The sequence below is a fragment of the Enterococcus sp. AN402 genome (assembly GCF_040719405.1).
Lineage (GTDB): Bacteria > Bacillota > Bacilli > Lactobacillales > Enterococcaceae > Enterococcus > Enterococcus faecalis.
Genome location: NZ_JBFDTM010000004.1, coordinates 1,625,073 through 1,855,758, shown reverse-complemented (window position 1 = coordinate 1,855,758; position 230,686 = coordinate 1,625,073). Strand labels below are relative to the sequence as shown.

The following is a 230,686-nucleotide window of genomic DNA, read 5'->3' as shown; positions in this document are numbered from 1 at the left end:
CACAAAGCGCTGATGATTGGCTGAATATCGGTGTCTTTATTTAATAAACGACGATAGTACTCAACAAGTACATTTTGGCTCATGGCTTCCTTGGTAAAATAGTGGAGGGCAACATCAGTTAAACTAAAAACAGTCGTCCGACTAGAGGAATTAAGTTCTTCTGAAAAAATACGTTGTTCTTCATGGAAACAACGCCGGAGAATGTCTTCAGAGGAATAAAAATTGCCAACAAATACAGCACTAGTGCAATCAAAGTCTGTATCTAATGTTAAAAAAATCCCTTGAATTTCTTCTTGTTGAAAGGTATTTTTTGACTGTTCTTCAACTAAAATATACATATTATTACTTGGACTGAAACAATCAACTGTATCTGGAAACATCTTTGTTAAATTAAATTGCCATTCAGCTTGTAATTCTTTTGTGACATTCGTTTGAATTTGCAACATACGAAAGGTCCCTTCGGCAGGTAATTTTGCCTGTTGAAATAAGTAACTGAACCAAGGATGGTTACCAGTAATTGTTGGGTTTTCAGAAATTGGGAAAAGCGCTTCCAACAAATGCTGTTCTTTAATACTTAAGAAAGCTTTATTCACAATGAAAAATTGGTCGTCAACAGGAATTGAATAGGTGGCTTCGGAACCAATTGTTTTTGATAAATAGCCTTTGGGATAAAGCTGAGATAAATTTTCAATAATCATAGACACACCTCACTGATTTATTGTACCATGAAGCAAGACAGAAGTTTAGTAGGAAAAAGCCGAAAGGTGGAAATTAATTGGGAAAAAAAGAAACAACGTTAACACAAGAAGAAAAAGAATTTTTTATGCGAGAAGCCATTGCAGAAGCGAAAAAAGCAGAAGGTTTGGCTGAGGTGCCTATTGGAGCTGTGATAGTTCGGCAAGGGGAAATTATTGGCCGCGGGCATAATCTGAGAGAAGCACGGCAAGAAGCAACGGCGCATGCAGAAATGTATGCAATCCAAGAAGCGTGTCGCGGGATAGAAAATTGGCGTCTAGAAGAAACCCAATTATTTGTAACTTTAGAACCTTGTCCAATGTGTAGTGGGGCGATGCTTTTAGCACGAATTCCAGAAGTTTATTATGGCGCAACTGATCCTAAAGCAGGCACTGCTGGCACATTGATGAATTTATTAGAAGATGAACGCTTCAATCATGTGGCCTATGTCGAAGCAGGCGTTTTAGAAGAAGAGTGTCGCTTATTGTTAGTTCAGTTCTTTAAAAAGTTACGGGCAAAGAAAAAAGAAGAGAAAATTTTAAAAAATCAAAAGAAAGACTAGTCAAAAGAATAAAAATACGTTATACTAGGTTTTGCCGAAAGGCTAGGACAATGGCGGGCTAGTGAATTGTGTCAGATCCGGAAGGAAGCAGCACTAAGCAAGTGCCGCCATGTGTCTGATTGAATAAGGAACGTATCAAGGCTGAGAAGCCTTTTTTTATTTGAAATAAAAAGAAGCAAGCCGTTATTTTTACGGCTTGCTTCTTTTTAAATTTATGCCCAATCGCCATTTCTAAAAACTGGAACAATCGTCCCGTCTTCCTTAATGCCGTCAATATTCATTTTGTCAGATCCTACCATAAAGTCCACATGTGTTTGGCTACGATTTAAACCAGCTTCAGCTAATTCTTCTTCGCTCATCTCCGTGCCGCCTTGTAAGTTGAAGGCATAGGCCGAACCAAAGGCTAAATGATTAGAGGCATTTTCATCAAACAATGTATTATAAAAAATCAAACCGGATTGTGAAATTGGTGAAGGGTCTGGTACTAAAGCAACTTCTCCTAAGTGTTTGGCACCTTCATCAATAGCTAAGAGATTTTTCAATGCTTCTTCGCCTTGTTCAGCTGAGAAGTCAACAACTTTTCCATCTTTAAATGTAAATTTCATTCCCGAAATGATTGTGCCAGCATAACTTAGTGGTTTTGTACTAGAAACATAACCATCAACGCGGCGACTATCTGGGGCGGTGAAAACTTCTTCTGTTGGCATATTAGCCATGAATTCTTCCCCACGAGCGTTATAACTACCAGCGCCTTCCCATAAATGGTTTTTAGGCAAACCAATCGTTAAATCTGTCCCAGGAGCTGTGTAGTGTAAAGCAGTAAATTGTTGTTCGTTTAATTCAGCCGCTTTTTCTTGTAATTTTTTATCATGGATATCCCAAGCAATGACTGGGTTTTCTTCATAAATTCGTGTTGTTTTGAAAATTTCATTCCAAAGTGCATCAACTTGTTCTTCACTTGTTGCTAATTCTGGAAAGACTTTAGCTGCCCAGCCTTCACTAGAAGCAGCTACAACAGTCCAACTTACTTTGTTGGCTTGCGTTGCTTTTCGTAGGTTGACCAATGCTTTCCCATTAGCCGCTTGGAAAGCTGCTACACGTTGTGCATCCACGCCAGCTAATGCATCAGGATTAGAAGAAACCACGCTAATTCGGCTTGCGCCTTTGGCAATCCAATCATCGGTTTGATCAATTTTATATTGAGGAACATTTTCAATACGATCAGTTGCAGCATGGGCTAAAAATTCACGTTGAATGGTTTCGTCGCTCCATTGAACAATTACTTCGGCCGCGCCTAAGCGATAAGCTTCTTCCGTAATTAAGCGGGCAAGGGGCGCTTGATCGACACTGATTTGTAAAACAACCGTATGATTGTCCTGAACATTGACACCCGTTTCAGCAATTAAACGTGCATATTTCTTTAGATTTTCATTAAAATTCTCTAAGGTCATTCGTGATTCCTCCTTCATTTTGATGGGTAATGACTGCTCATATCATAACACGGAAGAGCAGGGAACTCAACGAAATAAAGCCTTTATCAACTGTTATTTTAAGTTGGGGTAAAAGTTGTCGTGCTCCCGCTCAGTGAACTTTTGTACAAAGAGTTGTTCTAATTTTGCATAATAGAAAAATCGTGTTACAATAACCATAAGCATTTATTTGGAAGCGTTGTATATGAATGAATAAAGGGGATAGGGAATTATGGCAAGAAAAAAAACCATTACGAAAGAGCAGATTTTAACAGCTGCCTATGAAGTAGTCGCCACTGAAGGATTTTCGAAGTTCACTGCACGTAATATTGCTAATAAAATGAAATGTTCCACCCAACCGATTTATTTGGAATTTAAAAACATGGATGATTTACGCGATGCTTTATTCCAAAAAATTCATAAATACTTAGCGAAAGAAGTCTTTCCAGTAAAACATACCGGGAATACAATTGTTGATTTGGCTTTAAACTATATTCATTTTGCGACAAGTGAAAGTAAGCTATACCGTGCGCTTTATTTAGAAGAATATGGTGGCGGCAAAAAAATGCAAGAATTCTCTTATCACTATTTTACTGAAGCGGTAAAAGCTGATCCTGAGTATGCTAATTTAAACGATGTTCAAATTGACTCTTTACACATGGGAACATGGGTGGTCGCTACTGGTGTGGCTGCATTGATGACTTCTGGAATTATCCATCCTTCAGAAGAACAAATCATTCATTTAATGAAAGATAGTATTGAAGCAATTCTTGAACGAGATGAACCAATTGATATTGACCTATAAAAATTAAAAAAAGTGTAACCTCATGCTGATAACTTCTGTGAGGTTACAGCAAAAGACTGTTTCTTAAAAGAACGGTCTTTTTTTGTTAAGTGTATTAATGGTAGATTATTCGCAACCATGCTACAGTAAAGAAGAGAAATAGAAAGGGGCAAAAAACATGAACCGAGTGAAAGATAAGCGTTTATGGATAAGTATTGTAGGAATTACCGGACTAGGGCTCTTGTCGGGCTTATTTTCAGTAAATGCGAGAGAATATTATCAAGCGTTGAGATTACCAAGTTTTGCTCCGCCAGGCTGGTTATTTGGACCGGTGTGGTTGGTGTTGTATATTTTTATGGGCATTACTTTTTATTTCATCTTAGTTCATCCAAATAAACAACAGAAAAAACGGATGATTACGCTATTTATTTTACAATTTATTGCAAACTTTTTCTGGACATTTTTCTTTTTTTCTTTACAAAATAATTTATTATCTGTGATTGATATCTCATTGTTATGGCTATTATTAATAGTTCAACAGTGGGACTACTTGCGTTATAAATTAATAACGCGTGGCTGGTTGATGATTCCTTATATTCTTTGGGTTACTTTTGCGGCAGCTTTAAATTACAGTATTTTATTTTTAAATTAGGAATATCAAAACACCAGAGAAAAATGGGAACTAGCCATTTTTTTCTGGTGTTTTTTTATTTATTTCAACGTAGTTATTCTGCAGCAGTTGCTAATTTTTTCGCAAATTCTTCTAAACGTTGGATGTCGTCTTCTTCAGCGGCTAGATCAACTTTAACGCTGTCGGCGCCTTTTTTTGCCCCAATTTGAGTAAAGACTGCTTCGAAGTCGTCCACCGATTTACAAAAATCATCATAAAACGTGTCTCCTGAACCACAAACGCCGAAGATTTTTCCTGATAAATCAATCTCTTGTAAGTCTTCATAAAAGTCGACAATTTCATCAGGTAAATCGCCATCGCCATACGTATATGTAGCTACTACACAGATATCGGCCTCTTCAAAATCAGCGGCATCGACTTGCGTACACTCATCAATTTCGACCTCTAATTCTAAATCTTCAAATGCTTCTGCAACAATGTCGGCAATTTCTTCTGTATTCCCAGTCATGCTTGCATACACAATTTTAGCTAACGTCATAAACTTTCTTCCCCCTCATACAATTCTGTCACTTATTATAGCAGATGCGCATTTCTTATAAAAGACTAGCGAGTGCTTTTATTAAGGGACTTTTTGAAAATTGGTGTTTGAACAATCTTTTTTGCAAAAAATGTGATAAAATAATTTGAATGAAACAAGTTTAGGAGAGATAGTATGATTACATTAAAATCACCACGAGAAATTGAAATGATGGATGAATCAGGGGAATTATTAGCGGATGTTCACCGTCATTTACGGACGTTTATTAAACCTGGCATTACAAGCTGGGATATTGAAGTATTTGTGAGAGACTTTATTGAAAGTCATGGTGGCGTGGCGGCTCAAATTGGCTATGAAGGCTACAAATATGCTACTTGTTGTAGTATCAACGACGAAATCTGCCACGGATTTCCTCGTAAAAAAGTATTAAAAGATGGCGACCTAATCAAAGTAGATATGTGTGTCGACTTAAAAGGCGCAATCTCTGATTCATGCTGGTCTTATGTCGTGGGTGAATCAACACCTGAAATTGACCGCTTGATGGAAGTAACCAAAAAAGCGCTATATCTTGGGATTGACCAAGCACAAGTAGGAAATAGAATTGGCGACATTGGTCATGCAATTCAAACGTATGTAGAAGGAGAAGGCTACGGGGTAGTTCGCGATTTTGTAGGCCACGGCATTGGCCCAACTATCCATGAAAGTCCAATGATTCCTCACTATGGTGAAGCAGGTAAAGGACTACGTTTAAAAGAGGGAATGGTTATTACCATTGAGCCAATGGTTAACACAGGAACTTGGCGCATGAAAATGGACCCAAATGGTTGGACTGCTTATACTGAAGATGGCGGTCTAAGTTGTCAATATGAACATTCATTAGCGATTACGAAAGAAGGTCCAAGAATCTTAACGTCACAAGGCGAAGAATTGACTTATTAATAAGGAGAGTGTGTGATGAAGTTTCTCGACAACATCAAAAAGAATCAATCTTTGATGCGTTTTATTGAGACAACGCAAAGTCACATGGTCACAGCCGAAATAGGCAACAGCTCAGTGGTTGTTGCCTATTATTTATTACTCTCGCTGTTTCCATTACTGATTGCGGTAGGTAATGTCTTACCTTATTTAAGAATCGACCCTAATTCTGTGTTGCCTTATATTGCAGAGGCGATTCCGAAAGATGTTTATAAGAACTTAGAACCAGCGATTCGTTCACTATTGACTCAACGTTCAGGCGGGTTGCTTTCTGTTTCCGCTTTAGCAGCATTTTGGAGTGCCAGTCAAAGTATTAATGCACTACAAAACGCGATGAATAAAGCTTTTGGTGTCGAACAAAGGAAAAATTTTATTCTCGTAAGAGTGGTCTCATTTTTAGTTATTTTGTTATTTATGGTAGCGATTGTTGGTGTAGTAGTAATTTTAGGTCTGGGTCAGTACATTATTGAATTAATGCAACCAATTTTCCATTACTCAACGTCTGTGATCGATACTTTCCAAGCGTTAAAATGGCCGTTAACGACCGTTGTTTTATTAGTGATTATGTGTTTGATTTATGCGGTCGTTCCTAATCGGAAATTATCGTTACGTTCTATTTTGCCAGGGGCTATTTTTTCGACAGTCGGTTGGATGCTATTATCACAAATTTTTGGTTTGTACGTAAAATATTTTAGTTCTAGAATCGCAAGTTATCAAATCATTGGGAGTTTTATCATCTTAATGTTATGGCTGAATTTTGCTGCCACGATTATTATTTTAGGAGCAATTGTCAACGCTGTCGTCGATGAATACTTATCTGGAGATAAAGAAAAAAAACAACCAAGTTTTGAACAACGCTTGTTTAGATGGTTTAAAAAGAAAAAATAAATGGATTTCTTTAAAAAAGTCTAAACCGTTGCCAGAACACATGTTTCAGCTTGTAAATGCTTCAGTTTACGGTATAATATACCCTGAACGAGAAGAAAGTGGGTTCGACTATGTCACTATTTATTTATGAAGTTTTGATACGTTTATTTATGACATTTATCTTATCTTTGCTATTAACACCACTTGTTAAGCTTCTAGCGTTTCGGATTGGCGCCTATGATGCACCAGGAGAGCGACGAATCAATACCAAAAATATGCCTACAGCAGGAGGACTTGCAATCTATATTGCTTTTGCTAGTTCATGTTTATTGATTTTTCGTTCGATTATCCCACAAGATTATATTTGGCCGATTATTTTGGCTGGTGGAATGGTTGTTTTGACAGGCCTCATTGATGATATTAAAGAGATTACTCCAATGAAAAAAACAATCGGTATTTTGTTAGCAGCATTAGTTATTTATTTTGTTGCTGGAATTCGGATAGATTTTGTGACGTTGCCAGTTGTTGGAATGATTGATTTGCGCTGGTTTAGTTTACCATTAACTTTATTGTGGATTTTAGCGATTACGAATGCAGTAAATTTAATTGATGGTTTGGATGGTTTAGCATCAGGCGTATCCATTATTGGATTAACCACGATTGGTATTACAGGGTATTTTTTCCTACATGCTAAAACGGTCTATATTCCAATTGTTATTTTTATTTTAGTTGCTAGCATTGCGGGATTTTTCCCATACAATTTTTATCCGGCTAAAATATTTCTAGGAGATACTGGGGCGTTATTCCTCGGGTTTATGATTGCAGTAATGTCGTTACAGGGCTTAAAAAATGCTACGTTTATTACGGTAATTACGCCAATGGTGATTTTAGGTGTGCCAATTACGGATACGGTTTATGCAATTATTCGACGGCTATTGAACAAGAAGCCCATTTCCTCAGCAGATAAAATGCATTTGCATCACCGCTTGTTATCTTTAGGCTTTACCCATAAAGGGGCGGTCATGACTATTTATGCATTAGCGTTAGTTTTTTCCTTTGTCTCTTTATTGTTCAGCTATTCAAGTACAGTAGCATCAATTTTATTAATTGTCTTTTGTTTAATTGGCTTAGAACTATTCATTGAACTAATCGGTCTAGTTGGCGAAGGACATCAACCGTTGATGTATTTGTTACGGATTTTAGGGAATCGTGAATATCGTCAGGAGCAAATGAAAAAGCGACTTGGCAAGCATTCTAAGAGAAAGTAAAGAAATCTTTAGGTTGCTTTGCGAGAGCGTAAACCTATGATATAATTCCATTAAAATTAAAAAAGTATATGTGTGAAACATATGCTTTTTTTTTAAGACGATGTTTCAGTAGTAAGGAGAAATGAGCATGCAAGAAATGGTAACAATCTCGATTGTCACTTATAATAGTCGTTACATTTTTAATGTACTAGACCAATTAAAAGCCGAACTGGGTACTGATAGTATCTATGATATTCATATCTATGACAATCATTCTGAAACAGCGTATCTTGAAAAATTAACAACATATGAACCATTTATTACTATCCATCGCGCTGAAGAAAATCAAGGGTTTGGTCATGGTCATAATCAAGTGTTATTCAATGCTTCGACAAAGTATGCAATTATTTTTAATCCCGATGTTTTGGTTACTAAAGACGTGCTTGATCGTCTATTAGACCGTATCAAAATAGATAAGAACATTGCAGTCGTTAGCCCTAAAGTGCTAAATGAAGATGGCACGACGCAATATTTAGTTCGTCAAAAATTAGATGTTTTCGATTATATGTTACGTTTTATTCCCTTTCAATTTGTAAAGAAAATTTTTGATAAACGTTTGAGTATTTATGAATGTCGCGATTTGTCGGATACAGAAACAACGGATATTAAAATGGGCTCAGGCTGTTTTATGTTGATTGATCGTGAAAAATTCGTTGAAATTGGTGGGTTCGATGAACGTTTCTTCATGTACTTTGAAGACAACGATTTATGTTTACGTTTTGGCAAAGCAGGCTATCGGATTCTCTATACGCCTTTTGAAACGGTTGTTCACATGTATGAAAAGGGCGCCCATAAAAGTCGTAAATTGTTTAAAATCTTTATGCAATCAATGGGGAAATTTTTTAACAAATGGGGCTGGAGGTTCTTTTAATGAGTCAAAGATTAGCGGTAGTCATCGTCTTATATCAAATGAAAATGGCTGATACGCCGAATTATTTGTTATTAAAAGAAGTGGTAAATCATCCCGAATTGCACTTATTTATTTATGACAACAGTCCACTTCCTCAAGAAGATGCATTATTTTTACAACAAAATGTTACTTATCGACATAATCCTGATAATCCAGGACTAGCGACCGCTTATAATGAAGCGATTGCTTTTAGTCAAACGAATCAATGTGAATTATTGTTGCTTCTTGACCAAGACACAGAAGTGCCAGCTTCTTATTTTGATACGTTGATCATCATGCCGTTAGATCCGACTGTGGCAGTCTATGTTCCAATTGTAGAAGCAAATGGACAACAAATTTCGCCAGTTTATAGTGATCAATATGTTGGACTTAAAGGAGCAAAGCCAACAGCAGGGATAGCCAACCAACCGTTGATGGCTATCAATTCTGGTACAGTCATTACGGCAGAAACACTGCGCTGGTTGGAAGGATTTTCGGAAGAATTTCCTTTGGACTATTTAGATCATTGGTTCTTTTATCAATTGAATCAAGCCAATAAAAAGATTGAAGTCTTACCAATCCACCTAAAACAAGAATTGTCTGTTTTAGATTATCGTACAATGAGTCCTCAACGTTATCGCTCTATTATTGAAGCAGAAACGTTATTTTATCGTCGATATGATCAAGAAAAGTTTTCCCATCATCGACGCCATTTATTTTTACGCAGTAGTAAGCAATTTTTAACTGTCAAAAATCGCCAAATTTGGCGGCAAACATTGGCAGAATTTCTCAAGTTAATGAAAGGATAATCTATGATCTCAGTTTGTATTGCGACATATAATGGAGAAAAATATCTCGCGGAACAATTAGATAGTATTCTTTTACAAGTCAGTGAAGAAGATGAACTAATTATTTCAGATGATGGTTCTACTGATCATACGTTGGAAATTTTGAGAACGTATGCAGCGAATTATCCCCAAATTCAATTGTTACAAGGTCCAGGGCAAGGAGTGATTGCTAATTTTGCATTTGCGCTTACGCATACGAAAGGCGAAGTAATATTTTTAGCAGATCAAGATGACGTTTGGTTGCCAAATAAAGTAACGACGGTGACAGAATATTTTGAAACGCACCCTGACATCCAAGTAGTTATTAGTGACTTGAAAATTGTTGATGCGGATTTACAAGTTACCAATCCCTCTTATTTTAAGTTTCGAAAAGTCAAACCAGGGTTTTGGCGAAATGCGATAAAAAGTGGCTATATTGGGGCAGGTATGGCCTTTCGTCAAGAGATGAAAAACGTCATTTTACCCATTCCGCCAGAAGTTCCTATGCATGATATGTGGATTGGCTTATTAGCTGCACGGAAGAAGCAAACGGGTCTCATTAAAGAACCATTAGTGCTTTACCGAAGACATGGAGCGAATGTCAGCCCTATTATTACCAAAACAAGTTTCCAACAAAAATTAAATTGGCGTGTGAATTTATTAAAAGCTTTACATCAGCGTTTAAAGGAACAACGCTAAACTTTTACAGATTTGTAAAATTTACGTAAAAAACATGACAAACCCTATGCTTAATGCGATAATAGGGAAGGATATTTGGTTTTATAGAAACTAAAAATAGAAGTATTTAAGGAGATTGTTCATGAAAGGAATTATTTTAGCAGGCGGAAGCGGGACACGCTTATATCCGTTAACAAAAGCAACATCAAAACAATTAATGCCAATTTACGACAAACCAATGATTTATTACCCAATGTCAACGTTAATGTTGGCGGGAATTAATGAAATTTTGATTATCTCTACACCAGAAGATACACCACGTTTTGAAAGCTTATTCGGCGATGGCCATGATTTAGGCATTCATATCGAATACGCGGTACAAGAAAGCCCAGATGGTTTGGCGCAAGCATTTATTATTGGTGAAGAATTTATTGGTGATGACAGTGTCTGCTTAGTTTTAGGGGACAATATTTATTATGGTGGCGGCTTATCAAAAATGTTGCAACGAGCGGCTTCTAAAGAGTCAGGGGCAACAGTCTTTGGTTACCATGTAAATGATCCAGAGCGTTTCGGCGTGGTAGAATTTGATGAAGAGATGCGGGCGCTTTCTATTGAAGAAAAACCAGCACAACCGAAGTCAAATTACGCAGTGACAGGTTTGTATTTTTACGACAATGAAGTGGTTGAAATTGCAAAAGGGATCAAACCGTCAGAACGTGGGGAATTAGAAATAACAGACGTTAATAAAGTCTACCTTGAAAAAAATAAACTTTCTGTTGAGGTAATGGGCCGTGGCTTTGCTTGGTTAGATACAGGCACACACGAATCCTTATTAGAAGCGTCAACATTTATTGAAACAATTGAAAAACGTCAAAATTTAAAAGTCGCTTGTTTGGAAGAAATTGCTTATCGAATGGGCTATATTACAAAAGAACAATTGGTAGAATTGGCACAACCATTGAAGAAAAATGGCTACGGCCAATACTTGCTACGTTTAGCAGCAGAATAGGAGCGAAGAAACGTGAAAGTTATTGATACAAAATTACAAGATGTCAAAATTATCGAAATGGATGTTTTCGGTGATCATCGTGGCTTTTTTACAGAAAGTTATTCCAAAGCTAAATTTGCAGAACATGGATTAGACTTTGATTTTGTCCAAGATAATCATTCATTATCAACAGAAGCAGGTGTCTTGCGTGGATTGCATTTTCAAAAAGGCGAAGCTGCGCAAACAAAACTAATTCGCGTTGTAACAGGTGCGGTATTAGATGTGATTGTTGATATTCGTAAAGGGAGTCCAACCTATGGCCAATGGGAAGGCTACATTTTATCAGAACATAATCACCGTCAGCTTTTAGTACCAAAAGGTTTTGCTCATGGTTTTGTCACTTTGACACCGAACGTGAACTTTATGTACAAATGTGACAATTACTACAATGCGGCAGCAGACGGCGGTATTGCTTTTAACGATCCAGCGTTAGCTATTGATTGGCCAATTGCGCCAGAAAAAGCGATTACGTCAGAAAAGGATCAAAAACATCCAACCTTAAAAGAATTTGAAGCGGAAAATCCGTTTATCTATGGCGAAATTTAAGAAAAAAGTAGGAGAGTTTCAATTATGAAAAAAATCATCGTAACAGGTGGAGCTGGTTTTATCGGCTCAAATTTTGTTCATTATGTTGTAAAGAATCATCCAGAAGTTCATGTAACTGTATTAGATAAATTAACGTATGCAGGAAATGAAAAAAATCTTGAAAGTCTACCAAGTGATCGCGTGGAATTAGTCGTAGGAGATATCGCTGATGCTGAATTAGTTAATCGTTTAGTCGCTGAAACAGATGCGGTCGTTCACTATGCTGCTGAATCGCATAACGACAACTCATTAAACGACCCATTCCCATTTGTACAAACCAATCTGATTGGGACGTACACATTGATCGAAGCTTGCCGTAAAAACAATGTTCGTTACCACCATGTATCGACTGATGAAGTTTATGGCGATTTACCTTTAAGAGAAGATTTACCAGGACATGGAGAAGGCGAAGGGGAAAAATTCACTGCCGAAACGCCTTACAATCCTTCAAGTCCTTATTCTTCAACAAAAGCAGGATCTGACTTGTTAGTCAAAGCGTGGGTTCGTTCTTTCAACTTACAAGCAACAATTTCAAATTGTTCAAATAACTATGGGCCATATCAACATATTGAAAAATTTATTCCTCGTCAAATTACCAATGTCTTAAGTGGCATTACACCAAAACTTTATGGTGCTGGTAAAAATGTTCGTGACTGGATTCATACAAACGACCATTCTTCGGCTGTTTGGGCAATTTTAACAAAAGGGCAAATTGGCGAAACATACTTAATCGGAGCCGATGGTGAAGAAGACAATAAAACAGTGATGGAATTAATTTTAGAATTAATGGGACAACCTGTTGATGCCTATGAGCATGTCAACGATCGTGCAGGACATGACTTACGTTATGCGATTGACTCAACCAGATTACGCGAAGAATTAGGTTGGGAACCAGAATTCACGAATTTCCGTGAAGGCTTGGCAGAAACAATCAAGTGGTATACAGAAAATGAAGACTGGTGGCGTGCAGATAAAGAAGCTGTTGAAGCAAAATATGCACAAAATGGTCAGTAATTTTTCTGACATGTGAGATAACAGTCGAAAGGCGATGGCAAAGTACAAAAGCTACTTTGCCCTGCCTTTTTTTCAAGAAGGAGCGAAAAAAATGATTTTAATTACTGGTGGAAATGGCCAATTGGGCACAGAATTACGTCACCTATTAGATGAACAAGGAATTGAGTATGTTTCAACGGATTCCACAGAATTAGATATTACTGATGCGGATAGTACGTTGGCAAAAGTGAAAGAAATTCAACCAAGCGTCATTTATCATTGTGCTGCTTATACAGCTGTTGATAAAGCAGAAGACGAAGGCAAGGAATTAGATGAAAAAGTGAATGTAGATGGCACACGTCATGTTGCAGAAGCTGCTAAAGCAGTGGGGGCGACACTTGTTTATGTAAGTACAGATTATATTTTTGATGGAACTAAAAAAGAAGGCGTCTATGCGATTGATGATCAACCGAATCCTTTAAATGAGTATGGTCGGACGAAGTTATTAGGTGAACAAGCGGTACAAGAAATCCTGGACGACTATTATATTATTCGAACATCATGGGTATTTGGCCAATACGGTCATAACTTTGTCTTTACCATGCAAAAATTAGCGGAAACAAGAGACCAACTAACGGTAGTGGACGATCAGTTTGGCCGCCCAACTTGGACAAGAACGTTAGCCGAATTTATGGCATTTGTTATTGCAGAAAAAGCGCCATTTGGTGTTTATCATTTGTCTAATGAAAACAGCTGTAGCTGGTATCAGTTTGCTAAAGAAATTTTAAAAGATACTGAAGTGGAAGTACTGCCAGTGGATTCAACTCAATTTCCACAAAAGGCGCAAAGACCACAATATTCTGTCATGGATTTAAGTAAAACAGAAGCGTTAGGCTTTAAAATTCCTACTTGGCAAGAAGCCTTAGCACAAATGTTAGAAAATGTTCAACAATAAATTGTTTTGTGTAAGTGAGGGGTTTTGTTAGAGAAAAAGTGGAAAGGTGTTTCTCTTTATGAAGGTACTTTTAATCATTCCTGCTTACAATGAGGAAGAAAACATTTTGCGGACGATTGCTTCCATTGAAACATTTAAACAGGAAGTTACGCATTTTCAACATGAATTGGATTATGTGGTAATTAATGATGGCTCGACAGATGGAACCAAACAAATTTTAGAAGCCAACCAAATTAATGCCATTCATTTAGTGTTGAATTTAGGTATTGGCGGGGCGGTACAGACCGGCTATAAATATGCCTTAGAAAATGAGTATGATGTTGCGGTTCAGTTTGATGGTGATGGTCAACATGATATCAATAGTTTACCTATTCTACTGGAACCATTAGCAGAGGGTAAATGTGATTTTTCGATTGGCTCTCGTTTCATTCCTGGAAACGAAGCGGCTTTTCAAAGTACGAAAATGCGCCGTTTTGGTATTCGTTTGTTATCATTTTGTATTCGAATGGCTTCTGGTAAAACAATTTATGATGTGACTTCTGGTTATCGAGCAGGAAATCGGAAAGTGATTGCTTTTTTTGCAAAGCGTTATCCGACAAATTATCCTGAGCCAGAATCGATTGTTCACTTAATTAAAAAACGTTTTGTGATTGTTGAAAGACCTGTCAATATGATGGAACGGCTTGGTGGTGTTTCTTCGATTCGTGCATTGGCTTCTGTGAAGTATATGCTGGAAGTCGGCTCAGCAATTCTGATTGCTGCCTTTATGAAGGAGGGAGATTAATGCTACCAACCGTGTTATGGTTAGCTTTATTTTTATTTGCAATTGGCTTTTTCTTATACATTATTCGAGGGATTAATAAAAATATTTTTCTCCTAAAAAATGCTTTGATTTGGTTATTAATCTCAATTGTCTTAATTATTTTTGCTATTTTCCCGCATGTGGCAGAATGGTTAGCAATGGCCTTTGGGTTTGAAACAACATCAAACTTCTTATTATCAGTTGCGTTGATTGTCCTGTTAATCATGGAAATTAAAAATTCTGTGTTGATTTCAAAACACGAAAATCGCATTAAAACATTATTGCAAGAATTATCTATCATGAAATCTGAAGAAAATAAAAAAGATCGCTAATGTGTAGTGACCCTTAAAAGTTGGACCTGAAAGTCTAATTTTTAAGGGTCAGCTCAATGAATAGCGATCTTTTTTATTTAAGATTCATAATCACAATGCCGACAATAATAACCACAGCACCAATAAGGGCATTCGTTGTAATTGTCTCTTTTAGAATAAGATTTGAAGCAATTAAAATAGCGATGTTTGTACAGGCAACGCCTAAAGGAACAATGTAAGAAACATCGGAACGACTAATAATTAACATCCATAAAATAAAACTAATTAAATAACAAAATAAACCTAATAAAGATATAAGTGAGATATTCATTGAAAAGATTGTTTGTTGGAGTTGGATGTTCAAACTGCTAGAACCTAGTTTAAATAAGACCAGACCAGCAGAAGACAGAAATACGTAAATAATAAAAAGAACCATAATTTCCCTTCTCTCAAAAATAGTTTCCGTGCAAAAAATGCAAGACCTCCATTATTGTAGCATAATCTCCTAAAAATTGGACAAGATTTTTTAATATAGCGAAATCAGTTAAATTTTTCTTTATAAAAAGGGGTCTACTATTGAAAAGCTAGGCGTTTATCGATAAAATAGAAATGTTGTTTAAAATGGCATTTTTGTATTCAAAAATTTTAGATAAAAATAGTTTATTACGGAAGGAATAAGTATATGTTTAAAGAAACATTTTCAATTTTCAAGAATATTTTTCAGAACAAAAAATTGTTATTACAATTTTCATTTAATGATTTTAAGGCCAAGTATGCTGGTTCAGCACTAGGAATTGTCTGGGCGTTTTTAACGCCATTAGTAACTGTTTTGACGTATTGGTTTGTCTTTTCTGTAGGCCTTCGTTCTAGAGCTGGCGACAATATGCCGTTCATTGTCTATTTAGTAACAGGGATGGTACCTTGGTTCTTCTTTTCAGATTCGTTATTATCAGCCACGAATGTGTTTCGTGAATATAGTTATTTAGTTAAAAAAGTCGTGTTTAATGTACAAATTTTACCAACGTCTAAAATTTTATCGAACTTGTACACCCACTTGTTTTTCATTCTAATTGGTTTTGTAATTACTACAGCTAACGGTTATTACCCAAGTCTGTACAGTTTGCAATTAATTTACTACTTAGCTTGTTTATTAGTCTTTTTAACAGCAATTACGTGGATTACTGCTTCAACACAACCATTTTTACCTGATATTATGCAATTTATCAATATCATTATGCAAACAGTTATGTGGACATTACCAATTTTATGGCAACCAACTGGAATGATTGCGACAATCTTAAAAATCAATCCATTATATTATATTGTTCAAGGATACCGCGAATCTTATTTAGGCGGTGCATGGTTCTGGGAACATTGGCAATATAGCTTATATTTCTGGGGAGTTACTATTGTTTTACTATTAATTGGCTCAACCGTGTTTAGACGCTTAAAACCACATTTTTCAGATGTACTATAAGGAGAGAACGACATGTCAGAATATGCAATCGATATCCAACATATTACCAAAACATACAACATGTATAAAAAGCCGTCCGATCGGTTTAAAGAAGCGCTTAGTCCAACCAAAAAATCTTACCACGATTTGTTTTATGCGTTAGACGATGTCACGATGCAAATTAAAAAAGGCGAGATGATTGGCTTTGTCGGCGAAAATGGCTCTGGGAAATCAACCATGTTAAAAATTATTACAGGAGTATTAACGCCAACCTCCGGGTCTATGGTGATTAATGGGAAAATTTCAGCGTTGCTTGAATTAGGTTCAGGTTTTAACCCTGAATATTCAGGATATGAAAATATTTTCTTAAATGGAATGGTCTTGGGTTTTTCCCGAGAAGAGATGGAAGAGCGTGTCCAAGATGTCATTGATTTTGCTGACATCGGTGATCATTTGTATCAACCAGTTAAGACATACTCTAGTGGTATGTTTGTCCGCTTGGCTTTTGCGGTAGCCATTAACGTGGATCCCGATATTTTAATTGTCGATGAAGCGTTGGCTGTCGGGGATTTAGAGTTTCAATTAAAATGTATGGAAAAATTTACGGAAATTAAAAATTCTGGTAAAACAATTTTATTTGTTTCTCACGATGTAAACTCCATCCGTCGTTTTTGTGACAGAACTTTTTGGTTGCAACACGGGAAAGTCGTTGAATATGGAGATACGATGGACGTGACGACCAACTACGAAAACTTTTTGAAAAAGAAATCAATTAAAACGGTTGACCGCGAAGCAACCATGAAAGATGAAACCCCAACACCAGATATTATTGAAGTGGATCATGCGGAACTTTTAAACGCGGATTATGAACCATTAGAAATGGTAACGCAAGATGAAAAAGTGATTGTAAAAATTGAATATACTGTCAAAAATGACCAAATTAAGAAGCCTGTTTGTGGGGTCGCTATTCGAACAGTGGACAACCATTATGTCTGTGGCTTAAATACGTTATTAGATGGCGTGCAAATTCCTTGGAAAAAAGGACGGAATGTTTTTTATTTAGAATATGAAAAAATGTCATTATTAACAGGTGAATATTATTTTGATATTGCTTTCTTTGAGGAACATGCAACAGTCCCATTAGTCTACAAAACAAAATACGTGACGATGTTTATTACCGGTCGTTATGCCGGAGAAGGAATTGTCATCTTAGATCATAAATGGAAGGATACGACAAAAGATGAAGTATGATTTTGAAATGGAAACAGACGAGAGTACCAGTGTTGGGAAAATCGTAGCACAAATCAAAGAAAATAGTGATGTCTTGGAATTTGGTCCAGGTAATGGGCGAATGACTAGCTATTTGATGGAAGAAAAAAAGTGCCAGGTCTCAATTGTTGAATTAGACAAAGAACTTTATGATCATGTCAGTCAATTTTCAACAGATGCCTTTTATGGCAATATTGATGAAAATGATTGGGTCGAATACTTTGCTGGTAAGACGTTTGATTATATCGTTTTTGCGGATGTGTTGGAACATTTAATGAATCCTCAAAGCGCCTTAGCAAAAGTTAAACCATTTTTAAAACCAGGCGGTCAAATTTTAATCACGTTCCCTAATTTGGCGCATAATTCGGTCTTAATTGATTTATTTAATAATCGTTTAACGTGGAATGAAACTGGGCTGTTGGATGCTACGCATAAATCATTCTATTTACAAGAAGGATTTGAAAAAGTTTTTGCAGAAGTTGGTTTATACATTGCCAAAGAAGATTTTACATTTAATCAAGTTGGCTACAACGAAATTCCTACGACATATGAAGCGTTACCTGTAGAAGTGCAAGCAGCTTTTAAAGCGCGTCCCTTTGGTGAAGTGTATCAGTACTTTTTTGCCTTGACTGCTGAACCGGTAGAACAGCCAGAGCGAGTGACACCAGTAAATTCATACAATGAAAAAAACGTTCATATTTTAATTAATTGCGGCGAAGAAAAAGAGACTGAGTTGGATCAACCGGTTGATTTACAAAAACCTGAAACAAAACAGTTCCAACTGAAGATACCAGAAGACGTCCAACTGATAAAATTATTCCCAAGTTTAACGGGGGCAATTGTCAAATTATCCATGACGATAGACGGGGAGACAGTCCCGGTCGCAGCCACGAATGCTTTTCTGGTACAAGAGAATGTCTATTATTTCTTAGATACGCAAGTCCCTGTAATCGAAGTAACCGATGCACAAATGGCAGGCAAAGACCTGACAGTAGCCATTGATTATTTCTTTGAAGGCAACTATTCAGAACGTGAAAATACCTTTATTCATGCACTGTTAGATGAAAGAAATCAATTTTTAGAAGAAATGAATAAACAGACGGAGACTGCCCCTATGCCTACTGGAAAATATAAACGAATCACGTTAACTAAATTTGATAAAATGATTAATTTAACCATCGACGATATTGCTCGCGATGTAGAAAATAACGTTTCTGTTATCAGAGGGTGGGCGTATGACAAACAAACAAATTATCCGCTAAGATTCAGCATTGCAGAAGCTAGTGAATCAGTCACTTATACGGTGGAAACAGAATATCGTCGGGATGTTATTGATATGTTTGAATTAGAAGGCGATCAAGATTATGGTTTTGTCATTACGATTAAAGACCCAGAAGATTTACCAGCCTACACGCTAAACATTGACACCAAATCAGGCCAGAAGGTTCAATACGTGGTGGAGCGTCCAAACATGGTTCAACCGGGCACGAAATTTGATCGAGCATGGCGTTCGATTCAGACACGTGGTTTGATGGGCTCAGTGAAGTGGTACTTTAAACGACAAGAAAAAGCAGAAGCCCCTGTTGACGTGGAGGCAGTTTTAGCGGAAATTAAAACGTTCCAATTTCAGCCTAAAATTTCTGTCGCTGTGCCTGTTTATAATGTCGAAGAAAAATGGCTTGCAGCGTGCGTTTCTTCTTTACAAAATCAGTACTATGAAAATTGGGAGTTATGTTTAGCAGATGATGCATCGCCAAGCGAACATATTAAGCCCATGCTAGAAAAATATAAAGAACTAGATCAACGAATCAAAGTTATTTATCGCGAAGAAAACGGACATATTTCAGAAGCAACTAACTCAGCTTTGTCGATTGCTACTGGCGATTTTGTTGGTTTCATGGATAACGATGATGAATTAGCGCCACAAGCATTATATGAAGTGGTCAAAGCTTTAAATACAGACCCAACGATTGATTTTCTTTATACTGATGAAGATAAAATTACAGAAAATGGTCGTCGCTTCAACGCGTTTTACAAATCGGACTGGAATCCAGAACTGATTTTAAACCATAATTACATTACACACTTTGTTGTTGTGAAACGTGATTTATTAGAAAAAGTAGGCGGATTGAACTCAGCATATAACGGCGCTCAAGACTATGATTTCGTATTGCGAGCAACGGAACAAGCAACGAAAATCAAGCATATTCCTGGTATGATGTATCATTGGCGTGCCATTGAATCATCGACTGCTCTAAACCCTGAAAGCAAAGGTTACGCCTATGTAGCTGGTCAAAAAGCGGTCCAAGCGGCAACGGAACGCCGTGGCTTAAAAGCACAAGTAGAGATTGCCGAATTTTATGGTTCCTATAAAATTAACTATCTTTATGATCATGTGCCGATGGTATCATTGATTATTACGAATGATACAGAGAATATGAGTAGTTACTTACGTCAATTATTAGAAAAAACTGCCTATACAAATTATGAAATTCTATTGCCTGCACGCTTCGAGAATCAAATAAATATCCAAAATGACCGTCTTCGTTATGTTTCAACAGAAACTCGTCATGGCATGATTCAAGCTGCTAAGGGAGAATATGTGGCTTTATTAAATGCTGGATTGGTACCAACGAAAAATGATTGGTTAAAAGAGTTAATGAACATTGGTCAACAAGAGACCTCTGGTTTAGTGACTGGCCGCGTAGTTGACGCACGCTATCGCGTGGAAACGGTGGGAGTATCAGTTGATACAGACAAAGGTCGATTACTTTATCCCGAAAAAGGCACCCCTGGTAAAAGCTTAGGTTACTATTACAGAATTGCTTTACCAAGAAATGTTCAAGCAGCAACTGAAGACTGCTTACTATTCAACAAACAACTTTACCTAAATTTAGAAGGAATTAACGAAAACTTAGGAAAAGAGTGGATGGGTGTCGATTTATCGTTACAATTTGCTAGCGCTGGTAAACGAAATGTATATGTGTCCTATGCAATTTTGAAAGCAGACGAAAAAATGCAAAACCATGATAAAAAAGGATCTTATAAAGAACTTGCGGAAAAATGGACCGCGGAAGCTTTAGTTGATCCCTATCGAAATCCGAAACATCTATAAGGAGAATGCACATGAATGAAGACATTAAGGTGATCTTTGATAGTATCTATCGCGACAAAACAACAAATAATTTAACCATTACAGGTTGGGCGTTGGATACAATCACTAAAGAAAGCCCAACTTTCACAATTAATAATGAAAACCAAGTGTCCGCTTATAACATTCAGCGCGTTTTACGTGAAGATGTTAATCAAATTTATCAAACAGATCCTGCGATTGAAGCTGGCTTTGTTGTTACACTTGAAGGAATTAAACAAAAAAAAGTACTCCCTTTTCATTTTCAATCATCAGCACATGTTGTAACGGTGGATTTTCCCTTGAATAAAAAATATCCAGTGATTCCAGGGACAGAAGATAAAGTGACTCGTCTCTGGATAAAAGCCAAAAAAGGATTTAAGTATATGGCTAAAAATGGTATTTCTCATACCATTCAACGAGCGAAAATTGAGAAACTAAGAAATCAAGCTTCGTATCCTAACTGGTTAGCTAGAAATGAAGTACTAGACATAGAAGCGATGACGCAAGAAATCGCAACATTTCATTATCAACCTAAAATTTCCATTGCGATGCCAGTGTATAATGTTGAAGAAAAATGGCTTCGGTTGTGCATTGATTCTATTTTGAATCAAGTCTATACTAATTGGGAATTATGTATGGCCGATGACGCCTCAACAGATCCTAATGTCAAAAAGATTTTAACAGAGTACCAACAATTGGATGAGCGAATTCGGGTCGTCTTTCGTGAACAAAATGGTCATATTTCAGAAGCAACCAACTCTGCTTTAACGATTGCTACCGGAGAATTTGTCGCCTTACTAGACAACGATGATGAATTAGCAATCAATGCTTTTTATGAAGTGGTTAAAGTGCTGAATGAAAACCCAGAACTAGACTTAATTTATAGTGATGAAGATAAGATTGATATGGATGGAAATCGTTCTGATCCAGCCTTTAAACCAGATTGGTCACCTGATTTACTTTTAGGAACCAATTACATTTCGCATTTAGGCGTGTATCGTCGGAGTATTCTAGAAGAAATTGGTGGCTTTCGAAAAGGTTACGAAGGTTCTCAAGACTACGATTTAGTTTTAAGATTTACTGAAAAAACGACAAAAGAACGCATCAAACATATTCCAAAAGTTCTTTACTATTGGCGGATGCTGCCAACCTCAACAGCAGTGGATCAGGGCTCAAAAGGTTATGCTTTTGAAGCGGGGCTAAGAGCCGTGCAAGATGCGCTCGTTCGTCGAGGAATTAATGGTCATGCAACGCATGGGGCGGCGAATGGCTTATACGATGTTTATTATGACATTGAATCTGAAAAGTTAGTCTCAATTATTATTCCAACTAAAAATGGCTATAAAGACGTACAACGTTGTGTTTCATCGATTATTGAAAAAACAACTTACCAAAATTACGAGATTATTATGGCTGATAATGGAAGTACAGATCCAAAAATGCACGAATTGTATGCAGAATTTGAACAACAATTACCTGGCCGCTTTTTCGTTGAATCAATCGATATTCCATTCAATTTCTCAACTATTAACAATCGTGCAGCGAAAAAAGCGCACGGAGAGTATTTATTATTTTTAAATAATGATACCGAAGTGATTACAGAGAATTGGTTAACTTTGATGGTTTCATTTGCTCAGCAAGAACGGATTGGCTGTGTAGGTGCGAAATTATTGTATCCAAATAATACGGTCCAACACGCAGGCGTTATTTTAGGATTAGGTGGTGTTGCTGGACATGGTCATTATGGTTATCCCCATGGTGACTTAGGCTATTTTGGTCGGTTAGCTATTAATGTTAATTATTCAGCAGTAACTGCCGCATGCTTACTTATGAAAAAAGCAGATTTTGATGCAGTTGGTGGTTTTGAAGAAGCGTTTACTGTAGCTTTCAATGATGTTGATTTATGCCTGAAAGTCCAAGCTTTAGGACGTGACAATGTCTGGCTTCATGAAGCAGAGCTTTATCATTTTGAATCTCAAACTCGTGGATATGATGATAAAGGCAAAAAGAAAAAACGTTTTGAACAAGAAAAAGTGATGATGGAAGAAAAATGGGGACCTTTAATTGAAAATGATCCATTTTATAATCCTAATCTGACAAGGGATATTCCCAACTTTTCATTACGAATTGACTAGATGCAATTGCGGATGACGAAATGGAGCGAAAAGATGGAACAACAACTAACTACAAGAAAAGAAAAACAACCATTACGCAACCAAGCTGAGCAGAGCGCTCGCTTGGTTGATCATTTGTTACGCTGGCGCTATCTGCTAGCGGCAGTCATTTTTATTTTACTGGTCGCCTTTAAAGTCCATGGTAGTTCATTAAACATGTGGGATGCGTATGTTTCTGAATATGCAGATGGTCAAAAAAGTTCATTAATTGCTGGTGAACCAAGAGGTGTTCGCTCGGATGAATGGCTCGTTCAAACCCCATTTAGTCTCTCACAAACACAAACAGGTTTGAAAACACATAATGATGTGATTACGTTAAATGGTCAAGACATGGTGGTAGGCTATAATTCACCAGCGTGGAATTTGGCCACGTTAGCGAAACCTTTTACGTGGGGCTATGTACTATTAGGCAAAGAGTATGGCTTATCATGGTATTGGAATCTTAAATTAATTGGCTTAATTTTATTTTCTTTTGAAATTGGCTTGATCGTCACACGGCGGAATAAATATTTAGCTTTGTTAGCAAGTGTTTGGATTCCGTTTTCTTCGGCCCTTCAATGGTGGTTTGTCTCGCCAGTTGGAGATTTAGTATTTTTTGGCTTAGGTTTTTTAGTGGGAATTTATAATTATTTCTATTATCATAGTAGTGTTCGACGTCGTGTCATTTGTGCGATAACGGCTGTTATTATGGCTTCAGGATTTGTTTTAGTTATTTATCCTGCGTTACAAGTACCACTTGGTTATTTGATTTTATTATTTTTAATTTTATTCTTTTTAGAATTTCGTGAAAAAATTAAGTTGGATAAGTGGGATGGGGTCCTGATAGGTGGGGCACTCTTGATGACGGCGATTATTGTTGGCGGATCGCTATATGGCTCATTGGATTCCTTAAAAGCAGTAATGGATACCGCTTATCCAGGAAAACGGGTAAGTTTAGGTGGCGATATGCCTAAACGCGATATTTTGTTATTTTTAACAAATTGGAAAATGCCGTTTCAAGATGTTCCATATTCAAATAATTCGGAAATCAGTAGTTTTTATCAATTATTTTTTGTTATTTTGCCGCTCTCACCATTTATTTTTTATAAAAAAATCAAAGAAAACATTTACGGTTTTGTCTTATTCGTGTATTGTTTATTTAACTTAGTTTGGATGAGCGTTCAATTTCCAACAATTTTTGCTAAGTTGACATTGTGGTCTTATGTGCCAGAACAACGGGCGATGTTATCCTTTGGGTTTGCCGCTGTGTTGTTAAGTTTATGGTTCATCGATTATTTATGGAATCGCCAAGCAAAAATTCCAATGATGGCCTGGTTAGGGGCGCTAGGATTAAATGTTGTTCTGTATTTCTTTGTTTTATATACGGGCAATTTACGGTTATACGTTACACGAATGGACATCATTGGTGTCTTAGTTGTCGCTACCGTTTTAATTGTTGCTTTATTTAAACGTTGGCGCACGTTATTTGTCCTTGTCTTATTAGGAATCATTATGGTTTCTGGTGCCTTTGTTAATCCAATTTCTCGAGGCGTTTCTGCTGTCTATGGTAAAAAATTAGCGGTAGAAGTGGAAGAAATTAACAAAAAAGACCCCAACCAATTGTGGGTGGGCGAACGCTTGATGTATGGCTATTTGCCAATGTTAGGTGTGCATACATTTAACGGTGTTGCTTTTACACCTGACTTAGAGGCTTGGAAACCATTAGATCCAAAAGGAAAAGACACATTTATTTATAATCGCTATGCGCACATCAATGTTGAAGTAGGAAATCAGACCCCTGTTTTAGAGTTGATGCAAAAAGATGCGATTATTGCTCGTTTATCTCCAGAAAAATTAAAAGAATATGGGATTAAATATGCGGTCGTTTATAAACCATTAGAACCGTTAGACACACCAACGATTCATTTTGAAAAATTATATGGACCTGATCAGAACGGGGCATATATTTATCGAATAAACGACTAGTGATTCATTCATGGAATGAGGTTTGAATATGGGAAAAGTATTGAATAGAATCGGTCGACTTATTTTATTAGTAACAATGATCGGCTCGTATACGATGTGGGTCGTAGGAATTGATGCGCCAGTCACAAAATATATGTATGCCAATAGTTCAATTTTATTATTAATAGCAGTAATACTTGTACTGCTATTAAATTGTACGAAATTAAAATTTATTGACTGGCTGACCGTAGCGTTGGCGCTAGCCACCTGGCTCTTGTTTCACTTTACGGAATCAATCCGTCATAGCACAATGCAAACAGATACAATGATTCCTTTAATTATTTTGTTGGTCCTTTGTTTTAAAGTTTGTGTCTTTGACCGTATGGATCAAACGCTTTTATTAATTGTCTCTTTAGTTGCTTTGAGCGCGACTTTGTATCGGATGTCCGTGGAGTTGCCACAGTTGATTCCAGCAGACGAAATTTTTAAAGAATCAAATAAACTGGAAAGTATTTGGATTAATACCAATACGATTGGTGCAACGTTGATGTTTTCAACAATGATGGCCAGCAGTTTGATCAAAGCATATAGAAATAAGGTTTTTAACCTGCTGCTTTTACCTGTATACATTGGTGGTGTTTTAGGTACATGGGTCAGTCAATCCAAAACCTCTTTTGCCATTTTAGTTGGTTTTATTCTGGTGGATAATCTTTTACCAAAACGTTTCTTGCAACGTTCGAAAGTTTGGCTATTTGGTTTTGTCGGAGTAGCTGCATTGGGACCATTGTTATTTTACTTATGTGCGGAATCGGATACTGTGGATTTATTTACAGGAAGAGAACGAATTTGGCATGAGTTTTTTGCTAAATGGTTATCTGATCCTCAACATATTAAAGTCGGTATGGAGCCTTTTGTGGCCTCATGGAAACCGCTGGGGACACATAATGCTTTTCTATTTACGTTAAGTAATTTTGGTGTCATTGGCTATCTGATTTTATTTGGTTTTTTAGTCAGTATGATTTTATTGATTGGTTTCCGCAAAAAAACATTGGATCGTTTGCAAGTTAGTTTACTTTTAGGCTTCCTTTTAATCTGGATTCATTCATTTATGGAAGATATTTTATTAGCGCCTCATTGGATGCCGATTGTTTATAGTTTCCTTGGGCTAGCCTTCTACTTCCGGCCAGAGAAAAAACGAGGAAGACATGAAAGACCAACGACATCTAAAAGAAGAAAACGAGTGAAACAAACAAGTCCTGTTAGCAATGAAGAGCGCCCGATAGCACCTGTTGACGAAGAGGGCTGGGACCAACCTGAAGAATTAAGTCGTGTCCAAAGACATCGCAGATAATTTTCATCCTATAGAACTTTCTTGTCCGCTGACATTATGGTAATATAGGGGTTGCATGTTATTACAAATAATGTAATTACTGGAAGTGAAGAGAGGAAGTTTTTAATGACATCAAAAAGTGAATGGAGTAATGCAAGACGAATTGTAATTATTTTAGCAGACGTTTTGCTCTATAATTTATCAATCATCTTAGGGTTTATGGTGAAATTTGGCCGAGAAATTCCTTCATTTAACTTTGTGGCTTATGAAAAATCTGCAATTTACATTTCAATCTTTTTTATCTTTTTGAATTTGTTGTTAGGTGCGTATATTTTTTATAATCGCAAAATTAGTGACATTATTTTTGTCACGGTGATTGGTCAAATTTTAATGACTTTAACGATTATGATTGTGACATTTGCCGGACGTTGGTTTACGTTCCCGCGTTCTGTTTTAGGATATTCCTTTATAATCGGAATTATTGTTCTAAGTCTTTGGCGAATTCTTGTTTATTATCTTTACTTAAAGGTCAGCAATGAGCGAAAAGTTGTTTTACTAGGTAAAGAAAATCAAGTTATGCGGTCAATTCAAAACTTTATGTCTGATAAAAATAACAAGCATAAAGTAACGAGCGTTGTTGTCAGCAATTACTATGAAAACTTAAAAAAAATTATCGATGAAATCGATATTGTTTATATTTCAAGTAATGTTGATGAGAACGAAAAAGTAAAATTGTATCAATTAATTGTCAAACACAAGAAAAAAATCTTTTTAGATACAAGTTTTGAAAATCTAATTATGTTAAAACCAAACATGATGAACTTTGAAGATGAAAGTATTATCGAAGTCTCAAATTTTGAAATTCAACCAGAAGAGAATTTTATTAAACGTTTATTCGATATTTTAGTCTCTGTTTGCCTATTTGTGATTACCTCACCCTTAATGCTTATTGCAGCGATTTTAGTCAAAGCAACCTCACCGGGACCAGTGATTTACAAACAAACTCGGATTACATTAGATCAACGTGAGTTCTCGATTTTAAAATTTAGAACGATGTCGGCAACAGCGGAAGCAAAATCAGGTCCAGTCTTATCTACAAGTAACGACAGTCGCGTCACTACAGTTGGTAAATACTTGCGCGCTTTACGTATTGATGAGTTGCCACAACTAATCAATGTTATTCGCGGGGATATGTCCATTGTCGGACCACGTCCTGAACGACCATTCTTTGTTGATCAATTTAATCAGGAAAACCCGAATTACTATTTACGTCACAATGTACGTGCGGGGATTACTGGCTATGCCCAAGTTTATGGGAAGTATGCTTCTGACTACAATAGTAAATTGAACTTTGATTTACTGTACATCAAGAATTATTCATTACTGTTGGATATGAAAATTCTGCTTCAAACCATCAAAATTCTCTTTGATAAAGTATCATCAAGAGGATTGGATGAGTCTGAAGAACGTGAAGAATTGACGATGGATTATTGTAAAGAGAATGCTATTAGAATTTACCGTTAAAAGTTTGAGACATAAGTTATTTAAGCTTATGTCTCAAACTTTTTTTGGAAATAAGGAACGTTGAAATAATAAAAGAGCTATGCGATAATATAAATTGTTACATTCTTACATAAAATGCAACGAGGAGTGAACAAATGGAAACAGCACTTGTTTCAATTATTATGCCCATGTACAATGCAGGCAAATTTTTATCAAAATCTATTGAAAGCGTTCTGGAACAAACTTACCAGAATTGGGAATTATTACTCATTGATGATGGAAGTAAAGATGATTCTATTGATATTGCACTTGCCTTTATGGAAAAAGATTCAAGAATCTTTTTACTGAAAAATGAACAGAACATGGGCATTGCAAAGACCAGAAATAAAGGAATTGAAGCTTCAAAGGGACAATATATTGCCTTTTTAGATAGTGATGATTTATGGCTTCCTAATAAATTAGAAGTTCAAATCAAGTGGATGGAAGAAAAAAAACTTTTATTTACATGTAGTTCTTATTTTGTATGTAATGAAAATGGCAACATTACGCATGAGCGTAATTTTAGTGAGGGACCACAAACCTATCAAGATCTTTTAAAAACAAATACTATCGGCTGCTTAACAGTCGTAGTCGAATCTAATCTGCTTAAACGCCATTTAATGCCGGATTTAAAACATGAAGACTATGCTACTTGGTTAAACATTTTGAAAGAAATAAATACGGTCTATTTTATTAACGAAAAATTAGCCATTTATCGTAAGCTAACCACCTCTACATCTTCTAACAAATGGAATACAATCAGTTGGGTTTGGAAAATTTTGCGTCAAAATGAACAGTTTTCAGTTATTAAAAGTTCATTTTACTTAATGCGTTTTTTATTCTATACAACATTTAAATATGCAAAGAATGAATAGGGAGGAAAAGGAAAAGTGGAACAAACAACACAGACGCAATTAGTAGAAATTCAACAAGTCGTTTTACGCATGTCAAAATATTTTGTGGCTTTTTGTGAAGAACATAATCTAACCTGTTATTTTTGTGGAGGCGGTTGTATTGGAGCAATCCGCAGTCAAGGTTTTATTCCATGGGATGATGACTTAGATTTCTTTATGCCAAGACCAGATTATGAAAAATTAAAAGTGCTTTGGCCTAAATATGCGGATACAGAACGTTATCCATTGTTAGTTGCTTCAAAAACTTATAATGATCATAATTCATTTATGACAATTAGGGATGCACAGACAACGTTTATTAAAACCTATCAAGATGGATTAGCGATTCCTCATGGTATTCCTATCGATATTTTTCCTTTAGATGGTGCGCCAAAAGGAAATTTTCAAAGGAAGAAACAAAAAATTTGGGCATTAATTTATGCTTTATTCTGTTCACAAGTGGTACCAGAAAAACATGGTGGCATTTTAGCAACGGGGAGTCGGGTATTATTGAATATCTTTCCATCGAAAAAGGTTCGCTATCATATTTGGCGCTTTGCTGAAAAAAGAATGACTAAGTATTCCTTCGGCTCCACTCCTTATGTCACAGAATTATGTGTCGGACCACGTTACATGGGTAATATTTATCATTTGGAAGATTTTAAATCTGCTATTTTTGTTCCGTTTGAAGATACAAAAATGCCAATACCAGTGGGCTACAAGCGCTACTTAACAGAGGTTTTTGGGGATTATATGCAATTGCCACCAGAGGAAGATCGCCAACCCCATCATGAAGCGCTAATTGTTGATATTAAAAAATCGTACACAGAATATCTTAAAAAATAAATAAAAGATGAAAACAATCGATTAAAGATCTGTTTTCATCTTTTTACCATTTAAAAGTAAAAAATTGATATAGGAATGTTAAAAAAGCGTAATTGAATTTGAAATAAAGGTATGAGATAATAATTGGTGTTAGTTTTAAAATGTGAAAACAATTAGTTGAAGGTTATAGGATGCACATTTTTCAAGGGCGAATGGCAAGTGTTTAAGAAATATACATATTATTAAATATATAAGGAGAGTTTCATGAAAAAAATCATTTCAGGTATGTTAATTTGTACCGTATTATTAAATAGTTTTAGTGTGATTGCATCAGGAAAAGAGCTTGTAAAAACAGAAACAACGGGGGAGACTGGCTTGGTCACTCAAGCTACGTCAGAAACAACGACTAATTCAACGGAGGATACATCTTCTGTTACAGAAGAAAATACCTCTGAAAGAGATAGTTCTACTTCAAGCACAAAAGAAGAGTCTTTTGATTCTTCAACAAATAGTACAACGGAAGAACATTCTTCTGTTTCAGAAACAAACACAACAGATAGTAAAACAGAAGCATCACAAAGCTCTGAAGTAGAAAAAAAGACCATTGACCAAGATGAAGCGGATTATCAAGAAGCAGCACGTGAAGGAACGAACCATAAAAAAGGAACATATGCTATGAAAAACGGCATTTCTTCTAGGGTAGCGCGAGCAACAGTTGCGAACGTCTATGCGAATGATCCTAATTTGCCTGGCAAGAATTTTATTGACGTTTCTAGTTGGAATGGAGACATTTCAGTAGCTGAATATCAAAAAATTAAAAGCTATGGTGTAACAGGTGTCTCGGTTAAATTGACAGAAGGAACTTGGTATGTTAATCCATATGCTGCGGGCCAAATTAGAAATGCCAAAGCTGCGGGCTTAAAAGTTTCAGCATATCACTATAGTATGTATGTCTCTGCTGCGACAGCACAAGATGAAGCAAGATATTTTGCTCAGGCGGCGGCTAACTCTGGCTTAGATAAAAATACCATAATGTTTAATGATGCGGAAGATCCAACGCTTACAAACAATGGGCGAAATGCCCATGCTAATTCTGTTGCGTTTAACCAGCAATTAAAGGCACTAGGGTATAAAAATGATGCGTTGTATGTTGGCAAATGGTGGTTAACAAATGGCTATATCGACACCTCCGCCTTCGGAAGAGACAGAGTATGGGTAGCGCAATATCCATATACTCCAGATAGTTCCATGCAGTGGAATAATGACCATGGTGCTTGGCAATGGTCTTCGCAAATGTATTTCCCTGGTTTAGCTAATTATGAAGGGCGTCCATTTGATATTTCCATGACCTATAGTAATTTTTTAAATATGGGTAATAGTAGTGGGCCTGACTTAAGTAAGTATTACACAACTAATCCAGGTCGAGTAGTAGTAATGAAAGATGAAACATTTTATAACAATGCCGACTTTACAAGCAAAGGTGCCGCAGTGAAAAAGAATACACTAGTAGAAGTACAAGGAATTGAATATTCATCAACTGGGTACCCTCGGTTAGTGACACCTCAAGGATATTTGACAGCAAGAAAAGATATCGTTTTAGCAGCAATCAGTAATATTGATAAGTATTACACAGCTAATCCAGGTCGAGTAGTGGTAATGAAAGATGAAACATTTTATAACAACGCCGATTTTACAAGCAAAGGTGCCGCAGTGAAAAAGAATACACTAGTAGAAGTGCAAGGAATTGAATATTCATCAACTGGGTACCCTCGTTTGGTAACACCTCAAGGATATTTGACAGCGAGAAAAGATATCGTTTTAGCGGCAATCAGTAATATTGATAAGTATTACACAGCTAATCCAGGTCGAATAGTAGTAATGAAAGATGAAACATTTTATAACAACGCCGACTTTACAAGCAAAGGTGCCGCAGTGAAAAAGAATACACTAGTAGAAGTGCAAGGAATTGAATATTCATCAACTGGGTACCCTCGGTTAGTGACACCTCAAGGATATTTGACAGCGAGAAAAGATATCGTTTTAGCGGCAATCAGTAATATTGATAAGTATTACACAGCTAATCCAGGTCGAGTAGTAGTAATGAAAGATGAAACATTTTATAACAATGCCGACTTTACAAGCAAAGGTGCCGCAGTGAAAAAGAATACACTAGTAGAAGTGCAAGGAATTGAATATTCATCAACTGGGTACCCTCGTTTGGTAACACCTCAAGGATATTTGACAGCAAGAAAAGATATCGTTTTAGCAGCAATCAGTAATATTGATAAGTATTACACAGCTAATCCAGGTCGAGTAGTAGTAATGAAAGATGAAACATTTTATAACAATGCCGACTTTACAAGCAAAGGTGCCGCAGTGAAAAAGAATACACTAGTAGAAGTGCAAGGAATTGAATATTCATCAACTGGGTACCCTCGTTTGGTAACACCTCAAGGATATTTGACAGCAAGAAAAGATATCGTTTTAGCAGCAATCAGTAATATTGATAAGTATTACACAGCTAATCCAGGTCGAGTAGTAGTAATGAAAGATGAAACATTTTATAACAATGCCGACTTTACAAGCAAAGGTGCCGCAGTGAAAAAGAATACACTAGTAGAAGTGCAAGGAATTGAATATTCATCTAATGGATATCCCCGCTTGGTAACAAGAAAAGGATATTTAACGGCAAGAAAAGATATCGTTTCAGCAGCAATCAGTAATATTGACAACTACTATACAGAAAATCCAGTAAAAATTGTGATGCTTGTCAATGATCGTTATTATACTGATTTAGAATTTAAAACACCTGGATCTCCAGTAAAAAAAGGAACTACTATTAGAGTGCAAGGAATTGAATATAGTAAAAATGGTTATCCAAGATTAAAAACACCACAAGGGTATATCACTTCAAATAAACGTTATGTACAAAAAGTGAATTAGTTAAGTAATTTAAAAAGGACACTCTAACGATTTAGTTAGGTGTCCTTTATTTAATAAATATTATTTTTGAAAAGGACAATATTTACAGTTCGATTAAGGTCTACGATAAATTATTGAAACTTACTGTTAGTTATGAGAAAATGTAAAAGATTGAATGCAGTTTTGGCTGTATTGATGAATATATAAGTTAAACAAAATTGAAAATAAAACTAGTTATTGACTAGTTAGGGAAAGGATTTTGTATCAAATGATTACAGCTTTAATTATTGCCGGTGGGGTCGGTAAACGAATGGGGCAGGAGATTCCTAAACAATTTATTATGGTAGAGGAAAAACCGATAATTATCTACACATTGGAATCTTTTCAAAAGCATCCACTCATTGATCGAATCTTAGTTGTGTGTAAAAAAGGTTGGGAACAAACACTAGATGCCTATGCAAAAGAGTACCATATTGACAAATTACAATGGATTATCCCAGGGGGAAATTCTGGTCAAGAATCAATTAACAATGGGGTTAATTTCTTAAAAGAACATTCAAGCCCAGAAGATACTATTGTTATCCATGACGGGATTCGTCCATTAGTTGATGAATTAGTTTTATCTGATGTAATTGTTAAGTGTCAAGAATACGGTAATGCAGTGACTTCGTTGCCATATAATGAACAAATTTTTGTAAAAGAAACCGAGGAAACAACTCGACAATATATTAATCGTGAAACATTACGTCGCGTGTCAACACCACAAGCCTATAAATTTGAAAAATTAACTTGGGCTTACGAAAAAGCATTCCGTGAGAATATTGGTATTTCTGAATCGTCATATACAAATACTATGATGGTGGATTTAGGCGAAACATTGTATTTTGCTGCGGGTTCGGATAAAAATATTAAATTGACTACATCGGATGACTTAGAACTATTTAAAGCTTATTTAAAGATGAAGGATTAGGAGATATAGGCATGGAGTTAATAGATAATCCAATTTATCAATCTGAATTGAAAAAAGTGATGAATCACGCAGTTAATCTGGTTAATTTAGATAAAAAATCAATTTTGATGATTGGTGCTTCTGGAATGATAGGATCTTTTTTGATAGACACGTTGATGGCTGCAAATGAACAATTAGGTATACAAATCAAGATATATGCAATGGGAAGGAACCGTTTGAAACTTGAAAAGCGGTTTGAAAAGTATCTTCAGTTAGACACTTTTGAAATTGTTGAAGGTGATGTCACGAATTCTATACCAAAAGAGGTTCAAGCTGATTATTTGATACATGGTGCGAGCAATACGCACCCCAGAGCTTATGTAACCGATCCAATTGGTACAATTATGACTAATCTTGTTGGTACAGAGCAAGTATTGAAGCATGCTGTAGCAACCCGTCCTGTTAGAGTGTTATTCTTATCAACGGTAGAAATTTATGGGGAAAATCGTGGTGATGTAGAAAAGTTCACAGAGGATTACTGTGGATATATCGATTGCAACACTTTGAGAGCAGGTTATCCTGAAGGGAAAAGAGTTAGTGAGTCATTATGTCAAGCTTATATTGAAAAATATGATCTTGATATTGTGATTCCAAGACTTTGCCGTACATTTGGCCCCACGATGCTTTTATCTGATACGAAAGCCTCTTCACAATTTATTTTGAATGCTGTTGAACAAAAAGATATTATTTTAAAAAGTGAAGGAAATCAGTATTTTTCATATATCTATGTGGGGGATGCTGTTTCTGCTATTCTTCATTTGTTACTCGAAGGTAAAAAGGGAGAGGCATACAACGTTTCTTCAGAAAATTTTGATTTGCGATTAAAAGAACTAGCGCAACAATTAGCTGAAATCAGTGATAAAAAAGTGATTTTTGATTTGCCAGATGGCATAGAACAAAAAGGTTTTTCAACAGCTAGTACAGCAATACTTGACAATAAGAAAATCAAAGAAAATGGGTGGTACCCAATATTTGAATTAAGAGAGTCTTTGAAAAATACAGTAGAATTAGTTAAAGGTGAGAAGTAAAATGTGTGAGATTAGTATTATTGTTCCCGTTTATAAAGTAGAACCATATTTAAGAAAATGTGTGGATTCAATCTTAGCACAAACATTTACTAATTTTGAAGTTATATTGGTCGATGATGGTTCTCCTGACAATAGTGGTAAAATATGTGATGAATACGCAATAAAAGATAGTCGTGTTCGTGTTATTCACAAAGAAAATGGTGGCTTAAGTAGCGCTAGAAATGCTGGAATTGATATTGCCCAAGGAAAATATTTGGGGTTTGTTGACAGTGATGATTATATTGCTGAAGATATGTATGAGGTGTTATATGAGAATTTGAAATTTTATGATGCCGATATTAGTTCTGTGGAAATAATTCCTTTTCGTGATGATAAGTATGAGAATACTAGCAAAGAAAAAAAAGAAATTCTATTAAATAAAAAAGAAGCGATAAAGTCGGTTTTAGAAGGAACAGATTTTTATGCATATGCTTGGAATAAACTTTATCGTAAAGAACTTTTTTATAACAACCGATATTTAGAGGGTGAAACTTTTGAAGATGCCTATATAATTATAGATATATTACTTGAAACTGATAAAATCATTGTATCAAATGAAGAAAAATACTTTTATTTACAAAGAAATGATAGTATAATGGGCCAAAAATTTTCTAAGAAAACTTTGGATGTCATAAAGGCTTGGCAGTATAATCAGAAAAAAATATTGAATCATTTTCCTGATTTAAAAGATTCGTATAATCGTAGATTATGTTGGGCGTATTTTTATGTTTTAGATAAGCTAATTTTATCAAGTAACTATAAGCAAATTCCCGAGACAAAAGAAATTATTGAATTTTTAAAAAAAAATAGAAATTTTATATTATCTTATAAAGGATTCACTAAATCAAGAAAAATTGCAATTGTTGCTTTAAGTTTTGGAAGTGTATGGTATAAAAAACTGGTAGAGTATCGATTGAAAAAACTTGATTAGTTGAGTTTGTAAAAATTAAAGCGGAGGGGTTATATGAAACAATCACGTCTTTACTATTCAATAATGAACTCATCTATTTCTACTTTAGTATTTTTTCTAAAATTAATTATGCAATTTGTGGTACGGACATTCTTTATAAGATATTTAGGGGTAACTTATTTAGGACTGAATGGTCTTTTTACGAATGTACTTAGCATTTTATCTTTAGCTGAACTTGGAATAGGTACCTCTATTGTATATTCTATGTATAAGCCTATAGCAGTAGGTGATAAAGAAGAGATAAATATGTTAATGGATTTATATAAGAAAGCTTATCACTTTATAGGGGTTGGAGTTGCGGTTATAGGAGTCAGCATTATCCCGCTTTTCCCTTATATTTCTGGTGACTATTCAATTAGTAATCAATTTATTTTGTATTATTTATTGTACTTATCAAATTCTGTTTTAAGTTATTTTTTTACGTATAAGCGATCACTGTTGATAGCACATCAACGAACGTATATTGTAAATTTGAATGACTTTGTTTTTTTACTGTTAAGTAATGTTTTTCAAATATATTTACTTATACATTATAAAAGTTTTTCACTATATCTAATTGTCCAACTAGTTTTTACACTATTGGGAAATGTAAGTATTTCTTTAAAAGTAGATAAAGATTACAATGAATTGAAAAGATACTCAAAAAAACAACTATCTAAAGAAAAAATGAATAGTATTAAAAAAAATGTAATTGGAAATATGAGTTCTAAAATTGGCGGAGTTATTGTTATGGGAACTGACAGTATCCTAATTTCTAGTTTTGTTGGTCTATCAGCAGTCGGTTTTTACTCGAACTATACAATGATAGTTAATAATGTACAAAACCTATGTAAACAAGTAACTAACTCAATAACTGCTAGTATCGGTAATTATATTGTTAGCGCAAGCACAAAAGATGCATTGGATTTGTTTAAAAAACACTTATTTGTAAATTATTCAATGTTATATTTTTCTACTTTAATTCTTGCTTCAGTGCTTAATCCATTTATAATTTGGTGGATTGGTGATAAATATGTTTTGCCTTCTTTTACAGTTTTTTTAATTATTATTAATTTAGTGGTTCAAATGTTTAGAAATACAAGCTTTGTCTTTATAGATTCATATGGTCTATATTGGATTCAAAGATGGAAATCTATTATTGAAGCCACAATTAATTTGACTTTCTCATTGATCTTATTAATATTTTTTAATATGGGTATAAACGGTGTGCTTTTAGGTACATTAATATCTTCACTAGGCTATGTGTTATGGGTAGAAGTATTTTACATTTTTAAGTATGGGCTTAAGGTAAGTATGTCTGTATATATAAAGTTATTTTCAAAATATTGCTTTTTGTTAGGTCTAGCAACTCTAATCACTGTTTACACACAATCTTTAATTGATTATAGTGGTTTAGTTAGTATAATATACAAAGCAATTATATCAATTTTTATTGGTGGAGTTCTGTATTTAGTTTTTTACTCACGCTCAAGTGAGTTTAAATATCTACTGAATATTGCAAAAAAAGTCTTAGGGAGGAAATCTTGATGAATATCTGCATAGTCAGTCCTTCTCTTGGTTATGGTGGATCTAATATCATTGCTGCAACACTTGGGAAAGAACTGAACAAGAATCACAATCTAGTATATTATTCATACAAGTATACAGACAATTATTCTAATCTTCCTGAAGAAAAAATATATTTTTTTAAAGGAAGACATAGCAAATTGTTAGATAAGTTAAAAAAAGGTACAGAGTATATCTTTAGTGGAGGAAAGTTTACGCCATATAAATACTATAAAGGAGAAATAAAACAGCTTTCCGAATTAATAGAAACATTTAATATAGATTGTATTATTCTAAATTCTTTTACTGCGGTATCTATTTTTGCAATTCCTTTGAAAAAAAAATATCCCAAAGTTAAACAAATAGCATGGATGCATGAATCTGCAGAACAGACTTTTGGCTCCTTGGTTAAAAACTATTTAAAGTCATATGAAGAATCTTTAGCAAGTGTTGATAGAATAGTTTGTTTAACACAAACAGATTTAAAAGCCTACAGTAAATTCAATCATAATTCAGTAATAATTCATAATCCTGTTACTTTTAATACTAGTGTGAAGTCTAAATTAACGGAAAGAGTAATTTCTTTTACTTCTAGATTAGATGTGGAAATTAAAGGGCTTGACTATCTTATTGAAGTAGCAAAAACTATACCTAGTACTTGGAAAATACGAGTGGCGGCAAATGGTAGTAAGAATCAAGTAAAAAAATTCTTAAGTCTTATAAAAGAAAATGGCGTAGAAAATGTAATTGAATATGTTGGAGCTTTGAATGGGGAGGCATTAATAGATCATTATGTTAATAGTTCAATTTTTATATCTACTTCAAGAATTGAATCATTTCAGCTTGTCTTAATCGAAGCAATGGAGTGCGGGTTACCAGTAATAAGTTTTAAACATAGTGGAGCTAAAGAAATTTTAGATAATGGTAGATATGGTGTTTTAATTGAAAACTACAAAATTAATAAAATGTCTAGTGAAATAAATAAACTATGTAATAGTTATGAAGAGCGTTTAAAATGGCAGAATATCTCTTTAAAAAGAGTTAACGATTTTAATATGGACGAAATAAAAGTACATTGGATACAACTTTTAGACAATTTAGGAGTGAAATAATGGATAATTTAAAAAAATTTTTTTATTTGGAAAAATCATATTTACTTATTTTGATTTTTTCATTGATTATTAGATCTATGAATATATACAGCTTGTTGCCATCAACATTAGACAGCATCCTGTTTTCCTTTTTAGCTTTTTTAGGTTTTTTTGTAGTTCTTTATGAATTATATAATTTTTTAATAGAAAAAAATAAAGATTGGACTGATTGGTTAATTTTGATATTTTTGCTTGCGTTCCTGATATCTATAATATTAAATAGGAACTACGGAATGAGTAGTAATTTAAAATTGCTAGTATGGAATAGTATTTATGTGATTGGAATATACCAATTTGTCAAAAGACAAAAGAATAGTTTTCTAATAATAGATTATATAAATTATATTGTCATGGTAGGGATGTTTCTATTATCAATTATATCTCTAGTTATGTATCTTTTTCAATACAGTTACGTTTATGTCTATGGACCAGGACCTAGAGACCACATAAGAATAGGTTTTCTAGAATCTAGATTATTTGGAGTTTTTGGAGATCCTAATTATGGTGCAACTACTGCTTTAGTTACTATTATATTATGTTTATATTATTTGTTTAAGTATTTAAATACAAAAAAAATATTTATCAAAATTTTTTTAGTAGTCAATATTGTAGTCCAATTCTTTACTTTGTTATTAACAGGATCGAGAAGCGCTTTACTTTTAAGCTATTTAGCAGTAGGGTTTCTTGCTTTTTCAATAATTTTTTACAAACAAGGGGTTAAAAAGACACCTGTATTAAAAAAAATTTTATATTCTTGTATGTTTACTTTATTAGTCTTGTTCGGTTATTTAATAGTTCAGAATGGAACAAAAGATGTGTTAGTTACTGTACCTAATAAAATTTACTCAGCAGTGTATAAAAAAGAAGAGGTCAACGGAGAAATTACGGGAAAGAGAAAAGAACCTATAAGTTTAGATCGTAAAGATGTTGTGGATAATTCGGATATATCAAACATGCGTTTCTCTATTTGGAAAAGTTCGGTTGAAATATTCAAAACTTCTCCTATCTATGGAACTTCTCCAAGAAATCTATTATCGTATGCTCATGATAAATTGCCAAATACTTTTATTTCCCAAAAGTCAATAGTAGTGCATAATACTTTTTTGAATATCTTAACAAGCGTTGGTCTACTTGGGTTTATTCCTTTTATGATATTTTTGATATTTAATGGGATAAAAATTATATTTTGTTATTACTTTTATCAAAGGGAGTTAAATTTACAATTTTTAACTTTACTTACTATTCAAATCATTTTAGTTTTTTCAGGTCTGTTTAATAATGAAATTATTTTAGTAAATACAGTAGGCTCTTTCTTGTTTTGGAGTTATTTAGGTGCATTAAATGGATATCTAAAGGAAATTTCAATAAAAAGAAGTCAAAAATAAATTTGCTAAAAGTTGTACAATAATGTGTGTTATGTTTAGATTTTAAATATACAATCTATATTAATTCTTATACTTATAGTAAACTTATACTGCTAAATAGAGTTAAAAAGGGTAAGTGGTATAAAAATCTTTAATGTATCCGTTCATTATGAAAGCAGATCAAGTAGAGTTCCAATATAAAGTTTTTAAACAAATAATATGAAAAAATACATGACTTGTGTGGGAACTTTTATTTGAATAAGTGCAATAGTTTAGATGATTTATATACCTAAATATTTAAACGCTCAATTTACGTTTTAACATATAATGAATTTAATTGGAGTGGGAAACTTGAGGAACTTTTTAATCACAGGCGGTGCCGGCTTTATCGGTTCGACCTTAGCAAATTATTATAGTAAAGACAATCAAGTTGTGGTCATTGATGATTTATCAATGGGCCAAACTGAAAATTTAAACACATCTGAAAATATCACGTTCATTGAAGGTAGCGTGATTGATCAACAATTAATGGAAAAAGTACTACAAGAGTATCAGTTCGATTACATTTTTCACTTAGCAGCGATTGCTAGTGTAGCAGATTCAGTAGCACGTCCAGTGGAAACACACCAAGTGAATTTTGAGAGTGTGTTACAATTACTGGAATTAATTCGGAAATACCAGAAAGATTTAAAACGTTTGGTGTTTGCTTCTTCTGCAGCGGTTTATGGGGATGAGCCAACTTTACCAAAACAGGAAGAATCAGTAATTCGTCCATTAACGCCTTATGCGGTGGATAAATTTGCTTCTGAAAAATATGTGTTAAACTATTGTCATTTATATGATGTTCCAACAAGCGCTGTTCGCTTCTTTAACGTTTATGGGCCAAACCAAAATCCTAATTCGCCTTATTCTGGCGTTATTTCGATTGTGATGGACTCTTACAAACGCTTATTAGCCAATCAAGAAGTGACATTCAATATCTTTGGCGATGGAAAACAATCCCGTGATTTTGTCTTTGTTGAGGACGTGGTTCAAGCGTTGAATCTTGTCGCTCATTCTGACCAATCACTTGGGGAAGTGTATAATGTTGGAACAGGGAAAGCAACCGATTTAAATGAGTTAATTTCTTCTTTAAATGATATTATGAAAGTCACTTTGCCAGTTGAATATAAAGAAGCGCGAGCTGGGGACATTAAAGATTCCTTAGCGGATATATCTAAATTACGTGCCATTGGTTATGAACCGAAATATAGTATTCAGTCCGGTTTGGATAAATATGTTAATTATGAATTAAAAGAATAAATAAAACTTCTTGAGAGCTGATAGTTCTCAAGAAGTTTTCAAGTAATTTGTACGAAGTAGTCATAGATAAAAAAAGTTTAATATGGTATGCTAAATTTGTATGCAAGTATTAAATTTGGGGGATTTAACCTGTGAAAAAGAAAATTTTAATTTCAATACCCGCGTATAATGAAGCAAATAATATACGTCCTCTATATAAAAAATTAAATGAAACTTTAGAAAAAAAAAGAAACGAAGTTGATTTTGAAATATTATTTATTAATGATGGAAGCAAAGATAACACTGTGAGTGAAGTTTTATCATTAATTGAACAAACGGACAATGTTTCTTTAATTGATTTGTCCAGGAATTATGGAAAAGAGATAGCAATGAGTGCGGGCTTTGATTATTCTACACATGATGCTGTTATCACAATGGATGCTGATTTACAACATCCACCAGCTACAATTATTGATATGATTGATCTTTGGCAGCAAGGCTATGAAGATGTCTATGCTAAAAGAAATCAACGCAAAGGGGAGTCATGGTTCAAAAAAACATCCTCTAAATGGTTTTATAAAGTATTAGGAAAACTAGCCAATACGCCTGTTTTACCAGATGCAGGAGACTACCGGTTACTTGATCGTAAGGTAGTAGAGGCGCTGAAGCAAATGAGAGAATCTCAACGTTATACGAAGGGGTTATATAATTGGGTAGGCTTCAAAAAGGTTGCGATTGAATTTGATGCGGATGAGAGACTACATGGTGAAACAAAATGGAGTTTTGGCGCATTATTGAAATTGGCAATTGAAGGAATTACTTCTTATACAACGGCTCCTTTAAAGATTTCAATGTATTTTGGCTTTTTAGTTTCTTTTGTTGCGTTTATTTACATGATATATGTATTAATTAAAACATTGATATTTGGTGCGGATACTTCAGGCTTCCCTTCATTAATGATTATGATATTATTTTTAGGTGGCTGCCAATTGATTTCTGTAGGGATTTTAGGGGAGTATGTTGGCCGTGTATTTTTAGAGACTAAGAAACGTCCCTTGTATTTTGTAGAAAATATATACAGTTTGCCAAAGAAAAATGAGACTAAAGAATCAGAGTTAAAAGAGATTGATTAATGAATATATTCATTTTACTTATAAAAAACGAGGTAGTAGTCGAATGACTGTATCTCGTTTTTCCTATATTTGAACCCACCTCACTCCAATGGTACAATAAACAAGATTGGAGTGAGAGCATGACAGATATTATTGCACATCGAGGAAGTAAAGGCACCCATCCTGAAAATACGTGTATTGCTTTCAGAGAGGCTGTTCGTGTTGGTGCTGAAGGAATTGAATTAGATGTTCATCTTTCTAAAGATGGTTATTTAATCGTTATGCACGATGAAACGGTGGATCGTACGACAGATGGTCATGGTGAAATCCAACAGTTAACATTAAACGAATTAAAACAACTAGATGCTGGAAGCTGGTTTCAGAAAAATCCTTCTGTTCAATGTGTTCCAACATTGGAAGATGTTTTAAATTGTCTTGAAGAAGAACAATTCAATGGTTTTTTGAATATTGAACTTAAAACGGATATTATCCATTATGAAGGAATTGAGAAAAAAGTCGTCCAACAAATGAAGCAAAAAAACTGGCCGTTTCGTTATTTATATTCCAGTTTTTATTTTCCAAGTTTAGTTAAATTAAAAAAAGCTGATCCTAAGACAGAAATTGCCTTTATTTATGAATCTGCAGAGGATTTAAGTCAAGCGGGACCGGCATTCGCGCTTGTCGATAGTTTACATCCAAAAATGTCTTGGGTGTTGGCTCATGAAAAAGAACTTATCACAATTGGCAAACCGCTGCGGCCGTGGACTGTTAATCGGATGGAAGAAATGGAAAATTGTTTTCAGCTAAAATTGGCGGGTGTTCATACTGATTTTCCTGAGGAAGCAAAATTTGCTCGTCAAAATTGGCAAGAAGAAGGAGAAACATAATTGGAGAAAGTATTAGTTATTGTAGGACCCACTGCGGTGGGGAAAACAGCATTAAGTATTGCTTTAGCAAAAAAATTTAATGGTGAAATTATTAGCGGTGACTCCATGCAAGTTTATCGATCGTTAGACATTGGCACCGCTAAAGTCACAGAAACAGAAAAAGAAGGAATTCCTCACTATTTAATTGATTGCCGTGAAGTCAGCGAAACATATTCTGCCGCTGATTTTCAGAAAGAGGGTCGTCAAAAAATCAAAGAAATTACTGAAAAAGGGAAACTACCAATTATCGTTGGAGGAACAGGTTTGTATATTCAATCACTCCTTTATGATTTTCAACTAGGAAGTCGTGAGATAGATGACTCGCCTGAAATTAGAGAAACGTACAATTTATTTGCGGAAGAAAAAGGGAATCAAGCCTTATGGCAGTTATTACAACAAAAGGATCCTCTAGCGGCTGACAGCATTCATTTTAATAATCGCAAAAAAGTGATTCGTGCGTTAGAGGTCTTTGATAAAACCGGTTATAGTATTTTGACCCCGAAGGAAAAACCAGCTCGTCTCTATGATTATTATTTGTTAGGTTTGGAAACAGATCGCGCTTTATTGTATGAGCGTATTAATCAGCGGGTGGATCAAATGATGACAGAAGGACTGTTGGAAGAAGCAAAACAGATGTTTCAGCAACCACATGCACAAGCAGCTCAAGGTATTGGCTATAAAGAATTTTTCCCGTATTTTTCCGGTGAACAATCATTAGAGATGGCGGTTGAAACAGTCAAACAGCAATCGCGGCGATATGCCAAACGTCAATTGACTTGGTTTAGAAATCGAATGGCTGCGCATTGGTGGGATTTGGTTCAGCAGCCAACAGATTTGCCCAAGTTGGAAAAAGAAGTAGCGCAATGGCTACAACAGAAGGAGAGTGAGTAGGCGATGACCACTCATGAAAAAGTGATTCTAGTAGGAGTTGAGACGGAAAAAAATTATCAGACATTTTCTGCATCAATGGAAGAACTGGCGAATTTAACGGAAACCGCTAATGGAGAAGTGGTGTTTGTTTTAACGCAAAAACGACCACAAGTTGATCGACAAACCGTAATCGGTAAGGGGAAATTGGAAGAATTAATTCAATTAACAGATGCCTATGAAGCGGATCTTGTGATTTTTAATCATGAGCTCACACAGCGTCAAAATCAACTGTTATCTGAAGCGTTAGCTGTGCGAGTAATTGATCGTGTACAATTAATTTTGGATATCTTTGCTTTGCGTGCGCGCTCCAAAGAAGGAAAGTTACAAGTTGAATTAGCACAATTGGATTATTTATTGCCTCGCTTGGCTGGTCAAGGAAAACAGTTGTCCCGACTTGGAGGAGGTATTGGGACACGTGGGCCTGGTGAAACGAAATTAGAGTCGGACCGCCGACACATTCGGAATAAAATCTTAGGCATCCGTCGTGAGTTAAAAGAAGTCACTGCTCATCGTGAACGAAGCCGCCAAAAAAGACAAAATTCAGAACTATTTCAAATTGGCTTGATTGGTTATACCAATGCTGGCAAATCAACCATTCTCAACATGTTGACAACAGCAGGAACTTATTCAGAGGATCAATTGTTTGCAACGTTAGATCCTTTAACCAAAAAATGGCAATTGCCTCAAGGCATGGAAGTTACTCTGACAGATACGGTCGGCTTCATTCAAGATTTACCAACACAACTGATTGAAGCCTTTCAGTCGACATTGGAAGAAAGTCGGGCGATGGATTTACTGCTCCATGTGGTGGATGCAAGTGCGCCAGATCGGTTACAACATGAACGCACAGTTCAAACATTGATGAAAGAATTAGCGTTGGAAAATATTCCGTGCTTGACGGTTTATAATAAAAGAGATCAAGTGGACAGCAAAGAATTTGTCCCAACCTTATTTCCCAATGTATTGATCTCAACTAAAATTCCTGAAGATAAAGAACGACTGGTTCAAGCTATCCGTGCCCAAATGATGGAATTACTCGAGCCTTATCAATTAGAAATTAGCCCAACTGACGGACAACTATTAAGTGAACTTCGCCGGATGACACTAATGATTTCAGAAGAATATGCTGAAAATGAAAATCGGTATATCGTGAAAGGTTTTGCGAAAAAAGAGTCTAAATGGTTGGCTGAATCCGAAAAAGAATAAAAAATGGTAAGTTGATTAGAAATGATTTGTAAAAACAAATCATTTCTATTTTTTTGGTTAGCAGGAGAAAATCAGCCGTGAAAAGATGGAAAAGTCCATATTTATCAGGTTTTTTGTTTTATGTTAGAAAATCTAACATAAGTTCTTGACAATTTGTCATTCTATTGTTATTCTAAGAAATAACTAAGAGAGGAGGATGGAGATGAGAGAAAAAGAGTTACGCCGTTCCATGTCAGTTTTTCCAATTGGTACAGTTATGAAACTAACGGATTTGACCGCTCGACAAATTCGCTACTATGAAGAACAGGGATTGATTCATCCAGAACGTAGTGAGGGCAACCGACGCATGTATTCTTTAAATGATATTGATGTTTTGTTAGAAATTAAAGATTATTTATCTGATGGATTGAACATGGCAGGGATTAAGCGTGTGTATGAAATGAAATTAGAAGAACAAAAAAACACCGCCGAGGCAACTCGTCCGTTAACCGATGCAGATGTTCGTCAGATTTTATACGACGAAATCCTTTCGCAAGGAGGACTTACTCAGCAAAATCCGTTCCAATCGAATGTACCAAGGCTTTAACGTTTCAGCAGCCAATAAAAATGAAGGATGGGGATCAGACCGATGACAAGAAAAGCCAAAACGGCAGAAGAGATTAAACATATTGCAGAAGAAGAAAACGTACGTTTTTTACGACTAATGTTTACCGACATTATGGGAACAATTAAAAATGTTGAAGTTCCTGTGAGTCAGCTAGATAAAGTATTAGATAATAAAATGATGTTTGATGGGTCATCCATTGAAGGATTCGTTCGTATCGAAGAAAGTGACATGTATTTATACCCTGATCTATCTACATGGATGATTTTTCCGTGGGAAAGCGACCATGGAAAAGTTGCGCGCTTAATTTGTGATATTTACAATCCTGATGGTACCCCTTTTGCCGGAGATCCCCGCGGTAATTTAAAACGTGCCTTAGCAGATATGAAAGAATTAGGCTTTACTTCGTTTAACTTAGGACCAGAACCAGAATTTTTCCTATTTAAATTAGATGAGAATGGTGAAATTACCACTGACTTGAATGATAAAGGTGGCTATTTTGATTTTGCGCCAACCGATTTAGGTGAAAATTGTCGCCGTGATATTGTTTTAGAGTTAGAAAGTTTAGGCTTTGAAGTGGAAGCTTCGCATCATGAAGTAGCACCTGGTCAACATGAAATTGACTTTAAATATGCGGATGTAGTTGATGCTTGTGACAATATTCAAACGTTCAAATTAGTTGTGAAAACTATTGCGCGCAAACATGGCTTGCATGCAACATTTATGCCAAAACCTTTGTTTGGAATTAATGGTTCTGGCATGCACTGCAATATGTCATTATTTAATGAAGAAGGTAATGTTTTTTATGACGAGTCAGGAGAGATGGGCTTAAGCCAAACTGCTTATCATTTCTTAGGTGGTTTATTAAAACATGCCCGTGCCTATACTGCGGTATGTAACCCAACAGTGAACTCTTATAAACGCTTGGTACCAGGTTATGAAGCACCTGTTTATGTAGCTTGGAGCGGCAGAAATCGTTCACCACTCATTCGAGTTCCTGAATCTCGTGGTTTATCGACTCGTTTAGAATTACGTTCTGTCGATCCTTCAGCGAATCCGTATTTAACAATGGCAGTCTTATTACAAGCAGGTTTGGATGGTATCCGTAATGAACTTACGCCACCGCCAGCGGTTGATCGTAACATTTATGTGATGAATGAGGAAGAACGTCAACATGCACAAATTGAAGATTTGCCATCAACCTTACACAATGCCATCAAAGAATTACGTAAAGATCAAGTAATGATTGATGCATTAGGTCGTCACATTTTTGCGAATTTTGTAGAAGCGAAACGAATGGAATGGGCAGCCTTCCGTCAAACCGTTTCTGAATGGGAAAGAGAACAATATTTGGAGTTGTTCTAAAAAAAGAGCCCTAGGGCTCTTTTTTTTATTTTGTTTCCATCGGTACGAATGTAATCGTTATGTCTTGTGGAATGTTATAAAATGTTTTGTAACGGCGCATCCAATTTTCTGCGGTTGTTCCTTTCTCCCAAAAGTATTCTCCATTTGGTAATAAAGGTAATTTTACGGAAGTTTCTTTATTAGCGATTGCCTCATCTATAATTTCTTTTCTTTGTTGTTCTACTCTGTAGGTGTATGCAAACATCAAAGTATAAAAGGTTAGTAAGACAAGAATTCCTTGTTTAAGAATTTTCGTTATAAACAGTATTTCATGGTTGTTTTCTTCTTCACTTTGTAAATTAAAATAATAAGCGATAAATTGCAGAATAAGTATAATCCAAAAAACATACGTAATATAAAATGACCGGGGACCGATGGGCTCAGCAATGAAAAGAGGCCCAGCTGTACATACGATAGATAAGAACAAGAAAAGTAGTTTTGCTTTTAAATTACCTTTAAATTGAATGAGTATAAATATAAATATTGAAAGGTAGTATAGTAAAGCTAATAGTGCAGTGAAATCTTGACTGCGATTATAGGATATTGTGAAATAAGGATAAATAAAGACAGAGAAAACCGTATAAGTACTTATAAAAAATAGAGCTCCTTTATTTATCAGCTGCGTTGCCTTTGATTGTAAAATATCTTTATCTTGTTTTTTAGAGATTAATAAAGTTAACGTTGCTATACAAAGATTAATGAAACGATTTTGATGAAAAATATTTTCTGCCATCGGTCCTATTGTTTTATAGTAAAAATATGAAAGCGATAAATTAATTTTTTTATAGCCATCAGTATTATTGGCAGCATTTAAGTAAGCTGGATTAATTAGCATAATAATCAAACTAAGGAAACTTGTAACTAGAAAAGCAAGTAAGAACGAATCAATCATCTTTCTGGTTTTCCAAGAATAAATACATAAAGCAATTGCAAGGAATGTGATATAAACGCTGATGTTTTCAGAAAAAAATTGAGTCCCGAGACTTAAAACAATACCTGTTAGAACAGGGTGTTTTAAATTAGCTGTTTCATTAATAAATAAGTAATTCACTATTATGAAAAAAACCACTAAACTAATAACAGGAGGAACGAAGTTCACAAAAGCTGCCGGCCATCCATAAGTTTGTTGAAAAAGTTTTGTGGGAATTAATATAAGCAGAGCTAGGCTAAAAATCAAAAGAAATTTTTTATTTGTAGTTGTTTTTCTATCTAAACTTAGGTTAGTGAATTTTGTTAGTACTGTAAGTAATAATAGAATCGTGCCGCTCATAAACAAGCTTTTAATTAAAACGCTACGAGTAATAATTAAAGCGAAGATATTTCCAAAGTAGCGTCCATTGTATCCTTGAAAGCCGTTTTTTAATAAATCAAGCCCTTCTTGACTTCCCCACATCCATTCATCGTGAGCGTAAGGGATAAAATAAAAAATGATGGTTAGTAGTAAAAAAGCAAGGATAATAAATTTATTTTTTTGAAGAGTTTTCAACATATTCTCCCTTTCTGTAGATCGTTATTTTCAGTTGTTATTATAAACTAATTATATATAAAAACATAGAGATAATTTGTAACTGGAAAAGGAAACTCTAAAGAATGTTTGTGAAAAATGTTTCAAATGTTTGGTTTTTACGCTATAATAAACAAGAATATGCGTGCAACTATTCTATTTTTTAGATATAAAGGATGAGAAAAACATGCGGAAAATGAAAACAATGGATGGAAATGCTGCAGCAGCTTATATTTCCTACGCCTTTACAGAATTAGCAGCCATTTATCCAATAACACCAAGTTCAACAATGGCTGAGCTTGTTGATCAGTGGTCGGCCGAAGGTAAGAAAAATATCTTTGGTCAACCTGTGAAAGTAGTCGAAATGCAATCGGAAGCTGGTGCTGCCGGCGTGGTCCATGGCTCTTTAAAAACAGGCGCGCTTACCACGACCTATACGGCTTCACAAGGGTTACTTTTAATGATTCCTAATATGTACAAAATAGCTGGAGAACTATTACCATCTGTTTTTCATGTGGCGAGCCGAGCTTTAACAACGAATGCTTTAAATATTTTTGGTGATCAAGGAGACGTAATGGCCGCACGCCAAACAGGCTTTGCTATGTTGTCAGAAAGCAGTGTGCAAGAAGTGATGGATTTGGCACCAGTGGCTCACTTAGCTTCGATTGAAGCGAGTGTTCCATTTATGAACTTTTTTGATGGCTTTAGAACAAGTCATGAAATTCAAAAAGTGGCAGTTCTTGACTATGAAGAATTAGCACCCTTAGTAAACCAAGAGAAATTAGCCGAATTTCGTCGTCGGAGCATGAACCCGAATCACCCTTCCGTTAGTGGAATGAACCAAAATCCAGATATTCACTTTCAACAACGAGAAACAATAAATCCTTATTATGAAAAATTACCTGGTATTGTTCAAAAATATATGACAGAAATTAACCGGTTACGGGGAACCAATTATGATTTAGTGACGTATTATGGCGCAGAAGATGCAGAAGAAGTGATTGTCACAATGGGTTCAGTTGCACAAACAATTGAACAGACTGTTGATTATTTACAAGAACAAGGAAGAAAAGTTGGCTTTCTTAATGTCCATCTTTATCGACCATTTCCAGTTGAAACATTTCTTGAAAAAATACCACAATCAGTTAAAGCAATTGCTGTCTTGGATCGGACGAAAGAGCCCGGTGCTGGTGGCGAACCGTTATTATTGGATGTCCAAAGTGCGATGTATGAAGCGGACATTCGCCCAACAATTATTGGTGGGCGCTATGGTTTAGGTTCTAAAGATGTACTGCCAAATCAAATTGTTGCGGTTTTTGATGAATTAATGAAAGAACGTTCTGCCATGAAGAAGCGTTTTACAATTGGGATTGATGATGATTTAACTTATACTTCATTAGAAGTTGGCAAACCACTTGATTTGACGAATCCGAAAACCTATCAAGCTAAATTTTGGGGCTTTGGTTCTGATGGGACAGTAGGGGCGAACAAGTCAGCAATTAAGATTATCGGTGATCATACAGACAAGTATGCACAAGGATTTTTCTATTATGATTCAAAAAAATCAGGCGGGTTGACCGTTTCTCATTTACGTTTTGGCGAGACGCCTATTCGTTCAACGTACCTCATTGAACATTCTGATTTTGTGGCTTGTCATACAGCCGCTTATTTGCATACCTATGATTTAGTAAAAGGGTTAAAAAAGGGCGGTACTTTCCTCTTAAATACCATTTGGAATGATGAACAACTAGCACGATTTTTACCCAATCAATTAAAACGGTATCTAGCTGAAAATGAGATTCAGTTTTATACAATCAATGCAGTGAAATTAGCTAGTGAAGTCGGACTAGGCGGGCGAATTAATACCGCGATGGAAACAGCTTTCTTCAAATTAGCGCAAATTATGCCTTTTGAGCAAGTGTTGCCAATTTTAAAAGACGAAGCACTGAAAAGTTATGGTCATAAGTCTATGAAAGTTGTCGAAAAAAATATTCAAGCAATCGATAAGACCGTTGAATTGTTGCATCAGGTAACTGTTCCAGCAGAGTGGAGAACGCTTGAAGTTCAACCGCGAAAACGTTCAGAAAATGTTAGTGATTTTGTTCATGAAATTGTTGAACCGATTAATCGTCAAGAAGGGAATGCGTTATCTGTTGCGACACTAGCGAAAAATGGGATGACAGATGGGCGAATGCCTTTGGGAACTGCGGCAGTTGAAAAACGTGGAGTTGCATTAGAAGTACCTGAATGGATTAGCGATCGGTGTACCATGTGTAATGAATGCGCCTTTGTATGCCCCCATGCGGCGATACGACCATTCTTAGCCGATGAAGAAGAAATGACTGAAGCGCCAGAAGGATTCATTGTACGTGATCTACGTGGTGCCGACGGCTTGAAATATCGTATCCAAGTCTCAGTCAAAGATTGTACTGGCTGTGGACTTTGTGTTGAAGCCTGTCCAGCTAAAGGCAAAGCTTTAGTAATGAAACCTTATGAAGAAGAAAAAGAGCAGGCTATGAACTGGGCGTTTGCTATGACATTACGTCAAAAGGAAAACCCAGCAAAACCGAATACTGTTTTAGGTTCACAATTTAATAAACCTTTATTAGAGTTTTCTGGTGCTTGTTCTGGTTGCGGCGAAACGCCTTATGTTAAATTATTGACGCAAATGTTTGGTGACCGAATGCTGATTGCTAATGCAACAGGATGCTCATCGATTTGGGGTGCTGCAGCGGGTGTGACACCATACACTACGAATGAACAAGGACAAGGTCCAGCTTGGTCAAATTCTCTTTTAGAGGATAATGCCGAGTTTGGTTATGGCATGTTGTTAGCAACGCAAGCGCGTCGCGAACGTTTAGCTAGTAAAATGGCCAAAGCTTTTTCTGTAGCCAGTGATTCTTTACGTTTATTGATGGAAGATTGGATAGCACATCTGTCCGAAAGTGAAGGTACGCAACAACGTGCAGCTAAATTACGTGCAGCTTTGCTTGAAGAAAAAACAAATCAACCTTTATTGGAAGCAATTTATGACGATCAAGATCTTTTTGTCAAACCAAGTCAGTGGATGATTGGTGGGGACGGCTGGGCTTACGATATTGGTTACGGCGGTATTGACCACGTGTTAGCTAGTGGCGCGGATGTAAATATGTTAGTTCTAGATAATGAAGTCTATTCCAATACAGGTGGCCAAACTTCCAAAGCAACTCCTGCATCAGCGATTGCGAAATTTGCTGCCAGTGGGAAATATGCTTCTAAAAAAGATTTAGGGATGATGGCAATGACTTATGAAAATGTCTATGTCGCTCAAATTGCCTCAGGTGCAAACCAAATGCAGACGATTAAAGCTTTTGAAGAAGCAGAAAAATTCCCTGGACCATCGATTATTATTGCTTATACACCATGTATTACACATGGTTTAGCAGGTGGGATGAGTCAAACGTTGAAAGAAGCGAAAGATGCAGTTCATTCAGGTTACTGGTCTTTATATCGCTATAATCCATTATTGCGAGAAAAGGGCAAAGAACCAATGACATTGGATTTCAAAAAACCAGATTTTTCATTAATGAAAGAGTTTATGCGCCAACAAGTTCGCTTTGCATCCTTAGAATCTAGTCAACCAGATACAGCGGAATTGTTATTTAATAAAACAATTAATGATGCTAAGAGACGGTTCTATAATTATGCTCGTTTAGCTGGTCAAGAAGAAAAAATTCGAGCAAAACTTGAAAAACAAAGTGAACCAGAAATAACTGCGCCAGAGAACGAGAAGCCACGAGTGAAAAAGGAACGCGTAGTTGATCCGGAAGCGGAAGCAAGAAGGGCTGCCCGCCGCGCAGAACGAGCAGCCAAGAGAAAACAACGTGAGCAAGATTAAATAGAAATCAAAAAAACGTGTCTGAGCTTTTTGCTTGGACACGTTTTTTAGTTAGAAATGCGATTTTTTGATGAAAAATTTCAAGTTATTTGAAAAAGTTCCTAAATTTTTTTGATGTTTCCGCTTGCGTTCTGTGATGAAAGAAAATAATGTGGTATACTTGTTAGGAAATCTTGAGAGAGAAGTGAGGGGTATGATGTCGTTTCAATTGAATCAATTATTAGATTTGAATTATTGGCAGCAAGTCATCTCAACGGATTTCTTATCTAAGGATTTTGTTATCAATATCATAGATATCCTAGTCGTATGGTACCTCGTTTACAAATTAATCATGCTTGTTCGTGGAACGAAAGCAGTCCAACTATTAAAAGGTGTCGCTGTTTTTATCATTATCCGCATTCTAAGTGAGATAATTGGTCTACATACATTATCTTGGTTAATGAATCAAGTCATCATGTATGGTGTAATCGCCGCGGTTGTTATTTTTCAACCAGAAGTGCGAAGAGGGCTGGAACATCTAGGGAGAAGTTCGTTTTTCCGCCCGAATAAAGGTGCGCAACAAGAAGATGAGCGTATTATTCAGGCCTTTGACAAAGCCATTCAGTACATGTCAAAACGGAAAATTGGTGCTTTGATAACCATTGAACGCAATACTGGTTTAGATGAATACATTGAGACAGGTATTGATTTGGATGCCGATATTACTGGTGAATTACTGATTAATATTTTCATTCCAAATACACCACTACATGATGGTGCAGTGATTATCAAAAATGAAAAAATTGCTGTTGCTAGTGCGTATTTACCGCTATCAGAAAGCAATTTAATTCCAAAAGAATTTGGAACGCGCCATAGAGCCGCAGTCGGTATCAGTGAAGTCAGTGACGCCATTACGATTGTTGTTTCTGAAGAAACTGGTGACGTTAGTTTGACGTTGAACAACGAATTAATTCCTGGCCTAACGCAAGAAGAGTATTTAACAATTTTGCGTAAGGAGTTAATTTCGGAATCATCGGAAGATAAAAAAAGTGCTTTACAGCATTTTATCGATGATGTAACAAAGGGGGTTAAACGCAAATGAGAAAAGCCTCCCAAAAAAGCTGGTTTAATGGTTTGCTTTCATTGCTGTTTGCATTGTTGTTATTTTTTAATGCCAATGCAACAGGCAATAATCCCTCCAATTCAGGTTCAAGCCAAACGTATAGTGAAACACTGAATAATATTCCTGTCCAAGTCCAATACGATAAAGACAAATATTATGTCTCTGGATTTGAAGAGAGTGTAAATGTTCATTTACGTAGTGCGAACCGCATTCAATTAAACATGGAATCAAATGCTGACACACGAAATTTCCAAGTGGTCGCAGACTTAACCAAATTGCCATTAGGGACTTCGGAAGTGCCTTTGACAGTGCGGGGACTAAGTTCAGCTGTTACAGCTGAAATTGAACCGAAAACAGTGACTGTAACGATTGAAAAGAGAGTAACAAAAAAATTCGATGTAGAAGCACAACTTTCTGATAACATTGAAAAAGAAGGTTATAAAGTAAAAAATATTTCTGTAGATCCAAAAACTGTAGAAGTAACAACTGGAGAAGAAACAGCAAAAGCAATTGACAAAGTGATTGCGCCAGTCTCAAGTGCCAAACAAACAATTGATACGATTAAACAAACGGTAAATGTCCAAGCGCTAGATGCCAAAGGTCAAGTCCTAAGTATCGAAAATCCAGCACCACAAGTCAAAGTAACAGTAGGCTTAACTGCGCCAACAAAAGATGTACCACTGAATGTTAGTATGACAGGTACGCCACCAGCTGGGATCGCTCATTACAATTATAGTTTATCAACGTACCAAGTTAGGGTCAGTGGTCCGCAATCAATTTTAGATACGCTAGAATCAATTGAGGTACCGGTAGACATTTCTGATATTCGCAAAGAAACAAAACAATCAGTGACTATTCCCGTTGATGGAGAATACGTAGTTACACCAGATGAGGTTGACGTTTCTTTGAGCCCCGTGTACAATCAACAACAGTCATCAAATACAAATGAAACTTCAGGGGAACCTGCAAGTTCAACAACGGTTGGCTCAGGTAGCCAAGCAGTACAACCAAGTACATCCAGTCAAGTAGAATCAAATACTTCTGAAACAACAAGTGAGGGATCAACAGTAGAAAGTACAACTGCTGGTTCAACTGAAAATACAGAGAATCAAGTGACTAAGGAGAATCAAAATGGGTAAATATTTTGGAACAGATGGTGTAAGAGGAATTGCAAATAAGGAGTTAACACCTGAATTAGCTTTTAAATTAGGGCGTTACGGTGGTTATGTGTTGAGTCAACATGAAGATAGTTCAAGAAAACCTCGTGTTCTCGTGGGCCGCGATACACGTATTTCAGGTGAGATGTTGGAACAAGCATTGATTGCTGGGTTATTATCAGTCGGGATTGAAGTTTTCCAATTAGGGGTGATTTCAACACCTGGTGTAGCATATCTAACTCGTTTACAAAAAGCATCCGCTGGCGTAATGATTTCAGCTTCACATAATCCTGCGGAAGACAATGGGATTAAGTTTTTTGGGGCAGATGGCTTCAAATTAGTAGACGATCAAGAAGCAGAAATTGAAGCATTGTTAGATGCAGAAGAAGACACCTTACCAAGACCTTCTGCAGAAGGCTTAGGCTCATTAGATGAATTTCCAGAAGGCTTACTAAAATATTCGCAATTTTTAGTTCAAAGTATTCCTGGCGATTTAGCAGATATGACTGTTTGTTTAGATGCGGCCAACGGAGCAACTGCAACAGCAGTCAATCGTGTCTTCGCGGATTTAGAGACAGATTTCTATACAATGGGAACAAGTCCTAATGGATTGAATATCAATGATGGTGTGGGTTCCACTCATCCTGAAGCTTTGGCAGAAATGGTTGTTGAAAAAGGCGCAGATGCTGGTTTGGCTTTCGATGGCGACGGTGATAGAATTATTGCAGTCGATGAATTAGGACGAATTATCGATGGTGATAAAATCATGTATATTTGTGCCAAATATTTAGCTGAGAAAAAACGTTTGAAAAAAGATACAATCGTTACAACAGTGATGAGTAATCTAGGTTTCCATAAAGCTGTAGAAGAAATTGGCTTAAAAGATGTGGTAACGCAAGTGGGTGATCGCTATGTTGTAGAAGAAATGCGTAAAAATGATTACAATTTTGGTGGCGAACAATCTGGTCACATGATCTTTTTAGATTACAACACAACAGGTGATGGCATGCTTTCAGGGATTCAATTGTTGAATGTTATGAAGCAAACGGGCAAAAAATTATCTGAATTAGCGGATGAAGTGACGATTTATCCACAAAAATTAGTCAATATTCGTGTCACAGATAAAAATGGTGCAATGGAAGTTCCGGCAATCAAAGCAGTTGTCGAACAAGCAGAAGCAGAAATGAATGGCGAAGGTCGTATTTTAGTACGTCCTTCTGGAACAGAACCATTGTTACGTGTGATGGCCGAAGCGCCAACACAAGAAAAAGTTGATTATTACGTTGATAAAATTGCCGAAGTAGTACGTGCAGAAATCGGCGTTGAATAAGAACCAATTAGAAACCAGACACTTAATGCTAGCTTGCGTTAAGTGTCTGGTTTCTTTGTTGGAAATCAAAAAAAGAAAATAGCTAATAAGCTCCGTCTATCATTGACATAGAGCGGTTAAAAGGGTACTATTTTAGAAGTAAGATGCACCGTGTATCTTCTTTTTTTATTTGATAAAATCAAGAAGGGAGCGGCTGTAAATCAATGGAGTTATAGAATGGAGGAGCGAAATGAAAGAAAAAATGTCTGTCAAGACAATTGTAGCAATTGGAATTGGCTCTGCAGTTTTTGTTATTTTAGGTCGATTCGTTGTAATTCCAACTGGGATTCCTAATACGAACTTAGAAACGTCGTATCCATTTCTTGCTTTAATGTCAGTTGTTTTTGGACCAGTAGCTGGAGGGCTAATTGGTTTGATTGGTCACACATTAAAAGATTTTACCACGTATGGTAGCGCTTGGTGGAGCTGGATTATTTGTTCAGGAATTATTGGTATTATTTTTGGCTTCGCTGGTCGTAAAATGGATCTTCAACATGGTGAATTTACAACAAATGACATGGTGCGTTTCAATATTTTCCAAGCCTTTGGCAATATCGTCGTTTGGGGCTTAATCGCGCCTAGTTTGGATATTTTGATTTATAGTGAACCCGCAAGTAAAGTATTTACACAAGGCGTATTCGCGACTGTTTCAAATATTGTCGCTGTGGGGATTATTGGAACATTGTTGATGAAAGCTTATGCATCAACAAGAACAAAGAAAGGCAGTTTATCAAAAGATTAAGAAACTGTCGAAATAATTTAAATGGTTAAGGGTCTGCCCTAGTAATTACTTTGCTAATGCTCAGACCCTTTCTTTTATGGAGAAACTGAGGTGAGGCCGAATGAAAAAACCAATCATTACTTTTAATAATTTTTCCTTTCAATATCATAGCCAATCTGAACCAACATTAAAGGGGATTCAATTAACAATCTATGAAGGAGAAAAGGTTTTAATCGTTGGGCCTAGTGGTAGTGGTAAATCAACATTGGCGCAATGTATCAACGGGTTAATTCCCAATATTTATGAAGGTGAGATTCAAGGAACAGCTACGGTTGCTGGTAAAAATATCCAAGAAACAAGTCTATTTGATTTGTCTTTTGATGTAGGAACTGTTTTACAAGATACCGATGGGCAGTTTATCGGTTTAACGGTTGCTGAGGATATTGCTTTTGCTTTAGAAAACGATGCAGTTGAACAAGCAGAAATGAAAAAAGCGGTTCAGAAATGGTCCGAGATTGTTGAGCTGAATCAGTTATTGCAACACCGTCCACAAGATTTGTCAGGTGGTCAAAAACAACGTGTATCTATGGCGGGCGTTCTAATTAACCAATCAAAAATTTTACTTTTCGATGAACCTTTGGCTAATCTTGACCCACGAGCGGGACAAGAAACAATGACTTTGATTGACACCATTCAACAAGAAACAAAAGCGACTGTTTTAATAATAGAACATCGCTTAGAGGACGTTCTTTGCGAATCAGTTGATCGAATTATTGTCATGAATGAGGGCACAATTATTTCTGATACAACGCCAGATGAATTGTTACGTCAAGATACGTTGACCCAACAAGGGATTCGTGAACCTTTGTACGTTACAGCCATGAAATATGCTGGGATTGATTTAACACAAGTTAGTCATTTAGACAAATTAGCCGAAGTATCAGGCGAAACGGTTTTTCCTAAAATGACACAGTGGTCTGTCCAGCCTAGTTCAGTTAGTGCAGTCAAAGGAGCTGAACTATTACGTTTGGAACAAGTGTCCTATCAATATGATCGTCACGGTGAAAAAGTGTTAGATGACTTCTCAGTAACTATTCATCATGGAGAAATGATCAGCATTGTAGGAAAAAATGGTGCCGGGAAGTCTACACTTTCTAAAATAATTTGCGGGTTCATCACGCCTCAATCGGGCAAGATTTTATGGGAAGGACAGGATTTTTCCAATTATTCAATCAAAGAACGTGCAGATAAAATTGGTTATGTGATGCAAAATCCCAATCAAATGATTTCTAAAAAAATGATTTTTGAAGAAGTAGCTTTAGGATTAGTTTTACGAGATGTGCCACAAGCAGAAATTGAGGAACGTGTGACGAATATTTTACATATTTGTGGGCTGTATCCCTTCCGGAACTGGCCGATTTCTGCGTTGAGTTTTGGGCAGAAAAAACGGGTAACTATTGCATCAATCTTAGTTTTAGAACCTGAATTATTAATTTTAGATGAACCAACAGCTGGACAAGATTTTAAACATTATACAGAAATGATGACATTTTTAGAAGAATTGAACCGCTTAGGTGTGACTATTTTAATGATCACTCACGATATGCACTTAATGTTGGAATATACAACACGTGCGTTAGTAGTTTGTGATGGACGTTTACTAGCAGATGCGACTCCAGTTGCTGTTTTAACAGATGAAAAATTAATTCAAGCAGCTTCTTTAAAAGAAACAAGCTTGTTTACCTTTGCTAAAGCGTTAGGCTTGGAAAATCCCTTGCTATTTACGGAAAAATTTGTTGCTTACGATCGTGAGGTGCGTTTTGGATGAGTGAACGACAAATGTTAGGCTATCATCCTGATTCAACCTGGATTCATCGCTTAAACGGCACAAGCAAATTAGTCTTTTTAATCGTTGTCTCTGTGGCTTGTATGACCACGTATGATACTCGTTATCTGTTAGGAATGTCTGTGGTTTCGCTTGTTTTGTTAAAATTATCAAATATTAAATGGCATCAAATATCTTTTGTTATTAAATTTATTGCTATTTTTTCTTTGTTAAATATCTTAACGGTTTACCTTTTTGCACCTGAATATGGGGTTGATTTATATCAATCACGTACCGTGATTTGGGAAGGAATCGGACGGTTTACTTTGACACAAGAAGAATTATTTTATGAATTTAATTTAGTTTTAAAATATTTCTGTACGATTCCGTTGGCATTAATCTTTTTATTAACAACAAATCCTAGTGAATTTGCCTCCAGCTTGAATCGAATTGGTGTGAGTTATCGGATTAGTTATGCAGTAGCGCTGGCTATTCGTTATATTCCCGATATCCAAGAAGATTTTTTTAATATTTCTTTAGCACAACAAGCGCGAGGCTATGAGATGTCTAAAAAGGGACGGTTAGGCCAACGAATCAAAGGCGTAGCACAAATCGTTTTACCCTTAATCCTATCTAGTTTAGATCGAATTGAAACTGTGAGTACCGCTATGGAATTAAGGCGTTTTGGTCAAAAGAAAAATCGAACGTGGTATGCGCAACAACCTTTTCATCTGCGTGATTTTTCGGTAATGTTACTTGCCTTATGCTTATTAGGAATCAGTTTCTGGTTGTTCCATGTGAATGGTGGCCGGTTTTATAATCCATTCCAATAAATAACAAATTGATAAGGTTCTATAAATAGAACGGATATTTTTTTATTATTAAGAATCTAGTACTTTCTCTTACTATGAGTGTACTAGATTCTTTTTTTGCAACTTTAAAGAACTAGACCAATTTTCGGTTTTTAGATTTTTGTTGACAAGTAACTACTTTTAATTGTATGATTGTTTATGTTTCTACGGAATATATTTACAAAGGAGGTATATAGACCAATATCGGATAGCGCCAGACCTGAACGTTCAGGTGACGAGGAGAGAGCTTATCGAAGATTCGGCGGGTGGCTCTAGGGACTGCACTCTACAGATAACAAAGAAAAACTAATTGTGAAGTTAGAACAAAGCGGTTATCACGCAGGTAGAAACATATAATGGGATTTGCTAGTTAAACAGGACCTAGTAAATACAGAATTTCAATTGGAAAGTAGGAATTAGCATTATGTGTGGAATTGTCGGAATGATTGGAAAAGAAAATGTCACGGAAAGTTTGATTCAAGGATTAACAAAATTGGAATATAGAGGTTATGATTCTGCTGGGATTTGTGTGAATGATCAAAGCCAACAGCCCCATGTAGTTAAGGCAGTTGGGGGCATTGCCGATTTAGCAGCAAAATTAACGCCAGAAATCGATGGAACAGTTGGTATTGGTCATACTCGTTGGGCCACTCATGGCGAACCAACTGTCGCCAATGCACATCCCCATGTTTCAAGCGATCAACGCTTTGCATTAGTGCATAATGGTGTCATTGAAAACTTTGAAGAATTAAAAGAACAATTTTTAAGTGGTGCTCACTTAATTGGTGATACAGATACTGAAATCGTCGTTCAATTAATTGCTCATTTTGCTGAAAATGGTTTTTCAACAAAAGATGCTTTTAAAGCGGCTTTAGCCGAAATTAAAGGTTCATACGCTTTTGCATTAATGGATAAAATGGACCCCAATACTATCTACGTAGCGAAAAATAAAAGCCCGTTACTTATCGGTCTAGGTGAAGGCTTTAATGTTATTTGTAGTGACGCGATGGCGATGATTAAAGAAACCAATCAATTTGTTGAGATTGTTGATGGTGAAATTGTAACTGTTACAGCGGACAAAGTAGTAATCGAAACGCCAGAAGGACAAGTAATCAACCGAGAACCTTTTGAAGCGCAATTAGATTTAAATGACATTGAAAAAGGAACATATCCGTTTTATATGCTCAAAGAAATTGATGAACAACCTGCAGTGATGCGTAAAATTGTTCAAGCGTATACTCAAGGTGAAAAAGTGACTTTAGATGAGGCGTTACTTGAAAAAATTAACCAATGTGACCGAATTTACATTATTGCTTGTGGGACAAGTTATAATGCAGGTTGGGTCGGAAAATCTTTAATTGAAACGATTGCCAGTATTCCTGTGGAAGTTCATTTATCAAGCGAATTTGGCTACAACATGCCTATTTTATCTGAAAAACCGTTCTTCATTTTCTTAAGTCAAAGTGGTGAAACGGCAGATAGTCGCCAAGTACTGGTACAGGTTAATGAATTAGGGCATCCATCACTTACATTAACAAATGTTGCTGGCTCAACATTATCACGTGAAGCGGACGATACCTTGTTATTACACGCAGGACCAGAAATTGCTGTCGCTTCCACCAAAGCTTATACTGCTCAAATCGCTATCTTAGCTATTTTAGCAAAAGCAATTGGCGAAGAACGCCAAACATTAGCAGCCGTCTCATTTGATGTGGCTCACGAATTGAGCGTGGTAGCAGCTGTCATGGAAACCTTGATTGATGAAAAACAACAAATGAAAGCCTTGGTGGAAGATTATCTGACGTATACTCGAAATGCCTTCTATATCGGGCGAGGAGTCGACTATTATGTGTCGATGGAAGCGGCCTTGAAGTTGAAAGAAATTTCCTACATTCAAGCAGAAGGCTTTGCGGCAGGTGAATTGAAGCATGGAACGATTGCCTTAATTGAAGAAGGAACACCTGTGATTGGGATTGTGACAGATGCCAAAGTCGCAGCCCATACAAGAGGCAATTTAAAGGAAGTCGAAAGTCGTGGAGCAAGAAATATTGTGATTGCTTTGGAATCCTTGGCAAAACCACAGGACCAACTGATTATTCCAGATGTTCATCCGTTACTTTCTGCCTTAGTTAGCATTGTTCCAGGTCAATTATTAGCGTACTATGCAACCTTACAAAGAGGCTACGATGTTGATAAACCAAGGAACTTAGCCAAAAGTGTAACTGTTGAGTAAATCAAGAACCTGAGAGAAAGATGTTCAACGGGTTTTCATAAGTTTTAATATCTGAGGTCGGGACAGAAGCGTTTAACTCCGAGAAACGCGTAGTGTTGCTTCTGTTCCCGCCGTTTATAAGTTTTTGAGCGTGGAGCAAAAATCCAAAGTGATTTTTGTACCACGCTCAGATATTTTTTATAAAAGAAAGATATTCAGTAAAAAATGAAAGATTCCAAAGAAATTCTTTTTTTCCGTTGAAAACTGTTTGCATTTTAGCAAAATTAGATATAATTAATAAGAACCGAAAAATAAGAATTAGCCAGTGAGGTAACTTTGTTTGAAAGAAAGCAAAAAGTAGGTTAAGCTGAAAAGTGCTAATTTATTTAACAAAAAAAGATTGTGAGTTGTTTGATATGGATCAGTTTAGTACATTAACTGAACAAGAATTTACTACCTTTGCAATGACACATCCTGCAGGTAATTTTTTAGAAACACCCGAAATGAAACATTTATTGGAACGACGTGGCTGGCATTGTGAATACGTTGGCGTCAAACGAGAAGGCCAACTAATTGCTGCGTGTATCCTAAGCAAGAAAAAAGTCAAAATTGGTTATGCTTTCGACATTGACGGCGGGATTTTGATGGATTATACAGATAAAAAATGTGTAGAAGCCTTTTTCACAGGCTTAAAAAAATATGTGAAAAAAAATGATGGCCTTTATTTAACCTTTACTCCAAATAAACAAATTTGTTTACGTGATTTTAATGGCGGTGAAGTTGAAAAGGTCAATCAAGAAACATTTGACTATTTCACATCAATTGGTTTTGAACACCAAGGATTTGATGTGCACAATTTTGATGGCGCGCCACGTTGGCTGTTTGTCAAAGATATGGCTGGATTAACAGAAGAAGAGCTTTGGAAATCTTATGGAAAAGATGCTAAATATGATATCAAGAAAACATGGGAATACGGAGTAACAACCCGAGAACTTCGTTACGAAGAGCTACCTCTCTTTAAGAAATTAACGGAAGAAACAAGTGCACGGCGTAATTTTGAAGATAAGGATTTAGCTTATTACCAAGCTGTTTATGAAGAGTTTGGCGAACGAGCGAAATTTATGGTGGCGGAACTAAACTTTGCTACTTATTTAGAAAATCTTCATGAGAAATTACGCAAATTACAAGAGACGCTCAACGAAGTCAATGAAGCGTTAATTGCTAATCCTAAAAGCCGTAAAAAAAATAACCAGAAACGTGAATTTGAAGATGAAGTTCGTACCGTGCGCAAACGGATTGACGAGGCTAAAGAAATGAAAACATCAGATGAACCTGAAATTTTAGCAGGCGCCTTATTCATTGTTCATCCACAAGAAGTGGTTTACTTGTTTAGTGGTACGTATGAAAAATATAAACAATACTATGCACCGTATTTAATTCAACATAAAATGTTAACTTACACAGTAGAAAATAACATTCCCAAATATAATTTTTATGGCGTTGACGGTGTCTTTGATGGAAGTGATGGGGTTCTTAAATTCAAACAATCCTTTGGCGGTCATGTCGAAGAATTAATGGGCAATTTCCAATGGAAAGCCAAACCGATGAAATATGCCTTATATCACGCATTAAAAACAATTAAAGAAAAAGTCTAAAATTAAAACCTAATCCTTAAAAAGGAATGGCAAAGTGAGGCGTTTAAATGGAAAATCAAGTCGAGGTTATGACGTATGCACAGTTAAAAGAAATTATGCAGGCGTTAGAAGCAAACGAAGCGATTACAGAAGATACAAAGGTCTTTATTGATACAGGCTGGGATAGCGTGCAAGAAGTAGCCCCAGATGCGGTCAGTATTGAAAAAGTTGCTAAATTTACAGTAGCAGATGTTTTAACAAACGAAAGTTTTGCTGGGTATAGTTTAGAAGAAAAGGCGGAGAAGATGAACGCTGAGGGCGACCTAGAAACGGCAATTATTATTCGTAATCTTTACTAAAAAAGTCCGTTTGAATAGTTAAAATCGAGGTCGGGACAGAACCGTTTAGCTCCTAGCAACGCGTAGTGTTGGTTCTGTTCCCACCGGTTATCAGGTTTTGAGCCTGGAGCAAAAATCCAAAGTGATTTTTGTCCCAGGCTCATCTGCTTTAAATAAGAAATAAAGGAGGTTAGATATGAGTACCATTCATGAATTTCCAAAAAACTATGAACGTTTTATTGCACAAGGAGAAGAAGCACTTGTAGAACATAATCAGATCGCCGCTTTAGAAAATTTTCAACAAGCCTATCAGCTACAACAAACGCCGCCAGTAAACCAAAAAATTGTCCAATTATTGTTGGAAATGGGTGAAGCTGACGAAGCACTAGCATTGGCAGAAGCGTTCCAAGAGACTTATTTTGAGAACCTTGAAACAGCGGCAATTTATATGCAAATTTATAGTCAAAGTCGTCGCTTTATTGAAGGGTATATTTTATTGAAGCAATTACTTCAAACTAAAAAAATAACGCTAGCACAACAAAAAACGTTAGAACAGCAATTAATGCAAGTGGAAGAGGCGTATCAACAATTAGAAACGCAGCAAATTCAAGCAATTAAAAGGAACTTGTTAGTAAGCGATCAATTGCCCGTTTATCAACAATTAGCGAACATTAAAGTCAGTTTATATTTGCCTAAACCAGTATTTGTGGAAGTCGCAAAAGATTTAGTTATGAACCAAGCACTTAGTTATTTTGCTCGGGAATGGTTTATTGAAGAATTAGCACTGTTGCAATTTTCAGAACCACTGACTTTTCTTTGGTATGACAATCAGCCTCAGACAGTCTTACTAGAAGGAAAAACTGGACCGTTAAATACGCCGATCTATTCCGAAATTTGTACTGAACTTAGGAATCGTTTAGAAAATGATGATCCAATTATGCTGCAGCATTTGGAAGAAGAAATTCGGTTGCATCTTGCCTATTTGTATCCATTAGCAGAGACGGTTATTTCAGATCCAACTATCTGGGTCTTGGGTTATTTGGCAACCTACTATCCTGAATATATTGAAAAAGAATTGACTGAAGCAAAAGGCCATCAAATCGCTGCTGTTCAAAAAGTTCAACAGGCGATACGAACGGCTTTTACACAAATAATGCTTTAAAAAATGGCACGTCCTAAAAACGAGGACGTGCCATTTTTTCGGTTTCAGAAATTTGCTGAATCTGCTCTAATTGCTTTTCTTGACTGATTATTGCGGATAATAGAAAAAAGCAAGACAGAAATAAGTAAAAAGGATTCCTTGAATCAAGCAAATCACAACGAACAATGGCGTTGCTCCTGGAAAAGAATCAGAAATCCGTGTAATTAAAAATTCAACTAACCATAAAATCATTGAAAATAAAAATAATTTTTTCTGATGAGTTCTCATAGTCCGCAACAACCTTTCTGGTGATTTTCACTTCTCTATCATAACATAGAAAACGAGCTGTTTTTTCTCAAAAATTTTGTTACTTCATAAGAAAAATGGGAAATAAACAAGTTTCAGGAAGTAATAAATGTACCCGAAAAGAATACTTAATCCATCTTAATCAAACCATACAGTCACGTTTATTGCAAAAGAAGTGTTTTTGGATGGAACAAATTATTTCATAAACACAAATATTTCTTTGTTGTTTGTATAAATGTCATAAAAGTGATTACTTACTACTTTTTGATTTTTAGACATATCCGTATCGGTCAGTGGTGCCATCTCTACTCCTAAATTCGATGAAGTATTGAACCAAACGTAATTAGGGAAGTATAGACCGTCATTTGGTGGCACAATTTTTGAAAGAATTGGGTAGTTTCGACTTGTATTAGCATAAACAGTTGAATTTTTGAAAAACGTATTTAAATAAACTTTTTTTCGTTCGTTTGTTACAACATTTTTTAAATCATCTGTTAAAACAGCTGCTTGGCGATTGAATGCTTCTTTTTGATAGTTTAATGTGGAAGAATACACCAAAACAAACGATAAAATATAATAAGATAACAAGCTGGCCACAAGTAACGAAGTTAGATAAATTGCTTTCACTTGTCGATTGTTAAATAAACTTAACATGCTGATTGTAACAAAAACAGCAAATCCGTAAATATAGCGAGGCGCATCACCAGCGATATTTCTTGAATAGACAATAAAAATACCAAAACTTAAGAGAGAAGCAAGTCCTAAATATAAGATACAATAAAGGAAACTTAAGCCCAAGTTGATTTTGCTATTTGATAGATGACTAATAAAAAATAAAACAAGCAGTAGGAGCAGTAATAAGAGCCATAAACGATTACTCTGGTTCAATAGCTCTGAAAAATAATGGTAACTATTTTGATAAGCCACACTTGGAATATCGTGCAAACTTGGTAAGGCCTGACTGCCCCCAATGTTGTTTGTTGCGGAAGGTACAAATTTTAACTCGATAAGGTAGCTGACTATAGAAAGTAGATAAGCGATAGCAGCAAGTGCGACTTTTTTACAAAGAGCAATGAAATTTTCTCCAGCAAGTAACTGCTTGAAAGTAAGGAATAAGACGATAACTATATAAATTCCTGACGAGGCTTGGTAAGTATTAAACATAACAAACAGTGAAAAGGCAGAAACCAAGAAAAACGTAAAAGAATTACGCTGCCACCAATAAAAAGGAAGAAACGAACAAAAAATACTCAATGCCATATAGGGACTATCAAACCTGAAACTAAGACATTGAAGGAACCAAGGATTGAGGCCAATTAAAGTAGCTACTAAAGAGGAACCCCAGCTAATTTTTTGGTCATTGATGATATAAATAGCCAGTATGCTTGTGAGAGATAAGATAAGACCTGTTAGAATCGGTGTGGTCAAGCCCAGATCTGTCAAATGACGACTTCCTTGAACAAACCATGAGAGAAATTCACTGCCCCAACGTGCGTAAGTCGTACCAAAATCTGTCATTCCAGCGACTTGGCGAGCATTATCATCTAAGTAAGGGAAATTGATAATGCCGATGGATAAAACTGCCACTTGATAAATTAAAATGATCAATAGAAGATAGGCTTTATTTTCAATACACCAATTCTTTAAATCAAATTTTTTTGATTCTGTAGGTAATTGTTTCATCATTGTACTCCACTCCAATAATTATTTAACAATTAAAATATACCATAACGAGTGGAATGAAGAAATTGCTTTTGTTATTTTCTCATCTTGACAGAACACTAAGGGTAGGCAAAACAAAAAAATCCCAACTCTTTATTAAAGAGTTGGGATTTTACCAAAAAGCCACCTGCCGGGCTTGAACCGGCGACCCCCACCTTACCATGGTGGTGCTCTACCAACTGAGCTAAGGCGGCGTTTTCAAAGGCTAAACTAACTCGAGGATTGCAACGAAGTGAAACCCATAGAGTTCACTTTCAAAGGCTACACTGCGACGAGTAATCGTCAAAGTTCCTTTTGAAAAATCGTACAAATCTCGTGCACAAGAAATAGAATAACGTATAGACGAAAGTTTGTCAATTGCTCTTTCGTAAAAAAAGAAAAATGATTTTTTTCTAAGAAAAACTGTTGACAATCTCTTTTTTCTCTAGTAAAGTGTAAATCAACATCACAGATAACTATTCATTCGTTGAAGAGAAGAGTAAATTTTGATGACCTTCAAAAGAGAGTCCTGATTGGTGAAAAGGGACAAGGTTCAGAAAAGTTGAAGATGGCCTCTGAGAATAAATTGCTGATAAGTAAGCAATTTCGGCTAAGCACCCGTTACCATGTGCACCAAGTTAATAAAGACTTGGATAAGAGATGAGATATAAAGAATCAGTTATATTTCGAAAAAAGGTGGTACCGCGAATCATTCGCCCTTTACTAGCAAAACGCTAGTGAAGGGCTTTTTGCTGTGAATCACTACGACTGGCGCGAAGCGACAGAGTAGATGATGAACAGTACAAGATGACCGGAGGGCAGGTTGTGTCATTTGCACGAAAGTGTTCCTACGATTCTCGCCAAGGCTGTGATTCTCGTCACAGTCAAATCCTGTTGAGCACTACGACTGGCGCGAAGCGACAGAGTAGATGCTGTCTGCGATTACTCGACGCAGTATGGCCTTTGTAAGTGATGAACAGTACAAGATGACCGAAGGGCAGGTTGTGTCATTTGCACGAAAGTGTTCCTACGATTCTCGCCACAGTCAAATCCTGTTGAGCACTACGACTGATGCAAAGAGAGAGCAACTATTATCTGCGATTACTCGATGCTTGAAGGGGTAGTAACTCTAGTCTGTTTGATTTTGAAAATAAACGAAAATCAGTTTAGAATGAATAAAAATAAAAAAGCAGTGATATAGTAAGTACAAGACTTGATTTGTCTAACAGAGAGCCTAGGTAGCTGAGAATAGGTGACAAAGACGTTTTGGAAAATGGCTATTGAGCAAGCGCTCCGAGTGTTAAACACAAGGCGGCGACGGGGGCTCCCGTTATCGAGCTAGGGTATCGAACATATTGTTCCGTACTTGAAAAGGGAATTTGTGTGAGCAAATTCTGAACATGAGGTGGTAACACGCAAAAAAGCGTCCTCAACGATACAACTCGAGTTGTGTCGTTGAGGATGCTTTTTTCTTTTTTATGAAAAAATGCAGGTTGGTAAGAATGAAGGGGGATAAAGAATGATTGAACTAAAAAATATCAGTGTGACATTTCAACAAAAAAAACAAGAAATTCAGGCTGTTCAAGATGTTTCTTTGACAATTGATAAAGGGGATATCTACGGAATCGTTGGTTATTCCGGTGCTGGAAAAAGTACGTTAGTACGGGTAATTAATTTATTGCAACGACCAACAGCGGGCACCGTTATTATTAACAAAGAAAATATTTTAACTTTTTCTAAAAAGGAATTACGACAACAACGAAAAAAGATTGGAATGATTTTTCAACATTTTAATTTGATGAAAGAGCGGACCATATTTAGTAATATCGATTTTTCATTAAAATATTCTGGGCTAAGTAAAACTGAGCGGCGTCAAAAAATCAGCCATTTATTAGAGCTAGTTGGACTAAGTGAAAAACGGGACGCTTACCCCAGTCAACTATCAGGAGGGCAAAAACAGCGGGTTGCGATTGCCCGCGCTTTAGCAAATGATCCTGAAATTTTACTTTGTGATGAAGCGACGAGTGCGTTAGATCCAAAAACAACGGGACAGATTTTAGCCTTGTTAAAAAAGTTAAATCAAGAACTGAATTTGACGATTGTCTTAATCACCCATGAAATGCAAGTGGTTAAAGAAATTTGTAATAAAGTCGCGGTGATGGAAAATGGCTGCGTTGTCGAATCAAACGATATTGTTTCGATTTTTAGTCAACCCCAACAACCTTTAACCAAAGATTTTATTCGGACAGCAACTCATATTGACCAAGCATTAACCACGATTCTTGAACATCCTAAATTAGCTGATTTAGATAAAAATCAAGAATTAATTGAGTTTTCTTATGTGGGAGATCAAACGAACGAGCCATTAATTGCACAATTGTATAGCCAATATCAGGTGTATACGAATATCCTTTATGGCAATGTCGAAATTGTTCAAAATGTTCCTATTGGCCATTTAATTGTGGTGCTTTCTGGTGATGAGGCCCAGCGTCAACAAGCCCTTGCTTATTTAGCGAAACAAGGCGTGCGAACCAATGTTTTGAAAACCTATCAGCAAACGAAGCAAAAGCAGAATTTACAGGTGATTTAAAAAAGGAGTGAACTGAGAATGTATCAATTATTTGAGAAATATTTTCCGAATGTTGTCCAATTAAAACAAGAGTTTCTTCAAAGTACATGGGAAACATTATACATGGTTTTTTGGACAGCCTTGATTGCTGGTGTGTTAGGAGTCTTGTTGGGTGTCGTGCTTGTCAGTACTGGCCCCAGTGGTGTTTTGAAAAATCCACCCCTGTATAGTGTCTTAGAAAAAATTATTAATGTTTGCCGCTCTATTCCTTTCATTATTATGCTCGCACTGATTCAACCATTAACACGAATTTTGGCAGGAACGACAATTGGTACAACCGCAGCGTTAGTCCCATTAGTTATTGGCGTAATCCCGTTCTTCGCGCGCCAAATTGAAAATGCGTTATTAGAAGTGGATCCTGGCGTTATTGAAGCGGCAGAAGCCATGGGGACGAGTCCCTTAGGGATTATTTTTCGGGTTTATCTAATTGAAGGGTTACCAAGTATTATTCGTGTTTCAGCAGTGACAATTATTAATTTGATTGGATTAACAGCCATGGCAGGAGCGATTGGAGCCGGTGGTCTGGGCAACTTAGCGATTACTCGAGGCTACAATCGGTTTCAAACCGATGTGACATTTATGGCCACGTTAATTATTTTAATTATGGTATTTATCAGTCAAGCCATTAGTAATCAATTAATCAAAAAAACATCACATTAGAAAAAGGAGAACTGACAAATGAAAAAATTTAGTAAATTAATTGGACTTATTGGGGTATTAGCTTTTACGATTGCAGGTTGTGCATCGGGGTCTGCGAAGGATACTAAGACAGAAACCGTTAAACTAGGGGTTGTAGGAACAAAAAATGATGAATGGGAATCGGTCAAAGACCGTTTGAAAAAGAAAAATATTGATTTACAATTGGTAGAATTTACAGACTATACGCAACCAAACGCAGCATTAGCAGAAAAAGAAATTGATTTAAATGCCTTTCAGCATCAAATCTTTTTAGACAATTACAATAAAGAGCATGGAACGAAATTAGTATCAATTGGCAATACAGTCAATGCACCATTGGGAATTTACGCTAATAAATTGAAAGATATCACGAAAATTAAAGACGGCGGAGAAATTGCTATTCCTAATGACCCAACGAATGGTGGGCGGGCGTTAATTTTATTACAAACTGCAGGACTGATAAAAGTAGATCCTGCGAAACAGCAACTACCGACTGTCAGTGATATTACTGAAAATAAACGCCAATTGAAAATAACTGAATTAGATGCTACGCAAACAGCGCGTGCTTTACAAGATGTCGATGCTTCAGTGATTAATAGCGGCATGGCTGTCGATGCTGGGTATACACCAGATAAAGATGCTATTTTCTTAGAACCTGTAAACGAAAAAGCGAAACCTTATGTGAACATTGTCGTGGCTCGAGAAGAAGATCAAGAGAATAAACTTTATCAAAAAGTTGTAGAAGAATATCAACAAGAAGAAACGAAAAAGGTCATTGCAGAAACATCAAAAGGCGCCAATGTTCCAGCCTGGGAAACATTTGGTAAAAAATAAAGGAGGCATTTATAATGAGTACAACAACGATTCAAACAATCCAAGAAGCTATTGCTACAGAAAAGGAATGGATAATCCATTTAAGACGTCATTTTCATCAATATCCTGAAGCAAGTTTAAAAGAATATGAAACGATTAAGCGAATTAAAGAAGAACTACTAGCCTTAGCTATTCCTTTTGTAGAAGTAGGGGAAACGGGTGTTTTAGCAACCATTGAAGGAGGTCTTGGCGCTGGCAAAACGATTTTGTTACGTGCAGATATTGATGCGTTGGAATTGCCAGATGCAACAGGCGCTGCCTATGCTTCTAAAAATCCAGGACTCAATCATGCTTGTGGACACGATGGTCATGCTGCAGCATTGCTAGGTGCAGCTAAAGTGCTCAAAAAACATCAGGATACCTTTTCAGGAACGGTTAAACTGGCCTTCCAGCCAGCTGAAGAAATTGGTGCAGGCGCTCGACAATTTGTGGAAGGAAATTATTTAGAAGCAATCGACCAAGTGTTTGGGATTCATTTAGATTCCAGTGTGCCAGTCGGAAAATTAGTTGCTACCAAAGGCGCCACCAACGCCTCTTGTGATATTTTTAAAATTGAAGTCAGTGGTCAAAGTAGTCACGTCGCCCAACCACAGAATGGCCGGGATGCTGTTTTAGCAGCGGCCAGTATCGTTGTGGAATTACAAAAAATTGTAGCGCGCGAGATTGATCCTTTAGATTCTGTCGTAGTAGGAATTGGCGTTTTACAAGCAGGAACACGCTATAATATTGTAGCAAACCAGGCAACCATTGAAGGTACTGTTCGAACATTTAGTCAGGAAACGCGCCAATTTGTTTTACAACGAGTCGAAGAAATTGCCCATGAAATTGCCCAGTCTCATCGCACAGAAATTGCTGATTTTTCTGTTTATGCGGCAGCGAATCCATTAATTAATGAAGAACAAGCAACCAACCGTGCACAGCAGGTAGCCAGTGAAATTGTTGGTTTTGAAAATGTTGTGACCGATCATCCTAAAAGTTTAGGGGCGGATGATTTTGCTGATTACTTAGCGGTAATTCCTGGTATCTATGGACGGGTCGGTTCACGAAACCCTGAAAATCCTGCTACTCATTTTGGACACCATCATGAACAATTTGATATTGATGAACGTGCCTTACTTTTAGCAGCAGAGTACCACGTACGCTATGCATTAAATTATTTATCAGAATAACAGGGATAGGGAGCCGACAAAATGATTGTTTGTGGGCTCCTTTCGTTATAAACCAACGTGGCTTGCTTTCTTGTCATTCTATGGTAGAATACAAGCATAAGAAAGGTGATTCACATGTTTTTTGTTTTAACTGATAAATTAACAAGAAAAGTAGCTCCCGATAGTTTAAGAACAGATGAAGCACTGTTGTGGAGCCGAGCAATTAATTTCTTCATCGCTTGATAGGACATTTTTTGACTAGAAAAGCTAGTCTTATTTGAGTGTACGTACAAGCGGTTGTCGGGATTTCTGTCAGGATGGACGACGTGCAGACGTGGTTCTTTTTTTGTTGTCCCAAAATAATCAGTTAACAAGAAAGAAGTGACGAAAATGAGTATTTTAACTATTGAACATTTAACGCATCGGTTTGGCGAAAAGGTCTTGTATGAAGAGGCTTCATTGCAAGTGAATAAAGGGGATCATTTAGGCTTAACTGGCCAAAATGGGGTCGGCAAATCCACCTTAATTAAAATTTTAACGGGGGAAGTATTGCCAGACGAAGGAACGATTCAGTGGCAAAAAAATTGCAAGATTGGGTACTTGGATCAGCATGTTTCTGTAGAACAATCACTAACGATGGTTGATTTTTTGAAACAAGCCTTTCAAGAACTTTTTGATAAAGAAGCGAAACTGACAAAACTTTATGAAGAATACAGTCAAACGGCTTCGGAAAAACTTTTAGAACAAGCAGGCAAATTACAAACAGATTTAGATGAAAGTAATTTTTACCAAATCGACACGATTATTCAGGATTTAGCCAATGGGTTAGGACTACAAGCAATTGGTTTGGATAAAAAGTTAGGGGAGCTAAGCGGTGGTCAACGTTCAAAAGTGATTTTAGCAAAATTATTGTTAGAGGCCCCTGATGTGTTACTTTTAGATGAACCCACCAACTATTTAGATGATACACATATTCAATGGCTTGTTCGCTATCTGAATAATTTTGAAGGAAGCTTTCTATTAGTCTCCCATGATTATCAATTTTTAAATGAAGTGACGAATTGCATCGCAGACATTGAGTTTGGCAAATTAACCAAATATACTGGAAATGTAGAAAAATCTTTTGCACAAAAAGAGCAGAATAAACAAACCTATTTGAAACAGTATCAGGCCCAACAAGAAAAAATTGAAAAAATGGAAGCCTATATTCGTAAATACAAAGCTGGAAATCGAGCAACGATGGCTAAAAGTCGACAAAAACAATTGGACCGGTTGGAACGATTGACTCCGCCAGGTTCCTTGACTAAGCCAGCGATTGAATTTCCTTACCAAGGGTTAGTTGCAACGCAAGCACTAACGACCCAGAAGTTAGTTGTCGGCTATCGGGAACCTTTGTTAGAACCGTTAGATTTAATGGTTCATGTCGGTGAAAAAGTCGCATTGAAAGGCTTTAATGGGATTGGCAAATCAACATTAATTAAAACGTTGACGAAAGTGATTCCTTCATTAGATGGAGAATTTCATTATCCGCTGAATACAAAAATTGCTTATTTTACCCAAGACTTGGCGTGGCCTAATGAGCAGTTAACGCCGCTAGACTATTTATCAGATCGTTTTCCAGATACAACGATTAAAGAGCGAAGAAGTCATTTGGCTAGGGCAGGTTTACCAGATAAGTTAGCAATGCAGTCGCTAGCCCTGTTAAGTGGTGGTGAGCAAACAAAAGTAAAACTAGCGGAACTAATGATGCAAACTAGTAATTTGTTATTTTTAGATGAGCCAACCAATCATATTGATGAAGCGGCCAAAAAAAGTTTACAAGAAGCAATTCACGTTTACCCAGGAACGGTTTTTCTGGTTTCCCATGAAGCAGATTTTTATGAGGAAATTGTGGATCGAGTAATTGATATTGAGGAATTAGTTAAATAAAGAAGAAAGAACCAAGTTGAGGGGGAGTCAACTTGGTTCTTTCTTCTTTATTATTTATTTACTCATTAAGCCATCATGGATTTTTGTTAAATTCCAGTTCATCATGCTGTAGTACGTATCGCCTTCTGTTCCTTCTTTGGCTAGAGAGTCTGTGAAAAGTGTATCGTAAATTGGTCGTTTCACTTCTTTTGAGACCCGTTCCATACTACGTTTATCAACACTGGTTTCAACAAATAACACAGGTGCTTTTGATTTCTTAATGGTATCAATAATCGTGGTCATTTGTTCAGGTGTTCCTTGACTTTCTGTGTTAATTTCCCAAATATAAGCGGCATTTAAATCATAAGCTTTGGAGAAATATTTAAAGGCACCTTCACTTGTAACTAATAATTTTTTATCATCAGGAATATCAGCAAATTTAGCTTTGGCTTCCTCATGTAGTTTGCTAAGTTTTTCGGTATAATTTTTCGCGTTTTCTGTATAGAAATCTTTATTTTTTGGATCTTTTTCTACTAACACGTCACGAATGTTTTCTACATATTTAATGCCATTTTCAATGTCTAACCAAGCATGCGGATCTTCTGTTTGTTCTTGACCTGCACTTGTTAAATATTGTGGCGTAACATTTTTGCTTGTAGAAAAGTAATCTTTATTCTCAACTTTTTTGGCCGTTTTCATTAATTTGTTAAACCAGCCATTTCCGCCTGTTTCTAAGTTCAAGCCGTTAAAGAATAAAATGTCCGCTTCAGAAGCTTTCGCAATGTCTTCTGGTAACGGTTCATATTCGTGAGGGTCTGTCCCAATTGGCACAATACTATGCAGCTCAATTTTGTCTTGCCCAACATTTTTCACTAAATCAGATAGGATCGAGTTCGTTGTCACAATTGCTAATTTTTCTTTCTTTTCAGCGGCTTGATTCCCGCAAGCAGCTAACGTTAACCCTGCTAAAAGTGTTAAAAAAAATAAACTAAATTTTTTCATTCGTTGATTCCTCCATTTCTTTCTCACGGTTTACAAATACTAGGCCTTTCTTTGGTGAGAAAAAGAAAGCCAATAAAAAGAATAAGGCGGCGGTTAAAACAATCGTCGCACCAGAAGCTAAGTTATAAGAATAACTGAAGAATAGGCCAATCACTGAACTTAAAATCCCAAAAGTAGAGGCTAAGCCAATCATTGTCGGTAAGTGATTTGTTAATAGATAAGCTGTTGCCGCTGGTGTAATCAGCATGGCAATGACTAAAATAGTTCCGACGGTTTGCAAAGAAGAAACAGCGACTAGTGTTAGTAAAAACATCAATGCATAGTGGAAAAATTGAATATTTAAACCATAGGCCTGAGCCATTGTGGGATCAAAAGAAGTGAGTTGCAACTCTTTATAAAACAATGCCACAAAAATCAAAACAATCACGCCGACGACACAAGTAATTAAAATATCGGTATCTGCGACCGCTAATACATTTCCAAACAGAATATGATATAAATCGGTGGAACTTTTTGCAAAAGAGATAAAAATAATCCCTAAAGCAAAAAAAGAACTAAAGACAACACCAATGGCAGTATCATTTTTTAGTGGACTTTTTTGGGTAATAAAGCCGATCGATAATGCAGCTAGTAAGCCAAAAATAGAAGCGCCAAAAATATAATTGAAACCAAACATATAAGAAACAGCGACTCCTGGTAAAACGGCATGGGAAATCGCATCACCCATCAAAGACATCCCACGTAAAATAATGAATGAACCAATTACCCCTGAAATGAGTCCGACAATTACAGACGTCAAAAGGGCATTTTGTAAAAATTGATAACGGAATAAACCATCAATAAATGCAGCAATCATTTTGCAACCCCCTGTATTAATAAATCACCTAACAAATCACCGTATGCTTCTTGGAGCGTTTCTGCAGTAAATGTTTGTTCAACAGGACCCGCAGCAATTAGCCGGTTTTTCAAAACGATTAATTCATCAAAATAGTGGGACACTTTGTGCAAATCATGGTGAACAATGATAATCATTTTACCTTGATTTTTTAATGATTTGAGAATATCCATAATCACTTTTTCACTAGACATATCAATGCCGACGAAAGGTTCATCTAAAAAAATCACCTCAGCACCTTGGGCCAAAACACGGGCGATAAACACACGTTGTAATTGGCCACCAGAAAGTTCGCCAATCTGGCGTTGCGCATAGTCTTCTAATTGCACCATTTTTAATGCAGCCATGGCTGCTTGCTTTTCTTTCTTTCCTGGGCGTTTTAATAGTCCCAAGTTTGGATAGGTTCCTAGCAAGACCGTTTCAAAAACGCTAATTGGGAAACTAAGATCCAAGGCGCTACGTTGTTCTACATAGGCAATGGTTGTTTTTTGTTGGTCAATCGCTTGATTATTTAACAAAACATCACGTTCCTTTGTTTTAATCAAGCCTAATAACCCTTTAATAAATGTTGACTTTCCAGCACCATTTGGTCCGATAATTCCAGTAATTTTACCGGAGGGAATAGTAACGTGGATATTATTTAAAGCGGTCCGTCCTTGATATTGAACGGTTAACGCTTGAACAGCTAAGTTAAAGCTTTTTCTCATGAAATTCCTCCTTTTTAGGTTTGCCTTAAAATCAGTATAAGGGATAGTTTAAGAAAATGCAAATAATTTTTAGGTGCACCTAAATACAAGCGCTTTTTTCACAAAGAAAACCGTTTCTTTCAATAAATTAAGGAGGATCCCATGATTTTTATGACAAAAAATGGTAGAATATGAATGAAAACGACTATTATTTTATATTGACGGAGGATATCATGACCGAAAACTATCAAGATGACACCTTACGCATCTTCAGTTTAAATGCAAATCGACCACTTGCTGAAAAAATCGCAGCATCAGTAGGAACAGAATTAGGAAAAAGCACCGTGCGCCAATTTAGTGATGGCGAAATTCAAATTAATATTGAAGAAAGTATTCGTGGCGATCATGTCTACATCATCCAAGCAACGAATGCTCCTGTAAATGATCATTTGATGGAATTGCTTATTTTAATTGATGCATTAAAACGTGCTAGCGCAAAAACAATTAATGTTATTTTGCCTTACTATGGTTATGCTCGCCAAGACCGCACAGCGAAACCAAGAGAACCCATTACTGCGAAATTAGTTGCTAATATGTTGGTAGAGGCAGGCGCAACACGTTTGTTGACATTAGACTTGCATACTGTTCAAGTCCAAGGATTTTTTGATATCCCAGTAGATAATTTATTTACAATGCCTTTGTTTGCTCATTATTATCGTCAACAAGCATTAGTAGGGGAAGAAATTGTGATTGTTTCGCCTAAAAACAGTGGCGTTCAACGCGCACGTAGTTTATCGGAGTACTTAGATGCGACCTTAGCAATTGTCGACCATGAAGAGATTGATGGGGTGCGCCAAGAAGGTTACGTTATTGGGAATGTCGCTGGGAAAAAATGTATTCTTGTTGATGACATTTTGAATACTGGTCAAACGTTAGCCACAGCGGCGGAAGTTTTAATGAAAAATGGTGCGCAAGAAGTGTATGCTTGCGCCTCGCATGGTTTGTTATCAGAAGGCGCAAAAGCAACCTTAGAAAATGCGCCAATTAAGGAAATTAGTATTACTGACTCTGTTTATACGACAACAGACCGCCAACCAGCAACCTTGAATATTATTTCTTGCGCTGAGTTAATGGGGGAAGCGTTACTTCGTATTCATGAAAATAAACCAATGAGTCCATTATTCCGTTTAGAACCAAAAGGAGAATAAGTGATTCCTTAAACTAGAAATAGGTCTAACAACTTTAATAGTGTTGGGCCTATTTTACTTATCTCTTTTATAAATAGAAGAGAAAGTATTCTGATTTTGTGTTTTAAGCTTTTTATGCTAGAATAACGCCAGAACATAAGGAAAGGGACGAGTCATTTGGAACCCATTTATTTAGATCATGCGGCAACAACACCGCTTCATCCAACAGTCATTCAAGCGATGACTGAAAATATGCAAACGACTTTTGGCAATCCATCAAGTATTCATCAGTTTGGACGAAAGGCACACGGTCTTCTGGAAGAAGTGCGTCAAACGATTGCCGAGAGCTTACAAGCCAAACCCCACGAAATTATTTTTAATAGTGGTGGCACAGAAGGGGATAACACAGCCATCTTGGCAGTTGCTTTTTCTCGTCAAAAGGAAGGAAAACATATTATTACTACGGCAATTGAACATCCCGCTGTGTTACGAACGATGGAATACTTAGAAACGTTAGGCTTTGAAGTGACTTACTTACCTGTGAATGAAAATGGTCAGATTTCAATGGATCAATTCAAAAAGTCTTTACGCGAAGAAACGATCTTGGTTTCAATGATGTATGGCAATAATGAAATTGGAAATCGATTACCAATTGCTGAAGTTGGTGCAATTCTTAAAAATCATTCGGCGATTTTTCATACAGATGCCGTCCAAGCTTATGGAAGTGAAGTCATTTTACCTCATGAATTAGGGATCGACTTATTAAGTATTTCCGCTCATAAAATCAATGGTCCAAAAGGCGTAGGTTTTTTATTTAAAAGCGATGCAATCCAATTACCACCTCTTTTACATGGTGGGGAACAAGAAGAAAAACGACGTGCGGGCACGGAAAACTTAGCTGGAATTATTGGCATGGGTACTGCCTTTTCATTACTAACTTCTGCAGAAAAGCAAGCAAGAAAAACAGCCTATCAAAGTTTTCAAACGATTATTTTAAAAGCGTTAGAAGAAGCCAATATTGATTTTTCAATTAATGGTGAACCAACCAATCGTTTAGCGCATGTCTTAAATCTTCATTTAAAAGGAATTCCCAGTGATTTGCTCTTAATGCATTTGGACTTAAGAGGTATTGCGATTTCAACAGGCTCGGCTTGTACAGCGGGAACTGTGGATCCTTCGCACGTGTTGACAGCGATGTATGGAGAAAATTCCTCAGCTATTAAAGAATCAATCCGGATTAGTTTTGGCTACGGGAACACACCAGAAGAAATTGCGACTTTTTCTGAAGTACTAGTTGCAGTGATTCAACAATTGAAAAAATAATCTGATTGCGGCAGCTACAGGTTTTCGCTATAATGAAGATAACAATGAAAATAACGAGGTGGAACCCATGGCATTTACAACAACGGCTGCTGTTGAAGGCTCAACAGTTTTTTACAAAGTACATCCTAGTGCAAAACGCTATACATTAAAAGATAACGGCTTTACTGAAACAAAATCAGGGAACTTTCAATTGATTCGTTCCTTAGATCCAACGCCTCAGAGAAATGAAGGCTTCAAATTAAAAATTACGATCACTGCTGATCTAAAAGAGTTGAAAATGTCCATTACAACGGCAAATGGTTTAAAACCAATGAATATTTTCAAGAATGAACAACATGAAATGAGTAAAGAAAAATACTTTTTCTTAATGGATGGCTTAATTAGTCGTGGTGTATTAGAGAAAGTAGAATAATTTAGAGAAACCTGAAGAAACAAGTGAAAGTAGCTTGTTCCTTCAGGTTTTCTGTTTCTTTGAAAGCAACAGCTTGTTCGCTGTGTCTTTGTTCCCAGTATTTTCTCATTATACGCCCAGCTTGCTTTACTTATTTCAAAAAAATAGTATAATGAAAAGCACTGAAAAGTTACGACCTTCAAATCGTGGATGATTTCAGAATCTAATTGAAATGATGGTGATAAAATGGCAGATAACAGCAAAACGCGTGTCGTGGTAGGCATGAGTGGCGGTGTCGATTCATCTGTCACAGCGTTGCTTTTAAAAGAGCAAGGCTATGATGTAATTGGGATCTTTATGAAAAATTGGGATGATACAGACGAAAATGGTGTCTGTACCGCAACTGAGGACTATAAAGATGTCGCAAAAGTAGCGGATCAAATTGGGATTCCGTATTATTCGGTCAATTTTGAAAAAGAATATTGGGACCGTGTGTTTGAATATTTTTTAGCAGAATATCGGTTAGGACGGACACCAAATCCAGATGTCATGTGTAATAAAGAAATTAAATTTAAAGCATTCCTAGATTATGCTATGCAACTAGGCGCTGACTATGTTGCAACTGGCCACTATGCACAAGTAGAAACGGATGAAAATGGCGTAGTGCATATGTTACGTGGAATTGACAATAATAAAGACCAAACTTATTTTTTAAGCCAATTATCACAAGCCCAATTGGCAAAAACAATGTTTCCATTGGGTGGCATGGAAAAATCAGAAGTTCGTGCAATTGCTGAACGTGCTGGATTAGCCACAGCCAAGAAAAAAGACTCAACGGGCGTTTGTTTTATTGGTGAAAAGAATTTCAAAGAATTTTTGAGTAATTATTTACCAGCTAAAAAAGGCAACATGGTGACAGAAGATGGCGAAATCAAAGGACAACATGATGGTCTGATGTATTATACTATCGGTCAACGCCAAGGCTTAGGAATTGGTGGCGGCGGTAAAACACAAGAACCATGGTTTGTGATTGGGAAAGATTTAACTACCAATACATTATATGTGGGACAAGGATTTCACCATGAAAAACTATATGCAACACATTTAGAAGCTAGTGAGGTTCATTTTACTGTTGATACGCCAATGCCAAAAGAGTTTGACTGTACGGCTAAATTCCGTTATCGTCAAGCAGATATCCCAGTGCATGTTTCCTTATCTGAAGATGGCACAAAAGCAACCGTTACGTTTAAGGAACCAGCGCGCGCAGTCACTCCAGGTCAAGCTGTTGTTTTTTATGATGGGATGGAATGCTTAGGGGGCGGCTTAATTGATCGCGCCTACCAAGATGAAAAAGAACTACAATACGTCTAAAAAGTTTCACGAGTTGTGAAACAAAAAGCGCAGAGTTAACCAAAAGAAAAGCGGATATGCTGGTCATAAAACCAGTAAATATCCGCTTTTCTTTTTTGTTTTATATGCCTATTTTTTTAAAAATAAGAAAAAGAGAAAAATTAAAAATTCAAATTGTGGATAACTTTTCTGTGTATAACTTAGTCATCATTTTTCTCTTTTTTTAATTCGGCGGTGCTTCGACGAACCCATAGAAGGTTAAGGAGAACCAGACAAGAAGTGGAAATAAAGACCCCACGATAACCGAAAGCGGCAGATACGCTTGAACCAATCATAGGACCAATCACATTTCCTGTCGCTTGGAAAGATTGATTGTAACTGAAAATACGACCTGCAGCGTCACTTGGGGAATAACGAGTGATCAATGTTTGAACAGCTGGTAGTAAACAGGCATCGGAAATCCCAACTAAGAAACGAAGCATAGCAAGCTGCCAGACATTTTGAACAAAGGCCATTGGTAGGTAAACGAAAATGGCTAAAATTAAGCCAATTGTCAAGATGCGTTCACTGCCAATACGATCGCCTAACCGGCCGAAACGAGGGGCGGCTATTAACGTTGCAATCCCTGGAATAGAAGCAATGACTCCGCTAATTAAGGTGACATTTCCGTGACCACCCAACAATTGTTGAATATATAAACTGATGATGGGACTAATTGAATTATTGGAAGCTTGAATGATTAATGTCGTAATAAACATTCCAAGAATCACGTGGGGATGTTCTAGTTTTTTTAAAATTTGTTTCCCAGATGCAGCTTGATTTTTTTCAATTGGCACAAACTCTTCATGGACAAAGACGAGACTCAAAACAAAAACGAGTAATAAAATCGTGCCAGTAATGAAAAAGGTTGGCCGATAACCGAAAATAGAAGCAGTGACACCGCCCAAAAGAGGACCTAGCAATGTGCCGGTAACAGAACCAGTGGCTAAAGTACCAAGCACTTGACCGCTTTTTTCCTTAGGTGTGCCTGTAGCAACTAACGCAGTCGCATTACTGATATAACCAGAAAAAACACCTTGTAATAAGCGCAAGCCAATCAATTGATAAACACTTGTGACTGCGCCCATTAAACTAATGACGATAGCCATCCCTAATGAAGCACGTAATAACATTAACTTGCGTCCTTTTCGGTCGGCTAAACGGCCCCACCAAGGTGAAACAATGGTTGTGACTAAAAAAGTGGAAGAGAACGTGATTCCGCTCCAAAAATTCAATTGTTGGTGGGTAAAAGTACCTAATGTGTTGATATAAAGAGGCATAAATGGCATCACTAAGCTAAAGCCAATACCAGCCATAAATGTGCCAAACCATAAAACGAGCAGATTTTTTTCCCAAGGTTGTCTTGGACGGAAAAGTTTACTTTTAATTAATTCATACATTCTATTTCCTCACTTTCTAGTAAAGAAATTCAAATTTGGCTTTGGCGAGTCGTTGATCATTCAATGCTTGATGCAATTCATTCGCAAAAAAGCCTTCTTTTAAATTTAGTGGATTTTTTGCAGCGTACACATATAACGTATAGGTGTGCACACCAGAGCGAGGGCTTAACCCCAGATAACGTTCGGTTAACTCAGGTAACGTTTCAGTGGCAAGCGCAGGAATCATCTGTTTCCTCAAAGGAGAAGCAAGACTATTTTTTCCTTGAATGGTAGGCTTGAGTGCTGTTCGACTAAAGTCTTCAGGAATCTCATTGGTTACAGGAACATTGGCAGCTAACCAATGAATAAAAGGGAAACCGATTAGAGGAATCGTGTCATAATCAATTAATTCCCAGGATAAATAACGGGCTTCTTTAGGAATGGCCGCTAAAGAAATAGGAAAAGATAAAATAGGACGTTCGTGTAATAAAAATTCTGCACTGGTTCGTTTGCCATAACGATCGGCCAAATGAGAACGGTTGGTAATATGCATGCCAAACAGCCTTCTTTCAAAAATGATGTTTACAAATTATTATTATAAACTATAATTTATAGTTTAAAAAGAGTCAATAGATATGATAAACTAATAATTGTCCAAAATTTAAGAATTGGAGGCGTCAGAAAGATGGCAAAAAAACGGAATTTAACGAAAGCCAAAATCCTTGAAAGTGCCCGCAACCTAGCGGAAGAATTGGGCGTTCAACAATTAACCTTTCAAAATTTAGCCGTTGATTTAGGCATCAAGTATCCTTCACTCTATAATCACTTTAAAAATATTGCTGAAGTAAAAAATGCTCTAGTGGACTTGTTAATTCAAGAATTAAATGATGCATTGCGAAGAGCCTTAGTGGGTAAGAGTGGCGCAGAAGCAATTCGGATATATGCTGAAACGTACCAACAATTTGCTTTTGAAAATTCTGCAGTCTATGAATTACTTATCAGTGTGCCGAAAACGCAAAACCAACAATTAATTGAAGGCATCCATGAAACCAATCAAATTATCTTACAACTTTTAGCTTTTTATCCATTTAATAATGAAGAACGACTGCATAAAAGTCGAGAATTACGTAGCTTAATCCATGGTTATATTACCTTACGTTTTTTAGGTTATTTTCAACGCGAAGAAGCCACGCCGGAAGAAAGTTATCGTCGCATGATTGAAGATTTTATTGCTTCTTTAGAAGTAGCAGGATAAAATAAATTTCAAAAATTTCTCAGTCCGAAACCAAATCCTTGCAACTTTTTCAGAAAGTGACTATGATACCTACAGTAGCAAAAAAAGGAGCGGTTCAATGTATCAAGTAATTACAATGTATGGCGACAATGAACCTTGGTGGTTTTTTGATGATTGGCAAGAGGACATTGTTCAAGAAAAAACCTTCGATAACTTGACCGATGCAGAGACATATTATGTGGAAGTTTGGCAAAAACTTTCTCAGAATTATACATACGTCAACACAAAGCCTAATTATTTAACGGCTTTCTGGAATGATGGGGAAGAACGCTGGTGTGAAGAATGCGATGAAGATTTACAACAATACTTCGGTTTAGCATTACTAGAAAATCATCATGCGGTTACTTTTGAAAATAAAGCTGAGTTTACCACAATATCCAATCATTTTGGCAAAACAAAATTCTGCAAACGGAAAGTTATTTGAAACGCATGAGTTTAAAGAAAAACCTCAGGGAATTTTCTTTAAACTCTTTTTCTATTCTCGGAATTTAGAGAAAATCGAGCTAATATTTGGTATAATACGAAAAGATAGCACTCAAAAAGGAGCGAAACTAGTGGTTGCAAAACAATTAATTATTGCTGAAAAACCTAGCGTAGCAAAAGATTTAAGCCGCGTTTTAGGAGCAAATCAAAAAAATAAGAATTATTATGAAGGACCCAACGTGATTGTCACCTGGGCTTTAGGCCATCTCTTAGGACTAAAAATGCCAGAAGATTTAAACAAAGAATGGCAAACGTGGCAAATGGAAACTTTACCGATGATTCCTAAGAATTTAGGGATTAAACCGTTACCGAAAACGGGACATCAATTAAAAGCGATTAAACAATTAGCTAATCGTAAAGATGTTTCTGAAGCCGTGATTGCCACCGATGCTGGTCGTGAAGGTGAATTAGTGGCCCGCTGGATTTTAGAATATGTCCGTTTTAACAAACCAGTCAAACGCTTATGGATTTCATCTCAAACAGACAAAGCCATTAAAGACGGGTTTAAGAAAATTCGCCCAGCGAAAGACTACGATAATTTGTATTACTCTGCCTTGGCGCGCGCAAAAGCTGACTGGTTAGTTGGGCTAAACGTCACACGGGCCTTGACAGTGAAATATCAAGATAACTTATCCGCAGGTCGTGTTCAAACACCAACTTTAGCAATGGTGCGCCAACAAGAAAAAACGATTGAACAATTTAAGCCTCAAACTTATTTTACTATCTCGTTAACTGTTGAATCAGAAAAAGCAAAGATGACCCAAAAAAATCCATACGCTTTGAAAGAACGGCAGGAAGCAGAACAATTAGTCAAAGAACTCTCAAAACAAAAGGGCTTAGTTACCGATATCCAAGAAAAAGTTAAAACAGAAAATGCGCCATTACCATATGATTTAACCGAAATCCAGCGTGAAGCCAATCAGCGATTCCAATTTTCTGCAAAGAAAACGTTATCTCTTGTACAAAGTTTATACGAAACCCATAAAATTGTTTCCTATCCTCGAACTGACAGCAAATATCTAACGACGGATATGAAAGGAACGATGAAAGAGCGCCTTCAAGCTATTGCTGATTTTTCACCAGAAGTGAAAGGCTACCTTAAAAATGGGGCTGTTGTTAAACAACAAAAAGTTTTCCAAAATGCAAAAGTCACGGATCACCATGGGTTGATTCCAACTGAACAACGTCCTCGTTATGAAAAACTAAGCAATGATGAACAAAAAATCTATCAAATGATTGTTCAACGATTCTTAGGTTTGTTTGCTGAGCCAAATCAAACCAAACAAACAAAAGTTACAGTCGCTTTTGGAAAAGAAACATTTGTCTTTCATCAAAATAAAGTAGTTGTTGCTGGCTGGAAAACAACAGCCGAACAGCCGCTATCCACTGTCCAATGGCAAAAAGGCATGACCGTTGCGCCAAACTTTACCATTAACAAAGAATTAACGTCGCCGCCAAAACCATTAACCGAAGGAACGTTGTTAGGAAAAATGGAGAAACACAGTTTAGGCACACCGGCAACGCGAGCTGAAATTATTGAAAAACTGATTAAATCAGAATTGATGGAACGAACCAATAGCGGTTTAAGTGTCTCTGCCAAAGGAAAGCAACTATTAGACTTGGTGAATCCATCACTTGTGACACCTGAACTAACGGAAAAATGGGAAAAATCGCTCGAAGCAATCGCTTCGGGTCAACAAAAGAGTCAACTTTTCTTAAAGGATATTGAAGAGGATACGAAAAAATTAGTCCGTGAAATTAAACAAAGCGAGAAAAAATATCAAGATTTTTCCATTACGCAAAAAAAATGTCCAGATTGTGGCTCAAACTTACGGGAAAAAAATACGAAAGATGGGAAGATTTACGTTTGTACAAACCAAGAATGTTCTTATCGTCGGCGAAAAGATCCTAAAGTATCCAATCACCGTTGCCCACAATGCCATAAAAAAATGGTCATCATAGAAGGAAAAAATGGTCGTTCTTTCAAATGTAAATTCTGTTCGATTACTGAAAAAATTCCCGATAAAAAAGAACGAAAACAAAAAATGACTAAACATGAAGAACGTCGTTTGATGAAAAAATATTCACAACCAGACGAACCAGAAGAAAGTGCTTTAGCACAGGCTTTAAAAGCCGCTATGAACCAAGAGTAGCAATTTGACGAATGTTGACTCTAAATAATCAAGTCATCCTTGTTGGTCTTTAGTAAACTTTCAAATAGAAAGAGAGGGACACGGATGCTCGCAAATTTAAATCAAGCAATGGATTATATTGAAGAACATTTAACGGAAGAAGTATCCTTCGATGAATTGGCAAAAAAGACAGGGATTTCTGTTTACCATTTTAAACGAACTTTTTCGTTTATTGCGGGGATGAGTCTGGCTGAATATATTAAAAAGAGACGTTTGGCGGAAGCAAATTTAGCATTACTTGCTGGTGAAAAAGTGACAGATGTAGCTTTTAAATATGGTTATCAAAGTATTGAAGGATTCTCAAGAGCCTTTCGCGATTGGTCAGGACAAGCCCCTTCTGAAGTAATGAAAACACAAATCCAAAAAACGTTCCCTAAATTCTCTTTCTATATTGATATTAAAGGAGGACAATCAATGGATGTTAAATTGATTGAAAAACCAGCGTTTCAAATAGTCGGAGTTAGTCAGAAGGTTCCCTTGCAGTATCAAGGGGAAAATCAAGCAATCATGGAATTAGCACAGCGCATTACACCACAACAACGAGCGGAAATGCATACATTTGATGACATATATCCTCATCAAGTAGTAAATGCTTCTTTTGACTTTCAAGAGGGACGAACAACAGAAGGTGGAGAAATGACACACATGATTGGCTTTGCCACTTTGCAAGAAAATACCTATGAAGATTTGGAGCAACTAAGCGTACCTGCTCATACATGGGCGGTTTTTCCAAATGAAGGTCCTTTCCCACAAACTTTACAAGAAACCTGGGCAAGGATATTCTCTGAATGGTTGCCTTCATCTGGTTACCAAGTCGTTGCAGCACCAGAAATTTCGTTTACGCAATATCAAGGACCAGCAGAAGCTAAGTATAGTGAAATCTGGCTCGCTGTTACAGCTACTAAATAAAGAAAAACCACCATTGAAAAATGGTGGGTTTTTCCGCCAAGAAGGAGAAAGTTTGGTATAATAAACGTGAAGAAAAAAATCAGACCTTCTAAACTGAAATCTAGCTATGGATAAGTGATGCGAATACGGAATCATGGAGAAAAAATACTTCTCCGAGGTTTTAGAGTCATGTTGTTTAGAATGGTACCAAAACTTCCATTTTATTCAACCTCCTAAAAACAGGGTTTTAGAGTCATGTTGTTTAGAATGGTACCAAAACTAATTGACCTACTTTGATGGCCGTCGAAGTGTTTTAGAGTCATGTTGTTTAGAATGGTACCAAAACTGCCAACGTTGCAGAAGCAGCAGGGCAGTTGTTTTAGAGTCATGTTGTTTAGAATGGTACCAAAACCTAAATCAGCGCTTTTTATCTCTGCCATTAGTTTTAGAGTCATGTTGTTTGGAATGGTACCAAAACAACAAACGTTTCCTGAATTGGTTTTAGGATGTTTTAGAGTCATGTTGTTTGGAATGGTACCAAAACTCAACCAGCTAACAATTCAGGAAGTAATGTGTTTTAGAGTCATTTTGTTTAGAATGGTACCAAAACTTAATTTTTCGACAGTCGAGAAATTCCTTTGGTTTTAGAGTCATGTTGTTTAGAATGGTACCAAAACCTGCCAGATTTCAGAGCGGATGAGCTGCCTGTTTTATAGCCATGTTGTTAAAAAACAAACTATCACCTCAAGCAATCCGTAATTTTCATCACAAGATTAGAATTTTTATCATCAAAGACGAGCTGCTTCAATTTTCGAAAACTAATCAAGTGATAAGTCAAAATGTTGATAGATTGAGATTAGTTCTTCCTTTTTTTAGGAAGGGCTTTTTTTATTGATAGAAGAAAGGGAAGAAATCTTGGTAGCACCTAAAAAAATTGTGAGAAATGCTTCTGTATTGTTTGGTTTCTGCCTCAGAAAGTTGTATACTTAGATTGGAATTATTCTATATTACATGCATTTTCACACTTTTTGGAAAAGTTCACTTGAATTTTCTTTTAGTTTCGTAGATAAAAGGAGTCATCGCTAATGGAAATGAACAATTCAGGTAAGCTTGTTTCTTTGTGTGGAGGCAAATCAGGGAGGAAATAATATGTTTGATATTGTAACATTGGCGAGAATCCAATTTGCGATGACAACAGTTTTCCACTTTTTCTTCGTACCGTTTTCAATAGGATTAGCACTTGTTGTAGCAATTATGGAAACAATGTACGTTGTGAAAAAAGAGGAACGTTATCGTAAAATGGCCAAGTTTTGGGGAAATATATTCCTATTAAGCTTCGCTGTTGGGGTTGTAACCGGGATTATTCAAGAATTTCAGTTTGGGATGAACTGGTCTGACTATTCTCGATTCGTCGGAGATATTTTTGGGGCACCGTTGGCGGTAGAAGCGCTCTTAGCTTTCTTCTTAGAGTCAACATTCTTAGGTTTATGGATCTTTACTTGGGATAAAATGAATCCGAAAGTTCACGTAACCTTTATCTGGTTAGTCGTATTCGGTTCAATGATGTCTGCTTTCTGGATTTTAGTTGCCAATAGTTTTATGCAACATCCAGTAGGTTATGTCATCAATAATGGCCGTGCTGAAATGGTGGACTTTGTAGCTGTCATCAGCAATCCAAAAGTTTGGTATGAATTTTCACATGTTATCATGGGCGCCTTTACATTGGGCGGCATGGCAGTAGCTGGTATGGCTGCTTTCCAATTGTTGAAAAAACGGGATATTTCATTCCACAAAGCATCTATGCGCATTGGCTTATGGGTTACTTTGTTCGGTTCAATCGGCGTTTTATTAGCTGGCGACTTGCAAATGAAAGCTCTAATTGAAGGACAACCAATGAAATTTGCGGCGATGGAGGGGGCCTATGAAGACTCTGATGATCCTGCTGCTTGGACATTGATTGCTTGGGCAGATGAACGAGAACATAAACAAGTTTTTGGTATCGATATTCCATATATGCTAAGTATTTTATCGTATAATAAATTATCAGGTTCGGTTGATGGGATGGATACAGTCAACAAGCGCTTGGTAGAAAAATATGGGGATGATAAAAATTATTATCCACCAGTTAACACTTTATTCTGGAGCTTCCGTATCATGGCTGGTTTTGGTGCCTTAATGTTATTGGTTGCTGCCTTAGGACTATTCTTTACAAGGAAGAAAAAACCATCTCTGTACGAGAAGAAATGGATGCTGTGGGTTGTTGCTTTATGTACGTTCGCACCATTCCTTGCGAATACAACAGGTTGGTTAGTCACTGAATTAGGTCGTTATCCGTGGACTGTCTATGGACTATTTACGATTGAACAAAGTGTTTCACCAAATGTATCGGTTGCTTCATTAATTACGTCAAATGTCATTTATTTCTTATTATTTGCTGGTTTAGGTAGTGTCATGGTTTACTTGGTCATTTTAGAATTACGTAAAGGACCAGACTATGAAGCGAAAAAATTAGCGAAAGAAAATGAACCAGCGTTGGATCCATTTGATAAGGGGGTATTTGGCGAATGAGTACACTACAATTATTATGGTTTGTCCTTATCGGCGTCTTGTTCTCAGGTTTCTTCTTCTTAGAAGGATTTGACTTTGGTGTTGGAATGGCCGTTCAAACGTTGGCACACAATGACGACGAAAAAGATCAAGTCGTTGCAACAATTGGACCTGTTTGGGACGGAAACGAAGTTTGGCTATTAACAGCGGGCGGCGCAATGTTTGCCTCTTTCCCATATTGGTATGCTTCATTATTTAGTGGCTACTATTTAATTCTATTTACGATTTTATTTGGCTTAATTATTCGCGGAGTTTCCTTTGAATTCCGCCACAACATGCCGGAAGGTAAACGTCGTCGGATGTGGAACTGGACGCTATCAATTGGTAGTTTCCTTGTACCGTTCTTCTTTGGTATTTTGTTTATCAGCTTAGTCCAAGGGATGCCTTTAGATGCAAACGGCAATATGCATGCGCAATTTACGGATTATTTTAATCTGTTTTCAATTGTTGGTGGAGTAGCCTTAACATTACTTTGCTACTTACACGGCATGAACTATATTGCTTTAAAAACAGAAGGCCCAATTCGTGAACGTGCTCGAAATTATGCAGAAATCTTATACGGCGTTTTATATGTCGGTTTAGTTGTTTTTGCAGTGTTGATGTACTTCAAAACGGACTTTTATGAAAAGAACTTTGCGGTCACTTTAATTTTAACGTTAGCAATTGTGGTCTTAACGGTCATTGCTAATGTTGGGGTGTTTAAACGCAAAGAGATGTTAGCTTTTCTAGCGAGTGGTTTAACATTAGTTGTACTAGTTGCTCTCTTGTTCAGTGGCTTGTTCCCACGTGTTATGATTGGTAGTGAAGGTTTTGATTTGTTGATTAAAGATGCAACAAGCACACCATATACACTAAAAATTATGACGTGGATTTCTTTAAGCATTTTACCATTCGTGTTAGCTTATACTGCTTGGTCCTATTATATTTTCAGAAAACGTATTTCACAGACAGCCGTACCAGAGGGGTATTAAATCTATGATTGATAAAGACATCTTACAGATGCCTAAAATCAAAAAAATTCTTGTCTTGCTTGCAGGTTTTTCTTTCCTGCAAGCAGTCTTTATAATTGGGCAAGCTTTTTTTCTTTCAAAAGCCATTGTCGGCCTTTGGAGTGGCGGGCATCTTAACCAACAACTACAGAGTATTTTACTCTTTTTTATTTTTTATCTTGGTCGACATGTTATTACGTATTTTCGTGAGAGAATGCTCGATACATTTAGTTATGAACGCTCGAAAGAATTACGCGAACAATTATTAACCAAAATTTTCCGTTTGGGGCCAAATGTTGTTCAAAAAAATGGGACTGGAAATATGGTTACCATGGCTTTAGAAGGCATCAGTCAAACCGAAAATTATTTACAATTGATTTTGACAAAAATGATGAATATGATGATTATTCCTTGGATTATTTTGGCCTTTGTTTTTACACAAGATATTCGTTCAGGCGTAACATTGCTGATTGTTTTTCCGATTATTATTATTTTTATGATTGTGTTAGGTTATGCAGCACAAAGTAAAGCGGACAAGCAATATGCGGCGTTTCAAATGCTTTCCAATCATTTTATTGATTCCTTGCGAGGAATTGACACGCTGAAACTGTTTGGGTTGAGCAAAAAATATGCTGGAAGTATTTACCATACAAGTGAACGATTCAGAAAAGCGACCATGAGTACATTGAAAATTGCTATTTTATCAACCTTTGCGTTAGACTTTTTTACGACATTATCGGTAGCTGTTGTGGCAGTTTTCCTTGGATTAAGTTTATTAAACGGCACGATTTTATTATTTCCTGCCTTGGTTACTTTAATTTTAGCACCTGAGTTCTTTTTACCGATTCGTGATTTTTCAAGTGATTATCATGCAACCTTAGATGGAAAAAACTCTTTTCAAGCGATCCAAGCGGTATTAGCATTGCCAGAAGCAGAACAGACCGATGTGCTCACGTTAGATGATTGGCATCAAGAAAGTCAGTTGTCAGTCACAGCGTTAAATTTTTCCTATGAAGATGCAACGCAAGAAGCGATTCAATCGTTGCAATTTTCTGTTGATGGTCGCAAAAAGATTGGAATTATTGGGGCGAGTGGTTCTGGTAAGTCAACGTTAATTAATTTATTAAGTGGCTTTTTATTGCCAACAGAAGAAACGAGTCAATTGGCGATAAATGGTCAGACGATTCCACATTTTTTACAAAAAGACTGGCAAAAACAAATCCTTTATATTCCGCAAGCACCATATATTTTCCAAGATACTTTGGCAAACAATATTCGCTTTTATACACCTGAAGCAACAGATGAGGCGATTCAGCAAGCGATTCAGTTAGTTGGCTTAGAAGAGCTAGTTAAAGATCTTCCCGAAGGAATTCATACCTTGATTGGGGAAAGTGGTCGAATGTTAAGTGGGGGACAAGCGCAACGAGTAGCGTTGGCCCGCGCCTTTGTCGATCAAAAACGCCACGTCTTGCTGTTTGATGAGCCGACAGCGCATTTGGATATTGAAACAGAAGTTGAAATGAAAGAGCGCATGTTGCCATTAATGAACAATCATCTCGTCTTCTTTGCGACACATCGTCTTCATTGGATGGAAGAAATGGATTACATTTTAGTGATGGAAAAAGGTCAATTAGTGGAACAAGGAACGCTAGCAGAGTTGATTGAAAAAGATGGCTACTATGTTCAATTAATGAAGCAAATTAGAGGAGGACGCCAATGATGGAAAAACAGCCGACAACGAAAGACGTTTGGAAAAACGATCAATGGGTTCGTCCTTTCTTAAAACGCTATAAAAAAACCTTGTATTTTGCCTTACTTTTAGGCTTCTTGACGTTCTTTAGTGCAGGGGCATTAATGTTTACGTCTGGTTACTTAATCAGTCGTGCGGCTTCCTTACCAGAGAATATTTTATTAATTTATATTCCCATTGTTTTAACAAGAGCATTTGGGATTGGCCGTCCTGTTTTTCGTTATGTGGAACGTCTAACGAGTCATAACTGGGTGTTAAAAATGACCTCTGATCTGCGCTTGAAACTTTATAATGTGCTAGAAAAAGATGCGATTTTCTTTAAGACAAAATATCGCACTGGGGATATCTTAGGTTTGCTTTCGGAGGATATTAATCATATCCAAAACTTGTATTTACGAACGATTTTCCCAACCGTTATTGCTTGGATTTTGTATATCTTTTTAGTGATTGCATTAGGTTTCTTTTCTTGGTGGTTTGCTTTATGCATGTTACTGATGTTAGGAGTGGTTGTTTTTCTATTACCACTTGTTTCAGTTCTAGTGAATGGTGCGCGTCAAGAAAAACATAAATATGCCAAAAATGAGTTATATCAAACACTAACCGACAATATTCTAGGTGTGTCTGATTGGGTATTTAGTCAACGTGGCTCTGAATTCGTTGCTCGTTATGAAACAGATGAAGCGAATGTTCGTGCATTAGATGAAAAAATGAAGCAATTTAACCGTGGCCGAGACTTTGTTTTACAACTTCTGTTTGGCGTGATTGCGATTGCTGTCTTAGCTTGGACTAGTGTGCGGTTTCCAGGTAATCATGGGGGCGCAGCCAATTGGATTGGTGCCTTTGTTTTAACCGTTTTTCCGTTAATTGATGCCTTTGCTCCGCTACCTGCTGCAGCACAGGAAACAACGATTTATAAGGATTCCATTCGTCGTTTTAATGAGCTTCCTGAAGGGGAAGATGACTCAACAGAAGCGCCTGTTCAGCCAAATGGCACCAGTTTATCGATAGAACATTTGTCTTTTGCATATGAAAATCAAGAGAAAAAGGTATTAAATGACTTATCGTTAACAATTCCTGAAAAACAAAAATTAGCGATTTTAGGGCGCAGTGGTTCCGGAAAGAGTACGTTGGCTTCGCTCATTCGTGGTGATTTACGGCCTACTTCGGGAGAAATCCTTTTAGGAAACATCCCAACTGAGGCATTTGGTGAGACGATGACTGAGTATATTGGGGTTATGCACCAAGCACCGTACCTATTTCGAACAACCATTTTAAATAATATTCGGATTGGTAGAGAAGAAGCAAGCGAAGCAGAAGTTTGGGCGGTTTTAGAAAAAGTTGGCTTAAAAGAAATGGTTACCCAATTACCAGAAGGTTTACAAACAATGGTAGATGAAGCAGGTTTGCGTTTTTCTGGTGGCGAACGACATCGCTTGGCACTAGCGCGGATTCTTTTGCAAGATACACCGATTGTGTTATTAGACGAACCAACTACTGGTTTAGATCCAATTACAGAACAGCAATTGCTGGAAACCTTTTTTGAGGCATTAAAAGATAAAACCGTCATCTGGATTACCCACCATTTGCAAGGCGTAACTTTGATGGATCAAGTGATCTTTATTGAAGATGGCCAATTAGAGATGAGTGGTACACCAGAAGAATTACTTGCAACCAATGCGCATTATCAAAAACTTTACCGAATTGATCGTGGCATTAGTTCTTTCGAAGAATAAAAAAACGACTGGTTGTTGATTAAAGCAAACAATCAGTCGTTTTTCTATTTCAATTAATGGCAATTCTTCCATAAAACGTTTAAAATGAACGATGTAATAAGAGCTCAGTTAAGGAAAGTAAGGTTTCTTTTGCTGTGCCATCAGGCAATTGTTGAATATCAGTGATTGCTTTGTTGGTTACTTTTTTAGCAAAAGCTTGTGCTTCTGTAACGCCATGATAGTCGTTGACTAGCGCCGCAACTTCAGCTGCCTCTTCTAAGGTAATGGCGCGTCCTTTATCCAAATAAGGGCTGAATACGTCAGGTGCTGCTTGATAAGCGAAGAGAAGAGGTAACGTATAAACACCTTGTGACAAGTCTTCTAAAGCGGGCTTTTTCAAGGTTTCCGTGTCGGCAGTATAATCTAAAATATCGTCATAGACTTGAAAAGCAATGCCAATATGACGGCCAATTCGTTTAGCTAAACGTTGGACTTCTTTTGAACTATGACCGAAATAGGCCCCTTCAAGACAGCTTAGTGAAAAAAGTTCGGCTGTTTTGCCGTTGACACTTCTTAAATAAGCAGGAATCGACATGCGGCGGTCAAATCGATGACTCATTTGATCGAGTTCACCAAGTAATAACCGTTTCATTCCTTGTGCATTGATTTTCATAAATTCAGAGCCATTCATGGCATCTGCAATCAAAGTAAAGAATTCAGTGAATAGTAAATCACCTGTGTAAACAGCCACGTCTTTACCATATTGTGATTGAATAGTCACAGCGCCTCGGCGCAATGGAGAATCGTCAATAATGTCATCGTGAATCAACGTAGCCATATGTAGGATTTCCAAAGATGCAGCTATTTTTAATAGTTGTTGTTTCTCTTGTTTTTCTTCATCACCCAGTTGAGCAAAAAGAAAGAAAAAAGCGGGGCGTAATAATTTGCCGCCAGAACGAGCCAAAGATACTAAGGCTTCTTCAATGTCTTCGTTGCGTGTATGCAACGTTTGTTCAATTAATTCACATGTTTCCGTTAAAGAACGTTCAACGTCAGGAAACGACTTCCAAAATGTGTTCATAAATATACTACGATCCTTTCAGTGGTTCAATACTATTTGATTGTATACGAATTGGCGACAGAAATACAGTAATTAAGTTTTAAAAGTAACAAAGTTTGTAAAAAAGTAGCGGAGGGATAGTTTGAATCGAGAAATATTTTTTGAATTAGTAGAATTAAAAGCAAAAACAGCTAGTGTTTTGCCGTTTTTGTTAGGAATTTGTTTTAGTTGGTATCAATATGGGCGGCTCCATGTTGGTTATGTTTTAATTTTTTTCATTGCGATGTTTATTTTTAATATGGCGGTCGATATTTTAGATAATTATAATGATTACCATCATGCCACAGAAGTTCATGATTATAAGGAAAAAACGAATATTATCGGTCGAGAAAATTTATCTTTGCCATTAATACGCAAAATGATTTTTTGGATGATTCTCGTTTCTGCTTTAATGGGGATTGGGTTGTCATTTATTGTTGGCTGGCCGTTATTAATTATGGGTCTTTATTGTTACTTAATTGGTATTTTTTATTCATCAGGACCGAAACCTTTGTCCAGTCTACCATTAGGGGAAGTTTTCTCAGGATTTACAATGGGGTTCATGATTACCCTTATTTGTGTCTACATTAATACGTTTGAAGTTTTCAATTGGTCAGCAGCTAATTTATGGGGGATTTTCTTAGTCGCTTTACCTAACACTTGTTACATTGCTAACTTAATGTTAGCAAATAATATCTGTGACTTAGAGGAAGATGAAAATAACAAGAGATATACATTAGTTCATTACCTTGGCAAAGCAAGTTCTTTGAAATTATTCGTCGGATTAAATACAATAGCAATGTTAGCCATTTTGTTAGCTGTCGGTTTAGGATTAACCCCGCCAACAATGTTACTCATGCTTTTAACTTTACCTTTTGTACGGAAACAAACCCAAGCCTTACTGAAGGAACAAGTGAAGAGTAAAACATTTGTTTGTGCTGTGAAGATCTTAGCTGTGGGAGCAACTGCACAAGTGCTATTTTTTGCCATAGGTTTGTGGTGGCTGTAAATTTTTTATAGAGTGGAAGGGAATCAAAATGAATAAGAAACATGTTGTTATTTTAGGTGCTGGTTACGCAGGCTTAAAAACATTACGCGAATTACAAAAAGGCGCCAAAGACGTCGAAATTACTTTAGTGGATCGTAACAACTATCACTACGAAGCAACGGATTTGCATGAAGTTGCTGCTGGAACACAACCAGCTGAAAAAATCACATACAATATTATGGATGTTGTCGATGAAAAAATGACCACCTTTATCCAAGGAACAGTTAAAACAATTGATGCTGCAACACAAACAGTTGCTTTAGAAGATGGCCAAACAATCAATTATGATTACTTAGTTGTTTCTCTTGGGTTTGAATCAGAATCATTTGGTATCCCTGGTGTGCAAGAACATGCTCTACAAATGGTAGATGTGAAAACGGCTTTAAACGTGTATGAACATATCCAAGAACAAATGCGTCAATACAAAGCAACTCAAAACGAAGAATTCTTAAAAATTGTTGTCTGCGGAGCAGGCTTTACAGGGATTGAATTATTAGGTTCTCTTGTTGAAAACAAACCAAAATTTGCTGAAATCGCAGGTGTCTCAGCAGATCAAATCCAAATTTATTGTGTCGAAGCAGTTACTCGCCTATTGCCGATGTTTAACGAAAAACTTGCGAACTATGGTGTGCAATTATTAAAAGATTCAGCTATTCATTTATTATTAGGTAAACCGATTAAAGAAATCAAACCAGGCGCAGTTGTTTATCAAGATAACGAAGCAGGCGACTTGGCAGAACTTTCTGCTAAAACAATTATTTGGACAACGGGTGTTAGTGGAAGCCACGTTGTAGGCGATTCTGGATTTGAAGCTCGTCGTGGTCGTGTCATGGTTCAACCAGATTTAACAGATGCGAACCATAGCAACGTCTATATTATTGGTGACTGCTCAGCAGTGATGGATACAGAAACTAATCGACCTTACCCAACGACAGCACAAATCGCCTTGAAAATGGGAGCGCATGCTGCTAAAAATATTCAAGCACAATTGAAAGGGGAAGCAACTAAACCTTTCAGCTTTAAATCACAAGGTTCTGTTTGTTCTGTCGGAAATACACGTGCTTTAGGAATTGTTGGTAAAACAGACATTAAAGGATACCCAGCTTCATTCATGAAAAAAATTATCATGAACAAAGCGCTCTTTGAAACAGGTGGTACCAAAGAAATGATGGCTAAAGGTCGTTTCGACTTATACCATTAAGAATCAGCAAAATAAGAAATAATGGAACAGTGGTCAAGAGACCATTGTTCCATTTTTCTTAAATGAAAGTTTTAAAAAAATTTCCATGATTTTTCAAGTAAAATGAGGTGGGCACTTTTGTTCGATTCCATTTTTATGTATAATGAGAAGTGATGGAAAGAGGGAAGTTAAATGGCACAAAAAAGAGCAACAAATAAGAAAAAAAGTACGACAAAGAAAAAGACCAAAAAACAACAGCAACAACAAGAACGTTTAAATTATATGTTTCTTGGCCTGATTTTTATTTTATTCGGTGTCTTTGGACTCTTTCGCTTAGGGTTTTTAGGCACGTTATTAGCAAATTGTTTACGCTTAGTTGTAGGTAATACCTTTCCATTTGCAGCGATTTTACTAATCCTGTATGGCTTATTAGTCATGATTTATGGGAAAGATTTTCCGTTAAAAAGAGGTCGCCCTATTTTTGGGGCTGTTCTGATTTATATTAGTGTTTTGTTATTTTTCCATGCCTTTATGTTTCGAAATGTTAGTGGCAGTCAACCAGATATTTTAGGTAACACTTGGGAATTTTTGCAAAGCGATTTAAAAGCCAACCAAGTGACGCAAAACGTAGGTGGCGGTATGATTGGCGCGCTGCTTTATCAAGGAACGTACTTTTTGGTGGCACAATTTGGCAGCTATTTAATTGCCACCTTGCTACTGTTAGCGGGTATTTTCTTGATGAGTATGTGGGATTTTCAGCAAATTGTTGATCATTTCCAAAGTATTCAAGATCGCCTAAGTCATGTTTCGGCAAAATCACAGGCGCGACAAGAAGAAAAAGAGGCGAAGCGAGCAGCGAAGAAAGAAGCTAAGGCTGCAGAACGCCAAGCAAAAATTGAAGCCGCTGCCCAACAAAAATTACAAGAGCGGGAACGTATGGAACAAGCGGCAGCCGAGCGCTTAACAAAAACACCAGTTGAAACCCACCAACCAATGGTGGAAGAACCGGCCGCACCAACGCCTGTTCAAATTGATTCGTTTCAACAGCAAAATCAGGCGATGCCTGTACCACCAATTGCAGCAACAAAACCGCAACGAGAGCAGGAAGAAGAGGCGGCAGATGAAGCTGGTGTTCTCGAATTTGAAATTTCTGAAGAAGCGGAAGATCGTGATTATCAACTACCACCAACTGATTTGTTAGATACAATTCAAGCAACGGATCAAAGTGGTGAATATGAAAAAATCGAAAAAAACATTGGCGTCTTAGAACAAACCTTCAAGAGTTTTGGTGTTGATGCTAAAGTAGTCAAAGCTAGTTTAGGACCATCTGTCACAAAGTTTGAAGTTCAACCCGCTGTTGGGGTAAAAGTTAGCAAAATTGTTAACTTGACGGATGACATTGCTTTAGCGCTTGCGGCCAAAGATGTTCGTATGGAGGCCCCGATTCCTGGAAAATCACTAATCGGGATTGAAGTTCCTAATAGTGCAATTAGTACAGTATCCTTTAGAGATATTGTTGAGGCACAACCAAGTCATCCAGATAAACTACTAGAAGTACCTTTAGGTCGAGATATTTCAGGGATGGTTCAAACTGCGGATCTATCAAAAATGCCGCATTTATTAATTGCAGGATCGACAGGGAGTGGGAAATCGGTTGCTATCAATGGCATCATCACAGGTATTTTGATGCAAGCGAAACCCCATGAAGTAAAATTAATGATGATTGACCCGAAAATGGTGGAATTGAATGTGTATAACGGGATTCCTCATTTATTAACGCCAGTGGTTACTAATCCGAGAAAAGCGGCACAAGCCCTGCAAAAAGTAGTTCAAGAAATGGAATTTCGTTATGAAAAATTTGCAGCAACAGGTGTCCGAAATATTACTGGTTACAATCAACTAATTCAACAGAAAAATGCGGAAGATGGCGAAAATCGTCCGATTCTACCATTTATTGTTGTCATTGTTGATGAGTTAGCTGATTTAATGATGGTGGCAAGTAACGAAGTAGAAGATGCGATTATCCGTTTAGCCCAAATGGCACGGGCAGCAGGTATTCATATGATTTTAGCGACACAACGGCCAAGTGTGGATGTCATTACAGGAATCATCAAAGCAAATGTCCCTTCTCGAATGGCTTTTGCGGTCTCAAGTGGGACAGACTCGCGTACCATTATTGATACCAACGGGGCGGAGAAACTATTAGGTCGAGGCGATATGCTCTTCTTACCTATGGGAGAAAATAAACCAATTCGTATCCAAGGGGCCTTTATCTCTGATCAAGAAGTTGAACGAGTGGTTGCGTTTGTAACGGACCAACAAGAAGCTGAATATCAAGAAAGCATGATGCCAACAGATGAACCGACCACTTCAGGCGGTGGTGAAGCTCCTCAAGATGAGTTGTTTGAAGAAGCGAAAAACTTGGTAGTTGAAATGCAAACAGCTAGTATTTCATTGCTACAAAGACGTTTTAGAATTGGCTATAATCGTGCGGCTCGCTTAGTAGATGAATTGGAAGCACACGGAGTTATTGGACCATCAGAAGGTAGCAAACCAAGAAAAGTCTTTCTACAAGCGGAATCAGAAGAGGCAGCAACTGAGACGCCAGAACAATAAACAAAAAGAACAAAAATAGATAAATTTATCTATTTTTGTTCTTTTTTTATAATTTCAGCAAAGCATCATGTTATAATCATCATTTTCTGGTAAAATAGAAAGGAATAGTGCGGTTGGGAGGGAGCGTATCATGAGAAGAAAGAGCGTGCTTTATTTAGAAGTAGCAGATCAGATTAAAGAAGATATTTTGAGTGGCAAGTATCCAGTAGGAACGTTTTTACCAACAGAAACAGAATTGGAAGAGATGTTTAACGTTAGTAAAATTACGATTCGGCGGGCAATCGAAATGTTAGCAACGGAAGAATTTGTTGAGAAAAAAAGTGGCCGAGGCACAACTGTGTTAAGCAATCGTCCCTATAATAAACTATCAAAAGCAGGGACATTCACTGAATTTTTGAATGAATCAGGTCAGAAAGTAACTAAAAAAGTTTTACAAGTTGAAAACTTGACGTTGTCAAAAGAGATGCCGGCTTATCAATTTTTAGGAGAAGAAGTGGTTCACCTTTCACGGTTATATCTAATCGATGAACAACCCTATATTTATTTTAATTACTATTTGCCAGCTGCCATGAAAGACGTATCATTGACTGAATACAAAGAAGAATCCTTGTATCGTTTGATGGATCGACATGCCATTGAAATTTATAAATTTGAAGACCGTTTTGAAGTTGCAACTTTGACAGAAGAAGAGCAAAAGATGTTGCAAACAACTGAAACAACGGGCTTAAAAAGAATTCGGCGTTCGTTAAGCCCAACAGGTCGTTGCGTAGAATATTCAGAAGCTATTTATAATACGAAGATTCATCCTTATGTGATTGAATATGAAGCATAACTTTTAAAAGAATAACAGTGCACTTACAGTAATGTAAGTTCATTGTTATTCTTTTCTATTGTCGTTTTTTTTCGTTTTCGATACACTAAATGAGTGAGAAGAATAGGAGTGGAAAATATGTTAGAAGTACAAAATTTAAAAAAAGTTTACGGAAACGAAATTAAATATGAAGCTTTAAAAGGGATTAATTTAACTGTCCAAGATGGTGAATTTATTGGTATTATGGGACCTTCTGGAAGTGGGAAAAGTACACTTTTAAATTTATTGGCAACAATCGATAGTCCAACAGACGGTGAAATACTTTTAAATGGAAAAAATCCAAACAATTTGAATCAAGAACAAATTGCTAAATTCCGTCGTACAGAATTAGGATTTGTTTTTCAAAGCTTTAATTTAATGCCAACATTAACTGTTGAAGAAAATATTATTTTGCCATTGACACTTGATGGAGAAAAAGTCTCTGTAATGAAACGACAATTAGCAGAATTAAGTGAGCGTTTAGGTATCAATCATCTGTTGAAAAAACGAATTGCAGAAATTTCTGGTGGACAAGCACAACGGGTCGCCGTTGCTCGGGCAATGATTCATCATCCACAATTATTATTGGCTGATGAACCAACAGGAAACTTAGATACGAAATCATCTAAGGATGTGATGGGCTTGTTACAACAATTAAACGAAGAAGAAGCGGCGACTATTTTAATGGTGACCCATGATCCGCTAGCCGCAAGTTATTGCAAGCGCATTGTCTTTATTAAAGATGGTGAATTAATTGATGAAATTATCCAAAACGGCAACCAAAAAGAGTTCTACGATTTAATCATGGTGAAACTGGCTGAGATTGAAGGTGTCGATAATGAATTTTAATCAGTTTGTTATAAGAAACACGATTCGAAATAAGCATTTATACTTGGCTTATTTCCTAAGTACAATGTTTTCTGTGATGATCTTTTTTACGTTCACTGGTTTTGTCTTTCACCCAGCCTTAGCTAATGGTTTAAATCCTAAAGCACAAATGGGAATGACGGCTGCGGCAATTATAATCTATGGTTTCTCTTTCTTATTCGTTTTATACTCGATGGATGTCTTTATCCAATCTCGGAAAAAAGAGTTTGGAACCTTGATGATTCAAGGGATGAGTCCAAAACAGTTAAAGAAAATGATTTTTATTGAAAACTTAGTGATTGGTTTCTTTGCTACAATTTTTGGTAGCATTTTAGGTGTTGGATTTTCACAGTTTATTTTATGGATTAGCAATTTATTGATGCATCTAGGTTTAGGTTTTTATTTGCCAGTGATGCCGTTTATCATTACTGTCATTTCATTTGCGGTCTTGTTCTTAGTAATTTCTTTCTTTATTCAATTCCGCTTGCCAAAAGCGACACTTCAAGAGCTATTAAAAGCAGGAGAAATGGGTAAAGGTGAAATCAAAAGCTCTAAAGTTAAATCTTTCTTAGCCGTGTTACTTTTAATTGTCGGTTACGGAATTGCTTTAGTTGCTAAGGGACAGTTAGTTTTAATGGTGATGTTCCCAGTAATTTTCTTAGTTATTTTAGGGACAAAATTCTTATTTGACCAATTGAGTGTTTCTGTCATTGAACGTTTAAAACGGAAACCAAAAATCTTTTGGAAAAAAACCAATATGGTCGTTTTATCAGATTTAGCATTCCGCATGAAAGATAATGCACGTTCGTTCTTCTTGGTTTCGGTGATATCAACGGTTGCTTTTGCTGCCATTGGAACGTTATACGGCGTGAACGAGATGATTTTTAAAGGAATAAGTTCTGTACCGTACGAACTGACATTGTCTGATTCGACCAACCCAGAAAATCAAGAAATGAAACAATTTGCGACAAAAACATTCCAAGAAAAAAATATTCAGTTTGATCAGATTGATTACACAATGTACAAAACAAGTGCCGGTATCCAATTAATCAAAACATCTGAATATAATAAACTCGCAAAATTTATAGATGAACCAACTTTAACAGGTGAGAAAGTAGTTAATTTATCACAAAAAGATGCTCCTTCTGCTGCATCAGTAGATGTCAAATCTGTTCAATTGGGAAATGATCAAGTTTTAAACATTGATAAAACAGAAGAAACCAATGTATTACCGACTTTTGGCGGTGTGGTTGTTATCCCAGATAGTACCTCAACAGATGGAATCAAAGCGGAAACAGAAACAATTTGGCAGCCCAAAGCAGGAACCAATCGTGAAGAATTGATAAAAGCAGAAAATATTATTGGTGACAAGTATCCCATGTTAGTAGGAACAGCTGCAATGTCGGCAGCCATTACGCAATATTATACGCCAGTTCTATTTGTCGGACTATTTATCGGTATCGTGTTCTTTGTTTCGGCGGGTAGTTTCTTATACTTCCGTTTATACAGTGATATGAATACGGACGTTGAAAAATTCAAGATGATTTACAAACTTGGTTTGACGAAAAAAGAATTGAAGAAAATGATTTACCAACAAGTAGGTATTTTATTCTTTACCCCAATTGTTGTTTCATTTATTCATGGAGCTGTTGCTTTGAAAGCAATGTATGCTGTCTTAGATCAGCCAATGCAATTAGCTGGCTGGGAAGTTTTAGGCGTTTTCTTATTGATTCAGGTCGTTTACTATTTAATTGCCAGAACGTTCTACTTCAAAAAAGTTTATCACTTAGTGAAAGATTAATTATAAAAAATCGTTAAGCATGCACGCTTAACGATTTTTTTTGAGACTCTTCGTGATATTGCATTCAAAGTGAGAATACGTTATAGTTATGAAGCGAATGTAATAGCAGAAATGAGGAAAAGAAATGCAGAAAGAATCCATTTATGGACTGACGAGAGAACAGCTTGTGGACTGGTTTTTAGCCCATGGCGAGAAGAAATTTCGCGCAACACAAGTGTGGGAATGGTTGTATACAAAACGTGTTGCTTCATTTAGTGAAATGTCGAACATTTCTAAATCGTTGATGACTTTATTAGAAGAAAATTTTTCATTAAATCCATTAAAACAAGTCATTGTGCAAGAAGCGCAAGATGGTACCGTGAAATATTTATTTGAATTACCAGATAAAAATATGATTGAAACAGTCTTGATGCGTCAAGAATATGGATTATCTGTTTGTGTGACCACTCAAGTTGGTTGCAATATTGGGTGTACATTTTGTGCTAGTGGGCTATTAAAAAAACAAAGAGATTTAACTGCTGGCGAGATTGTTGCCCAAATTATGTGGGTGCAACATTATTTCGATGAACGTGGGTTGGATGAACGTGTTAGCCATGTCGTTGTGATGGGAATTGGTGAACCATTTGATAATTATGCCAATGTCATGAACTTTTTACGAACGATTAATGATGATAAAGGTTTGGCCATTGGTGCCCGCCATATTACAGTTTCAACAAGTGGTTTAGTGCCAAAAATTCGTGAATTTGCAGACAGTGGACTACAAGTAAACTTAGCAATCTCATTACATGCTCCTAACAACGAAGTTCGTACATCAATTATGCGGATTAATCGTAGTTTTCCAATTGAAAAATTAATGGCAGCAATTGATGAATACATTGAAAAAACCAACCGACGTGTTACATTTGAATATATTATGTTGAGTCAAGTGAACGACCGACCAGAACATGCTCAACAATTAGCAGATTTACTACGGAATAAGAAAAAACTTTCTTATGTTAATCTGATTCCGTATAACCCGGTGAGTGAACACGATCAATATAGCCGAAGCTCTAAAGAAGCGGTTTTAAAATTTTATGATGTACTCAAAAAGAATGGCATCAATTGTGTTATTCGTAAAGAGCATGGAACAGATATTGATGCGGCTTGCGGACAATTACGTAGCAAACAAATGAAAAAAGAAAAAGTCAAAAACCAATAACGTAGTTAAAATCGGATCAGAAAGGTTTCTTTTTGATCCGATTTTTCGTTTATTTAATAAAAAATCGTCGGTTTTTCCATTCTTGTTTATAAACAAAAGATGAATGCTCTAAAACTTTTATGACAAATTTTCTTTTTGTGGTTTTCAAACTTGAAATTCTAAAAGAAATAGCTATACTGAAAAGAGATCGTTACAGAATTTTTCATGAAAACAGCTATTATTTTCGTTATCTTTTCAAAAAAGTGGAAATTTTGTTACGCTTGTTTAGTTTAAATGAAATGAGGGAGTCTATGGAGAAAAAGCAATTAAAAAGAGAGATAACAACGTTTGGTGCGTTATCCACGGTAATGGGTACGGTGATTGGCGCTGGTGTTTTCTTTAAAGCTGCGAGTGTCGTTGGACACGCACAGTCAGCTAGTTTAGCTATTTTTGCTTGGGTGTTAGGTGGTGCCTTAACCATTTGTGCAGGATTAACCAGCGCCGAACTTGCTACAGCAATCCCTGAAACAGGTGGCGCAGTGAAGTATATTGAATATACATATGGTAAATTAGCTGGTTTTCTTTTAGGGTGGGCACAAAGTATCATTTATTATCCTGCCAACATTTCGGCGTTATCCATTATTTTTAGTACACAACTAATCAATTTGTTTCATTTATCGGCAAATTTATTGATTCCAATTGCCATTCTTGCGGGAACCAGTATCACGATAATTAATTTATTAGGAACAAAAATTGCTTCTTTGGTCCAATCAACGACATTGGTAGTAAAACTGATTCCAATTGCCTTGATTTCTTTAGTAGGATTATTTACTCCAGGACAGGTAGCTGTTTCACTTTTTCCTGTTGAAACAACAGCGAATACTGGCTTTTTAGTTGCTTTTAGTGGCGCCTTAGTCGCCACCATGTTTGCTTATGATGGCTGGCTAGGTGTGGGTAACGTGGCTGGTGAAATGAAGCGACCAGAAAGAGACTTGCCTAAAGCCATTATTTTTGGTTTGTTATTGATTACTTTAATTTATGCTTTAATTAATTTTGTATTTCTAAAAACATTACCAATTGAGCAAATCGCTGGGAATTTGAATGCAGCTTCGGATGCTTCTGTGGCTATTTTTGGACCAATTGGCGGCAAAATCGTAACTATTGGGATTTTAATCTCTGTATATGGTGCGTTAAACGGCTACACAATGACAGGGATTCGGATTCCTTATGCCTTAGCCTTAGATAATCTGATGCCTTTTAGTCGTCAGTTTCAAAAGTTGTCTAAACGTTTTGTTGTTCCTTACGTTGCTGGAATTTTTCAGTTAGCCGTGGCCATTATTATGATGTTTTTCGGGACCTTCGATTTATTGACGGATATGTTAGTTTTTGTTATGTGGCTGTTTAATCTATTAATTTTCTTAGCCGTTTTTATTTTAAGAAAACGAGAACCTGAATTAAAACGACCGTATAAAGTTCCTGGCTATCCAATTATTCCAATTATCGCAAGTCTAGGTGGTATCTTCATCTTGGTTACAACAAGTATTACACAGCCTATTCTTGCATTGATTGGTATAGGGATTACGCTTCTAGGAATTCCAATTTATTTAGTTAATAAACAAAAAATGAAGCCAAAAACGTAAACGATCCAATCGGATTATCATAGTTTTTCTCAAAAATTTTGTGATTCAGAGAAATTTTTGAAAACTAAACGCAAGATTTTTTTAGTATAATACTAAGTGTCTAGGAGTTCCACTATTTTGGGGAAGATAGATGGACAGCGCAAACTTCAAAAAAAGAACCTTCATCTTATTGGTGAAGGTTCTTTTTTTTTGCTGAAATCATAAAATAAATGCGTAGTTTATTAGTGAGAGGAGGAAATGAATGACTAAAAATGTAAAAAAATTAGCCCATCAATTAATTGAATGGGGCGTCCTTCATGGGGCGCAAGACGTTTATTTTTTACCCAATGATACCGAAATAGCTATCTCTTTTCGGACAGGGATGCAACGGACACCTTACACACAAGTTTCCGCAGAAATAGGCGAAAAGTTAATTTTCCACTTTAAATTTATAGGCGGCATGGATGTCGGGGAAAGACGAAAAGCACAATTAGGTGCGACAACTTATCTAATTGGCGAGACGAAGCAACGCTTGCGTTTATCATCTGTGGGAGATTTTCAGAATCGAGAGAGCTTGGTAATTCGTTTTTTGCACCGATTTGGTGAACAAGCTGAACATTTTTTCTTTCCCCACCAGCTAAATGAAATTGAAGCATCTTGTCAGAAACGAGGCCTTTATTTATTCAGTGGGCCAGTTGGTTCCGGGAAAACAACAACCATGTATCGTGTGGCTAAACAAAGAAGTGGCGAACAACAAGTGATAGCAATTGAGGATCCTGTTGAAATTGAGGAAAAGCAGTTTTTACAGTTGCAAACAAATGAAAAAATTCAGTTAACTTATGAAGCCCTAATCAAAGTTTGCTTGCGCCATCATCCTGATATTTTGATTATTGGTGAAATTCGTGATGGCGAGACGGCTCAAGCAGTTATTCGAGCCGCCTTAACGGGTCATACTATTTTTGCGACAATTCACGCCCGTAACTTATTGGGGGTGCAACGGCGTTTGATAGAATTAGGTGGCCCAGAGCATGAATTGGCCGAATGCTTGCAAGGTATCATTTATCAACAGATTTTGACAACCACGATTAATAAGGAACAAGTAGCAGGAATTCTTTATGATTATTTCTTCTTTAAGGAAGCCGTTATAAAGAGTAGTTGGCAAAAGAATCTAAGAAAGGCGTGGGCGTATGGGTTTATTACAGAAAAAACGTATTTTCAAGCCATCGAATAAATTAACGAAAAAACAACAGCAGCTTTTTCTGAAACTATTAGCGGATTTACTTGCAAATGGTTTTAATATACAAGAAAGTTTTTCCTTCATGAAAAAATCAAACGCCTTACCTCAGCACAGTATAACTTTTTTAGTTGAAGGCTTTTCCTCAGGCGTTGCCTTACAAGCTTTAGTCGAAGAATTAGGATTTTCAACAATGGTCTCGGCACAATTGTCGTTTGCTACTGCACACGGGGATTTGGTAGGGACACTACAAGCGATTTCCGAACATTTTTTTCAAACGGAAAAATATCGGCAACAGTTCTATAAAATAATTAGTTATCCGCTGCTCCTGATTGTTTTTTTGATTCTCGTCATTGTTGGTATTCGGCAATTTTTATTGCCCCAATTAATGGAAAATGATGCCAATAGTTATTCTAAAAATATTGGGATTCTTCTGATTGTTTACAGTCCATACATTCTGGTTACCTTAGTTTTTGTCCTCTCATTTAGTTTCTTCATTTTAAACCGTTATTTGAAGCATCAGTCTGCTATTCAGCGGGCCTTCGTATATCTGAAACTACCAATTATCCGTGGCCTCTATCGGGAATACGTCAGTGCTTTTTTTGCACTAGAATGGGGGAAGTTGCTTGCACAAGGATTAGAAATGAAAGAGGTCATCGATTTGATGCGCCATACAACCAATTACCCCTTAATGAAAGAATTAGCTGGAGCAATTAGTGAAGGACTGCTAGTTGGTGAAACCTTACATAGACAATTAGCTGCTTATCCTTTTTTTACGAAAGCATTGGGTTTAATGATTCAACAAGGGGAAGTAAAAGGAAAATTAGGCAAGGAGTTGATGGTTTATAGTAATGTCTGTTTCCAAGGTTTTTTCAAAAAAATTGAACGAGTCATTACCCTTGTTCAACCATTTATTTTTATCATAATTGCTTGTTTAATTATCGGTGTCTATGGGGCAATGTTGCTGCCTATTTATGGCAATATGGAAGGAGTTTTATAATGAAAAAGAAACAAAAATACGCAGGGTTTACATTATTAGAAATGTTGATTGTCTTATTGATTATTTCCGTATTGATTTTACTTTTTGTCCCTAACTTAGCGAAACATAAAGAAACAGTTGACAAAAAAGGCAATGAAGCAATCGTAAAAATTGTAGAATCACAAATCGAGCTATACACACTAGAAAAAAATAAGACGCCTTCCTTAAATGAATTAGTCAACGAAGGCTACATTACTAAAGAGCAGTTAGATAAATATACAGCAGAAAAGCAATGAACAAGTCAGCAGGATTCACATTAATGGAAACACTTGCTAGTTTAACGATTGTTTGCTTTATGACTATGCTCCCAACAATCGCTATTCACCGCTGGCAAGAAACATTAAAAATTGAACAGTTTCTTGCTACGGTAGAAAAACAACTTCGTTTTGCGCAACAGCAAGCAATTGTTTTAGAGGAAACACAAGAAGTTTGGTTTTTTGAAGAACAACAAAGCTTTTCATTTCCTGATAAATTGAACCAATCAGCTCAAAGGACTTCGCTAGCTGTACCTGAAAAAATGACAGTGAGTGGCCCAAGCAAACTCAGTTTTCTTCATTCGTCAGGGAACAATGGCCGTTTAGTGAAATATATTTTTACTTGGACTGAAAAGAAACAGCAACTTATTTTACAATTTCAGATGGGGAGTGGTAAAGTGCTTATATATCAATGGTTTTTAATGTTTTTACCACAGGTTTACCACAAATCACAAGTTCTCAATAAGTTTATCCATCATATCAGCTGTTTCTTTTTCTTCTTCTTTTAGCACATCGCTATAAACATCCAAAGTTATATTAATATTCTTGTGTCCTAACCGAGTTGAAACGTACTTAATGTTTGCTCCTGCTTCAATTAAAAACGTTGCATGGGTATGTCTTAGGCCGTGTACGGTTATGTTTTGAACTTCTGCTTTTTCACATAACAGGCGAAACATATACGTAATTCTTGATTGTTTGATAGGTAAATTTCGAGAACTTAAAATAAAATAGTCCTTATCGCTTAAAATTATCCCTTCTCTGAAAAGCCGTTCTTTCTCATGATTTTTGTATTTTTTTATTAAAGTGAGTAACGAGTTGTCAAAATAAACTTTACGTATGCTGGTTTTTGTTTTAGGTTTATTTTCACCGTAATCACCACGTGTAGAATTGATATCGAAATATTTTTCGGTTAAATCAATATCACTCCAACGCAGCCCCATCAGTTCGCCTTTCCTCATTCCAGATTTTAGCAGAGTTAAAAATATAACTTGCGTTTGAATATCTTCGTTTTCTAAAACCGCCACAAATCGCTGTAATTCCTTTTTAGAGAACGAACGAACATTATTACTTAAATCAAATTTAAAGCCTGTTAGCGTGTTGCTAGGGATGATTTGATTGTGTACCGCAGCGTTAATCATCCTCATTACAATTTTATGCCACGTTTGAATAGTTGATTCTGTATATTTGTTTTCTTGTCTTAATTTGTCAATAAATTCTCGTTTATAAGTAATCTTATTTAAAGAAGATAGCTTTTGATTTCCAATCAATGGTGATATGTGAAATTTAACAGCGGATTCAATGTTTTGTTTTGTTGAAACACTCCAATTGTCTTGGGCGTAAGGTATCCAGACTTTGATCCATTCATCTATGGTGAGTTGTTTATTTTCGACGAAGGAAGTATTTTGTGTTTCTAAATCATATTGGATTTTTAGCAATGCTTTATTCGCCGCTCTTTCACTTTCAAATCCACGTTTGCTAGCTTCTTTTCGGTGTTTTAGAGAGTTGTAATAAGGATAGCGATATCCCCAAAAAGTTCCTTTTTTATTTGAGTAAGAAAAAACATATTTGTATTTTTTGGACCAATTTAGTTTCGCCATATTTTCACGTCCTTTTCTTTGTGGTAAAATAGGCGTAACAAAATAAGCCTATTTTGGTTCTATTTTTAACGCACTAACTTCTTAGCCGGAGAGGGTGCGTTATTTTTATTGTAACAATTCACGTTTTTTTATTTCAAATTCTTGTTTTGTAATAATGCCATCATCTAACAAGGCTTTAAATTTTCTTATCTCGTCTGCAGAAGATAATACAGTGTTATCTTTATTACTTGAATTAGTTTTTAGTATTTGGTCCAGTTTTGCAATTAATTCGTTGTATTTATCCATTAAACCTTTACCAATCATAGAATCAGTTTTTGTTTCAGTTGTGATTAACATATATTTTACTGTCTGATTATTAGGAAGATGTAACATAACTCCTAATTGCTTAATGGAAGTAAATTCTTTTCCACCTGTTCCAGCACCAACTAAAGCCCCAACAGGACCAGCTAAAACGCCACCAACAACTGCACGAGTTATTCCGTGATGTTTTTTTATATTGCCACCAACAAAAATATCTGTGTAACTAATCAAATCATCATAGTTGATAACTTGTTGTTTTCTTGATTCAGAAATACTTTTTGGGATAAATATTTTTTTGTCTGAATCATTAAAATAAATACCGCCTATTACAATATCATGATTATTTTTAAAATATTCTTTTATTTGCTTTTCTTCTGCTTTCTTTACCTTTTTTTCTTCTTTATTTCCAAATAAAAACATACTATATTCCTCCATTTTTGTTGTTAGTTTTATCAACAAACTTCAAGATAAGTTTTAAGTCTGTGTCCTTACACGAGATTTTTTACGCAAAAATAATTCTTTGTAGTTCATCAGCACAAGCACATTTTTATATAACTGATTAATTTTGTTGAATTATAGTTATATCTATATTGATTAATAGCTGATCTTGCTAAGCATGGATTTAATAAGAATATTTTTGTTAAAAAATCATATAACCTTACGTGTAGTGCTGCAGCACTCATTTCAAATTCTTCGCAAATTTGACGGAAAGACATTTGCTTTTTTAAACATTCTTTCAATGCTTCATTGTTTATTAAAGCAAGGGATGCAAATATATTAGCTCTTATTTCTTTTGGTTCATCTTCGCTAGTGTATCCTTTTCCAGTAATTAAATCTGAAAAACTTTGAGACTTGCATTCCTTATTCATATCAAAAAAATAATGTGCAGATTCATGAAGTATTGAGAAATTTTGCCTTCCTTTAACCATTGTTGGATTATAGGAAATTCCGCATTTATCGTGAAATTTTATTATGTTTCCTGAAAATATTTTTCTTGAAACATCACCGAAACTATAGGGAATTATGTCAACATTTTCTACGTCAATCATATAATCTTTGTAGTGTTTCCATCTTAACTCTTTTAGTTCAATTCCATAGTAATTAGCAACTTTTTCAATAATAATATATGTCTGGTCATGATATTCAAAATAAGTATCGTAGTCTAAATACATAGGGGTCATCCAATCATTTATTTTTAAGTCTTGATTTCATGAATTCTAAGTACTCTTTTAATTCTTCTCTGAGCTGATCTTTTTCGGATTCGGTTAAATCTTCTGTATTTACACGGAAGAAAGTTGTAATTTCATCTTCTTCTAAGTTATTAGAATTTGGATTATCAGTTCGTCCAAGTAAATAATCTACAGATATATTGAAGTAGTCCGCAACTTTTTTTAATTTATCAGAACCAGGAGTATTCTTACGCCATCTATTAATTACCCCGTTTCCAAATCCCAATGTTTCTTCTAATTGTCTTATTGACATTTTCTTTTCGCTAGCAAGTAATTTTATTTTTTCGTATAAATCCACTTATATCAACCTTTCTAGAAATACAAAGAAAATATGTATACAAAAAATCTACAAAATGGTTGACAATGTAGAAAAAATGTATATAATAATTCTTGTAAGTTAATTGGATAGAAAAAAAGCAAACTAAAAACATACCTTACAGCATTAAGTTTGGCGACCGAGTGCATAATAAAGGTTTTGTTATAGGCTTATTTAACTATGTTCTGATTGTAGAATATTTGTATACATAAGTCAATAGTTTTATAAATTCTATCTAATTAATTTACAAAAAATACTAAAGAAAGGAGAAACTAATATGCCAGACACAACAGCGGGCAGAGCGAAAATTCGTGAGTACTTTGATGATAAGAAAATATCATTAACATCTGTAGCCACGTATTTCAATATTCATAAGCAAGATCTAAACGACTATCTTTCTGGTAAAAATCAAAGTAAAAAGGCTCACGAAACACTAACGGCTATTATTGAATACTACAAAATTAGATAGGAGTGTTTAGAATGGAAAATTTTCTAGATACATCTTCAAAAAACTTTCTATACAACATTATTGAAAAAATCCTGAGAAAAATGTTTGAGCAAGTCATAAATGAAGCTAGTCAAGGATTAAATGAACGTGCTGAGTATTTAGACATCAAACAATTATCGTCTATGTATTCAATGTCTGTTCCTGAAGTTGAACAAAATTTTGTAAAAGACAAACGTATGCAAATGATCGAAAAAAGAAAGCCTGGTACTAGCAAGGGAAAAAGATACTGGCCTGCTAAAGAAGCTATAAAAATTTGTAATGACATCATGAATCATTGGGATTAAAGGAAAGGACAATACAGAAACAATGGACAACTTAGTAATTATGAAAAACCAACAAGCAGTAACAACTAGTTTGCAAGTCGCAGAAACGTTTAATAAAAATCATCGTGATGTTTTAGCAGCGATTGATGATTTAAAAGAGGGGGTTGCGGAAAATTACGCAGGGCTATTTTACGAAGATAGCTATATTCATCCACAAAACAAACAAAAATATAGACAAATCATTATGAACCGTGACGGATTCACGCTACTAGCAATGGGATTCACTGGTCAAAAAGCTCTTAAGTTTAAACTGAAATACATTGAAGCTTTTAACCAAATGGAGGAACTGCTTAAAACTCAATCAAACTTACCGATTAATAACACAGAATTGTTATTAGAAGCTGCGTTAAAACATGAACGTGGATTGACTCTTGTAAATAAACGTTTAGATAAGCTAGAAACAGAAACTACAATTAATAGAAGCCAACAACGAAAGATACAAGGGCTAGTTTCATCAACTGTTATCAAAGTATTAGGTGGCAAAAAAACATTGGCTTATCAGGATTCAAGTATTAAGCAATCAGCCTTTAGTAATTGTTATAAACAATTGAAAGCATTATTCGATGTAGCATCTTATGTAGACATTCCAAAAGTTCGATATGAAGAGGCTGTAGCTCTAATTCCTAGATGGAAGCCTAACTTAGAATTACAAGCAAGAATTGATATGGCTAATGATAATGGAGATATGTTTAAAGAAATAGGATAGTAATGATAAAAGGATAAGCCTTAACTTATCCCCAGTTAAAAGTAGTGTCAACAATAATAGCTTTTTGATCCATATCACTTTTGATGGATTCAATAATTTCTAAAACAGAAGATTTATAGTAATAAGTCTTGCTTGATGCGATTACTTCATTTTCTTCGGTTTTAATTACAAAATAGTATTTTTTATTAGAAGCTTTCTTTATTACAAAAAACATTTTGACACCCCGCTTTCAACTGAATTATATCAAAAAAATTATAGGAGGGTAAATATGAAAGCAATACGTGAAGCACGATTGATAGGCGCATTATTATTGATGATTGCGCTAGGTGTGTTATTGAAAAGCCACTTTTCAGTTCCAGTGTTGGCAACAATAAGTGTACCTCTTTTTATCCGTTGGTTTTTCAACTGGGATGAAGCGGAGTATCAGCATTTTCAAAAAAGACAAAATAAAAAGCCCCAATCGTCTGCCAACGATTAGGACACATACAAAATGAACTAAGGAGAGTATATCAAAATGAACGATAAAATTCAAAAATTAATTAAAAAACTAGCAAAAGAATGCCAGAAAGAAGATGTAGGTTTATCTTTGGCAGCTATCGATTTAAAAGGAGAGATGGCAATATCTCAAGTTGGAAAAGGCACGATAGTAGCCATTGCTGCACATAGCCAATATACACTAACAAAAGAAAAACTGGAACAATCAGATTGTGATTGTCCAAAACATCGTTTATTAAAGGAGATGTACGGTATTGCAACAGAAACTACGACTAAAAATACACATACTTTTGTCACAGATAATCCAAACGATTTGATGGATATATTATCGAAGGTTTTTCGAGGTGAGTTGAAATGACTAGAAAAGAAAAGTTAAACCAAGCAAAAAGATTAGCTGATTTATGGTACAAGCAACAAAAAAGTCAATTATACATTGCGCAACAAAAAGAGCGCAGGGGGATTGCATGATGAAAAAAGCGACTACGCCGCCAAGCAAATAGTCGCATACAAAATTATACTAGAAAAATTGTAACACAGAAAAGAGGTTTTGTGAATGAATCGTAGAGAAGCAAATACACTAGATAGATATTTAACAGAGCCGACTGAAAAACTATATAAGGAAACCTATGAAGATGATCCAGTGGACACTACTGATTGTTTTGGAAATGAAATTGCTGATGAAGACGGTGTGTTTGAGCTAACTTTTGCAATGAAATGTCTTTATACAGGACAACCAGTACTCACTTGTAAAAAAATTGCTACACAAGATACAATCGTTGATTTGATAGAAGAATTAGGCGAAGAAAACGTGTATTTAATTGAATATGTGAGTTCAGGAAAAAGATATAAGGAGGGCTTATTGAATGGCTGAAGCAACCAAAACAGATTTTTCTGAGTTGAATGTTTATCAAAAATTAGCGTATGTGAGACAAAAAGCACCATATATTCAAAAAAGTAAACGTGGCCAGCAATACAGCTATGTGGGGTCAAGCGATGTACTATCCGCATTAAATACAGTCATAAATCAAGTTGGATTAATTTTGAAGCCAGAAATTGTTGCTCATCAAGTTCGGGAATCACAAGATGAGGTATGGAAAGCGGATAAAGTAAAGAAAGAGCCTGTAGCCAAAAAACGTACAACGTATTTTACAGAGCTAGAGTTAATGATGACATGGATTAATATTCATAATCCTTCTGAGATTGTTGTTTGTTCATGGTATAGCCAAGGAGTAGATATTGAAGGAGAAAAGGGTGTAGGAAAAGCACTAACGTATGCGGAAAAATATTTTTTATTGAAATTTTTTAATATCGCAACAGATGATGATGATCCTGATAAATACCAAAAAGAACAGCTGAAAAATACTGCAATTACTGAACGGCAAATTGATATGTTGAACGCATCAATTAGTAGAGTAGCCGAGCTGGCAGGGCAAGAATTTGAAGCTGTGAAATCGTTAGCTATAAATGATTCTGATTTGAATCCTAAAAAAGCATTTGAAGAATATAGTGCTTATGATTATGGTGTTATTTCTAAATTGCTTGCGAAGTGGATAAATTTTTATGAATCTAGGCAGAAGGTTCAAGAAGATAAGAAGTGATTGAATGATTGGAAAAATCATAAAACACAAAGGAAATAAATTGGCGATTGAGTTTGAGGATGAGATCAACTCGAATTTCCTCAAACTCCTAGCTAACAACGATGACAATTTAGTAAAAGTTGAACTATTAGATAATCGACAAATGTCTCAAAAACAGAATGCACTTTCTCACGTTTTAATAGCTGATATAGCTCGTTGGAGTTATGACGAACCCAAATGGATAGAGGAAGTTCTAAAGTATTATTACGAAGCTAAAAACGGTGTGTATTTTGAACACAGTAAGGCTACACGACATGAGGCAACAGAATGGATTAGTTTTTTAATCGAATTTATTTTGAAAAACGATGTACCACTAGAAAAGAGATACCAATACTTGCTAGAAAATAACAAATGGTTTTATTACTGCCTAAAATATCGTAAGTGTTGTATTTGTGGAAAACATGCCGATGTTTGTCATATCGAGGTAGTCGGTATGGGGCGAAATCGTCAAAAGATTAATCACGAAACATTTACTTTTTACGCTGGTTGCCGTCAACATCATCAAGAAGAACATCAGATAGGAACTAAGAACTTTTTAAACAAATATCAAATTAAACCAGTAAAACTAAACGTTGAAGAACGTAAGAAGTTGAACATTGGAGGTTAACAGTTTGGTAAAGGAATTACTTGTAGAATACAGGCAATTAACATCGAGTCAAAAACTATTTTTTGAACTATTAGCATTTGTCTATATCGGTTCAAGAAATGGTAAAGGAATAGCTATTGAAACACAAACAATAAAAAAAGTCGTTAACGGAGAAATTAAGCATAAATATATTTATACGGTCGTTGTTGATGAGGAGGATAACTAGTGAATGAACATAGAGGATATTACGCCATTATCCCAGCGATTGTTCGCTATGATAACCACTTAAATGGGAATGCAAAATTATTGTATGGAGAGCTAACGGCATTAGCAAATGAAAAAGGCTATTGTTGGGCAACGAATCAATATTTTGCAAATCTGTATAACGTTAGCAAGCGAACAATTATTTCATGGCTGAAACAGTTAGAAGAAAGAAACTATATAAAAATACAAATTTTTTATAAGCCAAACAGCAAAATGGTAGATCGGAGACATATCTATATCTTACCGTATCCAACTGATACAGAATTTTACACCCCTAGTGAAGAAAATTTCATCACCTATGGAAAAAATCATCAGGAGGGGAATGAAGAAAATTTCACTACCCCTAGTGAAGAAAACTTCACAGAGAATAATACATTAAATAATAATACAAAGAATAATACAAAGAATATATATAGTGTTGAACAAAGTTCAACCATGTCTGAATTATTTGAAAAAGTTTGGAAAACATATCCGAAGAAAACCAATAAGAAAAAAGCCAAAGAGCAATTCTTAAAGAAAATTAAGTCAGATGAAGACTTCGAACGGTTTAAAACAGGATACAAAGCTTATCTTAAGTATATCAAATTAAACGACTGGTATCATCCACAAGAATTGTTCCGCTGGATACGTGATGAACGTTTTAACGATGAATACGACTTGTCTGAAACGACAACGCAAGCAAGATATACGAATCCTCCAGTTAGACAAGAGCAATTACCAGATTGGGTAAATGAACCAAAACAAGAAGAGGAAAAACTATCACCAGAAAAGCAAGCTGAACTTGATAGGCAAATAAAAGAATTTTTGGAGGGCAAGTCATGATTGAAATGAGAGTACTTGATTATCGAATTACTAGTGATGATAAGCAAGTAATCGTAAATAAAGCGAGACGAAACGAACACGGAGAGTTAACCATTTTGACTGATAAAGACGGTACACAAAAAGAATCACTCGCTTTGATTGGTTATTATGGCAATTTAAGTAAGGCTCTCGTCGCAATAGAACGCGATTATGTGCTTTCTAGTGGTAAAACAATACAAACAGTCAAAGAATACAAAAAAGAGCTAGAATCGATTCACAGCAAGCTAAAACGTGAATTAGATTTCGGGGAGGAATTTTAGATGAATGAATTAGTTAAATTAGTGGAAGAATGGGCGAAAGAAAAGCGTTTAGATAAAGCGGAACCTGAAAAGCAAATGCTAAAAGTGATTGAGGAAGTCGGAGAAGTTGGCGCTGCATTGGCAAGAAACAACGAAAACGACTTAAGAGATGGTATCGGGGATATGGTTGTGACGTTAATTATTCTCGCTATGTAAAATAACATGGATTTATACGAATGCTTAAATCAAGCATATAGCGAAATTAAAAACCGCCAAGGAAAAATGGTAAACGGAGTATTCGTCAAAGAAGCCGATTTGTAAGGTTCGAGGTGGAAGAGATGCGAATTATTCTACCGATTGAGCCCAAGCCACAAAGTCGCCTGAGATTTGCAAGGCGTGGAAATTATGTTCAAACTTACGAAGATCGAGCGATGAAAGAATACAAAAATCAAGTAAAGAATTATTTTCGTAAATCAAGAGCAAAGTTGATTGAAAAAGGGCCAATTTCCGCACATGTGACGTTTTACATCCATCCGCCTAAATCTGCCTTAAGTAATAAACAGAAACGCTTAGAAGTGGAATTAGAGCGAAAATATTGCGATAAGAAACCTGACTTGGACAACTATTTCAAAGCAGTCACTGATGCTGCCGAAGGTATTTTATATAAAAACGATGGTCAAATTGCTGTGATGGTTTGCCAAAAGTTGTACAGTATGCGACCACGAACAGAACTAGAAATTACAAGTTTGGAGGAACAAGTGTAGTGGGTAAAACGGGTAAACAGATCAAAGAGAATTATTCGGTTAGAAAGCGAGTAAAGAAGATGATTAAATTTAAAGAATTTAATATTCAATTATTCGACGTTCACATTTATATAAAAAGGCTAAGTAGTTTTAAAACCAACAAAAATAGTATAAAAAAACTAACTAGTTTCCGCTAGCTAGTTATAGATACATTTTCATCTCAGATAGAGACAATTAATAATACATTACTATGAAATTTAAGGCAACAAAAAAAGCCAGCTGACCACTAGCTGACTTATGTGGTAGAAACAACTGTTTTCCGCCAGTTGTTCTTTAGGTGTGAGTTAGCACTTTCCCCAAATAAAGTGCTATTAAATAGCCGATTAAAAATCGACAATAAATCTCTTGTAGAGACGTGTACTACTATTAACTGTTTACCAGAAGTTAATGTAGAAAAGGAGGAAATTTATTTCATAAATAAAATCCCCAAGAAAGTTAAAGTGATTATACCATTGAAAAATAGATTTGAAAATACTTTCTATGCCAAAAATATTTATTAGATGGAAAATATCAAATGAATAAAGATGATGTGAAAGATGACGAATGGAAGATTGTAAAATACTGTAGAATTATTATTGTTTTCTTTATAGTCAACCAATAATTTGTTGACTACAAACATGTACGAGTGATGAATATTTTGATAAATAAATAGCCAGTCGGTTTCCGCCGACTGGCTGAGAAGTGAATAGCTATTGGAATAGTATTCTTAGTATAATTTATATCATATAGAGTCGCTGATGAGCAAAGGATAAGCATTACTTATATATATTTGGATAAATAAAAAAAGCTACTTAGTTTCCGCTAAGCAACTCTTAAATGATGATATGTTTATTATAAATTATTATACCATAAAAGGAGCGATTTCACTTGATTCTATTGTTAAAAGAAGTAGATTTTCGACAAACAAAAGCGAATGCTAGAAATGTGTTGAAGAGTTTTAGACGTTTAGAGCGAATAGCTGGTCGCTCTTTGATAGATTTAAAATCACCAATTATTACAGAGATGCCTAAAAGCCAAAGCCACGGAAACAAAACAGAAGATGCACTGGTACAATTAGCTGATGCAGAAGCAGAAAGAGATGCAATTTTATCTGCGCTTATGGCATTGAGCCTAACTAGCAGACAAATTTTGCATTATAGTTTCTGTGTGCAGGACCATTACTCTAATTACAAGATAGCTAGGGAAGTTGGATATTCCGAAAGAAGTATTCAACGAATGAAATCAGAGGCTTTAATTGAATTTGCCGAAGCGTATCGAAATGGAAAAATAATTGCATATAAATAAAATTTTTGGCGGTTTTTTGGCGGAAAGTTGGCGGTTTTTATCAATATTTAGATGTTATTATGGTAGTGTCGAAAGATAAGGAGACGAGGGTAAGGCATGCATTACCTATCTTAGCTCCGTTTCGCTTATCTTTGGAGGCTACCTACAAAAAAATAAAGAATAAGGATGTGGAAAGTCCAGTTCTTTCTGTCTCGTTTAGTCTAGGTAGCAAATATTGCAATAAACTTGGCATGAAGCTTACACGTAGACGTACGCTGAAAGCAATTGTCAAGATAGCGCTATGTAGTTTGCAATGATCACTCACAAATCAAACGTTCTCAAACTAAAAGAAATGAGGTGTAATTCCTCTCTCTTTTTTCTACAGGTTTGTGAGTGTTAATGGGATATAGCTTAACTGGTAGAGCAGCGGTCTCCAAAACCGTCGGTATAGGTTCGAGTCCTATTGTTCCAGTAGGTAGCATCGCTACTTAAATAAAATTAGTATCGTCAATAGATGTTTCTACTACATTCATGATGAGACACTAGCAAGCTGGTGTCTCTTTTTTATTTGTAAGTACTAGTTACACTTGACCAAACATTCGTTCTCTTTTATAATATAAATTGTAATCCTTATGATTATATCTACTAGAAAGAAGTCAAGAAAATGCTTGTTTTTTTGATTTCTTTTTGATTTAATTATTATTATAGTAGATATTTATTATAAGGAGTGATTTATATGGTGAAAACAACTACCAAATCGTACGACTTTTTTAAGTATAGACGTATAGTAAAAGGTGACATAATAACAGATTTGAGTGAACTTGACAAAAAAATCGATGAATATTATAGATATATACGTAATAATCAAGAATCGAACGTAAACTTCGTTAAATGCTCCAAAAATATTTATGTAGGATTTAGTTATATAAAAAAAATAGAGGTATCGACTGGTTATGTGTGGATATTTAGCCTATCAAAGGTAGATATTGAAAAAGAAGCTATTGTAAACAGCATTTCTAAATCTGTTCAAAGTGGCAGAAGTGTTTATGCAGAAACGAGTGATGAAGGTCCTACAACAGATACGGTAATTTTGGTTAATCCAATAACAGGTGTGGTTATCATTCCGAGAAATAGAAGTGGAATAGGAAAGAATTTGTTAGTTACTTTCTTTTACAGGATTACCAGAAAACAGGGTGGGGAATTAGCTACGATTATCAATAATACTGACTTAGAAAATATCAACCATATGGATAGTATCCATGAGATTGATATTGCAATCCATAGAATTGTAGATGAAAATGAATTGAAAGATAACAAAAGAAGTGCAAAAAAGGAACAGAAAATTATAGAAAAGCTAGAAGCAAATCGCGAAAAAATAATTTATACAGGACAGTTAAATATTCATAATGTTGTCAATTACTGTAAAGGATTTTTAAATAAAAAAGAAGATGTAGATAAATTGGTTTTGAAAGGGACGGTGGGAGACAGGGAGCAAGTAATAGATTTAATTAGTAATAGGTTAATCTATGTTGATGATAAGATTCCCTTAAATAAGCAAGGAAAACTTACTATTGAAAATATGGTAATGTCAATAGAACAAGCTTATAACGATAACGAATTGATTTTAGCATTGGATCTGAAATAGAAATTAAGAAGAGAGGAGTTGACGGTGAGATGCTCTGCAGAAATAAGGACATAGTTTTAATCTTTATTGTAGCATTTATAGGATTTCATTTTTTTCTTTATTTAGATCCAAAAACAATGAAACCTAATGAATTAGAAACATTTAACCGTGCTGTAGATGCTGTACTATCATTTGCATCTCTGGCGACAGCATTTCTTTTTTTTACAGTGTCTTTTATCCCGGTAATGGCTGAAAAATCTCCTCTTTTTAAAAATTTAAAAACTGATGTAAAAGTATTAGAAAGAATAATGTTAGACTCTTTTTTATTTTTTTTGACATCGATAATGTCTCTAATCTTTGTTTTTATGGAGATGTTTGCAACACTGGGCTGGCAATTTATATATACGATATGGTTAGCTTTAATAGCAACATCTCTTTTTGGGATGTTGGATATATTTATTGATTTATTCAAAAATATTAACAAAGAAATAAAAAAATAATTTTTTGTTTTAAATAACAGCGTGTAGCTCAATTAGTGAGGTCAGTTGATTTTTAAAATAGTGCATGCGTGCTTGTGCAGATTCAACTCCTGCCACGCCGATATAAAGATCACTCAGTGAGTGGTCTTTTTTCGTATATAAAAAGCCACTAGACTATGGAATCTAGTGGCTAGGTAGCATTCGTGCACAATTTTTGTTGGTCGCTAGATTGGATTGCTAATGGTTGCTATTTACAAAAAGGAGTTGCTACCCATAAATAGTATAGCAAGAAGTGATTTATTGAATCAAGTACATAAAAACAACTAGGAGAGAAAAACATGAAAAGCTATTGGTATGTATCGTTAACACATAAATATCCACAGCCGAACCGCTCAACTGATTCAGTACGTGTCTAAAGGCCGCACAATAAAAGTGTAGCCTTTTATTTTATTCCTCGTGTTGAAAGAAATTAGTAATTAGTAGATAATTAATTCAAAAGACAGATGGAGGTATAATAGTTTGGAAAATAATTCAAAGAGTGCTGATGACAAAGTAATCAAAAACTATGAAGAGACGTTGAGTATTATTTTTAAAAAAATACCGGACTCAAATGAGCCCCTGATCTATATGGTCGCAAGTGAAATAGGTTTCGAGATTCTAGATTTAAAACTGTCAATAAATGCTTTATTAGAAAGTGCTTGTTATGCTGGTATTTTAGCTTTATCCAGAACAATGGTGGAAAATTATATTTATTTAATGTATATACTCGAACAAGATTCTTTTAAAAGAAGCAAAGCGTATCAATTGAACATGTATAGAGATATAAAAAAACAATATGAGGCGCAAAAAAAGAATAAAAAATTACAACAAATGTCTGAACAAGATCAAAGCTTTAATGAACAAATTGTTTTATATGAACAAAATGAGCCTAAAATTATAGAATATTTAGAAGAACTTGATTCACTCTATGGGCATAGATTAGTACCATGGTACAATGATGACGGAGAAACAAAAGGAATATATAAGCTATTTGAGCGTTTAGATAAGTCGGATTGGTATGATGGTATATATAGATACTTATGTATGGAATCCCATGGTAATAACGGATTAAAACATTTTGAAATGTTAGAAGATGGTACTGCAAAATTAAAACCAACTACGTTGGATGAAAAACAAATCAGTAGCATAACTTGTAGTATCCTAGATAAAACAAAAAAAGAATTAGAAAAATTAATTATTTAGAAAACAAAACTCAACCATTTATATGAAAGCGAGGTGGTGTTAATGGATGGCTAGAAAAAGAGATCCACGTCGTGACCAGGCTAAAGAAACTTGGTTAAAGTCAAACGGTAAAAAGGTTCTTAAAGAATTAGCTAATGAATTAAATGTTTCAGATTCCCAAATAAGAAAATGGAAATCGATAGATAAATGGGCTGATGAATTAAAAGGTAATGTTACCAATTCAAAAAGTAACGTTACTAATAAAGGTGGAGCGCCGCCTGGAAACAAAAATGCCGTAGGTAACAAAGGGAATAAAAGTGCCTCGCCACCAAAAAGAAATAAGAATGCGGTAAAAACAGGTGAATATGAGACAATATTTGCTGACTTACTATCTGACGAAGAAAAGGACATCTATTCTAAACTGAATGATGATCCTTTTTTTATTTTGGATGAAGAAATAAGAATCCTGAAAATTCGCCAATATAGAATGCTTAAACGCATAAAAGATGCAGAGGCTGGCTTAAATGATGAAGAAGTTGAACGTTTGCAGCAGCTTCGGAAAGTTAAAGAGCCATCGGTAATTGATGGGAAAATGGTTACTGTTAAGAGAGAAGTTTTAAAAGATGTACAAGTCACTCGTAAAACGTTTAGAAAACTAGATGATATTTTGGCTATTGAGGAAGCATTGACAAGAATTAGCAATCAGTTAACAAAGGCTATTAAGCAACAGAATGCTTTGCTAGCAAATGATGCCAAATTACAACTATTGAAGGTTCAAACTGAAAAAGTTAAAGCTAGTTTAGATGCTACAAATGGAGACATGGATATGCCAGTTTTCATCGATGATATATCAGGTGATGAATATGAGTAAAAAATTATCTGAATTTCTTCCTAAAGCATTTCATACTACTTGGAGGATAGCATTAAACTCAAATATATTACATGTTGTTGAAAAAGGTGGTCGTGGATCAGGTAAATCATCTGGCATAGCACACATAATCGTTCAATTGATTATGAGATATCCTGTAAATGCTGTGGCCATTAGATATGTCGATAATACGATTGAGCTATCTATTTTTGAACAGATTAAGTGGGCAATTGAAGAACAAGGTGTGTCTAAGTATTTTAAAGTAAATAAAAGTCCTATGAAAATCACCTATAAGCCTAGAGGTAATTATATTGTTTTTCGTGGCGCACAGAATCCAGAAAGAATTAAGTCATTAAAGGATTCAAGATTTCCATTTGCTATAGCTTGGATTGAGGAATTAGCCGAGTTTAAAACAGAAGATGATGTAAAAACCATAACTAACTCATTACTACGTGGTGAATTAGCAGATGGTCTTTTTTATAAATTCTTTTATTCGTACAATCCTCCTAAGCGACGACAATCATGGGTTAATAAGAAATATGAATCTAGCTTCCAACCTGAGAATACTTTCGTTCATCATTCAACATATAAGGATAATCCATTCATAGCTCAAGCATTTATTGAAGAAGTTAATGCCACGAGAGCTAAGAATCCGAAACGTGCTGAGTGGGAGTATGACGGCAAAGCTATTGGTTCAGGAGTTGTTCCGTTTGATAATTTACGAGTAATAAAAGGTTGTATAACTGATGAAATGGTAGCTAACTTTGATAATATCAGAAACGGTCTTGACTTCGGCTATGCTACTGATCCATTAGCATTTGTTAGATGGCATTATGACAAAAAGAAAAATGGCATCTATGCTATTGATGAAATTTATGGTGTGAAAATTAGTAATAGGGAATTTGCTAATAAAGCTAAGTCTAAAGGATATATATCAGATAGAATTGCAGCTGATTCAGCAGAGCCTAAATCAATAGCAGAGCTAAATAGTGAACATGGTATGCCACGAGTTTTCGGAGTAAAAAAAGGTCCTGATTCTGTTGAGTATGGCGAAGAATGGTTAGGCGATTTGGATTTTATTTGTATTGATCCATTAAGAACTCCTAACATTGCTAAAGAATTTGAGAATATTGATTATCAAACTGATAAAGACGGTAATCCTAAACCTAGGTTAGAAGATAAAGACAACCATACAATTGATGCGACAAGATATGCTTTCAGTGAAGATATGGATAAAAATAATGTGAGGTTTATCCAATATTAGGAGGTGGGAAAATGTTTCAAAACAATTTAAGTTTGAAGCGATATAAAAGAGTGCGAACAAAATATTCTACACAAATTAATGAAGAAGTTTTCGATCCTAATGATTTTATTACTGAAATGAAGCCATTTTTTGATGATAGAGAGCGTAAGTACAAAGCCTATACAAGCGAACAAAATGAGATCGATAGAAGACCTAAACCAAACACAGAGATTATAAAAGTGAATAATAAACTTCATGCTGGTTTATACAATACTATTGTCGACCAAGCAGCTGACCATTTCACAGGCATTCCAATTAAGTGGGATTATGATATTACCGAACAACGCAAATCTATATTGCAAAAAATGGGTTCAAAGGTAAAAGACTTGTTTTCAGGGAATATCAGAAATGAGACAAAAACTCCTGAAGAATTCGACAGATTAACAGAGCTAGTAAACGATATGCGGTTTGCCATGCTTGATTCTGATACAGCTCGGTTTCAAGGAGCTTGTGGTGTTGCTTTTCGTTTGTTAGAACCTGTTGAAACTGTGGAAGGTTGGCAATTATGGGCGAGCAATATCGAACCATGGAAAGCTGAAAAATACGAAAATGCAGATATCTTTATTCGTGAAAAATACGACACACATCAAAAAAAATTTTTCGAAGAAATGAAAGTCATTACTAAAAAAAGAATATGTATATATAGCAGATATGTTGAATCTAATTTAGTCAGTGCATCTGGAACATTTAAATTGATTGAGGAAGTAGAAAACCCGCTAGAAACGTTTTACCTATCAGAATTTAAAAATAACACGAATCGTTATTGCGATTTTGAAGTGGCGGAAGAACTTTCTGATGCATTTGATAGAAGCTTATCAGACCAACAAAACGAAGTTGAACAGTTTAAACTTGCTTATATGGCCATTAGTGGCTCACGATTAGATGAAAAAGAAGCACAAAGAATGATGGAACAATTAGGTATTATTAATTTGCCAGATCCACAAGCTAAGGTTGGGTATGTAACGAAAGACATTAATAAAGATTTCAACGAGTATCATCTTGATAAGCTGAAAAAGCTTTATTACACGGTAACTAAGTCAATCGATTTCAATGATGAAGTATTTAAGTCTAATAGCTCTGGCGAAGCTCGCAAATGGCAAATTATTGCACTAGAAGCTAAAACAAATACTAAAGAACAGTATTTTAAAGAAGGATTGAAAGAAGCAGCTGAGACGATGTCTGCCTTTATTAAATTTAGGGATAAATTAGATGTTGATGTGTCAAAAATTGTATTCACATTCAGTCGTAGCTTGCCAACAGACATCGGTTATCTTGCTGATGCATTGCCTAAACTTTCACCATTTGTATCCAAACGAACAATTATTAATCAGATTCCATTTGTTAAAGACCCAGATTATGAAATGGACTTGATGAATTTAGAACAAGGTCAAGATTATCCTAGCGGTGAATATGATGAACTAGGTGGTGCAGGTAATGACGAAGAAGAAAACAACGGCTAGTGAACGTTATTGGGAAAAACGTCGTGAATTAGAAGATAAAGCACGTTTGAAACTGGAAAAGAAAACTCTTAATGAGCTAGAATCTGTTTTCGAACGTGCTTTAGTTAAAATTCAAAGACAGCTGTTGTCACAAGCAGATTTACACGATATCACTCAAAGTGAAATGCTAGAAGACTTTAGCAAACAAGATCAAGAGAAGTACCGCAAGTATATCGAAAAAAACTATGAAAAGTTGATGGAATCAGATGAAGCTTATAAACAATTCATTGATGAATATTTTCCATCCTTTGACTATGCGAAAGTTAACCGCTTGTTACAATTACGAGCAGACATTTTTTCTACCCTTGCAGGTGAAGCAATAGCTAGTGATGTTAACGGTAAATTTAATAACGACTTAGAGAATATCACAAAACGAATCTACAATTCTAATTCTAATGCGTTGATACAATTATTAGGCGGTTCAGCACCTGGTTTAACTAAGAATGAACTAGAAAACATCATGAACTATCCGTGGAGCGGAAAAACATTTTCATCTCGTTTATGGGGCAATATATCAACCCTAGAGCAACGTTTGAGCAATTCCATTATTAATTCATTGGCAAGTGGTGAAGGAGTTGTGGAAGCTCTTAGAACGATGAAAAACGATGGTGTTATTAGCGGTATGTTTAAGTTGGAACAAGGAAAGTTTAATCGTTCGATTGAAAATCTTGTTAGAACGGAATATTCACATTTTGCTGTAGAAGGTGTAAGAAAATCGCTAAAGGATGTAGGTGTTAAGCAAACACAAAGCTGGTCGGCAGAAGATGAGCGTGTTTGTTCTATTTGTGGTGGACGTCATGGAAAAGAGATTAAAGATGATTGGCATCCACCGTATCATGGACGTTGCCGTTGTACTGAAATACCAATTGTTCCTGAAATTAGCGATGACATAGATAAATTGTATGAAGAGATGTTTGGTGATTTATTGTATGAATTCGCCAACGATCAATTTGGTGTAAAATTGACTCATTCAAATAGGGAAAAGTTTGATGAAAAAAGCACAGACTCGATGTATAATAAAGATAGTACAATCAAAGAGATTGCAAATTTAATCAATGCAGAAATCAAAAAGCCAATGACTGTAGAAGAAGCTGACAGAACAAATGCTAATCCTAATTATTATAAAGGAAAAGAGTACCAAGTTAATTGTCAGCGCTGTGTACCGACTTATGAAATGCGACGTCGTGGAATTGATGCAGAAGCATTGCCTTCTTTAGATCAAAGTATTTGGAGCGATGAATATACTGAAATTATTAGGTATAGAAGAAATAAAGCAATTAGAGGGCTTAGGACGTTTGTTGATTCAAAAACAAAAGAACCAGTAAGTCACAAATTAGTTGGCGGTAGAACAATGAAGTCCAATTTTTATAAATTAGAAAAGATAGTTAAAGAAGGAGAAAGGTATGAGCTGTCTGTAGCATGGAAAAGAGGTGGCGCACACATTGTCAATATGGAAAGACTCAATGGAGTTCTGACAATTATTGATGCTCAAAGTGGAATCATTGCGCCTATTGATGAATACTTTGCTATTCGACATGCGCAGCCGTCTAGCTTAAATTATCTAAGAGTGGATGATTTGGAATTTCGCAAAGAACTAGTTAAGTTGATAGCAAAGGCAAAGAAAGGAGAATAGAACAATGGAAAAAATCAGCAAAATCATTTCAAAAGTGGAAATTCCTGAGTTTATAAAAAACAATTTAAAAAAATGGGATATAATCGAAGAAAATGAAAAGTATGTTTATTTAACACCTGTGTTTGGATTAGTAGAGCCATCTTTTGGTCAACCTTTTTTGCTAGTTATTGACAAAACAATAAAAGATGGCTGTCTAGTGTTTAGGGATACGCCAAAATGGGATGAATTGGAACTTAATGATATTTATTAGCACTTATTGACAAATGTTGGTAAGTGCTATTTTTATGCCTAAATTTGGAGGTGAGGTTATGAAAGGATTATTCGAAGCAGTATTAAATCTAGAAGTTACCAATGGTACAGAAAAAGCCTATAAAAAAGCTTTTGAACAAGAAAACGAACGATACTTAACCAAACACACTTTGAGAGATGGCAACGGTAATATCGTCAAAGATGAGCTTAAATCAGTTTGGGGTGGTAATTATTGTCACGTTGATATTTTGTATTCGTTACCAGGTAAAAAAAGTAAATTAACTATTTCGATTGTGTCTAGGACTCTGCAAAACGTAAAAGATGCTGTCACTGATTATCAAATGTTAGGTGCTGAACTGGTCCATAAGAATTGGAAGTGATTAGATGGATCCCTATGATTACTTAGATGCAGATTATGAAGAGCATTTACTAAGAGAAGAAAAGCAATTAAAGTCTGACGAAAGTTAGGCTTTTTATTTTGTCCGAAATGACGTTAAACTAGCGCAATGCTGGGCTTAATTGAATGGTGGGGCGCAATAAATAAATCTAAAGCAATGCGGGGCGATTAGTCGAATCGTGGGGCGAAAGGAGAAACAAAATGAAACCAAACCTATTACCAATGGATTTACAAATGTTTGCTGAAGAAGACGGTGGTACAAACTTCACTTTCGATGATTTTAAGGCATTTGTAGAATCAAATGAAGAAGCACAAAAATTTGTACAATCACAGTCACAATCAGCTGCAGATAAACAATTAGAAGCTTGGAAACAAAATAATCTTGATAAAATCAAGGAAACAACAATCAAGGAGTATGAAGAATCTAAGAAAAACAAAACTCCTGAACAAATTAAATTAGAAAAATTACAGGCTGAATTTGAAGCTGAAAAGGCATTACGTGTGACTAGTGATAATAAAGCTTTTGTTGCAGAAAAAATTGCTGGCTTAGATTGGGATGGAGATTTGAAAGATTCTATTTCTCAATTTATGTTAAATAATCTTGTTAGTTCAGATACTGAATTTACTAAGAAGGCTGTAGAAGGTTTTACAGAACTTTTGGAAGCAATAAATGATAAGCATGCAGAAGCTATTAAAAATGTAGAAATGACTAAAGCTTTTGGTAATAAATCGCAACAAACCAACATGGGAACTGGTAATCAAACAAAATCGTTTGAAAATCCAGAGGTAGCATTAGGACAAAAATTACAAGCATTTATCGATTAGGAGGAAACTACAAATGAAAAAAAGTTCATTAAATAATCTTGAGTATTTAGATATTTCACAGGAAGTTAATGCATTACAAGTTCCAAATACACCATTTTTAAGCTATTTGTTAGGCGCAGGCAAAGTTGAAGCTGCCAAGTCAACTGAGATTAAATGGCGAGAATACGGCATGAATAATGATGATTCATCTGCTCAATTAGAAGGCGGAGAATATGCAGATGCGGAATCTGATCGTACATGGTTTAACAACTATACTGAAATTTTCAGAAAATCAACTTCTGTATCTGGCACATTAGATGCTATTAATGTAGATGGTGTAGGAAATGAATTGAATAGCCAAGTAGCTCTTCGTGCTACAGAAATGAAAATTGACTTAAATCGTAAATTGATTGTTGGTGTAAAAGCTGATGAATCTGGTTCTAAAGGTCGTCAGATGAACGGAATTTTAAATTTAATTAGTTCAACGAATAAAGTCGAAACAGCAGCTGCGGGGGCAGTAACAAGAAAAGATATTGACACATTATTTAAAACAATGTTCCAAAAAGGTTATATGGGCGAAAAATTATGTTTAGTAGCACCTGATATGCAAGACTTAATGACTGATCAGTTGGATGAAAAATCAACAAAAATTGTGCAATTTGGCGATAAACTTACATTTGGATTGCAAATTGGAAATATTGCCTCAAATTACGGTTCAGGAATTGCGTTAATTGAACCTAATTTACCTAATGGAACAATCGCAGCTATTGATACTAATTATGTAAAATTACGTCCATTACGTGAATGGCGTGCGGAAGAATTAGCAAAAACAACAGATTCAAGACGGATTGGATTAGTTGGTGAGTATTCAATTGAATACAAAGCTTCTAATTCTGGAGCAATCTTGAATTTGAAAGCCTAAAATATAATAACGAAGGAGGAAATTAAAAATGGCAACAGCAAAAAAAGAAGTAACTTATCGTGTGCTTGACAAGAAAAACTTTGTGGGCTTTATGCATCCTAAAACAAAAAAATTTATCACAGCAAACGAAAATAATGAATTTATAGTTTCAGAAGACGATAAAGAAGCTATTGAAATATTAGAACGTGCTGCAGATACTTTTAAAGTTTAGGTAATGATGCTTTATGGTTGATGAAAAAAAAGAAGAAATCGTTGAGAAAATTCAATTGATGCTACCTAACGCTTCTGAAGATAGGATTTTGTCTGTTTTAAACCTTGTTATCTTTGAAATCAATTCTTACAATACTTGTAAAATTGATATTGCTTGGGACGAGTTTGAACCACTTATAATTGAGGTTATCTATAAAGCTTTAAAAAACGAAATAGATAAGTCTGTAGCTAGTGTAAAACGTGGTGATACATCAATTAGTTATGTAGTTGAATCAAAAGACATACAATCACTTATGAAGAACTATAGCAGTGCCATTAAACGTATTTTAGGCTGTGATAGCGGGGTGTTTTTCTATTGAATGAAGCAGAAGTTTTAGCAGCTACTTATTTTGATACCTGTGTTATTGAGCGAATGAGTGATATTGAAAATGTGGAAAGCGGAATTACTGAACAAGTTTATTTTCCAATTCATGTTGGCAAGTTACCCTGTGCTTTCTCTCAAGGAAGTATGGGGAACTTACCTGTAATAGAAAACAAAGAAGCGTTTAATATCTCTTATGAAGAACAAAAACTTTTTTTAGAACCTAATATAAAAGTTAAAAAAGGAGATAGAATAACTATTACTCAAGGTACAGGTCAAAAACATGTGTTATTTTCAAAAAAACCTTTTTATTATCCAAGCCATATAGAAGTAGTGCTATCAGGAAGTTCAATTGATGAGTAAAAGCGATCTTAGAATGAAATCAAATGCTGATAAAGTTATTGCAAATTTAAAGAAAATGACACCCATTGCTGAAAAAGAAGGTGCTGCAATGGTGAATGATTCGTTAGCTAAAATTTATCAGTTAATTGTACCTATGACACCAATTAAATCGGGTGATTTAAGACGAGGCTATCGAATCATTAAAGCTAGAAAGTTGTCTAGTGGTCGTATCGTGGGTGCATTGATTAATAATGAAAAATACTTTAGATATGTAAACGATGGCCACCGAACAAAAAATGGCGGATTTGTTAAAGGCAGATTTATGTTGCAAAAATCTAATAAATTAGCTAATGCAACATATATTCCGAAACGATTTAAACAAATGGCGATTATCATTGTTAAGAAAGGATAGATATGTACGATAAAATTTTAAAAATGCTTACTGACACAATAAAACAGTTCTCGAATGCGCCTATCTATCTTGATGATGTAATGCAATCGTCAGAACCGTTTTATTTTGTGCTAAGTCTTGAAGAGAGTCTGACTGATAATGTAGGTCAAAACGTTCAAAATAAAGCATACAATGTTGATATTGCACTGGTTGATAGTAAGAAAGATAAACAATTAGTAACAAGCCTAACAGAAAGCTGTGGGGCTTTTTTTAATGTGTTGAATTTGGACGGAAACGAATTGTTTCCAGAAGATTATCAAACGTTTAAAACAGACGGAATTCAACATATCAATTTTAATGTTGCGTTCCCACAATTAATTGAATGGAGTGAAAAATAGATGGCAAAAAAGAAAAATGTAAGTGTCATTTCTGTAGAGAAGCCAACGTGGTTCCCACTAACAGACGAAACGGGCGCTTTTCCAGTTTACGGAGCGCCAATTACAATCGGTACTGCTGTAAGTATCAAACCAGATGTTACAACAGAAACAACGCCTGACTATGGCGATAGTGTAGTTCAAGATCAGTATGTTGCATTTGGTGGTGCAGAAGTTACTTTAGAAACAAACGGCTACCAAAATGAAGTTTTAGCTGAAATTACAGGGGGGAAAAAATTAAAGGGTGGCGTATTGCGGTCTGCAGATGATATTGCATCAGATGGCGCATTTGCATATCGTCGCCGAAAATCGAACGGTAAATATCGCTATACGATTTTCTATAAAGGAAAATTTGCTTTAACATCTGATGAAACATCTACATTAGAAGGAAGTTCAGTATCTTATACCCATCCAGAATGGACGGGGTCTTTCGTTGATGTTCCAGGGTTGGGTTATATGTATTCCGTGGATGAAGACGATGAAGGTGTTGACTTAGAGATGATTAAAAACTGGTTTACTGAGGTAATGGATCCACGTAAAGAAAATACTACTGCTGTTACTGGTATAACTTTAGACCAAACAGAGTTAAATTTAAAAGTTGGCCAAACAGCAACCTTAACACCGACAATTACACCAGATAACGCCTCAAATAAAAAAAATCAGTTCCGTTCAGAAAGCGAGGCTATTGGAACTGTAACACCAATTCAAGGGAAGGTTACTGCTGTAGGAGAAGGGACAACGAAAATCGTAGTCACAACAGAAGATGGTAACTTTACCGCAGAATGCACATTACATGTAACAACAGCAGATTAAAAATAACAGTTTAGGACGACCTTGTCGTCCTATTTTATATGGAGGAATTAAAATGGCAAGTAAATTTCAACAAAAAATTAAATTAATGATTAAAGATGGTAGCAAATATACTACAAAACAATTCACGTCGGCAGAATTTTTACCAGGTTCAGTCATGGATACAGGGACTGATTTACAAATCAGGTTAGAAGAAGCAACAAAAACAAATGATATGGAAGCAATTCGTCCTATTTTAAGAGAATGCTATGACTTTATTGCTGACGTTATTTTTGAAGGACAGTTTACTGGACAAGAATATATTGACGGTATGGACGCTCGTGAATTATTGAAGATTACAGGTCAATTGTTAGGTTCTGTTACTTCTGGTTATGATGCAATTTATTCTGAACAGAAAAAAAAGTAACGGAACTTTTATATCATCCTCATTTTAAGTACACGCCACAATATCGAGAAGCAGAACTAAAAAGTTCGCTTCTTGAGAATGGGTGGACTTTAAACGAGATCGAAAACACAGATTTAAACGAGCTTTTGAAAATTTACGCATTTAAAGATGCTGTAGAAGAATTTGAAAATATCAAATATCTTGATGAAAATACTATGTTCTAAGAGGTAGGGGGTACTTTTTGAACAATGAAGACTTAGTCTTAAAAATGATACTGGATGAATCTGGCTTTTCACAAGGATTAAATTCAGCAGTAAAAAAGTTACAAGGCTTTGATGTTGAAGTTGATAGAACAGGACAAAAAGGCGGCCGATCTCTTGGGAACATATGGACGTCGTTTGTTGGTAACTTTTTAGCCAGCGGAGCTACTAAAATCATTTCAAAAGGAATTGGGCTGATTACCAGTAATATTGACGGAGCTATCAATCGTGTAGATACGTTAAACAACGCAAATCGCGTATTTGAAAATATGGGCTTTTCAGCTGGCGAAACATCAAAAACAATGGATAGCTTAAAGAAGAGCATCCAAGGGTTGCCTACGCCGTTAGATAGCGCTATTAAAGGTGTTCAATTAATCGCTTCGTCTACAAACGACTTAGGGAAGTCAGAACAAATTTTTGCAGCTTTAAATAATGGAATTCTCGGTTTTGGTGGTTCTGCTGAGATGGTAGAAAATGCTATTATTCAGCTTTCACAGTCATTTTCTAATGGTAAAGTAGATGCTGAAACTTGGAATTCAATGATCAATAGTGGTTTAGGACCAGCGTTAAACGCTTTAGCAAAACAAATGGGATTAACAGCTGGACAGATGAAAGCAGGGCTTTCTGATGGCTCAATTTCAGTTGAAGAATTTCAAGATGCTTTAATCAGATTAAATAAAGAAGGCGGTGGCGGTCTTAAATCATTAGAACAGATTGCTAAAGATTCTACCGCTGGTATTAAAACAGGTTTAGCTAACATGAAAACTGCGATCGTTCGTGGTGTGGCCAACGTTGTAACTAAAATTGACGAAGGCTTAAAAAGTGCAGGTTTTGGAAGTATTAGTGAAATCATTGCTGACAAAGGGGCAAAAATGGAAGCAGCTTTATCTAAATTTGCCGAGATGATTCCGCCAATGATTAAAACAGTCAAAACATTGTATGATACGTTAAAACCTTATGCACCATTGCTTGCAGGTTTAGCTGGCAGTATTGGAACGTTGATGCTTGCTAAAAAAGTAAGTGCAGCATTCACGGCTTGGCAAAAAGCAACAGAAGGATTATCAATTGCGCAAGCGATACTTAATTCAACTATGTTGGCGAATCCATTTGTCGCTATTTTAGCTGCAGTTGTAGGTTTAGTTACAGGATTTATTTATCTTTGGAAGACTAACGAAGGGTTTAGGGATGCTGTTAAAAATATTTGGAAAAATATACAAGAATTTATTTCTAGTGCCGCAGAAACAGTTGTGAAAGCTTGGGATTCCACAATGGAATTTTTCAGCAACATGTGGGATGGCACAAAAGAGGCTTTTTCGAATGCTGGAACATGGATGAAAGAAGCACCTGGGAATGCAGCCGAATGGGTTAAAAATAAGTGGAACGGTACCAAGGAATTTTTCAGTGGACTTTGGAATTCAACAAAAGAAGGCTCAAAAAATACATGGGAAAATATTAAACAAAGTGCTGCTGACAGTGCTAAAAGTGTTGGAGAAAGTTTTAAAAATGGCTTTGATAATGTGAAAGATTGGTTTAAGGGTGTTGGAAAATCAATATCAGATGTTTTCACAACAGCATTTGATTTTGTTTGGAAATATATTGGTCCATATGTAACAGGAATCAAAAATGCGTTTAAAATGGTTGTTAACGCTATGAAAGCGAACATTGAAAATGTCAAAATGATCGCTGAAAATGTCGTTACTATTCTAAAAAATGTTCTGTTAGCTCCAATACTTTTCATCACATCAATGATTACAGGTGGATGGGAAGAAGCAAAAGAGAACATGATTGCTGTCTGGGATAATATTGCTGAAGCAGCTCAAACAATTTGGTTTGGTATTAAAAATATCTTTTATAACACAGTCACAGCTATTTCCTATTCAGTCACTTCTATTTTCAATGGATTGATGTTGACAATTAAAAAGATTTGGATTGATGTGAAGTTATTTTTCACCTTACTCTGGATTGACATTAAATATGGAGCGATCAACGTTTGGATTGAAATTAAATATTCTATCATCGAAACGTGGATAAATATTAAATTTGAAGCAATTAGAATATGGGAAAGTTTGAAAACTTGGTTCTTTGAAACAGTAGAAAACATTAAAAATGGTGTAATTGATGGTTGGAATAACTTAAAACAAGGCACAGTTGATACATTTAACGCAACTGTTCAATGGTTAAAAGATACCTGGAATAATTTTAAACAGTGGATTGTTGATCTTGTGACAGGTATAAAAGACGGCATCATTAACGGTTGGGAAAACTTAAAACAGGGAACAGTTAATATTTTCAACAATTTGGTACAAGGCGCTAAAAATGCGTGGAATAGTCTTAAAAGAAGCGTTAGTGATACAGTTGAAAATGTGAAGCAAACCTTTAATGATATGCGCCATATCGATTTATTTGAAATTGGTAAAAATATTATCCAAGGATTAGTTAACGGTATTGGTTCAATGATTGGTGCTGTGAATAAAAAAATTAAAGAAGTTGCTGGTAATATTAAAGAAAAAATCAAAGGTGCTTTAGGCATTCATTCACCTTCAAGATGGATGCGGGATATGATTGGTAAAAATATTGTATTAGGTGTTGTAGCTGGTATTGACCAAGAAAAAGGAACGCTTGACAAATCAGTGAAAAAAATGACCGATTTACCAACAGAGTTACCAAATTTTTCTACTACTGGCAGATATATCAACCAACAAGGAGCTCAAACAGAAAGCTTAGCTAAAAATAAAGGTAATGCTACGACTAATATTGGCGGTGATACTTTCAATATCAATATACAGGCTATGGGAAAATTAAATGAAAAACAATTAATGGATATGGCTAAAGACCTCGTTAAGTATATTCAAATTGTTAAAAATAGAGATAGTGATGCAACGGGGGGTGCTTTTGGTGGAATTTAAAAGAGGACAGTTTTTTCTTAATGGAAAACATAGTTCTGAATTCAATGTATTTATGAGAGAAAGACCTGAACGACTTTCTGCAGGACGTGTGGTAGAGATTAGGGAGCGAATGGGTAATGATTCAATAGCCGTTGATTTTGCATATTATAAAAATGTAGAACGTACCATTACATGCTATGCGAAAGCAAATACTTTACAAGAAGTTTCTTTTTTAGAAGATGAAATTTCCTTTTGGCTCGATATGGGAAACTATTCTGATTTTATTGTCTATTTTGATGAGCATTATATTTATCAGGCGATTGTAACGAGTCCACCAAAATTTACAGGAACAAGAAAAAGCGGGTTTTTAATTCCTTTTGAATTTACTGTAAGTATCCGACCTTTTAAGAAAAATCGTATTGGCCAATATTGGATAAGTAATCCTAATCAGTTAATCAATACAGAAAAATATCCTTCAGAACCCATTATTCAGATTTTGGGGTCTGGGGATATTTCTTTTTTTATCAATAATCAATCATATTCATTAAAAGCAATTAACGGTGACATCATTATAGATTCAGAAAAACAAGAAGCTTATAGAAAATCAGGCGGAGCATTTGAAATATTGGATCATAAAACACTTTTTAAAGATTATCCGATTTTAAAATGTGGAGAGAATAATTTTCGCTGGACTGGTAAAGTAACAGAGTTTAAGGTTCAGCCGAATTGGAGGCGAAAGGTTTGATTCCAGTTATTTTTAAACCTGGAGAAAAAGATTTTTCAACAAATGGATTAGGACGTCTTGTTGATGCGACACGTTGCGAAATCACTGAAGAAGCAAACGGAAAATATGAACTAGAAATGGACTATCCAGCGATTAGCAGATTTAGTGATTATTTCGAAAATGGCTATCAAATTAAAGCAAAGCCAAATGACTTAGAAGAATACCACATTTTTGAGATCAAACAAACGTTTAAAGATACTTTTACTAATAGCATTGTTATTTATGCCCAATCTCGTACTTATAAGCTAGGAAACAGACAAGTGAGGCTAGTAACAGTTGATAATCGTAATGGTGCAGAAGCAATGAAATTAATCGAACAGAACATGGACGAACCTTGTGATATCAAACTATATTCTGATATAAATACAGCTTCTAGCACTACATTTGAAGCTAGAAATGTATTGAATTGTATTGCAGGGGAACAAGGTTCTCTACTTCAATACTGGGGCGGAGAAATAAAACGAGAGCCTTTTAAATTATCTTTGCTAAGGCGTAGAGGACGAGATAACGTTGGAACTGTTCGTTATGGTAAAGATTTAAAAGGATTAACCATTAAATTTGATTGGCAATCAATTGTTACTAAAGTTTTGCCATTTGCAGAGCTTCAAAGTGGAGCAGACGGAACTTCTCAACGGATTTATGGAAATGCAGTTAAAAGCGAATATATCAGTAAGTATCCTGATGTTTACGCTCAATACATTCAGTTTACTGAAGATCAAGGAGTAAAAGATATAGCTAGCTTAAATAAAGTGGCAAGTAAATACTTCACTACATTATATCCAGGAAGTGATAAGCCTAAAGTTTCTATTGAATTAGAAATTGAGAAACTTACAGATTCAGAAGAAGCAAAAGAATTTGCTAAGATGCGTAACTATAATTTATTCGATACATTCACTGTATACCACAAGCTTTATGATATTGACATTCAAACGAAAGTTACAGGAATTGTCTATGATGCTTTAGCAGAAAAAACAATAAAAATCACTGCGGGAGATATCCAAGTTGCTTTTTATAAACAGCAAAGCCAAGACTTTCAAGAAGCTATAAAAACATTGACAAAAAAAGAGTATATGAGTGATTTTGTAGATTATATTACTAATTTGATTAACGGTGTTGAAGGTGGAAGTATACTTCAATATCCTAAAAATCGACCTAATACCCATTATTACTTAGATACGGAATCCACGGATACTGCAAAAGATGTGATTGCAATTAATAACAAAGGAATTGGATTCTCAAGAACTGGTTGGAAAGGTCCATTTAAAAATGCGTGGGGAATTAATGGAGTATTGAATGCGGACTTTATAGGAGCTGGCAAAATAAAATCTAATATTTTTGAAACATCATTTAATAGCTGTGGAGATATTTTACGTATGGTAAACGGTACTTTACAAGCTTGGAATAATAAGAAAAAAATCATGGAATTAACTAAAAAAGGGATGGAGTTTTGGAATGGTAATAGTCACGTTGGCACGATGGGAACAAAGGGAAATCCTTTTCCAGGGTTAGCAGATAAAAATGGAAATCCTGTAGTTTCTGATGGGAATTCATTACTATTAGTCGCAGATAATCCCCAAAAAATTATTGGTTTGTCTAACCAATCAGGCACAGGACATTTAATTACTGGTCCTACACAGTTTTTTGTTGGAAATAATTTTAACTTTTTTGGTCCAAATGGAAGTAAAGCAATTCTGACAGTTGATCGATTGATTGTGGGCGGCAAAGAAGTTATACCTGGTCAAAATGGTGGTGGCGGTTCTGGAGCTGGAACAGGTGGTTATCCATCAGAAGTTACAAGCGATGCAGATAAATTTGCTTGGGACTTATGGAGTTACCTATTAGCTAACGGATACAGCAAAGCAGCTGCTGCAGGTATCCTTGGAAATGTACAAGGAGAAGTTGGTCCAAGTTTGAACCCAGATACCGAACAAATAGGCGGTCCAGCTTACGGATGGGTTCAATGGGACGGTTCAGCATATCCATTGGTAGGCGCACCAACTTGGAATGGCCGAGAATATGTACAACGCTTAATCGCAGCTGCAGGTATCAAACAAGACTATAGGACGTCATTAGCCCAAGCTCAATTAATTAATTGGTGTATGTTCAATGGGCAATGGTTAGGACAAGTAAGTCCATTAACAGTTGATGAATTTAAAGTTGTCAGCTCGCCTAAAACAGCTGCTTATGCGTTTGAATTAAACTTTGAACGTCCAGCTGCAGCACATCCAGAAAGACAAACCTATGCACAAGTATGGTATGACAAATTCAAAGATTTGAAAGCTTCTACTGCAACAGGAAAAGCTGGCATAGAACATTTGGAGACCTTAATGGGCAAATGGCTTGGTAATGGGCAATGTTATGCCGTTCCAGCCGAATATTCTGGTTTTATGGGCGGCTGTGGTTTAGGTGCAGGAACAATTTATGGCTTTTCACATGTAATTGGTGATACATCATCTGCTGCAGATATTGGTGAAGCATATGATTGGAATGCGGTAGGTTGGCGAGTAATCCAAAATCCAACGTATCAAGATTTAGTGGTAGGAGCAATCGTCAATATTAGACGAGGTGGCCAATGGGGAACAGGTTGGACAGTAGACCCAACATATGGTCACACGGGCGTGATTTACGGCTTAAATAACGGACGTATCCAAACCATAGAACAGAACGCCGAGCAAGGGCAAATTGTCGCAAAATATGACCGATTATATTTTGCTAATTCTATTCAATCGATTGTTATTCCACCAAAATAACGAAAGGAGGATTTTTCAATGGTTAAATGGCAAGCAACGCTAAGTACAACTGAACCTTACAATTACATTGGGATTCAGAATGTACGACAAGGAAATCGAAACACAGAAGTCTTAGAAGCCATACTAGTTGAAAATGCTTTGCCACTTGATTTAACAGGTTGCGAAGTTTTTTTTGAATCGGTTATTGATAATAAATATCCGATTCAACGTTCAGCAAAAATTGTGAATGCCAAAAAAGGGATTATTCAGTATACCTTTGATGAATATTCTATGCAGTCGTTACACAGACAAGAAGCATATTTCAGTATTCATAAAGGTGATAACCTGATTGGTGCAACGCAAAACTTTTCTTACTTTGTAGTGAATGCTGCTTCGAAAACAGAAGGTGAAATGGGTTCTTATTGTGGCAGTCCATTGAAGATTTAATCGCGGACATGAACGCTTTTATCAACGAAAATAAGGGTGATTTTACTGATTGGATGAATGCTAGAAAAGAAGAGTTCGAAGCGTGGCGAGATGCGCAAAAAACAGATTTCACTTCATGGTTCGAATCAATCAAAGATATTTTAAAAACGATTGATCCTGGCGGTACGATGTTAGCCGAGCTAATGGATGCACGTGTAGACATTCAAGGAGTGCGCCATAATTCAATTTCTGAACGTTTATTGGCAGATATGGAATATTTGTATCAGAAATTAGAGAAACGCTTATATACGTTAGAATATGGCGAAATAAGTGACTTGATTATTTTACAAGATGATGCTTTTTCACTGAATCATGAAACAGAAATTGTTGGAACAGTTGATTATCCTGCGATCGATGGGGCATTGGTTATCGCAACAGTTGATGATACAAAACAGAACGCTTATGTGTTTGAAAAAGTGGGTGAAATAAGTGGTTAAAGCAAAACGAATGATGGAAACCGATGAAAATGGCGTGGAACGTCAGTTTTATCCTATTACACATGCATCCGCTGTTCGAGGATTAGAAAAAATTATTGCGGGTCAATCAAAAGTATTATCTGTTAATGGATATACTGGGGCAGTAATTATCACTAAAGCAGATCTAGGCTTAGAAAATGCACTGACAGAACTTCCTTATGCGACAGAAGAAACAGACGGTATTATCACTGCTGAAATGTTTCAACGGTTGTCAAATGGCGAGGGAGGCGTGTACATTCTTCCAATCGCTACCGCAGATGAACTGGGCGGAATAAAGGTTGGCCAACTGTTAGAAATTACAGAAGACGGAACGTTGTCTGCGGTAAAGCAAACAGATCAAAATTTCACCACTGAACTAAAATCGAAACTGGAAGAGTTGAAAGGTTATACTGCTGGAGCGAATATTTCTATTTCAGAAGATGGTGTTATTTCAGCAACTGGTGGTGGCGATGGCGGCGGAGTGAATCAACAATATGTTGACCAAAAAGTTCAAGAAGCCATTGACAGAATACCTGATATTACGTTTGAGAGAGTAGGGGAAGTTGAATGACAGATATTGTTAAAGTAAAACAAGGAGGAACACAGGTATTTCCTCAAACACATTGGAATGCTGTGGAAGGGAAACCAGAAGTATTGAAAGGTGAAAAGGGAGACCCAGGTCCACAAGGTCCAAAAGGAGATAAAGGAGACGTTGGTCCGCAAGGTCCAGCAGGGCAAAATGCAACAACGACAGACGTTGCAACCTCAATAAAAAATGGCTTGATGTCTAAAGAAGATAAAACAAAGCTAGATGGATTGCCAGCAATTACGTTTGAAAAGGTAGGGGAAGTGTAATGACAACAGATATTGTTCAATTAAAAGAAAAAGGAAAACCAGTCTATCTTAAAACACATACTGCCGCAATTGATGGGCTTGAATCTTATATAAAAAAAATAGATGCGGACAAAGCATATCAAAAAATTACCAAAAAAGAACCGTTGTGGACAGGTGCATGGTATGGCGGAGCTGCAGGAAATGGGCAAGTACCTTCTAAGTCTCTTTCACAGTGTGAGAATGGTTGGATTTTACAATGGCAAGAATATACCAAAGAAGGAGCTTTGAACGGTGCGTGTTATCACTTTTTCTTAGTGCCTAAACAGCATGCGCAGAATCCAGGTTCTGGGGGAGTTATTTTCCTTTTACATGGATACTATACTAATTTAGTACGGAAATATTTATATATTAAGGATACTAAAATTACTGGAAACGACTTAAATGCCTCTTCTAGTGATACGGCTGGTTCAGGCAGTAAAATGTTTGCGTTAAGTGCGATTTATGAATACTAGGAGGAAAGAGAACATGAAAATTTGGATTGATGATATTCAAGGTTATTTAGACGGATATTCCACAATGGAACAACCGAATAAAATTGAACTTGAAGTAGAAAAAGAGCCAACAGATTTTTTTAATTATCGCTGGGACGGAACAAGCTTAATATACGATCCTGATAATGTGCCAGAACCAGAGCCAACGCCACCTACGGAATTGGAACTTTTACAAAAGCAAAATGCGGAATTAATGAAGCAAGTTTCTCAGCAGAATCAAGTTATTCAACAAACACAAAGAATGACTGGCGAATTGATGAAACAAGTCGCTGAACTTACGAAAGGAGCGGAATAAGATGAAAACGAATGCTTTTCCAGGTTTCGATAATATTAAACAGTTGTATGATTGGAATTGTTATACAAAACAAGATTTAGTAGATTACGTGAATATGAATTGCTTAACAAAAGAAGAATATACAAAAATTTGTGGAGAACCGTTTAGCGAAAGCTAAGCGGTTTTTCTTGTAAGTAGAAAGTAGGTGCAGGATGAACTTAACAGTAGAACAATGGTTAGCAGTGATTACATTCTTAGGGGGAATTATTTTCGCATTAATGAAATTTTATCATGTCTTTTCTCAATTAGAAGATAGCATGAAAGAACTAAAGGAAGCTGTTGAACGTTTAAATAACCATGAAATACGCATTAGCCGATTGGAAGAGCAAAATAAAACCCTCTTTAGAGGGATTGGAGGAAATAAAAATGATTAATTGGAAATCAAGAATAAAGAACAAACAATTTTGGCTTTCGATTATTCCAGCAGTTCTATTATTAATTCAAGTAGTAGCAGTTCCTTTTGGATATAAATTTCAAATTGAAATGATTAATAAGCAACTGTTAGATGTTGTTAATGCATTATTTGTTGTGCTAACTATTCTAGGTATTGTGACAGATCCCACAACACCTGGATTATCAGATAGGAAAGGAGATAAATAAATGAAAAAGAAACTATTGGCAACGTTACTGGTAGTCTTATTTTTTGTATCACCAATTAGCACATTTGCTGCAAAAGGAGACCAAGGCGTTGATTTGTCTATTTGGAATGGGTATCAAGCAACATTTGGTTATGCACATGATAAATTTTCAATTTCACAAATTGGTGGGCAAAACAACTATGGGATTTATGATCAAGTTACTTATTCTAGTCAAGTAGCTAGTACGATTGCTCAAGGTAAACGAGCGCATACCTATGTATGGTGGCAAAACGTCCTTACCTACGAAAATGCAAAGCAAGTATTAGATTACTTTTTACCTAAAGTTCAAACACCAAAGGGATCAATTGTCGCCTTAGATGCGGAAGACGGCGTTCAATCGACGGATGTAACGCTATGGGCGTTAGACTATATCAAAGAGGCTGGATATACACCGATGCTTTACGGATACAAAGGGTATCTTACTTCATCTTATGATTTATCACGAATTGCAAAGAAGTATCAATTATGGATGGCAGAATATCCAGATTATGAAGTGACACCTTATCCAAATTACAATTATTTTCCTTCATTTGAAAATATCGGTATTTTTCAGTTCACGTCAACCTACGTTGCAGGAGGGCTAGATGGTAACGTTGATTTAACAGGTATTACTGATAATGGTTATACAAAGAATAACCAACCAGCAACAAACACACCAGCTATTGAGGAAGGTAAAGAAGTAGAAAATACGCCAAGTTCCGATGTTAAAGTGGGCGACACTGTTAAAGTGAAATTTAATGTTGATGCTTGGGCAACTGGCGAAGCTATTCCGCAATGGGTAAAAGGAAACAGCTATAAAGTACAAGAAGTAACTGAGAGCAGAGTATTGCTTGAAGGTATCTTGTCATGGATCAGCAAAGGCAATATTGAATTATTGCCAGATGCGGCAACTGTTCCTGATAAACAACCAGAAGCGACTCATGTGGTACAATACGGCGAAACATTATCAAGCATTGCTTATCAATACGGAACAAACTATCAAAGATTGGCTGCATTAAATGGATTGACAAATCCAAATCTTATTTACCCTGGCCAAATTTTGAAAGTAAATGGATCAGTAGTAAGCAACATTTACACAGTTCAATACGGTGATAATTTATCAAGTATTGCAGCTAAGCTTGGTACGACTTATCAAACCTTAGCTGCATTAAACGGATTAGCAAATCCTAACTTGATTTATTCTGGTCAAACATTGAGCTATTGATTTTTTGCAAAATCGGTTGAAATTTAGAGGTACCTCATTTACAATAGAGTTACCTTTTCATATTATGACTCTTTTCGATTTAGAAAAGAGGTGCTCCTATCTTATGCCAAGTCCTTAGGTAGGAGCATTTTAATTTTACTCATACGTAGCTTAGTTTAAAGCTATTGTATTACATAAGAAAACACCTACCACAGATGCACGTACTTCCCCAAGCAGTTGTCTGTGCGGTAGGTGTTTTTTTAGATTTTACTTGTTAATCATAACCGATTTTCTTTTTTTATAACAAGGTTAAGCTTGAATTTATGAAAAGGATAATGTGTACGGAATTTATCCTAATAAAAAATAGAATTAGCCTATTTCTAAGCTACTATTACTTGAGAACAGTTTCCTTTTAAATAAGTGGAAAATTGTAGTACAGCTACTTTAGCGATATTCCTTAATATCCCAGTTCTAATTTAAAGCCAAACACAATTTTGTTAATAAGTTGTGAATAATTTTATTGGTTGAATTAACAAAACTAATTTGCTAGAATAATAAAGCAATTACTTGTAGTAAAAGACTACAGGCCCCTTGTATCATAATTGTGCAAGGGGGTTTTTGTATCGTATATTTATATTTCATGTCTAGAGTAGATGGATTATAACCTTTTTATAGTATTGGTCCATCATGTTTTAATACACTCATTTGCTTTATAGGAAATAGTATGGTATTATAAATAAGTAATCAATTTTGACATGTAACGAGAGCGCTATACATAAGACTATAATTCTCCTTTTGCTTATCAAACATTTTTTGCAACAAATCGCATACAGGGTATGCACAAGGAGGAAACATATATGAACAACGGTACAGTAAAGTGGTTTAACTCAGACAAAGGTTTTGGATTTATTACAGGTGAAGATGGCAATGACGTATTTGCTCATTTTTCAGCAATTCAAGCGGATGGTTTTAAGTCATTAGAAGAAGGACAAGCAGTAACTTTTGATATTGAAGAAGGACAGCGCGGTATGCAAGCTGTTAATATTTTTAAAGCATAATAAAGGTTTTGGTAAAACGTTCCAATTTAATTGGAACGTTTTTTTATAAGATTAAATTGATAGGCTCTGAATGTTGAAAGCGAAAGGAGATCATCATATGGGATTTGGAAAATGGAAAGAAATTATACCATCAGATAAAAGTAAACAGTTTGAAGAAGGACAGAAAGTATCATTTATTTACAGAAAAGAAATTAGAAGTGGTATAATAGCTGTTTTATTAATTAATTCAGCAGTAATTAATATTATAGACAGTTCTAAGCCAAAAAACAAAAAAGAAAAAACAGTAATTAGTTATGAGAAACTATTATCGATGTATCAATAAAAAGACCCTAGTTTAGATTAGGGTCTTTGTGTTAAACTTAAGACAAGGATTTATGGCATACTCTTTTTTCTAAACATATTCTTTACTTGTTAAAGGATCTGTTATTTTTATTTAAAAATTGTTAGCTAGTTAGAGCAAATGGTTCGTAATCATTCGGTTGATTGTTCGAATTTATCATAGTAGTTAAAACGAAATTATCTTGTGTATATAGAAAACACCTACTGAAGACGCACAATACTTCCCCAAGTTGTGTATGTTTAGTAGGTGTTTATTTATAATTGTATATTTGAATTATAAATAAAATACAATTGTTTTGTAAAATGAAAACTTGAAATTTAAAAAAGAAAGCGGTAAAATATCTTTACCAAACAATTTTATTTTTCATTTTATTACTACCTCTTGTCGCCTTACCCCAATGAGGCGGCTTTTTTTACATAAAAATATTGAACTAAAAAAATAGATATTGTAAAATATCTATACATATTTAAACTCTTATTTTTTCACGCAGACCGCCTTTTCTCAATAAGGTGGTCGTTTTTTTTGTTGAAAATTGAAAATCAGTAAAGTAAAATTGTTATATATTAAGCTATAACTAGTAAGAACTATTTTATCCCCAATAAGCTAGTTATTACTTGGACCATTAGCTCAGCTGGTTAGAGCAAACGGCTCATGACTATTCGGTCGATGGTTCGAATTCATCATGGTCGATAATAGAATTAGACAGGTAGTGAATTATTTTGAAAAGAACAGGAATTCTCTTAGTGAATTTAGGAACACCAAAAGATTCTTCCAAGACGGAAGTAAGGAAGTATTTAAAAACTTTTTTATCAGATAGAAGAGTAATAAAAATACATCCTATAATTTGGAAACCGATTTTGAACGGTATTATCTTGAATATACGTCCAAAAAAATCAGCAAAACTCTATCAAAAAATTTGTACTGAAAATGGATTTCCTCTTTTGGAATATACTGAGAAACAAATGGAAAATTTGAAAAATATATGTCCAGAAGTGGAAGTTACAATCGGAATGTCATATAGTGAACCGAGTATAGAAACTGCTCTAGATACATTATTATCAAAAGAGATTGAAGAACTCAATGTCATACCAATGTATCCGCAATACTCTGGGACAACGGTAGGATCGGTGTTTGATTCCGTTATGAATTATTTTATAAAAAGTGATAGGATAGTGGATATTAAATTTATTCGATCATTTTACAATAATCCACAGTATATAGATTACTTTTCAAAAAAAATAAATGAAGCTTTGAATGAAAGTCCAATAGATGCTATCGTTTTTTCATACCACGGAATTCCTATGTCTTATGTAAAAGATGGGGATAACTACCCGAAGGAATGTACTAAAACAACAAAATTAATAATGGATAAATTAGGAGATATTCGTTATTATCAAACCTATCAATCGAAATTTGGGCCATCTGAATGGTTAAAACCAGCAACTGATGATACCTTGAAAAAATTACCATCAAAAGGTATTAAAAATATATTAATTGTTGCACCAGGTTTTGTTGTAGACTGTCTAGAAACAATAGAAGAATTGGAACACGAAAACAGAAACTATTTTTTAGAAAATGGCGGGGAAGTCTACAAATATGTTCATCCATTTAATGGAGATATTGAATTTGCAAAATTAGTAAAGGACATTATTTCTTTGTAGTAATTTGTTTTAGTTTTTTATTTTAGTTTGAATTTGTTAAACAATTTATTCAGGGTTTGCACGAATATATTTACTGGTATAGCATATAGTAGAATTAAGCAAAAATTAAACGGCTTATCTCCAGTTCAGTTTAGGAAATAAGCCGCTTAAAAAAGCTTGATTTTTTTGCACTGCAGTTCGAGTCCTGTATGGTCCATAAAAATACGTTGTATGAAAAGTCAATTCTTTTTAGATATTTTTGACTTCCCAATTTGATATACTGCGGAAAGTATCTGAGAATTTATTTAACACATTTTTTATTTACTAAAGAAAGTAAAGATCAGAGCTGTGCAAATAGAAATGATTAAAAACATCCCAATATCATCATCTAATGTTTCAAAAACTTCAACAGGTTTCATAAAATGTTTAATTATTTTTTTCATTGTATTCACCTCAAAAAGAGAATAGAATGAAATATTCTACTTATCCATTGATATATCTAACGATTGACTTACAAAATTGAAATAAAAGTCTAAAAGTCAGTTGGTGTGATTATTATTATAATACAAAAAAGACCTCCATTCTTTTAAGAATAAGGTCTTTTTTTCGTAGTCGCCTTCTAGGCAAACTAATTCAGTTAGCCGTATTCTAAACTCAATAAAATGTCAAATACTCATAGGTGTATTTTTACCACAAAATTTACCACAGATTTGCGGTATTATTTACATATCTTAGATTATTAAAAATGACAAAACAGCTATTTAATGCGTATTGTATGATTTTTTTGTTCCTTAAATTGTTATGGAATTTCAGATGGGGAGTGGCAAATATACGAAGAAAATTAACTATTTATAGCGGTTTTATTTTATTAGAGAGTCTCGTTAGTTTTAGTATTGTATGTGTGATAGCAGGGATATTCTCCCTGACTATTACACAATTAATTCAGCAAAATTATCAACGGGAGCAAGAATTAACGCGCACTCGTCTAGGATACGAAGCAATTTTATTTTTAGAGCAGACGGGTGATTTACGTTTCAAAGAGCGGATATATCAAGGAGAAACTTACCGATTTTCTTTGATGGAGAACAAGGGAAGAAGGATACTAAAAGTCACAGATTCAAGAGGAGCGATTTTGATTGGTCAATAAAAAATATGCGGGTTTTACGATGTTAGAGTGTTTAGTGGCACTAGTCGTTTTAAGTTGTATGTGTCAATTGTTTCAGTTGATGATTCAACAAAGTTTTATCGGAAATCAATATTTGAAAAACAATGATTCGAAATCCTGGCATATTTTTTTAATTCAATTAGAAAAAGAATGTCAAAAGCTCGTTTTCCAAACAGGCTCTGCTCAAGAGATTTCTTTCCTCGACTCAGAAACAAACAAGACTATTTCAATTCAAATCAAAGAAGATAAAATTATTAAGCGAGTCAATGGTAAAGGCTATCAACCGCTGTTAATTGGTATCAAAAATGGACAGTTTAAAAATGAAGGACAATCGTTTACTTTGGAAGTTACTTTTACTTCTGGAAAAACATTTGATAGTTTTTTTCCGATAAAGGGAGAATTTTAATGAGGCAAAAATATTCAGGAAACTTATTGTTCACGGCCATGGCCTTTGTTTATTTGATGAGTTTTCTCGCCCTTCAGTTACTAGAAGAACGTCAGTTAACACAAAAATTTACGCAAGCTACCCAGGAATACTATGCAGGGAAAAGTATCCTTCATTTATTTCTTGCAGATGTTAAACAAAATAGACGAAAGTTAAAAACAGAAGAAAGGCTCGTATACGCGCAAGTGACCCTCGATTATACATACAAAAATGAACAATTAAGAATAACTGTTTTATTAAACAAATCTGGTCGAAAATACCAATATCAAGAGAGAGTTTCTCATCAAAAAAAAGCGGAAACAATACTGGAATAGCGTTGTTTTTCTACAAATTATTAGATTTTAGAAGAAAGACAGTAAAGGCATTGATTATTCTTTCTTTTTTCGTTAAAATAAAACAGGTATGGAAGTTGTTACATTTTGAATAGAATAGAGGTGCTAATTTGTTCCCAGAAAAAATTGAAGAGGCTTTCGAGCCAATGGAACAAGCAATCCAGTTATTGCAACAGTCATTGGATACTTCTTTTTTAGATGCGTATATTGAAAATGGTGAAAATATTTTAGATGATTTTCAAGTACGAGTACTTGACGGAGTACCTAATCCAGAGACAGTGAAACAATTAGAAACGCTGTATCATACGATTAAAAAAATTGATTTAGCTCCTGAAGATGTGCGACGCTTGTCCCAATTACTTTTGTTAAAAGGAACGAGAAAAGAGCAGCTTCAAGCAAATCATCAATTGACGCCAGACGGTATTGGCTTTTTGTTTGTTTATTTAGTAGAACAATTAACAAATAAATCAGAGCCATTAAAAATTTTAGATCCTGCTTCAGGAATGGGAAATTTACTGTTAACGGTTCTGCTGAACCTTGAAACAGCTGGTTACAAAGTTTCTGGTTATGGTGTGGATATCGATGAAACACTTTTGGCAGTATCTTCTGTGAACAATGCTTGGTCACAAGCCAATATTCAGTTGTTCCATCAAGACGGATTGCAAGATTTGTTATTGGATCCAGTTGATTTAGCATTAAGTGACTTGCCGATTGGCTATTATCCAAATGATGAGCGAGCGAAGGGATTTGCTGCTGCTGCTGAGGAAGGCCATAGTTATGCGCATCATTTATTAATGGAACAAGCCATGAAATACGTGAAGCCAGCAGGGTTTGGCTTATTCTTAATCCCGACCAATATTTTAGAGACTGAGCAAAGTGAATTCTTTAAAAATTGGTTGACAAAAAACGTCTATTTACAAGGAATGATACAGTTACCTGATGAATTGTTTAAGTCAGAACAATCACGTAAAAGTATCTTGCTTGTTCAAAACAAGGGTGCAGATGCTGAGCAAGTGAAGGAAGTTTTGTTAGCAAAACTTGCCTCTTTGAAAGATATCAATAAAGTAACGGAGTTCTTTAAACAATTTGAAGCTTGGAAAGCTTCAAATTTAAAATAAAATAGTAACGAAGAGGAGAAAATTATGTCTAAAACAATTGCAATTAATGCAGGTAGTTCAAGTTTAAAATGGCAATTATACCAAATGCCAAATGAAGAAGTGATCGCTAAAGGAATCGTTGAACGTATTGGCTTAAAAGATTCTATCTTCACAATTAAATATGGTGAAGGACAAAAATATGAAGTGATTGTTGATATTGATAACCATGAAGTGGCAGTAAAAATGTTACTAGACCAATTAATCGACTTAAACATTTTAGGTTCTTATGATGAAATTACTGGTGTTGGTCACCGTGTAGTTGCTGGTGGAGAAGAATTTAAAGATTCTGTTGTTATTACAGACGAAGTATTAGAAAAAATTGAAGCTTTATCTGAATTAGCACCTTTACACAACCCAGCGAATGCGATGGGGATTAAAGCATTTAAACATATCTTACCAGAAATCATTAGCGTGGCAGTCTTTGATACGTCGTTCCACACAACAATGCCAGAACACAACTATTTATATAGTGTACCGCGTGAATACTATGAAAAATTTGCTGCACGTAAATATGGGGCACATGGAACAAGTCATCGTTATGTCTCTCAACGTGCTGCAGAAATGTTAGGTCGTCCAATTGAAGACTTGAAAATTATCACTTGTCACTTAGGAAATGGTGCTTCAATCACTGCAGTTGATGGTGGTAAATCAGTCGATACATCAATGGGCTTCACTCCTCTTGCTGGTGTTACAATGGGGACTCGTTCAGGGGATGTTGATGCGTCACTATTGCCTTATTTAATGACAAAACTTGGCTTGACTGATGTACAAGACATGGTTGATATTTTAAACAAAAAATCTGGTTTATTAGGTTTAACAAATGGTTTATCAAGCGACATGCGCGATATTCAATCAAACTTAGATAAACCTGAAGTTCAAACAGCATACAACATTTTTATCGATCGTATTCGTAAATACATTGGTAGCTATGTCACTGTTATGAATGGCGTTGATGCGATTGTCTTTACTGCTGGAATCGGTGAAAATGCAGTTGGCGTTCGTAAAGATATTATTGATGGCATGACTTGGTTTGGTTGTGAAATCGATGATGACAAAAATAATGTACACGGTGAAGAAGCAGTTATCTCAACTGATGATTCAAAAATCAAGCTTCTATTAGTACCAACTGATGAAGAGTTAATGATTGCCCGTGACGTAGAACGTCTAAAATAATTAAACGAACACACCTTGTGAGACGCTCTCACAAGGTGTGCTTAATAGGTAAATAAGAAAAAACTGAGCCAACTATCAAAAGTGATAGTTGGCTCAGTTTTTTCTTATTTTTTATTTTTCTTCATTTTTTGGTAATTTGTTGTCTAAATCCGTCCGTACAACGAGAACATCGCAGCTAGCGTTACGGATAACTGATTCAGAGACAGAGCCAATAAATAAACGCTCAACGGCATTTAATCCAGTTGCTCCTAACATAATTAAATCAATGTTGTATTCTTTTGGTAATTCTTTGGCAATAATGTTCTTAGGAGAACCATAGGCTAGAACGCTAGAGACTTTTGTTTGTCCCATATCCACCGCTTGTTGTTGGTAGGTGTCTAAGGTTTCTTTTGCCATTGACATTGCTTCTTCTGCTAGCGCACCATCAAAAGAGGACACTGATTGGAAAGAGCGCGTATCAACAACATGTGCTAATAGTAATTCAGCATCGTTTCGTTTAGCGACGTTGACCGCTTTTTTAAAGGCTAAGTCTGCTTCGTCAGAACCATCGATTGCTATCATAATTTTTTGATATTGTTGTAACATAATAACCGCTCCTTTCAGCGTAAAAAAAATCATTAATTGTTTCTATAATAATTGTAAAACAAACAAAGAAAAAAAGAAACTGAAACCGCTTCTTTTTTTCTGAATATTGGCATTTTTTTGTAAAAAAAACTTCGTTCAAAAAAATCTTTTTGAACGAAGTTTTAAATTCATCGTCTTTTATGACATTTTTTTTGCAAAAGTTAAACTAAACAACGTTGAAAGTAATAAAACAAAAAAGATAAAACCAATTGACAATAACGGGCGATTAAAAATAGCCGCTAGAACACCTAGAATGGCGATAATCAAGTAATAACGCCCAAAACGTTCGATAAACTGTTGACTTTCTGTTGCAGTTTCTTTTTTTAAGAGTGGTAAAAAAGCTGCACTTTTCTTCATCAAATAATAACTGGCTACGCCTGTGACAACGGCGAGTAATAGTACGAGTATACGAATCATCTTGTCCTCCAAAAAAAAACAACTTGCCAGAGCAAATTGTTTAGAAATCTTCATAAAAATGGTAAAATCCGTCGATGCCGGTAATCGTCCTAGAGTATTGAACCCGCAAGATAAGCAGGTGGGTTCCTCGATCGCAGTATTGAACTACCAAAAGAAAAGGCATGTTACCAACTTTGATACAAGCAGGATCCCTAGATATCAATAAAAATGTTCGGTCAACACAGTGAAAGGACAACGCGTACATCACAGATTTACCATCTTTATAATAGCATACTCTCTCAAAATCGGCAACGAGATTGTTTCTTTTTTTGAAAGCGTATTATTTTGTTATTTTTTCTGTTTCCATTCTTGGATACGCTTGAGTTGCTGATGTAAGGCTTGTTCATATTTACCAATATCAATCGGTTCGTAATAACGTGCCTCTTTTAATTTGTCAGGTAAGTATTGCTGATTGACCCAACCGTTTTCAAAATTATGTGGGTATTGATAACCAATACCACGGTTTAATTCTTTGGCTCCAGCATAGTGGGCATCACGCAAATGATCAGGAACGTCTCCCGCAGAGCCTTGTCGAATATCTGCCAAAGCAGCATCAATCGCTGTGACTGCAGAATTTGATTTTGGCGATAAACATAAATCAATGACGACACTGGCTAGAGGAATCCTAGCTTCTGGAAACCCTAGCTTTTCGGCGGCTTGAACAGCGGTGACTGTCCGAGCGGCGGCCGCAGGATTCCCAAGACCGATATCCTCGTAAGCAATGACCATTAAACGACGACAAATAATCGGTAAATCACCTGCTTCAACTAAGCGACCCAAATAATGAAGTGCAGCATCTACATCGCTTCCTCGAATTGACTTTTGGAAAGCGGAAATCACGTCATAATGGGCATCGCCATCTTTATCATGGGTTAAGGCTTTTCGTTGCACGCACTCTTCAATAATCGGTAAGGTGATTTTAATTTCGCCTTGTTCATTTTTTGGTGTTGATTTAACAGCTAATTCTAGTCCATTTAGCGCACTACGTAAGTCACCGTTCGTTGCGCGTGTCAAATGTTGTAATGCTTTTTCTTCTAAGTGGACGGGATAATCGCCTAAGCCACGTGTACTATCGGTTAAGGCTTCTTGAATCGCTTGCTGAATGTCTGTTTCTGTTAAGGGCTTTACTTCAAAAATTTGCGTGCGACTACGAATCGCAGGGTTAATTGTAATATATGGATTTTCGGTAGTGGCTCCAATCATAATAATTCGTCCGTTTTCTAAATGAGGGAGCAAAAAATCTTGTTTTGTTTTATCTAATCGGTGAATTTCATCAAGCAGTAAAATCACTGTGCCACTCATTTTGGCTTCTTCAGCAACGATTTGTAAATCTTTTTTGGTGTCTGTGGCCGCGTTCAACATGCGAAAGGCATAATTTGTTGAACCAGCGATTGCGCTGGCAATACTTGTTTTACCAGTACCAGGCGGCCCATAAAGAATCATAGATGAAAGCATTTTGGCTTCGACCATCCGACGAATAATTTTACCAGGGCCGACTAAATGTTGTTGACCAACTACTTCGTCTAAGTGACGAGGTCGCATTCGATAGGCTAAAGGTTGTTGCATAAAAGGACCTCCTTTTTCATAATCATCTTATTATAACATAAAGAACGTACATTCGCTTTTTGGTGGTTTTTTGGGTTTTAGATGGATATAGCGGAAGGTTTCGTGTATGATAGGGAGTGGTGAAAGAAATGAAAGAAACGATAGATATCTTTAACACAAAAACAACTGAAGAAGTGGCACAATACTTGTTAGGGATGTATTTAGAGCACGAAACAGCAACAGGCGTTTTAGGTGGGTACATTGTGGATGCAGAAGCTTATTTAGGTCCTGATGATGAGGCGGCCCATAGCTTTGGCTTGAGAAAAACGCCACGCTTACAAGCCATGTATGACAAACCAGGCACGATTTATTTATATACTATGCACACGCATTTAATTTTAAATATGGTGACACAAGAGCAAGGCAAACCACAAGGGGTGATGATCCGCGCGATTGAACCTGTTGAAGGTGTCGACAAAATGATTGAAAATCGCCAAGGACGTCAAGGCGTGGAATTGACCAATGGACCAGGTAAATTAGTTGCAGCCTTAGGAATTGATAAGCAATTATATGGGCAGTCGATTTTTTCTAGTTCGTTACGGCTCGTGCCAGAAAAACGAAAATTTCCGAAAAAAATTGAGGCACTACCACGAATTGGAATTCCCAATAAAGGTCGTTGGACAGAGTTGCCTTTAAGATACGTCGTGGCTGGCAATCCATATATTTCTAAACAAAAAAGAACAGCAGTAGACCAAATAGATTTTGGCTGGAAGGATGAAGAAAATGAAAAAAGCAACAATACTCACATACTTAGAGGAACAACTTGAAAAACACTTAGCAGATTACGAAGTAGGACTTGATTGGGATCGTAAAAACCATACCATCGAAGTTATTGTTCGTTTATATGCAGAAAACAATGAGCAAGTGGCGATTGATGATGTTGATGGTACGCTTTCAGAAGAAGAATTCATTGAATTTGAAGATGGTTTGTTATTTTACAATCCGCAAAAGTCAGTCGTTGATGACGAAGAGTATTTAGTCACAATTCCTTATGAAGGAAAAAAAGGGCTACGCAAAGCAGTTTTAGACGGATTCATTCACTATTTAAAAGTGGTTTTAGATGAAGGGCAAAGTGATTTGTTAGACTTTTTATCAGATGAAACAGCGGAAGTTTTTGAATTGCATTGGGAGCCAGCAGATTTTGAAGCGATGATTAAAAAAGTGGCAGAAACAGAAAAAGAACAATGGATTGCGTATCCAAGTTATTAATTTAGAGGTGAGAACATGAAGTGGACAGAAGTAAAAGTAGAAACGGCTAGCGAAGCAGTTGAAGCAATTTCAAACATTATGATGGAAGCTGGTGCAAGTGGCGTGGCCATTGAAGATGCGTTGGACATTGAAAATTTTGAAAGTGATCTGTATGGGGAAATTTTAGATAAAGAGCAATTCACCCACATTAAAGAAGGGGCGATTGTGATGGCTTATTTTCCTGAAACAACCTTCTTACCAGAAATTTTACCATTTATGAAAGAAAATATTTTACGCTTGCCAGAGTACGGCTTATCCATTGGTAAAAACGAAATGACAATTAGTGAAGTAGCAGAAAGCGACTGGGCAACTGCTTGGAAAAAATATTATCATCCTGTCCGTGTCACACGATTCTTAACGATTGTGCCAAGTTGGGAAGCCTATCACGCACAAGATGAAGCAGAAAAAATTATCACATTGGATCCGGGCATGGCTTTCGGTACAGGCACGCATCCAACGACTCGTTTAACCTTGCAAGCTTTAGAAACTGTTTTACGTGGTGGCGAAACAGTTCTAGATGTAGGAACGGGTTCTGGTGTTTTGAGTATTGCAAGTCGCTATTTAGGGGCTAAAGACGTCTACGCATATGATTTAGATGAAGTAGCAGTTGCAGCGGCAAAAGAAAATATGGATTTAAATCCCATTGCGGCCGATGTTCATGTGTCAGCCAATGATTTACTAAAAGGGATTGACCATTCTGCTGATGTAATCGTCGCAAATATTTTGGCAGATATTATTGTGTTAATGATTGAAGATGCTTGGCGTTTGCTAAAACAAGACGGTACCTTCATTATTTCTGGAATTATTGAAGATAAAAAAGCAATGGTTTTAGAAGCACTAACGAAAGTCGGGTTTGTGGTGGACCAACTCTTTAATCAAGGCGATTGGTATGCGATTATCTTGAAGAAACCAGAGGAAGAGTAAAATGCAACGGTATTTCATGAAAGAAGATTATCAAGAAAAAGATTTGTATAAAGTCGCAGATGAAAACTATCATCATATTGTGCGAGTTATGCGAATGACGCCGAATGATCGTTGTTATTTAGTATTTCAAAATAAAACTGCCATTTTAGCTGAGATTGTGGAAATTGATTCAACGTCTGTTTACTTTAAAGAAATTAGTAAAGAAGAAATGGACAAAGAATTGCCAATTGAAGTGACGATTGCGTGTGGGTTACCAAAAGGGGACAAGTTAGAATGGATTGTTCAAAAAGGCACGGAGCTAGGTGGCAATCAGTTTATCGGCTTTCCTGCGAAAACTTCCGTTGTCAAATGGGACCACAAAAAAAGAGCAGCCAAAGAAAAAAGATTACAAAAAATTGCCACAGAAGCGGCGGAGCAATCGCATCGGCAGCAGACACCAAGTGTTTCTTTGGTGGAAAAAACACAAGAAATCATTGCGCAATTTGACTCATATGACACAGTCTTGGTTGCGTATGAAGAATCAGCAAAACAAGGAGAAAAAAGTCAATTAGCACAAGTATTATCCACTTGCCAGCCAGGCGCACGTTTGTGTGTGCTCTTTGGACCTGAAGGTGGCTTTGCACCGCAAGAAATTGAACAATTTCTGCAGTCTGGGGCGAAACTTTGCGGGTTGGGTCCGAGAATTTTACGAGCAGAAACAGCACCGTTGTATCTTTTAAGTGCGGTTAGCTACCAAATGGAACTTTTAAATTAAACGAAAGACCGCCTGTAAAATTCTTGTAGACATTCTCTTTGAATAAACAGAGAGTAAAAAAGCGACAGTGATTGAAATTTAAGGGAAATTTAGTATAATAGAGTTGTTGAAAGTGCTACTGTTTCAAGTGGTACTTTTCTTTTTTATTAAAATAGATAAAACGTGAACGAAGTGTTCTTTATCCAAAGGTCACCTTCATAGAGGAGTGAATACCATGCCAAAAGAAGAAATACTGACAGGCCCAGCGGTCATCAAAATTGTAAGTACCTATATGGGACCAGAACATGTTGAGTTGGTTCAAAAAGCATTAACTTATGCTGAAAAAGCACACGAAGGTCAAGTCCGACAATCAGGTGAACCTTACATCATCCATCCGATTCAAGTGGCAGGCATTCTGGCTGAATTACATATGGATCCCCATACTGTAGCAACAGGATTTTTACATGATGTTGTCGAAGATACGGACGTAACACTGGACGATTTAAAAGAAGAATTTGGCGAAGACATCGCAATGTTAGTCGATGGCGTGACGAAACTAGGAAAAATTAAATATAAATCTCATGAAGAACAATTAGCTGAAAATCATCGAAAAATGTTATTGGCAATGGCGCAAGATTTACGGGTTATTATGGTGAAACTAGCCGATCGTTTGCACAATATGCGCACATTAAAACATTTACGTGAAGATAAGCAACGACGGATTGCACAAGAAACTTTAGAAATTTATGCGCCTTTAGCACATCGCTTAGGGATTAGTCGAATTAAATGGGAATTAGAAGATACGGCCTTACGTTATATTAACCCCAACCAATACTATCGAATTGTTAATTTGATGCAAAGCAAACGCGATGAACGTGAAGCTTATGTGGCAGAAGCAGTCGAAGATATTCGTTTAGCTACGGAAGATTTAGAAATTTACGCAGAAATATATGGTCGACCAAAGCATATTTATTCAATCTATCGTAAAATGAAGGACCAAAAGAAACAGTTTAATGAAATCTATGACTTATTAGCCATTCGTGTTATTGTCGATTCCATTAAAGATTGCTATGCCGTGTTAGGGGCGATTCATACACGTTGGACACCAATGCCAGGTCGCTTTAAAGATTATATTGCTATGCCAAAAGCGAATATGTATCAATCTATCCATACGACAGTTATTGGGCCAAAAGGGAATCCAGTAGAGGTCCAAATTCGGACCCATGAGATGCACCAAATCGCCGAATTTGGGGTGGCGGCTCACTGGGCCTATAAAGAAGGCAAAGCGGAAAAAATTGAAACAGATGAACTGACGAAGCAAGTCGATTGGTTCCATGAAATTATTGAATTACAAGATGAAAGCTATGATGCTTCTGAATTTATGCAAGGTGTGAAAGAAGACATTTTTAGCGACAAAGTCTATGTCTTTACGCCAAGTGGAGATGTAACCGAACTGCCAAAAGGCTCCGGACCACTAGATTTTGCCTACAGCATTCATACTGAAATTGGGAATAAAACAACCGGTGCGAAGGTCAACGGCAAAATGGTACAGTTAGATTATGTCCTAAAAAATGGGGATATTATTGAAGTCCTAACATCACCGAATTCTTTCGGACCTAGCCGCGACTGGCTGAAAATGGTTAAAACAAGTAAAGCCAAAAATAAAATCAAACGTTTCTTTAAAGAACAAGACCGTGAAGATAATATTATTAAAGGGCATGATGCTGTCATTAAATACATGACAGAAATCGGCTTTACACCGAAAGAATTTTTAACGAAGAATAAAATGGCGGAAGTGCTAGATAAATTTAAATTTCAAACGGAAGATGATTTATTTGCGGCAGTAGGTTATGGCGAAGTAAGTGCGCAAGTAGTGTGCAATCGTTTAACAGAAAAAGAACGCCGCGAACAAGAGTTGGAACGCCAACGTCAAGAAGCGGAAGAGTTGCTAAATCAGCCAGCTAAAAAAGAATCAGAAAAAATGAAAGTTCGTCATGAAGGTGGCATCGTGATTCAAGGGGTGGACAACCTATTGATTCGTTTAAGCCGCTGTTGTAATCCAGTGCCCGGTGATGAAATCGTTGGTTACATTACCAAAGGACGGGGCGTTTCAATTCATCGTGCGGACTGTCCTAACGTACAGCATCAAGAAGAATTAGCACAACGTCTAATTGAAGTTGAATGGGAAGATACCGAGCACAGTCGCAAAGAATACGCTGCCGATTTGGAGATTTACGGCTATGATCGTAGTGGCTTACTAAGTGATGTTTTACAAGTCATTAGTTCGATGACAAAAAATTTAGTCGGCGTTGAAGCTCGTCCATCCAAAGATAAGATGGCCCAGATTCATGTTACTGTGAAAATTCAAAACCTTTCTCATTTAAAAACCATCGTTGACAAAATTAAAAGTGTACCAGATGTTTATAGTGTTCGTCGAACCAATGGGTAAGTGTTAAAAGTGAGGCAAAACAGATGAAAGTAGTTATTCAAAGAGTCAGTCAAGCACAAGTTGCGATAGAAGAGCAGATAGTGGGACAAATCAAACAAGGCTTCATGGTGCTGGTGGGCATTCATCAAGAAGACACGCCAGAAGATGTGGCTTATGTTGTTGGCAAAATCAGTAAATTACGTGTTTTTGAAGATGACGAAGGAAAAATGAATCGCAGTATTCAAGAGATTGAAGGATCAATTTTGAGTATCTCTCAATTTACCCTCTATGCAAAAACTAAAAAAGGCAATCGTCCCAGTTTTATTGAAGCGGCTCGTCCAGATGTGGCGATTCCTTTGTATGAATTATTTAATCAACAATTAGAAGCAGAAGGAATAGCGGTAGCCACAGGAGAATTTGGCGCGGATATGCAAGTGTCGTTGACCAATGATGGTCCAGTGACCATTGTGATTGATACACGAGAAAAATAATTGATTTTCCTGTCGGAACCCCTTGACTTTCTAAGAGAACTTTAGTAGTTTATAGATAATATTAAAAATCTACGAAGGAACGAGTAAGTTTCATCTGTCTGCGAAGAGAGAGTTGCCGTGGCTGAGAGCAACTTCAACAGTGAAAGTGAAAGACATTCTGGAGATGGACGGAAGAAAAGCCGTCCCGTTACGAGCGTTAATCGTTGAGGAAAGAGTAAAATCTTTCAAAACTAGGTGGTACCGTGTAAAAGAGACTTTTACGCCCTTGTATGTTCAACATACAAGGGCTTTTTTCATTTTTAGAAAAAAGAAAATGGCGCACACATTTTTGTGGAATGATAGAAGGAGAGAAAGACAATGAGTTATCAAAAACCAAAAGGAACAAACGATATTTTGCCAGGAACTTCTGAAAAATGGCAATTTGTGGAAGAAACAGCTCGTTTGATTTTTAAAGATTATCAATACCAAGAAATCAGAACCCCGATTTTTGAACATTATGAAGTGATATCTCGCAGTGTTGGCGATACTACAGATATTGTTTCAAAAGAAATGTATGATTTTTATGATAAAGGAGACCGTCACGTGACGCTACGTCCTGAGGGGACAGCGCCAATTGTTCGGGCCTTCGTTGAAAATAAATTATATGGTCCGGAATATACGAAACCATATAAAACCTATTACATGGGGCCGATGTTCCGCTATGAACGCCCACAAGCTGGTCGTTTGCGTCAATTCCATCAAATTGGTGTGGAAGCATTTGGTAGTGAAAACCCAGCATTGGATGTTGAAATCATGGCTATGGCTTTGGACTTCTTCAAACAATTAGGCATCCAACAAATCAAATTAGTTATTAATTCCTTGGGGGATAAAGAAACACGTGCTACGTACCGTCAAGCATTAATCGATTATTTAGAGCCCCATATGGCAGAATTAAGCGAGGATTCACAACGTCGCTTACACGAAAATCCATTGCGGGTGTTAGACAGCAAAGATAAAAAAGACAAGGTGATTGTCGCAGAAGCGCCCTCCATTTTAGATTATTTAAATGAACCATCTAAAGCACATTTTGAAGCAGTAACTGATATGTTAGATTTACTAGAAATTCCTTATGAAATTGATAGTAATATGGTTCGCGGGCTGGATTATTACACACACACAATTTTTGAAATTATGAGTGAAGCGCCTAAAATGGGTGCGCAATCAACTATTTGTGCAGGAGGCCGATACAATGGTTTAGTTGAAGAATTAGGCGGCCCAGACACACCAGGTTTTGGTTTTGGTATGGGCATTGAGCGAGTGTTGTTAACAATGGAAGCTGAAGAAGTTGTGATTCCAGCGTTATCTGAATTAGACGCATATGTGGTTGGCATTGGTTCAGAAACCAACGTCGCAGCTTTGCAACTTGTTCAAAGCATTCGTAACTTTGGTTTCTCAGCTGATCGTGATTACATGAATCGCAAACCAAAAGCGCAATTTAAAACGGCCGATAAATTACAAGCAAAATTAGTTTTAACAATCGGTGAAAATGAATTGAATGAAGGCATTGTCAACGTAAAATCAATGGCAACACGCGAAGAAAAAGCCTTCCCGTTAAGTGCTATTCATGATTCATTTGATGAAGTGTATGACGAAATGATGACAAAAATGATTGAAGAATAAAAAGGAGAGATTGAGAAATGGCAAAACGCACAACCTATTGCGGCAATGTATCTGCCGAATTTATTGAAAAAGAAGTTGTATTAAAAGGATGGGTTCAAAAACGTCGTGACTTAGGAGGCGTTATCTTTATTGATTTACGTGACCGTGAAGGAATCGTCCAAGTGGTCTTTAACCCAGAAAAGTCAAAAGAAGCATGGGAAATTGCTGATAAATGTCGTAGTGAATACGTCATCGAAGTTAAAGGTCAAGTCGTTTATCGTGATAAAGAAGCGATTAATCCCAAAATGAAAACTGGCGAGTTTGAAGTGATGGCGACTGACATTACGATTTTAAATACTGCGAAAACAACGCCATTTACCATTGAAGATGACAATAACGTTAATGACGAATTGCGCATGAAATATCGTTATTTAGATTTACGTAGTCCATCAATGACAAACAACATTAAATTACGTCACCAAGTAACGAAAACAATCCGTCACTATTTAGATAATCATGACTTTTTAGACATTGAAACTCCTTATTTAGGCAAATCAACACCAGAAGGCGCTCGCGATTATTTGGTTCCTTCTCGTGTCCATGCCGGTCATTTTTATGCTTTACCACAATCACCACAACTCTTTAAACAATTATTAATGGGGGCAGGCTTCGATCGCTATTACCAAATCGTTCGCTGTTTCCGTGATGAAGATTTACGAGGCGACCGTCAGCCAGAATTTACACAAATCGATATCGAAACGACCTTTTTAACACCAGAAGAAATTCAAACATATACAGAAAATATGTTGGCTGAAGTGATGAAAGAGACAAAAGGAATTGAGATTTCTGTTCCGTTTCCACGAATGAGCTATGACGAAGCAATGGCACGCTATGGTAGCGATAAACCCGACACTCGTTTTGCTATGGAATTAATTGATGTTGCAGATGTAGTGAAAGACGTAGACTTCAAAGTTTTCCAAGCAGCGTTGGAAAATGGCGGACATGTGAAGGCTTTGAATGCAAAAGGCGCCGCAGATAAGTATTCTCGTAAAGATATGGATAACTTAGGTAAGTATGTGAGTCAATTTGGCGCAAAAGGCTTAGCTTGGTTAAAAGTTGAAGAAGATGGCTTAAAAGGACCGATTGCTAAATTCTTAACAGAAGTTAGTGATGAATTAATTGCTGCTACCAATGCAGAAGTCGGTGATATTTTAATGTTTGGTGCCGATAAACCTGAAATCGTAGCCGCTGCTTTAGGTGCGGTACGTACACGTTTAGGTAAAGAATTAGGTTTAATTGATGAATCGAAATTCAATTTCCTATGGATTGTGGATTGGCCGTTGTTTGAATATGATGAAGAAGCTGGTCGCTATGTTTCTGCTCATCATCCATTTACACAACCAAAAGCAGAGGATGTGGCCCGCTTAGCAACAGACCCAGCCTCTGTGTATGCTGAAGCTTACGATGTTGTCTTAAACGGCTACGAATTAGGCGGTGGCTCATTACGGATCCATACACGAGAATTACAAGAAAAAATGTTTGAAACGTTAGGTTTTACAAAAGAAGAAGCACAAGACCAATTTGGTTTCTTGCTAGACGCATTAGATTACGGCTTCCCGCCACATGGAGGGATTGCTTTAGGGCTAGACCGCTTAGCAATGCTATTGGCTGGGGAAGAAAATATTCGTGAAGTGATTGCCTTCCCTAAAAACGGGAAAGCAATTGACCCAATGAACAACGCACCAAGTTTAGTTTCTCCATTACAATTGTTTGAATTAAACATTGATGTAACAGCCATTGACGAATAAGTGTTAAATCCAAAGAAAGAGTGACTTCATTGACGGATGAGGTCACTCTTTTTTTGGAAAGGAAAAAGATAACGAAAGACTTAAAAAGTGGCTGAGCTAAAAATCTGCCAATTGGCTGTTTTTTCTTTTTAGAAAACTTTGTATGATAACTGAGTGCATAAAGGAGCGAAACAAATGACAAAAATAATTTTAACAATTGGCGGTTCCGATCCTTTTTCAGGTGGCGGGATTCAAACAGATTTAAAAACGTTTGAAAATCATCAAGTCTTTGGCTTATCAACTTTAACTTGCCTTGCTACAGCCCCTAAGAATCATTTTCAGATTCATGACCTGGAGACTTCTTTGGTGAAAGAGCAACTCGCTTCCATACCTGCCGGGAGTTTAGACGGCATCAAGATTGGCTTGATTCACAGTGAAGAAAGTATGTTACAAATTGCAACCTTTTTTAAAAAGCATGCAGGTCTGCCGGTGGTGTTGGATCCTGTCTTGGCTTTTAAAGAAACGACTTCAGTTTATGAAAAAAGATACATGCAGTTATTGATTGAAAAACTTTTTCCATTCGCAACGATTATAACGCCTAATTTAAAAGAAGCAGAATTACTCATTGGCAGAAAATTAACAACCGTCGAAGAAGTCCAACAAGCGGCGGAAGAGTTAAACTCTTTAGGAGCGGCAACGGTGGTGATTAAAGGTGGTAATCGTTGGCTTGGCCAAGAAGCACGTGACTTTTTTTATGATGGACAACAACATATTCAATTGGTCAAAGAAAAAGTAATGGCCCACACCATTGATGGCGCTGGTTGTTCCTTTGCCTCTGCAATTGGTGCGAATTTAGTTAAAGGATATCCGTTAATTGAAGCAGTTGATTTAGCAAAAACATACGTTCATGAAGCCATTGTTTCTGGAGTCCAGCTAAATGCAGCTTTTGGAAGTGTGTGGCATGAAGGATTACTAGCAGGAGGTGTGGCGGATAATGACAAGAAAAATTAGTCTATATGCAGTAATTACCGCTTTAACAGTGGCTGTGTCAATGGTCTTTATTATCCCCGTCCCAGCAACAAATGGCTTTGTTACATTGGCGGATGCAGGGATTTACATTGCTAGTTTACTTTTTGGTCCGATCGGTGGCTTGACAGTCGGAGCTTTAAGCGGTGGCTTAATTGATTTATTGTCAGGCTATCCACAATGGTTCGTTTTTTCGTTATTGATTCATGGCGGACAAGGTTGGTTAGCAGGGCACTTCTTTAATAAAAATAAAAAGATGCAAACGCTAGGATTACTTTTAGCCAGTCTCCTCATGATTAGCGGGTATGCTTTAGCGACTAGCTGGCTTTACGGCGTGGGTGCGGGGATTGCCTCTTTACCAGGGAATATCATTCAATCCTTATTTGGGGTGATTGTAGCATTGCCTCTTAGTCAAACATTAAAACGTGTGTTACCAAAAAATGGTCGTTTAGAAGAAAGAAGGATGAACAAATGACTATCGATGAAAAAATGTTAAAAGAACAGTTAGTGACAATTACAGAAGAAGTCATTACAGCAGGAAATTTACAAAAAGGGGACCTATTTGTTTTAGGTTGTACCACCAGCGAGGTAGTAGGTGGCGTCATTGGTAAAAATTCCAGTGCCGAAGTAGGACAATGGATTGTCTCAACCTTAATTGAACAATTAGATAAAAAAGGCATCTCTTTGGCTGTCCAGGGATGCGAACATATTAATCGTGCTTTAGCGATGGAACGTCGTGTGGCTGAAGAAAAAGGCTTTGAAATTGTCTCGGTAGTACCGCAATTACATGCTGGCGGTTCTTGTTCAGTGGCTGCCTTTGAAAAATTTGATGAACCTGTGGAAGTTGAACATATTGTTGCTCAAGCAGGGATTGACATTGGCGATACATCTATCGGTATGCATGTAAAACATGTGCAAGTTCCTCTTCGCTTGAGCATTCGAACGTTAGGTGCGGCCCATGTTACAGCATTATATTCTCGTCCTAAATATATTGGTGGACCAAGAGCCCATTATGAAACCACCCAAGAACGAAATCGTTAAGATTTCGTTCTTTTTTCATTTCTATAAACATTTGATGAATCTTCCGTAATTATTATAGGAATCTCTTTTTTTCTCTCGGTAAACCACGTATAATATGAAAAGAAATGTAATTTATTGAAAACCTGAAACGAGGCTATTATTTATGAAAAAAATTTATGACGGACTGCCAGTTCATGACTATACAACAAAATTTTCTGTGTCGATTGTCTATGCTATTCTTGCATCAATTGCCATGAACTTTTTCTATCAACCAGGAAATATTTATTCCAGTGGCTTAACAGGCTTGGCCCAAATTTTAACAACCCTCTCAACAAAAATTGTCGGTTTTAATGTGCCTGTCTCTATTACATTGTATCTGTTAAATGTGCCGTTATTCTTTATTGCGTGGAAGAAAATAGGTAAGAAGTTTACAATTTTTACTTTCATTACCGTGACTTTAACTTCATTATTTATGCATATTGTTCCGCAAACGGTGATGACCCAAGATCCAATTATATGTGCTATTTTTGGTGGGGCGATTTCTGGATCAGGAATTGGTTTTGTCTTAAAAAACGGGGTTTCTTCTGGGGGCTTAGATATTCTAAGCATTACCATTCGGAAAAAAACGGGGCGTTCAGTTGGCTCGATTTCAATTTATTTTAACGCACTAATTGTCTTCGTTGCAGGTTATTTATTTGGCTGGCAGTACATGTTCTACAGTGCGTTATCAATTTTTGTAAGTGGGAAGGTCACAGATGCTGTTTATACTAAGCAAAAGAAAATGCAAGTTATGATTGTCACTAAAAACCCAGATCGAGTCGTGGATGAGATTCAAAAGAAAATGCGCCGTGGTATTACAATTATTCATGAAGCGGAAGGGGCATATCGCCACGACCGCCAAACTGTTTTGCTAACTATTGTGACACGCTTTGAGTTGCCAAGTTTAGAAGCAGCCATGAAAGAAAGCGATCCGAATGCCTTTGTCAGCATCTCAGATAATGTCAAAATTTTAGGACGTTTTTACGAAGAAGATTACAAATAAAAGGATATGAAGCAACGAGAGAATGGCTGTGTCTATTCTTTCGTTGCTTTTTTTGAAAAATAAGTAAAAAAATGCTTTGTGAGAGGACCTGAAATTTCCATTTAAACAAGAAGTTAATTGAAAGACGTTCGTGAATTCCTTTGCTTTTGGTTTAATTAGATCTAATTATTCGGAAATAAGTTGCTATTATTTCCCACAAACGAATGCTTTGTTTGGATTTGAAAGAAAACGATGAAAAAAGAATCATTTTTATTGAAAAGACCTAAAAAAACTGGTACACTAAGTGTGTAATTGATAAGTACTTTTAATACTGTTATGAATAAATAGTAGGAAAAACGAACATCAATTCTATTTTTTTAAAGTTCATAGGTCGTTTTCAGTCTTACTTGGACATATTTCGACCCACAAAAGGAGCGCATCATGTTAAAAGAATTTAAAATGATTGAAGCAGTTGCTCCAGATATGCTCGATGTATTACAAGAAAGATTCCAAATTCTTCGCAATATTTATTGGATGCAACCTATTGGACGTAGAAGTTTATCAGAAACGATGGGAATTACAGAGCGAGTTTTGCGTACAGAAACAGATGTTTTAAAGCAACTCAACCTGATTGAACCTTCAAAAAGCGGGATGACATTAACAGAACGCGGTTTGGAAGTCTACCAAGGCTTAGAATTAGTCATGAATCAATTGCTTGGTATGCACCAAATCGAAAAAGAAATGACACAGTACTTTGGCATTCAACGTTGTATCGTTGTTGCAGGAGATAGTGATATCCAAAAGAAAGTTCTTTCGGACTTTGGAGATGTCTTAACCAATACGCTGAATTTACTCTTACCAAATGGTGAGAATACAATTGCGGTTATGGGTGGGACAACAATGGCCATGGTGGCCGAAAATATGGGATCACTAGAAACTGAAAAACGTCATAATTTGTTTGTTCCAGCCAGAGGAGGGATTGGTGAAGCAGTTTCTGTCCAAGCCAATTCAATTAGTGCTGTAATGGCCAACAAAACGGGTGGTAACTACCGGGCGTTATATGTCCCAGAACAATTGAGTCGTGAAACGTATAATAGTTTATTACAAGAACCCTCGATTCAAGAAGTTCTTACGTTAATTAGTCATGCCAACTGTGTGGTGCACAGTATTGGTCGAGCGTTGCACATGGCGGCACGCCGAAAAATGTCTGATGACGAAATGGTTATGCTCAAACAAAAAAATGCCGTGGCAGAATCGTTTGGTTATTTCTTTGATGAAGAAGGAAAAGTGGTCTATAAAATTCCACGAATTGGCCTTCAATTAAAAAACTTACAAGAAATTCCCTATGTCGTCGCAATTGCGGGCGGCAAAACGAAAGCCAAAGCCATTCGCGCATATATGAAAAATGCACCAAAACAAACGTGGCTCATCACAGATGAAGCTGCCGCAAACGAGATTTTAAAAGGGGTAACCCTTTAAAATAAAAAATTTTTGATTTTCATAAGGAGGAAATCTTTAATGACAGTTAAAGTAGGTATTAATGGATTTGGACGTATCGGACGCTTAGCTTTCCGTCGTATCCAAGATGTAGAAGGAATCGAAGTAGTTGCAATCAACGACTTAACAGATGCTAAAATGTTAGCACACTTGTTAAAATATGACACAACTCAAGGCCGTTTCAACGGTACAGTTGAAGTTCACGAAGGTTCATTCAACGTTAACGGCAAAGAAATCAAAGTTTTAGCTAACCGTAACCCTGAAGAATTACCATGGGGCGAATTAGGCGTAGACATCGTTTTAGAATGTACTGGTTTCTTTACTTCTAAAGAAGCTGCTGAAAAACATTTAACTGCTGGTGCAAAACGTGTAGTTATTTCAGCTCCTGGTGGTAACGATGTACCAACAATCGTTTACAACACAAACCATGAAACATTAACTGGAGAAGAAACTGTAATTTCAGGCGCTTCTTGTACTACAAACTGCTTAGCTCCAATGGCTAAAGCTTTACATGACAACTTTGGTGTTGTTGAAGGTTTAATGACAACTATCCACGCTTACACAGGTGACCAAATGACATTAGACGGACCACATCCTAAAGGCGACTTCCGTCGTGCGCGCGCTGCTGCTGCAAACATCGTACCTAACTCAACTGGTGCTGCTAAAGCAATCGGCTTAGTAATCCCAGAATTGAACGGTAAATTAGATGGCGCTGCTCAACGTGTTCCTGTAGCAACTGGTTCATTAACTGAATTAGTTACTGTATTAGACAAAGAAGTTACTGTTGATGAAGTGAATGCAGTAATGGAAAAAGCTGCTAACGAATCTTATGGTTATAACACAGACGAAATCGTTTCTTCTGATATCGTAGGTATGACTTACGGTTCATTATTCGATGCAACTCAAACAAAAGTTATGACAGTTGGCGACAAACAATTAGTTAAAACTGTTGCTTGGTATGACAACGAAATGTCATACACTGCTCAATTAGTTCGTACTTTAGAATACTTCGCTAACTTATAAGATTCATTCTTATCATTAGTGAAATTTGAACAATTGTGAAATAATAAGCGGGGAAGCAACGCGCTTCTCCGCTTTCTTTTTTTAAAAAAGAAAAATCCTAAAATTGACAATACAGGAGGTCTACTCATGGCTAAAAAGACAATTAAAGATGTAGATTTAAAAGACAAAAAAGTCCTTGTCCGTGTTGACTTTAACGTTCCGTTAAAAGATGGCGTGATCACAAACGATAATCGTATCGTAGCGGCTTTACCAACAATCAAATACGTGATTGAAAATGGCGGAAAAGCAATTCTTTTCTCTCATTTAGGTCGTGTAAAAACAGAAGAAGACAAAGCTGGCAAATCATTAAAACCAGTGGCTGAACGTTTAAGCGAATTACTAGGTCAACCAGTTACTTTTGTTCCAGAAACACGTGGTAAAGAATTAGAAGACGCTGTTAACAATATGAAAGATGGCGACGTTTTAGTATTTGAAAACACTCGTTTTGAAGATGTTGACGGCAAAAAAGAAAGCGGCAATGACGCTGAATTGGGTAAATACTGGGCTTCTTTAGGCGATGTATTTGTCAATGATGCTTTTGGTACTGCACACCGTGCACATGCCTCAAACGTTGGAATTGCTTCAACTGGTATCCCAACAGTTGCTGGTTTCTTAATGGAAAAAGAAATTAAATTCATCGGCGAAGCTGTTGAAAATCCAAAACGTCCATTCGTAGCAATCTTGGGTGGCGCAAAAGTTTCTGACAAAATCGCTGTCATTGAAAACCTAATTGAAAAAGCCGATAAAATTTTAATCGGTGGCGGTATGGCTTACACATTCATGAAAGCACAAGGCTATAGTGTTGGTTTATCTTTACTTGAAGAAGATAAAGTGGACTTAGCGAAAAGCTTAATGGAAAAAGCTGGCGACAAATTAGTTTTACCGGTTGATACAGTTGTCTCTAAAGAGTTCAGCAATGACGCTCCTTTCCACACGGTTCCTTCAACTGAAATCCCAGATGATGAAGAAGGCTTGGATATCGGTGAAAAAACAATTGAATTATTCGCTAACGAATTACAAGGTGCGAAAACAGTTGTTTGGAATGGTCCAATGGGCGTATTTGAAATGAGTAACTTTGCCAAAGGAACAATTGGTGTTTGTGAAGCGATTGCTAATTTAGAAGATGCAACAACAATCATTGGTGGCGGGGACTCTGCTGCTGCAGCAATTCAATTAGGCTACGAAAACAAATTCTCTCACATCTCAACAGGTGGCGGAGCAAGTTTAGAATTATTAGAAGGCAAAACTTTACCAGGTTTAGCTTCTATTAACGATAAATAATCAGTTTAAAAGACAATATTTTTAAAAAAAGAAAAGGATGTGCTTTTCATGCGCAAACCAATTATCGCTGGTAACTGGAAAATGAACAAAACTTTAAGCGAAGCACAAAGCTTTGCAGAAGCAGTAAAAAATGCTGTTCCATCAAACGACGTTGTTGACGCTGTGATTGGATCTCCAGCATTATTCTTAGCTCCTTTAGCTTGGAACCTAAAAGATTCTGAAGTGAAATTAGCTGCACAAAACTGCTACTGGGAAAACGCTGGTGCCTTCACTGGTGAAAACTCACCCGCTGCAATTGCAGATTTAGGTGTGAACTATGTGATTATCGGACACTCTGAACGTCGCGAATATTTCCACGAAACAGATGAAGATATCAATAAAAAAGCCAAAGCAATCTTTGCAAATGGTATGACACCAATCTTCTGTTGTGGTGAAACTTTAGAAACGTATGAAGCTGGTAAAACAGCGGAATGGATCGAAGGTCAAATCACTAACGGCTTAGTTGGTTTATCAAACGAACAAGTTGCTTCAATGGTTATCGCTTACGAACCAATCTGGGCAATCGGAACTGGTAAATCTGCAGATGCTAATATTGCAGATGAAATCTGTGGTGTTGTTCGTTCAACAGTTGAAAAATTATACGGCAAAGAAGTTTCTGAAGCTGTTCGTATTCAATACGGTGGTTCTGTTAAACCAGAAAACATCGCTGAATATATGGCAAAAGAAAACGTTGACGGTGCTTTAGTCGGCGGCGCAAGCTTAGAAGCAGACTCATTCCTAGCTTTATTAGATGCTGTAAAATAAGAAATCACTAACGGTAACGTTTTCTCAATGACTTTTGCAAAAAAATGTTTGCATAGTTTGCGAGAATTAACTACAATCATACATGAGGGAATCCCCTTAGTATAAATACAAACTCAAAGGAGAGACAAAACATGTCAATTATTACTGATATTTACGCACGCGAAGTCTTAGACTCACGCGGTAACCCAACAATCGAAGTAGAAGTTTACACTGAAAGCGGAGCTTTCGGCCGTGGAATGGTTCCTTCAGGAGCTTCAACTGGTGAATACGAAGCAGTTGAATTACGTGATGGCGACAAAGCTCGTTACTTAGGTAAAGGTGTTACTAAAGCTGTAGATAACGTAAACAACATCATTGCTGAAGCAATCATCGGTTACGATGTACGCGATCAAATGGCTATCGATAAAGCAATGATCGATTTAGATGGAACTCCTAACAAAGGTAAATTAGGTGCTAACGCTATTCTTGGTGTGTCTATCGCCGTAGCTCGTGCTGCTGCTGATTACCTAGAAGTGCCTTTATATCACTACTTAGGCGGATTCAATACAAAAGTATTACCAACTCCAATGATGAACATCATCAACGGTGGATCACATGCTGACAACAGTATTGACTTCCAAGAATTCATGATCATGCCTGTAGGTGCGCCTACATTCAAAGAAGCTTTACGTATGGGTGCAGAAGTATTCCACGCATTAGCTTCAATCTTAAAAGGTCGCGGCTTAGCTACTTCAGTAGGTGACGAAGGTGGTTTCGCTCCTAACTTAGGTTCAAACGAAGAAGGTTTTGAAGTAATCATCGAAGCTATCGAAAAAGCTGGCTATGTTCCTGGTAAAGACGTTGTTCTTGCTATGGATGCTGCTTCTTCAGAATTCTACGACAAAGAAAAAGGCGTTTACGTTTTAGCTGACTCAGGCGAAGGCGAAAAAACAACTGAAGAAATGATCGCGTTCTACGAAGAATTAGTTTCTAAATACCCAATCATTTCAATCGAAGACGGCTTAGACGAAAACGACTGGGACGGATTCAAAAAATTAACTGAAGTATTAGGCGACAAAGTTCAATTAGTTGGTGACGATTTATTCGTAACAAACACAACTAAATTAGCTGAAGGTATCGAAAAAGGTATCGCTAACTCAATCCTAATCAAAGTTAACCAAATCGGTACTTTAACTGAAACATTTGAAGCAATCGAAATGGCTAAAGAAGCTGGCTACACTGCAGTTGTATCTCACCGTTCTGGTGAAACAGAAGATTCAACAATCTCTGATATCGCTGTTGCAACAAACGCTGGCCAAATCAAAACTGGTTCATTAAGCCGTACTGACCGTATTGCTAAATACAACCAATTATTACGTATTGAAGATCAATTAGGCGATGTAGCTGAATACAAAGGCTTAAAATCTTTCTACAACTTAAAAAACAAATAATTCATTTAATGAATAACGCTTAAAGGGACAATTGGTTAATGAACCAATTCTCCTTATACTCGGACGTAAAAACACGCCTTTCTGCAAAGAAAGGCGTGTTTTTTTATATTTATAAAAATATTGAAAAAAATAGATTAGAAATAACTTCAACCGTACATCGCTCTATAATCACTTGTTTAAAAATAACAAAACATTAACAAAACAACATTATATAAAAATTTAATAAAACAAAATAATTGTTATTTTATAATTTTAGTATTGACTGGTTTCAGATAACGCTGTACGCTTAAAGAAATAGTATAGAATTTCACAAAAAAATGAAAACACAAATTTAACTTGGAGGATGTTGAGTAGTGAGCAACGGGAAAAAGATTTTTATTAGTCATAGTTCAAAGGATCAAGAATATGTGGATGCGTTTATCCAATTGTTGAAAAAGTTTGGGTTTCGAACACAGGATATTTTTTATAGTTCCACTATTGAAACGGGTGTACAACCAGGAGAATTAATTTTTGACACGATTAAAAGGGAGCTAACCAATCAACCTGTCATGCTGTATTTTTTATCTGACCATTATTATCAGAGTATTCCATGTTTAAACGAAATGGGTGCTTCTTGGATGCTATCAGATAAACACTATCCAATTGCGTTAAATAATTTTTCTATGAAAGATATGAAAGGTGTTATTAGCAGCGAGCGTTTGGCGATTGCGTTTAATGACAAGACAAGTACTAATGAAATAAACTGCTTATTAAAAAAGTTATCTCATGACACAGATGTACAAGCTGAACCAGATTTTGAACTAAACGTTGAGAAAAATATTCAGCCATTCCAAAATAAACTGACACAACTAATTCGGCAAGCAAGTTATTTAAAACCTGATGAAAAGGGATATTTTGAAACGACTCTTAGCACTCATCGTCCTGTGTATGGCACAGCAAAAGGGGTGTATGACTGTTTTAAATTACCTAGCTTAATTGAGCCTAAAAGTTTAGGTTTAGACACGCTATCAGAGGATGAAAGCCATTGGCTATTCTTTTTTCTTACGTGGGGAACTTTTCAAGAAGGCGAAAAAGTGCGGTTTAAATTGAAAAAGGATAAGGCGTATAACAATCGGGAATTCAGTGATATTGGTAAATGTAAAAATATTTACGTCTCTTATTTAGAGAAGGTAGAGTAATTGGAGGAGGTAATAAATGAAAATGAATTGGCGTCAGTTGGTTGGTACATATCGTATTTCTGATAATGGTAAACAATATCAAAATGACTGGTTAAATAAGCAAGTTGATTTAGCCACAGAACTTCGTAAATCTTTTGATAGTGACTATCGTAGAGTAATTAAAAGTGATGCATTTAGACGTTTACAAGACAAAACACAAGTTTTTCCTTTAGAACGTAATGATTTTGTAAGAACGCGTTTAACGCATAGCTTAGAAGTGGCAATGCATAGCAGGGATATACTTAGATTAGTTATTTCACAGTTGAACGAACGAAACATTGAGGTTATGGAATTATCAGAATGCTATCGGTTGTTAGAAACAGCTGCATTAATCCATGATATTGGCAATCCCCCTTTTGGACATTTTGGGGAAGAAGCCATTCGTATTTGGTTTGAAAAAAATGGTCCTTTGTATGCTTGTTGGTCTGATTTTTCGGAGCAACAACAAAATGATTTTCTTAACTTTGAAGGCAACGCTCAAACCATCCGACTTTTAACAAAACTGCATCATGATAATGGGACTTCTAAAGCAGGAATGAAACTAACAGCCACGACATTAGATACAGTTATCAAATATACGGCATCTTCAGATCAATTAAATAAGCAACAGCTTTTGTCTAAAAAAGTTGGCTATTTTTACTCGGAAAAACAAGTGTTTAACGCCATTAAATTTGCGACAGGAACACAAAATAAGCGACACCCATTAGTCTTTTTGTTAGAAGCTTCAGATGATATCGCCTATACTTTTTCAGATATCGAAGATGCCTATAATTATGGTTTATACAGCTATCAAGATTTAAAGCAGTTTGTTGATGGGCAAACAGGAACAAAAAAATTTTTAATGTTAGAAAAAGATAAAACAGAAGAAGCTACCTTACAAGAATTTTTGAGAAAGACACAAAGAGCTGTTTGTCAAAGCGTAGCGAAAAATTTTGCTAATCATTATGACTTAATTATGAGAGGTATCTATCATAATGAAATTATCATTGAAGATTGTGATGAAGTGAAATGCTTTCAGGCATTAAAAAACTTTTCTAGAGCCTATGTTTTTCAAACAAAAACAATTTTGGATCAAGAGGTATTGGGCTTCAATATCATCAATCGTTTACTAGATGAATTTGTTCCAGTCGTACTAAAATACGAAAAAGTTTCCATGAATAAGTATGAGGAGCGAATCTTTAATAATATTTCGGAAAGCGCGAAAGCGTTGTATAGAAGAGAAGCAAAGAACGCTACAGAAGCAGAAAAAGACTATTATCGTTTGAAAATGGCGGTGGACTTTGTATGTAATATGACGGATGGATATGCCAAAAAAGTTTATGATACATTATTCACTTAAAATTTGAGAAAAAGCTTCTCAGCGGTTGCCGCCGCTGAAGAAAACTAGTTCATTGCACAAGCTGATCGTTTCAGTAAAAATTTTAAAGATGCTAGTAATTTCACTGAAAATCGGGTACACTAAAATTAGCTAGTGTAACTAGCAAAAAAGGCAACTGGAATAGATAGGTTGTGCTGTCTATGAAGGGCTTTGTTTGTCAGGTGGTGCTGACATGCAAAGTGCCTTTTTTCTTTTTCTCAACATTTTAAGGACAAAAAACGATTGCAACATGTCACAATCGCTAACCTCGGAGAAAAAGGAATTTTTCTCCAATGGCCATTTCGATAACCTGTTGTGTGTTTCGAAACATTCAGAACGGTGGTGCGTTCTTTCAGTGCCTAATTATCCAATTCGTTTCTTGTTCCTCTATTTACAGTATACTGAATGAAAGCCTATTCTGCAATGATAGAATCAGGTTCCTGTGATTAAATAACATAAAAAATGGGCTCCTTATATAAAGAAAAATAACAAAAGAAATTTTGAATATTGACGTTTTTTTTAGGTACGTTATGATAAATGAGAGGTGATTTTATGTTAAAAATGCAAATTGTTGATTATTTACGCAATCAAACAGCTTTTTTTGAACCATCTTTAGTCAGTGAAATTTTCACAGCAAGCAATATTGCAACGACATTTTCTATCAAACGAAATACAGCTAGTCACTATTTAAATCAGTTAAACGAAGAAGGAATTCTAGTTAAGATCAATACACGACCAGTTTACTTTTTTCATAAAGAAGCGTTTCAGCAACAAAACTATCTTTTAAAAAGAACTGTTTATCAAAGTTTCCAAGAAATGATCGATGAACAGCCTGTTTTTGATCGCAAAAGTGATTTTTTTCAGTCGGTCATTGGTTATCGCGGTAGTTTAGCCCAGACCATCGAACAATTAAAAATGGCAGCGCTTTATCCTGGCGGTGGATTGCCTGTCTTAATTACAGGTGAAAGTGGTACGGGTAAAAGTTTTTTAGCATCCTTATATTATCAGTTTTGTCTTTCAAAAGAACTACTTGACGATTCAGCACCTTTTGTAACAGTTAATTGTGCGCAATATGCCAACAATCCAGAGCTTTTAACTAGTCAATTATTTGGGCATCTTAAAGGCGCTTTTACGGGAGCAGATTCCGATAAAATTGGGGCCTTTCAAAGTGCAGAAGGGGGCGTTTTATTTTTAGATGAAGTTCATCGTTTGAGTCCTGAAGGGCAGGAAAAATTGTTTACATTTTTAGATCAGGGCATTATTTATCGAATGGGTGAAACCAATCGGCCCATTCCTGTTACGTGTCGGTTGTGCTTTGCCACAACTGAAGAAATTTCTAGCACCTTTTTAACGACATTTTTAAGACGAATTCCTATTCAAATTAAAATCCCAAGTCTTGCTGAACGCACTCAAGCGGAAAGAAAACAATTAATTATGCGAGCATTTTATGAGGAACAGCAAGCTATTCAAAAAGCAGTTACTATCACGCCACAAGTTATCCAACTTTTAGAAAACCACCATTATGTAGGCAATGTAGGTGAATTAAGAAATAATATAAAAATTATTACTGCACGCAGCTTTGCCGCCAATCTTGATAAACGTGTTATTCCAATCACTTTACACGATCTACCGAAAGAATTTCTGGATCAATCAATCAAACTAGCTCCTGATGAAAATGAATTGCCTATTCGTTTAGATGAGCAAACAAATCTGGTTAGTTTGTTAGAGGAAACAGAGCTTGCGCAAAGAAGAATTATCCAGAGTTATGAACGAATCCTTCGTCTTTATGTCTCTCACCATCATCATCTTTCCACTGCTAATAACGACATCTCGAAAGAAATTGAACGCTTATTCGATGATTTATTATTTGAAAAGAAGCGAGAGAAAAATCACGAAATGCTATTGTTTATTACGCAAAATATCCGTCAATTATTGGAAACGATTGAATCGTCTTATCAAATTCGGTTTAATGGCAGTTTAGTCTATGCATTAAGCACCTATCTGTTTCAACGAAGATGTATTGATTGGTTTCCAGAAAAAGAACCTACAACAGTCATTGACGAACTTTTAACAGAAGTTCAAACCAAATTAGCAACTAGTTATGGCTACGCTGAACAACTGTTAACTTTAGTGAAACGTTCATTAGATATTGAGCTATCCCAGATGGATCGAATTATTGTCACCATTTATCTTCACTCTTCGGGTTCAGTAAAGGAAAGTCACTATCCGAAAGCGGTGATTGTTGCCCACGGATATGCCACAGCAAGTAGTATTGCGAATGTTGCAAATCGGCTGTTAAATGTGCCAATTTTTCAATCGTTTGACATGCCGTTAGATGTTACTCCCAAAAAAATTTCCGAACACTTAATTCACTATATGGAACGTCAAGAAACGAGGAATGGTTTAGTAATTCTTTTTGATATGGGTTCATTGAAAGAAATTTATCAGTATTTTCCGGCAGAAGAAGAAGGTCCTTTTTTATTAATGAATAATGTGACAACAAGCTTGGCTCTATCTATAGGAGAAGCCATTAAAGACGAAGTTTCTTTTGAAGAATTGCCCCAAAAAGCGTTAAAGGTTCATCCAAATGAATGGGAAATCATATTACCTGAAAATAAAACGGAACGTGTCATTTTAACAACGTGTAGTACCGGAATTGGCACAGCCGTTAAAATTAGAGATTTACTTGAAAAAAGTTTACCTGCGGAAGCACAATTAAAGATTATTCCTTGTGAATATAATCAATTACGTAATGCAGAGTCGATCAAAGAAAGTTTTCCAGAATATGAGATTGTCGGCATCATCGGTACAAACAACCCGTCTTCAAATGACCTCCCGTACATCTCTTTAGAAGAGTTGATTGCAGGAAAAGGAATTACGACCCTTTTAGAATGGACAAAGAGAGAATTAACTAAAGATATGCTGTCCTATGTAAATCATGAGTTGATTCGTAACTTTTCATTAGATCGGGTCATTCAATCAGTGACGATTTTAGATACAGAAAAAATTATTCGACAAGTAGAAGTCTTTTTAATTCAATTAGAAGAGCGGTGGCAACAAACGATTCAAAATGATCGTAAATTGGCGGTATATGTCCATGTCAGTTGTTTAATTGAACGATTGATCCGGAATGAACCTATTGAAAATTATAATGGCGCCGAACAATTAAAGCAGTGTCAAAGAACGGTCTTGCAAGAGTTAAAAGAGGCGTTTAGTGTCATTGAAAAAGTTTATAGTGTCAATATACCTGAATCGGAGCTTTTTTATGTCTATGATGTGTTGTTTGGAAAAACGGAGTTTAACAACGCAGAAAGCGATTTTTAAAATAAAAAGGAGGGAGTGCCACTTTTTTGGCACTCTTTTTGCTATATAAAGAAGTAAGTGAGGTGAAGAAAATGGAACGTAAAATTATTCTGGCAACACATGGTAATTTCGCTGCAGGGATTCAGACATCATTAGCTTTAATTTGTGGTGAAACAAAGAATGTGGAATGTCTTTGCGCTTATATGGAACAACCTTATGATTTAGCCAAGACGGTCAAAGACATTTTAAAGAACAATCAACAAAATGAATTAATTGTGATTACGGACCTATTTGGCGGAAGCGTGAATAACGAATTTTTTAATTATGTGGGGAAACAAGCAATGCATTTAATTTCAGGATTAAATTTAGCAACGTTAATTGAAATATATACCCAAATAAATACTGTTGATTCATTAGTTGATTTAGTAAAACGTGCCGTTGAAAACGGACAAGAAAGTCTTTGTTATTGTAATGAGTTATCTAGTAAAGAAATTTTAGAAGAAGAATTTTAGGAGGAAATGAAATGATTAAATTGTTAAGAGTCGATCATCGCTTGTTACATGGTCAAGTGGCTTTTTCATGGACCCAAGGCTTAGGCGCCGATTGTATTTTAATCGCAAATGATGACGTACCTAAAAATGATATTCGAAAAACAACCATTAAGCTAGCTAAACCAGCAGGAGTAAAACTGGTCATTAAAACGATTGAAGATGCGATTGCCGCACTAAAAAGTGGTGTTACAGAAAAATACAAACTTTTTATTGTAGTTGAGAGTGTGGAGGATGCTTATCGATTGGCTACTGCTTGTCCAGAAATAAAAGAAATTAACTTAGGAGGGATGAAAGTAAGGGAAAATACTCGAAACATTTCTAAAGCAATTAATATCACACCGGATGAAGAAAAAATGGTTAAAGAATTGGTCGCAAATGGTTGTGAAGTTGAAATTCGACAAGTCCCAAATGACAAAAAAGTAGCAGCATTAAATGTCTTGTAGAAAGGAGAAATACAAATGATAGGACAAGCGATTCTTTTAGGTTGCATCGCTTTTATTGCGCAGTCGGAATATGCTTTAGGTACCTCGTTGCTTTCAAGACCAATTGTAACCGGTTTATTTGTCGGAATTGTATTAGGTGATGTCAAAACGGGCGTAATCATGGGCGCAACCTTAGAGTTAGCTTTCATCGGTTCTTTTTCAGTGGGCGCCTCAATCCCACCTGATGTAGTGACTGGTGGGATTCTTGGTACAGCGTTTGCTATTACTGCTGGCGCAGGAACAGAAACAGCCTTAGTTTTAGGCTTGCCAATCGCAACGTTAACGTTGATTCTTAAAAATATTTATTTGGGTTTGCTCATCCCAATCATGAGTCAAAAAGCTGATCAGTATGCTGAAGAAGGAGCATATAAAGGGGTGGAGCGCATGCATTTACTTGCAGGCTTTGGCTTATCGTTCATGCTAGCGCTCATTGTAACTATTTCATTTGCCGTGGGCAGCAACACCATTAAAGGCTTACTTGATCTGATCCCTGAATTTATTCAACATGGGTTGTCTGTTGCAACGGGGATTATTCCAGCGCTAGGATTTGCGATGCTTGCACGCTTACTGATTAACAAACAAGTGGCGCCATATTTCTTTTTAGGCTTTGTCTTAATGGCTTACTTTAAGTTACCTGTAACAGGAGTAGCAATTTTGGGTGCCATTACAGCGGTAATTGTTGTGAATATCATGAATTATGCCAAAGGAAAGAATGAAACAATACAAACAACGAGTGGGGAGGTAATTGATGATGACGAAGACTTCTAAAACTAAGACAGAAAACTTAATTACAAAAAAAGAACTTAATCAAGTCTTTTGGCGTTCATTTCAAATGGAATTTTCATGGAATTATGAACGTCAGATGAATATGGCTTATGTCTATGCCATGATCCCTATTTTAAAGAAATTATATCCTCAAAAAGAAGAGATGGCGGCAGCTTTAAAACGGCATCTTGCTTTCTTTAATACTACGCCGCATATCGTGACGTTTATTTTAGGAATTAATGCTGCAATGGAAGAAGAAAATGTTCTGGACGAAAATTTTGAAGTTGGAACAATCGATAGTATTAAAACCTCGTTAATGGGACCTTTAGCTGGTTTAGGTGATTCCTTTTTCTGGGGAACCTTACGCTTGATTGCAACAGGTGTTGGAACTTCGTTAGCTTTACAAGGGAATGTGTTAGGGCCAATTCTATTTTTACTCATTTTTAACGTCCCCCATGTGATTGTTCGTTATTTACTGAATCGTTGGGGCTATAAATTAGGAACTGGTTTTCTCAAAAAGATTCAAGCAAATGGCATGATGGAAAGTCTCACATTAGGCGCTTCAATAATTGGCTTGATGGTGGTAGGTGCTATGACCGCCTCCATGATTGATTTAACTATCCCGATTACAATCAGCGGAAGTGGCAAAAATGCAGTCACAGTTCAAAGTATCTTTGACGATATCATGCCTAAATTATTACCGCTTGCATCTTTTGGTTTTGTTTTTTATTTATTGAAAAAAGAAGTAAAACCTTTAGCGATTTTAGGTGGCATGGCAATTGTCGGAATTCTTGGCTCATTAATTGGTCTATTTTAGGAGGCAAAATATGAAAACGATGCTGGATTATATAAATGAGGAGCAAGCAGCCCTAACTCAGATTCTTAACCAATTTCAATTAACTGATACAGACGTTTCAAAGGTCACGCACTGTCTAGTTTTAGCAACTGGCTCGTCACATAACGCTTGTCAGGCGGCTAAAGTTTACCTTGAAGAAGTGGCGCCTATTTATGTGGAAATCCAAGAGCCGTTCAATTTTGTTCATTATGGCAAAGTGGATGATCGGTTTGATCTGGTCGTAGCGGTTTCGCAAAGTGGTAAAAGTGCTTCGACAATTGATGCCATTGCAAAAATTAAAAACCAAACGTCTGTAAAAACAATGGCCTTGACAAGTGATGTCACCAGCCCGATTACGGAGGTTGTGGATGAAGTCCTGGATTTAAAAATGGGGCTTGAAACAGTTGGTTTTGTTACAAAAGGCTATACGGCAACACTTTTAAATTTATTTCTATTTGGTTTGAAACTGGGCTATCAAAAGCATCAATTAACAAAAGTAGAGGTTGGAGAAGAATTAGCAAAACTTGCCAAAGCAATTCAGGAAATCGATTCGGTGATTTATAAAACCGAACAATTTTGGCAAAAAACGAAAAAAGAATTAATAGAGGGGACACGATTTATCGCAATTGGTTATGGGCCCAATATTGGTACGGCAAAAGAGTTTGAGACGAAGTTTACAGAAACAGTTCGCTTACCTTCCCAAGGATTTGAAGTCGAAGCCTATATGCATGGGCCTTATCTTGAAGCGGATACTACACATCTTTTGTTTTTTATTGAAAATCAAAGTCCTATTCAAGCACGTAGCCAAGCCTTGAAAAACTATCTAGCCAATTATGTTGGTCAATGTTACACAATTACAACGCGTTCAACGAGAGCATCAAATACGTTAGAGTTAGCAAGTGATGTCGAAGAAAAAATTAGTCCTTTATTATTAGTTATTCCATTTCAATATTTGGCGTATCAAGTAGCTACAAGTAAAGGAATTGATTTATCTCAACGGATTTTTGATGATTTTGATTGTGTCCTAAAAAGTAAAATAGCAAAGAAAGAGGGAAATCAGCCATGTTAAAATTTAATGAAGAACAACAAATCAAAGACATACGAGGTGCCTTAGCCTTGCGTTCAGATGTTGAAAAAGTTGTTGATCAAGTTTGGACGAAAGGATTTGATGCGGTTTATTATTTAGGAATCGGCGGTACTTATGCTTCAGCCATGCAAGCAGTTACTTATGCGAATGGAAAAAGTAATTTACCAATCTATGTTCAACATGCTGCTGAGTATTACACAACAGGCAATAAACGTTTAACAGAAAAATCATTCGTCATCTTGTCTTCCGTTACTGGGACAACACAAGAAGTGGTGCAAGCCGTTCAAGAAATCAAAAAGGTCGGCGCAACGTTATTTGGTTTTATCGATGCAAAAGACAGTCTTTTAGCAGATTTATGTGATTATGTGGTGACTTATCCAGCTCCAGGAACTGAGCAAATCAAGTTCTTTATGGTAGCTGATCGTTTAATGCAAAAAAACAACGAATTTACAGATTACGAAAATTATTACCAAGAATTGGAAGAATATTTGCCTACAGGTTTAGCTGAAGCCGAAAAAAGTGCCGATGCGTTTGGCTTAGCTTTTGCGGAAAAACATCGTCATGATAGCATTCACTATTTTATTGGCGCAGGGAACCAATGGGGAGCGGTCTATTCTTATGCAATGTGCTATTGGGAAGAGCAAAGTTGGCTTCGCTCAAAATCAATTCATGCAGCAGAGTTCTTACATGGAACGCTAGAAATTGTAGATGAAACTACGCCAGTAACGTTGTTTATTGGAGAAGACGAGCAGCGACCGTTGGCAGAACGAGTAGCAAAATTATTGCCGAAAATCTGTGCCAATTATACAATTATTGATTCGAAAGCGTATGAACTTCCAGGAATTAGTGAAAAATATCGTGGCCGAGTTATTTCATTTCTCCTAATGCATGCGGTAACGCAACGCATTGATGCGCATGTAGAAAAATTGAATTGTCACCCATTAGAGATTCGTCGTTATTATCGTCAATTTGATTACTAAGACAAAATAGCCTCTTTTTCCAGCAAGCCTGTGGTAGACTGAAGAGAGAATACTTCAGAAAGTAGGAAAACCAATGACAAAACCGAAAATCTATACAATGACCTTTGCCAGTGTTTACCCGCTATACATCCAAAAAGCAGAACGTAAAAATCGAACGCAAGCGGAGGTTGACGAAATTATTTACTGGTTAACTGGTTATGATGAAAAAGGCTTGCAACAACAATTGGCTCAAAAAGTAACGATGGAAACATTTTTTGAAGAAGCACCCAATTTCAATGAAAACGCCCAATTGATCAAAGGCGTAATTTGTGGCTATCGCGTGGAAGAAATTGAAGATCCTTTAATGCAAAAAATCCGTTACCTAGATAAGTTAATCGACGAGTTGGCCAAGGGAAAAGCGATGGAAAAAATTTTAAGAACATGAAGAGGTCGGGACAGAAGTGTTTAACTCCGAGAAATAAGAAGGAGTTGCTTCTGTTCCCGCCGTTTATTAGTTTTTGAGCGTGGGACAAAAATTCAAAGTGATTTTTGTCCCACGCTCTTCATGTTTTCTTGTACACGGAATTTAACTATTTCCTGTATTAATGAAAGAGGTAACTCTTGCGTGTAGGGAAATTGAATGGCACCTTTCGAGGTTTTAAAAGGGCGTAATTCTTTGCTGAAACGTTGGATGGCTGATGGCGTAGGATAGAAACCTAAATGTTGCTTGGCCGCCGCAAAATGCACTAAATTGCCATTTAAGTAAAAGGTCGGCATTCCATAAGCGATTTTTTCAGTAGTCTCCTGAGGAACAACCGCTAAAATTGCTTGGTAGATTTCTGTTAACTGTGTTTGATGTTGGGGTTGCTGGCGAATATAGTTTGCAATGATGGTCATCTAAAAACACCTCCGTTTGTTTCAGTATACTATGTAAAAAATAAAAGGCGAAGAGGATACAAAAAAACCGTCTAGTATTTTTTCTTTACTAAACGGCTTTTAGCTTAAATAACTACCTAAAGGGTCTTGCATGGAAATGTTTGTCACTCCTTAGTTTAATTGTTTTAAGTGTGCAATTGCTTCTTCAATTGTGTGACCAGTTGCTGTTTTACTTTCATTTTTTGCATCAAAAACAATGAAAATATTTTTGTCTGTGTCTAATTGAATACGGTATTGAATGTTTTTTACTTTGTAAGTCATAGTTATTCTCCTTTCATAAAGTACTCTAAAAAGGCGACGATAACTGATAACGAAATTCCATTGTTACTATACCACTGGAAAATTATTTTTGCAACAAATAACATTTTTTCTTTACCATTCCTTAGACTTCTTTGCTAGCTACTTCTTTACATTCTTTTTCAAGAAGCATAAAATAAATACATTACTAGTTTTTGAATAGGAGATCGATGTGAAAAAGAGAGTTGAGAAATTTAGACGATGGCCCTACCGCTACCTTTTGTATGGAATCGGGTTCATCTTATTAATTATTTTTAGTAATTTATATTTGCAATGGTGTCAGAATAACTTGTCTGTTGATTTAGCCTTCAAGTTTGCTTTTTCGTGGCATACGGAAAAGTTTTTCTTAGGTTGTTTTGTGCTAAGCGTTTTTTTACTTTTTTTATGTAGTTTGGCAGGTTCATTAGGAGTTGGCTCTCTTTTATATAGTGTCATAATAGGTGTTTTAGGATTTGCGGACTATCAAAAGATGTTTTATCGTGTCGAACCTATTTACCCAGACGACTTAAAAATGATCACAGAAGTTAGTTTATTAAAAGAAATGGTTGGTTTATGGCCGTTTATTTTTGTGGTAGCGTTAGGTTGTGTAGCACTTTTTTTCTTAGGAAAAGCCTTTTATAAAAGTTTCTTTTTATCGAAGAAAAAACAAACTATTCGTGTGTTAAGTCTTGTTCTTTCGATTGGTCTATTTTCATATATTGGTGATTTTAACAATCCGCAAAATTTGTTACGTAAAGCCTATAATAAAACCGCGTTATGGATTCCTTACAGCCAAAAAATGAATTACTACAATACAGGATTTATTGGTGGTTTTCTATATAATTTAAAAGTAGAGGCTATGGACCAACCAAAGGGTTATTCAAAAGAAGCTATTTCAGAAATTACTCAGAAATATCAAAAGTTGGCCGAGGCAAAAACAGTGCCGAGCAATGAGCAACCAAATATTGTGTTTGTCATGAGTGAAAGTTTTTCAAATCCAGATCATCTGAAAGGTTTGTCCATTATTGGCAATCCTTTAGCTGATTATCAGCAAATCGCTGATAAAACTTACAGTGGCCAGATGCTTTCACAAAACTACGGGGGCGGAACTGCGAATATTGAATTTGAAGCCTTAACAAGTTTTTCGATGGAATTAATGAATGCCCAAATGACTACACCTTATACAATGATGATTCCTAAGATGACGGAATTGCCTTCCATTGTTTCATTACTTAAGGAACAAAAGTACCAAACAACGGCTATTCATCCGTACAATACATCTATGTATAAACGAAAAGGTGTGTATAAAATTTTAGGTTTTGATCAATTTATCAATGAAAAAACAATGAACTATACGGATAAACTAGAAAATAATCCTTACATTTCAGATCAAGCAGCGTATCAGGAAGTGACGACACTGCTTAAAGAAAAAGAGCAACCGCAATTCATTCATTTAGTTACTATGCAAACACATATGCCCTATGAAAATAAATACACAACGTCCAATTATTTTTCTCAAGGAAACGGCAATCAAGTCGCGCTCAATAATTACTTGCAAGATATTGCCTACAGTAGCGAAGCTTTGAAAAATTTCCTACAAGAAATCGAAAAAATGCCCAAACGCACATTAGTCGTTTTTTGGGGAGATCACTTACCAAGTATTTATGATGAAAACATTCAAGCGTTGAATGAAGGGGCAGCCCTTCACCAGACAGAATTTCTAATGTATGATACGGCGAACCAGTTAACAGAAAAAAATCAGCATCAAGCAATCATTAGTCCATTTTATTTTGCTCCCTCACTTTTCCAACAAAGTGGCTTACCGCAATCGGGATTTTACGCTATGCTAAATGAGGTACAAGAACAATTGCCTGCTTTTGAAAAGGGGAATTACTATCTCGGTGGGGAATGGAAAAAAACAGTAGAAATGAATAAAAAGCAAGAACAACTATATGAGGAATACCGACTGATTCAATATGACATTGTTTCAGGGAAGCAATATAGTTTAGAAAATCAATTTTTTAGCTAAAAAAAACACACGAAATATTCGTGTGTTTTTTGATTTTTATTTTAAAGTTTTACGATAAACAATGACATAATAGCTGAAAGCTAACAGGCAGGCAAAACTTAAAAAGTAAAGCGGTAAGACCCAAATGGTGCCATTGTGAAAGTAACTAATCAAATAGGTAAAGAAACTAACAAACAAGTAATAGACAAAACTAAAAATCCCACTGGCAGTACCAATTACAGATTCATAGCCTTTTAAGGCCATACTTAAGGCATTGGGCAAAGTAATATTAATCCCTAAGAAAAAGAGAAAAATAAACAAAATAAGACCAATGATTGATTCAAATTGTGTCATTATTAATAAACAGCAAGCCGCAAAGATACTTAGCAGCAAACCAGCAAAGGCAATTTTTTCCGCTGACCAATATCCTAGCAACCAATTGATAAGAACCGCAGCAAGAATACTAGACACAGCTAAAACTAAACCAAGAAAGCCATATTGGACACTGCTAAAGCCAAAGTGATTGATGAAAATAAACGGAGCTTCTGCATAGTAGCTAAACAATAAACCATTAATGCCCCCAATCAATAAGCCGTAGCACCAAACTTTCGAGTCGAAGGAAAGGCGTTTCGCCACGGACCAAAAAGGCGCTTTCGTTAAGGTATTTCCTAAGTGAAAGGTTTCTGGTAAACGATAAAAACTATAGAAAAGTAATAGAACAGCCATGACAATTAAGGTGCTAAAGACATGCTGATAGCCAAAATAGGTTTGAACAAGTCCGCCGACTAAGGGTCCGATGGCAGGAGATAGCGATAGGGCAGCGCTTGTTTGAGCAAAAATTTTCCCTCTTTGAAGATCGTTAAAGCTTTCCCGCATCATTGATTGGGTAATGACAGAACCAACGCTTGCACCAAATGCTTGAATTAAACGGAAGAATAACAGCCAAGGAAATGTCGGACTCAAAAAAAGGCCAATATTTCCAATTAAATAGCATAAAATTCCTAATAACATAGCTGGGCGACGTCCAATCGTATCGGATAGAATTCCCCAGAATAAAACGCCAACGGCAAAGGCAACAAAATAAATACTCATGGTTAATTGTGCCACGCTATCGTGAATGTTAAAAGCAGAACTAAGCGCTGGCAAAATAGGTGTGAAAATCGACTCGCTGATTTGTGGAAATCCCACAAGCAAAATAATAATTAGTAATGATGGGACGGTGTTTCGGGTGTTTTTCATGATTTTTCTCCTTAAAAGTTTAATCTAATCAAAAACACCCATTGTCTTTTACAACCGCCAAATTTAAAATAAGTAAAATAATGTCACCAACTTTCCTTAAAATTTTTTATTATACAAAGTCTAAATGAAGAAGCGCTTCTTCTTGACTAAATTCATAAGTGTAGCGACCAGATAAACCGGCAAGCTCACCTGATGCTTGAAATAGTTCACCAGGACAGTCTAAAAGACCTTGTGTAAACGTCCCTTTTTCGCAAGCAGTAAAGGTGCCTTTTTTTCCTAAATAAGTTCCTTCGAAATGTAGGAAACCGACCACTTGAGCCACAGCTTCAAGCCCATCAGCCATTGAAGAGCCTTGATAAGTCATTAAGTATTCCACAGAAGCTGTCCCAGATAAGGCGCCTGACAATTGATAAGTAGCGCTCGCTTGATTCACTGGGAAATTTTCATTAAGATTGTCAATCGGTTGTTCTTGCCAACTAGATACAGTAAATGATGCTTGCTCCATTGCTGTCCCTTCTTTCTTATTAATAAGAATAGGGTAGCTGGAAGCGCACTATTTGTCAACAATCCACCACTTTAACTCTTCTTTTTTTGTACAAAAGAATGTAACGCTAAGCGGTTGATGTGATAAGCAGTTCCTTGTTTTTGAATAAAGCCGCGCTCTCGAAATTGTTTGAAAGTATAAATAAGATGGCGATAACTAACCCCTAAGTATTCGGCAATCTCAGTATGTTTTTCTTTATAAACATCTTCGTGATTAGCGGCAACCAATAGCAATTCCGCTAACCGATAACTTAGTTCATAGGTCTGATTCGTTGTAAAGTGGTCCACTCGTTGGAGCATTTTTTTCCCTAGATAATGGCTGAGTTGCTGCATAAAAAGTACCTTGTTTTTTAAAACAGTTTCTGCATAAGCTAAAGGAATAGCCAAACAACAGGTTTCACCTAAGGCGATAACGTCCTTGGTTATCGTTTCCGCTTGAACTAATGTTAAATCGCCAATTAAATCACCTGTCGTTAAAAACTGAACAATGGATTGGCGGCCATTGCGTTCTGTTTTTAAAATTTTCGCTTTTCCTTTGATTAAATAAAAAAGATAATTTAATGGCTCTGCTTGGTGATGAATGAATTCTTGATTTTCAAAATCGATAATAAAACTGTGTTTTAAATCAATTTCATTAAAAAAAGGCGTATTTTTAGCTAATTCTTGTTTCGGTGATTGTTGGTAGGCTGTTTTAAGCATTTTTTCTCCTTATAATAGGAGATATCTCCTATTTGTTTCTTCTATTGTAGCACATAATAGACGTATCAAGAGTAGAGGAGTTTTTATAATGTGGAAGAAAAAAATTGTGCTATCGTTTCTTTTTTATTTAATTAGTGCATTGGGCATCAGTTTGACAATTCAAGCAGGCATTGGAGTTAGTAGTTTTAATGCATTTAATGTGACCTTTGCAACACTTACTCATTTAAAAGTCGGAACTGTTACCACAGCTATCAATTTAGCTTTTTTAGGCACGTGTTGGTTGTTAGATCAGCAGCGTAAAATTCAGGACTATTTGATTATTTTGGTGGCGTTAATTGGCTTTGGTTTTGTCATTAATTTTTTCTTATATCAATTATTTGGTTCGCTTGTTTTTCAAAATTATTTGGTTAAAATTGTTCTATTTATTTTAGGGACAATCATAGCAGGAATCGGGACAGGACAGGTAGTTGCGCTAGGTGTTTTGCAATTTCCTATTGAAAAATTTTGTACACTTATTTCTGAAAGAACGCGCTATAGTTTTCAGTTTTATCGTTATTTAGTTGATATTTTTTGTGTCAGTTTGGCACTAGGATTGTCCATTAGTTATCATTTGCCGATTTTTGTTCGTGAAGGAACCGTGATTAGTCTTTTCTTACTTTCTTGGGTTATTAGTTGGTCGAGAAAGCGGGGACAACAGCGTATTTTACGAATACAAATCAAGAAACTGGAATCCGAATGAAAGGATTTCAGTTTTTTTCAAATGAGCAGAACTTTTATTTGAAAAAAAGAGTGGAAAACGGTATACTAATTAAGTAATTATTCATAACATTGGTTCTCCAATCAATGTTAAATAGTTTTTTCATGAGGGAGTAACTGACAGTATTTATGCTGTGACAACATCACCAACTCCGAAAGCAATTTCTGGTGTTGTCTTAAACGGTGAGACTTATGTATGTTCGACGAAGTAGCATACACAAGTCTATTTTTTTTCATTTATTTTTGATGAAATGTAAAATAGTACTTGAAGGATGCTGCAAAAAATAGAGGAGGAAGAACATGTCAGAAGAAAAGAAAACACAATTGTCTGAAGCGTTTTACGCACAAGACGACACAGTTGTTTTGGAGAAAATGAACACAACAACTGATGGATTAAGTGCACAGGAGGCTCAAAAGCGTTTAGAAACGTACGGGGAAAATGTGCTAGATGAAGGGAAGAAAAAATCACTTGCCGTGAAATTCTTTGAGCAATTCAAAGATTTTATGATTATTGTTTTATTAGCGGCAGCGGTCATTTCAGCCGTCTTTTCCCATGATGTGGTAGACTCGATTATCATCTTAGTGGTTGTTATCTTGAACGCCATCTTTGGGGTCATTCAAGAAGCCAAAGCGGAACAAGCCATTGAAGCATTAAAAGAAATGTCTTCACCAAATGCGAATGTTCGCCGTGATGGACATGTCATTACTGTTAAAAGTGATGAATTAGTACCAGGCGACATTGTTTTATTAGAAGCAGGTGATGTCGTTCCAGCTGATTTACGTTTATTGGAAGCGAATAGCTTAAAAATTGAAGAAGCAGCGTTAACCGGTGAATCTGTTCCAGTTGAAAAAGAAGTAACCATCTTAGAGGGAACCGATATTGGTATCGGTGACCGAATCAATATGGCTTATTCCAATAGTAATGTGACGTATGGACGTGGTCTTGGCGTTGTGGTTGGCACAGGAATGAATACAGAAGTCGGTAAAATTGCTGGCATGCTAGCAAGCGAACAAGAAACGGAAACGCCTTTAAAACAAAACTTAAACCAATTGGGTAAAATGTTAACAATTGCCATTTTAGTCATTGCAGCGGTGATGTTTGTGGTAGGAATGATGAATGGTCGTTCATGGATTGACATGTTATTAACGTCAATTTCGTTAGCTGTAGCGGCAATTCCAGAAGGATTACCAGCGATTGTCACAATTATTTTGGCTTTAGGGACTCAAAAAATGGCCAAGAAAAATGCGATTGTCCGTAAGTTACCAGCCGTTGAAACATTAGGAAGTACAGATATTATCTGTTCAGATAAAACAGGTACGTTAACCTTAAATCAAATGACCGTTGAAGCGTTGTATACAGATGGTCAAGTGTTATCTGCTTCCACAGAAATCCCTGCTGATAATATGGCTTTAAAAATCATGAACTTTACGAATGATACAAAAATCGCTCAAGATGGTTCATTAATTGGTGACCCAACAGAAACTGCCTTAGTACAATTTGGTTTAGATCATGCGTTTAACGTAACCGAAAAAGTAGCAGCTGAACCTCGTGTGGCAGAGATTCCTTTTGACTCTGATCGTAAATTAATGACTACTGTTCATGAATTAAAAACAGGTGGCTTCCTAGTTTCTGTCAAAGGTGCACCAGATGAATTATTGAAACGTTGTACGGAAATCTTATCAAATGGAGAAACAAGTCCATTAGATGAAACAAAACGTCAAGAAATTTTGAAAACCAACACCTCATTAGCGAAACAAGCCTTACGTGTTTTAGGAATGGCTTATAAATATGTTGAGACGATTCCAGCCGAAATGAGTTCTGAACTTGTGGAAAAAGATTTAACATTTGCTGGTTTAGTCGGTATGATTGACCCAGAAAGAAAAGAAGCTGCAGATGCTGTAAAAGTCGCGAAAGAAGCGGGTATTCGTCCAATTATGATTACGGGTGACCACCGTGATACAGCAGAAGCAATTGCGGCACGTTTAGGCATCATCAAAGAAGGTGACGACGATGCCGTCATTACAGGCGCTGAATTAAATGAATTGTCAGATGAAAAATTCGCACAAGTCGTGGGACACTACTCTGTCTATGCTCGTGTTTCACCAGAACACAAGGTTCGGATTGTTAAAGCGTGGCAACAAGAAGGAAAAGTGGTTGCGATGACTGGTGATGGCGTAAATGATGCTCCAGCCTTAAAAGCTGCTGACATCGGGATTGGTATGGGAATTACCGGAACAGAAGTATCAAAAGGTGCTTCAGATATGGTCCTTGCCGATGATAACTTTTCAACAATTATTGTGGCAGTAGAAGAAGGGCGTAAAGTCTTTTCAAATATCCAAAAAACGATTCAATATTTACTTTCAGCTAACTTAGGGGAAGTATTAACCTTGTTTATTGCAACAATGCTCAATTGGGATACCTTGTTACCTGTTCACTTATTGTGGATTAACTTAGTAACGGATACTTTCCCAGCGATTGCGTTAGGTGTGGAACCAGCAGAACGTGATGTGATGAGCCATGAACCTCGTGGTAAAAAATCGAACTTCTTCTCTGGCGGCGTTTTAAGCAGTGTTGTTTATCAAGGGATTACGCAAGGGGCATTGACTTTGATTGTGTATAAAATGTCAATTATGTTCCCAGCACATACCGCAGCTAACACAAACTTATCGGCGCAAGCGTTGTATGATTTACAACACGGCGATGCTTTAACCATGGCCTTCGCTACTTTGGGATTAATTCAATTGTTCCATGCCTTTAATGTGAAGTCGATTTATCAATCAATTTTCAAAGTTGGCTTATTCCGCAACAAATCATTTAACTATGGGATTCTTGTTTCGTTCTTGCTATTAGCTGCAACGATTGTTATTCCAGGATTTAATGATTTATTCAGCGTCACACATTTAGATGCATATCAATGGGCAATTGTAGCAGGTACTTCTTTTGCTATCATCCCAATTGTGGAAATTGTGAAGTTCTTCCAACGTAAAGCAGGTAAAGGTGCTTAATAAATAAGAAAAGAAAATTGGCTGGTACTTAAACCAGTCAATTTTTCTTTATGTAAGGAGTGAAAGGGCTTGAAACGGAAAATTATTTTCGAAACACAACGACTTATTGTCAGAGAATGGCAGTCGGAAGATGAAGTGGAATTGAAAAAATTTTTGCAAGATGAAAATGTGATGTATGCCTATGAACACGCTTTTTCTGATGAAGAGGTTGCAAACTGGCTAAAGTGGAACTTACAGTCCTATCAAGAATACGGCTACGGCTTATGGGCGTTAGAGAAGAAACGAACAGGCGAAGTTATCGGCGAGTGTGGTCTCACCAATCAATTAGTAAAAGGCAAGAGCTATCCAGAAATTGGTTATCATTTATGTGGGAAAGAATGGCACAAAGGGTATGCGATTGAAGCTGCCGCAGCGACAAAACAGTACGCATTCGATGTATTAAATTTTCCAGAAGTTATTTCAACGATTCGTGATACGAACTTAGCCTCTATGAATGTCGCTATTCGAAACCAGATGCTTGTTAGGGATCGATACATTAAAACATATCGTGGCAAAACGATGCCTCACTATGTTTTCTCTGTTAAAAATCAAAAGAATAAAGACTGAAAAAGTGCCACTTGTCAGATGGAATAGAAAAAGTGTAAAATGGAGTGAAAGAGAAAAGGGAAAAGAGGGATGGTTATGAGACCAAATTTAGGATTTTACGTTCAAACAATTAATGATATCGTTAAAACAACAGAAGATATTGGCGAAGTCATGAATCCATATTACGAAGAAGTTCGTCAAGCGATCGATAAGAATAAAGTGAATGATTTAACAGCCGAACGAATTGCAGAAATTCAAGCAAAATTTAAAGAAGGTACTGAAAAATATGAATTAATGCTCAAAAAAGTCGGAACATTAAAACCAACACCACAAGTACTTGGCATTCACAAAAAATTTCAACATGCTTATACAGAATATGTAGCAGGATGCAATGAAATGATTTTAGCAACAGATCCAGAAACAGGTATTGATGCAGAATTATTTAACGCTTCAGAAGAAAAGCAAGACCAAGCAACGGATGAATTAACCTTTGCCATTACGCGAATGAGCAACATTCTTTTGAAAAAATAAAAAACTAATAAAAATAACTAACGAATTTAATATTTTTTTCATGTCTTTTTTATGGACAAAAGAGAAAGTGTATTGTATTATTAATTCATACCAACAACAACCTTTTTATTTTTCATTTTACTCTTATTGAGTAAATACTCCTTTTCCATCGGCAAAACTGCCGGTGGTTTTTTTGTTATTTTTTTATTTAATAATAAAACAACCTTTGATTTTATTAAAATCAAAGGTTGTTTTAGCTTGTTAATTTTCAACATTTCGCACATAATCATCAAAGTATTGAATTAACTCTTTCTTGATTTGTTGATAATCTGCTTCAGAATAGTTCTTTTCTTCTAGCGTACCATTAAAAAATGGCAAATTTAGTTCTTCTTTTAAACGTTCAATCACTTCTTCTTGCTTCATAAGGACCCCTTCTCAACGAATTGTTCTCTTCTATTATAGAACATTGTAGTCATCCGTCAATTGTTCAAAGGCAATTTTCATTTCCTCTAGACGTTCATTCAATTGATGGGTTTCATCTTCTTCATTGAAAAAATGTTGTTTTAATTCAAAATAAAAATTTTCGAAGGCTTGGAAAAAAGGCTCAGACTTGTTGTTTTCAAGAGCAGGAACACTTGTGTAGAGAACACGAGCGCTATGGTAGTAAGTGAAAACCTCGTTAATATTTAATAAAATACGCGCTTCTTCTGGGCGTGGTCGACTTGTAACTAAGTCATGTAAAGATAAACTTTTTGTATGGGTTTCAGATAAATAAAATAAAAATAGTTCCAATTGCTCTTTTGTTGCAGACATGAAAACTCCTCCTCAAACAGTAGTAACATTTATTATAAATGAAAATGAAAGTGCTTGAAAAGCAATGCGCTCAGCAAAAATAATTATTTTAAGTGAAAACTATAGTTGTTGCTTTAGCATTCTTTTTAATCATGATAAACTGAGAGAAGTATAGTAGGTCCTGACAGAGGAGGAAACAAATGAAAATTGTGATTATTGGTGCATCATTCGCAGGTATTTCCGCAGCAATTGCTTCAAGGAAAAAATATCCCCAAGCAGAAATTTCTTTAATTGATAAACAAGCAACAGTGGGGTATTTATCTGGTGGCTTAAGTGCGTATTTTAATCATACCATCAATGAATTACACGAAGCACGTTACATAACGGAAGAGGAATTACGTCGTCAAAAGATTCAGTTGCTTTTAAATAGAGAAGTCGTGGCAATGGATGTTGAGAACCAATTGATTGCTTGGGCACAAAAGGAAGAGCAACAGTGGTATTCTTATGATAAATTGATTTTAGCGACAGGCGCGAGCCAGTTTTCCACGCAAATTCGTGGTAGTCAAACAGAAAAACTACTCAAATATAAATTTTTATCAGGTGCTTTAGCGGCTGTTCCATTACTGGAAAAGAGCCAGACAGTAGCCGTCATTGGTGCAGGACCCATTGGAATGGAAGCTATTGATTTTCTTGTGAAAATGAAGAAAACGGTCCATGTCTTTGAAAGCTTGGAAAATCTATTGCCTAAATATTTTGATAAAGAAATGGTTGCAGAAGTTCAAAAATCTTTGGAAAAACAAGCAGTAATTTTCCATTTTGAAGAAACGGTCCTAGGAATTGAAGAAACAGCAAATGGTATTGTTCTTGAAACAAGCGAGCAGGAAATTTCTTGTGACAGTGGGATTTTTGCTTTAAACTTACATCCTCAATTAGCCTATTTAGATAAAAAAATTCAACGAAATCTGGATCAGACAATCGCGGTGGATGCTTATTTACAAACTTCAGTGCCGAATGTTTTTGCCATCGGAGATTGCATTTCAGTTATGAATGAACCAGTCGCGGAAACTTTTTATGCTCCGTTAGTAAACAATGCGGTACGAACTGGCTTAGTAGTCGCCAACAATTTAGAAGAAAAAACACACCGATTCATTGGCTCTTTGCGAACAATGGGAACAAAAGTGGGGGACTATTACCTTGCTAGTACAGGTCTAACCGAAACGGAAGGTTTATTTTTTCCGCAAACACTTGCTTCCGTAATTGTTAGACAGCCAGCGCCGCCTCTACAACATGGGACAGAAATTTTAGGCAAATTAATCTATGATAAAGTGACGCAACGGGTCCTTGGTGCACAGCTTTGTTCAAAAAATAACTGTTTAGAAAAAATAAATACGTTAGCATTAAGTATCCAAACAGCTCAGACACTGACAGACCTATTACAAAAAGATTATTTTTATCAACCTGCCTTAACCAATATTTATGATATTACAAATTTGATGGGTGCTTCGGCTTATTGGAGAGAGAACGATGAAAGTTGAGACGTTATTGGAAAAGAAAGCGATGCGACAATTATTAACGGTACAACAAACCATCTTAGCAGGCGGCACCTGCTCAGTCTCTGATTTAACAGCGTTTTTAGCGGTCACAAAAGCCTCTTTTGAAAAAGACTTAGAGGATTTACATTATTTTTTGAAACCTTTTGGACAGGATTGTCAGCTTACTTATGATGGCCAACAGCTATCAATCACCTTATCGGATTTTTTTTCGTTGAATCATTTAATTGAAGCATTTGTAAAAGAGTCTCTTAAATTTCAACTTTTAGATTATTTATATCGTAATAAAGAGTTTTCTATTGTTCAATTAACGACTAAATTTATGATTAGTGAGTCTTCTTTATTTCGAAAGATTAAGGAACTCAATCAATTGTTAGCCGCCTTTGATTTGCAAATAAAAAATGGACAACTACAGGGAGAAGAATTGCAGATTCGTTACTTTTACTTTCAGTTGTATTGGTATATTACTCCCTATGAAATACACCAGAAAAAAACGATGTCGCCGTTAAATAAACGGATAATTGAAGGGATTGAGACTGGCTTAGGTTTTACTTTTAATGAACATAATGCGTTAAAAGTTAGCCTTTGGTTGAGTATTACGAAAAAGCGCCTAGCGGTCACTTCAAAAAAATATCAACAATTGAGAAAGAAAATGATTGATTTTAAAGAAGATCCGTTATTTAAGCAAGTTCGACAATTGTTTTTCCGTTTTTCTAGTCGTTATTCATTAGAATTAGATGAAGGAGAAAGCATGATTCATTTTGTTTTTCTAATCACAATGTCGGTCTTACCAGAATCAGCTTTTGATGAATATTCCTTAATTCGGGGACGTCGTTCCGCTGTTTCTTTAGCTGATACGTTTATCTTGGAAAATGTGGTCTTGTATTATCGGCCCCATAAATTTGAACCTATTCTTGAGAAAACCATGGCTTACTATTTTTCACAAATTCATGGAAAACTGTATTTTTTTAAAGGAGAATTGGAAGTTTTTGATCGGGCCCATATCTGGGAAAAAGAACAGCAATTATCTAGTCGGGAATTAGCTTCTTTTTCAACAACGTTATTAGAAAAAGCTTTAGCTTGTTTTGATGAAACGTATCAACCAGGAGATAGTTTGCATGAACTTTCTCTGGTCAAATATTTAAGCGTGTTGGCATTAATTGAATTTAAAATGATTGGTGAAATAAAAATTGGAATTCACTTAGCAATGGATGCTCTTTATCAAGCGGCGTTAACACAAGTATTAATGCTTAGTCTTAAAAATATGAATGGCACGCTGGTGGAGAGGTATCAGCCTGAACAAACATATGATTTAATTGTGACCAATTATCAGCAAACGAGCTATCAAGGAACACCGGAAGTCTATGTTTTGTCAGAATTAAGTTCGACCTATGATGTGCAACAATTAAAAAAGAAAATACGCACCTTGCGGGAGAAATAAACAAAAGGTTGGTGTGACGGAAATTGTCTGATCCTCGCACCAGCCTTTTTACAATTAAAAGTCGAAAATTAGGCTTTTTTAAACAAAAATGTTTCTTTTTATTGAAAAATTAGAGATAATAAAAGTATTATTGAAAGCGTTGTCTTTGTTGGTTTTAGTAGAAATCCTTTCAATTTTTTTAAAATAAAAAAAGTTTTTGACATGTTTAGTTATTCTTTTGTTTGTAAGATAGGAACATAAAGAAAACGATTTCAAAAACGTTTAGGAGGAATTATCATGGCAGAAGAAAAATACATTATGGCGATTGATCAAGGAACGACTAGTTCTCGTGCAATTATTTTTGATAAAAAAGGAAACAAAATTGGTAGTTCACAAAAGGAATTTACTCAATATTTTCCTAATGCAGGCTGGGTGGAACATAATGCCAATGAAATTTGGAATTCTGTTCAATCCGTTATTGCAGGTTCTCTAATTGAGTCAGGAGTGAAACCAACGGATATTGCCGGAATTGGGATTACAAACCAACGGGAAACAACCGTTGTTTGGGACAAAGCAACTGGGTTACCCATTTATAACGCAATTGTTTGGCAATCACGCCAAACGACACCTATTGCTGATCAACTAAAAGAAGATGGCTACAGCGAAATGATTCATGAAAAAACTGGGTTAATCATTGATGCTTATTTCTCAGCAACGAAGGTTCGTTGGATCTTAGATCACGTAGAAGGTGCGCAAGAACGTGCAGAAAATGGAGAATTGATGTTTGGAACAATTGACACTTGGCTCGTTTGGAAATTAACGGGAGATACTCATGTCACTGATTATTCAAATGCAAGCCGGACGATGTTGTTTAATATCCATGATTTAGATTGGGATCAAGAAATTTTGGATCTTTTAAATATCCCACGAGTGATGTTACCGAAAGTCGTTTCGAACTCTGAAGTGTATGGATTAACAAAAAATTACCATTTTTACGGAAGTGAAGTTCCTATCGCTGGGATGGCTGGTGACCAACAAGCCGCTTTATTTGGTCAAATGGCCTTTGAACCTGGGATGGTTAAAAATACCTATGGAACAGGCTCATTTATTGTCATGAACACTGGCGAAGAACCTCAACTTTCTAAAAATAATCTGCTTACCACTATTGGCTATGGCATTAACGGCAAAGTATATTATGCCTTGGAAGGAAGTATCTTCGTGGCTGGTTCAGCGATTCAATGGTTACGAGATGGCTTAAAAATGTTGCAAACGGCTGCTGAATCTGAAGCAGTAGCCAAAGCGTCAACAGGGCACAATGAAGTTTATGTGGTTCCGGCATTCACTGGTTTGGGCGCACCATATTGGGATTCACAAGCGCGTGGGGCTGTCTTTGGATTAACACGCGGTACCACGAGAGAAGATTTTGTCAAAGCGACACTTCAAGCAGTTGCGTATCAAGTTCGTGACATTATTGACACGATGAAAGAAGATACAGGCATAGATATTCCCGTCTTAAAAGTAGACGGTGGAGCAGCAAACAATGATTTCTTGATGCAATTCCAAGCAGATATTTTAAACACTGCTGTTCAAAGAGCCCATAACTTAGAAACAACGGCCTTAGGCGCAGCTTTCTTGGCGGGCTTAGCGGTTGGCTTCTGGAAAGACTTAGAAGAAATCAAAGCATTCCAAGAAGAAGGACAACAATTTGAACCAATTATGGCGGAAGAAGAACGAGAAGATTTATATGAAGGTTGGCAACAAGCAGTAGCAGCTACCCAACAATTCAAACGTAAAAATAAGTAAATGGAAAAGGGGAATTTTCTATGACTTTCTCAATAGAAACACGCCGACAATCAATCGACGCTTTAAAAACACAACACTTAGATGTCTTAATTATTGGTGGTGGCATTACTGGCGCAGGCGTTGCCCTGCAAGCCAGTGCCGCTAAAATGAAGACAGGGTTAATTGAAATGCAGGATTTCGCAGAGGGCACCTCTTCACGATCAACCAAATTAGTTCATGGTGGTATCCGCTATTTGAAAACGTTTGACGTGGAGGTGGTAGCAGATACAGTGAAAGAACGAGCCGTCGTTCAATCCATTGCGCCACACATCCCTAAAGCGGATCCCATGTTATTGCCAATTTATGATGAGCCAAATGCAACATTTAATCTATTTTCTGTCAAAATAGCAATGGATTTATATGATCAGTTAGCTGATGTAACAGGTACCAAGTACGCCAACTATTTGTTAACAAAAGACGAGGTTTTGGCACGTGAGCCACAACTAAAAAGTGAAGGTCTACAAGGTGGCGGTGTTTATTTAGATTACCGAAATAATGATGCTCGTTTAGTTATTGAAAATATTAAACAAGCAGTAGCTGACGGGGCACATGCTGTGAGTCGGGTTCAAGCGGTGGGCTTTTTATACAATGATGAAGGTAAAATTACTGGTATTCAAGCAAAGGACCTACTAACTGACGAACAGTTTGAGATTCACGCAGATGTTGTGATTAATACTACTGGTCCTTGGTCAGATAAATTAAGAGGCTTAGACAAAAATGATTCATTTACACCACAAATGCGTCCAACTAAAGGGGTTCATTTAGTTGTCGACAAAAGCCGTTTAAATGTTCCTCAACCAACGTATTTTGATACAGGTAAACAAGATGGCCGCATGGTCTTCGTTGTTCCAAGAGAAGAAAAAACATATTTTGGGACGACGGATACAGATTACCATGGAGACTTTCAACATCCAACAGTAGAACAAAGTGATGTGGATTACCTATTGGAAGTAGTCAATAATCGTTATCCAGAGGTACAATTGACAATTGATGATATTGAAGCCAGCTGGGCTGGCTTGCGACCTTTAATTTCTGCTAACGGTGGCTCAGATTATAACGGGGGAAACAATGGCAAACTTTCAGATAAAAGTATTGATGAAGTCATTGATGTCGTTGACAGATACCAAAAAAACCAAACAGATAAACGAGAAATTGAAGAAGTCCTAAACCATCTGGAAGACAGTTTGGTGGAAAATAAAGTCAATCCTTCAGCTGTCTCTCGAGGCAGCTCATTGGAAAGATCAGCGGATGGCTTGCTCACTTTGGCTGGTGGGAAATTAACAGATTATCGTAAAATGGCAGAAGGTGCGATGAAAATGATTCAAACCATCTTAGCAGAAGAATACCAGAAAGAATTCACCTTAATTGATTCTAAAAACTATCCAGTTTCAGGCGGAAAATTGAACCCTGCAACGGTAGACGAAGAATTAGAAGCGTTGGCAAAACATGGCGTGTCTAAAGGGTTAAGTGAAAAGGATGCACTATACTTAGCTCATTTATATGGCTCCAACGTACCAACTGTTTTTGAAATGATTGATGATGCCAAAGTAATTCCTGGTTTAACCTTAACAGAAACTGTCTCTTTAAACTATGCGATGGAAGAAGAAATGGCTTTAACACCCGTCGACTTTTTATTGCGACGGACCAACCACTTATTGTTTATGCGTGATCGTTTGGACCAAGTGAAAGCGGGAGTCATTGAAGAAATGGCACAGCATTATCAGTGGACAGCGGAAGAAAGAGCACGACACATTGAAACATTAGAAAAAGTAATTGAAGAATCAGATTTAAAAAATTTGAAAGTAGGGTGAAGAAAAAATGGGAACTTCGATGATGACACAATTATTCGGTGAATTTTTCGGAACGATGATTTTAGTTTTACTAGGGGATGGCGTCTGTGCCGCAGTTAACTTGAAGAAAAGCAAAGCCTTTGCTTCTGGTTGGGTCGTTATTGCTTTAGGTTGGGGCGCTGCTGTTACATTAGCTGTTTACATGTCTGGGTATATGAGTCCAGCGCATTTAAATCCTGCTGTAACAGTTGCGATGGCAATTACTGGAAACTTTGAATGGGGCATGGTTTTACCTTATATCGTAGCTCAAGTCCTAGGCGGTTTTATTGGTGGTTTAGTTGTCTGGTTAGCTTATTTACCCCATTGGAACATTACAGAAGACAAAGGTGCTATTTTAGGAACCTTCGCCACTGGTCCAGCTGTCCGTAACTATCCAGCCAATGTTTTAACAGAAATTATCGGCACATTTGTCTTGGTTTTTGGCTTACTAGCCTTTTCTCAAAACGACTTAGCGGCTGGCATTAACCCAATGCTTGTTGGGATTTTGGTCTTAGGACTAGGTCTATCATTAGGCGGACCTACAGGTTATGCAATTAACCCTGCACGTGATTTAGGACCTCGTTTAGCGCATCAAATTATTCCTGTGAAAACAAAAGGTGATTCCGATTGGGCTTATTCTTGGGTGCCAATTGTGGGACCTATCTTAGGTGCTTCATTAGCTGCAGTAATTTATTTATTCACTATTTAATAAAATGAAATGTAAATAGTTGTTTTAGACAATAAAAAACGCTTGTGAGAAGTAATCAATTCTTGCAAGTGTTTTTTTGCTACATATTAAACCAAAAAAGATTTCCTTAGACATTTAGACAATTTGTCTAAATGCGGAACAGAACAATTTTCCTATATGATACAATAAAAGTGCACAAGTAAGTGGGGGAGTAACATTTCATACTTATTTGTCAATTTTAAGCTGGACAATGTGTTCAGTAATATATACTAATTTAAAAAGGAGTACATGATTTGAATGGGATAATGGTTTTGTTAGTGGGCGCTGGGTACATCGGTTGGGTTATTTATAGAAATGGTCGTACGTATTTCCGTTATAAAAAAAATCTAAAAAAATATCAAACGACGCACCATCTAACGGACAGTGACCTAGAGATGTACCAAAGAATTATGGACGAATTAAAAAAACAAATTATTTATTTAAACGAACTAACGAATAAGTCACGAAATTTAAAAAAAATTGAACAAGTAGAACTGGGTGTTGCTTCCGCTAAGGGCATCTTTAAACACTTAGTGAAGTATCCTGAAGCAATTACTCATTTTAGTGATTTTTTATATCATAAGGTACCAGAGATTTTACGAGCATCAGAACGGTTTTTAAGCATTAAAGAAGATAAATTGTCAACAGAAGAAATAACACTTGCAACCAATGGTATCTTAAGTACCATACGAGTGTTGTCGGAAAGTATCACAGATGATTATGAAAGATTAGTCTCCGAAGCATCTGAGGAAATTGCCTTATCAAAAAAATTAGTGGAGAGAAAAAATGGCTAAACAAAAGAATTTTTATGATACATATGATGCGCTTTTTCAAAAGCCAAAATGGTCGTTTTTTCCTGTCACAAGAACAGACACAGTAAAGCAACTTCCTAACCCAAATAAAAAAGTGGTAAAACCACAGACGAAAAAAAAGAAAAAACAAAAAAAGAACAAAAAAATTATTTGGATAGGCATTGCTGTAGCAATTGGCTTTATAGTATATATTGATCTTGCGGAGAAAGATGATTATTGGGATTACTCCGCTTCATCAGAAGATGTTTATCCTTTAAAAGAAGCTGGACTTACCACAACTGGACCTGTTGATTTAGAAAAACCACTAAAAGTCACAATAGAACAAAATAAACTTTTATTTAATCAAGGCTACCAAATAGAAATTATCGGCGATGCCGATATTGAAACCAGTGGCGGAAAGAACTTTTTAATTTTACCTTCTACAGAGGAGTATCCAGATACAAAATATCTAGGCAATATCAGTTTTTATGAAAAAAGAGACTATTATACATCGGCAGGTATGTACCTTTCTGGCAATCTTGTCAACAGTCTTTCTGATTATTTGGATACAAGTAAAGAGTTTATCAAAGCATATCCAATTGATAAAATTGCTGATGTACAAACCGGCTATATTTTAAAACGGAATCAAGGATATACAGACATCTCAAAATATTATCTCTTTAAAGATGGGACAGGATTTGAATTAGAAGTCTCTGTTGACCAATTGGAAAAGGTCAAAGATCCCAAAGACTATTCTTCTTTTGTAAAAACATACGCAAAAGAAGTCGCTTTTATAGAAAAAAGTTTTAAATTTGAGTCTACTGATGAGGAATCTCGATAGAGAAACTAGTTTTCAGCTTCAAGTAGCGCCTAGCAATACCTTTGTTGAAAAAATGTAAGAGCCTGAGACAAAAAACACTTTGGATCTTCGTCTCAGGCTTAAAAACTGATCAGCGGTGGAACCGTAGCACTTTAAGGACTGAAGTACGTTACTAGATTGTCTTTGAAGGTAACATAGAAAAGAACAGTAATATACAAGCGACCTACAAACTATTTTCTGTCAGACTAAAACTGGCAGAAGTGGTTTGTAGGTCGCTTGTTTTCATTATGGTTGGTGAGACAAGTTAGCGCTTGTTTGTTTTAATATTGCAAATCAAAAATGGCGATACTTATTTTACTGAAAATTAGTTCCCAATCTTCTCGGGTTAATTCTTCTTCTAAAATGTAAATTCGGTCAATTTCTTTTGGTAAATCAAATAAGGGATAGTCAGTAATCACAATATCACAACTAGAAAAATCGGTTCGTTCAAAAATAATATCCTCACTAAATGCTTGCTTGATTTTCATCATAATAAAGCTAGCAATGTAAAAATCGCGAGAATATGCAACACCAATTTTAATTTTTTTGCGGGGACTATAGTGCTTATAAATTCGTAACAACAATTCACATGTCCAAATTGGGTTCTCCTGATCCTTAAATCTTAACTGATAAGGGGAATGCGCTGAAAAGTTTTGATAAAAAGCATAGATTTCTTTCTGTAAATCTTTTTGATAAGTACTATTTTTATTGACTAAAAAATCTAGAATTGCGGTATTTGGTTGCTGTGAAATAAATAATTGGTTATAGATAATATTTTTAAATAAAATAAGTAAGAAGTAATGACGATCAAATTCACGCATTTTTGGAATTTGAAAAACTTCGCAAAAATTGGTTAATAAAGAATCAACGTAGAAATATTCTGGGCAAGAAATTTCATTTAGAGCAGCCAGTAAATCTTTGGCTCGTTTTGCTGAATCAAAATTATCAATGGCAATGGGTGCAATGATATCTACAACCCGCTGTTGATCTTCTGAAAAATTTGATTGGGAACAAAAAATAGTTTGTTTTGAGTCTGAGAAAAGCCTTAAATAAGGATGTTCTTCAAATTCTTTTTGGAGATCATCTTCACAAGTATATGGAAAGCGATATTTTGCGATGTGTAAAAGTAAATTTAATTTTAGTAGAGAAGCGTGTTCCAAGCGTTCAAGAATTTCTGGGTTAATATGTTGCGTCAGTATATCTTCAAAATAAGTAGAGGTATAACGTGGTAAGGCTAAGGTATTTAAAAAGATGGTCCAGTAGACATCAAGAAAAGCATATAGGACTTGAAATTCAGAACCTGTAATCACTTTACTCGCGGAGGGGGAAAAATGGACGGAAATTCCATACAAACCAAATAGTTTATTAATGTTATTTAACCGTTTGTAAATGTAAGATGAGCTAAAATTAGTTTCTTGACTCACTTTCCAGACAGAATTGTTTTCTTTTTTGATAATTGCTTGAAAAAGAATGAAGTCAGTAGAATGGACACAGTAATAATTAAATAATAAAAAATAGTGGGAAAGAAAATCATTGGAAGTCGTATGTAATGAAATTTTTCCGTGATGGATCTGAATCTCTAAGGTATTTTCAGGAAGGGTTGCTAAGTCTTCTTGAATTTCACGAAGATAAATTGATAAATTTTTAGTAGAAAGATCGAATTTTCGGGCAACACTAGATAAATCAAGGTTTGTTTGTTTTGCTAAGTATAAAAAGACAGCCAATTTTTTTTGTGTTTTCTTTGAAAGTAAAAATGTTTTTATGGCATCTTGTGTTTTGATGAGACTCACTCCTTAGTAATAACTTCTCTTTTATTATAATAGTTCGCCTAATAAATTGTAATAAAAAAGAACAATTCTCATTGGTTTATGAGAAAATAACAAGATATTCAGCAGGAAAACACCTGTGTCAGTCGACACAGGTGTTACGATGAGCAAAAAGAGCGGGTTCTTTTTTTATCAAATAATTTTCCAAAGTGACGTGATCAACTAAAGAATCAATCACCCCTTCTTTAGAAACTGAAAATCCTGCAGCCTGAATTGCTATTTGAATGGCTGCTTCAGTCGGATAACCTTTCGAAAGATAGGAGGCGAGCGCGCTGATAAAGCTGTCACTGGCACCAGTACTATCCACAGCTATATTTTCTGTTGCAGGGAAATAGTGGCACACTTGGGGTGTTTTTAATAACACGCCTTTTTTTCCTAAAGTAACAATGACATTTTTTACGCCCATTTCTAAGAAGTACGCCGCTTTCTCTTCTAATGTACCAGTATCTGGTTGAAGTTCCAATAATTCATCTTCATTGGGAATGAAAAAATCAACCTTTTCTAGTATATTCACTGGAATATGATGAATAGCAGCTGGTTTTAAAATAATCGGTACGCCTGAATGTTGGGCGATTTCACAAGCTTTCTCTACAGCAGACAAAGGAATTTCTGTTTGAATGAGACAAAAACTGGCATCCATAAATAGGTGTTTTTGCTGTGCGATTTTTTTAGGCGTAAGCGCTGTGTTTGCACCAGGTAAGATTGAAATCATGGAGTCGCCGCTTGTCTCAACATAAATATAAGCTTGACCAGTCTCAGTATCTTGAATACGTGTGATACCATCTGTCGTAACGTGGTATTTTTCTAATTCTTTATATAAGTAATTCGCATCTGTGTCTGAGCCTAAACAACCAATTAAGGTGGCCTGATGGCCCAGTTTGGTTAAGCCAACAGCTTGATTTAATCCTTTTCCGCCGGGGAATTTAGCATAGCTAGACAAAAAATTTGTTTTGCCGTTATGTGGTAAATTTGTTGAATACAGATAATTATCAACGTTTAAACTACCCACTACAATCATTTTGCTATGTGGATTAACACTAGACATGCCTAATGTATTTTTGTGATCTAGCACCAATTTTTCAGCCTCATTAATCAAGGCTGTTTTTTCTTTGCGTTTGTTAAGCAATAATAAGGCTAACTGGCTGCCAAACGTCTCTGTGTCTAATAAGACGGAAGAAATATGATCAGGTAAAAATGAACGATCAATTTTTCGCTTAATTGCGAGTAAAGAGTAATTATCGGGGGTTCGCAAACCGCTCTGCTTTAAAAGCTGTTCCAAAAAAACAGCCTGGGTATAGTCATCAGTAAGGATACCCGTAATCCCATCTGTGATAAGCTGATTACTGAAATCAGCAGGGATAGTAGTTAAAATATTTTCTTTACTAAAGGGTAAATTGACATCAAACAAGGCTTTTTTATAGCCTGCAATAATTGCTTCTTTATATTTTGGGTTAGTGACGAAATAACTAATTTTTTTATGGTTATTCTGTAATAATTCTTGGGTTAAAACATAACTAGCTTCTTCATAAAGACCCGCTAGAGAAGGTAATTCGTTAGTTGAGTGATTGACGAAATAGTAAGGAATCGTTAATTCTTCTATAAATTTCGCGTATTGTTTACTGTTTTCATTGATTGGGTCCCAAATAATGCCACTGGCTTGTTTTAAAGTTGGCGAGGTAATATTTTTCAGTTCTTGTTCTAAACTACCGTGACTATTTAAAATTAAGCAGCTATAGCCATTTTCTTGAGCTTTATCAATAAAGCTCGTAACCCAAGCCTCAAAAGTTTCATGGCTATTTAATAATAACACGAAGGTTTTTGTAGTACTATTTGTGACGAGATTTGCTGAGTAAGGTGTGTAGTTGTAATCTCGAACGATTTTTAAGACACGCTCACGGGTTTCTTTACTAATAGTTTGATCTTTATTATTTATAATTTTGGATACAGTTGAAGCGGAAACGCCAGCTAATTTTGCAATATCTTTAATATTCATCATTTTCGTCCTTTCACTGAACTCTTTTTTATAGTAAGCATTCTAAAAGCAGAAAGTCAAGAAAAAGCCTAATTATTTATTATTTAGAAATTCTGCTTGACTTTTAATGAAAGCGCTGTTAATCTCAAATTAAGAAAACGTTTCCGGAAATGTTTTTCCTAAATGTGAATGGAGGAAGAAAAATGGATACAAAGAAAAGACCAATCATTATTGATACGGACCCAGGAATTGATGATGCTGTAGCTTTAGCGATTGCACTGAATCATCCTAACCTAGAAGTTCGCTTAATAACGACGGTTGCAGGGAATGTAGATGTAGAAAAAACAACAAATAATGCCTTGAAACTTGTCGATTTTTTTGGGAAAAAGGTTCCTGTAGCCAAGGGGTGTAATTGTCCGTTACTTATTCAATTGGAAGATTCTGCTGAGATTCATGGGGAGACTGGCATGGATGGCTTTGAGTTTCCGCAACCTATCTCTACGTGTTTAGATATTCATGCAGTGGAAGCTATGCGAAAAGAAATTCTGTCTAGTGATGTTCCTTTGACCATTGTTCCAATTGCTGCATTAACGAATATTGCTTTGTTACTGACCCTCTATCCAGAAGTCAAAGAAAATATTGCAGAAATCGTCATGATGGGTGGCTCATTAGCAAGGGGAAATACAAATACAAGTGCCGAATTTAATACGTATGTCGATCCACACGCTGCACAAATTGTTTTCCAATCAGGTGTCCCGCTAACAATGGTAGGATTAGATGTTACAAGTCAAGCTGTGTTAACGAATCATGAAGTAACAGCCATCAGAGCGCTTGGTAGAGTGGGGGAAATGTTTTATGGTCTTTTCCGTCATTATAGAGGCGGCAGTTTAACTACAGGTTTGAAAATGCATGATGTCTGTGCGATTGCCTATTTAACTTCACCAGAATTATTTGAGACAACTGAAACGTTCATTGAAGTTGCTTTGGAAGGTCCAGCTGCGGGAGCTACTGTTGCGGATTTAAAAATGAAGTATCATAAAAACACGAATGCCGTTGCCTGTATAGATGTAAACGTTGAAGCTTTTCAAAAATGGGTTGTCGAAAAAATGAAAGCGGTTAATTAACTGAAGGAGGATAAGTATGATTGAAAGTTTATTGGTATTGGTCGTTTTAGTTGTTGTAGCCTATTTGATTGTAAAAAATTATCATCCCGCACTCAGCTTAATTATTGGTGCGCTTGTTCTACTTGCATGTGCATGGATGTTAGGACATCCCATTTATCCTGCAGGGGAAGGAACCGGTTTTGGATTATTTGATATTTTCTTGAAGTTTAAAGATACAATTATTGCACAAGTGAGTTCAGCAGGAATTGTAATTATGATTCTTTTTGGTTATTCAGGCTATATGAATGCAATCGGGGCCAATCAGATGGCTGTCAACTTTTTGGTGAAACCATTAATGAAGATTAAACGTAAATCGTTATTTGTCCCTGTGGTCTTTTTAATTGGAAATTTAATGTCACTGGTAGTTCCTAGTGCATCAAGCTTAGCGATTATTTTAATGTCTATATTATATCCGATGCTAGCCAGCATGGGGATTTCATCATTAACTGCTGCAGGTGTGATTGCAATGACGGCAACTATCATGCCAACACCTTTAGGCGCGGATAACGTAATCGCCGCAAATACCCTTGGTTATGATGTGTTAAATTATGTTATATGGAATGCCAAAATTTCGCTGCCATCGTTATTAATCATTGCGGTTGCACAGTACTTCTGGCAAAAATACTGCGATAAAAAAGAAGGTGATGCTGCCTATGTCTCATTAAATGAAGAAGGCTTAAGCAAACAAAAAGAATTTGATGTTCCTAAATTTTATGCAATATTGCCAATATTACCGCTATTATTAATTGTTGGAGTGGGAATCGCAGGAATGTTTATTAAAGGAATAACGATGGATATTTTTGTTCTTACATTTATTTCTTTCTTCATCGCTGTATCGGTTGAGACGCTTCGCTTGAAATCTTTTAAAAAGGTTCAAGATACGGCTGTCGAGATGTTTAAAGGAATGGGGCAAGGGTTTAGTCAAGTTGTGATGCTTGTCGTAGGCGGTTCATTGTTCACGTCTGCGATTCAAACGTTAGGAATTATTGATAGTATTATGGCATCTGTCGAAGCATCAAGTTCAGCAGGAATTGTCACGACCTTAATTTTCAGCGGTGCAACGACCCTTTTTGGAATTTTAAGCGGTGGTGGACTGGCAATGTTTTATGCGGTTATCGAACTAATCCCTGGAATTGCCGAAAAAGCTGGGATTGATGGTATTTTAATTTCCTTGCCAATGCAGATGATCGCGAATTTAACTAGAACGATTTCTCCTGTAGCAGCAGTTGTCATGATTGTCGCATCAACAGTAGGAGTTAGTCCCATCAGAATTTTAAAACGGACGAGTGTACCGACCATCATTGGCATTATTAGTGTGATTGTCTTGTCGATTCTATTGTTACCTTATTAAGAGAATAAACAATGAAAATTAGAGTGGCTGATGAGAAAGAGTTACCGATGATTCTTCAATTTTTAACAGAAGTAAAGGCATACATGGATGTTGTGGGCATTACACAGTGGACAAAGGACTATCCTTCTCAAGGAGATATCCAAGAAGACATTACAAAAAAACGGTTGTATTTGCTAATGCACGAAGAAATGATTTTTTCAATGGCAACGTTCTGTATGGAGCAGGAACAAGACTTTGTTTGGCTAAAGCGCTTTGCAACTTCGCCTAATTATATTGCCAAGGGTTATGGCAGTTTGTTGTTCCATGAATTGGAGAAACGAGCAGTCTGGGAAGGAAGACGTAAAATGTATGCTCAAACTAATCATACTAACCATAGAATGATTCGATTTTTCGAAAGTAAAGGGTTCACAAAAATTCATGAATCTTTACAAATGAATCGCTTAGATTTTGGCTCTTTTTATTTATACGTTAAAGAATTGGAGAACCAATCCATCGTTTAAAATAAGAAAACAGGAGTCAGATGCAAAAATTATTTAGCATCTGACTCCTGTTATTTTCCAAGGAAATAGTCAACTTAATTATACAAATAAAACACAAACACATTCGGGAACAGCAACATCTTTTTGAATCATTTCTAATAAGCCTGTTTCTTGGTTCCGACGATAAAGTGTTAAGTTATCAGAGTCTTGATTAGCAACAACGATGAAATCTTCAGAAGGATCTAAATCAAAATCTCTCGGAATATCGCCTTCTGTTGAAATTAATTGAATTCGTTCAATCGCTTCGCCATTTTCTGAAACAGCATAGACAGCAATTGAGTTATGGCCACGGTTTGAAGCATAAAGGAAACGGCCATCAGAAGAAATACGAATTGCAGCACCACCATTAAACGCATCATAATCAGCAGGCAAAGTAGAAACTTTTTGTAATTCAGTAAAAGAACCATCTGTTTCATCATATGAAAGAACTGAAACAGTGCTATCTAACTCACCAAATAGATAGGCCAATGATTTTGTTGGGTGGAACACTAAATGACGTGGACCAGTCCCTGGCTCAGTCACGAATTGAGCGATTTCAGAAAGCTTTCCATCTAAGCTAACATTATACGTATACACGCGATCGGTTCCTAGATCACAGACGACTAAGCGTTGATCAGGCGTCAAATCTGTGTAATGAACATGGGCATTGTTTTGATTTTCATGAGGACCAGTTGGCTCTGTATGAATCACTTTGTCAGCATCTTCCAAAGCACCATCTTCTAAGATACGATACACGTGAACGATACCTTGGTGATAATTTGCTGCATAGACAAGTTGTCGGTTTTCGTCAACAGCTACATAACATGGCGGTGCACCTTCTTCAGTTACTTTATTCAATAAATTAAAATGGTCCATTTCTGGTTGATAAGCGGCAGTGCCACCTTCACCGTCAACACTAGTGACGCTAAAAAGTTCGCCCTTTTGACTCAGAGCAAGATAGGTAGGACTCGTTTCTTCTAACAAAAGTGTCGCTTCTGTTAAACGACCTTGTGTCGTATCTAATGCAATTTTATAAATGCCTTGGCTGGCTCTTCGAGTATAGGTACCTAGTAAAATTTGTTCTAACATCACAATTCCTCCAATTTGTTTCAACACAATCACTTTTTATGAAAGTGCTTTTATATAATGTAGTATACCATAAGAAGTCTAAGAACAATAAAACTTTCTATCTGAGATGTTCGCATTTTAAAGTGGTTTGTGCTATTATGATGAGAGACTGTGATGACAGTCATTTTTTGATTTTTAGAGGGGTGACGAACATGTACGACAATACGGATAATAACGGGACCGTTCGTTGTTCATTTTGTGGGAAAACACAAGAAGAAGTAAAAAAAATTGTTGCTGGTCCGGGTGTCTATATTTGTAATGAATGTATTGATCTATGTAAAGAGATTATTGATGAAGAATTTTATGATGAAGCAGTCCGAGAATTAACGGATGTGCCAAAACCCCAAGAAATTTTAAATGTTTTAAATGAATATGTTATTGGACAAGAACGTGCAAAACGCACACTTTCTGTTGCTGTTTACAATCACTATAAACGTGTGAATCAATCAGAAACAGCTGCAACTCAAGATGAAGTTGAATTGCAAAAAAGTAACATTTGTTTAATTGGACCAACAGGTTCAGGTAAAACTTTCTTGGCTCAAACGTTAGCAAAAACATTAAATGTACCTTTTGCAATCGCTGATGCGACCAGTTTAACAGAAGCAGGTTATGTAGGGGAAGATGTTGAAAATATCCTTTTAAAATTACTACAATCTGCTGACTATAATGTTGAACGTGCGGAAAAGGGCATTATCTATATTGATGAGATTGATAAAATTGCCCGTAAGAGTGAAAATGTTTCGATTACTCGAGATGTTTCAGGTGAGGGTGTTCAACAAGCCTTACTAAAAATTCTTGAAGGAACAGTTGCAAGTGTACCACCACAAGGGGGCCGCAAACATCCACATCAAGAATTTATCCAAATTGACACAACGAATGTTCTCTTCATCGTTGGTGGAGCATTTGATGGAATTGAAACTATTGTTAAAAACCGCTTAGGCGAAAAAACTATTGGTTTTGGTAAAACTAATTCTGCTTTAAATGAAGAAGAAAGCATCATGCAACATATTATTCCAGAAGATTTATTGAAATTTGGTTTAATTCCAGAATTTATTGGACGCTTACCTGTAATGGCTGCGCTTGATAAATTAACGAATGATGATTTAGTTCGAATTTTAACAGAACCGAAGAATGCCTTGGTGAAACAATATCAAAAATTATTGTCTCTTGATGACACTAAATTAGAATTTGAACCAGAAGCATTAAAAGCCATCGCAGCCAAAGCCATTGAACGTAATACTGGCGCACGCGGACTTCGTTCAATCATTGAAGAAATTATGATGGACGTAATGTTTGATGTTCCTTCAGATGAAAGCATTGAAAAAGTTATCATTACTAAAATGGCCGCTGAAGGTACCGGTAAACCAACAATTATTTATAACAAAAAAGATAAAGAAGCTGTATAAGATTGAAGCTGAAAACAGCTCTTTCGGCGGATCTCCGAAAGAGCTGTTTTTGTTAAGCTTTTGAATGAAAGACTGAACAGAAGAACGGAGGAAAACAATGAACGTACATAATGCAGAAATCGTGATTAGTGCGGTATCCCCTAAACAATATCCTGAATCTCAGTTACCGGAGATTGCTTTAGCTGGACGTTCGAACGTTGGGAAATCATCTTTTATTAATACCTTGATTAATCGTAAAAATTTAGCAAGAACTTCGGGTAAACCTGGTAAAACGCAAACGCTAAACTTTTATTTAATTGAGGATGCCTTACACTTTGTGGATGTTCCTGGCTATGGTTATGCCAAAGTTTCTAAAACAGAACGTGCGAAGTGGGGAAAAATGATTGAAACGTATATCACGCAACGTGAGCAATTACGTGCAGTCGTTTCTTTAATTGATTTACGTCATCCGCCGACCCAAGATGATATCCAAATGTATGAATTTTTGAAATACTATGATTTGCCAGTTATTATTGTGGCAACTAAGGCAGACAAAATTCCGCGGGGCAAATGGAACAAACACGAGAGTGTCATCAAAAAAGCCTTGAATTTTGATAAACAAGATGACTTTATTATTTTCTCTTCTGAAACAAAAGAAGGAAAAGAAGCAGCTTGGACAGCAATTGAAAAGTTTCTATAGAAAAAAACAAGCAAAATTACTCTTTTGCTTGTTTTTTTGCTTCTTCTTTTTTTGCTTCTTGTCGTTGTTTTGCCAGTTCTTCAAGAGGTACTTCTTTCTTTAATGGATCAACGGCGAAAGAATCGAAGAGTTTATCTAAGTCATTGGAACGTTCAAATTTTAATCCCATTTACTAAGCCTCCATTCCTTTTTTTATAGTGTAGCACGTTTTTTTTCATTTGGATAGCAACAGAAATGTAAGAATTCGTCATAGGTGCACCTGGTGTAATTTCTCGTAACTAAGACTTGCCAAACATGAAAAAACAAGCTATTCTTTAGTAAGAATTAGTTAGAAAGAAGGCACTTTATGAAAAATCCGTTAATCGGCGGTGTTCGTTTTTATCAACGATTTATTTCTCCAGGATTGCCTGCACGTTGTCGCTATTACCCAACGTGTTCACAATATATGATTGATGCAATTCATACACATGGAAGTGTCAAAGGAACAACGATGGGGGTAGCACGGATTTTACGATGTCATCCTTTTGTTAAAGGCGGCATTGACTATGTTCCGTTGAAATTTCGCTTGACGAAAAATCCTGATGAGACCTATCATGGACCGTATACGTATCGAAGAAATAAGAAAACAGAAGTAGAAAAGGATGGATAAATATGGCAATTTTAGCATTTGATCTTGGCGGTTCTTCCGTGAAATACGGCGTTTGGACAGGCAAAGAATTAACAAATCAAGGGAGCTTTCCAACACCTGGCTCTTGGGAAGAAATGAAAGCGCATTTATATTCGGTTTATGCAGACAAAAGAAATGAGTCGATTAGTGGTGTTGCTTTTAGTTCACCTGGAGTAGTTGACGAAAAAAGTCAACAGATTTTAGGGATTTCCGCCATTCCATATATTCATCATTTTAACATTTATGAAGAATTAGAAGCGTTGTTTGGCTTACCAGTGACTATCGAAAATGATGCGAATTGTGCTGGTTTAGCTGAGATATATGAAGGCGCAGCGAAAGGAAAAAAAGAAGTGCTTTTTGTCGTTATTGGGACAGGAATTGGTGGAGCGATTTTTCGCAATGGCGAATTGTACAAAGGCGCTCATTTATATGGAGGCGAGTTTGGACTGAACTTTTTAAGTAATGGCCAAACATTCAGTGAAATTGGCACAGCTGTCAAAATGGCTCAGCGCTATTGTGAACGAATTGGAGTCGAAAAACAGGCGGTGACAGGAGAAGAAGTTTTTGAACTGGCACAACGAGGGGATGAGGTTGCTCGCGAAGAAGTCAATAATTTTTATGATTATTTAACACAAGGATTATTCGGCTTACAGTTTTCTTATGATCCTGAAATGATTGTACTCGGAGGCGGTGTTTCTGCTAAAGAAGGCTTATTAGCAGAGATTAATCGCCGGATGCTAACGCATTTACAAACCTTTGAATTAAAAGATTTTGTTCCAGAAATCGTGACCTGCCATTATCAAAATGATGCCAACTTGATTGGCGCAGCCGCCAACTTTCAAGCAAAAATGAATTGGGAACTATAAAGAAACAGCCGATTGTTGTTCTCTTCAATCGGCTGTTTCTTTATTTATTTGCCTTGTCGTCAGTGTTTTCTTCTGCGGCAATCCGCGCTTGAACTTGTTGGCGTAAAGCTTCTAGTTCTTTTTCTTTCTTTTCTAATTCAGCTAAATCTTCAGAAATTTCATGGGCTTCTTCTGCTGGCTTAGGTTGTAAAAAGACGTTTAAACCAATCGCTATAAAGGTCCCAATGAATGTATCCAACACACGTTCCATTGCATATTGAAAGGAATCGCTTTGCGGAATACTTAAAGAAATCATTAAAAGTGTCGCAGTTGCAGAAATGATTCCAGCATTGTTATTAATCCCATCAGAAACAACGATGACGATAATGACTAAAAGTGGTAGTAGCAGTAATTCTACTAAGTGTTGATTAGGAAAATAATCTTGTGCTAATACATAAAGCAAAGCTAAAAAGCCACCCAATGTGTTTCCAATAATGCGCGATTTTCCAAAAGACAAACTAGTATTTAAATCTTGTCTTAGCGAAAAAACAGCTGCTAAACAGGCAATCATAGGTGAGCCACGATGGAAAAATTGAAATAAAAGAATACACAGCATGACAGCAATTGCTGTTTTTAACGTTCGCATGCCTAAACGAAATCGACCCACTATCATAAATATTCGCTCCTAAATAACTTTTCTCTTTAATGATAACCGAAATAGAGGTAAAATTACTAGAGAAAAGTGAAGAATTATTATTTTTTAAGGGGAGTATGCATGAAAATTGGTTTACGAACAGTCAAGACAGCCATTAGCGCTGCATTAGCAATGATTATTGCGGAAAAACTGGGATTACTTTATGCCCCTTCGGCAGGGATTATTTCGGTTTTAAGTGTTACTAGCACGAAAAAAACATCTGTCATGACAGGGATTTATCGTTTGTTATCCTTAGCTTTAGCAACTATTTTAGCGTATATTTGTTTTACTTTTTTAGGTTTTACAGCGATTGCTTTTGGTATTTTTTTGTTATTATTTATTCCAGCAGCTGTGTATTTTCAATTATCTGATGGGATTGTTGTGAGTTCCGTTTTGGTAACTCATTATTTAGTCGAAAAAAATCTTTCTTGGGCGATTATTGGAAATGAGTTTTTATTAATGAGTATTGGTGTGGGACTAGCGTTATTAGCTAATTCTTATATGCCTGATACAGAAAAACGTTTAAGAGAAGACCAAGAAGTCATTGAAACAATGTTTCGTAAAATTTTAAGGGAAATGGCGCTACATTTAAACAACGCTGCAGGAGAGCGAAATTTGGTCATGCATTGTGCAGATTTAAAAACCTTTATTCGCACAGGCGAGACGTGGGCCAAAAATCATGCCGAGAATCAATTGCTGTCTACCAATACGTATTATTTAGAGTACTTTGCGATGAGAAAAATGCAAAGTAATATTCTAAAAAACATGTTGGAATTATTAGAAGATATTACTGTTGATGCGCAACAAGTTCGTTATATTCAACAATTGTTGGAATATACGGCAGAAACATTTGCAGAGAATAATGATGGACAAGAAATTATGAATCGAATTAAGACCGTTTATGAAACCTATCGCACAAAACCATTGCCGCAAACAAGAAGTGAATTTGAAAATCGGGCGCGACTCTTTCAGTTTTTACAATTGTTTCAGTCATTCATTCAAGTCAAAGCGGACTTTGCCAAATTACAACTAGATAAATAAACAAAAAAGAAACCTTTTTAAACGGAGGTTTCTTTTTTTGTTCTCTTAAAAATTCAGGCAAGTTCTTTAGTATTCATTGAGAATGTGTTAAACTAATGAGAAAGAAAAATAAAAGGAATGACCGCAATGGATAATGCTCAAGTGAAGAGAAAACATTTCCGTTTTCCAGCATATGATGATGAACAGGGCGTAAAATTACCAACAGATAATGAACGTAACTTATTTCAAGATGATCTGATTGGTAAAGCAATGTCAGGTAGCAGAAGAACTGCAACATCTGCCGAAGATACCAGACAAAGCACACCATCCGTCCAACAACCAACAACGAATCAATCAACTACAAATAAACAAACACAACAATTAACAGCAGCACAACAAGAGCAATTAGCACGTCATCGTTCTAATTTGCCAGACTACACAAAACATGCTAGTAAAGCAACGAAAAATAAACAAGCAACGAAAAAAAATAATAGCCTTTTTGGGACGCCAAAAGGAAATGGCTGGACACAAACGTATAAAAAAAAAGAAGTCGTAGCGAAACCAAGTAGACCTGCCACATCACCATTAGTGCAGAAAACGACACCTTCTTATTTTGTTCCTAAATATATCCCGGCTTCTGTGATTCCTGAGGAACAGGAACCTAGTTTTACTGAAGAAGAGTTGCTAAAAGCAATGAAAAAAGATCGGCGTTCATATGTCATTCTTGATGATGAACCAACGGCTTTTCAAGTGAAAGATACGGAAGAAGATCCAACGGTGCGGAAATTTAATATTCCAACCTCAGAACCTGAGATTCCTTTAACTAGACGACAATATCAACAAATCAAACCAGACTTAGAACGTTTTGGCGAAGATGCGTTGGATTTACGTTCGCGTTCCCGTTTGAATGCCGCAAAGAAAAATGCTAAAAGTCAAACGGCTTATGGGAAAAAATTAGCTAAAGCGAATGCTCAAGTGGAGCCGGAAGCACCTGTGACAGAAGAAAAGAAAAAGGGCATCTTGGATAAACCATTAAGTGGGATGCTAGAAGATTCAAGTTCTGTATTAGAAAACAGTAAATATTTTAGTTAAGAGATGAAACTTGCATGTGGAATTGAAACATGTAAGTTTTTTATTCTGTTTTAATAGTTGATTATTTTTTTGTTTTATACGATAATGAATCTCGTATGATTGAAATTTTTTTAAAAAAGGTATGTTTTATATAGTGACAGAGAAGAGGATTATAATGGGAAATCAAGAGAACAAATTATACCATTTTGTCGGAATTAAAGGTTCTGGCATGAGCTCATTAGCGTTGGTCTTACACCAAAAAGGCTACAACGTTCAAGGATCAGACGTAGAAGAGTATTTCTTTACACAACGGGATCTTGAAAAATCAGGTGTCCCTATTTTACCATTTAATGCAGATAATATTGATAAAGACATGATTGTTATTGCTGGAAATGCTTTTCCAGATACCCATGAGGAAATCGCCCGCGCCATCGAATTAGGCGCAGAAGTAATTCGTTACCACGATTTCATTGCTCGTTTTATCGAACCGTACACAAGCATTGCTGTAACAGGGTCACATGGGAAAACAAGTACGACTGGTTTGCTAGCACATGTATTAAGTGGTATCAATCCAACTAGTTATTTAATAGGGGATGGCACTGGCCACGGCGAACCAGATGCTGATTTCTTTGCATTTGAAGCGTGTGAGTATCGCCGTCATTTCTTGGCTTATTCACCAGATTATGCGATTATGACGAATATCGATTTTGATCATCCAGATTACTACAAGAGCATTGAGGACGTTTTTTCAGCGTTCCAAACAATGGCTCATCAAGTCAAAAAAGGAATTTTTGCTTATGGTGATGATAAGTATCTTCGTCAGTTAGAATCAGAAGTGCCAGTATATTATTATGGCGTCAGCGAAGAGGATGATATCCAAGCCCGAAATATTCAACGAACAACGGAAGGCTCATCTTTTGATGTTTATCACAAGGATGATTTTGTAGGTCATTTTGTCTTACCAGCATTTGGCCATCACAATATCATGAATGCGCTAGGTGTGATTGCTGTGGCTTATTTTGAAAAACTTGATATGCAAAAAGTCGCAGAAGAAATGCTAAGTTTTAAAGGTGTAAAACGTCGTTTTAGCGAGAAAAAAGTCAGTGACATGATTATTGTTGATGATTATGCGCACCATCCAGCTGAAATTAAAGCAACGATTGATGGCGCTCGTCAAAAATATCCTGATAAAGAAATTATTGCTGTCTTCCAGCCACATACATTTACACGAACAATTGCCTTAATGGATGAATTTGCTGAAGCACTGGATTTAGCAGATGAAGTATTCTTATGTAATATTTTTGGCTCTGCGCGTGAAACACAAGGCGAGGTACGCATTGAAGATTTAGGTGAAAAAATTCAAAAAGGTGGACAAGTAATTACCGAAGATAATGTGTCGCCTTTACTAGATTTTGAAAATGCAGTGGTTGTCTTTATGGGCGCTGGCGACGTTCAGAAATTTGAACAAGCCTACGAAACATTACTAAGTAACACAACTAGAAACGTTTTATAAGAGAACATAAAAAAAATCGGGACAGGGGTATCTGGCTTCAAAAAATAAGAAGCTGCTCCTGTTCCGTTGTTTGTTTTTAGAATGCTAGCATGGTAGATAAGTTGGTTTTGTTTAAACATCCTTTAAGGACTACTTTTTAGCTTGCCTTTTAAGTACATTTTGGTACAATTATCTTATCAATAACGGAGGTGTACTAATTTGAATATCGGAAAACCGAGAAAATTAGGCAAAACCATCGAAGATATCGAAGAGGGAGATTCGTTGTCCTTGACAGAGTCAATTGAAGACAAGGACTTATTACTTTACTTGGGCTTGACCAATGATGCGAATCCTTTATATATCCAACATGATTATGCCCAAAAAACAGAATATGAAAAACCAATCGTACCATCAATTATGCTGATGGGGATTATCACTAGTGCGATTTCAAAACATTTACCAGGACCAGGTTCACATGTTGTGAATTTCTCTGTGAACTTTGTGGAACCCGTTTTTCATTACGAAACATTGACTTTCCAATTAGAAGTAATCAAAGTCGACAAAATGAAAGATGTGATTACCATTTCAGTTGAGGCTGTTAATGAGCAAGAAAATCGCGTGTTAGATGCAGTGGTGATGGTTCAACCACCCCAAGTGACGATTGATGAACTAACAGAGAAAGAAGGGACTTTAACTTATGAATAATCAAGAGTATATCCAAACTGGCACAGGTTTGAATAAATTTTATGCCAAAATTTACGGATTTTTAGCGTTAGGAATTGGTATTAGCGCAATTATGGCTTATGCCATGACAACTGTCTTTTTACCTGTTCTAGCTACTTTATTCCAATCAAGCTTAGCTTTTTGGATGATTTGGCTTGTTGAAATTGGCTTAGTTTTATATCTAGGCGCAAAAGCACAGAAGAATCCAACCATTGCGATTGCAGGATTTGTTGCGTATGCATTATTAAATGGTGTCACTTTATCCGTGACGTTATTAATGTATACTGGTGGAACAGTGGCCGGCGCATTTTTAAGTGCAGCAGCTACCTTTGGCGCGATGTCATTAGTAGGTGTCTTTACGAAGAAAGACCTATCAGCAGTTGGTCATGCCGCTTATAGTGCCTTAATCGGAATTATCATTGCGATGTTGCTAAATATGTTCCTTTTACACAGTAATGCTGTAGAATTCTTTATTTCCATTTTAATGGTCCTAATTTTCTCAGGGATTACTGCTTACGATAACCAACGTATTCGCCAAGTCTATGCGCAAACAGGTGATCAAGCAGGTACTGGGATGGCCGTTTTCTTCGCATTACAATTATACCTTGACTTCATCAACTTATTCTTAGCTTTCTTAAGAATTTTTGGTAAAAACAACTAACATGAACGTAAAAGAGCCAATCTGCTCAGCAGATTGGCTCTTTTTTTAACCCATTCCAATAGCGAAATTCAACAGTTTATCGGAGTATGTTGGGTTTTCTAAATCGGTTTTCATTGTTTCGTTCAGTAGACTGAGCTGATCGGTAATGATGCCATCGACGCCATAAAAAATCATTCGTGTCATAACATCTTCATCATTTGCTGTCCAAGCATAAACTTTTTTCCCATCATGATGAGCGGCATTTACAAAGTTACGATTCATTGTACTGTATTCCATAGTAAAAAAGTCAACTGGCATTTTAGGCGGTCCCACAATGTTGAAAGGAATAACGTAACCTACATAAAAGCGTGGTTCTTCTTTCTTTAAGGCCATCGCCGTATCATAGGTTAAGGTATGAAGGATATGGCCGTTTTCTAAAATATTTTCACGGTATTGTTTGACAAAGCGCTGTACTAAATCAGGGCTATCTTGAGGCGTGGTTTTGATTTCAATTAATAAACGTTGTTTTAATTGATTGGCTTTGGCTAAATAATCATCGAAAGAAACCATTTTAGCAGTTTGACCATTTTCTGTGACATTCATATTCGTTAATTCTTTAAGTGTTAATTGATTCGGTCGTTTATTAACGCCCGTTAACGCCCGTAAATTAAAATCGTGCATGACAATAAATTGATGGTCTTTGGTTTCTTGAATATCCATTTCAACATAATCAGGTTTTGCCTTATTGGTCTCGATTAAAGAATCCAAGGTGTTTTGAACGCCATTGTTACCATTAACACCACGATGGGAGATGGTAACCGGTTTTCGGTCAGGTGTATGACTTAGGTAATTCGTATTATAGGTGCCTACACCAATTCCGAAGATGATTGCAATCAAACAAAAAAGAACGACTCTGAAGGTGGTCCATTCTACCCGAACCTCTGATTTCGGGGTGAACCATTCTGGCGTGTCAGGCAAAATCCCTTCATCCTCCATATCATCAACAATAATGTAAAAAATAGCAACACTAGACAACACCAAGTTTAAGAGCATCATAACCTGAAGGAGCGTCATAGCGATGACAGCGCTAGGTAAAGACCACTCAGGTTTAAATGTTTCGACGGCGGTTTGACCTAAAAATATCAAGAAATAGCCAGCCGTAAAAATCCCTAAAACAGTTCCTCCAATGATAATAAATTGCCCTAAAATCTGGAAAAAGCGCCGCTTTGTAATTTGCCAACTACGTTTTAAAGACTCACGAAAACCAACATCACGTAAAATCAACTCTGGAAGGGCAAAAGCAAGTCGAATCGCTAAATATAAGATAATCAGTTCTAACAATACGAAACCAATAATAATAATGACGCGATTTGCAAAAATAAAATCTAAGATAAAGGCTGGAATCTTAACTCTTGTTAATAAATAAGAGCGGAAGGTTAACCCACTTAATGGTAAAATCAAAAAGAAATATGCCAGGAAAAACAGAAAGGTAATTCCTCGAACTTTTTTGATCTGAAGCAAGGTGCCGTGCAATAATTGCGTTAGAGTAATTGCTTGCTTTTTCTTAATAAAATAGACACTAAGCAATAAAAAGGTAAATTCAAAAAAGAGTGCCAATAAAATTAACAGCCCAATTAGTAGAAAAGTCAAAAGGACATAGGGATGTTGCGTAGCAATTGCCCCTAAGTTATCGTAGGAAATATAATCAATCCCACCTTCTTTGAGTACCAATTTGGACAAACTTGTCAATAAAGGCAATAGAACGAATAACATAAATCCGTGCATCAAGAGCACATCGCGAAAATACGCCGTTGTCCCTTTAAGAAAATCTAGCGTATTCACAATACTATTTTTAAAATAACTAAACATCAAAAGTCCCCCAGTTTCTACCAAAATTCCATAATAAAAGGACTAAATCAAACTGACACAGGCAGAGTTTTGATTTAGTCCGTTCGCTTTTTTATTTATTTACATTCCCAGTAAGCTAGTTAAAAATGTACCGCCATAAATTAACGCAAGACTATATAAATAGATAGAAGCAGGTTTTGCTAATAGAATAATCAGAGTAAATTTTTTCACAGACATTTTTGTTAAACCGGCCATTAAACAAAGCGCATCATCCGGTGCAATCGGGAAGAAAATTGCTAAAGCAAACAATCGTTCAAAACGTTTTTCATTGTCTAACCAACCGATATACTTGTTATATGTTTTATCACTGACAAGGCTCATAATGAATGGTTTCCCATAATTACGACCTAATAAGAAAATGATAATAGAGCCAAGTGCAATACCAACGTAATTATAGACGAAGCCCATTGTTGGCCCGAAAATCAAGACCCCTGCAGCACAGCTAACACCACCAGGAATAATCGGAATAACCACTTGAATAATCTGAATTAACATGAAAATAATCGGACCGAGAATGACAGATTGCCCTACTAGTCCTCTTAGTGCATTGATGTCCTTGAAGACACCTAATCGGATAAAATAGATGGTTGCAATTATGGTTGCAACAATGCCCAAAATGGAAATAATATTAACAATTTTTCTAGATAGGGTAACACTCACATTTCTCATCTCCTTTAGTTATACTCATCGTACTTTTAGTATATAACTTTTTATCAATAAAAAACATCGTTTGTTCTTTCTGCAAACGAACAAAGTTGTAAGATACACATCATTTGATAAGTTTATTATACAAAAAAAGAGACAGAAAAGACATCCTACTTAAGACCCATTCTGCACTGATCTTTCGAAAGAGAGTTAAAGAAACGAAAGTGGCGCATCTTTTAGGAATATTATAGAGGGGCAAAGAGTGAAATTAAATTTGCATCCACGTCTTTAATGATTGCGTATCGTTGGCCCCAAGGTGCATTCCAAGGTTCTTTAAAAACAATGTAACCAGCTTGGCTCATTTTTTTCACGGTGCTATCAACTTCTGCGGCCGTTTCACAAAGAAAAGCAAGTTCAATTTTATCGCCTTGCTGGCTAGGCGCAAACCCATAGACACCAGTAATCATTTGTAGTGAATTTAAAGAAATCCTGACGCCATTGTTTTGTAATTCTGTGTAATCAGGCGAAGCTTCTCCCAGCACGTTAAAACCTAGCGTTTGGTAAAAAGAGAGTGCTTGTGTCATATCGTTGACGATAATACCGACCATATCTAACTTCATCCTCATAACCTCCGATCTATGATAAAATAAGTGTAAGGGATTTTTTGGTAAAAACCAAACGATTTATAGCGAAAGTGCTTAAAAAAATTAGAATGTAACAGTTTACAACGAAGAATAAGAAGACTATAATTATGTTAACTAGTTTTAGGTGTACCTAAAAGTGAAATGTGTGAACAAGATAGATTGAGGGATGTTGGATGAAAGAAAAGAAAACGGAAAAAATGCTTAATTATGCAAATGGACCTAGTTTAGAAGAGATAAATAATACCGTCGAGGTACCTAAAAATGCTAGCTTTTGGCGAACTTTGTTAGCCTATAGCGGACCTGGCGCTTTAGTGGCTGTTGGTTATATGGATCCAGGAAATTGGATTACGTCAATTGCTGGCGGAGCGGAATATAAGTACACGTTACTTAGTGTGATTTTGCTTTCTAGTTTAGTTGCCATGTTACTACAAAGTATGGCTGCACGCTTAGGAATCGTGACAGGAATGGATTTAGCCCAAGCGACTAGAGAGCATACAAGTAAACGAACGGGCGTTGCCTTGTGGGTGGTGACGGAGTTAGCCATAATGGCAACAGATATCGCTGAGGTAATTGGTGGCGCCGTTGCTTTGCAATTATTATTTGGTTTTCCATTATTAATTGGTGTGTTGATAACAACGTTTGATGTTTTATTACTTTTGCTACTGACAAAGTTAGGCTTTCGCAAAATCGAAGCAATTGTTTCTTGTTTAATTGCAGTCATCTTTTTTGTTTTTGCTTATGAAGTGGCATTAGCAGATCCAAATGTTGGTGAAGTATTACGAGGTTTTATTCCAGACACAAAAATAGCGACAGATAAATCCATGTTATTTTTAGCCTTGGGGATCGTTGGAGCGACAGTCATGCCTCATAACTTATATTTGCATTCTTCCATTGCGCAAGCTCGGAAATTTGATCGTAACGATGATGCTGAGAAAGCCAAAGCAATTCGTTTCACTACTTGGGATTCAAATATTCAATTAACTGTCGCTTTTGTCGTAAATTGTTTGTTGTTAATTTTAGGAGGAGCATTATTTTATGGAACTAACAGTGAATTAGGTAAATTTGTTGATTTATTTGATGCTCTGAAAAATCCAGATATTGTTGGTAATATTGCTAGCCCAGTGTTAAGTATTCTTTTTGCAATTGCTTTACTGGCTTCGGGTCAAAATTCAACGATTACAGGTACGCTGTCAGGACAAATTGTAATGGAAGGCTTTATCCATTTAAAAATGCCGTTGTGGGCACGACGAGTGTTAACTCGTTTGTTAGCAATTGTGCCAGTCATTATCTGTGTCATTATTTATGGCGGTAGCGAAACGGCTGTTGAAGACTTGTTGCTTTATACGCAAGTTTTCCTAAGTATTGCTTTGCCAGTGTCGATTATTCCTTTAACGATGTATACAAGTGATAAAAAATTAATGGGCCAATTTGCGAATCCAGCGTGGGTGAAATTTTTAGCTTGGATTATTGCTATTGCCTTGACGTTATTGAATTTATTTTTAATTTATGGCACATTAACTGGTTTAACGAATTAATAAAAACAAAGGCTGACTAGAAAAGTTGGCCTTTGTTTTTTCATAGAATTTGCGCGTAAGAAATGGTAGAATAGGAAAGATGAAATACAAGGAAGAGAGGCTTTCACGTGACAGATTATTTAAATGTAGGAAAAATTGTGAACACACAAGGAATCAAAGGAGAAGTTCGGGTCATTTCGAAAACGGATTTTCCAGAAGAACGTTATCAAAAAGGGGCAACGTTACTGCTATTTCAAGAGAAAAAAGCACCAATTGAATTGGTCGTGAAGTCCCACCGCAAGCATAAGAATTTTGACATTTTAAGCTTTGAAGGACATCCAAATATCAACGATGTTGAAAAATATCGTGACGGTATTTTAAAAGTTGCAAAAGACAATCTCGCTGAATTGGCAGAGGACGAATTTTATTATCACCAAATCATTGGTGCCACTGTTTATGATGAAACCGGTAGTGAACTGGGAAAAATTAAAGAAATTTTATCTCCTGGTGCGAATGATGTGTGGGTCGTCCAACGACCAAAGAAAAAAGATTTACTTTTACCGTATATTGAAGGCGTTGTTACAAAAGTCGATGTCGAAAATCAACGGATTGATGTGGACATTCCAGAAGGATTGATTGACGATGAGAATTGATGTATTAACTCTTTTTCCTAGAATGTTTGAAGGACCAATGGGGGAATCAATTATTGGGAAAGCTCGGGAAAAGCAGTTATTAGAATTGAATGTCTCTAATTTTCGCAATTTTTCAGATAACAAACATCAAACGGTCGATGATTATCCGTATGGCGGTGGCGCGGGGATGCTTTTAAAAGTACAACCGATCTATGATAACCTAAAAGCAATTGAAGAAGAGACAAACCAGCAACCAAAACGGGTCATCTTATTAGATCCGGCAGGAAAACCGTTTAATCAAAAAATGGCCGAGGAATTTTCACAAGAAGAACATTTAGTTTTTATTTGTGGACATTATGAAGGCTATGATGAGCGAATTCGCACGATGGTCACAGATGAAGTTTCATTGGGGGATTATGTCCTAACAGGTGGCGAATTAGGTGCGATGGTTATGATTGATGCAACAGTCCGTTTATTACCTGATGTCTTAGGTAACAATCTTTCTGCACAAACGGATTCACATTCCACTGGCCTATTAGAGCATCCACAATATACCAGACCTGCTATTTTCAATGATATGGAAGTCCCTGCCGTGCTAACGAATGGTAACCATAAATTAATTGCAGAATGGCAACTAAAAGAATCATTACGACGGACCTTTTTGCGTCGACCTGACATGTTGGAATCAGTAGAAATGACGCCTGAAATGTTGAAGTTATTAGAGGAAATTAAACAAGAAGAGCAAAAATAAGGGAACTTTCAAGAAAATTCTCTTTACAGCTTATTTTGTCTGTGGTAAACTAATTTGGTGAGTGCAATGCGCTCTAACTATTACAATATTCCGCTGTGGCAGAAGTGACCATAAGAATATTTGGGAATAAGGAGAAGGATAAAATGAATCCATTAATTCAAGAATTAACACAAGAACAATTACGTACGGATATTCCTGCGTTCCGCCCTGGTGACACTGTTCGCGTTCATGCGAAAGTAGTCGAAGGTACTCGTGAACGTATCCAGTTATTCGAAGGTGTTGTAATTAAACGCCGTGGTGCTGGAATCAGCGAAACTTACACAGTACGTAAAGTTTCAAATGGTGTTGGTGTGGAACGTACATTCCCATTACACACACCACGTGTTGCTCAAATTGAAGTGGTTCGCTACGGTAAAGTACGTCGTGCAAAACTTTACTACTTACGCGCATTACACGGAAAAGCAGCTCGTATCAAAGAAATCAGAAGATAGACACGGAAAAACTTTCTTGAAAATCTGAAATTTGTGAAAAGTCCTTGTATATCAAGGACTTTTTCTTTTTTCTCTATCATAGGTTTAAATTATATACAGATGTTTTGTACTATTTTTTATCATATTCCCCTAAATTGTCCTAGATTTTCTGACTTTGACTATCTGAGTCGTCAAAATAGGTCAAAAATTAGTAGTCAACTTGACGACAAATTTAATACGTAGAATACCAAAACATTTACCGAATTTAGCGACTTTTGAGCCCGAGTTGCTAAAAAGACTGACTTTTTTTAAAAAAAGCAAAACATATACTTTTTTGCTAAAAAGTTGGTGTGATAGATTTCTATTTAAATAAATTGTAGGAGTTTTCATCATGAGACAAGACGATAGACGTGTCGTATGGAAAAATACAAGTGATTTAAAATTGATTTTACTGATTTCTGAATTTATCGAAAAACATGGAATAAAATCTAGTCGGCAATATCAGAAGGAACTTTCGAAAAATCCAAATTCTGTCCCGAGTATGTGGTTTATTAATCAAAAATATGGTTCATGGGAAAACTTATTGGTTAGTATTGGTTTTGAAAATACTGAGTATGGAAAATGGAAACGAATATCAGAAAAAGATTTACTGAAAATAGTAGAATCTTTTATTAAGACAGAGAAAATAACTTCTCAGCGAATGTATGAACAAAAATCAGTGGGGAAAGATGTTCCTTCATTAAGTACATTAAAAAAGAGATTTCAAGATGTAAGACCTCTGTTTAAAAAGAGAATGGATAAACCATCACTTACTGATTTTGAACTATTATTAGAATTAAGGAATGAAATAATACGTTTAAATTTAGAAAATGATCTATCAATGACGAAGTTTCGAAAACTTGTTCAATCATCAAGTTTACCGTCAGTTGATACAATTATGAGAAGAACAAATAAAAACTGGGAGGAGTTGATGGCGGAAATAGGATTCGATTATAGAAGAGTAAAAATCAGTAAACAAAGAAATAACTTATCTAAAAAGACTAGAATTAAATAAGTATTTAGTTTAGTAAAGACGTCCAAAACATAAAATGGGCGTCTTTTTTGTTTATTTTGAAAACTATTTGGTATATAAATTTTTCCGGGAAGCTTTCTTTTAATGTGTTAGTAAAAAAAGGACTTACAAAATTTTAAAAATAATGTTGATTTCTTGTTCGTATCAGAATCAAATTTAGAAAGAGACTTTATAAAAAAGGGTACTGAAAGTTTAAAATATAGTTTGTACTGAATGTTGGGAAGCTGAAAAGAGGAAGACGTTCCAAAGGTAATGATTTTCAAAATATGAGTAACTTTCTGTAGCTGATATACAGGTACAAACTATAATCATTCGTGTGCTGTAATGAGGAAGCATATTGCTGAGTGGAAGAGAAGGAAATAAATTTTTAGGTTTGTATCAATACAATAGAATCCTGTTTATTGATATGACAGTTGCTGATTTAGAAATTGAAGAAAGTATTCAATTTAGACAAAGAAAATATAACTAAAAAGCAAATGGTTCATTATACAGTTTAACAAGTGCACAATCAAAATATGTAAAAGCGGTGTAAGAGTTAAATAAGGCAGAAGCAACAATTGAGCATTAATATGTCCAGAATATCGTGAAGTAAAACAAGAATAAAAAAGCAGAAATTTACCACATACTGATGGCTGTAGGTGCAGTCAGCTTTAAGAATAAAAAACTTAAAAACAATTATTAATAATCAATTGAAACAGCATCTATTGTGTGTTAACTGAATAAAAAATAAGTAAGAGAATCGAAGATACTTTCGGTTCTCTTTTTTTGGAGGAAAATGATGATGAAAAAGCAACGGCCCCTTGCTGCACTAAAAGTGTAAAGCCACAAAAGAAAAAATAAAAAATCAAAGGAGAATGTTTCATGAGTAATCAGACAGAAGTAGAGGTAAAGAAACGGTTTAAAATGTACAAAGCAAAGAAGCGTTGGATTGTTGCTCCCATTATTTTTCTAGGCGTGTTAGGAGCCGTAGGATTAGCTACAGATCATGTGCAAGCCGCGGAATTGGATACGCAACCAGGAACAACGACGGTGCAACCAGATACTCCTATTCCACAGGCAGGAAGTGAAACTGCACCAGCGGCAGAAGTATCGCCAGTAGAATCACCAGCTCCAATAGACACTACTTCTCAACCGACCAAAGCAGAAGAAGTAGTGTCAGGAAATAGAGGTGCTGAACAAGGTTCAGCTACTCCAAATGATACCACAAACGTCCAACAACCAGTAGTCAGTCCTGAAACAACCAATGAACCTCTAGGACAGCCAACAGAGGTTGCGCCAGGTGAAAATGAGGCCAATAAAGCAACGTCCATTTCGAAAGAATTTGAAACACCGGACGTTGATCAAGCGATTGATGACGCGAAAAAAGACCCGAACATTACCGTCGTTGAAAAACCAGCAGAAGATGTGGG

The 230,686-nt window shown here is 36.1% G+C and carries 224 protein-coding genes, 3 tRNA genes, 2 other RNA genes, 3 pseudogenes, 1 CRISPR repeat array and 2 other annotated features (2 of these 235 only partly in view); of the genes and pseudogenes, 193 read left to right on the top strand and 39 right to left on the bottom strand.

Annotation, left to right across the window (positions count from 1 at the left end):
• Window positions 1-698, bottom strand: partial view of a helix-turn-helix domain-containing protein gene (locus AB1I62_RS10445; protein WP_002383772.1) — the 5' portion only. It extends 154 nt beyond the left edge of the window; 698 of the gene's 852 nt are visible here — the first part of the coding sequence; its start codon is at window positions 696-698; the stop codon falls past the left edge of the window.
• 77 nt (window positions 699-775) lie between these two features.
• Between AB1I62_RS10445 and tadA the strand changes: the two genes are divergently transcribed.
• Both tadA and ffs read left to right on the top strand, forming a co-directional pair.
• Entirely contained in the window at window positions 776-1,297 is a 522-nt protein-coding gene (gene tadA, locus AB1I62_RS10440) for a tRNA adenosine(34) deaminase TadA (RefSeq protein WP_104859349.1), read from the top strand.
• Between the two features lie 40 nt (window positions 1,298-1,337).
• Window positions 1,338-1,422, top strand: an RNA gene (gene ffs, locus AB1I62_RS10435) — signal recognition particle sRNA small type.
• Between the two features lie 87 nt (window positions 1,423-1,509).
• Here the strand turns inward: ffs and AB1I62_RS10430 are convergent.
• Window positions 1,510-2,748: an aminopeptidase gene (locus AB1I62_RS10430; protein WP_104859348.1), complete on the bottom strand. Its 1,239-nt coding sequence runs from the start codon at window positions 2,746-2,748 to the stop codon at window positions 1,510-1,512.
• A 250-nt stretch (window positions 2,749-2,998) separates the two neighbouring features.
• Between AB1I62_RS10430 and AB1I62_RS10425 the strand changes: the two genes are divergently transcribed.
• Both AB1I62_RS10425 and AB1I62_RS10420 read left to right on the top strand, forming a co-directional pair.
• Complete coding sequence (locus AB1I62_RS10425) at window positions 2,999-3,571, top strand: TetR/AcrR family transcriptional regulator (protein ID WP_002356883.1); 573 nt, start codon at window positions 2,999-3,001, stop codon at window positions 3,569-3,571.
• A 157-nt stretch (window positions 3,572-3,728) separates the two neighbouring features.
• On the top strand, window positions 3,729-4,202 hold the full coding sequence (locus AB1I62_RS10420) for a TspO/MBR family protein (protein WP_002384294.1): 474 nt from the start codon (window positions 3,729-3,731) through the stop codon (window positions 4,200-4,202).
• Between the two features lie 73 nt (window positions 4,203-4,275).
• On the opposite strand, the gene AB1I62_RS10415 is transcribed toward AB1I62_RS10420, so the two are convergent.
• The gene (locus AB1I62_RS10415) at window positions 4,276-4,719 is read right to left on the bottom strand and encodes a flavodoxin (protein WP_002356885.1); all 444 of its coding nucleotides are present in this window, start codon (window positions 4,717-4,719) and stop codon (window positions 4,276-4,278) included.
• Window positions 4,720-4,893: 174 nt separating this feature from the next.
• Here AB1I62_RS10415 and map point away from each other — a divergent pair, with 174 nt between their 5' ends.
• The 12 genes from map (at window position 4,894) to AB1I62_RS10355 (ending at window position 14,977) form a co-directional block, all read left to right on the top strand.
• A complete protein-coding gene (map, locus tag AB1I62_RS10410) occupies window positions 4,894-5,658 on the top strand; it encodes a type I methionyl aminopeptidase (protein WP_002389095.1) in 765 nt (254 codons plus the stop codon).
• Between the two features lie 15 nt (window positions 5,659-5,673).
• Window positions 5,674-6,582 carry a YihY/virulence factor BrkB family protein gene (locus AB1I62_RS10405; RefSeq protein ID WP_104859347.1) on the top strand — a complete coding sequence of 303 codons (909 nt, stop codon included), beginning with the start codon at window positions 5,674-5,676 and terminating at the stop codon, window positions 6,580-6,582.
• 110 nt (window positions 6,583-6,692) lie between these two features.
• The gene (locus AB1I62_RS10400; protein WP_002366956.1) at window positions 6,693-7,829 is read left to right on the top strand and encodes an MraY family glycosyltransferase; all 1,137 of its coding nucleotides are present in this window, start codon (window positions 6,693-6,695) and stop codon (window positions 7,827-7,829) included.
• Between the two features lie 121 nt (window positions 7,830-7,950).
• Entirely contained in the window at window positions 7,951-8,739 is a 789-nt protein-coding gene (locus tag AB1I62_RS10395) for a glycosyltransferase family 2 protein (RefSeq protein WP_002359892.1), read from the top strand.
• Window positions 8,739-9,566 carry a glycosyltransferase gene (locus tag AB1I62_RS10390; protein ID WP_002376950.1) on the top strand — a complete coding sequence of 276 codons (828 nt, stop codon included), beginning with the start codon at window positions 8,739-8,741 and terminating at the stop codon, window positions 9,564-9,566. The genes AB1I62_RS10395 and AB1I62_RS10390 overlap by 1 nt, the downstream gene beginning before the upstream one ends.
• A gap of 3 nt (window positions 9,567-9,569) precedes the next feature.
• A complete protein-coding gene (locus AB1I62_RS10385) occupies window positions 9,570-10,283 on the top strand; it encodes a glycosyltransferase family 2 protein (RefSeq protein ID WP_002362119.1) in 714 nt (237 codons plus the stop codon).
• Between the two features lie 121 nt (window positions 10,284-10,404).
• The gene (gene rfbA, locus AB1I62_RS10380) at window positions 10,405-11,271 is read left to right on the top strand and encodes a glucose-1-phosphate thymidylyltransferase RfbA (RefSeq protein ID WP_002364387.1); all 867 of its coding nucleotides are present in this window, start codon (window positions 10,405-10,407) and stop codon (window positions 11,269-11,271) included.
• A gap of 12 nt (window positions 11,272-11,283) precedes the next feature.
• A complete protein-coding gene (gene rfbC, locus AB1I62_RS10375) occupies window positions 11,284-11,856 on the top strand; it encodes a dTDP-4-dehydrorhamnose 3,5-epimerase (protein WP_002356893.1) in 573 nt (190 codons plus the stop codon).
• Window positions 11,857-11,880: 24 nt separating this feature from the next.
• Window positions 11,881-12,909, top strand: a complete 1,029-nt coding sequence (rfbB, locus tag AB1I62_RS10370; protein WP_048737659.1) for a dTDP-glucose 4,6-dehydratase — start codon at window positions 11,881-11,883, stop codon at window positions 12,907-12,909.
• Between the two features lie 91 nt (window positions 12,910-13,000).
• Entirely contained in the window at window positions 13,001-13,843 is an 843-nt protein-coding gene (rfbD, locus tag AB1I62_RS10365; RefSeq protein ID WP_002356895.1) for a dTDP-4-dehydrorhamnose reductase, read from the top strand.
• A gap of 58 nt (window positions 13,844-13,901) precedes the next feature.
• On the top strand, window positions 13,902-14,627 hold the full coding sequence (locus AB1I62_RS10360; protein ID WP_002366952.1) for a glycosyltransferase family 2 protein: 726 nt from the start codon (window positions 13,902-13,904) through the stop codon (window positions 14,625-14,627).
• Entirely contained in the window at window positions 14,627-14,977 is a 351-nt protein-coding gene (locus tag AB1I62_RS10355) for a DUF2304 domain-containing protein (RefSeq protein ID WP_367019279.1), read from the top strand. Before AB1I62_RS10360 ends, AB1I62_RS10355 begins: the two co-directional genes overlap by 1 nt.
• 73 nt (window positions 14,978-15,050) lie before the next feature.
• Here AB1I62_RS10355 and AB1I62_RS10350 read toward each other — a convergent pair whose 3' ends face one another.
• A complete protein-coding gene (locus tag AB1I62_RS10350) occupies window positions 15,051-15,392 on the bottom strand; it encodes an EamA family transporter (RefSeq protein ID WP_002356899.1) in 342 nt (113 codons plus the stop codon).
• Window positions 15,393-15,638: 246 nt separating this feature from the next.
• Here AB1I62_RS10350 and AB1I62_RS10345 point away from each other — a divergent pair, with 246 nt between their 5' ends.
• The 23 genes from AB1I62_RS10345 (at window position 15,639) to glnA (ending at window position 46,974) form a co-directional block, all read left to right on the top strand.
• Window positions 15,639-16,433 carry an ABC transporter permease gene (locus tag AB1I62_RS10345; RefSeq protein ID WP_002356900.1) on the top strand — a complete coding sequence of 265 codons (795 nt, stop codon included), beginning with the start codon at window positions 15,639-15,641 and terminating at the stop codon, window positions 16,431-16,433.
• A gap of 12 nt (window positions 16,434-16,445) precedes the next feature.
• Window positions 16,446-17,663, top strand: a complete 1,218-nt coding sequence (locus AB1I62_RS10340; protein ID WP_002356901.1) for an ABC transporter ATP-binding protein — start codon at window positions 16,446-16,448, stop codon at window positions 17,661-17,663.
• Window positions 17,653-20,796: a glycosyltransferase gene (locus AB1I62_RS10335; protein WP_104859345.1), complete on the top strand. Its 3,144-nt coding sequence runs from the start codon at window positions 17,653-17,655 to the stop codon at window positions 20,794-20,796. Before AB1I62_RS10340 ends, AB1I62_RS10335 begins: the two co-directional genes overlap by 11 nt.
• A gap of 11 nt (window positions 20,797-20,807) precedes the next feature.
• Complete coding sequence (locus tag AB1I62_RS10330) at window positions 20,808-22,949, top strand: glycosyltransferase family 2 protein (RefSeq protein WP_048737664.1); 2,142 nt, start codon at window positions 20,808-20,810, stop codon at window positions 22,947-22,949.
• On the top strand, window positions 22,950-24,953 hold the full coding sequence (locus tag AB1I62_RS10325; protein ID WP_161796743.1) for a hypothetical protein: 2,004 nt from the start codon (window positions 22,950-22,952) through the stop codon (window positions 24,951-24,953).
• A 28-nt stretch (window positions 24,954-24,981) separates the two neighbouring features.
• Window positions 24,982-26,283: an EpaQ family protein gene (locus AB1I62_RS10320; RefSeq protein WP_048737665.1), complete on the top strand. Its 1,302-nt coding sequence runs from the start codon at window positions 24,982-24,984 to the stop codon at window positions 26,281-26,283.
• 105 nt (window positions 26,284-26,388) lie between these two features.
• Window positions 26,389-27,786 carry a sugar transferase gene (locus AB1I62_RS10315; protein WP_002356909.1) on the top strand — a complete coding sequence of 466 codons (1,398 nt, stop codon included), beginning with the start codon at window positions 26,389-26,391 and terminating at the stop codon, window positions 27,784-27,786.
• Window positions 27,787-27,920: 134 nt separating this feature from the next.
• A complete protein-coding gene (locus AB1I62_RS10310; RefSeq protein ID WP_002356910.1) occupies window positions 27,921-28,679 on the top strand; it encodes a glycosyltransferase family 2 protein in 759 nt (252 codons plus the stop codon).
• A gap of 15 nt (window positions 28,680-28,694) precedes the next feature.
• A complete protein-coding gene (locus AB1I62_RS10305; protein ID WP_048737667.1) occupies window positions 28,695-29,543 on the top strand; it encodes a phosphorylcholine transferase LicD in 849 nt (282 codons plus the stop codon).
• Window positions 29,544-29,786: 243 nt separating this feature from the next.
• The gene (locus tag AB1I62_RS10300; RefSeq protein WP_367019274.1) at window positions 29,787-32,465 is read left to right on the top strand and encodes a DUF5776 domain-containing protein; all 2,679 of its coding nucleotides are present in this window, start codon (window positions 29,787-29,789) and stop codon (window positions 32,463-32,465) included.
• Window positions 32,466-32,712: 247 nt separating this feature from the next.
• Window positions 32,713-33,414: a 2-C-methyl-D-erythritol 4-phosphate cytidylyltransferase gene (locus AB1I62_RS10295; protein WP_002388995.1), complete on the top strand. Its 702-nt coding sequence runs from the start codon at window positions 32,713-32,715 to the stop codon at window positions 33,412-33,414.
• Between the two features lie 11 nt (window positions 33,415-33,425).
• Window positions 33,426-34,481, top strand: a complete 1,056-nt coding sequence (locus tag AB1I62_RS10290) for an NAD-dependent epimerase/dehydratase family protein (RefSeq protein ID WP_002384311.1) — start codon at window positions 33,426-33,428, stop codon at window positions 34,479-34,481.
• Between the two features lies 1 nt (window position 34,482).
• A complete protein-coding gene (locus AB1I62_RS10285) occupies window positions 34,483-35,451 on the top strand; it encodes a glycosyltransferase family 2 protein (protein WP_002362101.1) in 969 nt (322 codons plus the stop codon).
• Window positions 35,452-35,484: 33 nt separating this feature from the next.
• Entirely contained in the window at window positions 35,485-37,017 is a 1,533-nt protein-coding gene (locus AB1I62_RS10280; protein WP_002389220.1) for a lipopolysaccharide biosynthesis protein, read from the top strand.
• Entirely contained in the window at window positions 37,017-38,147 is a 1,131-nt protein-coding gene (locus tag AB1I62_RS10275; protein WP_002389251.1) for a glycosyltransferase, read from the top strand. Before AB1I62_RS10280 ends, AB1I62_RS10275 begins: the two co-directional genes overlap by 1 nt.
• The gene (locus AB1I62_RS10270; protein WP_010818927.1) at window positions 38,147-39,571 is read left to right on the top strand and encodes an O-antigen ligase; all 1,425 of its coding nucleotides are present in this window, start codon (window positions 38,147-38,149) and stop codon (window positions 39,569-39,571) included. The genes AB1I62_RS10275 and AB1I62_RS10270 overlap by 1 nt, the downstream gene beginning before the upstream one ends.
• Window positions 39,572-39,892: 321 nt before the next feature.
• Window positions 39,893-40,852 carry a GDP-mannose 4,6-dehydratase gene (locus AB1I62_RS10265; RefSeq protein ID WP_082153324.1) on the top strand — a complete coding sequence of 320 codons (960 nt, stop codon included), beginning with the start codon at window positions 39,893-39,895 and terminating at the stop codon, window positions 40,850-40,852.
• 131 nt (window positions 40,853-40,983) lie between these two features.
• Window positions 40,984-41,964 (top strand): glycosyltransferase family 2 protein, encoded by a 981-nt coding sequence (locus AB1I62_RS10260; protein ID WP_002356923.1) that lies wholly within the window; start codon window positions 40,984-40,986, stop codon window positions 41,962-41,964.
• A 119-nt stretch (window positions 41,965-42,083) separates the two neighbouring features.
• Window positions 42,084-42,830 carry a glycerophosphodiester phosphodiesterase gene (locus AB1I62_RS10255; RefSeq protein ID WP_010777806.1) on the top strand — a complete coding sequence of 249 codons (747 nt, stop codon included), beginning with the start codon at window positions 42,084-42,086 and terminating at the stop codon, window positions 42,828-42,830.
• Window positions 42,831-43,760, top strand: coding sequence for a tRNA (adenosine(37)-N6)-dimethylallyltransferase MiaA (gene miaA, locus AB1I62_RS10250; protein WP_104859418.1), 930 nt, complete (start codon window positions 42,831-42,833; stop codon window positions 43,758-43,760).
• A 3-nt stretch (window positions 43,761-43,763) separates the two neighbouring features.
• On the top strand, window positions 43,764-45,005 hold the full coding sequence (gene hflX, locus AB1I62_RS10245) for a GTPase HflX (RefSeq protein WP_104859417.1): 1,242 nt from the start codon (window positions 43,764-43,766) through the stop codon (window positions 45,003-45,005).
• A 202-nt stretch (window positions 45,006-45,207) separates the two neighbouring features.
• Entirely contained in the window at window positions 45,208-45,591 is a 384-nt protein-coding gene (locus tag AB1I62_RS10240; RefSeq protein ID WP_002388239.1) for a MerR family transcriptional regulator, read from the top strand.
• A gap of 42 nt (window positions 45,592-45,633) precedes the next feature.
• Window positions 45,634-46,974, top strand: a complete 1,341-nt coding sequence (glnA, locus tag AB1I62_RS10235; RefSeq protein WP_048737505.1) for a type I glutamate--ammonia ligase — start codon at window positions 45,634-45,636, stop codon at window positions 46,972-46,974.
• Window positions 46,975-46,999: 25 nt separating this feature from the next.
• On the opposite strand, the gene AB1I62_RS10230 is transcribed toward glnA, so the two are convergent.
• On the bottom strand, window positions 47,000-48,502 hold the full coding sequence (locus AB1I62_RS10230) for a DUF6056 family protein (protein WP_104859416.1): 1,503 nt from the start codon (window positions 48,500-48,502) through the stop codon (window positions 47,000-47,002).
• Window positions 48,503-48,662: 160 nt separating this feature from the next.
• Between AB1I62_RS10230 and nifJ the strand changes: the two genes are divergently transcribed.
• The 11 genes from nifJ to AB1I62_RS10175 all read left to right on the top strand — a co-directional run bounded on the left by nifJ (window position 48,663) and on the right by AB1I62_RS10175 (window position 64,765).
• Window positions 48,663-52,394, top strand: a complete 3,732-nt coding sequence (nifJ, locus tag AB1I62_RS10225) for a pyruvate:ferredoxin (flavodoxin) oxidoreductase (RefSeq protein WP_048737510.1) — start codon at window positions 48,663-48,665, stop codon at window positions 52,392-52,394.
• Window positions 52,395-52,590: 196 nt separating this feature from the next.
• Window positions 52,591-53,475: a diadenylate cyclase CdaA gene (gene cdaA, locus AB1I62_RS10220; RefSeq protein ID WP_002389035.1), complete on the top strand. Its 885-nt coding sequence runs from the start codon at window positions 52,591-52,593 to the stop codon at window positions 53,473-53,475.
• Entirely contained in the window at window positions 53,472-54,635 is a 1,164-nt protein-coding gene (locus AB1I62_RS10215; RefSeq protein WP_002377002.1) for a CdaR family protein, read from the top strand. The genes cdaA and AB1I62_RS10215 overlap by 4 nt, the downstream gene beginning before the upstream one ends.
• The gene (gene glmM / locus AB1I62_RS10210; protein ID WP_002356936.1) at window positions 54,628-55,983 is read left to right on the top strand and encodes a phosphoglucosamine mutase; all 1,356 of its coding nucleotides are present in this window, start codon (window positions 54,628-54,630) and stop codon (window positions 55,981-55,983) included. Before AB1I62_RS10215 ends, glmM begins: the two co-directional genes overlap by 8 nt.
• Window positions 55,984-56,212: 229 nt before the next feature.
• On the top strand, window positions 56,213-56,764 hold the full coding sequence (locus AB1I62_RS10205) for an ECF-type riboflavin transporter substrate-binding protein (protein WP_002356937.1): 552 nt from the start codon (window positions 56,213-56,215) through the stop codon (window positions 56,762-56,764).
• A 100-nt stretch (window positions 56,765-56,864) separates the two neighbouring features.
• The gene (locus AB1I62_RS10200; RefSeq protein ID WP_048737511.1) at window positions 56,865-58,571 is read left to right on the top strand and encodes an ABC transporter ATP-binding protein; all 1,707 of its coding nucleotides are present in this window, start codon (window positions 56,865-56,867) and stop codon (window positions 58,569-58,571) included.
• On the top strand, window positions 58,568-59,401 hold the full coding sequence (locus AB1I62_RS10195; protein WP_002359933.1) for an energy-coupling factor transporter transmembrane protein EcfT: 834 nt from the start codon (window positions 58,568-58,570) through the stop codon (window positions 59,399-59,401). Before AB1I62_RS10200 ends, AB1I62_RS10195 begins: the two co-directional genes overlap by 4 nt.
• 442 nt (window positions 59,402-59,843) lie before the next feature.
• The gene (glmS, locus tag AB1I62_RS10190; RefSeq protein ID WP_033594288.1) at window positions 59,844-61,652 is read left to right on the top strand and encodes a glutamine--fructose-6-phosphate transaminase (isomerizing); all 1,809 of its coding nucleotides are present in this window, start codon (window positions 59,844-59,846) and stop codon (window positions 61,650-61,652) included.
• A 395-nt stretch (window positions 61,653-62,047) separates the two neighbouring features.
• Window positions 62,048-63,286 (top strand): aminoacyltransferase, encoded by a 1,239-nt coding sequence (locus AB1I62_RS10185; protein ID WP_002362084.1) that lies wholly within the window; start codon window positions 62,048-62,050, stop codon window positions 63,284-63,286.
• Between the two features lie 47 nt (window positions 63,287-63,333).
• Window positions 63,334-63,624, top strand: a complete 291-nt coding sequence (locus AB1I62_RS10180; RefSeq protein WP_002359936.1) for a hypothetical protein — start codon at window positions 63,334-63,336, stop codon at window positions 63,622-63,624.
• Window positions 63,625-63,799: 175 nt separating this feature from the next.
• Complete coding sequence (locus AB1I62_RS10175) at window positions 63,800-64,765, top strand: hypothetical protein (RefSeq protein ID WP_104859415.1); 966 nt, start codon at window positions 63,800-63,802, stop codon at window positions 64,763-64,765.
• A gap of 87 nt (window positions 64,766-64,852) precedes the next feature.
• Here AB1I62_RS10175 and AB1I62_RS10170 read toward each other — a convergent pair whose 3' ends face one another.
• The 3 genes from AB1I62_RS10170 to AB1I62_RS10160 form a co-directional block, all read right to left on the bottom strand.
• The gene (locus tag AB1I62_RS10170) at window positions 64,853-65,032 is read right to left on the bottom strand and encodes a hypothetical protein (protein ID WP_002384325.1); all 180 of its coding nucleotides are present in this window, start codon (window positions 65,030-65,032) and stop codon (window positions 64,853-64,855) included.
• Between the two features lie 213 nt (window positions 65,033-65,245).
• Window positions 65,246-66,736, bottom strand: a complete 1,491-nt coding sequence (locus tag AB1I62_RS10165) for a glucosyltransferase domain-containing protein (protein ID WP_002396599.1) — start codon at window positions 66,734-66,736, stop codon at window positions 65,246-65,248.
• A 157-nt stretch (window positions 66,737-66,893) separates the two neighbouring features.
• Window positions 66,894-66,966, bottom strand: a tRNA-Thr gene (locus AB1I62_RS10160).
• Window positions 66,967-67,229: 263 nt separating this feature from the next.
• Window positions 67,230-67,475, top strand: a binding site (T-box leader).
• 459 nt (window positions 67,476-67,934) lie between these two features.
• Window positions 67,935-68,185, top strand: a binding site (T-box leader).
• 85 nt (window positions 68,186-68,270) lie between these two features.
• Here AB1I62_RS10160 and AB1I62_RS10155 point away from each other — a divergent pair.
• From AB1I62_RS10155 to AB1I62_RS10135, 5 genes are all read left to right on the top strand, one after another.
• Window positions 68,271-69,341, top strand: coding sequence for a methionine ABC transporter ATP-binding protein (locus AB1I62_RS10155; protein WP_033625045.1), 1,071 nt, complete (start codon window positions 68,271-68,273; stop codon window positions 69,339-69,341).
• A gap of 18 nt (window positions 69,342-69,359) precedes the next feature.
• Window positions 69,360-70,040: a methionine ABC transporter permease gene (locus AB1I62_RS10150; RefSeq protein ID WP_002359998.1), complete on the top strand. Its 681-nt coding sequence runs from the start codon at window positions 69,360-69,362 to the stop codon at window positions 70,038-70,040.
• An 18-nt stretch (window positions 70,041-70,058) separates the two neighbouring features.
• The gene (locus AB1I62_RS10145) at window positions 70,059-70,892 is read left to right on the top strand and encodes a MetQ/NlpA family ABC transporter substrate-binding protein (RefSeq protein ID WP_002366917.1); all 834 of its coding nucleotides are present in this window, start codon (window positions 70,059-70,061) and stop codon (window positions 70,890-70,892) included.
• Window positions 70,893-70,906: 14 nt separating this feature from the next.
• A complete protein-coding gene (locus AB1I62_RS10140; protein WP_002364258.1) occupies window positions 70,907-72,100 on the top strand; it encodes an amidohydrolase in 1,194 nt (397 codons plus the stop codon).
• 369 nt (window positions 72,101-72,469) lie between these two features.
• Window positions 72,470-74,008 (top strand): ABC-F family ATP-binding cassette domain-containing protein, encoded by a 1,539-nt coding sequence (locus tag AB1I62_RS10135; protein WP_002362078.1) that lies wholly within the window; start codon window positions 72,470-72,472, stop codon window positions 74,006-74,008.
• Window positions 74,009-74,062: 54 nt separating this feature from the next.
• Here AB1I62_RS10135 and AB1I62_RS10130 read toward each other — a convergent pair whose 3' ends face one another.
• Genes AB1I62_RS10130 through AB1I62_RS10120 form a run of 3 tightly spaced genes read right to left on the bottom strand, consistent with a single transcriptional unit; the run spans window position 74,063 to window position 76,591 of the window.
• Window positions 74,063-74,989, bottom strand: coding sequence for a metal ABC transporter substrate-binding protein (locus AB1I62_RS10130; RefSeq protein ID WP_002356954.1), 927 nt, complete (start codon window positions 74,987-74,989; stop codon window positions 74,063-74,065).
• A complete protein-coding gene (locus AB1I62_RS10125; RefSeq protein WP_002369145.1) occupies window positions 74,976-75,845 on the bottom strand; it encodes a metal ABC transporter permease in 870 nt (289 codons plus the stop codon). Before AB1I62_RS10125 ends, AB1I62_RS10130 begins: the two co-directional genes overlap by 14 nt.
• Window positions 75,842-76,591 (bottom strand): metal ABC transporter ATP-binding protein, encoded by a 750-nt coding sequence (locus tag AB1I62_RS10120; protein WP_002360005.1) that lies wholly within the window; start codon window positions 76,589-76,591, stop codon window positions 75,842-75,844. Before AB1I62_RS10120 ends, AB1I62_RS10125 begins: the two co-directional genes overlap by 4 nt.
• 212 nt (window positions 76,592-76,803) lie before the next feature.
• Here AB1I62_RS10120 and AB1I62_RS10115 point away from each other — a divergent pair, with 212 nt between their 5' ends.
• The 4 genes from AB1I62_RS10115 to mnmA all read left to right on the top strand — a co-directional run bounded on the left by AB1I62_RS10115 (window position 76,804) and on the right by mnmA (window position 80,842).
• A complete protein-coding gene (locus tag AB1I62_RS10115; protein ID WP_002356957.1) occupies window positions 76,804-77,778 on the top strand; it encodes a ribose-phosphate diphosphokinase in 975 nt (324 codons plus the stop codon).
• Window positions 77,779-77,934: 156 nt separating this feature from the next.
• Window positions 77,935-79,080, top strand: coding sequence for a cysteine desulfurase family protein (locus AB1I62_RS10110; protein WP_367019263.1), 1,146 nt, complete (start codon window positions 77,935-77,937; stop codon window positions 79,078-79,080).
• Window positions 79,081-79,147: 67 nt separating this feature from the next.
• Window positions 79,148-79,492 (top strand): DUF1831 domain-containing protein, encoded by a 345-nt coding sequence (locus AB1I62_RS10105; RefSeq protein WP_002356959.1) that lies wholly within the window; start codon window positions 79,148-79,150, stop codon window positions 79,490-79,492.
• Window positions 79,493-79,717: 225 nt separating this feature from the next.
• Window positions 79,718-80,842 (top strand): tRNA 2-thiouridine(34) synthase MnmA, encoded by a 1,125-nt coding sequence (mnmA, locus tag AB1I62_RS10100; RefSeq protein ID WP_002362075.1) that lies wholly within the window; start codon window positions 79,718-79,720, stop codon window positions 80,840-80,842.
• Window positions 80,843-81,021: 179 nt separating this feature from the next.
• On the opposite strand, the gene AB1I62_RS10095 is transcribed toward mnmA, so the two are convergent.
• Window positions 81,022-82,260 (bottom strand): multidrug efflux MFS transporter, encoded by a 1,239-nt coding sequence (locus tag AB1I62_RS10095; RefSeq protein ID WP_156210004.1) that lies wholly within the window; start codon window positions 82,258-82,260, stop codon window positions 81,022-81,024.
• 16 nt (window positions 82,261-82,276) lie between these two features.
• Complete coding sequence (locus tag AB1I62_RS10090) at window positions 82,277-82,792, bottom strand: YbhB/YbcL family Raf kinase inhibitor-like protein (RefSeq protein ID WP_202250953.1); 516 nt, start codon at window positions 82,790-82,792, stop codon at window positions 82,277-82,279.
• A gap of 132 nt (window positions 82,793-82,924) precedes the next feature.
• Here AB1I62_RS10090 and AB1I62_RS10085 point away from each other — a divergent pair, with 132 nt between their 5' ends.
• The 8 genes from AB1I62_RS10085 (at window position 82,925) to cydC (ending at window position 94,175) form a co-directional block, all read left to right on the top strand.
• Window positions 82,925-83,494 (top strand): TetR/AcrR family transcriptional regulator, encoded by a 570-nt coding sequence (locus AB1I62_RS10085; RefSeq protein ID WP_002356965.1) that lies wholly within the window; start codon window positions 82,925-82,927, stop codon window positions 83,492-83,494.
• A gap of 97 nt (window positions 83,495-83,591) precedes the next feature.
• A complete protein-coding gene (locus AB1I62_RS10080; protein WP_002356966.1) occupies window positions 83,592-83,957 on the top strand; it encodes a DUF1033 family protein in 366 nt (121 codons plus the stop codon).
• Window positions 83,958-84,087: 130 nt separating this feature from the next.
• Window positions 84,088-86,169 (top strand): DNA topoisomerase III, encoded by a 2,082-nt coding sequence (locus tag AB1I62_RS10075; protein WP_002388224.1) that lies wholly within the window; start codon window positions 84,088-84,090, stop codon window positions 86,167-86,169.
• An 84-nt stretch (window positions 86,170-86,253) separates the two neighbouring features.
• Window positions 86,254-87,117, top strand: a complete 864-nt coding sequence (locus tag AB1I62_RS10070; RefSeq protein WP_010775958.1) for an AraC family transcriptional regulator — start codon at window positions 86,254-86,256, stop codon at window positions 87,115-87,117.
• 157 nt (window positions 87,118-87,274) lie between these two features.
• Window positions 87,275-87,773: direct repeats of the CRISPR family, unit length 36 nt; unit sequence GTTTTAGAGTCATGTTGTTTAGAATGGTACCAAAAC.
• A gap of 472 nt (window positions 87,774-88,245) precedes the next feature.
• A complete protein-coding gene (locus AB1I62_RS10065) occupies window positions 88,246-89,664 on the top strand; it encodes a cytochrome ubiquinol oxidase subunit I (RefSeq protein ID WP_010707351.1) in 1,419 nt (472 codons plus the stop codon).
• The gene (gene cydB, locus AB1I62_RS10060; protein WP_002356976.1) at window positions 89,661-90,674 is read left to right on the top strand and encodes a cytochrome d ubiquinol oxidase subunit II; all 1,014 of its coding nucleotides are present in this window, start codon (window positions 89,661-89,663) and stop codon (window positions 90,672-90,674) included. The genes AB1I62_RS10065 and cydB overlap by 4 nt, the downstream gene beginning before the upstream one ends.
• Before the next feature lie 4 nt (window positions 90,675-90,678).
• Entirely contained in the window at window positions 90,679-92,412 is a 1,734-nt protein-coding gene (gene cydD, locus AB1I62_RS10055; RefSeq protein ID WP_202250952.1) for a thiol reductant ABC exporter subunit CydD, read from the top strand.
• Window positions 92,409-94,175, top strand: coding sequence for a thiol reductant ABC exporter subunit CydC (gene cydC, locus AB1I62_RS10050; RefSeq protein WP_016627602.1), 1,767 nt, complete (start codon window positions 92,409-92,411; stop codon window positions 94,173-94,175). The genes cydD and cydC overlap by 4 nt, the downstream gene beginning before the upstream one ends.
• Before the next feature lie 79 nt (window positions 94,176-94,254).
• Here the strand turns inward: cydC and AB1I62_RS10045 are convergent, their stop codons facing one another.
• The gene (locus tag AB1I62_RS10045) at window positions 94,255-95,235 is read right to left on the bottom strand and encodes a polyprenyl synthetase family protein (RefSeq protein ID WP_002409792.1); all 981 of its coding nucleotides are present in this window, start codon (window positions 95,233-95,235) and stop codon (window positions 94,255-94,257) included.
• A 121-nt stretch (window positions 95,236-95,356) separates the two neighbouring features.
• Between AB1I62_RS10045 and AB1I62_RS10040 the strand changes: the two genes are divergently transcribed.
• The 12 genes and pseudogenes from AB1I62_RS10040 to comGD form a co-directional block, all read left to right on the top strand.
• The gene (locus AB1I62_RS10040; protein WP_002360016.1) at window positions 95,357-96,262 is read left to right on the top strand and encodes a prenyltransferase; all 906 of its coding nucleotides are present in this window, start codon (window positions 95,357-95,359) and stop codon (window positions 96,260-96,262) included.
• A 28-nt stretch (window positions 96,263-96,290) separates the two neighbouring features.
• Window positions 96,291-97,502 (top strand): NAD(P)/FAD-dependent oxidoreductase, encoded by a 1,212-nt coding sequence (locus AB1I62_RS10035; protein ID WP_002360017.1) that lies wholly within the window; start codon window positions 96,291-96,293, stop codon window positions 97,500-97,502.
• 171 nt (window positions 97,503-97,673) lie between these two features.
• A complete protein-coding gene (locus tag AB1I62_RS10030; protein WP_002364367.1) occupies window positions 97,674-100,097 on the top strand; it encodes a DNA translocase FtsK in 2,424 nt (807 codons plus the stop codon).
• Window positions 100,098-100,227: 130 nt separating this feature from the next.
• Entirely contained in the window at window positions 100,228-100,929 is a 702-nt protein-coding gene (locus AB1I62_RS10025; protein ID WP_202250951.1) for a GntR family transcriptional regulator, read from the top strand.
• A gap of 117 nt (window positions 100,930-101,046) precedes the next feature.
• Window positions 101,047-101,796, top strand: coding sequence for an ABC transporter ATP-binding protein (locus AB1I62_RS10020; protein WP_002384339.1), 750 nt, complete (start codon window positions 101,047-101,049; stop codon window positions 101,794-101,796).
• Window positions 101,786-103,615 (top strand): ABC transporter permease, encoded by a 1,830-nt coding sequence (locus AB1I62_RS10015; protein ID WP_002403891.1) that lies wholly within the window; start codon window positions 101,786-101,788, stop codon window positions 103,613-103,615. The genes AB1I62_RS10020 and AB1I62_RS10015 overlap by 11 nt, the downstream gene beginning before the upstream one ends.
• A 124-nt stretch (window positions 103,616-103,739) precedes the next feature.
• On the top strand, window positions 103,740-104,813 hold the full coding sequence (gene rlmN / locus AB1I62_RS10010) for a 23S rRNA (adenine(2503)-C(2))-methyltransferase RlmN (RefSeq protein WP_002356987.1): 1,074 nt from the start codon (window positions 103,740-103,742) through the stop codon (window positions 104,811-104,813).
• A 290-nt stretch (window positions 104,814-105,103) separates the two neighbouring features.
• A complete protein-coding gene (locus tag AB1I62_RS10005) occupies window positions 105,104-106,432 on the top strand; it encodes an APC family permease (protein WP_048737470.1) in 1,329 nt (442 codons plus the stop codon).
• A 241-nt stretch (window positions 106,433-106,673) separates the two neighbouring features.
• The gene (gene comGA, locus AB1I62_RS10000) at window positions 106,674-107,642 is read left to right on the top strand and encodes a competence type IV pilus ATPase ComGA (RefSeq protein WP_048737469.1); all 969 of its coding nucleotides are present in this window, start codon (window positions 106,674-106,676) and stop codon (window positions 107,640-107,642) included.
• Complete coding sequence (gene comGB, locus AB1I62_RS09995) at window positions 107,599-108,645, top strand: competence type IV pilus assembly protein ComGB (RefSeq protein WP_016626570.1); 1,047 nt, start codon at window positions 107,599-107,601, stop codon at window positions 108,643-108,645. Before comGA ends, comGB begins: the two co-directional genes overlap by 44 nt.
• Entirely contained in the window at window positions 108,645-108,920 is a 276-nt protein-coding gene (gene comGC, locus AB1I62_RS09990) for a competence type IV pilus major pilin ComGC (protein ID WP_002356991.1), read from the top strand. The genes comGB and comGC overlap by 1 nt, the downstream gene beginning before the upstream one ends.
• Window positions 108,917-109,351 (top strand): annotated as a pseudogene (gene comGD, locus AB1I62_RS09985) (competence type IV pilus minor pilin ComGD); the annotation flags it as partial. The gene comGC and the pseudogene comGD, both read left to right, overlap by 4 nt.
• Before the next feature lie 36 nt (window positions 109,352-109,387).
• Here the strand turns inward: comGD and AB1I62_RS09980 are convergent.
• The 4 genes from AB1I62_RS09980 to AB1I62_RS09965 form a co-directional block, all read right to left on the bottom strand.
• Complete coding sequence (locus AB1I62_RS09980; protein ID WP_002387264.1) at window positions 109,388-110,536, bottom strand: site-specific integrase; 1,149 nt, start codon at window positions 110,534-110,536, stop codon at window positions 109,388-109,390.
• Between the two features lie 105 nt (window positions 110,537-110,641).
• On the bottom strand, window positions 110,642-111,271 hold the full coding sequence (locus tag AB1I62_RS09975) for an SHOCT domain-containing protein (protein WP_002387265.1): 630 nt from the start codon (window positions 111,269-111,271) through the stop codon (window positions 110,642-110,644).
• A 95-nt stretch (window positions 111,272-111,366) separates the two neighbouring features.
• The gene (locus AB1I62_RS09970; protein ID WP_002387266.1) at window positions 111,367-112,017 is read right to left on the bottom strand and encodes an ImmA/IrrE family metallo-endopeptidase; all 651 of its coding nucleotides are present in this window, start codon (window positions 112,015-112,017) and stop codon (window positions 111,367-111,369) included.
• Between the two features lie 4 nt (window positions 112,018-112,021).
• On the bottom strand, window positions 112,022-112,363 hold the full coding sequence (locus AB1I62_RS09965) for a helix-turn-helix transcriptional regulator (protein WP_002387267.1): 342 nt from the start codon (window positions 112,361-112,363) through the stop codon (window positions 112,022-112,024).
• A 295-nt stretch (window positions 112,364-112,658) separates the two neighbouring features.
• On the opposite strand from AB1I62_RS09965, the gene AB1I62_RS09960 reads away from it, so the two are divergent.
• Genes AB1I62_RS09960 through AB1I62_RS09950 form a run of 3 tightly spaced genes read left to right on the top strand, consistent with a single transcriptional unit; the run spans window position 112,659 to window position 113,918 of the window.
• The gene (locus AB1I62_RS09960) at window positions 112,659-112,850 is read left to right on the top strand and encodes a hypothetical protein (RefSeq protein WP_002383936.1); all 192 of its coding nucleotides are present in this window, start codon (window positions 112,659-112,661) and stop codon (window positions 112,848-112,850) included.
• A gap of 11 nt (window positions 112,851-112,861) precedes the next feature.
• Complete coding sequence (locus tag AB1I62_RS09955) at window positions 112,862-113,173, top strand: hypothetical protein (RefSeq protein ID WP_002403885.1); 312 nt, start codon at window positions 112,862-112,864, stop codon at window positions 113,171-113,173.
• Window positions 113,174-113,195: 22 nt separating this feature from the next.
• Window positions 113,196-113,918, top strand: coding sequence for an ORF6C domain-containing protein (locus tag AB1I62_RS09950; protein ID WP_010707358.1), 723 nt, complete (start codon window positions 113,196-113,198; stop codon window positions 113,916-113,918).
• A gap of 25 nt (window positions 113,919-113,943) precedes the next feature.
• Here AB1I62_RS09950 and AB1I62_RS09945 read toward each other — a convergent pair whose 3' ends face one another.
• Window positions 113,944-114,132, bottom strand: coding sequence for a YegP family protein (locus AB1I62_RS09945; protein WP_002357001.1), 189 nt, complete (start codon window positions 114,130-114,132; stop codon window positions 113,944-113,946).
• A gap of 54 nt (window positions 114,133-114,186) precedes the next feature.
• Here AB1I62_RS09945 and AB1I62_RS09940 point away from each other — a divergent pair, with 54 nt between their 5' ends.
• The 46 genes and pseudogenes from AB1I62_RS09940 (at window position 114,187) to hemH (ending at window position 148,196) form a co-directional block, all read left to right on the top strand.
• Window positions 114,187-114,396, top strand: coding sequence for a hypothetical protein (locus tag AB1I62_RS09940; RefSeq protein WP_002378465.1), 210 nt, complete (start codon window positions 114,187-114,189; stop codon window positions 114,394-114,396).
• 36 nt (window positions 114,397-114,432) lie between these two features.
• Window positions 114,433-114,771, top strand: coding sequence for a hypothetical protein (locus AB1I62_RS09935; RefSeq protein ID WP_002402484.1), 339 nt, complete (start codon window positions 114,433-114,435; stop codon window positions 114,769-114,771).
• Window positions 114,772-114,966: 195 nt separating this feature from the next.
• Window positions 114,967-115,284: a hypothetical protein gene (locus AB1I62_RS09930; protein WP_002402485.1), complete on the top strand. Its 318-nt coding sequence runs from the start codon at window positions 114,967-114,969 to the stop codon at window positions 115,282-115,284.
• Window positions 115,277-116,011 carry an ERF family protein gene (locus tag AB1I62_RS09925; RefSeq protein WP_010707360.1) on the top strand — a complete coding sequence of 245 codons (735 nt, stop codon included), beginning with the start codon at window positions 115,277-115,279 and terminating at the stop codon, window positions 116,009-116,011. Before AB1I62_RS09930 ends, AB1I62_RS09925 begins: the two co-directional genes overlap by 8 nt.
• A gap of 4 nt (window positions 116,012-116,015) precedes the next feature.
• Window positions 116,016-116,657, top strand: a complete 642-nt coding sequence (locus AB1I62_RS09920) for a putative HNHc nuclease (RefSeq protein WP_002402487.1) — start codon at window positions 116,016-116,018, stop codon at window positions 116,655-116,657.
• Between the two features lie 4 nt (window positions 116,658-116,661).
• Complete coding sequence (locus AB1I62_RS09915; RefSeq protein ID WP_010707361.1) at window positions 116,662-116,862, top strand: hypothetical protein; 201 nt, start codon at window positions 116,662-116,664, stop codon at window positions 116,860-116,862.
• Complete coding sequence (locus AB1I62_RS09910; RefSeq protein WP_002402489.1) at window positions 116,862-117,722, top strand: helix-turn-helix domain-containing protein; 861 nt, start codon at window positions 116,862-116,864, stop codon at window positions 117,720-117,722. Before AB1I62_RS09915 ends, AB1I62_RS09910 begins: the two co-directional genes overlap by 1 nt.
• On the top strand, window positions 117,719-118,021 hold the full coding sequence (locus AB1I62_RS09905; RefSeq protein WP_002368214.1) for a hypothetical protein: 303 nt from the start codon (window positions 117,719-117,721) through the stop codon (window positions 118,019-118,021). The genes AB1I62_RS09910 and AB1I62_RS09905 overlap by 4 nt, the downstream gene beginning before the upstream one ends.
• Window positions 118,022-118,321, top strand: a pseudogene (locus AB1I62_RS09900) (MazG-like family protein).
• 8 nt (window positions 118,322-118,329) lie between these two features.
• Complete coding sequence (locus AB1I62_RS09895) at window positions 118,330-118,764, top strand: RusA family crossover junction endodeoxyribonuclease (protein ID WP_025188807.1); 435 nt, start codon at window positions 118,330-118,332, stop codon at window positions 118,762-118,764.
• A gap of 906 nt (window positions 118,765-119,670) precedes the next feature.
• A complete protein-coding gene (locus tag AB1I62_RS09890) occupies window positions 119,671-120,087 on the top strand; it encodes an ArpU family phage packaging/lysis transcriptional regulator (RefSeq protein ID WP_002364209.1) in 417 nt (138 codons plus the stop codon).
• 379 nt (window positions 120,088-120,466) lie between these two features.
• Window positions 120,467-120,538, top strand: a tRNA-Trp gene (locus AB1I62_RS09885).
• Window positions 120,539-120,802: 264 nt separating this feature from the next.
• The gene (locus AB1I62_RS09880; protein WP_010707364.1) at window positions 120,803-121,711 is read left to right on the top strand and encodes a hypothetical protein; all 909 of its coding nucleotides are present in this window, start codon (window positions 120,803-120,805) and stop codon (window positions 121,709-121,711) included.
• 116 nt (window positions 121,712-121,827) lie between these two features.
• Entirely contained in the window at window positions 121,828-122,190 is a 363-nt protein-coding gene (locus AB1I62_RS09875) for a hypothetical protein (RefSeq protein ID WP_224800088.1), read from the top strand.
• 498 nt (window positions 122,191-122,688) lie between these two features.
• The gene (locus AB1I62_RS09870; protein ID WP_010707365.1) at window positions 122,689-123,411 is read left to right on the top strand and encodes a DUF5677 domain-containing protein; all 723 of its coding nucleotides are present in this window, start codon (window positions 122,689-122,691) and stop codon (window positions 123,409-123,411) included.
• 46 nt (window positions 123,412-123,457) lie between these two features.
• Window positions 123,458-124,261: a phage terminase small subunit gene (terS, locus tag AB1I62_RS09865; protein ID WP_002364203.1), complete on the top strand. Its 804-nt coding sequence runs from the start codon at window positions 123,458-123,460 to the stop codon at window positions 124,259-124,261.
• Window positions 124,233-125,522 (top strand): PBSX family phage terminase large subunit, encoded by a 1,290-nt coding sequence (locus AB1I62_RS09860; protein ID WP_029680983.1) that lies wholly within the window; start codon window positions 124,233-124,235, stop codon window positions 125,520-125,522. The genes terS and AB1I62_RS09860 overlap by 29 nt, the downstream gene beginning before the upstream one ends.
• Before the next feature lie 11 nt (window positions 125,523-125,533).
• On the top strand, window positions 125,534-127,021 hold the full coding sequence (locus AB1I62_RS09855) for a phage portal protein (protein WP_010707367.1): 1,488 nt from the start codon (window positions 125,534-125,536) through the stop codon (window positions 127,019-127,021).
• Window positions 126,996-128,693 carry a toxin glutamine deamidase domain-containing protein gene (locus AB1I62_RS09850; protein WP_010707368.1) on the top strand — a complete coding sequence of 566 codons (1,698 nt, stop codon included), beginning with the start codon at window positions 126,996-126,998 and terminating at the stop codon, window positions 128,691-128,693. Before AB1I62_RS09855 ends, AB1I62_RS09850 begins: the two co-directional genes overlap by 26 nt.
• A gap of 4 nt (window positions 128,694-128,697) precedes the next feature.
• The gene (locus AB1I62_RS09845; RefSeq protein ID WP_002397460.1) at window positions 128,698-128,943 is read left to right on the top strand and encodes a hypothetical protein; all 246 of its coding nucleotides are present in this window, start codon (window positions 128,698-128,700) and stop codon (window positions 128,941-128,943) included.
• Window positions 128,944-129,001: 58 nt separating this feature from the next.
• Window positions 129,002-129,322, top strand: coding sequence for a hypothetical protein (locus AB1I62_RS09840; RefSeq protein ID WP_002380436.1), 321 nt, complete (start codon window positions 129,002-129,004; stop codon window positions 129,320-129,322).
• Window positions 129,323-129,540: 218 nt separating this feature from the next.
• Window positions 129,541-130,164: a DUF4355 domain-containing protein gene (locus AB1I62_RS09835; RefSeq protein WP_010707369.1), complete on the top strand. Its 624-nt coding sequence runs from the start codon at window positions 129,541-129,543 to the stop codon at window positions 130,162-130,164.
• A gap of 13 nt (window positions 130,165-130,177) precedes the next feature.
• Window positions 130,178-131,065, top strand: coding sequence for a DUF5309 domain-containing protein (locus AB1I62_RS09830; protein ID WP_010707370.1), 888 nt, complete (start codon window positions 130,178-130,180; stop codon window positions 131,063-131,065).
• A 28-nt stretch (window positions 131,066-131,093) separates the two neighbouring features.
• Window positions 131,094-131,276 carry a hypothetical protein gene (locus AB1I62_RS09825; protein WP_002387281.1) on the top strand — a complete coding sequence of 61 codons (183 nt, stop codon included), beginning with the start codon at window positions 131,094-131,096 and terminating at the stop codon, window positions 131,274-131,276.
• A 13-nt stretch (window positions 131,277-131,289) separates the two neighbouring features.
• The gene (locus tag AB1I62_RS09820) at window positions 131,290-131,634 is read left to right on the top strand and encodes a hypothetical protein (RefSeq protein ID WP_002387282.1); all 345 of its coding nucleotides are present in this window, start codon (window positions 131,290-131,292) and stop codon (window positions 131,632-131,634) included.
• Window positions 131,631-131,999 (top strand): hypothetical protein, encoded by a 369-nt coding sequence (locus AB1I62_RS09815; RefSeq protein ID WP_010707371.1) that lies wholly within the window; start codon window positions 131,631-131,633, stop codon window positions 131,997-131,999. The genes AB1I62_RS09820 and AB1I62_RS09815 overlap by 4 nt, the downstream gene beginning before the upstream one ends.
• Window positions 131,992-132,390, top strand: coding sequence for an HK97 gp10 family phage protein (locus AB1I62_RS09810; protein ID WP_002357036.1), 399 nt, complete (start codon window positions 131,992-131,994; stop codon window positions 132,388-132,390). Before AB1I62_RS09815 ends, AB1I62_RS09810 begins: the two co-directional genes overlap by 8 nt.
• Window positions 132,391-132,392: 2 nt before the next feature.
• The gene (locus AB1I62_RS09805; protein ID WP_002357037.1) at window positions 132,393-132,767 is read left to right on the top strand and encodes a DUF6838 family protein; all 375 of its coding nucleotides are present in this window, start codon (window positions 132,393-132,395) and stop codon (window positions 132,765-132,767) included.
• Entirely contained in the window at window positions 132,768-133,616 is an 849-nt protein-coding gene (locus AB1I62_RS09800; protein ID WP_010707372.1) for a major tail protein, read from the top strand.
• Between the two features lie 52 nt (window positions 133,617-133,668).
• The gene (locus AB1I62_RS09795) at window positions 133,669-134,019 is read left to right on the top strand and encodes a hypothetical protein (RefSeq protein ID WP_002397453.1); all 351 of its coding nucleotides are present in this window, start codon (window positions 133,669-133,671) and stop codon (window positions 134,017-134,019) included.
• A gap of 247 nt (window positions 134,020-134,266) precedes the next feature.
• On the top strand, window positions 134,267-137,164 hold the full coding sequence (locus AB1I62_RS09790) for a tape measure protein (protein WP_025188808.1): 2,898 nt from the start codon (window positions 134,267-134,269) through the stop codon (window positions 137,162-137,164).
• Entirely contained in the window at window positions 137,154-137,888 is a 735-nt protein-coding gene (locus AB1I62_RS09785; protein WP_025188809.1) for a tail protein, read from the top strand. The genes AB1I62_RS09790 and AB1I62_RS09785 overlap by 11 nt, the downstream gene beginning before the upstream one ends.
• Window positions 137,870-140,677 (top strand): phage tail spike protein, encoded by a 2,808-nt coding sequence (locus tag AB1I62_RS09780; protein WP_174107156.1) that lies wholly within the window; start codon window positions 137,870-137,872, stop codon window positions 140,675-140,677. The genes AB1I62_RS09785 and AB1I62_RS09780 overlap by 19 nt, the downstream gene beginning before the upstream one ends.
• A gap of 18 nt (window positions 140,678-140,695) precedes the next feature.
• Window positions 140,696-141,579 (top strand): annotated as a pseudogene (locus AB1I62_RS09775) (phage baseplate upper protein).
• Window positions 141,572-142,168, top strand: a complete 597-nt coding sequence (locus tag AB1I62_RS09770) for a hypothetical protein (protein ID WP_002357045.1) — start codon at window positions 141,572-141,574, stop codon at window positions 142,166-142,168. Before AB1I62_RS09775 ends, AB1I62_RS09770 begins: the two are co-directional and overlap by 8 nt.
• Window positions 142,165-142,452, top strand: a complete 288-nt coding sequence (locus tag AB1I62_RS09765) for a collagen-like protein (RefSeq protein ID WP_002357046.1) — start codon at window positions 142,165-142,167, stop codon at window positions 142,450-142,452. The genes AB1I62_RS09770 and AB1I62_RS09765 overlap by 4 nt, the downstream gene beginning before the upstream one ends.
• Window positions 142,452-142,943 carry a hypothetical protein gene (locus AB1I62_RS09760; protein ID WP_002364194.1) on the top strand — a complete coding sequence of 164 codons (492 nt, stop codon included), beginning with the start codon at window positions 142,452-142,454 and terminating at the stop codon, window positions 142,941-142,943. The genes AB1I62_RS09765 and AB1I62_RS09760 overlap by 1 nt, the downstream gene beginning before the upstream one ends.
• A gap of 13 nt (window positions 142,944-142,956) precedes the next feature.
• Window positions 142,957-143,277: a hypothetical protein gene (locus AB1I62_RS09755; RefSeq protein ID WP_002389262.1), complete on the top strand. Its 321-nt coding sequence runs from the start codon at window positions 142,957-142,959 to the stop codon at window positions 143,275-143,277.
• 1 nt (window position 143,278) lies between these two features.
• Window positions 143,279-143,434: an XkdX family protein gene (locus AB1I62_RS09750; protein ID WP_002364192.1), complete on the top strand. Its 156-nt coding sequence runs from the start codon at window positions 143,279-143,281 to the stop codon at window positions 143,432-143,434.
• Window positions 143,435-143,468: 34 nt separating this feature from the next.
• Entirely contained in the window at window positions 143,469-143,690 is a 222-nt protein-coding gene (locus tag AB1I62_RS09745; RefSeq protein WP_002364191.1) for a hypothetical protein, read from the top strand.
• On the top strand, window positions 143,683-143,916 hold the full coding sequence (locus tag AB1I62_RS09740) for a phage holin (RefSeq protein ID WP_002384371.1): 234 nt from the start codon (window positions 143,683-143,685) through the stop codon (window positions 143,914-143,916). Before AB1I62_RS09745 ends, AB1I62_RS09740 begins: the two co-directional genes overlap by 8 nt.
• Window positions 143,917-145,158 carry a LysM peptidoglycan-binding domain-containing protein gene (locus AB1I62_RS09735; RefSeq protein ID WP_010707378.1) on the top strand — a complete coding sequence of 414 codons (1,242 nt, stop codon included), beginning with the start codon at window positions 143,917-143,919 and terminating at the stop codon, window positions 145,156-145,158.
• A gap of 836 nt (window positions 145,159-145,994) precedes the next feature.
• Window positions 145,995-146,195, top strand: a complete 201-nt coding sequence (locus AB1I62_RS09730; RefSeq protein ID WP_002357053.1) for a cold-shock protein — start codon at window positions 145,995-145,997, stop codon at window positions 146,193-146,195.
• Between the two features lie 70 nt (window positions 146,196-146,265).
• Complete coding sequence (locus tag AB1I62_RS09725) at window positions 146,266-146,517, top strand: hypothetical protein (RefSeq protein WP_002357054.1); 252 nt, start codon at window positions 146,266-146,268, stop codon at window positions 146,515-146,517.
• A gap of 634 nt (window positions 146,518-147,151) precedes the next feature.
• Window positions 147,152-147,225 (top strand) — tRNA-Ile (locus tag AB1I62_RS09720).
• 29 nt (window positions 147,226-147,254) lie between these two features.
• Complete coding sequence (gene hemH / locus AB1I62_RS09715; RefSeq protein WP_002364185.1) at window positions 147,255-148,196, top strand: ferrochelatase; 942 nt, start codon at window positions 147,255-147,257, stop codon at window positions 148,194-148,196.
• A 296-nt stretch (window positions 148,197-148,492) separates the two neighbouring features.
• On the opposite strand, the gene AB1I62_RS09710 is transcribed toward hemH, so the two are convergent.
• Window positions 148,493-148,618, bottom strand: a complete 126-nt coding sequence (locus AB1I62_RS09710; RefSeq protein ID WP_002364184.1) for a hypothetical protein — start codon at window positions 148,616-148,618, stop codon at window positions 148,493-148,495.
• A 302-nt stretch (window positions 148,619-148,920) separates the two neighbouring features.
• Between AB1I62_RS09710 and AB1I62_RS09705 the strand changes: the two genes are divergently transcribed.
• The 5 genes from AB1I62_RS09705 to AB1I62_RS09685 all read left to right on the top strand — a co-directional run bounded on the left by AB1I62_RS09705 (window position 148,921) and on the right by AB1I62_RS09685 (window position 152,447).
• Window positions 148,921-149,322, top strand: coding sequence for a type II secretion system protein (locus AB1I62_RS09705; protein WP_236545681.1), 402 nt, complete (start codon window positions 148,921-148,923; stop codon window positions 149,320-149,322).
• Window positions 149,312-149,746: a competence type IV pilus minor pilin ComGF gene (gene comGF, locus AB1I62_RS09700; RefSeq protein WP_002357060.1), complete on the top strand. Its 435-nt coding sequence runs from the start codon at window positions 149,312-149,314 to the stop codon at window positions 149,744-149,746. The genes AB1I62_RS09705 and comGF overlap by 11 nt, the downstream gene beginning before the upstream one ends.
• Entirely contained in the window at window positions 149,746-150,099 is a 354-nt protein-coding gene (gene comGG, locus AB1I62_RS09695) for a competence type IV pilus minor pilin ComGG (RefSeq protein WP_002360027.1), read from the top strand. The genes comGF and comGG overlap by 1 nt, the downstream gene beginning before the upstream one ends.
• A gap of 128 nt (window positions 150,100-150,227) precedes the next feature.
• Window positions 150,228-151,235: a class I SAM-dependent methyltransferase gene (locus tag AB1I62_RS09690; RefSeq protein WP_002357063.1), complete on the top strand. Its 1,008-nt coding sequence runs from the start codon at window positions 150,228-150,230 to the stop codon at window positions 151,233-151,235.
• Between the two features lie 24 nt (window positions 151,236-151,259).
• Window positions 151,260-152,447, top strand: a complete 1,188-nt coding sequence (locus tag AB1I62_RS09685) for an acetate/propionate family kinase (protein ID WP_002357064.1) — start codon at window positions 151,260-151,262, stop codon at window positions 152,445-152,447.
• 111 nt (window positions 152,448-152,558) lie between these two features.
• On the opposite strand, the gene AB1I62_RS09680 is transcribed toward AB1I62_RS09685, so the two are convergent.
• From AB1I62_RS09680 to AB1I62_RS09665, 4 genes are all read right to left on the bottom strand, one after another.
• On the bottom strand, window positions 152,559-153,032 hold the full coding sequence (locus AB1I62_RS09680) for a universal stress protein (RefSeq protein WP_002357065.1): 474 nt from the start codon (window positions 153,030-153,032) through the stop codon (window positions 152,559-152,561).
• Window positions 153,033-153,209: 177 nt separating this feature from the next.
• Window positions 153,210-153,542, bottom strand: coding sequence for a hypothetical protein (locus tag AB1I62_RS09675; RefSeq protein ID WP_002357068.1), 333 nt, complete (start codon window positions 153,540-153,542; stop codon window positions 153,210-153,212).
• Window positions 153,543-153,549: 7 nt separating this feature from the next.
• A non-coding RNA gene (gene ssrS, locus AB1I62_RS09670) (6S RNA) lies at window positions 153,550-153,743 on the bottom strand.
• Between the two features lie 72 nt (window positions 153,744-153,815).
• Complete coding sequence (locus AB1I62_RS09665) at window positions 153,816-155,093, bottom strand: replication-associated recombination protein A (protein WP_129193819.1); 1,278 nt, start codon at window positions 155,091-155,093, stop codon at window positions 153,816-153,818.
• 128 nt (window positions 155,094-155,221) lie between these two features.
• On the opposite strand from AB1I62_RS09665, the gene AB1I62_RS09660 reads away from it, so the two are divergent.
• From AB1I62_RS09660 to AB1I62_RS09520, 29 genes are all read left to right on the top strand, one after another.
• Window positions 155,222-155,899: a DNA-3-methyladenine glycosylase gene (locus AB1I62_RS09660; RefSeq protein ID WP_349581209.1), complete on the top strand. Its 678-nt coding sequence runs from the start codon at window positions 155,222-155,224 to the stop codon at window positions 155,897-155,899.
• Entirely contained in the window at window positions 155,856-156,341 is a 486-nt protein-coding gene (locus AB1I62_RS09655) for a DUF3013 family protein (protein ID WP_131750529.1), read from the top strand. The genes AB1I62_RS09660 and AB1I62_RS09655 overlap by 44 nt, the downstream gene beginning before the upstream one ends.
• Before the next feature lie 15 nt (window positions 156,342-156,356).
• The gene (gene prmA, locus AB1I62_RS09650) at window positions 156,357-157,304 is read left to right on the top strand and encodes a 50S ribosomal protein L11 methyltransferase (protein ID WP_002357075.1); all 948 of its coding nucleotides are present in this window, start codon (window positions 156,357-156,359) and stop codon (window positions 157,302-157,304) included.
• Between the two features lies 1 nt (window position 157,305).
• A complete protein-coding gene (locus AB1I62_RS09645) occupies window positions 157,306-158,058 on the top strand; it encodes a 16S rRNA (uracil(1498)-N(3))-methyltransferase (protein WP_202250947.1) in 753 nt (250 codons plus the stop codon).
• Window positions 158,059-158,272: 214 nt separating this feature from the next.
• Complete coding sequence (locus AB1I62_RS09640) at window positions 158,273-160,486, top strand: bifunctional (p)ppGpp synthetase/guanosine-3',5'-bis(diphosphate) 3'-pyrophosphohydrolase (protein WP_002357079.1); 2,214 nt, start codon at window positions 158,273-158,275, stop codon at window positions 160,484-160,486.
• A gap of 23 nt (window positions 160,487-160,509) precedes the next feature.
• A complete protein-coding gene (gene dtd / locus AB1I62_RS09635) occupies window positions 160,510-160,956 on the top strand; it encodes a D-aminoacyl-tRNA deacylase (protein ID WP_002357080.1) in 447 nt (148 codons plus the stop codon).
• Between the two features lie 139 nt (window positions 160,957-161,095).
• Window positions 161,096-161,317, top strand: coding sequence for a hypothetical protein (locus tag AB1I62_RS09630; RefSeq protein ID WP_002383130.1), 222 nt, complete (start codon window positions 161,096-161,098; stop codon window positions 161,315-161,317).
• Window positions 161,314-162,615 carry a histidine--tRNA ligase gene (hisS, locus tag AB1I62_RS09625; protein ID WP_002362049.1) on the top strand — a complete coding sequence of 434 codons (1,302 nt, stop codon included), beginning with the start codon at window positions 161,314-161,316 and terminating at the stop codon, window positions 162,613-162,615. Before AB1I62_RS09630 ends, hisS begins: the two co-directional genes overlap by 4 nt.
• Window positions 162,616-162,632: 17 nt before the next feature.
• A complete protein-coding gene (aspS, locus tag AB1I62_RS09620; RefSeq protein WP_202250945.1) occupies window positions 162,633-164,402 on the top strand; it encodes an aspartate--tRNA ligase in 1,770 nt (589 codons plus the stop codon).
• Window positions 164,403-164,555: 153 nt separating this feature from the next.
• Window positions 164,556-165,392 (top strand): bifunctional hydroxymethylpyrimidine kinase/phosphomethylpyrimidine kinase, encoded by an 837-nt coding sequence (locus AB1I62_RS09615; protein ID WP_202250944.1) that lies wholly within the window; start codon window positions 164,556-164,558, stop codon window positions 165,390-165,392.
• Complete coding sequence (locus tag AB1I62_RS09610; protein WP_002357086.1) at window positions 165,376-165,882, top strand: ECF transporter S component; 507 nt, start codon at window positions 165,376-165,378, stop codon at window positions 165,880-165,882. The genes AB1I62_RS09615 and AB1I62_RS09610 overlap by 17 nt, the downstream gene beginning before the upstream one ends.
• On the top strand, window positions 165,879-166,448 hold the full coding sequence (locus AB1I62_RS09605) for a TIGR01440 family protein (RefSeq protein WP_002365825.1): 570 nt from the start codon (window positions 165,879-165,881) through the stop codon (window positions 166,446-166,448). Before AB1I62_RS09610 ends, AB1I62_RS09605 begins: the two co-directional genes overlap by 4 nt.
• Before the next feature lie 142 nt (window positions 166,449-166,590).
• Entirely contained in the window at window positions 166,591-167,469 is an 879-nt protein-coding gene (locus tag AB1I62_RS09600) for a YitT family protein (RefSeq protein ID WP_002357090.1), read from the top strand.
• A 420-nt stretch (window positions 167,470-167,889) separates the two neighbouring features.
• Window positions 167,890-168,927, top strand: coding sequence for a sugar-binding transcriptional regulator (locus AB1I62_RS09595; protein WP_002357092.1), 1,038 nt, complete (start codon window positions 167,890-167,892; stop codon window positions 168,925-168,927).
• A 39-nt stretch (window positions 168,928-168,966) separates the two neighbouring features.
• On the top strand, window positions 168,967-169,968 hold the full coding sequence (gap, locus tag AB1I62_RS09590) for a type I glyceraldehyde-3-phosphate dehydrogenase (RefSeq protein ID WP_002357093.1): 1,002 nt from the start codon (window positions 168,967-168,969) through the stop codon (window positions 169,966-169,968).
• 126 nt (window positions 169,969-170,094) lie between these two features.
• A complete protein-coding gene (locus AB1I62_RS09585) occupies window positions 170,095-171,288 on the top strand; it encodes a phosphoglycerate kinase (protein WP_002357094.1) in 1,194 nt (397 codons plus the stop codon).
• A gap of 48 nt (window positions 171,289-171,336) precedes the next feature.
• A complete protein-coding gene (tpiA, locus tag AB1I62_RS09580) occupies window positions 171,337-172,092 on the top strand; it encodes a triose-phosphate isomerase (RefSeq protein WP_002362045.1) in 756 nt (251 codons plus the stop codon).
• A gap of 131 nt (window positions 172,093-172,223) precedes the next feature.
• The gene (gene eno / locus AB1I62_RS09575) at window positions 172,224-173,522 is read left to right on the top strand and encodes a phosphopyruvate hydratase (RefSeq protein WP_002357098.1); all 1,299 of its coding nucleotides are present in this window, start codon (window positions 172,224-172,226) and stop codon (window positions 173,520-173,522) included.
• Window positions 173,523-173,875: 353 nt separating this feature from the next.
• Window positions 173,876-174,700, top strand: coding sequence for a toll/interleukin-1 receptor domain-containing protein (locus AB1I62_RS09570; protein ID WP_002360036.1), 825 nt, complete (start codon window positions 173,876-173,878; stop codon window positions 174,698-174,700).
• A gap of 16 nt (window positions 174,701-174,716) precedes the next feature.
• Entirely contained in the window at window positions 174,717-176,078 is a 1,362-nt protein-coding gene (locus AB1I62_RS09565; RefSeq protein WP_002371997.1) for a deoxyguanosinetriphosphate triphosphohydrolase, read from the top strand.
• A 211-nt stretch (window positions 176,079-176,289) separates the two neighbouring features.
• Window positions 176,290-176,505 carry a hypothetical protein gene (locus AB1I62_RS09560; protein WP_002357102.1) on the top strand — a complete coding sequence of 72 codons (216 nt, stop codon included), beginning with the start codon at window positions 176,290-176,292 and terminating at the stop codon, window positions 176,503-176,505.
• A gap of 143 nt (window positions 176,506-176,648) precedes the next feature.
• Window positions 176,649-179,420: a sigma 54-interacting transcriptional regulator gene (locus tag AB1I62_RS09555; RefSeq protein ID WP_048736781.1), complete on the top strand. Its 2,772-nt coding sequence runs from the start codon at window positions 176,649-176,651 to the stop codon at window positions 179,418-179,420.
• Between the two features lie 71 nt (window positions 179,421-179,491).
• Entirely contained in the window at window positions 179,492-179,911 is a 420-nt protein-coding gene (locus AB1I62_RS09550) for a PTS sugar transporter subunit IIA (protein ID WP_002389037.1), read from the top strand.
• A gap of 11 nt (window positions 179,912-179,922) precedes the next feature.
• Window positions 179,923-180,393 (top strand): PTS sugar transporter subunit IIB, encoded by a 471-nt coding sequence (locus AB1I62_RS09545; protein WP_002395206.1) that lies wholly within the window; start codon window positions 179,923-179,925, stop codon window positions 180,391-180,393.
• Window positions 180,394-180,408: 15 nt separating this feature from the next.
• A complete protein-coding gene (locus AB1I62_RS09540) occupies window positions 180,409-181,200 on the top strand; it encodes a PTS mannose/fructose/sorbose/N-acetylgalactosamine transporter subunit IIC (protein ID WP_002357107.1) in 792 nt (263 codons plus the stop codon).
• Window positions 181,181-182,014: a PTS system mannose/fructose/sorbose family transporter subunit IID gene (locus tag AB1I62_RS09535; protein ID WP_002384383.1), complete on the top strand. Its 834-nt coding sequence runs from the start codon at window positions 181,181-181,183 to the stop codon at window positions 182,012-182,014. Before AB1I62_RS09540 ends, AB1I62_RS09535 begins: the two co-directional genes overlap by 20 nt.
• 10 nt (window positions 182,015-182,024) lie before the next feature.
• Entirely contained in the window at window positions 182,025-183,101 is a 1,077-nt protein-coding gene (locus AB1I62_RS09530; RefSeq protein WP_048736788.1) for an SIS domain-containing protein, read from the top strand.
• A complete protein-coding gene (locus AB1I62_RS09525; RefSeq protein ID WP_002357110.1) occupies window positions 183,095-184,099 on the top strand; it encodes an SIS domain-containing protein in 1,005 nt (334 codons plus the stop codon). Before AB1I62_RS09530 ends, AB1I62_RS09525 begins: the two co-directional genes overlap by 7 nt.
• Window positions 184,100-184,172: 73 nt before the next feature.
• On the top strand, window positions 184,173-184,523 hold the full coding sequence (locus AB1I62_RS09520) for a DUF2200 domain-containing protein (protein ID WP_002360043.1): 351 nt from the start codon (window positions 184,173-184,175) through the stop codon (window positions 184,521-184,523).
• A 92-nt stretch (window positions 184,524-184,615) separates the two neighbouring features.
• Here the strand turns inward: AB1I62_RS09520 and AB1I62_RS09515 are convergent, their stop codons facing one another.
• Both AB1I62_RS09515 and AB1I62_RS09510 read right to left on the bottom strand, forming a co-directional pair.
• Entirely contained in the window at window positions 184,616-184,975 is a 360-nt protein-coding gene (locus tag AB1I62_RS09515) for a DUF1801 domain-containing protein (RefSeq protein WP_002364154.1), read from the bottom strand.
• A gap of 150 nt (window positions 184,976-185,125) precedes the next feature.
• Window positions 185,126-185,275: a hypothetical protein gene (locus AB1I62_RS09510; RefSeq protein WP_002357118.1), complete on the bottom strand. Its 150-nt coding sequence runs from the start codon at window positions 185,273-185,275 to the stop codon at window positions 185,126-185,128.
• 208 nt (window positions 185,276-185,483) lie between these two features.
• Between AB1I62_RS09510 and AB1I62_RS09505 the strand changes: the two genes are divergently transcribed.
• Complete coding sequence (locus AB1I62_RS09505) at window positions 185,484-187,319, top strand: alkaline phosphatase family protein (RefSeq protein ID WP_048737319.1); 1,836 nt, start codon at window positions 185,484-185,486, stop codon at window positions 187,317-187,319.
• Between the two features lie 36 nt (window positions 187,320-187,355).
• Here AB1I62_RS09505 and AB1I62_RS09500 read toward each other — a convergent pair whose 3' ends face one another.
• The 3 genes from AB1I62_RS09500 to AB1I62_RS09490 all read right to left on the bottom strand — a co-directional run bounded on the left by AB1I62_RS09500 (window position 187,356) and on the right by AB1I62_RS09490 (window position 189,779).
• Complete coding sequence (locus tag AB1I62_RS09500) at window positions 187,356-188,537, bottom strand: multidrug effflux MFS transporter (protein WP_002362039.1); 1,182 nt, start codon at window positions 188,535-188,537, stop codon at window positions 187,356-187,358.
• Between the two features lie 109 nt (window positions 188,538-188,646).
• Window positions 188,647-189,042, bottom strand: coding sequence for a DUF3224 domain-containing protein (locus AB1I62_RS09495; protein ID WP_002362038.1), 396 nt, complete (start codon window positions 189,040-189,042; stop codon window positions 188,647-188,649).
• A 71-nt stretch (window positions 189,043-189,113) separates the two neighbouring features.
• On the bottom strand, window positions 189,114-189,779 hold the full coding sequence (locus AB1I62_RS09490) for a cyclic nucleotide-binding domain-containing protein (protein ID WP_048737317.1): 666 nt from the start codon (window positions 189,777-189,779) through the stop codon (window positions 189,114-189,116).
• Window positions 189,780-189,867: 88 nt separating this feature from the next.
• On the opposite strand from AB1I62_RS09490, the gene AB1I62_RS09485 reads away from it, so the two are divergent.
• From AB1I62_RS09485 to AB1I62_RS09470, 4 genes are all read left to right on the top strand, one after another.
• Window positions 189,868-190,518, top strand: coding sequence for a YitT family protein (locus AB1I62_RS09485; RefSeq protein WP_002364152.1), 651 nt, complete (start codon window positions 189,868-189,870; stop codon window positions 190,516-190,518).
• A 317-nt stretch (window positions 190,519-190,835) separates the two neighbouring features.
• Window positions 190,836-193,541 carry a cation-translocating P-type ATPase gene (locus tag AB1I62_RS09480; RefSeq protein WP_002377094.1) on the top strand — a complete coding sequence of 902 codons (2,706 nt, stop codon included), beginning with the start codon at window positions 190,836-190,838 and terminating at the stop codon, window positions 193,539-193,541.
• Window positions 193,542-193,610: 69 nt separating this feature from the next.
• Entirely contained in the window at window positions 193,611-194,147 is a 537-nt protein-coding gene (locus tag AB1I62_RS09475) for a GNAT family N-acetyltransferase (protein ID WP_002370982.1), read from the top strand.
• A gap of 69 nt (window positions 194,148-194,216) precedes the next feature.
• Entirely contained in the window at window positions 194,217-194,657 is a 441-nt protein-coding gene (locus AB1I62_RS09470) for a hypothetical protein (protein WP_002384384.1), read from the top strand.
• 240 nt (window positions 194,658-194,897) lie between these two features.
• Here AB1I62_RS09470 and AB1I62_RS09465 read toward each other — a convergent pair whose 3' ends face one another.
• On the bottom strand, window positions 194,898-195,059 hold the full coding sequence (locus AB1I62_RS09465; RefSeq protein ID WP_002357133.1) for a hypothetical protein: 162 nt from the start codon (window positions 195,057-195,059) through the stop codon (window positions 194,898-194,900).
• Between the two features lie 33 nt (window positions 195,060-195,092).
• Complete coding sequence (locus AB1I62_RS09460) at window positions 195,093-195,449, bottom strand: hypothetical protein (RefSeq protein WP_002365807.1); 357 nt, start codon at window positions 195,447-195,449, stop codon at window positions 195,093-195,095.
• A gap of 179 nt (window positions 195,450-195,628) precedes the next feature.
• Here AB1I62_RS09460 and AB1I62_RS09455 point away from each other — a divergent pair, with 179 nt between their 5' ends.
• The 7 genes from AB1I62_RS09455 to AB1I62_RS09425 all read left to right on the top strand — a co-directional run bounded on the left by AB1I62_RS09455 (window position 195,629) and on the right by AB1I62_RS09425 (window position 204,428).
• Entirely contained in the window at window positions 195,629-196,963 is a 1,335-nt protein-coding gene (locus AB1I62_RS09455) for an FAD-dependent oxidoreductase (RefSeq protein ID WP_048737313.1), read from the top strand.
• On the top strand, window positions 196,953-198,419 hold the full coding sequence (locus AB1I62_RS09450; protein WP_048737310.1) for a helix-turn-helix domain-containing protein: 1,467 nt from the start codon (window positions 196,953-196,955) through the stop codon (window positions 198,417-198,419). The genes AB1I62_RS09455 and AB1I62_RS09450 overlap by 11 nt, the downstream gene beginning before the upstream one ends.
• Before the next feature lie 276 nt (window positions 198,420-198,695).
• Window positions 198,696-200,201, top strand: a complete 1,506-nt coding sequence (gene glpK / locus AB1I62_RS09445; protein ID WP_002357138.1) for a glycerol kinase GlpK — start codon at window positions 198,696-198,698, stop codon at window positions 200,199-200,201.
• Between the two features lie 20 nt (window positions 200,202-200,221).
• Window positions 200,222-202,051 carry a type 1 glycerol-3-phosphate oxidase gene (glpO, locus tag AB1I62_RS09440; RefSeq protein ID WP_002379559.1) on the top strand — a complete coding sequence of 610 codons (1,830 nt, stop codon included), beginning with the start codon at window positions 200,222-200,224 and terminating at the stop codon, window positions 202,049-202,051.
• Between the two features lie 7 nt (window positions 202,052-202,058).
• Window positions 202,059-202,778: an MIP/aquaporin family protein gene (locus AB1I62_RS09435; RefSeq protein ID WP_002357140.1), complete on the top strand. Its 720-nt coding sequence runs from the start codon at window positions 202,059-202,061 to the stop codon at window positions 202,776-202,778.
• Between the two features lie 284 nt (window positions 202,779-203,062).
• Window positions 203,063-203,590 (top strand): 5-bromo-4-chloroindolyl phosphate hydrolysis family protein, encoded by a 528-nt coding sequence (locus AB1I62_RS09430; protein ID WP_048737323.1) that lies wholly within the window; start codon window positions 203,063-203,065, stop codon window positions 203,588-203,590.
• On the top strand, window positions 203,583-204,428 hold the full coding sequence (locus AB1I62_RS09425) for a hypothetical protein (protein WP_002365799.1): 846 nt from the start codon (window positions 203,583-203,585) through the stop codon (window positions 204,426-204,428). The genes AB1I62_RS09430 and AB1I62_RS09425 overlap by 8 nt, the downstream gene beginning before the upstream one ends.
• Window positions 204,429-204,727: 299 nt before the next feature.
• Here the strand turns inward: AB1I62_RS09425 and AB1I62_RS09420 are convergent, their stop codons facing one another.
• Window positions 204,728-206,236, bottom strand: a complete 1,509-nt coding sequence (locus AB1I62_RS09420; RefSeq protein WP_367019254.1) for a helix-turn-helix domain-containing protein — start codon at window positions 206,234-206,236, stop codon at window positions 204,728-204,730.
• A 118-nt stretch (window positions 206,237-206,354) separates the two neighbouring features.
• Entirely contained in the window at window positions 206,355-208,268 is a 1,914-nt protein-coding gene (locus AB1I62_RS09415; RefSeq protein ID WP_010822941.1) for a PfkB family carbohydrate kinase, read from the bottom strand.
• 146 nt (window positions 208,269-208,414) lie between these two features.
• Here AB1I62_RS09415 and rihC point away from each other — a divergent pair, with 146 nt between their 5' ends.
• The 3 genes from rihC to AB1I62_RS09400 are packed head-to-tail and all read left to right on the top strand — an operon-like array spanning window position 208,415 to window position 211,258.
• A complete protein-coding gene (gene rihC / locus AB1I62_RS09410; protein WP_002383111.1) occupies window positions 208,415-209,368 on the top strand; it encodes a ribonucleoside hydrolase RihC in 954 nt (317 codons plus the stop codon).
• 16 nt (window positions 209,369-209,384) lie between these two features.
• Window positions 209,385-210,758 carry a C4-dicarboxylate transporter DcuC gene (gene dcuC, locus AB1I62_RS09405; RefSeq protein WP_367019253.1) on the top strand — a complete coding sequence of 458 codons (1,374 nt, stop codon included), beginning with the start codon at window positions 209,385-209,387 and terminating at the stop codon, window positions 210,756-210,758.
• Between the two features lie 11 nt (window positions 210,759-210,769).
• Entirely contained in the window at window positions 210,770-211,258 is a 489-nt protein-coding gene (locus AB1I62_RS09400; RefSeq protein ID WP_048737305.1) for a GNAT family N-acetyltransferase, read from the top strand.
• 78 nt (window positions 211,259-211,336) lie between these two features.
• Here AB1I62_RS09400 and AB1I62_RS09395 read toward each other — a convergent pair whose 3' ends face one another.
• Window positions 211,337-212,365: a lactonase family protein gene (locus AB1I62_RS09395; RefSeq protein ID WP_048737304.1), complete on the bottom strand. Its 1,029-nt coding sequence runs from the start codon at window positions 212,363-212,365 to the stop codon at window positions 211,337-211,339.
• Between the two features lie 191 nt (window positions 212,366-212,556).
• Here AB1I62_RS09395 and clpX point away from each other — a divergent pair, with 191 nt between their 5' ends.
• Window positions 212,557-213,810: an ATP-dependent Clp protease ATP-binding subunit ClpX gene (gene clpX, locus AB1I62_RS09390; protein ID WP_048737302.1), complete on the top strand. Its 1,254-nt coding sequence runs from the start codon at window positions 212,557-212,559 to the stop codon at window positions 213,808-213,810.
• Window positions 213,811-213,907: 97 nt separating this feature from the next.
• Entirely contained in the window at window positions 213,908-214,489 is a 582-nt protein-coding gene (gene yihA, locus AB1I62_RS09385; protein ID WP_002357155.1) for a ribosome biogenesis GTP-binding protein YihA/YsxC, read from the top strand.
• A 16-nt stretch (window positions 214,490-214,505) separates the two neighbouring features.
• Here yihA and AB1I62_RS09380 read toward each other — a convergent pair whose 3' ends face one another.
• Window positions 214,506-214,658: an SPJ_0845 family protein gene (locus AB1I62_RS09380; protein ID WP_002362024.1), complete on the bottom strand. Its 153-nt coding sequence runs from the start codon at window positions 214,656-214,658 to the stop codon at window positions 214,506-214,508.
• Window positions 214,659-214,835: 177 nt separating this feature from the next.
• On the opposite strand from AB1I62_RS09380, the gene yidD reads away from it, so the two are divergent.
• Complete coding sequence (yidD, locus tag AB1I62_RS09375) at window positions 214,836-215,138, top strand: membrane protein insertion efficiency factor YidD (protein ID WP_002357157.1); 303 nt, start codon at window positions 214,836-214,838, stop codon at window positions 215,136-215,138.
• Window positions 215,139-215,140: 2 nt separating this feature from the next.
• Window positions 215,141-216,022 carry an ROK family protein gene (locus AB1I62_RS09370; protein ID WP_048737301.1) on the top strand — a complete coding sequence of 294 codons (882 nt, stop codon included), beginning with the start codon at window positions 215,141-215,143 and terminating at the stop codon, window positions 216,020-216,022.
• Between the two features lie 40 nt (window positions 216,023-216,062).
• Here AB1I62_RS09370 and AB1I62_RS09365 read toward each other — a convergent pair whose 3' ends face one another.
• The gene (locus AB1I62_RS09365; protein WP_002365791.1) at window positions 216,063-216,674 is read right to left on the bottom strand and encodes an aromatic acid exporter family protein; all 612 of its coding nucleotides are present in this window, start codon (window positions 216,672-216,674) and stop codon (window positions 216,063-216,065) included.
• 102 nt (window positions 216,675-216,776) lie between these two features.
• Here AB1I62_RS09365 and AB1I62_RS09360 point away from each other — a divergent pair, with 102 nt between their 5' ends.
• From AB1I62_RS09360 to AB1I62_RS09340, 5 genes are all read left to right on the top strand, one after another.
• Window positions 216,777-217,736, top strand: coding sequence for an aromatic acid exporter family protein (locus AB1I62_RS09360; RefSeq protein WP_002360063.1), 960 nt, complete (start codon window positions 216,777-216,779; stop codon window positions 217,734-217,736).
• Between the two features lie 117 nt (window positions 217,737-217,853).
• The gene (locus AB1I62_RS09355; protein ID WP_367019251.1) at window positions 217,854-218,807 is read left to right on the top strand and encodes a hypothetical protein; all 954 of its coding nucleotides are present in this window, start codon (window positions 217,854-217,856) and stop codon (window positions 218,805-218,807) included.
• Between the two features lie 154 nt (window positions 218,808-218,961).
• Complete coding sequence (gene murC / locus AB1I62_RS09350) at window positions 218,962-220,299, top strand: UDP-N-acetylmuramate--L-alanine ligase (protein ID WP_002357163.1); 1,338 nt, start codon at window positions 218,962-218,964, stop codon at window positions 220,297-220,299.
• A gap of 198 nt (window positions 220,300-220,497) precedes the next feature.
• Complete coding sequence (locus tag AB1I62_RS09345; protein WP_002357164.1) at window positions 220,498-220,983, top strand: MaoC/PaaZ C-terminal domain-containing protein; 486 nt, start codon at window positions 220,498-220,500, stop codon at window positions 220,981-220,983.
• On the top strand, window positions 220,976-221,662 hold the full coding sequence (locus tag AB1I62_RS09340; protein ID WP_002357165.1) for a Bax inhibitor-1/YccA family protein: 687 nt from the start codon (window positions 220,976-220,978) through the stop codon (window positions 221,660-221,662). The genes AB1I62_RS09345 and AB1I62_RS09340 overlap by 8 nt, the downstream gene beginning before the upstream one ends.
• Window positions 221,663-221,707: 45 nt before the next feature.
• Here the strand turns inward: AB1I62_RS09340 and AB1I62_RS09335 are convergent, their stop codons facing one another.
• From AB1I62_RS09335 to AB1I62_RS09325, 3 genes are all read right to left on the bottom strand, one after another.
• Entirely contained in the window at window positions 221,708-223,510 is a 1,803-nt protein-coding gene (locus AB1I62_RS09335) for a glycerophosphoryl diester phosphodiesterase membrane domain-containing protein (protein WP_002377127.1), read from the bottom strand.
• 99 nt (window positions 223,511-223,609) lie between these two features.
• Window positions 223,610-224,209, bottom strand: a complete 600-nt coding sequence (locus tag AB1I62_RS09330; RefSeq protein ID WP_002357169.1) for a VTT domain-containing protein — start codon at window positions 224,207-224,209, stop codon at window positions 223,610-223,612.
• Between the two features lie 230 nt (window positions 224,210-224,439).
• Window positions 224,440-224,814: a VOC family protein gene (locus tag AB1I62_RS09325; RefSeq protein ID WP_002419919.1), complete on the bottom strand. Its 375-nt coding sequence runs from the start codon at window positions 224,812-224,814 to the stop codon at window positions 224,440-224,442.
• Window positions 224,815-225,011: 197 nt separating this feature from the next.
• Here AB1I62_RS09325 and AB1I62_RS09320 point away from each other — a divergent pair, with 197 nt between their 5' ends.
• The 7 genes from AB1I62_RS09320 to AB1I62_RS09290 form a co-directional block, all read left to right on the top strand.
• The gene (locus tag AB1I62_RS09320; protein ID WP_002360069.1) at window positions 225,012-226,373 is read left to right on the top strand and encodes an Nramp family divalent metal transporter; all 1,362 of its coding nucleotides are present in this window, start codon (window positions 225,012-225,014) and stop codon (window positions 226,371-226,373) included.
• Between the two features lie 107 nt (window positions 226,374-226,480).
• Window positions 226,481-227,005, top strand: a complete 525-nt coding sequence (gene rimM, locus AB1I62_RS09315) for a ribosome maturation factor RimM (protein ID WP_002360070.1) — start codon at window positions 226,481-226,483, stop codon at window positions 227,003-227,005.
• Window positions 226,995-227,735: a tRNA (guanosine(37)-N1)-methyltransferase TrmD gene (gene trmD / locus AB1I62_RS09310; protein ID WP_048737299.1), complete on the top strand. Its 741-nt coding sequence runs from the start codon at window positions 226,995-226,997 to the stop codon at window positions 227,733-227,735. Before rimM ends, trmD begins: the two co-directional genes overlap by 11 nt.
• A gap of 143 nt (window positions 227,736-227,878) precedes the next feature.
• The gene (gene rplS, locus AB1I62_RS09305) at window positions 227,879-228,226 is read left to right on the top strand and encodes a 50S ribosomal protein L19 (RefSeq protein ID WP_002357176.1); all 348 of its coding nucleotides are present in this window, start codon (window positions 227,879-227,881) and stop codon (window positions 228,224-228,226) included.
• A gap of 370 nt (window positions 228,227-228,596) precedes the next feature.
• Window positions 228,597-229,259, top strand: a complete 663-nt coding sequence (locus tag AB1I62_RS09300) for a hypothetical protein (RefSeq protein ID WP_367019248.1) — start codon at window positions 228,597-228,599, stop codon at window positions 229,257-229,259.
• A gap of 355 nt (window positions 229,260-229,614) precedes the next feature.
• Entirely contained in the window at window positions 229,615-229,746 is a 132-nt protein-coding gene (locus tag AB1I62_RS09295) for a hypothetical protein (RefSeq protein ID WP_367019247.1), read from the top strand.
• Between the two features lie 392 nt (window positions 229,747-230,138).
• Window positions 230,139-230,686, top strand: partial view of an LPXTG-anchored aggregation substance gene (locus tag AB1I62_RS09290; protein ID WP_367019246.1) — the 5' portion only. Its footprint extends 3,352 nt past the window's final position; only the first 548 of its 3,900 coding nucleotides appear in the window; it begins with the start codon at window positions 230,139-230,141; its stop codon lies beyond the right edge, outside the window.

Bases quoted from the DNA above. Each gene is read 5' to 3' on its own strand.
- AB1I62_RS10430 (WP_104859348.1), bottom strand. From the start codon at position 2,748: ATGACCTTAGAGAATTTTAATGAAAATCTAAAGAAATATGCACGTTTA.
- AB1I62_RS10425 (WP_002356883.1), top strand. From the start codon at position 2,999: ATGGCAAGAAAAAAAACCATTACGAAAGAGCAGATTTTAACAGCTGCC.
- AB1I62_RS10420 (WP_002384294.1), top strand. From the start codon at position 3,729: ATGAACCGAGTGAAAGATAAGCGTTTATGGATAAGTATTGTAGGAATT.
- AB1I62_RS10415 (WP_002356885.1), bottom strand. From the start codon at position 4,719: ATGACGTTAGCTAAAATTGTGTATGCAAGCATGACTGGGAATACAGAA.
- map (WP_002389095.1), top strand. From the start codon at position 4,894: ATGATTACATTAAAATCACCACGAGAAATTGAAATGATGGATGAATCA.
- AB1I62_RS10405 (WP_104859347.1), top strand. From the start codon at position 5,674: ATGAAGTTTCTCGACAACATCAAAAAGAATCAATCTTTGATGCGTTTT.
- AB1I62_RS10400 (WP_002366956.1), top strand. From the start codon at position 6,693: ATGTCACTATTTATTTATGAAGTTTTGATACGTTTATTTATGACATTT.
- AB1I62_RS10395 (WP_002359892.1), top strand. From the start codon at position 7,951: ATGAGCATGCAAGAAATGGTAACAATCTCGATTGTCACTTATAATAGT.
- AB1I62_RS10390 (WP_002376950.1), top strand. From the start codon at position 8,739: ATGAGTCAAAGATTAGCGGTAGTCATCGTCTTATATCAAATGAAAATG.
- AB1I62_RS10385 (WP_002362119.1), top strand. From the start codon at position 9,570: ATGATCTCAGTTTGTATTGCGACATATAATGGAGAAAAATATCTCGCG.
- rfbA (WP_002364387.1), top strand. From the start codon at position 10,405: ATGAAAGGAATTATTTTAGCAGGCGGAAGCGGGACACGCTTATATCCG.
- rfbB (WP_048737659.1), top strand. From the start codon at position 11,881: ATGAAAAAAATCATCGTAACAGGTGGAGCTGGTTTTATCGGCTCAAAT.
- rfbD (WP_002356895.1), top strand. From the start codon at position 13,001: ATGATTTTAATTACTGGTGGAAATGGCCAATTGGGCACAGAATTACGT.
- AB1I62_RS10360 (WP_002366952.1), top strand. From the start codon at position 13,902: ATGAAGGTACTTTTAATCATTCCTGCTTACAATGAGGAAGAAAACATT.
- AB1I62_RS10355 (WP_367019279.1), top strand. From the start codon at position 14,627: ATGCTACCAACCGTGTTATGGTTAGCTTTATTTTTATTTGCAATTGGC.
- AB1I62_RS10350 (WP_002356899.1), bottom strand. From the start codon at position 15,392: ATGGTTCTTTTTATTATTTACGTATTTCTGTCTTCTGCTGGTCTGGTC.
- AB1I62_RS10345 (WP_002356900.1), top strand. From the start codon at position 15,639: ATGTTTAAAGAAACATTTTCAATTTTCAAGAATATTTTTCAGAACAAA.
- AB1I62_RS10340 (WP_002356901.1), top strand. From the start codon at position 16,446: ATGTCAGAATATGCAATCGATATCCAACATATTACCAAAACATACAAC.
- AB1I62_RS10335 (WP_104859345.1), top strand. From the start codon at position 17,653: ATGAAGTATGATTTTGAAATGGAAACAGACGAGAGTACCAGTGTTGGG.
- AB1I62_RS10330 (WP_048737664.1), top strand. From the start codon at position 20,808: ATGAATGAAGACATTAAGGTGATCTTTGATAGTATCTATCGCGACAAA.
- AB1I62_RS10325 (WP_161796743.1), top strand. From the start codon at position 22,950: ATGCAATTGCGGATGACGAAATGGAGCGAAAAGATGGAACAACAACTA.
- AB1I62_RS10320 (WP_048737665.1), top strand. From the start codon at position 24,982: ATGGGAAAAGTATTGAATAGAATCGGTCGACTTATTTTATTAGTAACA.
- AB1I62_RS10315 (WP_002356909.1), top strand. From the start codon at position 26,389: ATGACATCAAAAAGTGAATGGAGTAATGCAAGACGAATTGTAATTATT.
- AB1I62_RS10310 (WP_002356910.1), top strand. From the start codon at position 27,921: ATGGAAACAGCACTTGTTTCAATTATTATGCCCATGTACAATGCAGGC.
- AB1I62_RS10300 (WP_367019274.1), top strand. From the start codon at position 29,787: ATGAAAAAAATCATTTCAGGTATGTTAATTTGTACCGTATTATTAAAT.
- AB1I62_RS10295 (WP_002388995.1), top strand. From the start codon at position 32,713: ATGATTACAGCTTTAATTATTGCCGGTGGGGTCGGTAAACGAATGGGG.
- AB1I62_RS10290 (WP_002384311.1), top strand. From the start codon at position 33,426: ATGGAGTTAATAGATAATCCAATTTATCAATCTGAATTGAAAAAAGTG.
- AB1I62_RS10285 (WP_002362101.1), top strand. From the start codon at position 34,483: ATGTGTGAGATTAGTATTATTGTTCCCGTTTATAAAGTAGAACCATAT.
- AB1I62_RS10280 (WP_002389220.1), top strand. From the start codon at position 35,485: ATGAAACAATCACGTCTTTACTATTCAATAATGAACTCATCTATTTCT.
- AB1I62_RS10275 (WP_002389251.1), top strand. From the start codon at position 37,017: ATGAATATCTGCATAGTCAGTCCTTCTCTTGGTTATGGTGGATCTAAT.
- AB1I62_RS10270 (WP_010818927.1), top strand. From the start codon at position 38,147: ATGGATAATTTAAAAAAATTTTTTTATTTGGAAAAATCATATTTACTT.
- AB1I62_RS10255 (WP_010777806.1), top strand. From the start codon at position 42,084: ATGACAGATATTATTGCACATCGAGGAAGTAAAGGCACCCATCCTGAA.
- hflX (WP_104859417.1), top strand. From the start codon at position 43,764: ATGACCACTCATGAAAAAGTGATTCTAGTAGGAGTTGAGACGGAAAAA.
- AB1I62_RS10240 (WP_002388239.1), top strand. From the start codon at position 45,208: ATGAGAGAAAAAGAGTTACGCCGTTCCATGTCAGTTTTTCCAATTGGT.
- glnA (WP_048737505.1), top strand. From the start codon at position 45,634: ATGACAAGAAAAGCCAAAACGGCAGAAGAGATTAAACATATTGCAGAA.
- AB1I62_RS10230 (WP_104859416.1), bottom strand. From the start codon at position 48,502: ATGTTGAAAACTCTTCAAAAAAATAAATTTATTATCCTTGCTTTTTTA.
- cdaA (WP_002389035.1), top strand. From the start codon at position 52,591: ATGTCGTTTCAATTGAATCAATTATTAGATTTGAATTATTGGCAGCAA.
- AB1I62_RS10215 (WP_002377002.1), top strand. From the start codon at position 53,472: ATGAGAAAAGCCTCCCAAAAAAGCTGGTTTAATGGTTTGCTTTCATTG.
- glmM (WP_002356936.1), top strand. From the start codon at position 54,628: ATGGGTAAATATTTTGGAACAGATGGTGTAAGAGGAATTGCAAATAAG.
- AB1I62_RS10205 (WP_002356937.1), top strand. From the start codon at position 56,213: ATGAAAGAAAAAATGTCTGTCAAGACAATTGTAGCAATTGGAATTGGC.
- AB1I62_RS10200 (WP_048737511.1), top strand. From the start codon at position 56,865: ATGAAAAAACCAATCATTACTTTTAATAATTTTTCCTTTCAATATCAT.
- AB1I62_RS10195 (WP_002359933.1), top strand. From the start codon at position 58,568: ATGAGTGAACGACAAATGTTAGGCTATCATCCTGATTCAACCTGGATT.
- glmS (WP_033594288.1), top strand. From the start codon at position 59,844: ATGTGTGGAATTGTCGGAATGATTGGAAAAGAAAATGTCACGGAAAGT.
- AB1I62_RS10185 (WP_002362084.1), top strand. From the start codon at position 62,048: ATGGATCAGTTTAGTACATTAACTGAACAAGAATTTACTACCTTTGCA.
- AB1I62_RS10180 (WP_002359936.1), top strand. From the start codon at position 63,334: ATGGAAAATCAAGTCGAGGTTATGACGTATGCACAGTTAAAAGAAATT.
- AB1I62_RS10175 (WP_104859415.1), top strand. From the start codon at position 63,800: ATGAGTACCATTCATGAATTTCCAAAAAACTATGAACGTTTTATTGCA.
- AB1I62_RS10170 (WP_002384325.1), bottom strand. From the start codon at position 65,032: ATGAGAACTCATCAGAAAAAATTATTTTTATTTTCAATGATTTTATGG.
- AB1I62_RS10165 (WP_002396599.1), bottom strand. From the start codon at position 66,736: ATGATGAAACAATTACCTACAGAATCAAAAAAATTTGATTTAAAGAAT.
- AB1I62_RS10155 (WP_033625045.1), top strand. From the start codon at position 68,271: ATGATTGAACTAAAAAATATCAGTGTGACATTTCAACAAAAAAAACAA.
- AB1I62_RS10150 (WP_002359998.1), top strand. From the start codon at position 69,360: ATGTATCAATTATTTGAGAAATATTTTCCGAATGTTGTCCAATTAAAA.
- AB1I62_RS10145 (WP_002366917.1), top strand. From the start codon at position 70,059: ATGAAAAAATTTAGTAAATTAATTGGACTTATTGGGGTATTAGCTTTT.
- AB1I62_RS10140 (WP_002364258.1), top strand. From the start codon at position 70,907: ATGAGTACAACAACGATTCAAACAATCCAAGAAGCTATTGCTACAGAA.
- AB1I62_RS10135 (WP_002362078.1), top strand. From the start codon at position 72,470: ATGAGTATTTTAACTATTGAACATTTAACGCATCGGTTTGGCGAAAAG.
- AB1I62_RS10130 (WP_002356954.1), bottom strand. From the start codon at position 74,989: ATGAAAAAATTTAGTTTATTTTTTTTAACACTTTTAGCAGGGTTAACG.
- AB1I62_RS10125 (WP_002369145.1), bottom strand. From the start codon at position 75,845: ATGATTGCTGCATTTATTGATGGTTTATTCCGTTATCAATTTTTACAA.
- AB1I62_RS10120 (WP_002360005.1), bottom strand. From the start codon at position 76,591: ATGAGAAAAAGCTTTAACTTAGCTGTTCAAGCGTTAACCGTTCAATAT.
- AB1I62_RS10115 (WP_002356957.1), top strand. From the start codon at position 76,804: ATGACCGAAAACTATCAAGATGACACCTTACGCATCTTCAGTTTAAAT.
- AB1I62_RS10105 (WP_002356959.1), top strand. From the start codon at position 79,148: ATGGCATTTACAACAACGGCTGCTGTTGAAGGCTCAACAGTTTTTTAC.
- mnmA (WP_002362075.1), top strand. From the start codon at position 79,718: ATGGCAGATAACAGCAAAACGCGTGTCGTGGTAGGCATGAGTGGCGGT.
- AB1I62_RS10095 (WP_156210004.1), bottom strand. From the start codon at position 82,260: ATGTATGAATTAATTAAAAGTAAACTTTTCCGTCCAAGACAACCTTGG.
- AB1I62_RS10090 (WP_202250953.1), bottom strand. From the start codon at position 82,792: ATGCATATTACCAACCGTTCTCATTTGGCCGATCGTTATGGCAAACGA.
- AB1I62_RS10085 (WP_002356965.1), top strand. From the start codon at position 82,925: ATGGCAAAAAAACGGAATTTAACGAAAGCCAAAATCCTTGAAAGTGCC.
- AB1I62_RS10080 (WP_002356966.1), top strand. From the start codon at position 83,592: ATGTATCAAGTAATTACAATGTATGGCGACAATGAACCTTGGTGGTTT.
- AB1I62_RS10070 (WP_010775958.1), top strand. From the start codon at position 86,254: ATGCTCGCAAATTTAAATCAAGCAATGGATTATATTGAAGAACATTTA.
- AB1I62_RS10065 (WP_010707351.1), top strand. From the start codon at position 88,246: ATGTTTGATATTGTAACATTGGCGAGAATCCAATTTGCGATGACAACA.
- cydB (WP_002356976.1), top strand. From the start codon at position 89,661: ATGAGTACACTACAATTATTATGGTTTGTCCTTATCGGCGTCTTGTTC.
- cydD (WP_202250952.1), top strand. From the start codon at position 90,679: ATGATTGATAAAGACATCTTACAGATGCCTAAAATCAAAAAAATTCTT.
- cydC (WP_016627602.1), top strand. From the start codon at position 92,409: ATGATGGAAAAACAGCCGACAACGAAAGACGTTTGGAAAAACGATCAA.
- AB1I62_RS10045 (WP_002409792.1), bottom strand. From the start codon at position 95,235: ATGAACACATTTTGGAAGTCGTTTCCTGACGTTGAACGTTCTTTAACG.
- AB1I62_RS10035 (WP_002360017.1), top strand. From the start codon at position 96,291: ATGAATAAGAAACATGTTGTTATTTTAGGTGCTGGTTACGCAGGCTTA.
- AB1I62_RS10030 (WP_002364367.1), top strand. From the start codon at position 97,674: ATGGCACAAAAAAGAGCAACAAATAAGAAAAAAAGTACGACAAAGAAA.
- AB1I62_RS10025 (WP_202250951.1), top strand. From the start codon at position 100,228: ATGAGAAGAAAGAGCGTGCTTTATTTAGAAGTAGCAGATCAGATTAAA.
- AB1I62_RS10020 (WP_002384339.1), top strand. From the start codon at position 101,047: ATGTTAGAAGTACAAAATTTAAAAAAAGTTTACGGAAACGAAATTAAA.
- AB1I62_RS10015 (WP_002403891.1), top strand. From the start codon at position 101,786: ATGAATTTTAATCAGTTTGTTATAAGAAACACGATTCGAAATAAGCAT.
- rlmN (WP_002356987.1), top strand. From the start codon at position 103,740: ATGCAGAAAGAATCCATTTATGGACTGACGAGAGAACAGCTTGTGGAC.
- AB1I62_RS10005 (WP_048737470.1), top strand. From the start codon at position 105,104: ATGGAGAAAAAGCAATTAAAAAGAGAGATAACAACGTTTGGTGCGTTA.
- comGA (WP_048737469.1), top strand. From the start codon at position 106,674: ATGACTAAAAATGTAAAAAAATTAGCCCATCAATTAATTGAATGGGGC.
- comGB (WP_016626570.1), top strand. From the start codon at position 107,599: ATGGGTTTATTACAGAAAAAACGTATTTTCAAGCCATCGAATAAATTA.
- comGC (WP_002356991.1), top strand. From the start codon at position 108,645: ATGAAAAAGAAACAAAAATACGCAGGGTTTACATTATTAGAAATGTTG.
- AB1I62_RS09980 (WP_002387264.1), bottom strand. From the start codon at position 110,536: ATGGCGAAACTAAATTGGTCCAAAAAATACAAATATGTTTTTTCTTAC.
- AB1I62_RS09975 (WP_002387265.1), bottom strand. From the start codon at position 111,271: ATGGAGGAATATAGTATGTTTTTATTTGGAAATAAAGAAGAAAAAAAG.
- AB1I62_RS09970 (WP_002387266.1), bottom strand. From the start codon at position 112,017: ATGACCCCTATGTATTTAGACTACGATACTTATTTTGAATATCATGAC.
- AB1I62_RS09960 (WP_002383936.1), top strand. From the start codon at position 112,659: ATGCCAGACACAACAGCGGGCAGAGCGAAAATTCGTGAGTACTTTGAT.
- AB1I62_RS09955 (WP_002403885.1), top strand. From the start codon at position 112,862: ATGGAAAATTTTCTAGATACATCTTCAAAAAACTTTCTATACAACATT.
- AB1I62_RS09950 (WP_010707358.1), top strand. From the start codon at position 113,196: ATGGACAACTTAGTAATTATGAAAAACCAACAAGCAGTAACAACTAGT.
- AB1I62_RS09945 (WP_002357001.1), bottom strand. From the start codon at position 114,132: ATGTTTTTTGTAATAAAGAAAGCTTCTAATAAAAAATACTATTTTGTA.
- AB1I62_RS09940 (WP_002378465.1), top strand. From the start codon at position 114,187: ATGAAAGCAATACGTGAAGCACGATTGATAGGCGCATTATTATTGATG.
- AB1I62_RS09935 (WP_002402484.1), top strand. From the start codon at position 114,433: ATGAACGATAAAATTCAAAAATTAATTAAAAAACTAGCAAAAGAATGC.
- AB1I62_RS09930 (WP_002402485.1), top strand. From the start codon at position 114,967: ATGAATCGTAGAGAAGCAAATACACTAGATAGATATTTAACAGAGCCG.
- AB1I62_RS09925 (WP_010707360.1), top strand. From the start codon at position 115,277: ATGGCTGAAGCAACCAAAACAGATTTTTCTGAGTTGAATGTTTATCAA.
- AB1I62_RS09920 (WP_002402487.1), top strand. From the start codon at position 116,016: ATGATTGGAAAAATCATAAAACACAAAGGAAATAAATTGGCGATTGAG.
- AB1I62_RS09905 (WP_002368214.1), top strand. From the start codon at position 117,719: ATGATTGAAATGAGAGTACTTGATTATCGAATTACTAGTGATGATAAG.
- AB1I62_RS09880 (WP_010707364.1), top strand. From the start codon at position 120,803: ATGGTGAAAACAACTACCAAATCGTACGACTTTTTTAAGTATAGACGT.
- AB1I62_RS09875 (WP_224800088.1), top strand. From the start codon at position 121,828: ATGAAACCTAATGAATTAGAAACATTTAACCGTGCTGTAGATGCTGTA.
- terS (WP_002364203.1), top strand. From the start codon at position 123,458: ATGGCTAGAAAAAGAGATCCACGTCGTGACCAGGCTAAAGAAACTTGG.
- AB1I62_RS09860 (WP_029680983.1), top strand. From the start codon at position 124,233: ATGATATATCAGGTGATGAATATGAGTAAAAAATTATCTGAATTTCTT.
- AB1I62_RS09855 (WP_010707367.1), top strand. From the start codon at position 125,534: ATGTTTCAAAACAATTTAAGTTTGAAGCGATATAAAAGAGTGCGAACA.
- AB1I62_RS09850 (WP_010707368.1), top strand. From the start codon at position 126,996: ATGACGAAGAAGAAAACAACGGCTAGTGAACGTTATTGGGAAAAACGT.
- AB1I62_RS09845 (WP_002397460.1), top strand. From the start codon at position 128,698: ATGGAAAAAATCAGCAAAATCATTTCAAAAGTGGAAATTCCTGAGTTT.
- AB1I62_RS09840 (WP_002380436.1), top strand. From the start codon at position 129,002: ATGAAAGGATTATTCGAAGCAGTATTAAATCTAGAAGTTACCAATGGT.
- AB1I62_RS09835 (WP_010707369.1), top strand. From the start codon at position 129,541: ATGAAACCAAACCTATTACCAATGGATTTACAAATGTTTGCTGAAGAA.
- AB1I62_RS09830 (WP_010707370.1), top strand. From the start codon at position 130,178: ATGAAAAAAAGTTCATTAAATAATCTTGAGTATTTAGATATTTCACAG.
- AB1I62_RS09825 (WP_002387281.1), top strand. From the start codon at position 131,094: ATGGCAACAGCAAAAAAAGAAGTAACTTATCGTGTGCTTGACAAGAAA.
- AB1I62_RS09820 (WP_002387282.1), top strand. From the start codon at position 131,290: ATGGTTGATGAAAAAAAAGAAGAAATCGTTGAGAAAATTCAATTGATG.
- AB1I62_RS09810 (WP_002357036.1), top strand. From the start codon at position 131,992: ATGAGTAAAAGCGATCTTAGAATGAAATCAAATGCTGATAAAGTTATT.
- AB1I62_RS09805 (WP_002357037.1), top strand. From the start codon at position 132,393: ATGTACGATAAAATTTTAAAAATGCTTACTGACACAATAAAACAGTTC.
- AB1I62_RS09800 (WP_010707372.1), top strand. From the start codon at position 132,768: ATGGCAAAAAAGAAAAATGTAAGTGTCATTTCTGTAGAGAAGCCAACG.
- AB1I62_RS09795 (WP_002397453.1), top strand. From the start codon at position 133,669: ATGGCAAGTAAATTTCAACAAAAAATTAAATTAATGATTAAAGATGGT.
- AB1I62_RS09790 (WP_025188808.1), top strand. From the start codon at position 134,267: ATGATACTGGATGAATCTGGCTTTTCACAAGGATTAAATTCAGCAGTA.
- AB1I62_RS09765 (WP_002357046.1), top strand. From the start codon at position 142,165: ATGACAGATATTGTTAAAGTAAAACAAGGAGGAACACAGGTATTTCCT.
- AB1I62_RS09760 (WP_002364194.1), top strand. From the start codon at position 142,452: ATGACAACAGATATTGTTCAATTAAAAGAAAAAGGAAAACCAGTCTAT.
- AB1I62_RS09755 (WP_002389262.1), top strand. From the start codon at position 142,957: ATGAAAATTTGGATTGATGATATTCAAGGTTATTTAGACGGATATTCC.
- AB1I62_RS09750 (WP_002364192.1), top strand. From the start codon at position 143,279: ATGAAAACGAATGCTTTTCCAGGTTTCGATAATATTAAACAGTTGTAT.
- AB1I62_RS09745 (WP_002364191.1), top strand. From the start codon at position 143,469: ATGAACTTAACAGTAGAACAATGGTTAGCAGTGATTACATTCTTAGGG.
- AB1I62_RS09740 (WP_002384371.1), top strand. From the start codon at position 143,683: ATGATTAATTGGAAATCAAGAATAAAGAACAAACAATTTTGGCTTTCG.
- AB1I62_RS09735 (WP_010707378.1), top strand. From the start codon at position 143,917: ATGAAAAAGAAACTATTGGCAACGTTACTGGTAGTCTTATTTTTTGTA.
- AB1I62_RS09730 (WP_002357053.1), top strand. From the start codon at position 145,995: ATGAACAACGGTACAGTAAAGTGGTTTAACTCAGACAAAGGTTTTGGA.
- AB1I62_RS09725 (WP_002357054.1), top strand. From the start codon at position 146,266: ATGTTGAAAGCGAAAGGAGATCATCATATGGGATTTGGAAAATGGAAA.
- AB1I62_RS09710 (WP_002364184.1), bottom strand. From the start codon at position 148,618: ATGAAAAAAATAATTAAACATTTTATGAAACCTGTTGAAGTTTTTGAA.
- AB1I62_RS09705 (WP_236545681.1), top strand. From the start codon at position 148,921: ATGACAAAACAGCTATTTAATGCGTATTGTATGATTTTTTTGTTCCTT.
- comGG (WP_002360027.1), top strand. From the start codon at position 149,746: ATGAGGCAAAAATATTCAGGAAACTTATTGTTCACGGCCATGGCCTTT.
- AB1I62_RS09685 (WP_002357064.1), top strand. From the start codon at position 151,260: ATGTCTAAAACAATTGCAATTAATGCAGGTAGTTCAAGTTTAAAATGG.
- AB1I62_RS09680 (WP_002357065.1), bottom strand. From the start codon at position 153,032: ATGTTACAACAATATCAAAAAATTATGATAGCAATCGATGGTTCTGAC.
- AB1I62_RS09675 (WP_002357068.1), bottom strand. From the start codon at position 153,542: ATGAAGATTTCTAAACAATTTGCTCTGGCAAGTTGTTTTTTTTTGGAG.
- AB1I62_RS09665 (WP_129193819.1), bottom strand. From the start codon at position 155,093: ATGCAACAACCTTTAGCCTATCGAATGCGACCTCGTCACTTAGACGAA.
- AB1I62_RS09660 (WP_349581209.1), top strand. From the start codon at position 155,222: ATGAAAGAAACGATAGATATCTTTAACACAAAAACAACTGAAGAAGTG.
- AB1I62_RS09655 (WP_131750529.1), top strand. From the start codon at position 155,856: ATGAAAAAAGCAACAATACTCACATACTTAGAGGAACAACTTGAAAAA.
- prmA (WP_002357075.1), top strand. From the start codon at position 156,357: ATGAAGTGGACAGAAGTAAAAGTAGAAACGGCTAGCGAAGCAGTTGAA.
- AB1I62_RS09645 (WP_202250947.1), top strand. From the start codon at position 157,306: ATGCAACGGTATTTCATGAAAGAAGATTATCAAGAAAAAGATTTGTAT.
- AB1I62_RS09640 (WP_002357079.1), top strand. From the start codon at position 158,273: ATGCCAAAAGAAGAAATACTGACAGGCCCAGCGGTCATCAAAATTGTA.
- dtd (WP_002357080.1), top strand. From the start codon at position 160,510: ATGAAAGTAGTTATTCAAAGAGTCAGTCAAGCACAAGTTGCGATAGAA.
- hisS (WP_002362049.1), top strand. From the start codon at position 161,314: ATGAGTTATCAAAAACCAAAAGGAACAAACGATATTTTGCCAGGAACT.
- aspS (WP_202250945.1), top strand. From the start codon at position 162,633: ATGGCAAAACGCACAACCTATTGCGGCAATGTATCTGCCGAATTTATT.
- AB1I62_RS09610 (WP_002357086.1), top strand. From the start codon at position 165,376: ATGACAAGAAAAATTAGTCTATATGCAGTAATTACCGCTTTAACAGTG.
- AB1I62_RS09605 (WP_002365825.1), top strand. From the start codon at position 165,879: ATGACTATCGATGAAAAAATGTTAAAAGAACAGTTAGTGACAATTACA.
- AB1I62_RS09600 (WP_002357090.1), top strand. From the start codon at position 166,591: ATGAAAAAAATTTATGACGGACTGCCAGTTCATGACTATACAACAAAA.
- AB1I62_RS09595 (WP_002357092.1), top strand. From the start codon at position 167,890: ATGTTAAAAGAATTTAAAATGATTGAAGCAGTTGCTCCAGATATGCTC.
- gap (WP_002357093.1), top strand. From the start codon at position 168,967: ATGACAGTTAAAGTAGGTATTAATGGATTTGGACGTATCGGACGCTTA.
- AB1I62_RS09585 (WP_002357094.1), top strand. From the start codon at position 170,095: ATGGCTAAAAAGACAATTAAAGATGTAGATTTAAAAGACAAAAAAGTC.
- tpiA (WP_002362045.1), top strand. From the start codon at position 171,337: ATGCGCAAACCAATTATCGCTGGTAACTGGAAAATGAACAAAACTTTA.
- eno (WP_002357098.1), top strand. From the start codon at position 172,224: ATGTCAATTATTACTGATATTTACGCACGCGAAGTCTTAGACTCACGC.
- AB1I62_RS09565 (WP_002371997.1), top strand. From the start codon at position 174,717: ATGAAAATGAATTGGCGTCAGTTGGTTGGTACATATCGTATTTCTGAT.
- AB1I62_RS09560 (WP_002357102.1), top strand. From the start codon at position 176,290: ATGCAAAGTGCCTTTTTTCTTTTTCTCAACATTTTAAGGACAAAAAAC.
- AB1I62_RS09555 (WP_048736781.1), top strand. From the start codon at position 176,649: ATGTTAAAAATGCAAATTGTTGATTATTTACGCAATCAAACAGCTTTT.
- AB1I62_RS09550 (WP_002389037.1), top strand. From the start codon at position 179,492: ATGGAACGTAAAATTATTCTGGCAACACATGGTAATTTCGCTGCAGGG.
- AB1I62_RS09545 (WP_002395206.1), top strand. From the start codon at position 179,923: ATGATTAAATTGTTAAGAGTCGATCATCGCTTGTTACATGGTCAAGTG.
- AB1I62_RS09540 (WP_002357107.1), top strand. From the start codon at position 180,409: ATGATAGGACAAGCGATTCTTTTAGGTTGCATCGCTTTTATTGCGCAG.
- AB1I62_RS09535 (WP_002384383.1), top strand. From the start codon at position 181,181: ATGATGACGAAGACTTCTAAAACTAAGACAGAAAACTTAATTACAAAA.
- AB1I62_RS09530 (WP_048736788.1), top strand. From the start codon at position 182,025: ATGAAAACGATGCTGGATTATATAAATGAGGAGCAAGCAGCCCTAACT.
- AB1I62_RS09525 (WP_002357110.1), top strand. From the start codon at position 183,095: ATGTTAAAATTTAATGAAGAACAACAAATCAAAGACATACGAGGTGCC.
- AB1I62_RS09520 (WP_002360043.1), top strand. From the start codon at position 184,173: ATGACAAAACCGAAAATCTATACAATGACCTTTGCCAGTGTTTACCCG.
- AB1I62_RS09515 (WP_002364154.1), bottom strand. From the start codon at position 184,975: ATGACCATCATTGCAAACTATATTCGCCAGCAACCCCAACATCAAACA.
- AB1I62_RS09510 (WP_002357118.1), bottom strand. From the start codon at position 185,275: ATGACTTACAAAGTAAAAAACATTCAATACCGTATTCAATTAGACACA.
- AB1I62_RS09500 (WP_002362039.1), bottom strand. From the start codon at position 188,537: ATGAAAAACACCCGAAACACCGTCCCATCATTACTAATTATTATTTTG.
- AB1I62_RS09495 (WP_002362038.1), bottom strand. From the start codon at position 189,042: ATGGAGCAAGCATCATTTACTGTATCTAGTTGGCAAGAACAACCGATT.
- AB1I62_RS09490 (WP_048737317.1), bottom strand. From the start codon at position 189,779: ATGCTTAAAACAGCCTACCAACAATCACCGAAACAAGAATTAGCTAAA.
- AB1I62_RS09485 (WP_002364152.1), top strand. From the start codon at position 189,868: ATGTGGAAGAAAAAAATTGTGCTATCGTTTCTTTTTTATTTAATTAGT.
- AB1I62_RS09480 (WP_002377094.1), top strand. From the start codon at position 190,836: ATGTCAGAAGAAAAGAAAACACAATTGTCTGAAGCGTTTTACGCACAA.
- AB1I62_RS09470 (WP_002384384.1), top strand. From the start codon at position 194,217: ATGGTTATGAGACCAAATTTAGGATTTTACGTTCAAACAATTAATGAT.
- AB1I62_RS09465 (WP_002357133.1), bottom strand. From the start codon at position 195,059: ATGAAGCAAGAAGAAGTGATTGAACGTTTAAAAGAAGAACTAAATTTG.
- AB1I62_RS09460 (WP_002365807.1), bottom strand. From the start codon at position 195,449: ATGTCTGCAACAAAAGAGCAATTGGAACTATTTTTATTTTATTTATCT.
- AB1I62_RS09455 (WP_048737313.1), top strand. From the start codon at position 195,629: ATGAAAATTGTGATTATTGGTGCATCATTCGCAGGTATTTCCGCAGCA.
- AB1I62_RS09450 (WP_048737310.1), top strand. From the start codon at position 196,953: ATGAAAGTTGAGACGTTATTGGAAAAGAAAGCGATGCGACAATTATTA.
- glpK (WP_002357138.1), top strand. From the start codon at position 198,696: ATGGCAGAAGAAAAATACATTATGGCGATTGATCAAGGAACGACTAGT.
- glpO (WP_002379559.1), top strand. From the start codon at position 200,222: ATGACTTTCTCAATAGAAACACGCCGACAATCAATCGACGCTTTAAAA.
- AB1I62_RS09435 (WP_002357140.1), top strand. From the start codon at position 202,059: ATGGGAACTTCGATGATGACACAATTATTCGGTGAATTTTTCGGAACG.
- AB1I62_RS09430 (WP_048737323.1), top strand. From the start codon at position 203,063: ATGGTTTTGTTAGTGGGCGCTGGGTACATCGGTTGGGTTATTTATAGA.
- AB1I62_RS09425 (WP_002365799.1), top strand. From the start codon at position 203,583: ATGGCTAAACAAAAGAATTTTTATGATACATATGATGCGCTTTTTCAA.
- AB1I62_RS09415 (WP_010822941.1), bottom strand. From the start codon at position 208,268: ATGATGAATATTAAAGATATTGCAAAATTAGCTGGCGTTTCCGCTTCA.
- rihC (WP_002383111.1), top strand. From the start codon at position 208,415: ATGTTTTTCCTAAATGTGAATGGAGGAAGAAAAATGGATACAAAGAAA.
- dcuC (WP_367019253.1), top strand. From the start codon at position 209,385: ATGATTGAAAGTTTATTGGTATTGGTCGTTTTAGTTGTTGTAGCCTAT.
- AB1I62_RS09400 (WP_048737305.1), top strand. From the start codon at position 210,770: ATGAAAATTAGAGTGGCTGATGAGAAAGAGTTACCGATGATTCTTCAA.
- AB1I62_RS09395 (WP_048737304.1), bottom strand. From the start codon at position 212,365: ATGTTAGAACAAATTTTACTAGGTACCTATACTCGAAGAGCCAGCCAA.
- clpX (WP_048737302.1), top strand. From the start codon at position 212,557: ATGTACGACAATACGGATAATAACGGGACCGTTCGTTGTTCATTTTGT.
- yihA (WP_002357155.1), top strand. From the start codon at position 213,908: ATGAACGTACATAATGCAGAAATCGTGATTAGTGCGGTATCCCCTAAA.
- AB1I62_RS09380 (WP_002362024.1), bottom strand. From the start codon at position 214,658: ATGGGATTAAAATTTGAACGTTCCAATGACTTAGATAAACTCTTCGAT.
- yidD (WP_002357157.1), top strand. From the start codon at position 214,836: ATGAAAAATCCGTTAATCGGCGGTGTTCGTTTTTATCAACGATTTATT.
- AB1I62_RS09370 (WP_048737301.1), top strand. From the start codon at position 215,141: ATGGCAATTTTAGCATTTGATCTTGGCGGTTCTTCCGTGAAATACGGC.
- AB1I62_RS09365 (WP_002365791.1), bottom strand. From the start codon at position 216,674: ATGATAGTGGGTCGATTTCGTTTAGGCATGCGAACGTTAAAAACAGCA.
- AB1I62_RS09360 (WP_002360063.1), top strand. From the start codon at position 216,777: ATGAAAATTGGTTTACGAACAGTCAAGACAGCCATTAGCGCTGCATTA.
- AB1I62_RS09355 (WP_367019251.1), top strand. From the start codon at position 217,854: ATGACCGCAATGGATAATGCTCAAGTGAAGAGAAAACATTTCCGTTTT.
- murC (WP_002357163.1), top strand. From the start codon at position 218,962: ATGGGAAATCAAGAGAACAAATTATACCATTTTGTCGGAATTAAAGGT.
- AB1I62_RS09340 (WP_002357165.1), top strand. From the start codon at position 220,976: ATGAATAATCAAGAGTATATCCAAACTGGCACAGGTTTGAATAAATTT.
- AB1I62_RS09335 (WP_002377127.1), bottom strand. From the start codon at position 223,510: ATGTTTAGTTATTTTAAAAATAGTATTGTGAATACGCTAGATTTTCTT.
- AB1I62_RS09325 (WP_002419919.1), bottom strand. From the start codon at position 224,814: ATGAAGTTAGATATGGTCGGTATTATCGTCAACGATATGACACAAGCA.
- AB1I62_RS09320 (WP_002360069.1), top strand. From the start codon at position 225,012: ATGAAAGAAAAGAAAACGGAAAAAATGCTTAATTATGCAAATGGACCT.
- trmD (WP_048737299.1), top strand. From the start codon at position 226,995: ATGAGAATTGATGTATTAACTCTTTTTCCTAGAATGTTTGAAGGACCA.
- rplS (WP_002357176.1), top strand. From the start codon at position 227,879: ATGAATCCATTAATTCAAGAATTAACACAAGAACAATTACGTACGGAT.
- AB1I62_RS09300 (WP_367019248.1), top strand. From the start codon at position 228,597: ATGAGACAAGACGATAGACGTGTCGTATGGAAAAATACAAGTGATTTA.